This window comes from Parendozoicomonas sp. 209JJ7-1, assembly GCF_058147085.1.
In genome coordinates, this window is the sequence record NZ_JBYVJU010000001.1 from 230687 (window position 1) to 438544 (window position 207858).

General features: G+C 49.9%; 185 protein-coding genes, 6 tRNA genes, 1 other RNA gene and 1 pseudogene (1 of these 193 running past the window's edge). 87 read left to right on the plus strand and 106 right to left on the minus strand.

The annotated features are described in order from the left end of the window. The 7 genes from ACY2RQ_RS01030 to relA form a co-directional block, all read left to right on the plus strand. On the plus strand, positions 1-1526 hold the 3' portion of the coding sequence (locus ACY2RQ_RS01030) for a V-type ATP synthase subunit I (protein ID WP_490111088.1). Its footprint begins 265 nt before the window's first position; only the last 1526 of its 1791 coding nucleotides appear in the window; its start codon lies beyond the left edge, outside the window; it ends in the stop codon at positions 1524-1526. A 2-nt stretch (positions 1527-1528) separates the two neighbouring features. Continuing rightward, positions 1529-1975: an ATP synthase subunit C gene (locus ACY2RQ_RS01035; protein WP_490111089.1), complete on the plus strand. Its 447-nt coding sequence runs from the start codon at positions 1529-1531 to the stop codon at positions 1973-1975. 32 nt (positions 1976-2007) lie between these two features. Continuing rightward, complete coding sequence (locus tag ACY2RQ_RS01040) at positions 2008-2682, plus strand: hypothetical protein (protein WP_490111090.1); 675 nt, start codon at positions 2008-2010, stop codon at positions 2680-2682. Between the two features lie 88 nt (positions 2683-2770). Beyond that, positions 2771-3475 (plus strand): DUF2764 family protein, encoded by a 705-nt coding sequence (locus tag ACY2RQ_RS01045; protein ID WP_490111091.1) that lies wholly within the window; start codon positions 2771-2773, stop codon positions 3473-3475. Positions 3476-3529: 54 nt separating this feature from the next. Next, the gene (locus ACY2RQ_RS01050) at positions 3530-5341 is read left to right on the plus strand and encodes a V-type ATP synthase subunit A (RefSeq protein WP_490111092.1); all 1812 of its coding nucleotides are present in this window, start codon (positions 3530-3532) and stop codon (positions 5339-5341) included. 122 nt (positions 5342-5463) lie between these two features. Further along, complete coding sequence (gene rlmD / locus ACY2RQ_RS01055; RefSeq protein WP_490111093.1) at positions 5464-6804, plus strand: 23S rRNA (uracil(1939)-C(5))-methyltransferase RlmD; 1341 nt, start codon at positions 5464-5466, stop codon at positions 6802-6804. Between the two features lie 12 nt (positions 6805-6816). Next, positions 6817-9072, plus strand: a complete 2256-nt coding sequence (gene relA, locus ACY2RQ_RS01060; RefSeq protein WP_490111094.1) for a GTP diphosphokinase — start codon at positions 6817-6819, stop codon at positions 9070-9072. Between the two features lie 130 nt (positions 9073-9202). Here the strand turns inward: relA and cysM are convergent, their stop codons facing one another. After that, a complete protein-coding gene (gene cysM, locus ACY2RQ_RS01065; protein WP_490111095.1) occupies positions 9203-10090 on the minus strand; it encodes a cysteine synthase CysM in 888 nt (295 codons plus the stop codon). Between the two features lie 232 nt (positions 10091-10322). Here cysM and ACY2RQ_RS01070 point away from each other — a divergent pair, with 232 nt between their 5' ends. Beyond that, positions 10323-13037 carry a response regulator gene (locus tag ACY2RQ_RS01070; protein WP_490111096.1) on the plus strand — a complete coding sequence of 905 codons (2715 nt, stop codon included), beginning with the start codon at positions 10323-10325 and terminating at the stop codon, positions 13035-13037. A 26-nt stretch (positions 13038-13063) separates the two neighbouring features. Here ACY2RQ_RS01070 and ACY2RQ_RS01075 read toward each other — a convergent pair whose 3' ends face one another. The 4 genes from ACY2RQ_RS01075 to dapA form a co-directional block, all read right to left on the minus strand. Further along, positions 13064-13966, minus strand: coding sequence for a tetratricopeptide repeat protein (locus ACY2RQ_RS01075; protein ID WP_490111097.1), 903 nt, complete (start codon positions 13964-13966; stop codon positions 13064-13066). Positions 13967-14449: 483 nt separating this feature from the next. Further along, the gene (locus ACY2RQ_RS01080) at positions 14450-15553 is read right to left on the minus strand and encodes a phosphoribosylaminoimidazolesuccinocarboxamide synthase (protein ID WP_490111098.1); all 1104 of its coding nucleotides are present in this window, start codon (positions 15551-15553) and stop codon (positions 14450-14452) included. 176 nt (positions 15554-15729) lie between these two features. After that, positions 15730-16881 carry an NlpB/DapX family lipoprotein gene (bamC, locus tag ACY2RQ_RS01085; protein ID WP_490111099.1) on the minus strand — a complete coding sequence of 384 codons (1152 nt, stop codon included), beginning with the start codon at positions 16879-16881 and terminating at the stop codon, positions 15730-15732. Between the two features lie 69 nt (positions 16882-16950). Next, complete coding sequence (gene dapA / locus ACY2RQ_RS01090) at positions 16951-17829, minus strand: 4-hydroxy-tetrahydrodipicolinate synthase (protein WP_490111275.1); 879 nt, start codon at positions 17827-17829, stop codon at positions 16951-16953. A 194-nt stretch (positions 17830-18023) separates the two neighbouring features. On the opposite strand from dapA, the gene ACY2RQ_RS01095 reads away from it, so the two are divergent. Then, positions 18024-18992 carry a ribonuclease Z gene (locus tag ACY2RQ_RS01095; protein WP_490111100.1) on the plus strand — a complete coding sequence of 323 codons (969 nt, stop codon included), beginning with the start codon at positions 18024-18026 and terminating at the stop codon, positions 18990-18992. A gap of 44 nt (positions 18993-19036) precedes the next feature. Here ACY2RQ_RS01095 and ACY2RQ_RS01100 read toward each other — a convergent pair whose 3' ends face one another. The 3 genes from ACY2RQ_RS01100 to truC form a co-directional block, all read right to left on the minus strand. Beyond that, the gene (locus ACY2RQ_RS01100; protein ID WP_490111101.1) at positions 19037-19429 is read right to left on the minus strand and encodes a hypothetical protein; all 393 of its coding nucleotides are present in this window, start codon (positions 19427-19429) and stop codon (positions 19037-19039) included. An 84-nt stretch (positions 19430-19513) separates the two neighbouring features. Then, complete coding sequence (locus ACY2RQ_RS01105) at positions 19514-21064, minus strand: hypothetical protein (RefSeq protein WP_490111102.1); 1551 nt, start codon at positions 21062-21064, stop codon at positions 19514-19516. Between the two features lie 111 nt (positions 21065-21175). Then, positions 21176-21985 carry a tRNA pseudouridine(65) synthase TruC gene (gene truC / locus ACY2RQ_RS01110; RefSeq protein WP_490111103.1) on the minus strand — a complete coding sequence of 270 codons (810 nt, stop codon included), beginning with the start codon at positions 21983-21985 and terminating at the stop codon, positions 21176-21178. A 75-nt stretch (positions 21986-22060) separates the two neighbouring features. On the opposite strand from truC, the gene ACY2RQ_RS01115 reads away from it, so the two are divergent. The 3 genes from ACY2RQ_RS01115 to ACY2RQ_RS01125 all read left to right on the plus strand — a co-directional run bounded on the left by ACY2RQ_RS01115 (position 22061) and on the right by ACY2RQ_RS01125 (position 24797). Further along, positions 22061-22747: a pseudouridine synthase gene (locus ACY2RQ_RS01115; protein ID WP_490111104.1), complete on the plus strand. Its 687-nt coding sequence runs from the start codon at positions 22061-22063 to the stop codon at positions 22745-22747. Between the two features lie 91 nt (positions 22748-22838). Then, positions 22839-23675 carry a class I SAM-dependent methyltransferase gene (locus ACY2RQ_RS01120; protein ID WP_490111105.1) on the plus strand — a complete coding sequence of 279 codons (837 nt, stop codon included), beginning with the start codon at positions 22839-22841 and terminating at the stop codon, positions 23673-23675. Between the two features lie 93 nt (positions 23676-23768). Continuing rightward, positions 23769-24797: a Tim44 domain-containing protein gene (locus tag ACY2RQ_RS01125; protein ID WP_490111106.1), complete on the plus strand. Its 1029-nt coding sequence runs from the start codon at positions 23769-23771 to the stop codon at positions 24795-24797. A 30-nt stretch (positions 24798-24827) separates the two neighbouring features. Here the strand turns inward: ACY2RQ_RS01125 and cueR are convergent, their stop codons facing one another. From cueR to hisA, 7 genes are all read right to left on the minus strand, one after another. Next, positions 24828-25232: a Cu(I)-responsive transcriptional regulator gene (gene cueR / locus ACY2RQ_RS01130; RefSeq protein WP_490111107.1), complete on the minus strand. Its 405-nt coding sequence runs from the start codon at positions 25230-25232 to the stop codon at positions 24828-24830. A 150-nt stretch (positions 25233-25382) separates the two neighbouring features. Beyond that, the gene (locus tag ACY2RQ_RS01135; RefSeq protein ID WP_490111108.1) at positions 25383-25832 is read right to left on the minus strand and encodes a hypothetical protein; all 450 of its coding nucleotides are present in this window, start codon (positions 25830-25832) and stop codon (positions 25383-25385) included. Between the two features lie 74 nt (positions 25833-25906). Further along, entirely contained in the window at positions 25907-26419 is a 513-nt protein-coding gene (locus ACY2RQ_RS01140) for a hypothetical protein (RefSeq protein ID WP_490111109.1), read from the minus strand. Positions 26420-26540: 121 nt separating this feature from the next. After that, positions 26541-28802 (minus strand): heavy metal translocating P-type ATPase, encoded by a 2262-nt coding sequence (locus ACY2RQ_RS01145; RefSeq protein WP_490111110.1) that lies wholly within the window; start codon positions 28800-28802, stop codon positions 26541-26543. Between the two features lie 92 nt (positions 28803-28894). Continuing rightward, a complete protein-coding gene (locus ACY2RQ_RS01150) occupies positions 28895-29596 on the minus strand; it encodes a sterol desaturase family protein (protein ID WP_490111111.1) in 702 nt (233 codons plus the stop codon). A gap of 167 nt (positions 29597-29763) precedes the next feature. After that, positions 29764-30168, minus strand: coding sequence for an SMI1/KNR4 family protein (locus ACY2RQ_RS01155; protein WP_490111112.1), 405 nt, complete (start codon positions 30166-30168; stop codon positions 29764-29766). 77 nt (positions 30169-30245) lie between these two features. Then, the gene (hisA, locus tag ACY2RQ_RS01160; protein ID WP_490111113.1) at positions 30246-30998 is read right to left on the minus strand and encodes a phosphoribosylformimino-5-aminoimidazole carboxamide ribotide isomerase; all 753 of its coding nucleotides are present in this window, start codon (positions 30996-30998) and stop codon (positions 30246-30248) included. A gap of 355 nt (positions 30999-31353) precedes the next feature. Between hisA and ACY2RQ_RS01165 the strand changes: the two genes are divergently transcribed. The 4 genes from ACY2RQ_RS01165 to ACY2RQ_RS01180 all read left to right on the plus strand — a co-directional run bounded on the left by ACY2RQ_RS01165 (position 31354) and on the right by ACY2RQ_RS01180 (position 35294). Further along, positions 31354-32571, plus strand: coding sequence for a hypothetical protein (locus tag ACY2RQ_RS01165; protein ID WP_490111114.1), 1218 nt, complete (start codon positions 31354-31356; stop codon positions 32569-32571). 8 nt (positions 32572-32579) lie between these two features. Then, positions 32580-32972 carry a hypothetical protein gene (locus ACY2RQ_RS01170; RefSeq protein WP_490111115.1) on the plus strand — a complete coding sequence of 131 codons (393 nt, stop codon included), beginning with the start codon at positions 32580-32582 and terminating at the stop codon, positions 32970-32972. 410 nt (positions 32973-33382) lie between these two features. Beyond that, positions 33383-34360 carry a transposase gene (locus tag ACY2RQ_RS01175; RefSeq protein WP_490111116.1) on the plus strand — a complete coding sequence of 326 codons (978 nt, stop codon included), beginning with the start codon at positions 33383-33385 and terminating at the stop codon, positions 34358-34360. Between the two features lie 112 nt (positions 34361-34472). Next, positions 34473-35294, plus strand: a complete 822-nt coding sequence (locus tag ACY2RQ_RS01180; protein WP_490111117.1) for an IS110 family RNA-guided transposase — start codon at positions 34473-34475, stop codon at positions 35292-35294. Between the two features lie 513 nt (positions 35295-35807). Here the strand turns inward: ACY2RQ_RS01180 and ACY2RQ_RS01185 are convergent. The 7 genes from ACY2RQ_RS01185 to ACY2RQ_RS01215 form a co-directional block, all read right to left on the minus strand. Continuing rightward, positions 35808-35898, minus strand: a tRNA-Ser gene (locus ACY2RQ_RS01185). Positions 35899-35944: 46 nt separating this feature from the next. Beyond that, positions 35945-36021 (minus strand) — tRNA-Arg (locus ACY2RQ_RS01190). 123 nt (positions 36022-36144) lie between these two features. Continuing rightward, positions 36145-36235, minus strand: a tRNA-Ser gene (locus tag ACY2RQ_RS01195). A gap of 120 nt (positions 36236-36355) precedes the next feature. Beyond that, positions 36356-36595: a carbon storage regulator CsrA gene (gene csrA / locus ACY2RQ_RS01200; protein ID WP_490111118.1), complete on the minus strand. Its 240-nt coding sequence runs from the start codon at positions 36593-36595 to the stop codon at positions 36356-36358. Positions 36596-36982: 387 nt separating this feature from the next. After that, positions 36983-38221: an aspartate kinase gene (locus tag ACY2RQ_RS01205; protein WP_490111119.1), complete on the minus strand. Its 1239-nt coding sequence runs from the start codon at positions 38219-38221 to the stop codon at positions 36983-36985. 116 nt (positions 38222-38337) lie between these two features. Continuing rightward, entirely contained in the window at positions 38338-40971 is a 2634-nt protein-coding gene (gene alaS / locus ACY2RQ_RS01210) for an alanine--tRNA ligase (RefSeq protein ID WP_490111120.1), read from the minus strand. A 307-nt stretch (positions 40972-41278) separates the two neighbouring features. Next, positions 41279-42172, minus strand: a complete 894-nt coding sequence (locus ACY2RQ_RS01215; protein WP_490111121.1) for an NAD(P)-dependent oxidoreductase — start codon at positions 42170-42172, stop codon at positions 41279-41281. 325 nt (positions 42173-42497) lie between these two features. Here ACY2RQ_RS01215 and ACY2RQ_RS01220 point away from each other — a divergent pair, with 325 nt between their 5' ends. Both ACY2RQ_RS01220 and msrB read left to right on the plus strand, forming a co-directional pair. Then, positions 42498-43484, plus strand: a complete 987-nt coding sequence (locus ACY2RQ_RS01220) for a 2-dehydropantoate 2-reductase (RefSeq protein WP_490111122.1) — start codon at positions 42498-42500, stop codon at positions 43482-43484. Between the two features lie 185 nt (positions 43485-43669). Next, on the plus strand, positions 43670-44110 hold the full coding sequence (gene msrB, locus ACY2RQ_RS01225) for a peptide-methionine (R)-S-oxide reductase MsrB (RefSeq protein WP_490111123.1): 441 nt from the start codon (positions 43670-43672) through the stop codon (positions 44108-44110). 23 nt (positions 44111-44133) lie between these two features. On the opposite strand, the gene ACY2RQ_RS01230 is transcribed toward msrB, so the two are convergent. After that, the gene (locus ACY2RQ_RS01230) at positions 44134-46494 is read right to left on the minus strand and encodes a response regulator (protein WP_490111124.1); all 2361 of its coding nucleotides are present in this window, start codon (positions 46492-46494) and stop codon (positions 44134-44136) included. 321 nt (positions 46495-46815) lie between these two features. On the opposite strand from ACY2RQ_RS01230, the gene htpX reads away from it, so the two are divergent. After that, positions 46816-47685, plus strand: coding sequence for a protease HtpX (htpX, locus tag ACY2RQ_RS01235; protein ID WP_490111125.1), 870 nt, complete (start codon positions 46816-46818; stop codon positions 47683-47685). A gap of 94 nt (positions 47686-47779) precedes the next feature. Here htpX and ACY2RQ_RS01240 read toward each other — a convergent pair whose 3' ends face one another. Together ACY2RQ_RS01240 and pdxB are read right to left on the minus strand one after the other, a co-directional pair. Next, positions 47780-48922 carry an ATP-NAD kinase family protein gene (locus tag ACY2RQ_RS01240; protein WP_490111126.1) on the minus strand — a complete coding sequence of 381 codons (1143 nt, stop codon included), beginning with the start codon at positions 48920-48922 and terminating at the stop codon, positions 47780-47782. A 27-nt stretch (positions 48923-48949) separates the two neighbouring features. Continuing rightward, complete coding sequence (gene pdxB / locus ACY2RQ_RS01245) at positions 48950-50104, minus strand: 4-phosphoerythronate dehydrogenase PdxB (RefSeq protein WP_490111127.1); 1155 nt, start codon at positions 50102-50104, stop codon at positions 48950-48952. A 127-nt stretch (positions 50105-50231) separates the two neighbouring features. Here pdxB and ACY2RQ_RS01250 point away from each other — a divergent pair, with 127 nt between their 5' ends. Continuing rightward, a complete protein-coding gene (locus ACY2RQ_RS01250; RefSeq protein WP_490111128.1) occupies positions 50232-50822 on the plus strand; it encodes an elongation factor P hydroxylase in 591 nt (196 codons plus the stop codon). 199 nt (positions 50823-51021) lie between these two features. Here ACY2RQ_RS01250 and ACY2RQ_RS01255 read toward each other — a convergent pair whose 3' ends face one another. Continuing rightward, a complete protein-coding gene (locus tag ACY2RQ_RS01255) occupies positions 51022-51948 on the minus strand; it encodes a TIGR01777 family oxidoreductase (RefSeq protein WP_490111129.1) in 927 nt (308 codons plus the stop codon). A gap of 319 nt (positions 51949-52267) precedes the next feature. Here ACY2RQ_RS01255 and ACY2RQ_RS01260 point away from each other — a divergent pair, with 319 nt between their 5' ends. Next, on the plus strand, positions 52268-52678 hold the full coding sequence (locus ACY2RQ_RS01260) for a c-type cytochrome (RefSeq protein ID WP_490111130.1): 411 nt from the start codon (positions 52268-52270) through the stop codon (positions 52676-52678). Between the two features lie 168 nt (positions 52679-52846). Beyond that, positions 52847-53284 (plus strand): annotated as a pseudogene (locus ACY2RQ_RS01265) (nucleotidyl transferase family protein); the annotation flags it as partial. Positions 53285-53456: 172 nt separating this feature from the next. On the opposite strand, the gene ACY2RQ_RS01270 reads toward ACY2RQ_RS01265, so the two are convergent. From ACY2RQ_RS01270 to ACY2RQ_RS01280, 3 genes are all read right to left on the minus strand, one after another. Next, positions 53457-54719, minus strand: coding sequence for a uracil-xanthine permease family protein (locus ACY2RQ_RS01270; RefSeq protein WP_490111131.1), 1263 nt, complete (start codon positions 54717-54719; stop codon positions 53457-53459). Between the two features lie 157 nt (positions 54720-54876). Next, positions 54877-54953 (minus strand) — tRNA-Arg (locus ACY2RQ_RS01275). Positions 54954-55091: 138 nt separating this feature from the next. Next, positions 55092-55168, minus strand: a tRNA-Arg gene (locus ACY2RQ_RS01280). A gap of 390 nt (positions 55169-55558) precedes the next feature. Here ACY2RQ_RS01280 and efpL point away from each other — a divergent pair. From efpL to ACY2RQ_RS01300, 4 genes are all read left to right on the plus strand, one after another. Next, the gene (efpL, locus tag ACY2RQ_RS01285) at positions 55559-56125 is read left to right on the plus strand and encodes an elongation factor P-like protein EfpL (protein WP_490111132.1); all 567 of its coding nucleotides are present in this window, start codon (positions 55559-55561) and stop codon (positions 56123-56125) included. A gap of 24 nt (positions 56126-56149) precedes the next feature. Continuing rightward, entirely contained in the window at positions 56150-56758 is a 609-nt protein-coding gene (locus tag ACY2RQ_RS01290) for a YjaG family protein (RefSeq protein ID WP_490111133.1), read from the plus strand. A 139-nt stretch (positions 56759-56897) separates the two neighbouring features. After that, entirely contained in the window at positions 56898-57101 is a 204-nt protein-coding gene (locus ACY2RQ_RS01295) for a DUF2788 domain-containing protein (RefSeq protein ID WP_490111134.1), read from the plus strand. A 98-nt stretch (positions 57102-57199) separates the two neighbouring features. After that, positions 57200-57562: a VanZ family protein gene (locus tag ACY2RQ_RS01300; protein WP_490111135.1), complete on the plus strand. Its 363-nt coding sequence runs from the start codon at positions 57200-57202 to the stop codon at positions 57560-57562. Here ACY2RQ_RS01300 and ACY2RQ_RS01305 read toward each other — a convergent pair. Further along, entirely contained in the window at positions 57559-58008 is a 450-nt protein-coding gene (locus tag ACY2RQ_RS01305; RefSeq protein ID WP_490111136.1) for an Mpo1 family 2-hydroxy fatty acid dioxygenase, read from the minus strand. The genes ACY2RQ_RS01300 and ACY2RQ_RS01305 overlap by 4 nt on opposite strands. Positions 58009-58173: 165 nt before the next feature. On the opposite strand from ACY2RQ_RS01305, the gene ACY2RQ_RS01310 reads away from it, so the two are divergent. Next, on the plus strand, positions 58174-58920 hold the full coding sequence (locus ACY2RQ_RS01310) for a lipopolysaccharide kinase InaA family protein (RefSeq protein ID WP_490111137.1): 747 nt from the start codon (positions 58174-58176) through the stop codon (positions 58918-58920). Here ACY2RQ_RS01310 and ACY2RQ_RS01315 read toward each other — a convergent pair. After that, positions 58904-59476: a hypothetical protein gene (locus ACY2RQ_RS01315; RefSeq protein ID WP_490111138.1), complete on the minus strand. Its 573-nt coding sequence runs from the start codon at positions 59474-59476 to the stop codon at positions 58904-58906. The genes ACY2RQ_RS01310 and ACY2RQ_RS01315 overlap by 17 nt on opposite strands. After that, positions 59470-60171 carry a deoxyribonuclease V gene (nfi, locus tag ACY2RQ_RS01320; protein WP_490111139.1) on the minus strand — a complete coding sequence of 234 codons (702 nt, stop codon included), beginning with the start codon at positions 60169-60171 and terminating at the stop codon, positions 59470-59472. The genes ACY2RQ_RS01315 and nfi overlap by 7 nt, the downstream gene beginning before the upstream one ends. 169 nt (positions 60172-60340) lie before the next feature. Between nfi and ACY2RQ_RS01325 the strand changes: the two genes are divergently transcribed. The 4 genes from ACY2RQ_RS01325 to ACY2RQ_RS01340 all read left to right on the plus strand — a co-directional run bounded on the left by ACY2RQ_RS01325 (position 60341) and on the right by ACY2RQ_RS01340 (position 67274). Further along, positions 60341-61573: an efflux RND transporter periplasmic adaptor subunit gene (locus ACY2RQ_RS01325; protein ID WP_490111140.1), complete on the plus strand. Its 1233-nt coding sequence runs from the start codon at positions 60341-60343 to the stop codon at positions 61571-61573. A gap of 6 nt (positions 61574-61579) precedes the next feature. Next, entirely contained in the window at positions 61580-64702 is a 3123-nt protein-coding gene (locus ACY2RQ_RS01330; protein ID WP_490111141.1) for an efflux RND transporter permease subunit, read from the plus strand. A 194-nt stretch (positions 64703-64896) separates the two neighbouring features. Next, positions 64897-65400, plus strand: coding sequence for an aminoacyl-tRNA deacylase (locus ACY2RQ_RS01335; RefSeq protein ID WP_490111142.1), 504 nt, complete (start codon positions 64897-64899; stop codon positions 65398-65400). A gap of 422 nt (positions 65401-65822) precedes the next feature. After that, a complete protein-coding gene (locus ACY2RQ_RS01340; protein ID WP_490111143.1) occupies positions 65823-67274 on the plus strand; it encodes an NAD-dependent succinate-semialdehyde dehydrogenase in 1452 nt (483 codons plus the stop codon). Positions 67275-67403: 129 nt separating this feature from the next. Here the strand turns inward: ACY2RQ_RS01340 and ACY2RQ_RS01345 are convergent, their stop codons facing one another. The 5 genes from ACY2RQ_RS01345 to ACY2RQ_RS01365 all read right to left on the minus strand — a co-directional run bounded on the left by ACY2RQ_RS01345 (position 67404) and on the right by ACY2RQ_RS01365 (position 72807). Beyond that, a complete protein-coding gene (locus ACY2RQ_RS01345; protein WP_490111144.1) occupies positions 67404-70331 on the minus strand; it encodes an autotransporter outer membrane beta-barrel domain-containing protein in 2928 nt (975 codons plus the stop codon). Between the two features lie 206 nt (positions 70332-70537). Continuing rightward, positions 70538-71134, minus strand: coding sequence for a hypothetical protein (locus ACY2RQ_RS01350; RefSeq protein WP_490111145.1), 597 nt, complete (start codon positions 71132-71134; stop codon positions 70538-70540). A gap of 1 nt (position 71135) precedes the next feature. Beyond that, positions 71136-71732, minus strand: coding sequence for a hypothetical protein (locus ACY2RQ_RS01355; protein WP_490111146.1), 597 nt, complete (start codon positions 71730-71732; stop codon positions 71136-71138). Positions 71733-71906: 174 nt separating this feature from the next. Next, entirely contained in the window at positions 71907-72518 is a 612-nt protein-coding gene (locus ACY2RQ_RS01360; protein ID WP_490111147.1) for a hypothetical protein, read from the minus strand. Positions 72519-72642: 124 nt separating this feature from the next. Beyond that, positions 72643-72807: a hypothetical protein gene (locus tag ACY2RQ_RS01365; protein ID WP_490111148.1), complete on the minus strand. Its 165-nt coding sequence runs from the start codon at positions 72805-72807 to the stop codon at positions 72643-72645. Positions 72808-72996: 189 nt separating this feature from the next. Here ACY2RQ_RS01365 and fnr point away from each other — a divergent pair, with 189 nt between their 5' ends. From fnr to ACY2RQ_RS01385, 4 genes are all read left to right on the plus strand, one after another. Continuing rightward, positions 72997-73755 carry a fumarate/nitrate reduction transcriptional regulator Fnr gene (gene fnr / locus ACY2RQ_RS01370; RefSeq protein WP_490111149.1) on the plus strand — a complete coding sequence of 253 codons (759 nt, stop codon included), beginning with the start codon at positions 72997-72999 and terminating at the stop codon, positions 73753-73755. 8 nt (positions 73756-73763) lie between these two features. Then, positions 73764-74306 carry an adenine phosphoribosyltransferase gene (locus tag ACY2RQ_RS01375; RefSeq protein ID WP_490111150.1) on the plus strand — a complete coding sequence of 181 codons (543 nt, stop codon included), beginning with the start codon at positions 73764-73766 and terminating at the stop codon, positions 74304-74306. A 177-nt stretch (positions 74307-74483) separates the two neighbouring features. Further along, positions 74484-74930: a hypothetical protein gene (locus ACY2RQ_RS01380; protein WP_490111151.1), complete on the plus strand. Its 447-nt coding sequence runs from the start codon at positions 74484-74486 to the stop codon at positions 74928-74930. 242 nt (positions 74931-75172) lie between these two features. Further along, positions 75173-75826 carry a hypothetical protein gene (locus ACY2RQ_RS01385; RefSeq protein ID WP_490111152.1) on the plus strand — a complete coding sequence of 218 codons (654 nt, stop codon included), beginning with the start codon at positions 75173-75175 and terminating at the stop codon, positions 75824-75826. A gap of 133 nt (positions 75827-75959) precedes the next feature. Here ACY2RQ_RS01385 and ACY2RQ_RS01390 read toward each other — a convergent pair whose 3' ends face one another. After that, positions 75960-76478, minus strand: a complete 519-nt coding sequence (locus tag ACY2RQ_RS01390; RefSeq protein WP_490111153.1) for a ferritin-like domain-containing protein — start codon at positions 76476-76478, stop codon at positions 75960-75962. Between the two features lie 617 nt (positions 76479-77095). Between ACY2RQ_RS01390 and ACY2RQ_RS01395 the strand changes: the two genes are divergently transcribed. Next, a complete protein-coding gene (locus ACY2RQ_RS01395) occupies positions 77096-77695 on the plus strand; it encodes a hypothetical protein (RefSeq protein WP_490111154.1) in 600 nt (199 codons plus the stop codon). 194 nt (positions 77696-77889) lie between these two features. Here ACY2RQ_RS01395 and ACY2RQ_RS01400 read toward each other — a convergent pair whose 3' ends face one another. After that, complete coding sequence (locus tag ACY2RQ_RS01400) at positions 77890-78912, minus strand: pentapeptide repeat-containing protein (protein ID WP_490111155.1); 1023 nt, start codon at positions 78910-78912, stop codon at positions 77890-77892. 104 nt (positions 78913-79016) lie between these two features. On the opposite strand from ACY2RQ_RS01400, the gene ACY2RQ_RS01405 reads away from it, so the two are divergent. Then, a complete protein-coding gene (locus ACY2RQ_RS01405; protein ID WP_490111156.1) occupies positions 79017-79508 on the plus strand; it encodes an aminoacyl-tRNA deacylase in 492 nt (163 codons plus the stop codon). Positions 79509-79552: 44 nt separating this feature from the next. Here ACY2RQ_RS01405 and ACY2RQ_RS01410 read toward each other — a convergent pair whose 3' ends face one another. The 3 genes from ACY2RQ_RS01410 to ACY2RQ_RS01420 all read right to left on the minus strand — a co-directional run bounded on the left by ACY2RQ_RS01410 (position 79553) and on the right by ACY2RQ_RS01420 (position 83246). Then, positions 79553-80311 carry a sulfite exporter TauE/SafE family protein gene (locus ACY2RQ_RS01410; RefSeq protein WP_490111157.1) on the minus strand — a complete coding sequence of 253 codons (759 nt, stop codon included), beginning with the start codon at positions 80309-80311 and terminating at the stop codon, positions 79553-79555. Between the two features lie 103 nt (positions 80312-80414). Continuing rightward, positions 80415-81851 (minus strand): pyruvate kinase, encoded by a 1437-nt coding sequence (gene pyk / locus ACY2RQ_RS01415; protein ID WP_490111158.1) that lies wholly within the window; start codon positions 81849-81851, stop codon positions 80415-80417. A gap of 72 nt (positions 81852-81923) precedes the next feature. Beyond that, entirely contained in the window at positions 81924-83246 is a 1323-nt protein-coding gene (locus ACY2RQ_RS01420) for a Na+/H+ antiporter NhaC family protein (RefSeq protein WP_490111159.1), read from the minus strand. Between the two features lie 334 nt (positions 83247-83580). Between ACY2RQ_RS01420 and ACY2RQ_RS01425 the strand changes: the two genes are divergently transcribed. From ACY2RQ_RS01425 to ACY2RQ_RS01490, 14 genes are all read left to right on the plus strand, one after another. After that, complete coding sequence (locus ACY2RQ_RS01425) at positions 83581-84096, plus strand: ATP-dependent zinc protease family protein (RefSeq protein WP_490111160.1); 516 nt, start codon at positions 83581-83583, stop codon at positions 84094-84096. A gap of 258 nt (positions 84097-84354) precedes the next feature. Further along, positions 84355-86133, plus strand: coding sequence for a diguanylate cyclase (locus ACY2RQ_RS01430; RefSeq protein WP_490111161.1), 1779 nt, complete (start codon positions 84355-84357; stop codon positions 86131-86133). 270 nt (positions 86134-86403) lie between these two features. Then, positions 86404-88299 carry a hypothetical protein gene (locus tag ACY2RQ_RS01435; RefSeq protein ID WP_490111162.1) on the plus strand — a complete coding sequence of 632 codons (1896 nt, stop codon included), beginning with the start codon at positions 86404-86406 and terminating at the stop codon, positions 88297-88299. A 260-nt stretch (positions 88300-88559) separates the two neighbouring features. Continuing rightward, positions 88560-90140 (plus strand): cytochrome ubiquinol oxidase subunit I, encoded by a 1581-nt coding sequence (locus ACY2RQ_RS01440; RefSeq protein WP_490111163.1) that lies wholly within the window; start codon positions 88560-88562, stop codon positions 90138-90140. An 11-nt stretch (positions 90141-90151) separates the two neighbouring features. After that, positions 90152-91297, plus strand: a complete 1146-nt coding sequence (gene cydB, locus ACY2RQ_RS01445) for a cytochrome d ubiquinol oxidase subunit II (protein WP_490111164.1) — start codon at positions 90152-90154, stop codon at positions 91295-91297. Positions 91298-91310: 13 nt separating this feature from the next. Further along, entirely contained in the window at positions 91311-91430 is a 120-nt protein-coding gene (gene cydX / locus ACY2RQ_RS01450) for a cytochrome bd-I oxidase subunit CydX (RefSeq protein WP_490111165.1), read from the plus strand. 466 nt (positions 91431-91896) lie between these two features. Beyond that, entirely contained in the window at positions 91897-92916 is a 1020-nt protein-coding gene (locus ACY2RQ_RS01455) for an efflux RND transporter periplasmic adaptor subunit (RefSeq protein ID WP_490111166.1), read from the plus strand. A gap of 3 nt (positions 92917-92919) precedes the next feature. Next, positions 92920-95970: an efflux RND transporter permease subunit gene (locus ACY2RQ_RS01460; RefSeq protein WP_490111167.1), complete on the plus strand. Its 3051-nt coding sequence runs from the start codon at positions 92920-92922 to the stop codon at positions 95968-95970. Between the two features lie 296 nt (positions 95971-96266). Next, on the plus strand, positions 96267-96779 hold the full coding sequence (locus ACY2RQ_RS01465; RefSeq protein WP_490111168.1) for a potassium channel family protein: 513 nt from the start codon (positions 96267-96269) through the stop codon (positions 96777-96779). A 52-nt stretch (positions 96780-96831) separates the two neighbouring features. Beyond that, positions 96832-97449 (plus strand): paraquat-inducible protein A, encoded by a 618-nt coding sequence (locus tag ACY2RQ_RS01470; protein ID WP_490111169.1) that lies wholly within the window; start codon positions 96832-96834, stop codon positions 97447-97449. Next, positions 97446-98069 (plus strand): paraquat-inducible protein A, encoded by a 624-nt coding sequence (locus ACY2RQ_RS01475; protein ID WP_490111170.1) that lies wholly within the window; start codon positions 97446-97448, stop codon positions 98067-98069. Before ACY2RQ_RS01470 ends, ACY2RQ_RS01475 begins: the two co-directional genes overlap by 4 nt. Beyond that, positions 98066-99694, plus strand: a complete 1629-nt coding sequence (pqiB, locus tag ACY2RQ_RS01480) for an intermembrane transport protein PqiB (RefSeq protein ID WP_490111171.1) — start codon at positions 98066-98068, stop codon at positions 99692-99694. Before ACY2RQ_RS01475 ends, pqiB begins: the two co-directional genes overlap by 4 nt. Beyond that, a complete protein-coding gene (locus ACY2RQ_RS01485) occupies positions 99694-100263 on the plus strand; it encodes a PqiC family protein (protein ID WP_490111172.1) in 570 nt (189 codons plus the stop codon). The genes pqiB and ACY2RQ_RS01485 overlap by 1 nt, the downstream gene beginning before the upstream one ends. Positions 100264-100382: 119 nt before the next feature. Further along, the gene (locus tag ACY2RQ_RS01490) at positions 100383-100691 is read left to right on the plus strand and encodes a DUF1244 domain-containing protein (protein ID WP_490111173.1); all 309 of its coding nucleotides are present in this window, start codon (positions 100383-100385) and stop codon (positions 100689-100691) included. Positions 100692-100747: 56 nt separating this feature from the next. Here the strand turns inward: ACY2RQ_RS01490 and ACY2RQ_RS01495 are convergent, their stop codons facing one another. The 3 genes from ACY2RQ_RS01495 to cydD all read right to left on the minus strand — a co-directional run bounded on the left by ACY2RQ_RS01495 (position 100748) and on the right by cydD (position 105293). Further along, positions 100748-101437: a crotonase/enoyl-CoA hydratase family protein gene (locus tag ACY2RQ_RS01495; protein ID WP_490111174.1), complete on the minus strand. Its 690-nt coding sequence runs from the start codon at positions 101435-101437 to the stop codon at positions 100748-100750. A 375-nt stretch (positions 101438-101812) separates the two neighbouring features. Next, entirely contained in the window at positions 101813-103498 is a 1686-nt protein-coding gene (gene cydC, locus ACY2RQ_RS01500; RefSeq protein ID WP_490111175.1) for a heme ABC transporter ATP-binding protein/permease CydC, read from the minus strand. After that, on the minus strand, positions 103491-105293 hold the full coding sequence (cydD, locus tag ACY2RQ_RS01505; RefSeq protein ID WP_490111176.1) for a heme ABC transporter permease/ATP-binding protein CydD: 1803 nt from the start codon (positions 105291-105293) through the stop codon (positions 103491-103493). Before cydD ends, cydC begins: the two co-directional genes overlap by 8 nt. A gap of 324 nt (positions 105294-105617) precedes the next feature. On the opposite strand from cydD, the gene ACY2RQ_RS01510 reads away from it, so the two are divergent. Together ACY2RQ_RS01510 and trmJ are read left to right on the plus strand one after the other, a co-directional pair. Then, positions 105618-105788, plus strand: a complete 171-nt coding sequence (locus ACY2RQ_RS01510; RefSeq protein WP_490111177.1) for a hypothetical protein — start codon at positions 105618-105620, stop codon at positions 105786-105788. A gap of 187 nt (positions 105789-105975) precedes the next feature. Then, positions 105976-106713 carry a tRNA (cytosine(32)/uridine(32)-2'-O)-methyltransferase TrmJ gene (gene trmJ / locus ACY2RQ_RS01515; RefSeq protein WP_490111178.1) on the plus strand — a complete coding sequence of 246 codons (738 nt, stop codon included), beginning with the start codon at positions 105976-105978 and terminating at the stop codon, positions 106711-106713. Between the two features lie 93 nt (positions 106714-106806). Here trmJ and ACY2RQ_RS01520 read toward each other — a convergent pair whose 3' ends face one another. Further along, positions 106807-107139: a TraR/DksA family transcriptional regulator gene (locus ACY2RQ_RS01520; protein WP_490111179.1), complete on the minus strand. Its 333-nt coding sequence runs from the start codon at positions 107137-107139 to the stop codon at positions 106807-106809. A gap of 300 nt (positions 107140-107439) precedes the next feature. Between ACY2RQ_RS01520 and ttcA the strand changes: the two genes are divergently transcribed. Continuing rightward, positions 107440-108366: a tRNA 2-thiocytidine(32) synthetase TtcA gene (ttcA, locus tag ACY2RQ_RS01525; protein ID WP_490111180.1), complete on the plus strand. Its 927-nt coding sequence runs from the start codon at positions 107440-107442 to the stop codon at positions 108364-108366. Positions 108367-108440: 74 nt separating this feature from the next. Here the strand turns inward: ttcA and ACY2RQ_RS01530 are convergent, their stop codons facing one another. Next, positions 108441-109271, minus strand: coding sequence for a glucosaminidase domain-containing protein (locus ACY2RQ_RS01530; protein ID WP_490111181.1), 831 nt, complete (start codon positions 109269-109271; stop codon positions 108441-108443). Between the two features lie 156 nt (positions 109272-109427). On the opposite strand from ACY2RQ_RS01530, the gene ACY2RQ_RS01535 reads away from it, so the two are divergent. Next, a complete protein-coding gene (locus ACY2RQ_RS01535; protein ID WP_490111182.1) occupies positions 109428-110030 on the plus strand; it encodes a Yip1 family protein in 603 nt (200 codons plus the stop codon). 148 nt (positions 110031-110178) lie between these two features. Beyond that, positions 110179-110685, plus strand: coding sequence for a SprT family zinc-dependent metalloprotease (locus ACY2RQ_RS01540; protein WP_490111183.1), 507 nt, complete (start codon positions 110179-110181; stop codon positions 110683-110685). A gap of 9 nt (positions 110686-110694) precedes the next feature. On the opposite strand, the gene ACY2RQ_RS01545 is transcribed toward ACY2RQ_RS01540, so the two are convergent. Beyond that, positions 110695-111045 (minus strand): Hpt domain-containing protein, encoded by a 351-nt coding sequence (locus tag ACY2RQ_RS01545; RefSeq protein ID WP_490111184.1) that lies wholly within the window; start codon positions 111043-111045, stop codon positions 110695-110697. Positions 111046-111161: 116 nt separating this feature from the next. After that, a complete protein-coding gene (locus ACY2RQ_RS01550) occupies positions 111162-111848 on the minus strand; it encodes an L-fuculose-phosphate aldolase (protein WP_490111185.1) in 687 nt (228 codons plus the stop codon). A gap of 603 nt (positions 111849-112451) precedes the next feature. Here ACY2RQ_RS01550 and fucP point away from each other — a divergent pair. The 3 genes from fucP (at position 112452) to fucK (ending at position 117068) form a co-directional block, all read left to right on the plus strand. Beyond that, positions 112452-113747 (plus strand): L-fucose:H+ symporter permease, encoded by a 1296-nt coding sequence (fucP, locus tag ACY2RQ_RS01555; RefSeq protein WP_490111186.1) that lies wholly within the window; start codon positions 112452-112454, stop codon positions 113745-113747. A 78-nt stretch (positions 113748-113825) separates the two neighbouring features. Continuing rightward, positions 113826-115592 carry an L-fucose isomerase gene (locus ACY2RQ_RS01560; protein WP_490111187.1) on the plus strand — a complete coding sequence of 589 codons (1767 nt, stop codon included), beginning with the start codon at positions 113826-113828 and terminating at the stop codon, positions 115590-115592. A gap of 54 nt (positions 115593-115646) precedes the next feature. Further along, positions 115647-117068: an L-fuculokinase gene (gene fucK, locus ACY2RQ_RS01565; protein ID WP_490111188.1), complete on the plus strand. Its 1422-nt coding sequence runs from the start codon at positions 115647-115649 to the stop codon at positions 117066-117068. A 61-nt stretch (positions 117069-117129) separates the two neighbouring features. Here the strand turns inward: fucK and recQ are convergent, their stop codons facing one another. Beyond that, on the minus strand, positions 117130-118950 hold the full coding sequence (recQ, locus tag ACY2RQ_RS01570; RefSeq protein WP_490111189.1) for a DNA helicase RecQ: 1821 nt from the start codon (positions 118948-118950) through the stop codon (positions 117130-117132). Positions 118951-119086: 136 nt separating this feature from the next. Here recQ and ACY2RQ_RS01575 point away from each other — a divergent pair, with 136 nt between their 5' ends. Then, positions 119087-119647 (plus strand): YecA/YgfB family protein, encoded by a 561-nt coding sequence (locus ACY2RQ_RS01575; protein ID WP_490111190.1) that lies wholly within the window; start codon positions 119087-119089, stop codon positions 119645-119647. Positions 119648-119718: 71 nt separating this feature from the next. Here the strand turns inward: ACY2RQ_RS01575 and ACY2RQ_RS01580 are convergent, their stop codons facing one another. Continuing rightward, a complete protein-coding gene (locus ACY2RQ_RS01580) occupies positions 119719-121125 on the minus strand; it encodes a substrate-binding domain-containing protein (protein ID WP_490111191.1) in 1407 nt (468 codons plus the stop codon). A gap of 140 nt (positions 121126-121265) precedes the next feature. Here ACY2RQ_RS01580 and ACY2RQ_RS01585 point away from each other — a divergent pair, with 140 nt between their 5' ends. The 3 genes from ACY2RQ_RS01585 (at position 121266) to ACY2RQ_RS01595 (ending at position 124070) form a co-directional block, all read left to right on the plus strand. Continuing rightward, positions 121266-122360, plus strand: coding sequence for a hypothetical protein (locus ACY2RQ_RS01585; RefSeq protein WP_490111192.1), 1095 nt, complete (start codon positions 121266-121268; stop codon positions 122358-122360). Positions 122361-122473: 113 nt separating this feature from the next. After that, a complete protein-coding gene (locus ACY2RQ_RS01590; RefSeq protein ID WP_490111193.1) occupies positions 122474-122974 on the plus strand; it encodes a hypothetical protein in 501 nt (166 codons plus the stop codon). Between the two features lie 91 nt (positions 122975-123065). Then, a complete protein-coding gene (locus ACY2RQ_RS01595; protein ID WP_490111194.1) occupies positions 123066-124070 on the plus strand; it encodes a hypothetical protein in 1005 nt (334 codons plus the stop codon). 311 nt (positions 124071-124381) lie between these two features. On the opposite strand, the gene recR is transcribed toward ACY2RQ_RS01595, so the two are convergent. The 4 genes from recR to ffs form a co-directional block, all read right to left on the minus strand. Then, the gene (gene recR / locus ACY2RQ_RS01600; protein ID WP_490111195.1) at positions 124382-124984 is read right to left on the minus strand and encodes a recombination mediator RecR; all 603 of its coding nucleotides are present in this window, start codon (positions 124982-124984) and stop codon (positions 124382-124384) included. A 40-nt stretch (positions 124985-125024) separates the two neighbouring features. Beyond that, positions 125025-125351 (minus strand): YbaB/EbfC family nucleoid-associated protein, encoded by a 327-nt coding sequence (locus tag ACY2RQ_RS01605; RefSeq protein ID WP_490111196.1) that lies wholly within the window; start codon positions 125349-125351, stop codon positions 125025-125027. A gap of 49 nt (positions 125352-125400) precedes the next feature. After that, on the minus strand, positions 125401-127383 hold the full coding sequence (dnaX, locus tag ACY2RQ_RS01610; RefSeq protein ID WP_490111197.1) for a DNA polymerase III subunit gamma/tau: 1983 nt from the start codon (positions 127381-127383) through the stop codon (positions 125401-125403). Between the two features lie 142 nt (positions 127384-127525). Next, positions 127526-127623: signal recognition particle sRNA small type (ffs, locus tag ACY2RQ_RS01615), an RNA gene on the minus strand. A 159-nt stretch (positions 127624-127782) separates the two neighbouring features. On the opposite strand from ffs, the gene ACY2RQ_RS01620 reads away from it, so the two are divergent. Next, positions 127783-128316, plus strand: coding sequence for a hypothetical protein (locus ACY2RQ_RS01620; protein ID WP_490111198.1), 534 nt, complete (start codon positions 127783-127785; stop codon positions 128314-128316). A gap of 201 nt (positions 128317-128517) precedes the next feature. Here the strand turns inward: ACY2RQ_RS01620 and ACY2RQ_RS01625 are convergent, their stop codons facing one another. From ACY2RQ_RS01625 to ACY2RQ_RS01635, 3 genes are all read right to left on the minus strand, one after another. Next, positions 128518-129600 carry an LVIVD repeat-containing protein gene (locus ACY2RQ_RS01625; RefSeq protein WP_490111199.1) on the minus strand — a complete coding sequence of 361 codons (1083 nt, stop codon included), beginning with the start codon at positions 129598-129600 and terminating at the stop codon, positions 128518-128520. Between the two features lie 338 nt (positions 129601-129938). Continuing rightward, positions 129939-131108: a nicotinate phosphoribosyltransferase gene (gene pncB, locus ACY2RQ_RS01630; RefSeq protein ID WP_490111200.1), complete on the minus strand. Its 1170-nt coding sequence runs from the start codon at positions 131106-131108 to the stop codon at positions 129939-129941. A 39-nt stretch (positions 131109-131147) separates the two neighbouring features. Beyond that, a complete protein-coding gene (locus ACY2RQ_RS01635; protein WP_490111201.1) occupies positions 131148-131828 on the minus strand; it encodes an isochorismatase family protein in 681 nt (226 codons plus the stop codon). A 55-nt stretch (positions 131829-131883) separates the two neighbouring features. Here ACY2RQ_RS01635 and ACY2RQ_RS01640 point away from each other — a divergent pair, with 55 nt between their 5' ends. From ACY2RQ_RS01640 to ACY2RQ_RS01660, 5 genes are all read left to right on the plus strand, one after another. Then, entirely contained in the window at positions 131884-132618 is a 735-nt protein-coding gene (locus ACY2RQ_RS01640; protein ID WP_490111202.1) for an NUDIX hydrolase, read from the plus strand. Beyond that, positions 132602-132751 (plus strand): hypothetical protein, encoded by a 150-nt coding sequence (locus ACY2RQ_RS01645; RefSeq protein ID WP_490111203.1) that lies wholly within the window; start codon positions 132602-132604, stop codon positions 132749-132751. The genes ACY2RQ_RS01640 and ACY2RQ_RS01645 overlap by 17 nt, the downstream gene beginning before the upstream one ends. A gap of 137 nt (positions 132752-132888) precedes the next feature. Continuing rightward, on the plus strand, positions 132889-133491 hold the full coding sequence (locus ACY2RQ_RS01650; protein WP_490111204.1) for a chalcone isomerase family protein: 603 nt from the start codon (positions 132889-132891) through the stop codon (positions 133489-133491). Between the two features lie 194 nt (positions 133492-133685). Continuing rightward, positions 133686-134261: a DUF4136 domain-containing protein gene (locus ACY2RQ_RS01655; RefSeq protein ID WP_490111205.1), complete on the plus strand. Its 576-nt coding sequence runs from the start codon at positions 133686-133688 to the stop codon at positions 134259-134261. 175 nt (positions 134262-134436) lie between these two features. Beyond that, complete coding sequence (locus ACY2RQ_RS01660; RefSeq protein ID WP_490111206.1) at positions 134437-136098, plus strand: long-chain fatty acid--CoA ligase; 1662 nt, start codon at positions 134437-134439, stop codon at positions 136096-136098. Positions 136099-136135: 37 nt separating this feature from the next. Here the strand turns inward: ACY2RQ_RS01660 and ACY2RQ_RS01665 are convergent, their stop codons facing one another. Next, positions 136136-136933, minus strand: a complete 798-nt coding sequence (locus ACY2RQ_RS01665; protein ID WP_490111207.1) for a hypothetical protein — start codon at positions 136931-136933, stop codon at positions 136136-136138. 262 nt (positions 136934-137195) lie between these two features. Continuing rightward, positions 137196-138794, minus strand: a complete 1599-nt coding sequence (locus ACY2RQ_RS01670) for an ABC-F family ATPase (protein WP_490111208.1) — start codon at positions 138792-138794, stop codon at positions 137196-137198. A 434-nt stretch (positions 138795-139228) separates the two neighbouring features. Here ACY2RQ_RS01670 and ACY2RQ_RS01675 point away from each other — a divergent pair, with 434 nt between their 5' ends. Beyond that, on the plus strand, positions 139229-140725 hold the full coding sequence (locus ACY2RQ_RS01675; protein WP_490111209.1) for a PP2C family serine/threonine-protein phosphatase: 1497 nt from the start codon (positions 139229-139231) through the stop codon (positions 140723-140725). A 99-nt stretch (positions 140726-140824) separates the two neighbouring features. Then, positions 140825-141091, plus strand: coding sequence for a hypothetical protein (locus tag ACY2RQ_RS01680; RefSeq protein WP_490111210.1), 267 nt, complete (start codon positions 140825-140827; stop codon positions 141089-141091). A 53-nt stretch (positions 141092-141144) separates the two neighbouring features. On the opposite strand, the gene yiaY is transcribed toward ACY2RQ_RS01680, so the two are convergent. Next, a complete protein-coding gene (gene yiaY, locus ACY2RQ_RS01685) occupies positions 141145-142296 on the minus strand; it encodes an L-threonine dehydrogenase (RefSeq protein WP_490111211.1) in 1152 nt (383 codons plus the stop codon). A 50-nt stretch (positions 142297-142346) separates the two neighbouring features. Beyond that, positions 142347-142805 carry a hypothetical protein gene (locus ACY2RQ_RS01690; RefSeq protein WP_490111212.1) on the minus strand — a complete coding sequence of 153 codons (459 nt, stop codon included), beginning with the start codon at positions 142803-142805 and terminating at the stop codon, positions 142347-142349. A 324-nt stretch (positions 142806-143129) separates the two neighbouring features. Between ACY2RQ_RS01690 and pgm the strand changes: the two genes are divergently transcribed. Next, on the plus strand, positions 143130-144788 hold the full coding sequence (gene pgm, locus ACY2RQ_RS01695) for a phosphoglucomutase (alpha-D-glucose-1,6-bisphosphate-dependent) (protein WP_490111213.1): 1659 nt from the start codon (positions 143130-143132) through the stop codon (positions 144786-144788). Between the two features lie 100 nt (positions 144789-144888). On the opposite strand, the gene ACY2RQ_RS01700 is transcribed toward pgm, so the two are convergent. Next, positions 144889-146259, minus strand: a complete 1371-nt coding sequence (locus ACY2RQ_RS01700) for a hypothetical protein (RefSeq protein ID WP_490111214.1) — start codon at positions 146257-146259, stop codon at positions 144889-144891. 66 nt (positions 146260-146325) lie between these two features. Next, entirely contained in the window at positions 146326-147867 is a 1542-nt protein-coding gene (locus tag ACY2RQ_RS01705; RefSeq protein ID WP_490111215.1) for an alkaline phosphatase family protein, read from the minus strand. Between the two features lie 121 nt (positions 147868-147988). On the opposite strand from ACY2RQ_RS01705, the gene ACY2RQ_RS01710 reads away from it, so the two are divergent. Genes ACY2RQ_RS01710 through ACY2RQ_RS01720 form a run of 3 tightly spaced genes read left to right on the plus strand, consistent with a single transcriptional unit; the run spans position 147989 to position 149165 of the window. Further along, entirely contained in the window at positions 147989-148132 is a 144-nt protein-coding gene (locus ACY2RQ_RS01710; RefSeq protein WP_490111216.1) for a hypothetical protein, read from the plus strand. Between the two features lie 20 nt (positions 148133-148152). Continuing rightward, a complete protein-coding gene (locus ACY2RQ_RS01715) occupies positions 148153-148680 on the plus strand; it encodes a hypothetical protein (RefSeq protein ID WP_490111217.1) in 528 nt (175 codons plus the stop codon). Continuing rightward, the gene (locus tag ACY2RQ_RS01720; protein WP_490111218.1) at positions 148677-149165 is read left to right on the plus strand and encodes a hypothetical protein; all 489 of its coding nucleotides are present in this window, start codon (positions 148677-148679) and stop codon (positions 149163-149165) included. Before ACY2RQ_RS01715 ends, ACY2RQ_RS01720 begins: the two co-directional genes overlap by 4 nt. 255 nt (positions 149166-149420) lie before the next feature. On the opposite strand, the gene ACY2RQ_RS01725 is transcribed toward ACY2RQ_RS01720, so the two are convergent. Then, positions 149421-149963 (minus strand): DUF2058 domain-containing protein, encoded by a 543-nt coding sequence (locus ACY2RQ_RS01725; RefSeq protein WP_490111219.1) that lies wholly within the window; start codon positions 149961-149963, stop codon positions 149421-149423. Between the two features lie 33 nt (positions 149964-149996). Between ACY2RQ_RS01725 and ACY2RQ_RS01730 the strand changes: the two genes are divergently transcribed. Continuing rightward, a complete protein-coding gene (locus ACY2RQ_RS01730; protein ID WP_490111220.1) occupies positions 149997-150563 on the plus strand; it encodes an acyl-CoA thioesterase in 567 nt (188 codons plus the stop codon). Between the two features lie 12 nt (positions 150564-150575). On the opposite strand, the gene ACY2RQ_RS01735 is transcribed toward ACY2RQ_RS01730, so the two are convergent. The 6 genes from ACY2RQ_RS01735 to ACY2RQ_RS01760 all read right to left on the minus strand — a co-directional run bounded on the left by ACY2RQ_RS01735 (position 150576) and on the right by ACY2RQ_RS01760 (position 155037). Next, complete coding sequence (locus tag ACY2RQ_RS01735) at positions 150576-151766, minus strand: glycoside hydrolase family protein (protein ID WP_490111221.1); 1191 nt, start codon at positions 151764-151766, stop codon at positions 150576-150578. A gap of 21 nt (positions 151767-151787) precedes the next feature. After that, complete coding sequence (locus tag ACY2RQ_RS01740) at positions 151788-152093, minus strand: hypothetical protein (RefSeq protein WP_490111222.1); 306 nt, start codon at positions 152091-152093, stop codon at positions 151788-151790. Positions 152094-152278: 185 nt separating this feature from the next. After that, complete coding sequence (locus ACY2RQ_RS01745; protein WP_490111223.1) at positions 152279-152521, minus strand: hypothetical protein; 243 nt, start codon at positions 152519-152521, stop codon at positions 152279-152281. Positions 152522-152631: 110 nt separating this feature from the next. Beyond that, positions 152632-153243: a hypothetical protein gene (locus tag ACY2RQ_RS01750; RefSeq protein WP_490111224.1), complete on the minus strand. Its 612-nt coding sequence runs from the start codon at positions 153241-153243 to the stop codon at positions 152632-152634. A 294-nt stretch (positions 153244-153537) separates the two neighbouring features. Beyond that, positions 153538-154611, minus strand: coding sequence for a patatin-like phospholipase family protein (locus tag ACY2RQ_RS01755; protein WP_490111225.1), 1074 nt, complete (start codon positions 154609-154611; stop codon positions 153538-153540). A 174-nt stretch (positions 154612-154785) separates the two neighbouring features. Then, the gene (locus ACY2RQ_RS01760) at positions 154786-155037 is read right to left on the minus strand and encodes a GrxA family glutaredoxin (RefSeq protein WP_490111226.1); all 252 of its coding nucleotides are present in this window, start codon (positions 155035-155037) and stop codon (positions 154786-154788) included. A 228-nt stretch (positions 155038-155265) separates the two neighbouring features. Between ACY2RQ_RS01760 and ACY2RQ_RS01765 the strand changes: the two genes are divergently transcribed. Genes ACY2RQ_RS01765 through ACY2RQ_RS01780 form a run of 4 tightly spaced genes read left to right on the plus strand, consistent with a single transcriptional unit; the run spans position 155266 to position 160331 of the window. Beyond that, positions 155266-156726 (plus strand): GMC family oxidoreductase N-terminal domain-containing protein, encoded by a 1461-nt coding sequence (locus ACY2RQ_RS01765; protein WP_490111227.1) that lies wholly within the window; start codon positions 155266-155268, stop codon positions 156724-156726. Then, complete coding sequence (locus tag ACY2RQ_RS01770; RefSeq protein ID WP_490111228.1) at positions 156723-157157, plus strand: hypothetical protein; 435 nt, start codon at positions 156723-156725, stop codon at positions 157155-157157. The genes ACY2RQ_RS01765 and ACY2RQ_RS01770 overlap by 4 nt, the downstream gene beginning before the upstream one ends. Continuing rightward, positions 157154-158725 carry an aldehyde dehydrogenase family protein gene (locus tag ACY2RQ_RS01775; RefSeq protein ID WP_490111229.1) on the plus strand — a complete coding sequence of 524 codons (1572 nt, stop codon included), beginning with the start codon at positions 157154-157156 and terminating at the stop codon, positions 158723-158725. The genes ACY2RQ_RS01770 and ACY2RQ_RS01775 overlap by 4 nt, the downstream gene beginning before the upstream one ends. Positions 158726-158753: 28 nt before the next feature. Continuing rightward, positions 158754-160331 carry a sodium:solute symporter family transporter gene (locus ACY2RQ_RS01780; RefSeq protein WP_490111230.1) on the plus strand — a complete coding sequence of 526 codons (1578 nt, stop codon included), beginning with the start codon at positions 158754-158756 and terminating at the stop codon, positions 160329-160331. Positions 160332-160338: 7 nt separating this feature from the next. Here ACY2RQ_RS01780 and ACY2RQ_RS01785 read toward each other — a convergent pair whose 3' ends face one another. The 16 genes from ACY2RQ_RS01785 to ACY2RQ_RS01860 all read right to left on the minus strand — a co-directional run bounded on the left by ACY2RQ_RS01785 (position 160339) and on the right by ACY2RQ_RS01860 (position 177392). Then, complete coding sequence (locus ACY2RQ_RS01785) at positions 160339-161094, minus strand: hypothetical protein (protein WP_490111231.1); 756 nt, start codon at positions 161092-161094, stop codon at positions 160339-160341. Positions 161095-161104: 10 nt separating this feature from the next. After that, a complete protein-coding gene (locus ACY2RQ_RS01790) occupies positions 161105-161830 on the minus strand; it encodes a tyrosine-protein phosphatase (RefSeq protein ID WP_490111232.1) in 726 nt (241 codons plus the stop codon). Beyond that, entirely contained in the window at positions 161827-163137 is a 1311-nt protein-coding gene (locus tag ACY2RQ_RS01795; RefSeq protein WP_490111233.1) for an O-antigen ligase family protein, read from the minus strand. Before ACY2RQ_RS01795 ends, ACY2RQ_RS01790 begins: the two co-directional genes overlap by 4 nt. A 335-nt stretch (positions 163138-163472) precedes the next feature. Beyond that, positions 163473-164846, minus strand: coding sequence for an undecaprenyl-phosphate glucose phosphotransferase (locus ACY2RQ_RS01800; RefSeq protein ID WP_490111234.1), 1374 nt, complete (start codon positions 164844-164846; stop codon positions 163473-163475). Between the two features lie 68 nt (positions 164847-164914). Continuing rightward, positions 164915-165310, minus strand: coding sequence for a VanZ family protein (locus ACY2RQ_RS01805; RefSeq protein WP_490111235.1), 396 nt, complete (start codon positions 165308-165310; stop codon positions 164915-164917). Beyond that, positions 165303-166682 carry a phosphohexomutase domain-containing protein gene (locus ACY2RQ_RS01810; RefSeq protein ID WP_490111236.1) on the minus strand — a complete coding sequence of 460 codons (1380 nt, stop codon included), beginning with the start codon at positions 166680-166682 and terminating at the stop codon, positions 165303-165305. The genes ACY2RQ_RS01805 and ACY2RQ_RS01810 overlap by 8 nt, the downstream gene beginning before the upstream one ends. A 19-nt stretch (positions 166683-166701) precedes the next feature. Next, entirely contained in the window at positions 166702-167676 is a 975-nt protein-coding gene (gene fcl / locus ACY2RQ_RS01815) for a GDP-L-fucose synthase (protein WP_490111237.1), read from the minus strand. Positions 167677-167709: 33 nt separating this feature from the next. Then, positions 167710-168462, minus strand: a complete 753-nt coding sequence (locus ACY2RQ_RS01820) for a WecB/TagA/CpsF family glycosyltransferase (RefSeq protein ID WP_490111238.1) — start codon at positions 168460-168462, stop codon at positions 167710-167712. An 81-nt stretch (positions 168463-168543) separates the two neighbouring features. Beyond that, complete coding sequence (locus tag ACY2RQ_RS01825) at positions 168544-169731, minus strand: glycosyltransferase family 4 protein (RefSeq protein WP_490111239.1); 1188 nt, start codon at positions 169729-169731, stop codon at positions 168544-168546. A 36-nt stretch (positions 169732-169767) separates the two neighbouring features. Then, positions 169768-170961: an O-antigen ligase family protein gene (locus ACY2RQ_RS01830; protein WP_490111240.1), complete on the minus strand. Its 1194-nt coding sequence runs from the start codon at positions 170959-170961 to the stop codon at positions 169768-169770. Between the two features lie 45 nt (positions 170962-171006). Continuing rightward, a complete protein-coding gene (locus ACY2RQ_RS01835; RefSeq protein ID WP_490111241.1) occupies positions 171007-171999 on the minus strand; it encodes a glycosyltransferase family 52 in 993 nt (330 codons plus the stop codon). Positions 172000-172005: 6 nt separating this feature from the next. Continuing rightward, positions 172006-173184: a glycosyltransferase gene (locus ACY2RQ_RS01840; protein ID WP_490111242.1), complete on the minus strand. Its 1179-nt coding sequence runs from the start codon at positions 173182-173184 to the stop codon at positions 172006-172008. After that, positions 173175-174506 carry an oligosaccharide flippase family protein gene (locus ACY2RQ_RS01845; protein WP_490111243.1) on the minus strand — a complete coding sequence of 444 codons (1332 nt, stop codon included), beginning with the start codon at positions 174504-174506 and terminating at the stop codon, positions 173175-173177. Before ACY2RQ_RS01845 ends, ACY2RQ_RS01840 begins: the two co-directional genes overlap by 10 nt. A gap of 28 nt (positions 174507-174534) precedes the next feature. Continuing rightward, entirely contained in the window at positions 174535-175662 is a 1128-nt protein-coding gene (gene neuC, locus ACY2RQ_RS01850) for a UDP-N-acetylglucosamine 2-epimerase (protein WP_490111244.1), read from the minus strand. Then, positions 175655-176704: an N-acetylneuraminate synthase family protein gene (locus ACY2RQ_RS01855; protein WP_490111245.1), complete on the minus strand. Its 1050-nt coding sequence runs from the start codon at positions 176702-176704 to the stop codon at positions 175655-175657. The genes neuC and ACY2RQ_RS01855 overlap by 8 nt, the downstream gene beginning before the upstream one ends. 10 nt (positions 176705-176714) lie before the next feature. Next, complete coding sequence (locus tag ACY2RQ_RS01860; protein WP_490111246.1) at positions 176715-177392, minus strand: acylneuraminate cytidylyltransferase family protein; 678 nt, start codon at positions 177390-177392, stop codon at positions 176715-176717. Between the two features lie 188 nt (positions 177393-177580). Here ACY2RQ_RS01860 and ACY2RQ_RS01865 point away from each other — a divergent pair, with 188 nt between their 5' ends. Further along, complete coding sequence (locus ACY2RQ_RS01865; RefSeq protein ID WP_490111247.1) at positions 177581-177796, plus strand: IS1/IS1595 family N-terminal zinc-binding domain-containing protein; 216 nt, start codon at positions 177581-177583, stop codon at positions 177794-177796. 67 nt (positions 177797-177863) lie between these two features. Here the strand turns inward: ACY2RQ_RS01865 and ACY2RQ_RS01870 are convergent, their stop codons facing one another. Further along, positions 177864-178853, minus strand: a complete 990-nt coding sequence (locus ACY2RQ_RS01870; protein ID WP_490111248.1) for a glycosyltransferase family 2 protein — start codon at positions 178851-178853, stop codon at positions 177864-177866. A 291-nt stretch (positions 178854-179144) separates the two neighbouring features. Here ACY2RQ_RS01870 and ACY2RQ_RS01875 point away from each other — a divergent pair, with 291 nt between their 5' ends. Both ACY2RQ_RS01875 and ACY2RQ_RS01880 read left to right on the plus strand, forming a co-directional pair. Continuing rightward, positions 179145-180266: a glycosyltransferase gene (locus ACY2RQ_RS01875; RefSeq protein ID WP_490111249.1), complete on the plus strand. Its 1122-nt coding sequence runs from the start codon at positions 179145-179147 to the stop codon at positions 180264-180266. Continuing rightward, the gene (locus ACY2RQ_RS01880) at positions 180263-181153 is read left to right on the plus strand and encodes an alpha-1,2-fucosyltransferase (protein ID WP_490111250.1); all 891 of its coding nucleotides are present in this window, start codon (positions 180263-180265) and stop codon (positions 181151-181153) included. Before ACY2RQ_RS01875 ends, ACY2RQ_RS01880 begins: the two co-directional genes overlap by 4 nt. On the opposite strand, the gene ACY2RQ_RS01885 is transcribed toward ACY2RQ_RS01880, so the two are convergent. The 6 genes from ACY2RQ_RS01885 to ACY2RQ_RS01910 all read right to left on the minus strand — a co-directional run bounded on the left by ACY2RQ_RS01885 (position 181150) and on the right by ACY2RQ_RS01910 (position 189666). Beyond that, positions 181150-182424, minus strand: a complete 1275-nt coding sequence (locus ACY2RQ_RS01885) for a lipopolysaccharide biosynthesis protein (protein WP_490111251.1) — start codon at positions 182422-182424, stop codon at positions 181150-181152. The genes ACY2RQ_RS01880 and ACY2RQ_RS01885 overlap by 4 nt on opposite strands. Before the next feature lie 58 nt (positions 182425-182482). Beyond that, entirely contained in the window at positions 182483-183604 is a 1122-nt protein-coding gene (gmd, locus tag ACY2RQ_RS01890; protein ID WP_490111252.1) for a GDP-mannose 4,6-dehydratase, read from the minus strand. A 104-nt stretch (positions 183605-183708) separates the two neighbouring features. After that, positions 183709-185139 (minus strand): mannose-1-phosphate guanylyltransferase/mannose-6-phosphate isomerase, encoded by a 1431-nt coding sequence (locus tag ACY2RQ_RS01895; protein ID WP_490111253.1) that lies wholly within the window; start codon positions 185137-185139, stop codon positions 183709-183711. 134 nt (positions 185140-185273) lie between these two features. Next, positions 185274-187445 (minus strand): GumC family protein, encoded by a 2172-nt coding sequence (locus tag ACY2RQ_RS01900; protein WP_490111254.1) that lies wholly within the window; start codon positions 187443-187445, stop codon positions 185274-185276. A 114-nt stretch (positions 187446-187559) separates the two neighbouring features. Beyond that, entirely contained in the window at positions 187560-188108 is a 549-nt protein-coding gene (locus ACY2RQ_RS01905) for a polysaccharide biosynthesis/export family protein (protein WP_490111255.1), read from the minus strand. Between the two features lie 310 nt (positions 188109-188418). Next, positions 188419-189666: an outer membrane beta-barrel protein gene (locus ACY2RQ_RS01910; protein WP_490111256.1), complete on the minus strand. Its 1248-nt coding sequence runs from the start codon at positions 189664-189666 to the stop codon at positions 188419-188421. A 376-nt stretch (positions 189667-190042) separates the two neighbouring features. Here ACY2RQ_RS01910 and ACY2RQ_RS01915 point away from each other — a divergent pair, with 376 nt between their 5' ends. Next, positions 190043-190552, plus strand: a complete 510-nt coding sequence (locus ACY2RQ_RS01915) for a hypothetical protein (RefSeq protein WP_490111257.1) — start codon at positions 190043-190045, stop codon at positions 190550-190552. A 95-nt stretch (positions 190553-190647) separates the two neighbouring features. Here the strand turns inward: ACY2RQ_RS01915 and ACY2RQ_RS01920 are convergent, their stop codons facing one another. The 5 genes from ACY2RQ_RS01920 to alaE form a co-directional block, all read right to left on the minus strand. Continuing rightward, positions 190648-191601, minus strand: coding sequence for an ABC transporter permease (locus ACY2RQ_RS01920; RefSeq protein WP_490111258.1), 954 nt, complete (start codon positions 191599-191601; stop codon positions 190648-190650). Next, entirely contained in the window at positions 191598-192578 is a 981-nt protein-coding gene (locus ACY2RQ_RS01925; RefSeq protein WP_490111259.1) for an ABC transporter permease, read from the minus strand. The genes ACY2RQ_RS01920 and ACY2RQ_RS01925 overlap by 4 nt, the downstream gene beginning before the upstream one ends. A gap of 101 nt (positions 192579-192679) precedes the next feature. Further along, positions 192680-194233, minus strand: coding sequence for an ABC transporter substrate-binding protein (locus ACY2RQ_RS01930; RefSeq protein WP_490111260.1), 1554 nt, complete (start codon positions 194231-194233; stop codon positions 192680-192682). An 87-nt stretch (positions 194234-194320) separates the two neighbouring features. Then, the gene (locus ACY2RQ_RS01935) at positions 194321-196030 is read right to left on the minus strand and encodes an ABC transporter ATP-binding protein (RefSeq protein WP_490111261.1); all 1710 of its coding nucleotides are present in this window, start codon (positions 196028-196030) and stop codon (positions 194321-194323) included. Between the two features lie 545 nt (positions 196031-196575). Beyond that, positions 196576-197007, minus strand: coding sequence for an L-alanine exporter AlaE (alaE, locus tag ACY2RQ_RS01940; RefSeq protein WP_490111262.1), 432 nt, complete (start codon positions 197005-197007; stop codon positions 196576-196578). Between the two features lie 460 nt (positions 197008-197467). Here alaE and thiM point away from each other — a divergent pair, with 460 nt between their 5' ends. Further along, complete coding sequence (thiM, locus tag ACY2RQ_RS01945; RefSeq protein ID WP_490111263.1) at positions 197468-198277, plus strand: hydroxyethylthiazole kinase; 810 nt, start codon at positions 197468-197470, stop codon at positions 198275-198277. Between the two features lie 183 nt (positions 198278-198460). Here thiM and ACY2RQ_RS01950 read toward each other — a convergent pair whose 3' ends face one another. The 3 genes from ACY2RQ_RS01950 to menB form a co-directional block, all read right to left on the minus strand. Further along, positions 198461-200245 (minus strand): hypothetical protein, encoded by a 1785-nt coding sequence (locus tag ACY2RQ_RS01950; RefSeq protein ID WP_490111264.1) that lies wholly within the window; start codon positions 200243-200245, stop codon positions 198461-198463. A 166-nt stretch (positions 200246-200411) separates the two neighbouring features. After that, complete coding sequence (thpR, locus tag ACY2RQ_RS01955) at positions 200412-200972, minus strand: RNA 2',3'-cyclic phosphodiesterase (protein WP_490111265.1); 561 nt, start codon at positions 200970-200972, stop codon at positions 200412-200414. A 273-nt stretch (positions 200973-201245) separates the two neighbouring features. Beyond that, positions 201246-202088, minus strand: coding sequence for a 1,4-dihydroxy-2-naphthoyl-CoA synthase (menB, locus tag ACY2RQ_RS01960; protein WP_490111266.1), 843 nt, complete (start codon positions 202086-202088; stop codon positions 201246-201248). Positions 202089-202349: 261 nt separating this feature from the next. Here menB and ACY2RQ_RS01965 point away from each other — a divergent pair, with 261 nt between their 5' ends. Both ACY2RQ_RS01965 and ACY2RQ_RS01970 read left to right on the plus strand, forming a co-directional pair. Then, positions 202350-202730: a hypothetical protein gene (locus tag ACY2RQ_RS01965; protein ID WP_490111267.1), complete on the plus strand. Its 381-nt coding sequence runs from the start codon at positions 202350-202352 to the stop codon at positions 202728-202730. A 94-nt stretch (positions 202731-202824) separates the two neighbouring features. Beyond that, positions 202825-203388, plus strand: coding sequence for a hypothetical protein (locus ACY2RQ_RS01970; RefSeq protein WP_490111268.1), 564 nt, complete (start codon positions 202825-202827; stop codon positions 203386-203388). Between the two features lie 370 nt (positions 203389-203758). Here ACY2RQ_RS01970 and rocD read toward each other — a convergent pair whose 3' ends face one another. The 4 genes from rocD to ACY2RQ_RS01990 form a co-directional block, all read right to left on the minus strand. Continuing rightward, positions 203759-204976, minus strand: coding sequence for an ornithine--oxo-acid transaminase (rocD, locus tag ACY2RQ_RS01975; protein WP_490111269.1), 1218 nt, complete (start codon positions 204974-204976; stop codon positions 203759-203761). Between the two features lie 182 nt (positions 204977-205158). Beyond that, positions 205159-206658 (minus strand): sodium/proline symporter PutP, encoded by a 1500-nt coding sequence (gene putP / locus ACY2RQ_RS01980; protein ID WP_490111270.1) that lies wholly within the window; start codon positions 206656-206658, stop codon positions 205159-205161. Between the two features lie 113 nt (positions 206659-206771). Further along, complete coding sequence (locus ACY2RQ_RS01985) at positions 206772-207515, minus strand: OmpA family protein (protein ID WP_490111271.1); 744 nt, start codon at positions 207513-207515, stop codon at positions 206772-206774. A 210-nt stretch (positions 207516-207725) separates the two neighbouring features. Beyond that, a tRNA-Thr gene (locus ACY2RQ_RS01990) sits at positions 207726-207801 on the minus strand. Between the last annotated feature and the right edge of the window lie 57 nt (positions 207802-207858).

Below are 207858 nucleotides of genomic sequence, written 5' to 3' on the forward strand. Positions count from 1 at the left end.
GCCACCGGGAAGCTGCCGACACCCGCGACTCCCTGATCAAGCGTATCCAGGAAGTGCGCCCCTGGGGTGACTTCCATTTCCACGATATCGAGGAAATGGCCAACGTACGCCTATGGTTTTACGTTATCCCACAGCAGGATATGGATGCCGTACGCGCCCTGACCCAGCCCTGGGAAATCGTCCACCGGGACAACAGGGACTGCTACGTTGTTGTACTGGCGGAAGAGGAGCCGGATGCCGAACTGCTGCCGGTGAAACGCTCCCACGTCGGTTACCACTCCCTCTCCGAACTGGAAGAGATGCTGGAAGCCGCGGAAATGGCCCTGGAAGACCGCCAGGGTGAACGGGAGAGCCTGACCCGCTGGATCTACATCATCTCCCAGGCGATCGCCCGCTTTGAAGATGAAAAGGCCCTGGCGGACGTCAGCCGTACAACCCTGGAAGACGACCAGTTCTTCCTGATGTCCGGCTGGATGCCCGCTGACCGCAAAGATGATATCCGCATGTTTGTGGGCAGTCACCCGGCGGCCATCACCATTGAAGAACCGGCAGAAGACGACAACCCGCCCACCATGCTCGAAAGCGAAGAGAGCACCGGCGGCGGCAGCGAAGCCTTCAGTTTCTTCCAGATGCCGGGGTACCGTTCCTGGGACCCGGGCAACATGGTGTTCTACTCCTTCTCCCTGTTCTTCGCCATGATTATGAGTGATGCCGCCTACTGCATGATTTTCGCCGGCATCATCTTTATGAACCGCGGCAAACTGGGGGCCAGCACCGGCGGTAAACGCCTGATGAACATGGGCTATTTTATGGCATTCCTCGGGGTCATCTGGGGTGTACTGATCGGCAGTTACTTCGGTGTTGCGCCGGACGAAAACAGCATCCTCGGCAAGATAGCGTTCATCGACCTGAACAACTATGGCGCCATGATGTCCCTGTCCATCGCTATCGGTGTCGCCCACCTGGTGGCCGCCAACGTGATGAGCGCATGGGTCAACCGATCCCGGAGCAGTGCCCTCGCGCCTTTGGGCTGGTCCATCCTGATGGTCAGTGGCCTCTGCCTGTATCTGGCCAGGAGCGGCACCCTGCCTGCCGATCTGGCGGATACAGTCGTTCCCGCGGCGATGATTGGCACCCTGCTGATCTTTCTGTTCACCAGTGAGCGGAAAGTGAAGTCTGCCAAGGACCTGATCCTGCGGATTCTCGATGGACTGAAGGGCATTTACAACGTCACCAGTGCCTTTGGCGACATCCTGAGTTACATGCGTCTGTTCGCACTGGGTCTGTCCGGCGCGTCCCTGGCCATGACCTTTAACTCCCTGGCCACAGATGCCCTGAACAGCAGCCCGGTCACCGGCGTACTGTTTGCCGGTGTCATCCTGCTCCTGGGACACGTCCTGAACTTTACCCTCTGCATTATGAGTGGCGTGGTTCACGGCATGCGTCTCAACGTAATTGAATTTGTTAACTGGAGTATGTCTGACGAAGGCTACCCGTTTAAAGCATTTCGTAAACAAGAGGACTGAAAATGGAACAACTGATCATCGCACTGGGCTGGATAGGCGTATTCGCACCTGTTGCTCTCGGGGCTGTCGGTTCTGCAATTGGCTGCTCTGTAGCCGGTCAGGCGGCCTGTGGCGCCATGCTGGATGTTGAGTCCGGTTACGGTAAGTTCGTGGGTGTCTCTGCGATGCCATCCTCCCAGGTTATCTATGGCATCGTGATCATGTTCACCCTGTCCGGTCTGGGCGTATCCATGCAGACCAGCGCCGGCCTGTTCGGTATCGGCCTGCTGACCGGTATTGCCCTGATGTACTCCGCCATCTACCAGGGCCAGGCTGTTGCGGCTTCCATCAACGCCTCCAAGAACAAGCCTGAAGTTTTCGGTCTGTCTATCGCTCCGGCTGCTATCGTAGAAGGCTTCGCGGTATTCGCTTTCGTATTCGCTCTGGTTCTGGGCCAGTCTATCGCCTGACCTGAACATACTGAATAGCAAGAGGGAATCTGATGAGCGTAAACAACGAACAGATCTCTGTGGGCGTACAGCAGCTGATTGAAAAGCTGCGCAGCCAAGGTGTGTCCTCCGGCCGTTCCGAAGCGGAACGCCTGGTGAACCAGGCCAGGGAAGAAGCCGCACAGATTATCGCCGAAGCCCGCAAAGAAGCTGATGCGATTACCGCAAGGGCCAAAAAAGAAGCGGACTTCACTGTAAAAGTCGGTGAAGAATCCCTGCAAATGGCCGGACGCAACGCCGTTCTGGAGCTGAAGAGCTACCTGCTGGAGCAATTCTCCCGCAAAGTACACAACGCCGTTGCCGGTGAGATGAAAGACACCAGAATTCTGCAGAAGATGATTGTAGAAGTGGCCGGTCGCAGCCGCCTGCAGGGCGAAAATAACGTCGACGTTATTCTGCCCCAGAAAGTCATCGGTGTTGATGACCTTCGCAGCAACCCCGAAGAGCTACAGGAAGGCTCCCTGGCCTACTTCACGGCCCGCAAGGCTAAGGAAATGCTGGTTGACGGTGTATCCTTCAAAGTCAGCGAAGAGCAGAAGTCCGGTGTGACTTTCCGCATCCGCGACAAGAACGTAGAAGTTGAACTGGACGACAACGCCGTCAGCGATCTTCTGCTGAAACACCTGCAGCCGCGCTTCCGTGCCCTGCTGGAAGGCATCATCAAATAAAGGTGCCTCATGTCCTGTCCGGTATTCCCCGGTGGATGCCGGGCAGGTTCAGCACACATTCTACGGAGCCAGCTTTTAAGGAGTCGTTATGGCAGAAAATGCCTATTACACGTTACTGACTTCACTGCCCCATATTGATTCCCTGTTTAACAGCAGAATCACACCGATCTCCCGCTTCCAGCTGGACAAACGCCTGTCCATGCTGAGCACCGCAGACCAGCAGCGCCTGGTGAAGATCGAAAACCTGCTGCACTGGGATCATCTGGACGACGATGTCGATGAAAGAATCCTGATCCAACAGGCTGAGCGCACCCGTACCGAACTGGGCAGTCAGGCCCTGAAGGACCTGATCGACTGGCGTCTGGATATGCGCACCATCATCGCGGCCCTGCGCAGAAAACACGTAGGCCAGCAGGCTCCGGTCGAAAACAAGTGGAGTTACGGAAGCCGCTACGCGTACATCCGCAACCACTGGTCCTCCCCGATCCTTGGCCTGGGCAGCGCCTTCCCCTGGATACCCAAGGTGAATGAGTGCCTGCGCAACGGTGAATGCGCAGCACTGGAAAAGATTTTGCTTCAGGCCGTATGGGATCATCTCAACCATCTGAGCATGAAGCACAATCACGATTTTGAAGCTGTTGTGATTTATGTCCTGCGCTGGAATCTTGTAGCCCGCTGGACAGCCTACGACACAGACAAGGCCCGTATCCGCTTCCGCATACTGGTAGAAACAAGCCTTGGAGAGTTCAGGAACAGCCTCCAGGACCAGATCACGGCCAGCGGTCGTTCATAAATAACGCTTTTGAATGACGCTTTTGAATGAATTGGGCGAGGATTGACAAGTAGTATGAGCACAAACCTGAATTCAAATGTCACGTCCCGTGTCATCGCGGTCAACGGCGACATCCTGACCATCGAAGCCACCAGCTCCGATGTGCGGCTGGTGAAGAACGAAGTGGTTTATGTAGAGCCCGGTCGCAAAGAGAATGAAGGCCTGAACGAAAGACTGATGTCTGAAGTTCTCCGTGTTAACGGCAGAACCGCTGACATTCAGGTGTTTGAAAACACCAGTGGCGTAGGCGTCGGCGATGCCATTTACCAGACCGGCGAACTGCTCTCCGTTGAGCTGGGCCCGGGCTGCCTGAGCCAGATCTTTGATGGCCTGCAGAATCCCCTGGAGCGTCTGGCCCAGATCCACGGCACCTTCCTCAAGCGTGGCGTCCAGGTAGACGCCCTGGACCGTTCCAGGGAATGGTCCTTTGTCGCCACCACCCGCGTTGGCGACAAACTGCGGGCCGGTGAAACTCTGGGTACTGTTCAGGAAGGCCGCTTTACCCACAAGATCATGGTACCGTTCAAGCAGAAAGGCACCGTGACCGTTGAGTGGATTCAGGAAGGCACCTTTACGGTAAACACCGTTGTTGCCCGTGTCCGTGACGAGCAGGGCAAAGAGATTGAGCTGGATATGATCCAGCGCTGGCCGGTGAAACAGTCCATCGCCGAGACCCTGGGCCGCAGCGGCAAAACAACCCGGCAGTTCCCGTCCGAGCCGTTGATCACCCAGCAGCGCCTGGTTGACACATTCTTCCCCATCGCCCGTGGCGGCACCGGCTGTATTCCCGGGCCTTTCGGGGCGGGCAAGACCGTAATGCAGCACACGCTGTCCAAGTACGCCGCTGTTGATATCGTAATCGTTATCGCCTGTGGTGAACGGGCAGGTGAGGTGGTGGAAACCATCACCGAATTCCCCCAGCTGCCCGATCCCACCGGTTCCGGTACCCTGATGGACCGTACCACCATTATCTGTAACACCTCCTCCATGCCGGTGGCGGCCCGTGAAGCCTCCATCTACACCGGCATGACTCTGGGTGAGTACTACCGTCAGATGGGTTACAACGTGCTGCTGCTGGCGGATTCAACTTCCCGCTGGGCCCAGGCCATGCGTGAAACCTCCAACCGCCTGGAAGAGATTCCCGGTGAAGAAGGTTTTCCGGCCTACATCGACTCCGCTATCAAGGGTCTGTACGAACGTGCCGGTGTAATCAGCAACGAGAACGGCGAAACCGGTTCCATGACCATGATCGGTACTGTATCTCCCGCCGGTGGTAACTTCGAAGAGCCGGTGACACAATCCACCCTGGCCACAGTGAAGTGCTTCCTGGGGCTGTCTTATGACCGCGCCTACAAGCGTTTCTTCCCGGCGGTTGACCCGCTGATCTCCTGGTCCCGTTATCTGGATCAGCTGGAGCCCTGGTACAAAGAGAATATCTCTGACACCTGGGTTAACGACGTGAAGGAGATGCACAGCCTGATCGTTCACGGTGAAAGCATCAACCAGATGATGCAGGTAACCGGTGAAGAAGGTGTGACTCTGGAAGACTATGTGACTTACCAGAAAGCCCTGTTCCTGGATATGGTGTTCCTGCAGCAGGATGCCTTCGACAAAATTGATGCCGCCTGTCCTCTGGAGCGCCAGCGGTTCTGCTTCGGCATGATTCTGGATATGGCCCGCAGCCAGCTGAATTTTGCCGACAAGAAAGCGGCACGTGACTTCTTTGTGAAGCTCACCGGCCTGTTCAAGAACCTGAACTATGCCCACTACGAATCCAGCGAGTACAAAGAGTACATCGCCAAGGTTCAGGAACTGCAATGCCTGTAAATCCACTCACAACCAGCAACAGGTATAAATCGTAGAGTTGAAAGTGGTTTTAACGAATTAAGGCATGGCTGAGATGGGGTTCTGGTTATACAATACCGGTCTTTTCACAGTTCCCCCTCCGAATGCAAAGAAAGCGTAAGCCAGTTTCCCCTCAGGGCCGAGAAAATTCTCCTGTTGATGTTGTGATTGATGCCCTGACCCACGATGGTCGCGGCGTTGCCCGGAATAAGGGACGGGTTATTTTTGTGGAAGGTGCCGTTCCAGGCGACAGTGTTCGAGCACGTATTACCAAACAGACATCCAAACTGACCGAAGCGGTGGTGACGAAGGTGCTCGAATCTTCCGGGCATCGGGTTGAGCCTCCTTGTCCGTGGTATGGTAAGTGTGGCGGCTGTAATCTCCAGCACATCAACAATGACGGCTTGATCAGCATTAAACAGGACAATGTTCTGGGGCAGCTGAAAAAGTTCGGTCGGATGGAGCCCGAACAGCTGGCCAAACCATTGCGCAGCGCCCCCTGGGGCTACCGTTCCCGGGCAAGGCTGTCGGCACGCTGGTGGAATAAAACCCTGCACTTTGGTTTCCGTGCCGCCGGCAGCAAAGATATAGTACCGGTCAATGAATGCGGGGTACTTATGCCGGCTCTGGCGGAACTGCTTCCGAAAATCAGAACCTGCCTTGAGCAGAGCCGGAATAAAAAAGCCGTGTCGCATATCGAGCTGGCCGCGGCAAAAAACGGTCACGGTTTGCTCTTGAGAGTTATAGAAGAACAGCCTGAGCAGGATTTTGAACGCTGGCTTGCCCTGGCCCGGGAACAAAAACTGCATCTCTATATTCAACCTGAGTCAGCGTCTGAATCACTCACCTGTATTCATGCACCTGATGGACAGAATCATTTACGATATGATCTTCCTGGACAGAATATCAGTCTGGATTACCTGCCGGTGGATTTCACCCAGGTCAATCCGGAGATCAACCGACAGATGGTCAGCCAGGCGTTGTCCTGGCTTGAACTGCAGAAGACCGACACAGTGCTGGACCTGTTCTGTGGTATGGGCAACTTTACCCTGCCCCTTGCCCGTCACTGCGCAGAGGTTATGGGGGTAGAGGGCGCAGAAACCCTGGTCGCCCGTGGGGAGCATAATGCCCGTTTGAATGGTCTGGATAACGTCCGCTTTGCCCGCGCGGACCTGGCGGCCGAGCCCGGCCGAAGAAACTGGGCCGATGTCGAGTATGATGTCCTGTTACTGGATCCCCCCAGAACAGGAGCCCTGGAAATTCTTGAACAGCTGGCCAGTCGGCTTCCGGCACGGATACTGTACGTATCCTGCAATTCATCAACCCTGGCCCGGGACGCAGGTTTTCTCCGGGAGCAGGGCTATCGTCTGGAGTGCTTCGGCGTTATGGATATGTTTCCCCAGACCAGCCATGTGGAAAGCATGGCTTTATTTAGCAGAGGTTAAAACGGATTCCTGATGGTCAAGGTGCGTGATGATCACCCGGTAACACCGGACGGCGCTATTGATATTCCTTCCTGGCTGGCAAAGCTGAAAACCTTTGTCACTCTGAAGGATGAACAACTGCTGCTGGATGCCTGTGAGATGACCCGCAATGCGGAAACCCTGCCGGGCAAGGCCAGTACCTGGTCCCAGCAGCAGAGCCTGCTGGCTATCGGCCTGCAGATGGCGGATATCCTGGCGGAGTTGAAACTGGATCAGGCGTCGTTGATTGCAGCTGTGCTTTACCGGGCGGTACGTGAACACAGGCTGACCCTGGACGCAGTGCGCAAGAAGTTCGGCGAAGAGGTGATGCTTTTGGTGAAAGGGGTCACCGGTATGGCTGCTATCAGCGCTATCCAGAACCCTTCCCGTACCCAGGTACTGGGACAGCAGCAGGATCAGCTGGAAAAAGTCCGCAAAATGCTGGTCTCCATTGTGGATGATGTCCGGGTGGCTTTAATCAAGCTGGCGGAACGGACCTGCGCCATTCGCGCGGTAAAACATGCGGATAAAGAACGTCGCCAGCGGGTAGCCCGTGAGGTGTTTGAGATTTACGCCCCCCTCGCCCACCGTCTGGGTATCGGTTATATCAAGTGGGAGCTGGAAGACCTGGCATTCCGCTATCTCAAGCCCCAGGACTACAAGAAGATTGCCCGTCTCCTGGATGAACGCCGGGTGGACCGGGAGCAGTATATCCAGGACACCATGGACCGTATCCGTGAGGCTTTGGCCGCAGAAGGAATTCGTGCGGAAGTCAGTGGTCGGGTAAAACATATTTACAGCATCTGGCGGAAAATGAAGCGCAAGGGCGTGGAATTCCGTGAGTTGTATGATATCCGCGCCATGCGGGTGTATGTGGATGAAGTGCAGCAGTGTTATGCGGCGCTGGGTATTGTCCACTCCCTGTGGAACCATATTCCCAAGGAGTTTGATGACTACATCGCCACCCCCAAGGAAAATGGTTACCAGTCATTACATACGGCAGTTGTCGGTCCGGATGGCAAAACCCTGGAAGTGCAGATTCGCACCCATAAAATGCATGAGGAAGCGGAGCTGGGTGTATGTGCCCACTGGAAGTACAAGGGTACAGATACCAAGAGCGAAAGCGACAGCTACGAAGAAAAACTTAACTGGCTGCGCCAGGTACTGGACTGGCAGGAAGAGATTGGCCAGGGCATGGAAGGTCTGGCAGACCAGTGGCGCCTGGATGTTGAGCCAGACCGGGTATACGTGTTCACTAAAGATGGGCATGTGGTTGATCTGCCCGTGGGTGCAACGTCGGTGGATTTCGCCTATCGTGTGCATACGGAAGTAGGCAACAAGTGTCGTGGGGCGAAAGTGGGTGGTCGCATTGTCCCCCTCAACACTACATTAAAAACCGGTCAACAGGTGGAGATTCTAACAGCTTCCAACGCTGTTCCCAGCCGGGACTGGCTGAACAGCAACCTGGGTTATGTGCGCACCAGCCGGGCCCGGGCCAAGATAGTCAGCTGGTTCCGCCGCCAGGACAAGGATTCCAATATCTCCGCCGGTCACGGCATGCTGGAAGCGGAGCTGAAACGCCTTGGCATTACCGGTGTAAATTACGGCGAGCTGGCGGAACACCTCAAGCTTCAGGATGAAGATGAGATGTTTGCCAAGGTGGGTGCCGGAGATATGCGCACCCTGCAGGTGGTGCATGCTGCTCAGCGCCTGCTGGCACCTGAGCAGGAACAGGAAAACTTCTCCTTCAAACCCCGGGCTGCCAGCAAACCCCAGTCCGACAGCGATATTATTGTTGAAGGGGTGGGTAACCTGATGACCCAGATGGCCAAATGTTGCCAGCCGGTACCGGGAGACCCGATTGTTGGTTATATCACGTTAGGTCGTGGTGTGTCCGTGCACCGGGCTGACTGCAGCAATGCCCTCCAGCTCCGTGAGCAGGAGCCGGACCGGGTGATTGAGGTGAACTGGGGGCAGGAACACGAGTCCACCTATCCGGTACGGGTGATTATTGATGCCTATGATCGTCCGGGACTGCTGCGGGATATCACTATAGTGGTAGCCAATGAAAAGGTGAATGTTACGGATATGACGACCCACACCAACCCCAGTGACAATATGGCGCAGATGACCCTGGTTGCGGAGATTTCTGATCTTGAAACCCTGGGCACTATTCTGGCCAAAATCACCCAGCTGCCCAATGTGATTGATGCCCACAGGGATCGCCGCACGGTGAAGGAGCCGGCCTGAATTGAAGACTTTGAGCTGCATCATGGGGCAGATCAGGATGGAACAGTTCAAGTTTGCAACAGAACCGAAAACAGTACTCCCTGTATGTCACACAAGACATACAGGGGTTATGGAAAGGAAAAATAACGGGCTAACCAAAAACACCTGTGGACAGATAACGGTCACCCCGGTCACAGACAATCGCGACAATAGTCGCGTCACTCACTTCTTTTGCCAGTTTTAGAGCGGCAAACACCGCGCCACCTGAAGAAACACCGCAGAAAATACCCTCCTCCCGGGCCAGCCTGCGGGTAGTGACTTCCGCATCCCGCTGGGAAATATCCATCACCCGGTCAACCCGGGACTGGTCAAAAATACCCGGCAGGTACTCTTTGGGCCAACGTCGTATACCAGGGATCTGGGAATTATCATCGGGCTGCAGGCCGATAATCCTGATCTCAGGATTCTGTTCTTTCAGATAAGTTGATGTGCCCATAATTGTACCTGTGGTGCCCATGGAGCTGACAAAGTGAGTGATTTTCCCATCGGTCTGCTGCCAGATTTCCGGACCGGTTCCATTGATATGGGCCAGGGGGTTATCGGAATTGCCAAACTGGTCCAGCACAATGCCTTCACCTTTGGCCTGCATGTCCAGGGCCAGGTCTCTGGCACCTTCCATGCCCTGCTCTTTACTGACCAGCACCAGCTCCGCGCCATAGGCGGTCATCGCCGCCTTTCTCTCTTCGCTCATATGATCCGGCATAATCAGCACCATCCGGTATCCGCGAATGGCCGCCACCATGGCCAGGGCGATGCCGGTATTACCGCTGGTCGCTTCAATCAGGGTGTCACCGGGCTGAATACGTCCCTGACGTTCCGCTTCCCGAATCATCGACAGAGCCGGACGGTCTTTCACCGAACCCGCCGGGTTCTGCCCTTCCAGTTTCAGCAGAACCGTATTGTTGTTTTCCTGACCCAGACGCTGAAGACGCACAACAGGCGTTGCCCCGATCAGTGATTCTATGGTTGGATAATCCATATGTTCCCAATGCTCCCTGCCAAGCGCAAACAGTAAATTGTCCAGGCTTAACAGTATGGCCTTATAATTTTCACGTAATTCATCCGTCACTATGGTAATAAGCAACCATTCCGGACAAAAATAACTTTGACTTCCATAGTACCGGTCTGGAAAGGAAGACTTGTATACTAGTTATTTATATAAATAGATAAATAACGCATAACAACATAACGACAATAATAGAGCCACTTCCATGAATGACCTTTTCAAGGAACTGAAGAACCGTATCCTCCGTGCGGGACTGATTCCTGTTATGGTTTTATCCCTGACCCTGGGCAGTCTCTCCACGCTTCTGGCTATCAGCCAGGCCACATCTGACTATGATCAACAGATAGAGACCGCCTCCCAGCAGATTGCCCTGCTGATGACGGCGGCCTTAAAAGTCAATAACAGGGAAATGATTCAGGATTTCAGTCGGATATCCCTGCAGCAGAAAGGCTTGCATGGTCTGAAAATCTGTAACTCTGCGGGGCAGGTACTTTACCAGGCCGGCCCCCCATTCAAAGTATCCGACTGGCCGGGTAAAACCCGAATGCGCCCTTCCATGCTGGTAAAAGATGATTCTATTCTTCGCACCCAGCTGCTGAACAGCCACAGCAACCCTGAGAAGGAAATATGGATGGAGCTGGAGTTCACCAATGAAGCCATACGCCTTGCCCAATACCAGTGGGTCTTGCTCGGGGTAGCCATATCCGCCCTGACCCTGCTACTGGCCACGGTTATCAGCCTCCGCCTGGCCAATAATATTGCCACCCCCCTGAACCAGATCACAGCAGCGGTTGGCCGCATAAGCATGAAGGATCTGGACAGCCGCCTGCCAACGGGTATCAGTTCTGACCTGATGCCACTGACCCGCCATATCAATTCCCTTCTTGCCCGTATGCAGATCAGTTACCGGGAGATAAAAAGTGAAGTGGACAGTATCCAGAATGAGAATCGGGAAAACATGGAAACTCTGGAGATGAATAACGCGGAACTGGATCTGTCCCGCAAAAGGGCCCTGGCAGCCAACAGAGCCAAGTCCGAATTCCTGGCCAATATGAGCCATGAAATGCGCACCCCCCTGAACAGTATTTCCGGCTATACAAACCTTTTGACACGGACAAACCTGAACAACACTCAGAAAGAACACCTGCGCACAGTGTCCACCGCATCAGATACCCTTCTGGCACTGATTGACGATATCCTTGATTTCGCCAAACTGGATGCCGGCAAGCTGGTGCTGGAATCCTCCCCCATGAACCTCCGCGCCATTGTTGATGACACCCTTGCCATCAACAGCCCGGCCGCCCATAACAAAAATCTGGAGCTGGCCGCACTCTTTGAAAAGGATGTCCCCCTGCACCTCACCGGCGATGCCAAGCGGCTCAAACAAATTATCACCAACCTGCTCAGCAACGCTATCAAATTTACCCGACAGGGGTCCGTTATTATCAAAATTTCCTGCGATCAGGTGTGGGACCGTCAGGCCCGGATTATGGTTTCCGTGGAAGATACCGGCATAGGGATCTCCCCCAAAGATGCCCGCAGGCTGTTCCAGGCCTTTACCCAGGTTGACCCATCCAGGAACCGTAACAGCAGCGGTACCGGACTGGGTCTTGTGATCTGTAAAAACCTGGTAGAACAGATGCTGGGGGAAATTGATTTCGACAGCCAGCCCGGCAAGGGCTCCCGGTTTTGGTTTACCTTTGTCGCCAAAACCCAGCGAGTTCGCCACAAACCCGCCGATCAGGGCACGGCTCTGGTGCTGGAGTCGGGCACCTGGACCAACCTTTCCGTCACTCAGCTTCTCACCAACCAGGGTTTTGATGTAAAACCCGTACCCTCGTCGAAGGATCTGATCTACCTCCTGGATAATCAGCCTCCTCCCGCCCTGGTGGTGCTGGAAAAAAATTCAGATACCATGCCCCGGCAGTTTATTGAGGATATTCTTAACCACAGACCGAAAAGCACTTGTTTTGTACTGCTTGTATGCACTTCAAACGGAGAAAAACTGACCCATCTGCAAAGTGATGAAGTAGCCCTTGTCTCATGCCCTGTCTCTGAAGCCCGGCTTACGGAAACGGTCAACCAGCTCAACGGTACCAGCGTAACGACAGATACAACCCCCAAAGTCTCTCAAGCTCTTGACCAGGCCCACAACCTGCGGATACTGACCGTTGACGATAACGAGCCAAACCTGAAACTCCTGAAGATTATGCTTACGGATATGGGGGTACAGGCAGACACCGCCAGCAACGGACCTGAAGCCCTCTCCCTGGTGCAGGCAAACAATTATGATCTGGTATTTATGGATATTCAGATGCCGGGGATGGACGGTCTTGAAACCACCCGCCATATCCGCAGCCGGGAAAAGGGTGGCAAGCACCTGCCCGTTATTGCCCTGACCGCCCATGCCCTGGATCGGGAAAAACAGCAGCTGCTGAAAGCCGGTATGGATGACTACCTGACCAAACCCGTCAGCGATGAACAGATTCGCCATGTTATCTCCCGTTGGACCACCCCTGTTCCCGTCACACCAGACTTATTCACAAGCCATCAGCCTGTCGACCGACAGGAAAGCATTCAACTGGCAGGAGGCCGTGAAGAACTGGCCCAGGAACTGCTGATCATGTTGCTGGGAACTCTGGATGACGCCCGGGAAGAGTGCCAGGATCTTCTGGCAAAGAAGGACTGGGAAGGCCTTCTGGAGGCTGTGCATAAACTCCATGGTGCCTGTCGCTACTGCGGTGTGCCCCCCCTGAGAAGCGCCTGTTATGATCTTGAGACCCTGCTGAAAAAGACGACAGAAAAAGGCTTTCAGAAGAAAAGCCCTCAAGAGATAGAAAAGCAGCTGGAAAACCTTGTGGAAGAAATCAATCGTCTGCAGGTCTGGCAGGAACGGTTTATGACAGAAGAACCCGCATAGGGTTCTTCTGCATCATCGCATTTCAATCAGTGCATCAAACTGAACAGGCGGTTTCGGTAACGACGCACCAGCGGATCACTACCACCTTTCTGGTCAAACATTTTCAGCATTAACTGACGGGCACCATCATCCCGGAATGTTCTGTCCCTGCGAACGATAACCAGCAGGTTTTCATAAGCCTGCTCATCTTCATCATTCAACACATTGTGGATAGCCAGCTGGTAACGGGCTTCCAGGTTATTCTCATCGGATTCAAGCTGTGCCTTCACTTCCGGCAGGGGCGCGACATCCTTCGCCATATCCAGGAATGTCAGCTTGGCTTTAGGCTGGTCCGCGCCGGGAGCATCCTCAGGCAGGGCATTAATTACTTGACGGGCGTCGTCAATACGCCCCAGCTGCAGCAAAAGTTTCGCCTGCAAGACCTGCAGCGCGCTGTTACCCGGCTCCTGGGCCAGAATCTGCTGCAGCAGGGTTAAAGCCTGTTCCGGCTGCCCTTCTTCCATCAACTTGTCGACTTCACGCTGCACACGGTCTGCCGGACTCATAGTAAGCTCATCCAGAATTTTACGCAGCTCATCTTCTTCGTGCAGTCCGGTCATTGGCCGGGCCACAGGCTGCCCCTGATGGAGCAGGACCATCGCCGGTACACTTTGCGCGCCCAGCTGCATCATAAGACTGCGGGCCAGTTGCTGGACCTGTGGGTCAGCGTCTTCAGCATTCAGGCTGGCTAACTTGAACTTACCCTGAAACTCATGGACAAGTTTCATTAAAATCGTTTGCTGCTGCTGGCAGGACTGGCTTCTTTCTGCCCAGATATACAACAGCACAGGGAGCTGTTGGGATGCTTCCAGGACATCGCTCTGCAGGTTCTCTGCTGTTACCTGAATTACGGGGCCTTGTTCAGCAGCGGACGGGGTGTTTGCTGACAACTCAGTTCTCCTGAAGATTGCTGTTTTCTCTGCCGAATTGTACTCAAAAAAACTTGACAACGGCAGCTATCCTTCAATGCAAAAGACGTCAATTAACGTCTTTTCGGGTTATCCACTATATCTGTGGATAACCCTGTGGAATTCTTTACTGAAACCCTTTAAAGCCCCTGTTGCGCCTTGGCTCACAACAAATTGCTCATTTTTTGAACAAAAAAAATTCCCTTATTTTTCAATATGTTACAATAAATCAAGGGAATTTTTTAAATTACGGCGATATTCCTGACATAAAAACCCTGGCTTCGCCTCCATGTGTATAAAAACCTGTAAAAACGCAGAAAAACCGCGATCCAGAGGGGTATAACATCCAGTCAGCCACTTTAGAAAACTTTCAACAGCCAAGCCTGAAAAACTGAAAAAGAGGAGAGGCAGCTTCCGTATACCTTTTCCCCTTTATTCACAGTTCTTATTCACAACGATTGAAGATTAATCCACAAGGCCATATTCATCTCTGAGGATGACAATAATTTCTTCCCTGGGATTTTCTGACAGTACCAGTTTTTCTCCGGTAATTTTTTTTGCGATATCCACATAGGTTCTGGAAACTTCCATCATCACAGCTTCTGGCAAAGTATTGTTTTGTGCCAGGGCGATACGCTCGTTCATGCGATTTTTATTCAGGAGAATATCCGGATCCGGGAAATGGTTAAGCAGCAGCTGACGGAAACCTTCTTTAGAGTTTTCCACAACCTTACCTTCACGGTATGCGACACCATCCCAGATACGGGAGGAGTCCGGTGTACCCACCTCATCCATGTAGATAAGTTTTTCCTGGCCACTGGCATCGGTGACATAGCCAAATTCAAATTTGGTATCCACAAATATCTGATCCAGTTTTGCCAGCTCCGTACTGATAACATCGAAGCCTTCTTTCAGCAGTTTCTCATACTGGGCAACATCATCCCTGCTGCGCAGACAGAAGGCTTTATGGTTGTTTTCAATATCCCCACGAGTGATATTGACATCATCCACTTCCGGCACACCGGGAATACCTTTCAAAATACCCTTGGTGGAAGGAGTTACCAGTAGTTCTGGAAGCTTCTGGTCTTTTTTCAGATTATCCGGTAATTCAATACCGCAGAAAGTGCGCTCCCCCCTGGCATAGGCACGCCACATGGAGCCGGTAATATATTGACGACAGATGGCTTCAATCATTACCGGGCGGGCTTTCTGGACAACCCACACCAGTGGGTGTGGTCTGTCAAGAATATGGCTGCCCGCCAGCCCCTGTTCACGGAACAGGCGGAACCAGTGGTTGGAGATAGCATTTAACGCCGCGCCCTTGCCGGGCACACCGTTCATGCCTCCTTCGCCATGCCAGATACATTCAAAGGCGGAGATGCGGTCGCTGATCACCATAATAGCCAGCGGAGCATCCTCAGCAACATCATAGCCCTTCTCTTTTATAAGACGACGACTGTCTTTTTCAGTCAGCCAGTAAACAGAACGAACCTTGCCACTGTGGATCGGGCTATCGGTACGCACAGGCAGATCGTTATTCACTTCAAGAACGTTATCTGCAAGACTCATATGTTAGCGCTTCCTGACATCATCAATTGGTAAAGCCGGGGTCTGTTGATGTTTTATGCCCGGCTCAGCATAAAACATCAACAAACCTCAAGAGTCCCGGTCTGAACCGGTTTATCCTGTCTTGAATACAGGAAACCAGGCACTTGGCCTGGTTTCCTTTATAGCTTTACAGCGGGTTATCCAAGGTTATCCCGCAGTCGCTCAAGCAGGTCTTCACTGACCTCTGTCGCAGGCAGAGTGTTGATATCCTTTTCCAGGGTCACATGGGTTGAGTTACCCACACTCTGTATGCGAAGACGGAATTCATTCCTGTTCGCCTGTTCCTCGGTTTGCTCCTCTTTATCGGAACCGCCGAACAGGCCGCTGAACCATCCTTTCTTCTCCTTCCCAGCCTTCACGGCTTTTTCTACATTACCACCGGGCAGGTTAATAAAAATCAGACCGGCGCTGCGGTTCTTGTCGGTCACAGCCAGCCCGATTCTCTTTAAGGCCACCTCCACAGCCTGCCAGCTACGGGCAAAGCTCTGGTCTATACGCAGTACCGGGTTACCGTTACCGTCCTTGATCAGGCTGGTCTGGTCACCGATGTTCAGTTCCTTAGCCAGCAGGGAGACGCTTTGCTCTTCCCTGGTCTGCACCAGGAATACCAGCATCTCGTTCATCAGGCCGTTTTCCAGGCTGTCACTGCCAGAGCTGCGTATGCTGTCCCAGTCCACTGAATAGTCTTTCAACTCCAGGGGCTTACGGGCATGCTGCATTAACACTTCACTGGTACCAGAACGCACCCCCTGACGGACAGTTACCCGGAATTTTTCTTCACTGGTCTCGGCATTCTCCAGGTCAATCACCCGGCCAAACATTCTTCGCATCAGCCCTGGATTGGAGACTTCGCCAATCTGCACCCAGCCAGTGATCATAACGCCAGCGCCAGGGTCCTGCTCAGTGACGGCGATATTGTTCGCTTCCCAGAAATTCAGTATATGATTCCAGAGTTCATCGGGACTTCTGTCTGCCAGAAGTACACGGCTGCCGCCGGTTTGCAGGATCTGGTAAGCGGCACCATCATCATGAACAATACGCCGTGATGCCCGGGGCACCTGGTTGGCTTCATCCACCAGCACACTGGAGGTAATAGGAGGAATCACCATGTAATCTTCACGGGGGGCGGCTTTCAGGTCTTTCGGTATAACCAGGTCCGGATAAACCTTCGCATCCACATAGTCGCCGCCCTTATCGCGAAAATAGCCGTTTTCACCAATCAGCGAGCTGCAGGCGCCCAGCATGGCCGATACTCCGGCCAGAGTTATAACCTTGTGTACGTGCTTCATGCACTCTCCTTAGAATGACTTACCAGCGCCAGCTGCATTGGAATATGGCCTGTATTCCATAACCAATATCTACTCAATGATATTACAGGCCGCCAGAGCAGCTCTGACATCACCCTGGCAGGAAGGCGAAAGAGGTGTCAGGGGCAGGCGAATACCACAGTCAATCAAATCCATTTCCTGCAGTGCAAATTTCACAGGAATGGGGTTCGCCTCAATAAACAGTTTTGTATGCAGAGGCATAAGCCGCTGGTTAAGCGCCCGCGCTTCATCCGCGTTGCCGGCCATAGCCAGCACACACAGCTCATGCATTTCTGCAGGAGCTACGTTGGCGGTCACAGAGATATCACCCTTGCCACCCATCAGCATCACTTCAACAGCCGTTGCGTCATCTCCGGAAAGAATATCCAGTTTCTCGCCACAGCGTTCAATCAGCTCACGGGCACGGTCAATATCACCGGTCGCTTCTTTAATCGCGACGATATTATCAATACCAGCCAGACGTACCACTGTGTCCGGCAACATATCCACAGCCGTACGGCCGGGAACATTATAGAGAATCTGGGGAATGGCAACGGACCGGGCAATGGTTTCAAAATGCCGGAACAGGCCTTCCTGGGTAGGTTTATTGTAATAGGGCGTCACCAGCAGGCAGGCGTCCGCACCAATCGTTTTGGCTTCAGCCGTTAAATGCACGGCCTCCTGGGTGGAGTTACCTCCTGTACCAGCAATCACGGGTAAACGACCATTGACCTGGTCAACTACCCGTTTAAGCACCTGGCAATGTTCTTCTACTGTTATTGTTGCCGACTCTCCTGTTGTCCCTACGGCGACAAAACCATCTGTTCCCTTTTCAATATGGAACTCAACCAGGTCCTGCAGGCGCTGCCAATCCAGCTCACCGTTGGGCAGCATTGGGGTCACCAGGGCCACTAAACTGCCGGAAATCATCTGCTCACTCCGCTTCCGCGTCATTGGAATACTCTGGGAAATGTTACCGGTGCCCATGGCTTTGCACAAGAGAACAAACTATAGAACCGATACGTATATCCGCATTAACCGCAACCCCTTCCACACAGTCTTGAGCTCCTGCCGGAGAAAAGGGATGATAATTCCTGAATTTGTTCAAGTAAGCAGGAAATTCCATGCGTCTGACCTTCCTCGGCACCGCAGCCGGCCTTCCCTCCCGAGACAGGAATGTCAGCGCCACGATTCTGGCTAAAGATGACAGCCGGGACTGGTATCTGATTGACTGCGGAGAAGGCACCCAGCATCAGGTTATGAGGTGCCGTTACACCCTGAAGCATCTGCAGGGTATTTTTATCACCCATGTCCATGGGGATCATATGTTTGGCCTGCCCGGGTTGATCACCAGCGCCAGCATGCAGGGACGCACCGCACCCCTGCCCATCTGCGCTCCGGAAGGTGTGGAAAGTTTTGTCCGCCATGCTCTGGCCTGCGCAGCTGTCAGCCAACTGCCTTTTGATCTGCGGTTTTATCCTTCGGACAACAGCGACTTTCACCATAACACTGAAGACTTTGTGGTTCGCTCCCACCCTCTCTCCCACCGGGTTCCCTGCTACGCCTATGAGTTTGAGGAGCGTCCGGAACCCGGCCACCTGTGCGCAGAAAAACTGGCGCTGCTCCAGGTTCCCCGGGGACCGCTCTGGGGATTACTGCAACAGGGCAGAACCGTCACTCTTCCCGATGGCCGTGAAATCCGGCCGGCAGATGTGAAAGAGGCTCCTCCTGCTCCCCGCCGTGCCATTATTGCCGGAGATAATGACCAGCCGGAGATTCTTCATAACGTCCTGAATCGGGCCGATATCCTGGTCCATGAAGCCACCTTTTCCAGCCCGGTGCGGGATAAAGTCGGCAGCCAGTGGATGCACAGCACTCCAGCCCAGGTTGCCAGAGCAGCAGAAAACGCAGGAGTGAAACACTTGATCCTGACACACTTCAGCAACCGCTATCAGCGTCACCCGCGACCGGGCCAGATGGGTATTGAAGAACTGCGCCGGGAAGCCCTGGAACACTACAACGGCACTGTCACCCTGGCCCAGGATTTCACCAGCTGGGAACTGAACAAAAAGGGAGAGTTCAGGGAGGTCTGATTCTTCTCATCAGACCAAATACAGAAATAAGGTGTGGAAAGGAGTTACAAACTTTCCACAATTTCCCCGTCATCAGCGAAAGCTTCCGGGTCTGCCAGCAGCAACGGTTCCGGAGACAGATCAAAACACATTAGCTCAGTATCCACTGTAAACCAGTTTTCCAACAATTCAGCATTCAATGTTTCTGGCCAGAGGGCGCTGTCCACGCACCAGGCCATCAGCTCGTTGGTGAGTATCTCCCGGGCATTCCCAAGAACCGCATCCATAAAATCCTGTTCGGACTCTGCCTCAGATACCAGATAAACCGTTCCAGTCTGTTCCAGTTGCTGTTTCAGTATGGCCAGTTCTTCCCTGTCATCTCCGGCGACACTGCCACACCACGCAAGAAAGTCTGGCCGGGCCCGCAGGCGCAGCGCGGAACGATTAAGCATTTTCATGAATCAATCCTGCAAGGATAAAAGGCTGCACCATAATAGAATCTTCGATTCAGGAAAACAGAAAACCAAAAGGCTTTTCTTCGGTTATTTTCTTCGGCGACGCCGTTGTCGGCGTGAAGGCGGATCCTGATGCAGTTCTTGATACCGTTGTTGAGACTGAACAGACATCCTTTGCAACACACTCAGACACTCCTCTACCAGGGCAGGCAGAAAATGAACAGCATCATCTTCACCTGTATCAGCTCCCCGGCAGAAGTCTTCATATATGTGCTCCAGCGCCTCGTAATAGTCATGTGATATTTTCTCCTTCCTCACAAGGAGTACAACCTGCTCACTGGTTAAGCATTCTTCACTGCTATTTATTTCCAACAGGCAGTATATGGCTTTCAACATTCTGACTGTCACCTTCTTATCTGTCTCTGCCAGACTATTCACTGCATGCATAACTGTGCCAGAACCCAAAATCCTGTCCCACAGCCCCTTATCCGTAGCAAGATTCTGCAACAGAGCCTGGGCTTTCGGGGTTAACGCTTCGGCAACAGCAGCCCCCTTTGGCAACAGCCACTGTTTCTCATTCTGGGGTTCAGGAATACTTTCCAGTAACTCACGCTGCCGTATCAAGGCTGCAGAGGATACAACATCACTGGGAATAACTTTTCTTTTACTTATATGCTCCAGCTTTAAACGCCCATGGGCGTCAATCAGGGACTGATACTCATGGGAAGAAACATACCTCTGGATAGCTGGATAAAATACAGATAAATCAGTAGCAGAGCAGGCGGTTGCAATCTCATCATTATCAAATGGGTTCTTTTTCAACAAAAACTCTAACATACCCTCTGCTGGCCAGGTGCCAACCCGGCGGGCTATCATCTTTCTATAAGCGATTATTTTTTTCCCCAGCATTATATCCAGACACGTCGGCGGCAAGTTCCTGCATAGAGCCAGCAGGCTGGCATCATCCCCATAGTCACTGCACTCTTTTACCAGAACCTGAAAATTGAACGTCCCCATTCCGGCTTTAACCGCAATAGATTGCTGAACATGAGCAAAACTCTGATCAATAACGGACAAAACAGGCTTCCCATAGCCACAGGTTTCACACTGCCTGCGCAAAGCGATGTAATACTCCAGAGATTGAAAATACTGCTCCAGAGGATTTCCCCCCTGAACAGTGAGAAACGCTTCCATCTGTTTAATCAGAGCAGTTGTCGCAGACCCGATATTCGCAATGGCAGGCCTCCCCTCCTTCTCCGCCCCTTTCAATATCTGAAACAGTGAAATTTCCGCACGATGCACCTGGGCCAGTGGCGTCTGCTCAAGGGCACTGACTCCTTCCAGGCAACGGGCCACCTGCAAAGGCTCATCCACAACAGCGCTGCAATCCGGTAAAACCTTTTTCACCTGAAAGCATCGCTCAAGAATCTGCCGCCTTTTGAATACGCCATTACATATTTCCGGTACCAACCGGATCGATTGCGGGGGAACCTCATCAGCCCTTGAAACATGCCAGCAAAAGAAATCTCCCCTGCGGTTAATGCCAAAGGCCAGGTTTTCCGGAGGGTTCTCTCGCGGACCTTTTACTTTCTCCCAGGCACGGAAGGGGGAAGAAGTATCAAGTGTCAATGCGTCCATACGGTATTTGCCTCGAAGGTTCCTTGAAGTAAAGACCTTGGAAACAACCAAAAATTATGAACATATATGTCAGCCAAGGTGACCAGCCCGATGGATTTTCTACGAGATTTTTTAATACCCGACCCAGCCAAATCGACGGAACAGACTGGCCAACACCGGATCCAGAGGAGCATGGACAGTCATCGTCTCTCCGGACACAGGGTGTCGAAAAGTTATATCGGTGCAGGCAAGTAATAAGCGCCCCGCGTCCAGATTTTCGGCGAAGTAGCGGTTATGCTGCCCTTTGCCATGTTTGGCGTCCCCGATAACCGGATGAGAGATATGTTTCATATGTCGTCTGACCTGGTGCTTACGACCGGTTTTCGGCATCACTTCAACAAGGGAATAACGGCTGGAAGGATAACGATCAATCTGCACAGGCAGTTCAACTGTCTTTAACCGCCGGAATTCAGAAATAGCTTCCTGAGGAGGTTTATCCCGCTGAGCTTTCCGGTCTGTCATTTTGTCATACTTTTCTTTCAGGGCATGGTCAATCATCCCGTATTCAGGAGGAATGCCCCGCACAACAGCCAGATAACGTTTTTCAACCTGCCCATTTTGGAACTGTTCCCCGAGAATACGGGCAATATCTGAAGAGAGCGCAAATACCAGCACTCCAGATGTAGGCTTATCTAGACGATGTACAGGGAAAACATGCCGGCCAATCTGATCCCGCACTATTTGCATGGCAAAACGGGTTTCGTGACGATCAATCATCGACCTGTGCACCAACAACCCTGATGGTTTATTCACAGCAACCAGAAAATCATCCTGATACAGAATTTCCAGCTGTTCAGCACCGGACACGGGCAGGTTTTCAGACATAACGGTAAAAGGTTTGACCCAGGATTTAAACAAAAACGGGAGCACACTAACTGTCATTCCTCCATCCTGCAAACCGGCCCAGCAGGGTATAATGGTTCTTTCAGCAATATTAAAAAATCGCCCTGGCCTTTTATGACTGATACCCCGGAAATTCTGCTGTTTAACAAACCCTTTATGGTGCTCTGCCAGTTTACTGATAACGAGAATCGGGACACGCTGGCAAATTACATCAAGCGTCCGGGGGTATACGCCGCCGGACGTCTTGACCGGGATAGCGAAGGTCTTCTTCTACTGACCAACAACGGCACTGTGCAGAACAGAGTTTCCGACCCAAAGCACAAAATGGAGAAAACCTACTGGGCCCAGGTGGAAGGTATTCCCCAGGAAAGCGACCTGAATAAACTTTGCAGGGGAATCACCCTGAAAGACGGTCCCACCCTCCCCGCAAAAGTGCGTTTAATGCCCGCTCCCGTTATCTGGCCCAGACATCCGCCCATTCGTAAACGGGCAAACATCCCCGACTGCTGGCTGGAGATAAAAATATCCGAAGGCCGTAACCGACAGGTACGTCGTATGACAGCAGCCATAGGTTTTCCGACACTGCGTTTGGTGCGTTATGCTATCGGGCCATGGACAGTTAATAATCTGCAGCCGGGAGAGTACCGTACTCTGCCCGCTCCTGCCGAACTCACAAGAAAAACGGAGAAATCTTCAGGCAGGGTTTTCAGGAAGTTCTCTCCTTCACACAGAAGAACTCGTCCCTCGGGAAAAACAAGCCCGGGGAAGAAGCTACAGTCCAGAAGACCAGTGAAACGATAGCTGTCTTACCGCCTGTATTTATTCGAAAATCAAAAAAACTGTCAGACGACCTACACTTCCTGTCTGTACCTAAAGATCAGGAATAGAAAGAATGGAAATTAGAACATTCTCTGAAGAGAATACGACAGATACCGCCGAAATACAGTATTCACTGGATAACAGCTGGGAACAGGCCAGGGAGCGGCTGACCCTGTTGGAAAGCTGGACGAATCCTCATACACTCAGGCAGTTGAATGAACTGAATATCCAAAAAGGCTGGCGCTGCCTTGACGCAGGCGCTGGCCTTGGGGGTATCACCCGCTGGCTGGCGAAGCAGGTTAGCAAGGAGGGAAGGGTCGATGCCGTGGATATGGATACCCGCTTTCTGGAAGAGCTGAAGCTTTCCAATGTCAAGGTATCCAGAAAAAGCCTGAAAACAGATGACCTGGGCTGCAGTGCCTATGACCTTGTTTTTTCACGGAATGTCATGATGCATATTCCCCAGCGCACAGATGTCATCATCAAGCTTGCCAAGGCGTTGAAACCCGGTGGCATAATGATACTGGAAGACGCTGGCTATCAATGCCCGGGGCTAGGCTATGACCGTTTTTCGGACGATCCTGAACTAAACCAGTATACTGGCGACCTGTACAACATCATTGAACAGTATGGCCTCATGTCCTTTTCATCCACCTATATAAATGCCAGTTATATGCACGAGGCAGGCCTGACTGATATCAGCGGACAATCCTGGTCTCAACTGGGCAGGGGCAATAAAATAGAAGGGAAGGTTCTTGAGTTGAGCATGCTACAGCTGAAACCATTGCTTATGGCCCGGGGGATAAATGAGAACCTGTATGATCGGGTCATGGCGCAGTACCTCAACCCCAAAGCCATGTGGTGGGGTGCGTCCCATGTCACCACTGTGGGCAGAAAGCCTCAACAGTAAAAACGAAAGTCTGGTATCTAATTATCGCGGTAGAAAAGTTGACTTACTCGGTGAGCCGCATAGGATACCAGCTCCACCCACCATCCCGAGTTAATGATGAAAAGACTTCTACCGGTACTGGCAGTTATGCTGGCCTTTACCTGTACTTTTGCCACTGTTGATGCCCATGCGAAAAAACTTGGCGGCGGTAAATCTTTTGGCAAAAGATTCCAGACAGCACCCTCCCAATCCAAACTTACCCAACAACCTTCCCTGTCCTCCCAGAAGAACTTTAATCAAAACAGCAGTCAGGCCAACAACAAAACGCCACATAAGCAACGGGGCATGTTCAGTGGAGCTATGGGCGGCTTCCTCGGTGGCATGCTGGCAGGCGGATTAATCAGCTCCCTGTTTGGCGGCTTCGGCGGCATGGGTGGCATGGGCGGTGCCTTCAGCGGCCTTCGCTTTATGGATATTCTCCTGCTTGCAGGTCTGGCTTTCCTGTTATTCAAACTGTTTAAAGCCATGAAAGGTCGAACGGCCTCTGCGGGTAGCCACAGCCCTGGCTCCAGCCAGGGTTACTACCATTCAGGCTCTGCCAGCTCCCAGTGGAATAACGGCAACCAGAGTCAGCCTGACGCCAACTTCCGGGATTCCGTTAGTGGTTTCCGTCCCTCTGGCAGCAAGCCTGATGCAGAGTTTCCCGGCCAGAACTCTGCTGCAAACACAGATACCGGCTTTGGGTCTTTAGACAACGATACACCCTTTAACCTGCCCCCCGGGTTTGACCTGAACGGCTTCCTTAACCGTTCCCGCAACCATTACCGAACCATTCAGGAAGCCTGGAACACCGGTGATATGAACACGATCCGGGAATATGTCTCTCCTGATCTGTTTACCCATCTGCAGAAGGAGCGCGCCGGACTGCAGGGTGACCAGCATACGGAAGTGATGTTTGTGGACGCAGAACTGGTACGGGCAGATCATAACGCCGGACGCACTGAACTCAGCCTGCGCTTCAGTGGCCGCTACCGCGACAATGTTGAGCGGGTTGAAGAGAAAATTACTGACATCTGGCACTTGGAACAAAGTCAGTCAAACTCTCCCTGGCTGATCGTTGGTATTGAATACGCAGAAGATTAATCTGCTATTTAGACTGACCTGTTATTCCTGTTATTGCTTGAATTCAGCATCCCTTGCCAGGCTGTCCAGAATGGGGCAGTCCGGCATATCATCACCGTGACAGCAGGTTGCCAGTTTTTCCAGGCTGGCCTTCATGGTCTGGAGTTGTGCCAGGCGGGTATTAATATCAGCAATCCGGGCTAAAGCCAGGGCTTTTACATCAGAGCTTTTTCGGGTTTTGTTTTTGTAAAGCCCCAGCAACTCTCCGCATTCTTCCAAAGAAAACCCCAGTTCCCGGGCATGACTGATAAAGCCCAGCTCTCGGATATGATTTTCCTGGTAATCCCGGTACCCGTTCTCCTTACGGATTGCCGGAGTAACCAGCCCGATACTTTCATAGTAACGAATGGTTTTGGTGGTCAGATTGATCGCTTGGGCGACTTTAGAAATATTCATTTCCCGGCCCTCGCCAAATATGGATTATGTGTCATCTCAGGCTTACGTTGGTGATGTTATTGACATTCTAACCTGAGACGGTTGGCTTCAGTGGCTTCAGGACATCCAGGCCCGAAAAAGCCATGTGCCTGTGCAGTCTGCCAAATAAATTTATGGATGCCGACACTGACATATCCAGGCAGAGTCATAATCGATCTCCCTCCAGTTGCCAGTCCAGACCAGCTTTTTATTACCGCAAACTCCCGGACATGCATTGTGGGCATCAACATTGTCATAAATTTCCTGGTTTGTCCTGACATCCAGTGTGTCTGAGCAGCTACAGCTTAGCGGAGGCAACCGCTCTATTGCGCTGATTCGGTCACAGGCTACCGGATCTTTGAAATGTTGAATATTGACCATCCCTGCCCACCAAAGGTTTTTCTTCAAACAAGCCTGGGGGCACTGCTTAGGCATATGGGTGTCTTTGCAGGGTGTTCTTGAAGCAATATACATGGCTTCCGACAAAGCCGCCTGGGGACAGAGCACACCCGCCAGCGCATTACAGCAGACGACAACTGTCATCACCATACAAAAGGGCAGAAAGAATGATGAAAATTTCACAACGGCTTTCCTGTTCAAAGGATAGGAACGCGGATTTCTATGAAAAAACAAGTATGCACTGCCGTACGTAATGATTACTTCGGACAGTACTGCCTTTGTTCATCCGGTAAACAGTGAGAGGCCTGGCAGAAACAAGTATCCATAGTGAATACCCTGGCACTGTTCCAGCCCATAGTGACAGGCAGAGCCTTGCAGGCATTCGGACATTTTTCCCTGCCCTCTATATCGTCATAAACTTTTTCGGGCATGGCAATCCGTACTTCACAGGGACACTGACAGGTCATGGCAAGACCTTCACCATCCAGTATCTGATGGCAGTCTACTGTGCCCTGCAGCCCTTCCACAAGAACCTGAAAATCAGCTCCGCCCCATTGCCTGCGCTCACCGAGACATGGCTTTTCACAGGCTCTGCAAATATCTTTGGTATCGCCAGAACTCTGTGGTAATTCACAGTACTGAATACCATTCTCTGCCAAAGTCTGTGACAGATCAGCAGCCTGAACAAACGACCATAACCCTATAATCAACAGGAACAGAAAAATATGAAATGGAGAAAAAAAACGGGGAGCCAAAGGGAAAAACATCATGACCACCTCACCCAAAACCATGAGGGCTGAGTGTAGTAAAGGATTTCAATAACAAAACTTAAAGTGTGACTTTCAGCCTGAAAATCACACTTCAGATTATCGGAATAACCGGGGGACAGTCTTACCGACTGGAAGGTTTGAACAGCCGCAGCCTGTTAGCGTTGGATACCACAGTTACTGAAGACAGCGCCATGGCCGCTCCAGCCAGCATGGGATTCAGCAACAGGCCGGTCAGGGGATAGAAGACACCAGCCGCAACAGGAATACCGAGAGTATTGTAAATAAACGCGCCAAAGAGGTTCTGGCGAATATTGCCCATGGTAGCCCGAGATAATTCCACAGCATCAGCCAAGCCATGGAGAGAGGCCCCCATCAGGGCAATATCCGCAGCCTCAATGGCCACATCAGCACCTGTGCCTATGGCCACGCCCACATCCGCCCGTGCCAGTGCCGGTGCATCATTAATACCGTCACCGGTCATACCGACAATTTCTCCGGCCTCCTGCAATTCACGGACATAACGTTCCTTATCTTCCGGCAGGGCCTGAGCGAGGAAAACATCAATTCCAGTCTGTCCGGCCACAACCCGGGCGGTATCTTCATTATCCCCGGTCATCATCACAACTTTCAGGCCCAGGGCATGCAGACGCTGAATGGCCGCAGCAGAGTCTTCCCTGACCGGGTCGGATACCGCAATCACACCGGCCAGTTTCCCATCCACCGCCAGATACATCACCGTCTGCCCGCTACCCGCCAGCTCAGCTGCCCGGTCAAGGACACTATTCGTATCTATTTTATTGACTGCCATCAGACTCTGGTTGCCAAACAAGAGAGTTGCCCCATCAACCTGCCCGCGAATGCCACGTCCTGTTTCGGCGGCAAAGTTCGTAACAATACCGGGGTTGTCATTCACCTCTTCCGCTGCTTTCAGAACTGCTGCCGCAAGGGGATGCTCAGACAAACGCTCAAGGGCCGCCGCCAGAGACAGCACCTGTTCCCGGGAAAAACCTTCCAGAGGATAAACAGCTGTTACCGCAGGTCGGCCTTCAGTGACGGTACCGGTTTTATCCAGAACTACTGTCGTTAACTTGCTAGCGGTCTGCAGAGCTTCACCCTGGCGCACCAGCATGCCCATTTCCGCAGCCTTGCCAACACCCACCATTACCGACATGGGAGTCGCCAGACCAAGGGCGCAGGGGCAGGCAATAATCAATACCGTGACCGCAACGACCAGTCCGTGGGTAAGGGCAGGAGCCGGACCAAAAACAAACCAGACAGACGCAGCCAGAACAGCAATGGCTATAACCACGGGAACAAAGATGGAAGATACTTTGTCCGCCAGTCTGGCAATGGGCATTTTGGAGTTCTGGGCCTGCTTGACCAGAGCGATAATCCGGGCCAGGGCTGTTTCACTGCCCACCTTTTCAGCACGGATAAGCACAGAGCCATTGCCGTTTATTGTACCGGCGCTCATTTTATCTCCGGGTACTTTTCTGACCGGCACTGGCTCCCCGGTCAGCATGGACTCGTCCACCAGGGTACCGCCCTCTGTCACCTCGCCATCCACAGGAATACTGTCCCCGGGACGGATACGCAGCACATTGCCAGGATGAACCTGTTCAACAGGCACCTCCTGCTCCCCTTCCGCCGATACCAGGCGGGCGACAGGTGCCTGAAGGTTCAGCAACCGTCTGACCGCCTCCCCGGTTTTCCCTTTGGCCCTTAGCTCCATGGCCTGACCGAAGTTAATCAGGCCAATGATCATCGCCGAAGCTTCAAAATACACGTGTCGTGCAGCTTCCGGCAGAAGCCCGGGAAACAATACGACAAACATCGAGTAAATCCAGGCTGCGCCGGTACCCAGGGCGACGAGGGTGTCCATGGTGGCGCTGCGATTAATAATGGATGTCCACAATCCCTGAAAGAAATGCCCGCCACAGACAATCATCACAGCCAGGGTCGCGATACCGGCAATACCCCATTGCCACTGATTGACTCCCGGCGTGATAGACATTTCATCAATCACCATGCCCCAGATCATCAAGGGCACACTCAGGGCAATCGCCACCAGGGCATGCCAGACTTTGCGCCGGAATTCCTTCCGGTCCCGGGCCTCCTGGCGGACACGATTTTGTTCTTCACTCTCAACTATTGCGGCTTCAAAGCCAATGGAGGCCATCACCTCCACCAGTCGCTCAGGTGCTGTCGTACCATTGATCCTGCAGGTTTTCTCGGCAAGATTAACAACAGCAGACGAAACATCAGCCTCTTGGGCAAAGGCTTTCTCAATCTTCCCGACACACCCCGCACAGGAGATTCCTGGAAGGGACAGGGTGGTCAACGGAGCACTCTGGGGAAGGGAATGTTTTGGTGAATCAGTCATAACCGATACGACGCGTGTCAATTTATGATAAGCACAGGCTAACCCTTACCCTGACTGGAAGGTCAAGGTTTATTGCTCATTTTGGCTGTTTTTCAGCTATCAGTTCTCTGATTGTCGTCTGTTGGATTTATTTCTACGGGAGGTTCCCAATGAAATGTTCCCAGCAGCAGATCAAAGATGGGCAGGGTGACATTAAAGTTGCACTCCTTCATCAGGTTTCTACGGTGATGAAGATTATGAAGCTGACGCAGGTGTCGCCAGCCGGGTAGACGTTCCGCAAAGCTTCCGGCAGGCAGGTGGTAACTGAAGTGCATAACCTCATACCACAGGTAACCGAAAATACCACCAGCGGCCATAAGGTAAGCGACATTGGGGGAAACCAGGGTATACAGCAGAAAACCTGTGGGCAGAACCAGTCCGAACAGAAAAGCAAAAATCAGATACACCGGAAACAGCACAACCCGCCAGTCCCTGACACTCTCCCAGGGCATATGGTTTTCCAGAAAGAAACTATGATGATCGCCGCTATGGCGGCTATAGAACAGCTTTCCTATACGGGTTTTGCGATGGCCAAACCAGCGATGGGCAACATACTCGGCAAAATTGGCAAACAGAATAGTTACCGGAAGCATCAGCCACTCCTGCCATGAAGGAGACTGTAGTTGCAGCAGGGAAAATACAATCACCCCGATACCCACACCTGCCACCGAAAACATATGCAGCCAGCCATTATAGGAGGCACTGATATTGGGACGATAACTGGCGCGGAAAGCTTCCATTACAGCAACATTCATGACGTTCACCTGGCCATAATTATTTTTATTATTTGGATTCGGCTCCATGATATTTTCAGACTTTGAGGATGTACAGGCAACAGCTGATAAACAATAAGAATGACTGCTTATGTCACTTCCCCTGAACGAAATACTGGGTATGATGACGGGTTATCCTGCCTGACAGATCAGCTTTCCAGCCAGACATCCCTGGCCCAGTGCCAGATGCTTGGCCATTCGTCTTCGGTAAGCCCTTCTTCCCGGGACCAGAACCGGACATTGCCGTCCTGCTCAATACAGTAATAACCAGCGGGGGCTTCGCAGACAGCTATCAGCTCCCGGGGCATTCCCAGATCCCAGGCCAGGGCGGTAATTTCCGGAAGATAAGTATGGGAGTGCTCATCGGTAACTGTGGCTGGCTCCAGGGAACCACAGACCACATCACTGACTTCTTTCAGGAAAATCTTATAGTCCTCGGGCAGGTGAATCAGGATCTGCTCCTGCACAATCACAAGGTCATCGTCGTCCGGTAAGCCCAGCGGCGCGGGCACGTCTTCATTGCATTCCCGCAGCAGCTCGATCACATCTTCCATTGTTCAATACCTGAAATCAGTCTAATCAGAACATTCTATACCGTAACTGGTATGTCACCGAACATTGTCCGACGGTATTAATCGCAGAACTCAACCACATCTCGGTAAGCCAGGGAGCCACCGAAAATATCCAGGGCGCTGCCAATGGTCACGTGAACACGATTCTGCCCGGCTTTACGTACGTCAGCAAGATGCTCCAGGGTAGCGACACCACCGGCATAGGTCACAGGCCGGGAGGCATGCTCACCGAGAAGGTTGACCAGTTCCAGATCTGGCCCGGCCATCTTGCCTTCCACAGATGCGGCGTGAACCAGGAATTCATCACAGAAAGCCCCCAGTTCTTTTAAGGTCCGACTGTTAATCACGGTATCGGTAAACGTCTGCCAGCGGTCGGTGACAATATAATACTCACCATCCCGGGCTTTACAGGAGAGGTCGAGCACCAGATGCTCCGGGCCGGTGGCGGCCACCAGTTTTTCCAGGTTCTCGTAATCAATACGACCCTCACGGAACACCCAGGAGGTTACAATAACGTGGGACGCCCCCATATCCAGATACTCACGGGCATTGCCTGCATTAATGCCGCCACCAATCTGCAAGCCTTTCGGCCACTCTCCAAGGGCTTCCCGAGCCGCTTGCTCGTTGTCCGGTCCCAACTTAATTACATGGCCACCCCGCAGGTTATCTTCACGGTACATGGCGGCAAAGTGGGCTGGGGACTGATCTGTCTCAAAGTTTACCCGCGCAGAATTATCAGCGTCAGACAGAGAACTGCCGACAATCTGTTTTACCTTGCCTTTGTGCAGATCGATACAGGGGCGAAATTCCATGAATATACTCTTTCTGGACTGTTGCGGCCGGGGAGAAATTAGCCTTTATAACGACTATTGTCCCAGATAACGGCCATCTGACAAGCGGACAACATGATACTTACAATCCCAGGGAGTATGGATCAGACTTTTATAGTCTGGCATAGGTCAAATCTCTAGATAAAAAGGACGATAAAAAGAGAGGATAAAAGATAAAAAGGACGATAAAACGATAAAAAGGACAGCCATTGATTGGACTGCGAAGACTGTAACGACTGAGCTCAAAGGCGGTACTGAGAAAAAAGTTGAGAAGGTAAAGACTGAGACTGTTCAGTTTGAGCCAGCTTCACTAGGGGTACCTGTTCCTGCAAACAGAATGAATCCGCAGGTAGAGCATGTGGTTAAGGTGTCGTCAACACTGCCTATTGATGAGAAAACTTCTGTAGTAACAGGTTCACTGGACTTTGGACTCTCTCTAGCCACAAGCGATGACCTAGGTGAGAGGATGTATGGCACCATCAGTTTAGCGTCAGAGGTTGGGGTTCGACGGGCTGATCAGCAGGCTGGTCTTTCTCGTAGGGAGCGTCAGCTCATAAAATGGCAACAGCAGTCAGAAGAATTTAGCGCGCGAGAGCAAAAGGCAATTAAAAGCGCCTCTATAGAGCGTTATGGCTTTATGCCGAAATCTTATCTTAGTTTGAGTGATGAGTTTGTGTCCAAAGCGTTAGATAGAGGTTATGGTTACCAGCTAGGAAAAGTCATGACAGGACGTGCTGATGGTGTAATTAGCCTCTTAGATACTGCTGCATCAGCTGTTGGACTGGGTGATTCAAAGGGAGATGCAGCCAAAGCCTGGTCGCGCATTGGAGAAACCATCTATTTTTCTGGTAAGCTTGCCCTGTCCGCGACTTATGGGCAAAGCGTTGTTGGGCGCTACGCCTCTCCTGAACTAAGTTCATTTGCCCCGGACGTTGCTCAGAGTTTTGCGAATAGTTTTGTTGATAACATTACGTTGGCGCATAGTGAGGGCGGCGTGGAGGGAGTATTGGGTCGGGCAACAGGGCTGGTACTGACTCTTGGTGCGGAGCTACTTGTTGGCTCAAAGGGGTTGAGTCGGGTTGGTAGGGTTGATGTTCCAAACAGCAAGACCTTCTCAACCACTGATTCTGTGTCGGTTACTGGTAATAGGGCTATTGACCTTGGACAAAGCTATGAAACTGGTGTTCGATCTCTTTACGGTACTAATGCAACGTTTAAGCAAAGGCAATATGAAGCATTAGTCAATGGAGAATGGGTTTCCGGGGTCGCTGATAACGTCGTTACTATCGGTGGAAAGTCCACAGCGGTAGAGGCCAAGTTTGTAGACGATTGGTCGAAGTCCTTGAGAAATCCAGCTAGCCAAAATGGTTCACGTCCATGGGCTGTTGCAGAACAGCAAAAGATGGTCGACCAAGCTATTAAATACAACTCTGCTTTTGATGATGTCGTATATCACACGAATAATGTTGATTTGGCGAGCTATTATTCAACAGTATTCAAAGATGCAGGGGTCAATAACTTTAAATTTGTTATTACTCCAGCAACGAAGAAATAGAGGTTTGTATGTCAAATAAGATGGAAGAAATTCTTGGCGGGGCGATAGAGTCTGAACGTTCTTTACCTGGAACAAATATAGTCGAAGGAAGAGGCTATTGTTATATACAGGATAATGGAAGTGATGACTTTGAATCGCAGTTTAAACAAGTAATTAGAAAGGTTAATCCTCCACTGGCAAAAAGTGGAGGTGCTGTTAATGAGGGGTGTAAAGTTACTTTGCCTAACGGCCAGATCTTTCATGCAGTATCTTATAAAGGTGATCTGGAAGGGTGGCAAAAGCAGATAGCTCAAGGTGCGGTCGAGTTGGATTTGGATGTGATGTATATATCAGATGGTAAATTCATCTTGTCTGACAATGAATCTATACCGACTTCTGAGTGCTCTGTGATTTTTGACTAAGACATCTCTGGTATAGAGATATTTAACCTAACTGTAAGCCCAGCCATCGAGCTGGGCTTTTTTTATCCTGTGGAGCTCGTTCCTAATTGGCTGGCGGTATGCTTCAAGATCATGCCATCAATAATCGATTGAATGGCGCGTTGATCCTCTTCTGACATCTGGCTTAAAATAAAAAGGACATCCATTAACTGGACAGCTCTCGCCGCTGGTCTACTTTCTCTCTCACTCACATTGAGCAGGAGTAAAACTATGACCAGCCCGCGCCGCGCCTTGATTGATCTGGACAGCACACCTTACTATCACTGCATAATAAAATAATAAAAAGTAATAAAAAGGACATCCATTAACTAGACAGCTCTCGCCGCTGGTCTACTTTTTCTCTCTCACTCACATTGAGCAGGAGTAAAACTATGACCAGCCCGCGCCGCGCCTTAATTGATCTGGACAGCACACCTTACTATCACTGCATGGCGCGTTGTGTCCGACGGGCTTTTCTGTGCGGGGAAGACTCCCTGACGGGCAACAGTTACGAGCACCGTAAGCCCTGGGTGGTCGATCGCCTGAAAGAGCTGGCGGGTATTTTTTCCATTGAGGTCTGTGCTTATGCGGTCATGTCTAACCATTACCATGTGGTTTTGCATGTGGATACCGAAACGGGCAACAGCTGGAATGACCAGGAGGTTCTAAAACGCTGGACGCAACTCTTTGATGGCCCACTACTGGTACAACGGTTTCTGGCCGGAAGCCTGCAGGATGAAGCCCAGCAAAAACGGGTGGCCGAGTTTGCTGATATCTATCGCCAGCGGCTACTGGATATCAGTTGGTTTATGCGTTGTTTAAACGAACACCTGGCCCGCAGGGCCAACGAAGAAGACCAATGCAAAGGACGATTTTGGGAAGGGCGCTTTAAGAGTCAGGCGCTGCTGGACGAAGCTGCTGTTCTGTCGTGTATGGCCTACGTGGATCTGAATCCGGTACGTGCAGGTCTTGCCAGTCAGCCGGAAACGTCCGATTTTACGTCCATCCAGGAGCGCATAGAGCAATGGCGGGTAGCCAATGCACAGCAGAAATGGCTGAAGCCTATGAAAACAAACAAACGACAAGGAAAAGGTTTTATTCCTTTTGCCCTGTCGGATTATTTTGAGTTGGTAGACTGGACGGGGCGCGCTGTACGGGACGATAAACGAGGAGCCATTGCCGCTCACTTGCCACCGGTTTTGCACCGGTTGAGTATCAACCCGGATAAATGGCTGAAAACCATGCAGCCCCATGGCAACCGGTTTGTGCGAGGAGTGGGCGGGAAAGAAGCGTTACAGGCTTATGCCGAAAAAATAGGCAGACAGTGGCTACATGGGATGAAGGCGAGTCAATGCTTGTTTGCTCAATGAGTAGGGGTTTGGGGGAGGCACAATCAATGGGTAATGGGATGGTTCGCCCCTCCATACGGCTTCAATGAGCCACACTGATTTTCACCAGAAAACAGAATGGAGCAAACCACCCATGAACATTTCAGTACTTGGTATCGATATTGGCAAGAACAACTTTCACCTCTTTGACAGCTTTGTCAACAGCCAGAAGTCTGCTCGAAAAAAAATGAAAAGGCACAAGCTGATGGAATACATGGCACTTTTAGAACCGCGCACCATTGCCATGGAAGCCTGTGCAGGTGCTCACCATCTGGCCAGACAATTTCAGTCATATGGCCATACCGTTCGGCTGATAGCGCCGCAGTACGTCAAACCCTTTGTGAAAACAAACAAGAACGACTACAACGATGCTGAAGCCATCTGCGAAGCGGCGACAAGGCCCGGCATGCGTTTTGTACCCATTAAAACCGTCGAACAGCAAGAAGGGCAGCTTCTCCACCGGGTTAGACAACAAGCTATCAAGCAGCGCACGGAGGTTATTAATGAGATACGCGCAGCTTTAATGGAAGAGGGTATCACCGTCTCACAAGGTATCACTCGAATCAGAAGTCAATTACCGGGTATTCTGGAAAACGCTGAGAATGGCCTTGGTTCCGTTTCCCGGGAACTGATTCACGAGCTCTCAACACATTTGGAAAACCTCGACGAACGCATTCGTGGATACGACGAGAAGGTGCAGACACTGGCCTCTTCTGACGAAGACTGCAAACGGCTCATGACTATTCCAGGTATAGGCCCCCTGATCGCAACAGCTTTAAAAACAGCTATGGGCAGCCCTGATAACTTTGCATCAGGTCGACACTTTTCTGCCTGGTTGGGGCTAGCGCCAAGGCAATATTCAACAGGCGGAAAACCACGACTACTTGGCATCACAGCTATCTGCGCACACTGTTGATACACGGCGCCAGAGTCGTTCTTTATACCCTGAAGAATACTGATGACCGCTGTAAGCAGTGGGTCACCCAGCTTCATAGCCGAGCCCATGGCAATGTGGCCGTGGTTGCTCTGGCTAACAAAATGGCCCGTATTGTTTGGGCACTGCTTGCCAAAGGTACTGCATATAACTGCGCACGATAAACCCGGAACAACTCCCCAAGGCAAAAGCCCACGATTGCGAAGAGAATGTGAATGATGGTCAGCAGGTAAAAACCGGCAATCTGAAACCTGATAAAGGACCAGGCTGACAAAGCCGCTTGGGTGATAAGGTCAGATTGCGCGGATACCCATCAGGGCCAGGCGTTCAGCGGAACGCCGTTAACAGGCCGAATATATGAAAGCAGTTACTTATGCTTTTCCATCATGAACAATCCCTTGCAAGCCGGGGCGAACCATATATGTCCTTTATTTCTCTTAGCGATTCAAAATGAAAAAATCCCGCAACAGAGGTCTGCTGCGGGATTTTATTTTATGGCGGTGAGGGAGGGATTCGAACCCTCGATACCGGGTTAGGGTATACTCCCTTAGCAGGGGAGCGCCTTCAGCCACTCGGCCACCTCACCACAAGCTAAAACAGAAAAAATCCGCCTCATCAGACGGATTCTAATATGGCGCGTCCTGGAGGATTCGAACCTCCGACCGCCTGGTTCGTAGCCAGGTACTCTATCCAGCTGAGCTAAGGACGCGGAATTTATTAACAGGTCAAAAAATAGTGAAATCGAGTACTGTTATTCGACAACGATCATTTATTTAATCAATGAAACTTAAACGGGATCAATATGATAATAGATGAACATCGTCTGTCAACATGGCGGTGAGGGAGGGATTCGAACCCTCGATACCGGATTAGGGTATACTCCCTTAGCAGGGGAGCGCCTTCAGCCACTCGGCCACCTCACCGCAGAGACGGCCGCTATAATAACAGATTCGCGCTGAATGCAAAGCCCTTTTTGGACTCCGCCGTTATGACAAACCCTTCGTTCCCATAAATAAATTCATTCGTGAAAACAAAAGGTTAGGTTAGTACTGGTTCTCGTCTTCCTCAACCTCAGGAATCCACTCCTGATGGCCGGCTCCGGAGCCAGATCCACCCTCACGCTCCTTCTGGATGCGCTGATAAATTTCTTCCCGATGAACCGCGACTTCCTTAGGCGCATTGACGCCGATACGGACCTGGTTCCCTTTCACCCCCAACACAGTTACGGTGACATCATCACCGACCATCAGGGTTTCACCAACTCGGCGTGTCAGAATGAGCATTACTGTCTCCTTGTTCCTTAACCCACAAACAATGACCGTAATCGAAAGCAGAACATTGGCATGTTTTATAATGCATGCGACCCGTTACTGTCCGCCGGCTCTTGTTACCGAAGCCTAAAGGTAATACAGCTCCGGAGATTGGCAATCTGCGACTGCATTATCTTTGACATTCTTTCTGCGCAACATGAGGCCAGATGCCTCCGATTGTTAGCCATACTCACCATCCAATTATTCTGGCGGGCATGGCCATACCCAGACATTGCGCTACATAAACCTGGTGCCTGAAGTTTTTATGACCTCTAAAACTTCGCACCTCTGAAGCCTAACTCCGCAAAATGTTATTTACATACACATTTAACGGGAACTGACAATTTATTTATCAACTGTCTATTCGTCCGCCGCAACCGGCTCCTGGCCCAACTCAAACACAGAATGCAGGGCCCGCACAGCCAACTCCAGGTACTTCTCATCAATCACCACCGACACTTTGATCTCGGAGGTGGAGATTATCTGGATATTGATGCCTTCAGCCGCCAGGGCCTCAAACATCCGGGTGGCCACACCGGCATGTGAACGCATTCCGACACCAACGATAGACACCTTGGCAATCTTGTTATCACCGTTATACTCACGAGCTCCCAGGTCTTTACAGGTCTGGCCAACCACCTCCAGCGCCCGCTGGTAATCGTTACGATGTACCGTGAAGGTAAAGTCCGTGGTCTGGTCTGCGGCTACATTCTGGACAATCATGTCCACTTCAATATTCGCCTGCCCTACCGGCCCCAGAATTCGGGATGCCACACCCGGAATATCGGGAACCCCCTGAATGGTCAGTTTGGCCTCATCCCGGTTGAATGCTATGCCGGAAACAACTGGCTGCTCCATCTCGCTCTGCTCCTCGAGTGTTATTAGTGTGCCGGGACCATCCTGGAAACTGTGCAGGACCCGCAAAGCGACGTTGTACTTTCCGGCAAACTCAACAGAACGAATCTGCAGAACCTTTGAACCAAGGCTGGCCATTTCCAGCATCTCTTCAAAGGTGATTTTATCGAGTCTGCGGGCACTCTCAACAACACGGGGGTCAGTAGTGTAAACACCATCCACATCGGTGTAGATCTGGCATTCATCTGCCCCCAGTGCCGCTGCCAGCGCAACTGCGGTAGTATCTGAGCCGCCCCGGCCCAGAGTTGTAATACGACCGGATTCCTCAACCCCCTGGAATCCGGCAACCACAATCACACGCCCTGCTTTCAGGTCCGCTTTTACCGCTTCGGTATCAATTTCCCGAATACGGGCCTTGTTATGGTGACTGTCGGTCTTGATTGCAATCTGCCAGCCCGTGTAGGACCGAGCCGGGCAGCCGAGTTCCTCCAGTGCCATGGAAAGCAGGGAGATAGTCACCTGCTCTCCCGTGGAAAGCAGGGTATCAAGTTCAGCCGAAGACGGTGTCTCCTGCATTTCATGGGCAAGTGCCACAAGACGATTGGTTTCCCCCGACATGGCCGATACAACCACAACCATATCGTGTCCATCGTTGCGGAATCGTTGGATTTTTTCTGCTATAGCTTTAATGCGCTCAACAGTTCCAACTGATGTCCCACCAAACTTCTGTACTATCAGCGCCATGTGTTTTTTGCTTTTTATTTACTATTTACTTTACTGGGCGGAATGTATCAAATCGACACCCAAAGAAACAGAGCAGTCAGTTACTGATATTACCCAAAATAATACCAGCAGAACGCTCAAAGGCGCTCGGCCAGCCACGGACCAACGGAATTCAGTGCCGCTGGCAGCGCTGCCACATCGGTACCTCCTCCCTGGGCAAAGTCAGGGCGACCACCACCACGCCCATCTACCTGTTCCGCGACCATCTTCAAGAGATCACCAGCTTTCACTTTTCCAGTCAGATCTTTGGTCACACCGGCCGCCAGGGAGATTTTGCCATCACTTTCCGTTGCCAGCATAACCACACCGCTGCTCAGCCTGTTCTTCAACTGATCAACCAAATCACGCAGAGACCTGGGATCAATGCCATCCATTTTGGTAGATAGCAGTTTCACGCCGGAAATTTCAACAGCAGATGAGGCTATGTCGGCACCGGCCGCGCTGGCCAGTTTCTGCTTGAGCTGCTGAAGTTCCTTTTCAAGCTCTTTGTTGCGGGCAACCAGCGCGGTCACTTTATCCACTGCTGTTTCCCGATTGCCTTTGACAAGGCTGCCGACTTTCAGCAGGCACTGGTCGTTCTGTACCAGCCAGTCCTGAGCTGCCTGCCCGGTAAGCGCTTCAATCCGACGTACGCCGGCGGCAATACCACCTTCGCTGACAATCACAAACTGACCAATATCACCTGTACGTTGGACATGGGTGCCACCACACAGTTCCACAGAGAAACCTTCAGTCCCCATGGTGAGAACCCGTACGGTGTCACCATACTTCTCTCCAAACAGCATGGTAGCGCCCCTTTCGGCGGCGGTGTCCATATCAGTAATTTCTGTGTTAACCGGGGTGTTCAGGCGTACCTGCTCATTCACAATCTGTTCAACAGCCTTGATCTGCTCATCGGTCATGGCTTCGGTGTGGGAGAAGTCAAAACGCAGCTTTTCGCTATCCACCAGAGAGCCTTTCTGCTGCACATGGCTGCCCAGCACCCGACGCAGAGCTTCGTGGACCAGGTGAGTGGCAGAGTGGTTGCGGGCAGAATCTGCACGTTTATCCGCATCTACAGAAGCGGAAACATGTTCACCCATTTTTAAAGAACCGGAGATCACTTCACCAGTATGCAGATGGTTAGTGCCTTCCTTTATGGTATCCCGTACAAGAAATTCACCAGAGGTGCATTTCAACACACCGATATCACCACACTGACCACCGGACTCGGCATAGAACGGAGTCTTATCCAGAACCACAACGGCTTTAGTGCCAACGGTGGCCGCTTCAACAGCATTGCCGTCAACAAAGATGGCTTTAACCGCATCTTCGCCCTGAAGGTTTTCGTAACCGGTAAACTCAGTCTCACCTTCCACGGTGATACCTGCGTTATAGTCCACACCAAACTGGCTGGCGGAACGGGCGCGCTGACGCTGCTCTTCCATGCACTCTTCGTAGCCGGCCTCATCAATGGTCAGGCCACGCTCACGGGCGATGTCATGAGTCAGGTCAACGGGGAAACCGTAAGTGTCGTACAGGGTGAAAACGGTTTTGCCGGGAATCTCTTTGCCTTTCAGGCTGGCACTTTTGATACGAGAAATGTCGTCTTCCAGGATTTTCATACCCTTGTCCAGGGTGCGGGCAAACTGCTCTTCTTCTTTCTGCAGAATGCTCATAACCTGGTCTTTGCTGCTTTCAATAATCTTCGCAGCGTCACCCATGGCATTTATCAAAACCGGAACCAGCTTGTAGAAGAAACTGCCGGTAGCGCCCAGTTTGTGCCCATGGCGGCAGGCCCGGCGAATAATCCGGCGCAGGGTGTAACCACGTCCATCGTTGGAAGGCAGAACACCGTCGGCGATCAGGAAAGCACTGGAACGGATATGGTCGGCAATCACCCGCAGGGAGTTGTTGGTGTTGTCCACCCCACCCAGCAGCTTGCCCGCTTCGGTCAGAATGCTCTGGAACAGATCGATGTCATAATTGTTATGGACGCCCTGCACTACGGCAGCGATACGCTCCAGGCCCATACCGGTATCTACGGAGGGCTTGGGAAGGGGTTCCATGGTGCCATCGGCCTGACGGTTGTACTGCATAAACACGATGTTCCAGATTTCAATGAAACGGTCACCGTCCTCCTCCGGTGTGCCCGGACGGCCACCCCAGATATGCTCACCATGGTCATAGAAGATCTCGGTGCACGGACCACAGGGGCCGGTGTCACCCATCTGCCAGAAGTTATCGGAGGCGAAGGCTTCACCCTTGTCACCAATACGGATAATGTTGTCCGCCGGTACGCCCATCTCGTTCAGCCAGATGTTATAGGCTTCGTCATCGGTCTTATAAACCGTCACACAGAGTCTGCTGGCAGGAATCTTCAGGGTTCCGGTGAGGAACTCCCAGGCAAATTTAATAGCATCCTGCTTAAAGTAATCCCCAAAGCTGAAATTACCCAGCATCTCGAAAAAGGTGTGATGACGGGCAGTATAACCCACGTTCTCCAGGTCATTGTGCTTGCCGCCGGCACGCACGCAACGCTGTGAAGTTGTTGCCCGGCTGTAATCCCGCGCTTCACGACCAAGGAACACATCCTTGAACTGGTTCATACCCGCGTTGGTAAACAGCAGGGTAGGATCGTCGTGAGGCACCAGAGAGCTGCTGTCGACAACAACGTGGCCTTGCTCTTTGAAATAGGTCAGAAAGGCAGAACGTAACTCAGAACTCTTCATATCACCTTCCCATTCGGGAGTCGAAAGCTAGAAAGGCCATAACGCACTCAAAACGACACGTTTTCCTTATGGGGAGGCCAAAGTGCCGCATTATATATCGTGCAACACTGTGGTAACACTATTTATACCCGGTGACGCTGACAATGTTTACCAGAACACATAACGACTCGTCGATTCTTTGGGTCATGCCAGGAAATGGCATTCTGTTTTCCGCACCACAGGCCATTCCATGTCCTGGAGGTGCTCTCAGGCCATCCATGGCCTTTGAAAACAGAAAACCATTCCCCGCCAATGTCAGCGTAACGGTTTACTGGTTTCTATAGCCATCATCCAGTTTTTCCAGACGGGTCAGCAGGCTGGAAGCATCCCAGCAGCGGCCACCCTGCTTCTGTACATCGCTGTAGAACTGGTCAACCAGAGCAGTCACCGGGAGGCTGGCACCATTGCGCCGGGCTTCCTGCAGGCAGATACCCAGATCCTTACGCATCCAGTCCACAGCAAAGCCATGGTCGTAATCCCCCGCCAGCATGGTTTTATAGCGGTTCTCCATCTGCCAGGACTGGGCCGCTCCTTTGGAGATCACCTCAACTACAGTTTCCGCATCCAGTCCGGCTTTTTGAGCAAAGTGCAGTCCTTCAGACAGCGCCTGTACCAGACCACCAATACAGATCTGGTTTACCATTTTGGCCAACTGGCCTGAGCCGCTCTCGCCTAATCGCTTTACGGAACGGGCATAAACATCCATCACCGGTTCCGAAGTCTGGTAAACAGACTCATCACCACCAACCATTACCGTCAGCACGCCATTTTCCGCGCCCACCTGACCACCGGAGACCGGCGCATCCAGAAAGCCGATGCCCTGCTCTTTTGCGATACCGTGAAGCTCCCGGGCCACTTCCGCGGATGCGGTGGTATGGTCAACAAATACACTGCCTTCAACCATACCGGCAAAAGCGCCCTGCTCTCCGAGACAGATGGAACGCAGATCATCATCATTACCCACACAGGCCATGACCAGCTCAGCACCTTGCGCAGCTGCCGCAGGAGTGGGTTTCATTTCACCGCCATGCTGTTCAATCCAGGCTTGGGCTTTACTGGTGGTACGGTTGTAAACCGTGACCTGATATCCAGCTTTTTGAAGATGGCCTGCCATGGGAAACCCCATAACACCAAGACCAAGAAATGCCACACGTTTGTTCATATCTAAACGTCCTTCATGGGTGATATTTTAATAACTCTGCCCGAGTACAAACTGCTGAGACCCAGGCATTAGCGAGCCTTTCTGTGAACACCGCAGTTTGTACCGGGAAGACTTGCTCTACTCAATGCCCAATACCGGAAGATTATAGAGATAAGGGCTGTGGTTATGCATTTGTGAACACTCCGTTCCGGATAGGAAAAATCTAGCGGCCTGACGGCTCCCCTGCACTTATGTACCACCCAGATTCTGCTATGGTAATGACCAGCACACAATGACCACTCACTTTCAAGAATAAAAAGAAACAGTGCGGCAGATTATGAAGATTATGAGTAGAGTACGTATCGGTGTTTTCGGAGCGGGCTGTATTGGCTGTTATATCGCCGCCCTGCTGATTCAAAAAAAATGCTCTGTCGTGTTAATAGGCCGTGAAACCATTGGCAATGCCATTGCCCGCGATGGTTTAAAAGCCACTGACTATCAAGGCAACAGCATAACACTTTCTCCAGAAGATATTGCCTTTCACACTTCTCCTGAAGCACTGACCGGATGCGATATTGTTTTTCTCTGCGTAAAAAGCCGCCACACATTGAGTGCTGCCAAAGAGATCGCCCTTTTCTGCCCAGATGCCACCGTTATCAGCCTGCAAAATGGTGTTGCGAATAAAAAGCGGCTGTTGAGTGAATTACCGGGCGGAACAGTTATACCCGGGATGGTGGCATTTAATGTGGTTAACATTTCCGGTTCACACTTTCATAAAGCCACCGAAGGCTATATCGCTCTTGAACAGAACCCCGCCTTAAACCCCGTGCGCACTGCGCTGGACAGTGCCTTGCAGACGAAATGGTACCGAAACCTGACATCCGTGCAATACAGCAAATTGCTTATGAACCTGAACAATCCGATTAATGCCATCAGCAATCTTCCATTAAAGGATGAACTGGCATCCAGCCACTACCGGCACCTTCTGGCCAAATGCATTCAGGAAGGGTTATCTGTCTATAAAGCCGCCGATATTCAAACGGTTGTTATTGGCAAAATCCCTATTCCCTGGCTGGCATGGCTGCTCAGGGCACCGGACTTTCTGTTTCGGCTTCTGGCATTCAACATGCTGAAAATCAGTTCGGAAGCACGGTCCAGTATGTGGCATGACCTGCAAAGACAAATGCCCACAGAGATTGATGACCTGAACGGGGAAATTATTCGCCTTGGGGAAATATACAATATTCCCACTCCGGTTAATCGGGATATTTATAAGCAGATTCAGGAAAAGGAGAATTCATTCTCTTCAAAAGCCGCCTCCTGCCCAGAATGATTAAACAAACCACGTTCGTAGAACGTGGGCTATCTCATTCAGCCCAACAGGGTAGATGTATGTTCATGAAACATCCGGACTAAGGAATAAGGTATGGGGGGATCAAAATAGCTGGCAGACTATAAATTGTGGCCGGTATACTTGAAATATCATGCTATGGTCGGGTAATAGCTGGCTGGATATAAATGAGCAAAAAAGTTATGACAGAGAAGAACAAGGCTGACGATTCTACACCTGTTCAGAAAACACCGGAACAGTGGCGTAAACAACTGACACCGGAGCAGTATCGGGTATGTCGGGAGCAGGGGACGGAAGCGCCATTCAGTGGCGAGCACCTCCATAATACCGAGACGGGCCTGTACACCTGCACATGCTGTACGGCACCGTTATTCTTATCCGATGCCAAGTTTGAAAGTGGCTGCGGCTGGCCAAGCTATTGGGAGGCGGTGTCTGAAAAGGCGGTTCTATATCGGGAAGACCGAACGAAGGGTATGGTTCGTACAGAAATTCTGTGTGCGAACTGCGGGTCTCATCTTGGCCATGTATTCCCGGATGGCCCTCCACCCACAGGATTGCGCTACTGCATCAACTCCGTGTCCATGGAGTTTTCCGCCAAAGAAAAGTAGCCAGACAAACGTCAGACAAAGTCTTACGACGTTTGTTCCAGCCAGTGGCCCAGTTTTTTCTCCAGTAATTTCCGGTCAAAGGGTTTGCTGATGTAATCCTGCATACCGTTTTGCAGACACCTTTTACGGTCATGTTCAAAGGCGTTGGCGGTCAGGGCAATGATGGGAATATCTCTGTAGTCTGACTGTTTGCGCAGCTCCCGGCTTGCATCGTAGCCATTAAGGACAGGCATATTACAGTCCATCAGGATCAGATCGCAGACGAGTTCTTTCCGGGGTGACTGAATGTTGACTTTGCACACCAGGTCCAGGCACTGCTGGCCATTACGGGCTGTTTTCACCTTATAACCCATCTGTTCCAGCATGCCCTTGGTGACCATAAGATTGGTAGGATTGTCTTCCACGATCAAAATGGTTTTTGACTGGGGGACGACAGGCGTGCATTTGACTTCGAGAGCTATGGGTTTTGTTGTGTGGGTGGCTTTTCTCAGCTCCGCAGCAAGTGCCAGAACGGCTGTCCGGGTTACGGGCAAATAAATTGCCAGTGCTTCCTGTGTAATGTTCTGATGATGGTTTAACGGAATATAGCGGTTCGGTGTCTCCGACAGATGTGCTCTGGTCACTGTTGTAACCAGTGTCTCATTGGCCAGGTTTTTCATTATCTGCTGTGGCCAGGGGCCGTACCAGTTAAGGCAGGTAATATTGAGTCCTGCCTGGGGTCCATATTCAAACAGGGCTTCAGACAATAGAGGCTCCGCCAGAACCGTCAGCTTAGGAATGTTCTGACTGAGCGGAATTTGGGGTTGTTCAGCAGGCTCAACTTTGTATGGGATTAACAGGTGGAAGCTACTGCCATATATAGAGTTGCGGCTGGCCTGGAGTTTACCGCCAATGGCTTCTGCCATATTCCGGGAGAGAGTCAGGCCCAGGCCTGAGCCGCCAAATAAACGACTAATCTCGTCTGATGCCTGAGAGAATGCCTGGAAAATGGTCTCCAGCCGGTCTTCAGGTATACCTATGCCGGTATCTTTGACGGTGATATGCAGACGGACATGGTTGTCTTTTTTGTCTTTCTCAGCATGGACAACAATGGCTATCTGCCCCTGTTCAGTAAATTTCAGGGCATTACTGATCAGGTTATTAATAATCTGCTGTAGTCGTGTAGGGTCACCGATTACCCGCTTGGGAACCGAACTCTTGATAATACCCTGGAGAATAAGGTTTTTCTGGCAGGCCTGTTCAGAGAAGAGGTTGACGGTGTTCTCAAGGGTTTCATGGAGATCAAAGGGGATGGACTCGAACACCAATTTTCCCGATTCAAATCGTGAGAAGTCCAGAATATCATTGATAAGCTGCAGTAACTGTTGGCCGGAGTGCCTGGCGACGGTCAGGCGGTGTTTTTGAACCTTATTGTTGGCTTGGTCCATGGATAGGTCAACCAGCCCCAACAGGCTGTTAAGGGGCGTACGTATCTCATGGCTCATACTGGCCAGAAGGGTCGCACGGGCCTGGGCTATCTGCAGGGCATCTTTCCGGGCATTCTCCAGCTCTTTATTGGATTCTATTAATTGCTTATTCCTGGTATTCAGTTCGTTGGTGCGCTTGGCGATACTGCTTTCCAGTGTTGCGAGATGATCCCGGAGCTGGCGCTCAGCCCGAAAGCGACGTTTGGCATTGCTGTTGATGGAATAAAGCAGGTTGTTGATCTCATCAACCAGGCGACCGATTTCATCCTGGCTGTGTCCTTCGGGGCAGGGCAGCTGTGATGTGGTTTGTTCGTGATTGCGAATCTGGCTCAGGGACTCAGTCAAGGAGGTCAGTGGCTTGGTCAGCATACGGTAAAACATCAGCAACAGGATAATGGCCATGGCAAAGCCTTTCACCAGACCGGTAAAAAATGTTGTCAGTGCCCGCTGAATAAATGTGACACCGTAGTTAAAGGTATCAATTTCCAGTTGCAGGTAGCCCAGTTGTTCTTCCGGATCATAATCCACCCTGAGGTCATGACGGTAGATGCGGCTGCCCTGGAACAGAACATCACTGATCCAGCGGGCCTGGTCCTGCCTCCGTTCCCGACGAACCACCCCAAGTTTCTGGTTGGAGTCGTCCCTTATTTCCGCGCTGATAATGGCTGGAGAGCGCATCAGGCCATTTAACAGTTCCTGGGCAAGTTCCGTGTCAATGTTATAAGCAATCCGTGCGGCGGGGGCACTGCTGATTTCCAGCAATGCGGATATTTCATCGTCAATAGCTTTATTTTGCTGATGATAATCAAGGGCAATCTGGATAAAGCTGAAAGTCAACCCGGTAATAAATGCAACGATCAGTGTGTAACGTGTCTGACGGAAGGATAACCGCTGGCTGAAATGGGTGGCTTTATCCACGTAACCTGTCTTCCCTGGCTGTTGCCTTTTTGCAGTATTCTATCGTTATTTGTCCAGATGTACATTTTCCCGGAAAAAGCAGGAAGGGACAGAAGTCGGTGGATTTTTGTTTTTGGGTGAAAGCGTGGGTTCTTGAGATGGATTATTTGAAGCTAAACCCTAACCCGGATATTTCATGAAAAAAGCCAGGTCAACAATTTACCAATAAAATAACCAGAGAATCAGCGGTTGTGACAATAATGGTACAAAATCCGGGTTGAAATTCCTCTTGTCTCCCCCCATAAAAAGTACAATATAAGCAGTCGTGGAGAAAAAAACCGAATGAAGCGTATCCTGTTATTCCTTGCCACCAACCTGGCAATCGTACTGGTTCTGGGCATAGTCACCAACATTGTGCTGCCTATACTGGGGCTGAATACCCGGGGCTATGGTGGCCTGCTGGTATTCGCCATGATCTTTGGATTTGGCGGTGCGTTTATCTCGCTGGCGATTTCCCGCTGGGTAGCAGTACGTTCCACCGGTGCTCAGATTATTGAACAGCCCCGGAATTCTACGGAACACTGGCTGATGGAGACCGTCTCCCGTCAGGCTCAGTCTGCGGGTATTGCCATGCCCCAGGTGGCAGTTTATGACTCGCCGGAAATCAACGCCTTCGCTACCGGCCCCAGTAAGAACAAGTCTCTGGTAGCAGTGAGTACCGGGCTGATCCACAGCATGACCCAGGAAGAAGCAGAAGCAGTTCTCGGCCATGAAGTATCCCACGTAGCCAACGGCGATATGGTGACCCTGACCCTGATCCAGGGCGTAGTGAACACCTTCGTTATCTTTATCGCCCGGGCTATTGCCATGATGATTGATAACTTCCTCAAGGGAGACGATGAAGAAGGCGGCCTGGGCATGTTCGCCTATATGGGCGTAGTCTTTGTCCTGGAGATGCTTCTCGGTATTGGTGCCAGTATTATCGTTGCCTGGTTCTCCCGCCAGCGGGAATACCGTGCCGATGAAGGAGGTGCCAGCCTGGCCGGACGCCATAAGATGATTGCCGCCCTCCAGCGCCTGCAGCAGGGTCAGGAATCCCAGCTTGAAGGTTCACTGATGGCCTTTGGCATCAACGGCAAGCGCAGTATGGCGGAGATGTTCCTGAGTCATCCCCCCCTGGAAAAGCGTATTGCTCATCTGCAAAGCCTGTAATACTGGCCTACTTCACTGACCGGGGTTCTCCCCGGTCAGTCTTCTTGAGAAATCAGAGGCTCTGCCTGTAGCTCTGGTGGAGCAACTGTTAGCATTAAACAGATGCCAGGGGATAAAGCACCATATCCCGATAACCAGCCAGTACCTGAACAGTACCGGCAAGTTCACTGTCCAGTTTGGTATCGCCGGTATCCACTAAAAGTGGTCGACCATCCAGTGCCTTAAGCTTGGTTTTTGTCGCGACCACCAACAGTCCGTCACGACCCTCTCTCTCCAGTAGCAGCCTGATAACAGTCGGACTTAATTGTTGATTGCCACGTCCCAGAATATGGCCCTGGCCACCAATCCCGGTCACCATAATCCGTATCGAATCAATATGGCTGTTGATGGCCTGAATAATATCCTGCTCCCGTACATCATTGCCCAGCAGCTGACCATCACAGTGCATATCAACCCCAAGCAGGGTGCTTTCATAACCAAGAGCAGCAAGAATGCCCGCCGTAGTTGAACCCGGTCCGGAAATTAACAGAGTGTTGTCGTCCAGCCGTTCCTGCAGGTCATCGGCGATATCCTGCAGTACCAGTTCTTCAAGCTCTACGCCCCCCTGCTTGACATGCTGGAGGAACTGACCAGCTTCCGGCACCAGCAATTCACCGTAATGGCGGGCCCGCACCCGACCTTCCCGGAAAGCCTGTTCATCGATATCCCGTACTTCCCGGAGGCGGATATCCACCAGTTTGCCTGACACCAGAGCGACAATAATTTCCCCGGCTGCGGAAGGGCTAACGGCATAAACACTGGAGTGAATTTTCACACCGGCAGGGATACCCAGAACCGGCAGTTTCTCAGGCACAGTATCAAAGATATTCCTGGCTGTACCATCTCCACCGGCAAACAGCATCAGATCAACACCATGCTCTACAAAAGCTTTGACCGCAGCAATTGTATCATCGGCAGTCGTCTGTCTGCTGGCTGGTGATCCCAAAAGCTGTGTCTGAAAACCCATCTCCTGCAGCAGATCTTCCCCCATGGTTCCAGACCAGGCGTAAAACAGGAGACTCTCTTTAACAGGCAACAATTTCTCCAAGGCCAGGCGCGCCCTCAACTGAGCTTTTGGCTGAGCGCCCAATCCCAGGGCTTTAGCCACTATGTCCACGCCATCGCTGCCTTTCAGGCCAACAGAACCACCAATACCAGCCAGGGGGTTAATCACAAAGCCAATGGAAAACTGTGGCATCAGTGCCTCTTTCTTATGTGTGAACCATTATATTTCAGGGGCAGAGCAGAGATTTGTCTGAAAGCCGTATCCTGAAAGTCTGTCGTGTATACCCAGAGAGCCCTCAGCCACGGATACCTGCAGGGTATTAAACTCTCGTCGTTTGGGATAGTTACGGCGCAGCAGGTCAAATTCCCGGGGGATATTATCGGGAAAACTGGTCACCGCCTGGCGGAGACGAATATCATCCCGGTAAATATCATAAACACAGCGTACCGCTATGGCGGTGATCTCTTCGGGGTACTCCCCCTGCACCGTCAGGGTGTGCAATACCGGCGCAGGCACAACATCCTGAAACTGCACAGAAACTTCCCGCCCGAAGTAATTACAGGCCGCCTGGTAAATCATGGCTGTACCCCGCACTTTGCCATCCAGACTGTAACCGGCAATATGGGGCGTACCTATGGTCACAAGTTTGAGCAGTTCCGGGTCCAAGGCCGGTTCACCGTCCCAGACATCCAGCACAGCGGTCAGCCCCCGGTTTTCCTGCAGACAGGACTTCAAAGCAACATTATCTATCACCTCCCCCCGACCGGCATTGATCAGAATGCTACCCGGCTGCAGTTTTTCCAACCGCTCGCCGTTCAGCAGATAATGGGTTGGATGCTCGCCCCCTGTAGTAAAGGGCGTATGAAGGGTGAGTACATCCACCCGTTGCAGCAACTCATCTATGGACAGGTTCTCACCAGGTACCTCTTTGAAAGGATCACTGATCAGGCACTCTACACCCAGCGCTGTTAACCTGCGATAGAGCCTGCCACCCACCTGCCCGTATCCGACAATACCCACCCGACGGTCAGACAGGGAAAATCTCTTCTGCTCACTCAAGGTGTCCAGAGCCGCCAGCACGTAATCCACCACAGCATCTGCGTTACAGCCTGCAGCAGAGGCGAAACCAATATTATTCTGTTGCAGCCATGCCTGATCGACATGATCGGTACCACTGGTGGCTGTCGCCACAAAACGCACTCTGCTGCCTTCCAGCAGCGCCCGGTTAACCCTGGTCACGGAACGGACAAGCAGCATATCGGCATCTGCCACATCTGCCGGGGACATGTTTCGCCCATGGCAGGTGGTTATTTTCCCGAATTCTGAGAAAAATTCAGACAGCATGGGAATATTTTCATCGGCAATGATATTCATTGAATACTGGTGACTTCCTTCATGAGAACAAGGACGGATCATCATAAGAAATGATCACGGACCTGCCCGGGATGTTTGAGAACCAAATGGTATAATGCCACCTGCCTTCTCAGCAATTTCCTGACCGATGCATTATTTATCCATGCCCAATATCCATACCAACAACAGTTATACCAATAAAAGCCATATCCGCGATTGCCAGGCCCTTATTTCCATCTTTCACCACTGTTTTCTGGATAGCTATCACACCCACCTGAAGGGAGGGGCTGAGGAACCCCTCTATACGCCAGCAACCATAGACAGCCCAGCCATTATTCATTTTACCCGGGATTATTTTTCCAGCGCTCTCCATGAAATCGCCCACTGGTGCATTGCCGGTCCTGCCCGCCGCCTGCAGGAAGATTACGGTTACTGGTATGAACCGGACGGGCGTACCAGCGAACAGCAGAGGTTATTTGAATCTGTGGAAGTCAAGCCCCAGGCTCTCGAATGGCTGTTCTCAGCCTGCTGCGATATTCCGTTCCACATCAGCGCAGATAACCTGAATGGCGATGATAGTATCAGTGACACTTTCAAACAGGCCGTATGTGCCCAGACACAGGATTATTACCTCAACGCCCCAAATGAACGAGCCGACACTTTTGCCAGGGCCTTACAACAATACTTTCGACCTGGCAGGAAGCTTATACAGGATGAGTTCACCATAAGTCATATTTAAATATAAAAACTACTGCCAGAATCCGCTTATTTATAGAGGTGAGCTAAATAAAGCGCATGCAGTAACAGGTAATAAAAAAGCAACAGCCAATATACAATAGGCAGATTCCCACTGTTAACCAACAGCCTGTCGGACGCAACCGACCGGCTTTTTCACATCGGCTTTTTCACATTAGGTTGGCGTTAAGCCCGGCAGGCTCCTAGTGCAGAAAAAGGTCATTCAGAGCATTCGATAGTTCCGGAAACTGGAAACGAAAACCCAGGCTGTCCAGCCCTGCCGGGACAGGTTTCTGCCCTTCCAGCAGTAAAATCGCCCCTTCCCCCAACAGCATTTTCAACACCCATGCAGGCATGGGCATAATGGCCGGACGATGCAGTACCTTACCAAGGCTTCTGACAAATGTACGGTTATCAACCGCATCGGAAGAGACAAAATTATAAGGGCCGGAAGCACTGGCGTTTTCAAGCAGATGCAGAATCCCGTTGACCATATCGTCAATATGAATCCATGACATGCACTGTTCACCACTCCCCAGCGGCCCTCCCAAACCTAAACGAAAAGCAGGCAACATACGAGCCAGGGCACCATACGCCCCGTGAAGCACAATACCTGTGCGCAAAAGACATAAGCGGGTATGGTTATGGATTTTCTTTGCGGACTCCTCCCAATCTGCACAGAGTTGAGCCGCAAAATCGCTTCCGGCGGATTCCCGTTCAGTTAATGGCTCACTGCCTCTTTTTGTACCATAAAATCCGACTGCGGATCCGCTGATAAATACCTCTACCGGGGACTGTCGCTGGTTCAGCCAGCGAACCAGCGAGTCCGTTAAAGCTATACGACTATCCCGAATTACCTGCTTACGGGAAGGTGTCCAGCGGCGGTCAAGAATACCTTCACCAGCCAGGTTAATACACGCCTCTGGATCAGCTCCTTCAGGCCACTCCTCCAGGCGGTTAATGGCTATAACGTCAGGCCCGAGAATATTCGCAACAATACTGGCAGGCTGTCGACTCCATACAACAACCTCCCATCCTCGCGCCTGTAGACGAGGCACCAGAAAACGGCCAATAAACCCCGTGCCTCCGGTCAGCAGCAATCGCCTCCCCTGCTCAGTGTTTTTTCCCATTATCTGCCCTCCCTTTTAAACCTGCGCTCAGTCATAAGGAGTCTACAATGCCTGCTCACTATCAAACGCCATCAAAAATATTTGCTTTCTTTTCCATCAGCTGCAGGGATGTCAGTTTGATGAAAATGGCCATATCCTGTTAAAAGAAATAGAAACCGGAAAAAGCACACTGATGAACTTTTCTGATGATGAATTCTGAAGGCACTCTGGACAATGCTCATTTACCACAACTCCGACAGTACAACTCCAGCCTGTTAGAATTTTATACCCAATGAAGGAAGGGCTATCATGAAAAGCCATCAGAACAGGCTCTTAGTCTATGAATACTCTGACAAGAATGAAAACAACACCATTACGCCTTACCTGTTTCCTACTGCCCGCCATACTGGGCCTGTCAGCCCAACTCACCGCTCAGCAGCCGGAGGGGAGTAATCATCCACCGGGACAGACCGCAGCAAAAACAACTCCTGAATCCGTACCGTTTGACAGGGAAACGCTGCTGCAGCTGGTGCAAGGCAAAGGCTGCGCCAGCTGTCATGGTACCCGGGGACAGGGGAATTCCATGATGAAAGGTCCAAAGCTGGCCGGACAAACCAAAAACGACTTGATAACAAAAATCAAAGCCTACAGAAGCGGGGAAAGAAACAACCCCACCATGGCTATGATGACCTACTCACTGACCGATGATGAGATAAACCAGCTAGCCACCTGGTTCAGTCGGTTTCCCTAAATCCTCAACATACTTTAGGGGCTGCTATGCTTGCCCCGGCAAAAATACAACAGGAACAGGCCAATGCCTCAAATCGGAGTTATTACCAGGCTTTTTGGCCTTATAGTTTTTCTTTTCCATTCAACGCTCGTATCTGCTTCTTATTTCGATACCAAAACCGGGACAACCATGTACAGGGTTTTTACCGACGGAATTTTTGATCTGGCCCACCATGGTCATTTTGAAGCCATCCAGAAGACCCGGGCATCAGCGGCCGATTTTCTGGGTGTCGATCCCGGCCAGATTTTTCTTATCGTTGGCATTTCAGGAACTGACGAAGAGAGGCAAAAGTATAAACGCCGACCGGTTCTTACTCTGGACGAAATAAAAAAAGCACTGAGTTATGTGAAAGGCGTTGATGAGGTCGCATTTACCCCTCTGGTCACAACAAAAGCGGAAATTGAAGCTAACCAGTACGACCTTGTAGTTGCGGGGGAGGATTACACCATTAAAGATCGTTATAACCTTCGTCACCAGATATCAAAAGGCTGGATATACTATAAAGATGCCATTCTGGCCAACAAATTCGCCACCCACTCAAGAACCCCCAATATCAGCACCACGGAATTAATCCGCCGCACCACCCAGCGTCAGCTTGATGACCTGAAAAAGAAAATGAAAGATGCAGGAGCGGGAATTCACCCCTGCATAGACACAGTTGTTCAACTGCTGGATGAATACTATCCGGAATCAGCCTTATATACGCCGGTTTCCAGCCCTCAGAGCGAGCCATCCGGAATTAACTGGCATCCCGTGACTGATACTGATCTTCCCCTTCAGCATGAGGAAGCAAAAGGTTCAGGACAACAGCGGTCAAGGCGCACAGACTTATCCCTTTCAGAGTCAGGCCGAAAACGGTAATCGCCAGGTCTCCAATACCAGACACCAGCACCAGGGCCACAATTACCAGATTACGGGGCATGCTGAGGTCAACCTTGGCTTTAATCAGTGTATTCATACCGACAGCGGCGATAGAACCGAACAGAAGAACCATAATACCGCCCATAACTGGCGTGGGAATTGTCGCCAGGAATCCGCCCACCTTCCCGATAAACGCCACACAGATAGCGATAACAGCGGCCCAGGTCATAATTTTCGGGTTATAGGACTTGGTCAGCATAACCGCGCCGGTCACTTCGGAGTAGGTGGTATTGGGCGGCCCTCCCAGAAAACCGGCAAAAGACGTCGCCAGGCCATCGCCTAACAGCGTGTTCTGCAGTCCTGGCTTTTTCAGGTAATTCTTACCAGTTACAGAACTGATCGCCAGCATATCACCGATATGCTCAATTGCTGGAGCAATAGCCACCGGAATCATGTAGAGAATCGCATTCATATTCCACTCTGGGGCAATAAAGTCGGGTGCCGCAATCCAGGCCGCATCGGCCATGGGGGTAAAATCAATCACGCCCATAAACAGCCCGGCGATATAACCAGCGGCAATACCACAAAGAATTGGAACCAGCTTCAGCAGCCCTTTTGCCACAACGGATACACACAGAGTGACCAGCAGGGAAACAGAGGCCAGAACCATGGAGGTCTGGGGATCAATAGAAGGATTTGCTATACCGTTGGCCATATTGATTGCAACAGGGGCCAGCCCCAGACCAATTACCATAATCACAGGGCCAATAACCACCGGCGGAAACAGGCGATACAGGAATCCATTGCCACGCATCCGGACAATTGTACTCAGCAGCACATAAAACAGACCGGCTGCAATCAATCCGCCCATAGTGGCAGGCAGCCCCCACTCGGCAATACCGAATGAAATAGGAGCAATAAAAGCAAAGGATGAAGCCAGAAAAATAGGCACCTGACGACGTGTAACAAGCTGAAATATCAGCGTACCAGCACCTGCTGTAAAAAAAGCGACATTAGCATTCAAGCCGGTAAGAAGCGGAACAAGAACAAGTGCGCCAAAGGCGACAAACAACATCTGACCACCCATCACAGCCTGTCCGAACACTGGCATTTCCTGGGTAGCTGGCTGGTTTTTAGACATGGCGTCCATTCCCTTTTTTTAAAGCGATTTTAGCGAGCTTTCATATCTAAGGGAATGAAACAGGGAATCCTTGGAAATCTAAGGGAATGGAACAGGGAATCCTCTGAAAAGAATTCCCTTTCTTCGAAAGGCTGCAAGTACATGTGCAGTGATAAGATGGCGCGTCCGGGAGGATTCGAACCTCCGACCGCCTGGTTCGTAGCCAGGTACTCTATCCAGCTGAGCTACGGACGCGCAGTTTCAACATTCTTCCCCCACACGACAACGCTAAACCTTCTGACAAAGTGGGCCATAATAAAGGTATAAAAACAGGCAAAACTATGCCCGTTATGCAAGGGTTCTCTAATCAGAGGAGATGTATAGAAAAATAAGTGGCGCGCTCAGGAGGATTCGAACCTCCGACCGCCTGGTTCGTAGCCAGGTACTCTATCCAGCTGAGCTATGAGCGCTGCATCACGGGTTGCGAACTATAAAGATGCTCCCCACATGAGTCAACTGCAAATACCACAATATTTTATTCATAATTGCCTCCACAACTTCACATAAAACTGCAAAATAACAGCGGTCAGGTTGTGCAATGTATTAAATGTGCGTGCTGTGCTCTGGATAAAAACTACACACTGAGAATCCAAATCTCCTACCAGGTGCCAAACATGCAGCAGCTCTTAGATGCTGTTCATGATCTTTCGTGGAAAGCGAAAAGGTCGAGAAATATACCCGCCCACTCACAAATTGAACGGGACCAGGAGTACCATATTTTCCTACCCTGACAGTGGTACTCCTTTATAATTGCATCTTTTAAAACGCCCTTCTCTTCAATCAATTTCTGGACGCACGAAATGCCGGCTGCGAATGAATTAAAAAAAGGCCAGATCGTTGAAATCAACGGCCATTACTATCAGGTCAAAAATAACGAGGCCAAAAGCCCCTCCTCCCGTGGAGCCCAGACCCTTTACAAGATCCGTTTCAGTCAGGTGCCCGGTGGCCGCAAACTGGAAGGCTCCTACACCGGCGGAGATCAGTTTACCGCTGTAGACATGCAGCGCCGTGAGTCCTCTTTCCTGTACAAGGACGGCAATTTCTACACATTTATGGATAGCGAAGATTACACCCAGTACAGCCTGGGTGAGACCCAGCTGGAGGAACAGTTGCCTTACCTGCAGGATGGCATGGAGAATATCCTGGTGATCCTGGTTGAAGACCGGCCCCTGGCCATCGAACTGCCCCAGTCCATCATTATGGAAGTGGTTGATACCTCTCCGGCAATCAAGGGAGCCACCGCAGCCGCCCGTACCAAACCGGCCCGCATGACCACAGGTCTGGAAGTTCAGGTACCGGAATACCTGGCCCCCGGTGAAAAGATTAAAATCAATACCGAAACCGGCAAATTTATGTCACGGGCCTGATATTCAAAGCTAAGAGTAATTATCTTGAGCAACAGTCACTACCTTAAAGAATTGAGCAAAGCCCTGTACAAGCTCAAATCCTGGCAGCACACAGCATTTGCCACAGCCATGGCCCAGCGCAGCCTCAGCAACTACAGCCTGTTTTCTGAAGTCACCGGCTTTGGTGACAACAGCGAACTGATCCATTCCCTGAATATGCTGTGGGACCACACCGCCGGCCAACAGTCCGCCAAAAACTTCGAACGTCTGCTGGAACGACTGGAAGAGCAGACACCAAATGTCGACGACTTTGATATGTACGGCGTTTACCCGGCCCTGGATGCTATTGTCGCACTGACGACAGCTGTCCACTGCGCAATGGAGCCTTCCAGTGAAGATGCCCTGAGTAATGCCCGGCTGACCCTCACCACCATCGGCAAATTTATCAGTCAGACAGAAACACCTGAGCTGAAAGGCACTGAGCTTAATCAATATATCGAACAACACCCGCTCACCCTTCAGCACCTGGATTTTATTGATGAAACCGTCAGCCTGCTTAAAAAAGCCAAGCCCAATCCGGAAATGAAGAAAGCCCTTCGGGAGCTGGCCACCAATAATGGTATAAGCAATATTGGTATCAGTCTGGAAGGTTGACACTCCAGAGACCAGCCGAGAGGAAAGACGTGATTTAAATGACGGAACCTCAAAAAGGTCTGTCATTTAAATCCCCCCAAACAATGAAAGCCCCGGCAAATATCTATACAATTCACGACAATCCAGGGGGAGTGAAGTTATGGATATTGCCGAATTTGAAAATCTGATGCTGACCATCCTGGTGCCATCTCTTATTCTGTTTATGGGGTTTATTGTCTGGGATATTGCCCGTAAACATAATGCTGGTAAATTCGGTACGTTTATTCTGTTTGGCACCCTTGGATTTGGCGTACTGGGATTTGCTATTAAAAAGCTGATCGCCATGAACCTCGGCATTGAATAATCAACACTCACATTAACAGCTCAATGATAAACGACTCTCAAAATAAATATTCTGCGTGCTCTGCCTTTGATCTGTACCTGTCGCCGAGACTGTTTTTCATGCTGGCACGCCTTGGGCTGGTGACTGCTCTGCTAGTGATTACCACACTGGCTCTGATACCCCCGGAGCAGGTTCCCATGGCCAGCCTTGGGGACAAAGTTCTTCATGCATCAGCCTTTCTGACTCTGGCGGCACTGGTCGACGCCTCTTTTCCCCGTACTGGCTGGAGCTGGAAAAAATTTCTAGCCCTGACCGCCTATGGCACGGCCCTGGAAATTGCTCAGAGTTTTCACCCCCTGAGAACATTTGCTCTGGATGATATTGCCGCAGATATTGCCGGGCAGCTTCTTTACCTTCCCTTGGTGCCTGTAATGAAAAAGCTTCCCGTCAGCCGGTTGCGCTGGCATATCAGAAATTTCTAGCGCAGCCTGAGCCCAAAACGCTGAAAAACAAAGCTGCATATCCACAGGGGGCCAATCAAAAGAAACTGCACATCCTTGAAGAAAGACGGTTTTTTCCCCTCAATATGATGCCCAACAAACTGGAAAACCCAGGCCACAACAAACAGCACCAGAGACGTCCAGAGGAGGACGTCATGTCCCATTTCCTGTAACAGAAGTATAACCGCCACCATCACAGCCACAAATCCAGCCATAACCAGGGCGAGGGGAACAGAAAGCCTCAGGTAAAACGCCAGCGCTCCCGCCATAAAGGTAATGGCCAGCCAGGGAGTTAACACCCACAGCAATCCGATAACACAGAAAGTAATTACAGGTACACAGACCCAGTGAATCCGCTTATTAGTGGGATTCTGGTGACTTTCCCCATACTCCCCAAGCCATTGCTCTATGGTTCTCGACTTGTTCATATCACACCCTCCGTACTACACCCATACCCGGAGCACATAAAAAACTTAAAAAGTTTTTATTATTTTCTACAACTATTACAAATAATGTACAATTTGATGTCAAAATCACTACGTGCCCACCGAATTATAGAGGCACATTTCAGACCCGACCGATAACGAGTATTCATGACCAGCCTTTTCTTTGATAAACGCATACAGACAGATATGGAGCGGGCCGGCCTGCCCGGATTTGATGCTCTGTGGAATATGGAAAGGGAGTGGATAGAACCCATCAACAAGCGTCGCAAGGGCTGGAGCGGCGTAGCCCGTGTTGAACTGTCCAATGTACCTCCGCTGTTTGTAAAGTGGCAGGAGAATCACAATACCCGCACCCTCCGCCACCCTTTAAAGGGCATCCCAACCTATCTCCGCGAGCTGCAGGGCATTTACCACTTTCAAAAACAGAATATTCCCACAGTTACACCGGTTTATTACGGAGAGCGCACGATTGATGGCAACCATCAGGCCATTCTGATTACCCGGGCGCTTGATGAGTATCAGGATTTATTCGCCATTAACCAACAGGGTAACGAAGAACGCACGTTCTCCGCCCTTCAGGAACTGGCTAACGTGGTAAGGCGCATGCATGACAAGGGGCTGGCCCACTACTGCCTCTATCCAAACCATGTTTTTGCCCGTTTTCAGGATAATAATAAAGTCGATATTCGCCTGATAGATCTGGAAAAAGTCCGCCGGGACCCGCTGAACACACGAATGAGAATGAAAGACCTGTACTGTTTTCTGCGTCACGCCAACGCATTCACGCTGGCTGCCAGAAAGCACCTGATAAACAGTTATTTCAGCGAAGGAAAAATCCCTGGCGCTGAAAAACTGCGTACCCGTCTGGAGAGAAAGCTCAGTCAACCGGGGTAAACACAATGTGCCCCGGCTCAATCTGGTAGTTCACAGCTTTACCCTGGAGATTAGCCAGAACAGAGTCTTTCGGGGCAACAAACAGCAGCAGTCCCTCAAGGCGTTTGGCCACAATATTTGCTAAAGCATCAAGAACCAGAAGCTGGACAAGGTTTGACTGCACAGAAATATCTTTACCAGAGATATTTACATTTTTCAGGAAAACAGCCCGCTCCCGGGCGTTAATATCCAGCTCCGATGTACCATGAAGCTCCATTGCCATTCGGCCGGTTGAAAACTGCCCGGCAAAATCCACATCCACTTCCCCCGGGATTACCCAGCGCAAACTTCGCCGGCTGTCTCCAAATTCAATTCTGGGCGTCTCCAGATAAAGATGGGCCCGGGCCGTTGCCGGTAAATCCACCGTCACTATCTGGGGGCCGGGAAACCCCTGGTCTACCAAGCCCTGAAACTGGTCCTGGGTCAGGGAGACATCTCTGGAGCCGGAACAACCAAACACCAGCAGGGCAACACACAACAGGCACAGAGAGCGGGACAGGGATTTTATCATTAGCATATCGACTCCAGTCGCTTGAGAAAAGCCGGCCTGCGGGATGCGATACCATCAGCCCAGCGTATCGGCTCAGGTAAACGATAACCCCGGCATGCAGCCAGCACCAGTTTTACCGCCCCATCAATGCTGACTTTATGGCCTGTCGATACATACAGAGGGCGAACGCCGGTTCGACTTCGCACCACGAAACCCACCGACTCCTCCTTATCATTTAAAGGAACAACAGAACCGGCTTCTTCCGGAATCTCGCCATGCTGACCTACCAGTCGGCTCTTCCCCACACCGATAGTCGGAACACCCACCAGCACACCAAAATGGCAGGCAATTCCAAACCGTCTGGGATGGGCGATACCCTGCCCATCACAGAACAGTAAATCCGGTTTTACAGAGAGCTTTTCCCAGGCCGCGAGCAAGGCCGGACATTCACGAAAAGAAAGATAACCGGGAATATAGGGAAAAGTTGTTGGAGTACGGGCCACCGCATACTCCACCAACTGGAGCTCCGGCCAGCTGAGCACAGTTATCACACCACGGGTGACTTTCTGCCCCCAGGCATCTGTCTCAAAGCCCGAATCAGCACCGGCGACATAACGCAGATTCCCGGGATTTCCAATAGCAACAACCTGCCCGGCCAGATGGTTCTGCATCTGCCGGGCTTCAGCAATTGAAGTTGGCCAGTTATGGGGTAAAGCGTCCATTATCGTAGCGAAAAAAGTCCGACAGGCTTCTGGATAGGGTTCAACGTAAAAAACACACCCCGGGAACAGAACTAATATAACCTACTTCCGGATACAGACACGGTTTGCACACACGGAGTCAGCATACCCACCACCCCGTAACGGGGTACTGTCAACCTTGAGATAAATTATGCAGATATTGAGACATCTGTCATTAAAGACTGCGCCATTCATTCTGGGGCTTGCACTGCTGTCCGGATGCTCGGAAGAGAAAACCGGTACGACACAGGGCAAAATGCCACCTCCGGCAGTATCCGTGGTGACAGTCGTGAGCGAACCGGTTGGCCAGTACGGGGAATTTGTGGCCCGTACCGAAGCCAGCGAAACCGTAGAACTGCGAGCTCGTGTAGAAGGCTTTATTGAGCAGCGTAATTTTATGGAAGGGGAAACGGTCAGAAGGGGTCAGCTGCTATTCAAAATTGATCAGGCGCCTTTTAAAATCACCCTGGCCCAGGCCAAAGCCAACCTTGCCAGCGCCAAGGCAGAAGATATCCGGGCCAGCGCTGACCTTAACAGGGGCCGCGAACTCTTCCCCCAGGGACATATCAGCCGCGCCAACCTGGACACCCTGATCAGCAACGCAGCCAAAGCCAGCGCCACTATGGAGGCGGCATCCGCGCAACTGGAAAATGCCCGGATAAAACTTTCCTACACCGAAATCCATGCTCCCTTTGCCGGGCTTATCGGCAAAGAAACCTACAGTGTCGGCAGCCTGGTCGGACCAGGCAGTTCTCCCCTTGCCAGCCTGATCAAAATTGATCCTATTTACGTCAACTTCCAGGTGAATGAAAAAGACCTGCTGGACTACCAGGAGCAACATAAAAACGCCGGCATAAGCGGAATCAACCAGGAGTACGAGGCCACACTGCGCCTGCCCAACGGCTCCACCTATTCCGAGCAGGGCACCTTTGACTTCTCCGATATCAAAGTGGATGAGACCACCGGCACAGTTACCCTTCGGGCCAGCTTCCCCAACCCGGACAAACTGCTGCTCCCCGGATTATACGTCACCCTGATGATAGACAGCTCAAAAAAAGAAAACCTGCCCCTGATTCCCCAGTACGCAGTTCAGGAAAACCAGCAGGGCCGGTTTGTACTGGTAGTAAACGACGAAAACAAGGTAAATACCCGCATCATCACCACAGGCCGCCGCATCGGGCCTATGTGGGTGGTTGAGTCCGGTTTGAAGGCCGGTGAGAAAATTATTATTGCCGGGTTGCAGAAAGTTCGGCCCGGCGTTGTCGTCCAACCGGTTATGAAAGTCGTCGACACCATTACAGGTACAGTCAGCGATGCCGCGCCGGCACAGGGTTCCGCCCGTCCAGCTCCCGAAACCTCCGGGACCACTAACAAAGCTGGGTAATAAACAATGCTGTTCAGTCATTTCTTTATCAAAAGGCCAAAGTTCGCTTTTGTTATTTCTATTGTGATAACCCTTGCCGGTCTGTTGTCCCTGTTCAGCCTGCCGGTGAACATGTACCCGGAAATAGTCCCTCCGAAGGTGACCATCAGCGCCACCTATCCCGGTGCCAGTGCTCAGACTGTGGAAGAAACCGTTATCCGTCCCATTGAAGAGCAGGTCAATGGCGTTGAAGGCATGCTTTACATTGAATCAACAGCCAATAACAGTGGCCATGCGGAAATCACGGTCACCTTTGAGTCCGGCACCAATGTCAATATGGCCCAGGTTAACGTCCAGAACCGGGTCTCTATTGCTGAGCCGGTATTGCCTGAGGAAGTCCGCAGGCAGGGTCTGGTCGTCACCAAACAGTCCACCAATATGCTGATGGGGGTCAACCTGACTGGCAACCGGGAAGGTATGGACGACATTTTCCTCAGCAACTACGCCACCAATTACCTGACTGAACCCCTGGCCCGTATACCCGGTGTCGCCAAAGTCAATGTTATGGGTTCCCAGACTTACAGCATGCGTATCTGGCTGAACCCGGCCCGTATGGCCGCCCTTGATCTGACGGTTTCAGATATACGACAAACGTTGCAGGAACAGAATATTATCGTCGCAGCAGGTAAACTCGGTCAGGCACCTGCACCAGCAGACCAGCAGTTTGAATACACCATACAAGCCCAGGGTCGCCTTAAAGATCCGGAGCAATTCGGTAACACCATTATCCGTGCCCGTACCGATGGCTCCATTGTGCGCCTGCGGGATGTCGCCCGTATTGAAATCGGTGCCCAGACATACTCATCCGGCTCCAGACTGGATGGCAACCCCACCTCTTTTATCGTGATCTACCAGCTGCCCGATGCCAACGCCACCATGGTGGCCGACCGGGTATACAAAGAGATGGACAGACTGGCAAAGCAACTTCCGGAAGGGCTTGAATACCAGATACTGTACGACACCACCGACTTTATTAACGCCTCCATAAAGGAAGTGCGGGCCACCCTGCTCCAGGCCGTGGCCCTGGTCATACTTGTGGTATTCCTGTTTCTTCAGAACTTCCGTATGACCCTGATTCCTTCTATCGCCATTCCAGTCTCCCTGGTGGGCAGTTTCGCGGTTATGAAAGTGCTGGGGTATGACATTAACACCATCACCCTGTTCGGACTGGTACTGGCCATAGGGATTGTGGTGGATGACGCGATAGTTGTGATTGAGAATGTGGAGCGACATATCACCAAGGGAGGCATGTCTCCCCTTGAGGCCACCAAACTTACCATGAAAGAGGTAACCGGGCCGGTCATCGCCACCACACTGGTGCTGCTGGCGGTCTTTGTCCCGGTGGGTTTTATGCCTGGTATTACCGGCACACTGTATAAACAGTTCTCAGTAACGATTTCTGTTGCGGTTATTATCTCGTCCATCAATGCCCTGACCCTCAGCCCAGCCCTGTGCGCAACCTTTTTACGGGCAGATAAAATGAAGCACTTGACGTTTATGAAGCCTTTCGAGCGTCTGGTGAACTCTATAACCGGAGGATATAAAAAGACTGTCGGCTGGACCCTGCGCCGTTCAGCACTGATGGGCACTCTGTTCCTGGTTCTTCTGGGCTTTACCGGTTACATCATCAGCACCCTGCCTACAGGTTTTGTCCCCAAGGAAGACCAGGGCTATATCTTTGTTGATATGCAACTGCCGGACGCAGCCTCAGTGAATCGTACCGAAAAGGTAATGGCCAAGATAAACGATATGATCCTGGAAGAACCAGGGATCAGTAACTTTATCGGCATTACCGGCTTCAGCCTTCTTGGAGGCAGTGGCTCAAACAATGGCTTCGGTATTGTGGTGCTGGACAAATGGAAAGACCGCACAACACCGGAAACAGATATCAGCGCTATCGCCGGTCGTCTGCAGGGGAAACTCTGGACCCTGCCCGAGGCCCAGACCATGGCTTTTGTCCTTCCCCCCATTCCCGGGCTGGGCACAACCGGTGGCTTTGATTTCCGCCTCCAGGACACTCAGGGACGCAGCCCCCAGGAGCTGGCCGCCGTACTTACCGGTCTGGTTTTTGAAGCCAACCAGCAACCGGAACTGAACCGGGTCTTCTCCACTTACCGGGCCAGTGTCCCCCAGTACTTCCTGGAAGTGGATCGCAATAAGGCCAAGTCCATGGGCATAGCCCTGTCGGATATCTACCTGACCCTGCAGGCCCAGCTTGGCTCTTTGTATATCAATGACTTCAGTAAGTTTGGCCGGACCTACCAGGTGGTTATCCAGGCAGAAGGTGTGTACCGGTCAGCCCCGGATGATCTCCAGTACTTCTATGTCCGTAACCGCTCAGGAGAGATGGTGCCTTTGTCCACTCTTGCCAGGCTGACGCCGATTCAGGGACCGACAAGCATCAATCACTTCAATCTGTACCGTTCAGCCACCGTAAATGGTGAAGCCGCCCCCGGTTACAGCTCGGGACAGGCAATCAAGACCATGGGAAAACTGGTCAGCAATTTGCCAGAAGGATACACCTTCGAATGGGCCGGACAGACCCGGGAAGAGATTGAAGCCGGCAACCTGGCCCCTCTGCTGTTCGGGCTGGCTCTGTTGTTTGTTTACCTGTTCCTGGTGGCCCAGTACGAAAGCTGGAATATTCCCTTCGCTGTTATCGCCTCTGTCCCCATCGCCATCTTTGGTGCCGGGCTGGGCCTGCTGACCGCCAGCATGACCAATAATATCTACGCCCAGATAGGCATGGTACTGCTGATAGGCATCTCAGCAAAAACTTCGATTCTGATTGTGGAATTTGCCCTAACTAAACGGGAAGAGGGCATGGAGATCAAGGACGCCGCCCTGACCGCTGCGGGCCTGCGTTTCCGGGCAGTCCTGATGACAGCCCTCTCTTTTGTTCTGGGTACTGCGCCCCTGATGGTCGCCACCGGCCCGGGAGCCGCCAGTCGTACATCCCTGGGGATGACAGTGCTCTGCGGCATGCTTTCAGCCACTATTATTGGCACACTGCTAACCCCTGTGCTTTACAGCATCATCCAGAGTATGCGGGAAAAAACCAAAGCGGAAATTGAGCACCTGCAGAAGTGACCTGGTCATTGTCAATTCACCAACCACTCTGAACCCGGCCTTATGCCGGATTCCTTCTAAACCAAAGGGAAAATATCTGTAGTTTAAAAATCGACATACCAGGAATTGTTCACAATTAATAAATAACTTTTTCAGACGATTTCCCCGCTCCGGCATATACTTGACTAGCGTCTTGTGCCCTGCCCGGAACTGTTATGACTATTGCCAAACGGCTTGCTGACTACTTGGAACATAGTCAGGCTCATTTTGATATTGTTTCACATCCCTATACTGAAACGGCCCTTGATACCGCCCACTGCGCCTGTATTCCTTCGACAACCATGGTCAAAGCCGTTGTCCTGGCCGACGAAGAAGGGCCGGTTATGGCGGTACTGCCCGCCAGTAACAAATTAATGGTGAACTGGCTGAATCACAGCCTTGGTCGTCACCTGAAAATGGTGTCGGAAACAACATTACGCTGCCTGTTTTCCGACTGTCAGCCCGGAGCCATTCCCGCCTTTGGTCAGGCCTGGGGGCTGAACATTGCCTGTGAAAGTGATCTGAACACCGTCACAGATATCTATCTTGAAGGGGGCAACCACCGTGAGCTGGTTCATATGCACAGGGAACAGTTTCAGGAGCTGATGAAAAATCAGACCCACGAACACATAAGCTGTTCCCCTGAAGAGTCCGAACTCTATAAATGTGGTAACGATTGATAATCACACCCTCTGTAAATTGCTGAATTCAATACCAGAAAATTCTCTCTTCTTCGGGGCATGTTTCTCTCACACTCTTTTTTCCCTTCATTCATGGGCCGGCATACGAAGCACACGAATAAGTTAAACACCAACAGACAGGTATCCCCATTGAATACAAGAATAACTTTTATATTATTAATGTTCAGTGGGTAGATTCTTATCCCGGATGTTATCAACCTGGCCACGGAAAAACTGTTCACCTCCATCGACATGGTACAAATACTGAGGTTTTGATCCGCCTGAACAGGTAATAAACAGGTATGGCCCCCATGACCTGCGGGGTGGCCCGTTGTCCTATTGCGTATAAACCCGTGTAGACTCACCCTGCACAGGTCATCTTCCAAAGATATCTTCCAAAGACAAGCAGAAGACCAACGACTATGTACGACACCTCCCTGATCAATGGAAAAAGCTTTATCAATGGCGAATGGGTCGCAGCTGATTCCGGCGAAACCCTGCCTGTCTACAATCCAGCCACAGGTGAGTGTATAGCCGAAGTCGCCAAATGTGGCACCGCAGAAACCGCACGTGCGGTACAGGCGGCAAGCCATGCCCTGCCGACCTGGAAAGCCAAGACCGCCAAAGAACGCTCTGTTTTACTGAACCGCTTTTATGAACTGATGATGGAGCACCAGGACGAACTGGCCTGGCTGATGACCGCAGAACAGGGCAAGCCCCTGGCGGAAGCCAAGGGTGAAATAGCCTATGCCGCCAGCTTCCTGCAATGGTTCGCGGAAGAAGCCAAGCGTATTTATGGTGATACCATTCCCGCTCCCCGTCCGGGCCAGCGTATTGTTGTCACCCACGACCCCATTGGTGTTGTTGCCTGTATCACTCCCTGGAACTTCCCCAGCGCCATGCTTACCCGAAAGATTGGCCCGGCTCTGGCAGCGGGTTGTACTGTTGTGTGCAAGCCTGCCAATGCTACTCCGCTGTCGTCTTACGCCATTGCAGCCCTGGCTGAAAAAGCCGGTTTCCCTGCTGGTACCATTAACATCGTCACTGGTCATACTTCACAAATTGGTGATGAACTGACGTCTAACCCCATCGTGAAGAAGCTGACCTTTACCGGTTCTACACCAGTGGGCAAACACCTTATGGAACAGTGCGCCGCAACTGTTAAGCGCACCTCCATGGAACTGGGTGGTAACGCGCCCTTTATCGTATTTGATGATGCCGACCTGGACGCCGCAGTACAGGGTGCCCTGGCTTCCAAGTACCGTAACGCCGGCCAGACCTGCGTATGCGCCAACCGCTTCCTGGTTCAGGACTCTATTTATGATGCCTTTGTCAGCAAGCTGGCTGCCGCCGTTTCTGAATTCAAGCTGGGCAACGGCCACAATGAAGGCGTGACCATGGGTCCGGTTGTGGATGAAGGAGCGGCGAACAGCATTTACAGATTTATCGAGGAAGCGCTCGAAAATGGCGCGAAAGCCGTTATTGGCGGCAAGCGTTCCGAACTGGGCAAAGGCTTTGTTGAACCCACCATTCTGGTGGATGTTACCAAAGATATGAAAGTCTACAGGGAAGAGATCTTTGGCCCTGTAGCGCCGATTTTCCGTTTCTCAACTGTCGACGAAGCCATTGAGATGGCCAACGATACCGAGTTTGGCCTGGCCAGTTACTTCTACACCCGGGATATTGGCCGGGTATGGAAGGTCAGCGAAGGGCTGGAGTACGGTATTGTCGGCATTAACGAAGGCATTATCTCTACCGAAGTCGCGCCTTTCGGTGGCATGAAAGAGTCCGGTAATGGCCGTGAAGGTTCCAGGTACGGTATTGATGACTATGTAGAAATCAAATACCTGTGCATGGGTGGTATTGACGAGTAATCCAGGAACCCGTCGGACTTTCTCTCGCTACAGTCGGTTAAATCCGACAGCTCCCTGGGCGACAGATTAATAAAGAATAAACAAAAAACCGGTTTTCCTCGCAAGGAAAACCGGCTTTTCTTTTACCACTTAGTGGAATTTATATTCAAAGGTCATGGAGGCACCATAGCTGCGACTCTTTCTACCTTTAGTTCTTTCCAGATCAAAAGCAATGGAGCTGTTCTCATATAGTTTGGAATTCACACCCAGAGTGACCCAGTTGAGTTTACGGTCACGCTGCCTGCGTCTCTCCGTTACATTCAAACCTCCACTCTGGTGCATAACAGCTTTGAAATCATCAAAGTGATTCAACTGAATACCAGCACCTGCACGTATATTCGTATCAGAACCGGGCACCCGGTAGGAGGCCATAACACCATAACGGCCAATATGATCCCGACGGCTGCCACTGCGAACACCGACCTTCCTACTCTGGCTGTTCTTCAGGCTATAACTTCCCGTCTGGCTGTTCAGGTACAGAAACTCAGCCATGGGCGTGACCGTCAAGCCAGGCACAGGGTTCACATGAATATCGTATCCGGCACCCAGCCAGGCCGCGAGTTCTTTTGTGGACATATCGCCTTTCAGGGTGGAGCCCGTAATACTGTCTGTGCCCCTGGCAGATGTTCCGTGATATCCCAGAGTCAGCGTGCCATCAATATGGAAATTACCCCTGTGCCAGAAAAAGAACGGTCCCATACGTATGCTGTTGTTATCCACATGACCACTGGCGGGTGTCAGGGAAGAGCGGCTGCTCTGGGCCGCCAGCATCACGCCCACCAGCCATTCATTATCCAGCACTTTGAAAACACCGGTTTCCAGACCAAAGTCCTTCTGGGAAAATCCGGACAATCCTGATACGGAGCGGGCAGAGAAACGCTGTCCAAAGGTGCGTGCGTAGGTGTATACCCCCCCACTTTGCAGACCCACGACCTGTTCCAGCCCACTACTCAAGGATAAGACCAGCCCATCAACACGCTGCAGTCCCCGCACTGGTGTATTGCCATCTCCCCTGCGGAAATCAGAGATCGTTCTGTGATGACCGGAGAACAGCTGAATAGCGCCACTATTGCGGGCTTCTGTGTCTATTGATGACAGGTCTGCAATCAGCCCTCGATCAAACGCAGGTTTAGCCTGTATCTGTTGTACCTCTTGTACCTCTTCCTCTTGTACCTTTGCCGTAGCCTCTTGCGGGTGCTGTTGTGGTTCAGGCTTTACAGGAGCAGCCTGTTCAGCTTCAACCGAGACAAATTCTTCCTGGCCTCTTTCCTCGGGAGCGGCTTCCATCACTTTATACTCAAACTCCTCGCTTTCCTGAGCTTCAGAGAGTACAACCTCTTCACTTTCCAGCCCGCTGTCACGGGTGGCGAAAGACCGAATAAATTCCTGACAGTCACCAGGTTCCTTTGATTTCGTCGTTGCAGGTTCTTCCAACTGCACCACAACTGACGGATTTGTCTTTGTACGCCTTTTAGTGCGCTTACGGAGGTGACTTGAATCCTCTGAATCGGTATCTGCAGTACGGCTTGCCGCATAGGGAATGCTGCCTGATACATCAACGGGAGCCTCACCGATTTTATTTTGTTCAGCAGGCGCCTTTAACTGATCTAGCTTGCTACCCTTTTCCTGTCGCAGCCTTGCCATACGCCTTAAACGTCCACTCTCATCAGCTTTTACAGTCTTTTGTACAGGTTGCTGGTTATATCGGACAGGTGAAGTGGGCTGTAAAGGCGTTGTAAATTCCTTACGGACCAGATCTCGTTCCGGATTAGCAGAAACAGGTGTCACCGGTTGGGCGACAGTGCCAACCAGGGCCACCGAATTCTCCCCACGAGCCTTATTCATATCATAAGGAGCAAAGGTGCCCTGTTCGGTTGTTACTGGCAAATGTACGCGACCATCCTGGTAAACCGGTTCTACGGCACCTTTCAGGTTTTTATCTATACGTACATAGCCGATGTTGTTTGAAGCTGGTGTTTGCTCCATACCCCGCAGTTGTAACTCATAGTTTGGTTTCTCAACAAGATAAGCTTTTGTAGTGATCTGTTCAGGAACATTTACAGTTTGAGCAACGGTTGTCGTCAGCTTTTGCCACGCAGCCTGACCAGCAGGGGCTTTGCCATAATGGGCCGGTGAAGTTGGCTGTAGCGGCGTTGTATATTCTTTACGGACCAGACCTCGCTCCGAATTAGCGGCAGCAGGTGCGACAGGCTGTGACTGAACGACTGAGCCAACCAGAGCAACAGCACCCTCCACGCGGGCTTTATTCTGGTCATAGGGCAAAAAAGTGCCCTGCTCCGTTGTTATCGGCAGGTATACACGCCCATCCTGATAAAGCGGTTCAACGACATCCTTCAGGTTTTTATCCACTCGAATATACGACACGTCTTCGGCTGTCACAGGTAACTGCTCTGCCCCCAATAATTGCAATTCATGGCCAGTTTTTTCAACCAGAAAGGCTTTCGTAGTCATCTGCTCGGGAACCGAAATGGTCTGCGGAACGGTTGTAGTCAACGTCTGAGGTGCCGAACCTGACAGCTTAGATACAGAACGCAAACCGGAAGTGTCAGGAGTCTGACCTTTAACTGCAAGAAAATCATAAGCTCTGGATACCTGTGCAACAGGAGTCGTTTGGTGGGCAACAGACTCAGAAGACAATTCAGAAGACAATAAAGGCGAAAAGGTTTTATTTCTGATTGAGAGAACAGATTCTTTGCCCGCTGCTGTTATGCTTCCAGCGTCTTTCAGAGTTTTCATGCGTTTGTTACGCAGCCTTCTCTGGCGACTGGCATGGATATTGTCGGAATATTCTGTCTTCTCTATTTTTTCCCGCCGGGGGGCAAAAGTGTCATCCCTGCTTTCAAGAACATCATTCACAAAACCTGTAAAGGAACTCCAGACATCAGCCCGGGTATATGGCGCGGAACACATCAGGAAAAAACATATCCATGCCACGACAGCGCGGCTTTTCCCTTGCCTCCAGCCCCGAACCTGCAGCCTTTGTACATCCATGCTCATAGGAAACTCCTTTTACCTATTACAATATCCCTGTCGTTCTGCCCGAAAGCGGAACTGTCTGGATGGTTAGATACGGGAATGACTCTGGAGTTCCTGCGACTTTAGTCTGATTTTGAAGGTAGGCAAGCAAAAAAGAAGACATTTCCTTATTTTTTACTTTAAACGCAGATGACTGGTCTTAAGGGCTGTTGCGTTTTTCTGCTCTGTTAACATCCGTAGTGTCTCAACTCTTCCTGCAATATCTCCATTCTGTCCGCTATTTCCTGTTCCATTCGATAGTTATAGTGCTTCAGAGCCTTAATATTCTCGTCTTCTCTTCGCTGCCCGCTTGTACCCAGCACCCAGTCAATCATGCATCCACAGGCTTTGGTCACACCCTTAGCCACTTGCCAGCCAACCAGGACTGAGCCCACAACTATGCTGAAGAACATAGCCGGCTGGGATACCACTGCATAAGGCATATGCACGCCGGTTTCCGGATCAACAAGATTCTTGTCACTGAACAGATGAAACTGCAGGCTTGCCCCAGCATTGGCCAGAAAGTACGCGAGTACAACACCAGTTATTCCAATGATGCACTTCGCGGCCACGGCAATAACTTTTCGAAGAAACCCGGGTTTGCCCTTCAACCCGGGCATTTCTGGCACAGAATCCGGTGCTGCGGCATTCTCATATGAAAACTCTGAGCTTTTATCAACAACGGACATCTTCCTGCCATGAAACTCAGTAATTTTTTCCGCTGCGGGGCTCCGGTAATCAGCCCCATTCTGCAAGCTCCGAAGGCGTTTTTCTACTTGGTCCATATTATCCCTTTCCTTTATCATTCAAGCTGTTACAACCCGGCACTGTTTCCGGAAGATGCTTTCCGTATCTTTTTTTCAATTCATACAATTCCCGCCACTGCTTTTGCAGCACCTCAGCATGACGAACAAGTTCATCCCTTGTCCGGGTTCTAACATGGGCCTTTTCATCCTGCCCTCCCCAACCCAATATGCCCCAGGCTCCGTCATAGATCAGCTGCAACTGCGACACGGCCATAGTCGTCGCTCCGGCCAGGCCAACCAGATTGCAGTGCTGGCCGATTGTCGCCCCGGGTTTAATGGGTAGAATATTCACAACACCAAATCGCCCGACAATCGGGCCAAGAACAACACCGGTAACAGCGGCTATGCAGAAAGAAAATACCTGCCAGAGGGAGGGGATAAGGCTGACAGCCATATCCTTCAGCTGCTTCTTGAATGGAGCCGAAGCTTGACTGGCACTGTCTGCCCGGCCTTCAGCCAGTATCGACCTAAGGTCTTTAAGAGTTGATACCCGGCCATGGCTTTTACTCTGTTTCGCCGCCGTCATGGAACCGGCAGCCCCTGCACCAACTCTCACCCTGCCGAATTCACCTGCCATAACGCAACTCCCTTGCTTATTCGGCCAATATTTATAAGTTACTGGCACCTTCGACCTGTATCACTTTGGCCTGGTTCATGGACTGTACACTTACCATGACAACACTGTCAGATTTCCTAACAGGCAAAAGAAAACCCGCCGAAGCGGGTTTTCCTGGCAATACCTTGCTCATTATCACTTCACTCTGCGCCTCCCCCGTTGAGCCCCCTCCAGCTCTGGCTCATTCTTATGTTTAAGAGCAATAGTCTTCTCTTCAGGGAGATTGTTCTCAGTAGCGTTAGCATTGGCATTGGCATTGGCATTGGCATTGGCATTGGCATTGGCATTGGCATTGGCATTGGCATGAACGGAAGTCGCATGATCCTGCTTTTTCTGCTCTTCCTGCTTCTTCACTATGGTCTGAGTCACTGTACTTGTATCATCCAGGCTTTTACCCATCATAATCCTGGCCACGTTTCCGAAAAACCTTATAACCATTTTGGTAGAAAAAATTGATATAGTGCTCCTGGTGGCATAAATAGTATCAGAATTATTCGCCCATGATGTGGGCAGTATTTTGTGGGCCAGAACATTGGAGCTTCTGAAACAGAAATACGTAGCCAGAATCTCGGGAATACTCTTCACGAATGTCCAGCCTGTGTCCTTGGTCAGCGTCCAGCAACCATCCGCAAGGCGCTTGTATACGCTAACTTCGCCTTGAACCTGACCATCCTTAACGTGGGTCTTGCCAGGCACAGCCTCGCAGCTTTTATTCCTGAATGGTATGCGGCCTCTAATATCGGGCATCCTAGCCCAGCAGCCACCGATATAACCTTGCACTTTATGTAACATTTCCAACCTCCAAAGATGTCTAAACCCTGATCCCAAACTTCTACCCCGAGGCAGAAGTGGCCCGCCGGGCTTTGATGGATCAGAAATGTCTGGCCAGGGACCAGAAGCCAGCTCCCCGAATACCCGGAATGGCTGTACTGCCCCTTATTGACTGATCGGGAGAGGGAGAGTTCGCTCCTGCCAACTGCTCTGTCAGCAGAGATAACGGCAAAACGACTGAAAGCGTCTGTTTATGGGGTGACAAAACGGGTTACCAGAGATAACAACCCAAGTGCGCCCCTATTGGTAACAACTGTACAGAAAAAACCAATAACTATTTATTTTTCTCAATAAAATAATAGGTATCTATCACAGGGTTAAACTCGGCGGCATATTCCCATACAATATGAACCACTCTTTTCAACAGCCAACCGGTTCTTAGGGGCTCTTAAATATGGCGTCCAAACTCAACGTAAGGCATGCCAGCCAAGTAGCCTGCCGGGACTGTAGCCTGAGTCCATTGTGTCTACCCCTGGCGCTGAAAATCGAGGACATTGACGACCTCGACGAAATCATCAAGCGCGGGCGACCCCTGAAAAAAGGCGAACATCTGTTCCTGGAAGGCGATACATTCCATAGTGTTTTTGCGGTTCGCTCCGGCGCCCTGAAAACATATACATCAACCAATGAAGGTGAAGAACAAATCACAGGCTTCTACCTGCCCAGCGAACTGGTCGGGTTAAGCGGGCTGGATACAGACACCTACCCGGTTTCTGCCCAGGCCATTGAGACCACCATGGTCTGTGAAATCCCCTTCGACAAGCTCGAAAAACTCTCCGACAGCCATCCGGCCCTCCGCCGCCAGCTGATGCGGATTATGAGCAAGAAGATCCGCGAAGATCAGCAGATGAAACTTCTGCTGTCGAAAAAGAATGCCGACGAGCGTATCGCGACCTTTCTGATCAACCTGGCCAGCCGATTCCGACGCAGGGGCTTCTCCTCACAGTCATTCCGTCTTTCTATGTCCCGGAATGAGATGGGAAACTATCTGGGCCTGGCTGTAGAAACCGTAAGCCGGGTATTTACCCGCTTCCAGAAGGCTGAACTGATCCATGCCAACGGTAAAGAAATAGAAATTACCAGCGCCATGGAGCTGTGCACCCTTGCAGGTGGTAAACTGAGCGACACCCCTGAAGTTGTGAATATTCAGTAACCATGCCTATGAGCGATACAGCCTTTAACGAAAACCACCTCCGAAGCCTGATTCGAGCCGTCCCTGACTGGCCTGAACCGGGCGTTATGTTCCGGGATATCTCCACGCTGCTGAAATCTCCAGAAGGGATGCGCATGGTGCACAGCACCTTCGCCGAACGCTATCGGGAGAAAGGCATCACCCACATCGGTGCCCTGGATGCCCGGGGCTTCCTGCTCGGAGCCCCCCTGGCGGATACTCTCGGCCTGCCCCTGGTAATCTTCCGCAAACCGGGCAAACTGCCTGCGGAAACCATCCGGGAAGAATACGCCCTGGAGTACGGTAAGACCGCCCTTGAGGTTCATGTTGATGCCATGAACGCTGGTGACACAATTGTCCTGATTGATGACCTGATAGCCACAGGTGGCACGCTGCTGGCGGCCCACAAACTGGTTAACCGGCTGGGGGGCAGTGTCGCGGAAGCTGCGGCGATTATTGACCTGCCCGCCCTGGGTGGTTCCGCCCTGCTGAAGCAGGCGGGTATTCCCACCTATACCCTCACCAGCTACTGAGCGCTTTTCTTAAGCCTCCCAGCTCTTCACCACCAGCCTGAACCTTCAGGCTGGTTTATTTATGCCGATGTCAGTTTCTGTAACAGAACTTCTCAGTAACAAGAACAGGTTGACATGGGAATCTGCGCCAGGGAATTACGACAGCTCATTATCCGTCCCACACTCCAGCATTTGAGTATGTGGAGCCCTACAACAGAGAACCTGCTATTGGGAACAGCCGCCCAGGAATCCGGCCTCGGGGAACACCTGCAGACAGAACACCACAACGCTTACGGCCTGTACCAGATCACGCCAAGAATGCACCGCAATGTCTGGGACAATTTCCTGGCCCACCAGCCGGAACTGGCCAGTAGAATCCGCGGCCTTGCCAGCCAGCATGAATTCCTCCAGCGCCCCCATGCGGAACTGGCCACCAATCTGGCCTATTCCACAGCCATAGCCCTGATGATCTACCTCCGGCGCGGGCGCCCCCTTCCCAAAAACAGCGCCGACAAACCTGCCCGACTGGCCCGCTGCTGGCATAATAACTTTCATGGCAAGCCCCAGGGCACGGTCGCTGACTTTATCCAGAATTACACCCGGCTGGTGAACGACCAGATTCTGGAACCCATTCGCCAAAGTTAAGTATTCACAACAAGCCTGTCAGAACCCTTTTTCTGCCGCCATAGTCAAAGACCCATTGAATACGCAGAGTGAAATATTCAATGGACACATTTTTCAGTCTTCCAGGCCCAGGAAATCAACATAAAAGTCTCCCCCAAAGCGCGGGGCCTTCCTGCACATATGCATCTGTGCCTCTGCCACCATCTCGCTTTACCGCGAAACCTGTCACTTTTCACACACTTGTTCAGAAACCAGAAACAAGCATGGACAAAGAAACTCTGGATCAATTGAAAACCCGCTGTGAAACGCTGATTGAACGGAGAAAAATCACATTACTCAGCAAACTCAAAGAAAGGCTTGAGCCTGAACTTGACAGGAGCCGTATCGGCTCTTTAACTCAATCGGGTGACGACTGGGCGTCGGCAACAAGAAGAAATATAGAAACTATTAATTCTCGGTTAGAAACCCTGGAAAGGGATTTATCGACGCAAATTGCACTCTCCAGCGCTGAAAAAAGCGCCATTCTCTCCCTTTGCGAAACTATCGCCAACAGTACGGAAAAACACATTCCACCTTTAAATACGCCGGAATACCAGGAAAGACAGAGAGCAGTAATGGAGTTAAAGAGCAGACTTATGAGCCAGGCCCAGGCCATTAAACCTGCGCTGCAGACACTCACCATTCACGCCATTAAGAAACAAATTCAGGTGCAGCAAGAAACCAGGCAACGCCTGGAACAGGATTTACACATCTCCCAACAGTTTGAGAAACTTCAACTGGAAACACCCTGCCATAACCCTGAATCCAGAAAAAGAGGCCGACGCCGTCAGGTGCCCGAAAGGGACGCCATATCCAGCAAACGCTTACGGGAAACAAAGGAAGTGAAAAAACAAAGAACCGGAAAACGTCGCCGTTAAATCCGGCACTTGAAGAAACTTAAAGGGAAGCCAAAAATTCGTTCGGGGTCACAGCCTCCTCATCCACCTGATGCAAGCGTCATACGGAAAGAGCAGAGGCAGTGCTTCACTCCGTTGAAGCACTGTATGAGATCTAGTTTTGGAAACGTCTTAACTGAGTCGCTAATTGTTCAGCAGGCCGAAGCTGCTCTGCTAATGCCTGAGCAGTTACTTCGTCATTTACCTGACGTGCGGTTTGAATAGCTTGCCGCGTTGTTTGAGAAAACAGTTCGCAGGATTTAGCTAAATAATCTGCGTTCTGTTGTACATCTGTACTTTGAGGTGGAGATTCGATCTTAGAGTATTCACTCAAATCCTGATAAGTTGCTGGAATTCTGGCTCCCATCATACTTATCCTTTCCGCTACCTCATTTGAAGGAGTAAAAGGCTGGATAGTTTGCTGTACTTGCGGTCGTGAATTCTGAACCTCCGGAGATACTGCTGAAAGGATTTGGGTAAACTCTGCAGATCTGTTGCCCTGTGTGTTCCATTGACAAGCCCGGATCTGGTTCTCAAGAGCCTCCCGCTCACAATATACAGAGTGTAACTTTTGAACAAGTTGCTCCTTTTGTTCCTGCTCAATACCCAATTGGGCTTCTTTCATATTAGCCATTGCTCTGTCCTACGATATGCTCATATGAGCAGAGTCACTGTACAAATGTTGCATAGCCAGTTCAATCAGTTTCTAAGACAATAAAAACATAAACCAACAGATTATAATTTATTCTCCGTATAACACGTAGTTCCAGGACGCTTACAGCGTACTTGATTTAGGCGTTATGTATTGCAAGTGTTCCACTTTCAGGGAGAACTTCTCGGTCTTGGTCTTGAGATATCTTTTCCAGCTCAGATATTTGATGTGGATGTAGCCAGGAGCGCAGAAGAGACCAAAATCTCTCCCTCGGGTTCACAGGTAGAACACTGTTTATGGGAGACAGTTCATATTTTCTACAAAACCACCTCATCTAGACGACAGATTAAAATAAAAGTAACATTTTAATCATAAAATAGTCGACAATCGGACAATCACAACAGGATGTTATGAGGTGCATAATGGAATTGTGTAATACCCGCACAGACGCAGTACGACCCTTCATCAATACATCATTCATACGGTGATCAGCCGGCTGACTGCGTGTTGGAAATACTCACCGGAAAACAGATTTTCCGGTTCATTACGGGCAAGGAAACCTGCCCTGTTTCAGAGCAATAAAAACCAAGGAAGAAATCATGGATGCACTGCTCAATATCACCAACCTGAAATCCGCCATTACCTTTCTTCATCTGGCCGGCCTGGCCTTTGGACTTGGAGGGGCATGGATACTGGATGTCTTTATTCTCAGGCACCTTAATAAATTTACAATTACCGAGGATAAATATCAGGTCATAGAGTTTGTTTCCAAACTCGTGCTTACAGGTTTAATTATTCTCTGGGTCTCCGGGCTGATGTTTGTCGCCTATTACTATCTCTACACTCCAGAATTCCTGTCCAATCAAAAAGTATGGGCAAAAACCTTCATTGTGACCGTACTTACCCTGAATGGTATTCTGGTTCATAAATCATTGCTGCCAAAAATCAGGAGCTGCCAGGGTAAAACCCTGCTGGATGGCCTGAATGATAAAGACCTTCGGAATATGGTTAGCATCGGAACTATTTCTTTTCTGTCCTGGCTGTTCCCGGTGGTTCTCGGAGTTGCCAAGACCCTGAATTTCTCTGCCTCTGCTGTAGAAATTGCCGGATTTTATCTGTTGTTCACCGGGGTATCCATTATTATTGCCACAGTGCTGACACGCCCCCTCCTGGATAAGTACAGAAATCTGGCTCAGTAAAGCGGTTTCTACTTCACATATCCTTGACACCTCCGAAGGTCGTCCGGAAGAGTTAGTGAGAAAAGACTGATCTACAGAGGTGTCCGCTATATCGCTGCCGTCCCTTGGGAGCCGGGAACGTCTCTTGCCTGGGTGAATCCTGCCAGGAGCCTGTCAGACTGAACCGACCGCAGGGAGAAAAGTCCGACAGCGGGCTAGCGGGTCATCTTCTTAACGAACACTACCACAAACAACGCAAGGGCAAAGTTACCAATAAACGCCTCAAGGGCTGCCAGCGTTCTGGATGGCCCCACCGGCGTTAAATCTCCATACCCCAAGGTGGTAAAAGTGACCACGCTGAAATACAGCGCATCAAGGAAAACCTGAAAGTTCTGTGTCAGCGTCAAACCTGTCTCAAAACGATGAACCGTGCCTTCCGAGGCCACACCGGCAATAAAGTAAAACAGCCCACACAGAACCACCAAAGCTGTTGAAAACATAAACACCCGAAACGGCCGCTCCCCATAGCCACAGAGCATATCCACTATTTTCGATGTCCAGCGTTGCCAGGAACCCAAAGGGTACTGATAACGCCGGAAGGTCATCTCCTTGTGGAAGAAGAGTCCTGCTTCATCAAACAAGCCATGGGCTTCACAGCTTTTGCGCACACTGCGGCACACTTCTTCCGCTTCACCATAAAGCAGGGAACGCTCTTCCGCTGTCTGACTTTTGCGCCTGCCAGATAACTGCTTCTCCTGGTAGAGAGTTTTGCCCCAGGTCACATGCGCCATACGACAGGAATCGAGTTTCAAGCCAAGCAGGTTAGCGCCGGAAAGGTTGGCGAAATTAAGGTTGGCACCGGAAAGATCCGCTTTCAGCAGGGAACAGTTCTGCATATTGGCCCGGTAGAGATGGGATCCCCTCAGGTTGGCCCGATGAAAGTCCACATTACTTAAATTCGGGCCATGGCCTTTTCCCGGACTGGATAAATTCAGATTCTCCAGATTCGCTCTGGCCAGCCTGAAGCCCGCAAGACTCACACCCTTGCGCACCAGAAGCTCCAGTTTTCCGCGAATCTCCGGGCCGCTTTTATCACTGTCGGGGTCATGCCAGAAACAGACAGACTTGCCGGTTACCCTTGGCTGCTGGCAGTGCATGTACTGACATGCCGGCAGTATTTGTTCCCGGGCAGAATCAACAGGCCGTTGATTATCGGGATTGAAAGAAGCCGAATCCATGGCGTTCAAAATCTCCAGAGAAACAGAGGATGTAAAAATTATAAATACTATACTGTGTATTGGCGCATTCCTGCTCCAATTTTATTTTAAGGAGGGTCGCCGTTATGCCTCTGTCCAAGCACCTGAATCAGTTTCTTACCCAGCAACAGGTTTCTTTCGAAACAGTGTCCCATCCCCGTACCACCAGCGCTATCCAGAATGCCATAAGCTCAAAGTTGCCGGCAACTACTGTGGCCAAGGCTGTGGTACTCAAGGATCCAGTGGATAATTATCTGATGGCTGTAATACCTGCCGCCCGCAGGCTACACCTGCAAGCACTGATGGACATTACCGATACGCCCCTGAAGCTTGTGCCGGAAGAAGAGCTGGAAAACTGTTTCACAGATTGTAAAACCGGTGCCATACCCGCCATGGGTCCGGCTTTTAATATGGAAATGATCTGGGATGACCACTTCCTTGGAGAAAAGGATATTTACTTTGAAGGTGGTGACCATGAAACCCTTGTCCATGTCACCAGCAAAGATTTCCAGAAGATGGCTGGAGAAGCCAGCCATGACCAGATCAGCCGACCACAACGGGAGAATGACTGGCCCTGACCGAAGCATGAAGGCTTAAACGGAGAAAAAGCGGCTTATGGCAATTAGCTGAAATACGCCGCAATACACACCAGCAGGACCATAACAAACAGGGTCCACTCTAGAGTTTTGCCCGAAGCTTTGACTGCAAATCTCACGCTGAAGTAAGCGCCTGTCATTGAGCCAATGGCCAGGATAAACCCTGGAATCCAGAGAACCAGCCCGTTCCAGACAAAGATCCCCAAGGCCAGCAGACTGAACACTGCAGTGCAGAGAATCTTCAGAGCATTGGCTCTGACCAGATCATAGCGCAGGCCACCGGCTATGGCTGCCAACAGCATAAAGCCCACGCCAGCCTGTACAAAGCCACCATAGACCCCAGCCAGAAAAAGCCCAGCCACAGCCAGGGGCTGAGACGACAACGTTCTTACATTCTCTCCTGTGGGGGAAATCATCGCCGGCTTGGTCACCAGCACCAGGGCCATAACCACCATGCAGCTTAACAGCACTGGTTTCAGTAAATCAGAGGAAAGCCAGGAGGCCAGCACTGCGCCAACGCCTGCTCCAAGAAGCGGAGGAATAACAATACCGGTCATGGAACCGGTATCCAACCGCCCGGCTTTATGGAAACCTTTCAGACCCGTTAGCGACTGCATCACAACACCTACCCGGTTGGTAGCATTGGCAACATCCGCAGGCATACCTAACAGCATCAACGCGGGAAGCGTCAACATGGAGCCGCCACCGGCAATAGTATTGATAAAACCTGCAACAACTCCAGCCAAAAGCAGCGCCACACCATTTACCAGGGTTAACTCATACATATCCCACACACTCCGGAGTCAGATTCTTGCTCTGGTTTTATTCCGGAGTGAATTGTAATGGCAACCGCAGGTCAAAAACACTAACAGCAAACCAGATAGCAAGCTAAACCGTCAGCATTTTCAGGGTATTCGTTTCCCCCACAACCGCCAGGGTATCCCCTTTAGTCATAAGAATACGGCTGCCACGGATCAGCAAGCCTTTCTGCAATAACAGATCTATGGCTGCCTGGTTCACTTCATAGCCGGTATTCATCACCGTGGGATCAAAAAGAAAAGCTTCAACACCACGATAAAGGGCAACTTTCCTGCGAGTTGCTTCTGAGCGGGTCAGGGCAAAAATCGGCAGACCGGAATTAATACGGGACATCCATAAAGGCGTACTGCCGGATTCGGTCAGGCAAATAATCGCTTTCACCTCTTCCATATGGTTGGCAGTGTACATGGCTGCCATGGCAATGGCTTCATCGGAACGAGTAAAGTTCCACTCCAGTCGGTGGGTGGACACCTGGGCCGCCGGCTGTTTTTCCGCTCCCAGGCAAATACTGGCCATAGCTTCAACAACATCATCAGGATGATTACCCGTGGCGGTTTCCGCCGACAGCATTACAGCGTCTGTGCCATCAAGCACCGCATTGGCCACATCAAACACTTCCGCTCGTGTGGGCAGGTTGGCGGTAATCATGGATTCCATCATCTGGGTAGCGGTAATCACCGGACGATTATGGATTCTGGCCCGGTTAATAATCTGCTTCTGAACACCCACCAGTTCGGCATCGCCAATTTCAACACCCAGGTCACCCCGGGCTACCATCACCGCCTCAGACGCCTGAATCACCTCATCCAAAGCACCTGATCGGGTAATGACTTCCGCCCGCTCAATCTTGGCAACAATGGCTGCAGAGCCACCGGCTTCCTGCAGCAGTTTCCTTGCCAGCTCCAGGTCTTCACCACAACGGGGAAAGGAAACCGCCAGATAATCCATGCCGATATCCGCCGTAATCCGGATATCCGCCCGGTCTTTATCAGTAAGGGCCGGAGCTGACAGGCCACCCCCCTGACGATTAATGCCTTTATTGTCGGACAACTGTCCGCCATTGATCACGGTACAGCAAATACGCTCTCCTTCAATGTTGTTCACCTGCAGGGTTACACGACCATCATCCAATAACAGTATATCACCGGGACTGCAGTCCCCAGGCAATGCACGATAATCCAGTCCAACGCTCTGTTTAGAGCCACCATTGGAATCTAACCCTGCATCAAGAACAAAGCTTTCACCGGATGCCAGTGTAATGGGGCCACCGGTAAACCGACCGATGCGAACCTTCGGTCCCTGCAGATCCCCCAGGATGGCGACGGCACATCCGGTACTCGCTGATATCCGGCGTACCTGCTCTGCTCTACGCCGGTGGTCGCCAGGTTCTCCGTGGGAAAAGTTCAAACGCACCATGTTCACTCCCGCCAGAATCAGCTTCTTCAGGGCTTCATCCGTATCCGTGGCCGGGCCGAGGGTGGCCACAATCTTTGTGCGTCTTAACATGGTCTGAAATTCTCGCTCTGCTTTCTGCATCTAATGTTCGTGTTACTCGCTCTTTTTACAGTGTATCCGGTTTCAATGACGCACAGATTTCATTTTGGAAGATCCGATCGTGATACTCAGGGCCGCAACAGCGGCCAGCACCCAGACATAATGAACGGAACCCGCCACTAACAGCGGCGAAATACCAGCGATAGAAGCAGCCATCAGAATCTGGGCACCCCAGGGAATAACACCCTGTACAACACAGGAGAATATATCCAGCAGGCTGGCGGAACGACGGGGGTCAACATTAGCTTCTTCACACAGATTACGGGCAACTTCACCGGAAGCCAGAATGGCAACGGTATTGTTGGCGGTAAACAGGTTACAGACAGACACCAGCAGAACAATGCCCGCTTCTCCGGCACGGACACTTAATGCTTCACCACGGGACAGCAGCCTGCGGATCGTGGATACCAGCCATTCCTTGCCCCCGCCCTCAGTCATCATACGACTGAGTCCGCCAATAAACATGGACAGGATCATGATCTCAAACATGCCTTCAAAGCCCCGGTAAATATCATCCCCCGCATTACCCAGGGAATAATCACCAATCAAAATACCCAGTACGGACGAGAACAGAATGCCACTCATCAGCACCACCAGAACATTCAATCCGCTGATCGCCAGGCCAAGCACCAGAAGGTAAGGCAACACCAGCACCGGGTTTTCAATCTCACTGGATACGGTCTCGCCCCCCTGGCCCAGAACCAGCAGCACAACAACCGTAATCAGTGCCGCAGGCAATGCGATAAGGGAGTTAAACAACAGTTTGTCCCGCATACTGCACCCTTGTGTGCGGGTCGCGGCAATGGTGGTGTCGGAAATCATGGACAGGTTATCACCAAACATCGCGCCCCCCACCACAGCGCCGACACAAAGGTCCAGGCCAAGGTCAGTGTTGGTAGCAATGCCAACGGCTACCGGTGCCATGGCTGCGATAGTGCCCATGGATGTGCCCATGGCTGTGGCAACAAAAGCGGATACGAGAAACATTCCTGGCAGCAGGAAAGGCCCCGGCAACAGTTTCAGGCCAAGAGCCACCGTTGTATCCACACCACCAATAGCACTGGTCACCTGACTGAATGCCCCCGCCAGCAGGAACACCATGCACATGGTGGCAATATTGATATCACCCACACCCTTCAGGAACGGATGAATACGTTCTTCCAGGGTACCACCAGCCAGTAGTACAGCCATAACCATGGCGGGCAGGACAGCGACCGGAGCCTTGATCTGGTAAAACGCAAACTCTGTTCCCTGGAAATAATGATAAAGCCCTCCTCCAAAGAAGATGGCGACAAAAACGAAGAGAGGGAGCATTGCCCGACCATTGGCCACTGGAATTAACTTCATATTGTGCTCAAGGTACCTTTTATATAAATATAAAAACGGAGAATGCTAACCATTGTAATTGTAGAAAGCCCTCTGCCAGGACCTAACGACCCATGAACAATTCAAGCAGAATTTCAGCCGAACCTTATCTCAACGGTAATAAACCCTGAACTGTTTGCAAATTCGGCGGTATCACAGGCTGGCTCCAAGCGAATATTATTGTTGGCGCTGAGTTCCAGGGTACGGATATTGGAATGGCTTTTCCCGGATAACAAGAAACAAAACAACCGTACTACACACGCAGAAAATCTCTGCTAGGCTTGCGGTCTCTGCCACGATTTTGAGGGAGGCAGCAATGAAACCGTCGATGCTTACAGGTCTGGTAACACTCCTTTTATACAGCTTTCACCTTCCATTACAGGCCGATACACCTGTTAACAAAACGCCTATACAGATTTTCGGCAGCGTGGAAACCCTGGCTCTGGGTACCACAGACTTCACCATGAATGCCCGCATCGATACAGGCGCAGATCTCTCCTCCATAGATGCCCGGAATATCCAGGAGTTCACCCTGAACAACAGAACCTGGGTACGGTTCCAGATTAAAGACAGAAAGAACGCAACCCGTCATAAAGAAGTTTCAGCCCCGGTCAAAGAACATATCCGCATTAAACGCCACGGACTGCCCAGTCAGTGCCGCCCTGTGGTGTGCCTGGCCATCACCATCGGCCAGAAGCAGACAATCACCGCTTTCTCCCTGGCTGACCGCAGCCACTTTGAACATCCGGTGCTGATCGGTAGAAATTACCTGCTGGGACAGGCCATCGTGGATGTCAGCCGCAGCCACCTGGCGGGGATGCCTACGTTTTAAATAAATTAAACAAAGATCCGGGCAACTACATAAAACTGCCAATCAACGACACTGTATGTGACCATTTGAGTCAGCTTTTCCATTAATACTCTGACATTGTCAGACATCACCTGCCCTACAGGACAAAAAACAATCAGAATATATCTATTCCAACCAGGCAGCGAAAATATGGCTCAATTGTTGCTGTAGCTGTATTATAAACAGCGAGGTAAGGAATACCTCGCGAAAATAAGAATATATCAGGAGGTAGTTTCAAGGATGATAAAAACGTTATGGCTTATCGGGTCTGTAGTCAGCCTGGTGCCTGCGTTTGCGCATGGCATGGCGGAGCCTGTTGGCCAATCAGGATGGTCTTTTCGAAGCAGCGACCTGAAACTGATAACAGCTACCGTACTGTTGACCCTGATTACCTATAACCTGTTTATTTTCCTGAAAGCAACCAAACGCAGCTATCTCCACTACTGCCTTTACGCCCTGTTGATGCTGCTCTTTCTGTTGACCAGCGAATACGGCCTCAGCCATCAAACCTATATTAGTATTGTCGGCTGGCAGCTGACATCACACCTGCTGCTGTTCTGTTCCCTGGCTGCCGCCATACAGTTTCAAATGTCCCTGATGCCCGTACGCCAAACCAATTACGCAGCTTGGACAACCTTGCAATTAATCCGCGGACTGACACTGACACTGGCGATTCTGGCAGCCCTGAACCTTGATACCCTGACATGGTTCTTTGCTGAAACCTCAGTACTTCTGGCCATAGCCTTTACAGGAATGCTGTTTGTCAGTTCACTGGTCCTGATGTTTAATAAAGCATCCGGAAGCAGCTTTTTCTGTGCCGGGTGGCTGATACTCTGCCTTGGACTGACCACAGCTGAAACTTTTCAGGTAGACAACTCCACGCTCAATTCCCTGCAATTGAGGGAATGGCTGTCCGTTTCTGCATTTATTGGCGTAACCCTGCACGCAGTTATCAACAGCCTGGCACTGCCCGCATTCAGTAACAAACGCTATCAGATGTTCCAGGTGGGCTATGCGCAGATGGAAACCAGTCTCCAGCGCCACCACAACCAGAGGCGCATGTACAACGACGCTGTACGACAATACCTGCATAATATTCCCAGCATGGATGAAAAAAGTGTCAGCACTCGCCTGCTGGAAGTGCTGGGCAATACCCTGCCTATTAGGACATCTGCCACTGTCAGCTGTCATGATGACCAGATAAACACTATCGCCCTGACGGTCAACGAACAGTTGTTCTTTGACGGAACATTAAGCAACATGCACGGACAGATGGCCGATATGGCCCACCACCGCCAAATTACCAGCCTGACCCTTACCATCGACCAGGAAGATGTCAGTTTTTATGTGATCCCCGTGCACTGGGATCACAACAACTGGATACTGGTACTGCTCCGGCCCCTGCCGGGCACTGGCCTTGACGCCGACCAGCTGCAGCTGGCCATGGATATTTCCAACCATGCCTGCACCCTGTTTATGGCCAGCCAGAATTACCGCAGACTGCAGCATGAAGCCGATGCTGACAGCCTTACCGGTGTCCTGAATCGGCGGGCTTTCTTTCGAGAAGCCCGCACACTAATCCATCGTCTGCAGGAAGAACAACAGAGCCTGGGGCTTCTTTACATGGACATTGATATGTTCAAACTCCTGAACGACAACCATGGCCACGCCTTTGGGGATCATGTCCTCAAGCAGTTTACCGAAGTGTGTCGGGACAACCTGCGGGAACGGGACATTCTTGCCCGTATTGGTGGTGAGGAATTTATTGTTCTTCTACCCCAGGCCGACCAGGAAGCGGCCACCAATATTGCCGAACGTATCCGCAAAGGTTTGCATGCCCTGGAATTTGCAGAGCTGGAAGGACGGTCCGTTACTGTCAGCATTGGTGTTGTGGACAACGAGTCCAGCGGCTATGAACTGCTTCATCTTATGGCCCAGGCCGACAAAGCCCTTTATCGTGCCAAAACGGAAGGACGCAATCGCACCATTACAGTCTCTGATGCAGTAGCCGGCCTGTAACCGGCCCTTTTTCTTTACCATTTACTGACCTTTATTATCATATACTCCATCCAGTCATTCCCGGAGATTCTCTAACCTATTGATCCTGCAGAAAAAAAACAACTTTACAAGCGCAGTCTTTTTCTTAAGAATTCCTTATTTATCAATTGGTACTGGATTAATACAATAAGTATGTGCAATCGGCTGATATTTCAGAAGTGCATCAGCTGCTGACATACAATTTCTGGTATCCGCCTCCGGATATCGTTATCTGTACTACCAGGTTTCACCATGTGGCCATTCAGAAAAAAACAGGGACTCAAGCCAGAGAAAAGCCGCACAACCAGCCACCTTGAGCTGGAAACCCGGGGGCAGAAACTGGTGGAACGCATTGCCAGCTCTCCCCATCAGGAACCCCTTGGCATCACCCTGATTATGGTGGCCTGGACAGCAGGCCCCGTAACCCTTCTTGCTGCCTGGAGCGCTACCTGGATTGGTTATGGCAAGCCCATAGATATGGAGCGTACCCTCTATTTCCTGGCCTATTCCGCCATTGCTGGCCTTTTGGGTATTATTACCAAGCTGATTTACAACACCACCCGGGGCAACCGGGAAACACTGGACGGCCGTCGTTTGCTGGAAGTCATCGACCGACTTCCGGAAATTATCTATATGACCCGGGACCTGCGCCTCGTCAACCTCAGTCCGGAAACACGACGTATTGAGTCTGCCGGTATTCTGCTGCGCAAGTTTGACCTGGGCCCGGAATGGGTCGCCGGCGCGATTGAAGACCTGACCGACGACCGGGAACTGGCCCGTCAGGCCGAACGGATTGAGCAGTTTCGCCGTGCCGGCCTGTATAACCGTATGCAGGATGTTGTGGGTGCCATTACCAAAAAGAGTGAGGAGTATGTCACCAACCTGCGCCAGACCCATCCCAAAATCGCAGCAGCCATGGCCTCCAGGCTCGCGGGGCAGGCACCGGATATTCGCCAGGGCCAGCCCCGGGAAAAGCTGTTCCTTGAACGAATCCTGGCAGCTATTGATCAGGAAAATGAAGAACTGATCACCCTCCCCGACGTAGAGCATATCCTTGCGCTCTGCTTCGAGCTGATGTGCGGCCGGAAAGTGACCTATCTGAAAGTGGAATATACCGGTGGCGACTGGAATCTGACCAAGGCCAAGGACCGGCTGGAACGTTGCCGTAATGACTTTCGCTTATCACGGGCCAAAGTCTACAGCCGCCTAAGAGCAGTGACCGCCTATCTTGATTACACCTTTCCCCGACAGGATATTCCCGCCGCTCAGGGCTTGAGCGTTCGCGTATTGCTGGACGCGACCATTGACGGCATTAATCGCCTGGCTTCGGAGGTTAACGACTGCCGTCGTCAGATCAACCAGACCGGCCAGGGCCTGCCTCAGCTCCAGTTCCGCCTGACCCAGATGGATAAAGCCATGAACCTTTACAGGGAGGTACACAGCGCATGGCAGAAACAGGGGCAGGAGAACCGGCGCTTCAGCAGGGCCCTGAAGGTGTGGCAGCAGCGCAGCCGTAACTGGCAGCAGGACAGCGGTCAGGACTTAAAGCGGGGGCTGAGAGTTTCACGGCAGATTATCTTTCTGGATGATGAAGCCAAAATCACCGTAGCCCGTGAGTTGCAGAATTTTCTGGAACGTACCCGTATTCGCCGTTACAGCAGACAGGGCACGGACAACAGCCCCGATGAAAAACCCCTGACCGTAGCCCGTGCCAGGGAGCTGGCCATAGAAACGGTATTGATTCTGACACCCCATATTCATCTCCATAATCCGGAAGTGCAGAGGGCAATTGATAGCAGTCCCCTATCCACCATGGCCCCCCTGGAGCCGGGTATGAGTCCCATGACCAAAGCCGCTCTTGGTCAGGCCATGGCTGGAGCCATTGAGATCGACCTCGGCCAGATGGCGGAAAAACTGGCCCAGAACCTGATTCGCTACTACAGGGTGCCCTTGAGTGAGGGTACAATCAATTTTCTGGTAAATAATTACCAGGCCAGTAGGGCCAGACTGGAGTTTATTGCCCAGCATGAAACACCCCACTCGCCCACCAATACGTTGACTGATCAGACTCTGAAAGTGCCGGATATTCTCCACCATTGGCAGAGCACCGTCTACAATGCTCGTCGCACCTTGGATCATCACCAGTAGATGGGGGCAGGAAACCAGTACCGCAGGAATTAAACGTGAATTCCAATAGAGAAAACAAAAAGTCCTTATAACGAACCCCAATAAGTATACATGCCGGAAAATTGATATATATCAACCTTCAGAGAGCATTCATCCTCCTATAATAAGGACGCCCTCCTACTGGGAATACGTTCAATTACAGTGTTTTCCGTTATCCCCCTACATGAAAAATACTGTGATTGTACACATTCTGAAAACCGTACAAACAGCACGGGAATTCTATGATTACGGAACACGTCGTCGATCTGTCACGATTACAGTTCGCACTGACCGCCCTCTACCACTTTCTGTTTGTCCCCCTGACCCTCGGCCTCAGCTTCCTGCTGGCCATTATGGAATCGGTCTATGTGATGACCGGCAAACAGGTTTACAAGGATATGACCCGGTTCTGGGGCAAACTCTTCGGCATTAACTTTGCCCTCGGGGTGGCCACCGGCCTGACCATGGAGTTCCAGTTCGGCACCAACTGGTCCTATTATTCCCATTACGTCGGCGACATCTTTGGCGCGCCCCTGGCCATTGAAGCCCTGATGGCATTCTTCCTGGAATCCACCTTCGTCGGTATGTTTTTCTTTGGCTGGGACAGAATGTCCAAAGTCCAGCACCTGGCCTGTACCTGGCTGGTGGCCCTGGGTTCCAACCTCTCGGCCCTGTGGATTCTGATTGCCAACGCCTGGATGCAGAACCCTGTGGGGGCAGAGTTCAACTTCGAAACCATGCGTATGGAAATGGTGAACTTTGCCGAAGTGATCTTTAATCCCGTCGCCCAGGTAAAGTTTGTACATACTGTCGCCTCCGGCTATACAACAGCGTCCATGTTCGTGCTGTCCATCAGCGCCTACTACATGCTGAAAGGCCGTGACATTGGTTTTGCCCGCCGCTCTTTTGCCATTGCCTCCGGCTTTGGTCTGGCAGCCATTCTGTCCACTATTCTGCTGGGAGATGAGTCCGGTTACACACTGGGTGATGTGCAACAGGTGAAGCTGGCAGCCATTGAAGCGGAATGGGAAACCTACGAAGCTCCGGCGCCGTTTACCGTGATTGGTATTCCCAACCAGGAGCGTATGGAAACCGAATACGCAGTGAAAATTCCCTGGCTGATGGGCATTATCGCCACCCGGACAATTTCCGAGGAAGTTACCGGCATCAAGGATCTGATTGACCGGAATGAGCTGCGGGTAAAAGACGGTATTGAAGCCTATCGACTGCTGGAAGAGCTGAAAGCCGGTAACGTAACACCGGAGAAGAAAGAAAACTTTCTTGCGGTTCAGGACACCCTGGGTTACGGCCTGTTGGTGAAGCGTTATACAGACAATGTAGTGGATGCAACCCCCGAACAGATTCGCAAGGCTGCGGAAAATACCATTCCCCAGGTGTGGCCCCTGTTCTTATCCTTCCGGATTATGGTGGGCTGCGGTGTGCTGATTCTGCTGGTATTTGTAACCGCCTTTATCAAGACCGCGCGCCGGACAGAACATGTCAGCCCTCGTTTCCTGAGAATTGTGCTGCTCAGCCTGCCCCTGCCCTGGATTGCCGCTGAGGCTGGCTGGTTTGTCGCCGAATATGGTCGCCAGCCCTGGACCGTGGCAGGCATGCTGCCCACCTGGCTGTCAGCCTCCTCCCTGACCGCCACCGACCTGTATATGAGTATTACCGGTTTCACCCTGTTCTACAGTGTGTTCGCGATCATTGAGGTTTACCTGATGCTCAAGTATGCCCGCCTTGGCCCCAGCAGCTTGCACACAGGCCGTTACTACCACGAAACCAAAACATCTGGCGATACTGCCATGAGCACACATTAAGGGAAGTCGCCATGTTTGATTTCTTTACTGACTATGAAGCCCTGAAACTGATCTGGTGGACACTGATAGGTGTGCTGCTGATCGGTTTCTCCATCGCCGACGGTTACGACCTGGGTTCCGCCGGCCTGCTCACATATCTGGGTAAAAATGATACCGAGCGTCGCGTGATCGTAAATTCCGTTGCTCCCCACTGGGATGGTAATCAAGTGTGGCTGATTACCGGTGCCGGTGCTATTTTCGCTGCCTGGCCGACTGTATATGCAACAGCGTTCAGCGGTTTCTACTGGGCCATGCTGCTTGTGCTGTCCGCGCTGATGCTGCGTCCACTGGCTTTTGAATACCGTGCCAAGGTGGAAGATCACCAGAAGAAATGGTGCGACCTTGGATTAGTCGTCAGCGGGCTGATACCTGCGTTTATCTTTGGTGTAGCATTCGGTAACCTGTTCCATGGCTATGGCTTTAACGTGGACAGCATGCTGCGCACAACCTTCAGTGAGGGCTTCTTTAACCTGCTGAATCCTTTTGCCCTGCTGTGTGGCGTGGTGAGCGTCAGTATGATTCTGATGCAGGGTGCCAGCTGGCTGAATATGCGTACAGCCGGCCCGGTTCAGGAGCGGGCAGAAAAGCTGGTTCGCATACTCGCCATTGCTGTGATCGTCACCTTTGCCCTGGCCGGTATCTGGCTATCCCAGATGCCCGGTTATGTAATCACCAGCGCCATTGATACCGCTGGAGTCTCCAGCCCTCTGAACAAAACCGTAGCCTTTGGTGAGATCGGCACCTGGCTGAATAACTACCAGATTTATCCGCTGATGGTGCTGGCGCCGGTACTTGGTTTTGCCGGGGTACTGGGAGCTATGCTTCTGCCCCGTATCAGCCCTGTGTTCACCTTTGTCTGCAGTTCCCTGAGCCTGGCGGGTATTATCGCCACCGCAGGCCTGTCATTATTTCCGTTTATCCTGCCTTCCAGCAGCAACCCGGATATCAGCCTGACGGTTTGGGACGCAACATCCAGCGCTACCACCCTGGCCATTATGACCGGCGTGGCCATGGTGTTTGTGCCAATTATTCTTTGCTACACCATTTGGTGCTTCTGGAAAATGTGGTTCCGGATGGACAGTAAACACGTTGAAAACAACCAACATTCACTTTACTGAGGAGGTTCTGCGCATGTGGTACTTTGCATGGATTCTGGGTGTGCTGCTGGCCTGCTCATTCGGCATTATTAATGTTATGTGGTATGAATTTCATGAGCATGATTTTGACCGGAAGAAACCCGATGATATCTAGATACAGCAATCCATTATTATAATACCTTGAGAGAGAAGCAGGTGCCTGCCTCTCTCTTTTATTATTTATCCCCCAAATCAATATTCCCATTTAAGAATTCGATTACATTAAGAATCCACCTGTCTATCAGACCTATATCTTCAATCCCCACCCCCTCTGTGACTTAACAACTGAAAAAACCCTCTTGCTTTTGTTAGTTATAACAATAAAATCGTACGCGTATATTTAATAAAACAATAGTCACAACCTTAGTTTTCCTAACGATTCATGCAAGAACTTCACCGCACTTTATGCTTGTACGATCCCTTGCCTGGTTGTTGAAAAAAAAGGTGACTTCAAAATAAACGGCCATGTTAAAACAATCATGTTGAAAAAGACCCTTGCCCTTAGCCCCTTTATACTCACTGCATTCCTTTCTGGATGTAAGGACAATAATGATACCTTACACCCTACTCCGGTGAGAGGGGTGAAAACCATTCTGATAGAGCACCAGGAGACGACATCATCCCGACATTTCCCCACTGTCCTTCTACCGTCAGAAACCACCAAACTCTCCTTTGAAATTGGCGGGCGGCTAGGTAAAAACAGCCTGACAGTTGGACAACAGGTTAAGGCTGGGGACACCCTGGTCGCACTGGATCGAAAGTCTCTTATGCTGGTCGTCGAGGAAGCCAAGGCGGCCCTGAACGAGGCTAAAGCAGCGGCTAAAAATGCCAACGATAATTATGCCCGCCAAAAAGAGTTATACGATAGAAAACTTATAAGCAAGGCCAGGCTGGAACAGGCTCACACAGCGGATCAGACAGCCTATGCCCGCGTCGAACAGGCATCCAAACGCTGGGATTCCGCGAAGGAAAATCTGTCTAAAACTGTTCTCAAAGCCCCCTACAGCGGAATGATAAACTCCGTACCGGTGAAGTCCTACACGAATGTTTCACCGGGCACAGTAATTGCCACACTGTACAACCCTGAAAGCTTCAAAACCCGATTCTCTGTCCCCTATCATGTCGTGAATCAACTCTTTGTTGATATGCCCGTTAAGGTACGACTGGCGGATGACCCAAATGTTACCCTGAAAGCCCGAATCAGCGAGCTGGGTTCCAGGGCTAATACCGTATCGTCATTCCCTGTTGTTGTCCGCCTTGAAGAAGGAAGACCTGACCTCAAAGCCGGTATGGCGGTTAGCTCTGTTATTGACCTGCCTCTGAAGCAGAATCAGGGATATCCGATTCCCCTAAGCGCTCTGATTACCGAAGGTACGCTAAAAACAACCACCGGTTCAGCCACAACCGGCCATGTGTATGTTTATGATTCTGCATCCGCAACAGTAAAAAAGCGCAGCATCGAGATGTCGGCAATCAAGGAGAACGAAATTGTTGTGTCCTCCGGGCTTGCTCCTAATGACCGTGTTATCACCGCAGGCGTTCCTTTTCTCAGGGAAGGCCAGAACGTGAAACTGTTGTCAGACAAGCGCCAGGACGGATAATACATGGAAAACCTTACACGTTTTGGCATCAACCGTTCGCGCTTTACCCTGCTTATTATGGCGGCCCTGTTACTTCAGGGGCTGTTCTCTTATTTTCAATTATCAAAACGGGAAGACCCGTCGATTACCATCCGCACGGTCACCGTATCAGCGGAATTTCCAGGCATGGCCCCACAGAGACTGGAAGATCTGATTGTTGATCCCCTTGAGCGAAAAGCCCGGGAAATCAGCCAGATCAAAGACATTAACGTTCTCACAACAACCGGGCGCACCATCCTGTTCCTCAAAATTCATGACTCCGTTCCCAAGGACAACATGAAGAATGTTTTCCAGAAAATAAGGAACAAAATGGGGGAGCTTGAGGGCGAGCTGCCCAAAGGAACCAGTGGGCCTTATGTCAATACTGAGTACGGTGATGTTGTTGTTTCGACGATAGCTGTCACCGGTGACGGTTACAGCTATGCAGAATTACGTGATTCTGCCAAAGCCTTGCGAAAGAAACTTTATACTGTCAAAGGCGTTGGCAAGATCACCCTGATGGGCGTTCAGGACGAGCGTATCTGGTTGGAGATTGATTCCAGAAAACTGGCTGCAGTCGGCGTTCAACTGCCACAGCTTCTGGAAGACTTGCAGGCGCAAAACGTGATTATGCCCGCAGGCGAAATCAATGCCGGAGGCGAGCAGATTATTCTTGAAGCCAATGGTGACCTGAAAGATATCGAAAGTATCAAAAATGTTCTGACCAAAGTACCGAGCCTGAACTCTTTTGTACACCTTGAAGACCTGTTGCTGGTTCGCCGGGGTTATGTTGACCCGAAAAGCACGCCCGCCTTTTTTAATGGCCAGCCGGCCATTATGGTTGGCGTCCAGATGGCTGACGGTCAGGATATTCAGATTATCGGTCGTCGCCTGACCGAGGCAGTTAACCAGTTTGAGCAGACACAACCCGTTGGCATCTCTTACAATTTCTCTACCTATCAGGAAACCAAGGTCACCCATGCCATCAATAATGCACTGATCAATGTGATGCAGACGGTGGCTGTTGTCTTGATTGTACTGATGATTTTCCTGGGCCTGCGGCCGGCCCTGATTGTTGCCTGTATCGTGCCGTTTACGGTGATGTTTGCCGTTATCGCTATGCCCTATATGGACATTGAGCTTCAGGTTGTATCGATTGCCGCCATTATCATTTCCCTCGGCCTGCTGGTGGACAATGGTCTGGTTATTGTTGAGGACATTCAGAGTCAAATCAGCGCCGGTAAAGATCCCAAAGAAGCGTCGCTTGCTGCCAGCCGACAGTTTGGCAGCCCCCTTGCCGTCGCATCTGTTACAACCGTGGCAGCCTTCCTGCCACTGCTTCTGCTTGAAGGTTCAGAAGGAGAATATGGTTTCTCTCTGGGTGCCGTTGTCGGCCTTATGCTGGTGGGCTCCTGGTTAACGGCCATGTATATTTTGCCGCCTTTATGTGTTTGGTTGGCGAAGAAACAAAAGCCGACAGCCAAGAACAACGAGCCAAACGGCCTGACCATCACTTATGGCAAGCTCATTCGCAAAGCACTGCCGTTGTCTATTCCTGTTGTTCTTGGCGCTTATGGTCTTGTTGTGTTGTCGAGTATGGTTTTCCACGATGTCCGTAATGAGATGTTTCCCCTGAGCGCCCGGAATCAATATCTGATTTATCTGGATATGCCCAAAGGCACTGCTATTCAAAGAACAGAGCAGGAGGCGCTTTCTGTAGAGAAGTGGTTGTCTGATAAAGATATTAATCCGGAAGTCAGAAATACAACTATCTATGTCGGAGACGGTGGTCCGCGCTTCTATCTCTCTTTAAACCCTGCCGATACCAACCCAGCCAGTGCTTTTATTCTGGTGAACACCCTTGATTATGAAGGAGCGGTGACCGCAGCTGAACGTGCCAGAACATATCTTTACGAGGAACACCCTGCTGCGCGCTTCAAGGTTAAACAACTGTCCACGGGAGGGGCTGAATCCGGCATTGTCGAGGTTAAAATCTCAGGCAAAAACCCGGATAAACTGCTGAGCCTGGCTGCCAGCGTGGAATCCAGACTCGCTCAGGTACCGGGTATTGAGCAAAACGAAAATGACTGGGGCAACAAGGTTGTCAAAGTCGTCGTCAATATTGCCCAGGATAAGGCCAGGAATCTTGGCATTACTTCCAAAGATATTTCGGAAGTGATGAACTCCTTCTTCTCCGGCTCCACTGTTTCCACATACCGTGAAGGTACACATTCAATACCCATGGTCATCCGTTTTGAGGAAAACTATCGCAACAACCTTGAGGATCTTGAGAACCTGACGATTCCGGTGGATGGCCACCTGATTTCACTGGATCAGATCGCCACTTTTGAACCCAGGTTTGAGTTCTCCCAGATTCGTCGGGAAAACCAGCAGCATACTATTAAAGTCTCCGGTAAGAGCGGCCAATTCTCCGCGGAGCAGCTCCTGGCATTTATTCAGCCAACTCTTGATAAGCTGGATCTGTCCGAAGGGTACAGTTATAAAATAGACGGCGAAATCAAGTCGAATACAGATGTGAACGAGAAGCTCGGAGCCGGTATGCCAGCAGCATTGATTGTGATGCTTGCAGCTATTATGTTCCAGTTTAACTCTATACGACGGGTCGGCCTTATCTTTGCCACCATACCCTTTGTTGTTGTGGGCGCACCTTTTGCTTTGCTGGCTATGGGGCAACCTCTGTCATTCTTTGCGTTGCTGGGTATGATCTCGCTGGCCGGCATCATCATCAATAACGCAATTGTTCTGATTGATCAGATCGATATTGAAAGAGCCAGTTTGTCCTTGAAAGAGGCAATCATCGCCGCTTCAGAAAAGCGGGTCATGCCTATTTTGCTGACCACTCTGACAACTGTGGTGGGGTTGATTCCCCTGGCAGTCAACGGCGGAGCATTATTTGAACCTATGGCCACACTGATGATTGGCGGGCTTTCTCTTGCTTCGGTTATCACTCTCTTCTTTGTACCCTGTGCTTTCTATATCCTGTTTGGAGGCATGAAACAGAAGAAGACGCTCTAATCCGTCTCACAATCACAAGGGAAATGCCTTCCTTGAAGGTATTTCCCCTTCTTTTCCCAAGGTTATTCAATAACAAATACAATGTGATAGTTTCAGAGATGATATTAAAACTCTACCGGATCAGGTTTGAATTATTCCTTATTTCCCATATGTTGATTCTTTTTGGAGGGGATCTTCTCTCAGAAGTCTTCCAAAAGAATGATACACGCTCTTTCTTTTATATCCTGAACATGGTCATCAGTTTACTTCTGGCCAGACATCACCCCCGCCTGTTATGCCTGTTAGGTTTTCTTTTGATGACCGTTATAGGACTGGAATTCTCTAGTGACTTTGCCTTGCACCCCAATCAGGTTCTTCTTGCCCAGCTGGAAGCCTATCTGTTGTTTTATCTTACGGTGGCCTATGTGATTATCACTCACCAATGGGGTACAAAAAACGTCGATAGATCTGTTATTATCGGCTTAATGGCAGGTTATATTTCTCTGGGACATGTTGCTTACTGTCTGTTAATGACTATCGAGTTTTTCCAGCCAGGTTCTCTGCACGGGCTTCCCAGCACAGCCAGTGATGCCTACCGGCATTTCGACTCCATCCTCTATTTCTCCTATGTCACTTTATTAACCATTGGCTATGGAGAGATTTTTCCTGTAACACCCCTTGCACAGAAAGTCGCCATTCTTATCGGCCTTTTGGGGCAGTTTTATCTGGTGATTCTGACCGCTGTGATTATAGGGAAATACCTGCAACAGCCCCAGGAGAAGGGGCAGGATAAGAACAGCCAATCACAAACTACAAACCAAAAAGAATGATGTCAGACCACTACCTGGAAACAGACACGCAAACCCTATCCAAAGGCGTTCTATGAACAACCGGCAACAGACGGCCTGTGCAACCTGTGACTGGCTTATTGAAACAGAACCACATCATGGCGATCAGAACCTGCAGATATTCTGCCCACGCTGTGATGAACAACTGCCCACAGGCTCTCCTGACGGTCTTATGCGCAGTATAGCCCTGGCGACCGCCTCGCTGATTCTGCTGTGCTGCGCACTGTTCTTTCCATTTATAGGCTTCAGCGTGAAAGGACAGAGCCATACCATGACCCTTCTGCAAAGCGGTACAGCGCTGTTTCAGGACCATGAGTTTCTTCTGGGAGTACTGGTGCTGACTTTTAATATAATGGCCCCACTCTGCATTATCTGCATTCTCCTGACTCTCGGTGTTATTCAGCGCTTCAATATCCGGAGTCGGTACACCTTTATTCTTGGGCGACTGTTTTATGAAATCCAGCACTGGAATATGGTCGATGTGTTTGTCATCGGTGTTCTGGTCAGCCTGGTCAAGATATCCGCTCTGGCCAATATCATTTTTGGCTTCTCTTTCTGGGCTTTTATAGGCTTCGCCGGCTGCCTGTGGGCTGCCGTTAATGCGGTGGATTCCCGGGACATATGGGGTGTTATCAGGAGACAGAAGATATGAACCATTTCCCTGAAGGCACGGCAGCCCAAAAGGGGCTGATGTCCTGCCATGTTTGTGGCTCTGTTCAAAATGCAGAACACCATACCCGGTGCCGCTTATGTTTCAGTCATCTTCATTACAGAACGCCCCACAGCCTGCAGCGTTGCCTGGCTTATCTGCTGGCAGCGTGCATTTTGTATATACCAGCTAATGTCCTGCCCGTTATGGAAACAGTCAAACTGGGGCGGGTCAGTGAGAATACGATTGCCGAAGGTGTCGTGCTGCTCTGGCACCACGGCGCATACCCTATCGCGCTCGTTATTTTTACGGCCAGCATTATCGTACCGATCATGAAAATGGTCACAATCGGCTGGCTGTGCTGGAAAGCCCACAACCGCTCACAGGCTGCCAGCCGACGTCAATTGACCCGGATCTACGCCATAACAGAACTGATTGGTAAATGGTCCATGGTCGATGTTTTTGTGATCGCCCTGCTGGTGGCCCTGGTCAATATCAGCGGTCTTATTGCCATACGACCAGGCGCTGCGGCTCTGGCTTTTGGCGGAGTCGTAATTCTCACCATGTTATCAGCCCGCTCATTTGATACCCGTCTTATCTGGGACCAGGAGTTCAGCGAATGAATCAACCCGTCATCAAACAAAAACAATCCCGACTCTCTGTCGTTTGGATTATTCCACTTATAGCCCTGATCATCGGGGGATGGATTGTTGCTGAGAGCTATTTAAATCAGGGACCAACAGTCACCCTGACCTTTGCCACCGCCGATGGCCTGAAAGCCGGTGAAACCCGTGTGAAGCGACTCTCTGTCGATATTGGCGTACTGGAAGATGTGCATCTGAATAAAGACGAAAATAGCGTGACCGCTATTGTCAGACTTGACCACGGAACGGACTATCTTCTGCGTGAAGACTCCCAGTTCTGGATAGTCAAACCACAATTCAGAGATGGTGGAATCTCTGGTCTTTCAACAATTCTTTCCGGTGCCTATATCGAACTCTCACCTGGTGAAGGCAAACAGGGAAAGCGCCATTATCAAGGGTTGGACAGTATGCCTGTCACTCCCCAGACAGCCCCTGGATTGCATCTCAAATTGATATCCAACCGTGCTGGTTCAGTCTCAGTGGGCAGTGGTGTTTTTTATAACGGTTACCGTGTAGGTACTGTTGAAAGCCAAAAACTCTCAACCGAAGATCGTATGGGGCATTATCAGGTTTTTATCAAAGCCCCATATCATGATCTCGTTACCGATAACTCTGTTTTCTGGAATTCCAGCGGTGTGAGCCTTCAGGCTGGCGCTGAAGGTGTCACAGTCAGAACTGAAAGTCTCGAAAGCATACTCCTTGGAGGTATTGCTTTTGGCTTGCATGAAAACAGTACTCCCGGTAATCAAATAAAAAATGGTCATCAGTTCTCACTATACGAAAGCTATATAGCCTCTACCAAAGAACCCTATAAATACGGGGGTAAATACCTGCTGCTGTTTGACTCATCGGTTCGCGGATTAAAACCGGGAGCCCCTGTTGAATACCGGGGAATACGCATTGGCAGTGTATTGGATATAGCATTTGACCTTAACTTCAGTACTGAACAGTGGAGCAGTGAACATGCACGGGTTCCTGTACTTATTCGAATTGACCCTGGACGAATTGGTGGCGACACCTCAGACACTTTAACCAAAACCCGACAATTTCTTAATACTGCGGTTAACAATGGCCTGAGAGCCACACTGGCTACAGGCAACCTTCTGACAGGATCACTTTATATCGAACTGGATTATTTTGACCAGGCACCTTCAGCCAGCATAGAAAATCAGAATAAATACAGCGTTTTCCCAACGACCACTACAGGTTTTAGCCAGATTCAAAAGCAAGTCAGTTCTTTGCTTAATAAACTTCATGAACTGCCACTGGAAACAACCGTTAGCAATACGAACGATGCCCTAAAAACATTAAACGGAACCATGAAAAATGCAGACGCGGCTCTGGCCAGTCTGGACGCCCTGATAAGTGATCCACAGACGAAAACCATGCCTGCAAATGTTAACAATACACTCAAGGAGTTGCGTAAGACCATTGCAGGAATCTCTCCTGAATCTCCAGTCTACGAGAATCTTGAGGATACGCTAAGGGTTCTCAACAGCACCCTGAAAAATACAGGTTCTTTTATCAATACACTCAACAATAAACCCAACTCACTGATTTTCTCAGGAACTCAGAAAGAAGACCCGATTCCGGAGATAGAATAATGTCAAAATCAAATATGAATATTATCCGTTCAGCTGTGGTGGCTGCACTTATTCTGGCCATGACAGGCTGTTCAACCATTCCACCTGAAACCCATTATTTCCTGATGTCAGCCCAGTCACCGCAGACTCAGACAAACAGCGACATCGGTATCCTGGTCAGGGAAGTGCGTATTCCGGCTTACCTGCATAGCGACGGAATAGTTATCGCGACTGGTAAGCACCAGATTCACCGCGCAAAATATTTCCGCTGGAGCGAACCTGTTGAAGCAGGCGTGAGCCGTGTACTGCGTTCTGCCCTCCTGCAACAGGCCCGGAGAGGTTACCCCGATTTAAGTGTCGAGGTAGATGTATGGCAATTGCACGGAGATAATAAAGGACATGTTTTTCTGGAGGCAGAATATATCATTACCAATCAATGCGGGATCTCCGAAGAATCACAATTCCGGGAGACAGTCCGGCAGCAGGAAAGCGGCTATCCGGCCATGGTGTCTGCTCAGGTACTTTTGATTGAACGCCTTGCCGGACGCATCCTTATGACAGCAGACAAACTGAGCAGCTGTCCGGCATAGACCTGTCCGACATAGTAAAATGGTAATACTCACCATCTTCAATATGTTGCTTTTCAGGACTAGCCAGGGCCTGTTGAGGTTTTAGAGGGCGTTCACAATGACAATGAAGAGGCGCAAAAATGTCCAAGCCCAGTAAAGATATTCAGGACCGTCTGGATGCAGCTGTTTTACGTCGGCTGCTGAAGCACCTGGATAACAACAAAGATATCCAGAACATTGACCTGATGATTCTGGCAGATTTCTGCCGTAACTGTCTGGGGAAGTGGTATAAAGCTGCAGCTGATGAAATGGGCGTAGAAGTTACCGACGATGAAGCCCGGGAACGGATTTACGGTATGCCCTACAGCGAATGGAAAGAGAAATACCAGACACCGGCCACCCCGGAACAGATGGAAGCTTTTGACGCCCGCCGCAAGGCTAAAGGCTAAAGGGAGATATTACACAAAAGCCGACATATGTCGGCTTTTGTTATTCAGGCAGAATATTACAGAGTAATCTTCATATCCTTTTCAATCGCAGAATCCATACGGGCCAACAGCTCTTCACGGCTTCTCAGTTTGGTGCCGTGGTGCGCCTGCATATTCATCTTACTCATTATCTGCGCCGCCTGCTGTGCTGTTGTCATCAGCTGGTCGGCAGGAACAGTCACATCCAGGAAACCAGCCTCAACCGCGCCCTTGCCATCAAACATCTCACCGTTTATCACGGAACGGTTGAAGTGACGGCGGGTCAAGCGCCCTCGGGCCATCTCGATGCCGGCATTGTGCATGGTCATACCGATAAACACTTCGTTCAGACCAAACTTAAAGCCCTTATCAATACCGATACGATAGTCACAGCACAGCAGGATAAACGCGCCTTTGGCAATGGCGTGGCCGGTACTGGCTGCAATCACCGGGGTAGGAAAAGACAGCAAACGACGGGCGAACAATGAACCCTTTCTCGTCAGGTTCAGGGCATGCTCCAGCCCGGAACCCATAACCTTAAGATCAAAACCTCCGGAAAACAGACCTTCACGCCCGGTCAGGATCACCACTGCCTTATCCTTTTCCGTCTGATCAAGGGCAACATTCAAGGCATCCAGCATCTCGTGGGACATGACATTGGCCTTGCCATCATTCATGGTAATAGTGGCGATGTTATCGCCCAGTTCATAAGTTACAATATCGGTCACGGAATCACCTTCTGCCTAAAGAGCTGTTATTGATTTTATCAGCCGTTTCCAGCCAGCACGGATCAAACACTTGTTTGAATTATTTGCCACATAGTACTTCTCGAAAAAGCATCTGCCAACCGCAAATTTTCCCTCTGAAAAGGCACACAACAACAAGAACACAGCCATCTTATGTCCTGTTAAAACAGAGGGCTCCTCTGTACTCCCCGTTTCCCCTGTATTGTTACCAAATATAAAAGTACTCCTTTCACAAAGTCAGTCTGTAGGACCGGTACAGGACAGGGCACAGTCGGAAATATCGGGTATGATGGGACTGCCGGGAAAATTTTGTTTTGACGGATACCAAGAGCAACAGACTCCAAAGAGCCTGTTTTATCATTGGACAGCCACTACACGGTTAACCAACTCAAGCAGAGCCGGCCGGTGGGTAACAACCAGCAGGGTTCTGTTGCCAATAGCGTTATTGAAAAGGGCAAGCATCTGCTGTTCTGTTGCAGGATCAAGCCCCTCTGTGGGTTCATCCAGTAATACCAGACGACAACTGTCATCCCTCAGGCGTAACAGGACCCTCGCCAGTCCCAACCTTCGCAGTTCACCACCGGACAACACCTGCCCTGCCGCACCAAACCAGGTATCCAGCAGTTGTTCCCGGCGGGGAGTTAGACCGGACAGCCCGACATCCTCCAGCACCTGAAGCAGAACCGTATCGTCCACAGACTGCTGCCCAGGCAGTAATGCCATCACCAGGTTATCCCGCAGGCTGGCGCTGAATACATGGATACGCTGGGGCATAACTGCCGTAACACGACGCAGTTTCTGTTCGGACAACTGTTCAACAGGAACACCATCAAGGCTGACCATACCTTCACAGGGCCAGTCCCGAGTCAGCAACTGCAGAATGGTTGATTTACCACAGCCCGTAGGCCCTACAAGCCCTACCCTTTCCCCGGCCTGGATATCCAGAGACAGATTATTAAGAACAGGAACACCGGATTGATACTGGAAACAGATATTCTCCAGTGTTACATGACCTTTGGCCTCAAATCCTTCAGGACTCCCTGCCGGAAATGTGACCGCTGGCTCCTGTTCCGCAACTTCCTGCAGACGGGCAGCCGAACGGTGGGTCTGACCCAGCATCTGGAAAGCCCCGGGCAAAGGCATAATGGCTTCAAATGCCGCCAGTGTTGCCAGTACCAGCATTACCACCAAAGGTCCCTGCAACAGATTCTGGCTGGCATCAACGGACGCGAACCACAGCACACCGGTAACAGTCAGACCCGTTACCAGCGTAATCAACGCAAGAGAAAGTCCGGTCACTCTGACAACCCGCTGCTCCTGTTCAAGCATTTTCTGTTCTGCCTGAACGACACTGCTACGGTAACGTTCAACTGCGCCAAAAAGCTGCAATTCAGTCTGGCCGGCAATATAGTCCAGGAGACGTATACGCAGAGCCCCTCTTTCCTGCACGAGCTGATCACCGGGCTGCGCTCCCAGGCGAAAAAACAGAGGCGGCAGAATCAACAGGCAGGCTCCCAGAACCAAACCCAGGAACAGGGCTACCGGGCCAGAAAAGAAAACAGCCAGAATCACCAGCACCAGACTGCCACTGACCGCCAGCAACAGCGGACTTAACAATCTGAGATAAAGACCATCCAGGGTATCGATATCTGCTACCAGACGGTTTAAAAGGTCTGCCTGCCGAAACCGACGCAGACCCGCAGGCGCTAAAGGCTCAACTTTGTCAAAGAACCACACCCGCAGCCCAGCCAGCAGCCGGAAAGTGGCATCATGGCTGACCAGCCTTTCTCCATAACGCCCGGCGGTGCGGGCAATGGAAAAACCCCGCACCCCCGCGCCGGGGGTAAAAAAATTAAAGGCTTCAGCTGTGGCCACTGTCAGGCCCGCCAAAGCCGAGGCACTGATAAACCAGCCAGACAAGGATAACAGCCCGACACTGGCTACCAGGGTTGCCAGCGCCAGCAGAAGGCTAATACCAAAACGTAACCGGTAATGTCCGGTCAGACGAAGAAACGGCCAGAGATTTTTTATCACATCAGACACTGGTCACCTCCTTTTCCCTGCTGTTCTGCCAGACCTGCCATTGCTGCCACTGTTCACATAACTGCCGGAATCCATGGGATTTGTCGTACAGTTCCTGCTGTGTTCCCCAACCGGCTACCCGCCCGTGTTCCAACATCAGAATCTTATCTGCTCCCCGAAGACTTTCCTGCCGGTGGCTGACAGTAATAACAGTTCGCCCCTGGGCAGCCGTCTCAACGGCTTCGGTAACAATATCGGCACTGGCACTGTCCAGGCTGGCTGTAGGTTCATCCAGTACCAGAAGTTGAAACGGATTCAGCAGCGCACGGGCCAGGGCCACACGCTGGGCCTGCCCCACAGAGAGTCCGGCGGCATCATCACCAATCAGGGAGTTAACTCCATTAGGAAGGCGATCAAGGAATTCTCTGATATGGGCCGTATCCATGACCCGCTCAATATCCTTTATTTCTGCATCGGGGCTGCCCAGACGGATATTATCCAGCAAGGAGCCATGGAATAGTTTCGGGTTCTGCCCCAGCCAGGCGATATGTCTGCGCCAGCTGTTTTTATCCATCTCCCTGAGAGACACACCGTTAACCTGGATTTCACCTTCAAAGGGCATAAATCCCAGCAGTACATTCAGCACCGTGGTTTTACCCGCTCCAGACTCACCCACAACAGCCACTGTTTCCCCCGGAACCACCTCAAACGACACATTATCAAGAATACGACGGCCACTGCTGGAGGTAACAGATACATTCTGAAAACAGATACTTGCAGCTTTACCTTCCGGGCATAGAGAGATACCGTCGCTTTCCTGTCCAGAACGCATTAGAAAAGCTTCCAGCTCATCGGCAGCGCCCAGTGCATCAGCCTTGGCATGGTAGTGAGTACCCAACTCCCGCAATGGTAAATAATACTCTGGTGCCAGCAACAGCAGAAACAGGCCGGTAAACAGTGTCAGGGATTCCTCCCAGAAGCCAAAATTCAGATAACCCAGGTAACTTATGCCCAGGTAAACTGCGGTGATAGCAATTGCAATCGCGGTGAAAAACTCCAGCACCGTTGATGAAAGAAAGGCCAGTCTGAGCACCTGCATAGTTTTATCCCGAAAGGATTCAGCCGCATCGGCCATCGCTTTTTTCTCCGCCCTGCTGTGATAAAACAGCTTCAGCGTTGAGAGCCCCTGCAGCCGGTCAAGGAAGTGAGCACTTAATCTTGAAAGAGCCTGAACATTGCGACGACTGGCGGCAGCGGCCCGGTTTCCCACCAGAATCATAAACAGCACAATCAGGGGAGCGGTCAGCAGCAGGATAAGCGCCACCGCCCAGCTGAATGGCAAAACCAGCACGATGGTCAGTAAAGGAAGAATACGCACTAGTAGTATCTGGGGAAGATAGCGAGCATAGTAATCGTGGAGTTTATCAACCTGCTCCATCAGCAGAGTCAGCCAGCTGCCCGAGGGCCGCTCGGCCAGAACAACCGGCCCAAGCCGGGCAACACGGTCGAGAATCTCTCCGCGCACCTCCTGCCGCAGGTTTTCCCCGGCCCGCTGACCCGCCAGCTCACGGCCACAGGCACATCCGGCTCGCACCAATGTGACAACAATAAGCAACAGAAATGAAAGAATAAGATGATCGGAAGCGCGATTTACCATAACCACCTGATCAGCGATCCAGGCCAGCAGGCCGGCCTGTATAATCACCATAACATACTGGCCAATACCAAAAAGAGCCGAACACCTGATATACCCACGAACCGTAACCTGGCGGCTCTCAAGCCAGGACAACAACTCCTGTTCCCGCTCCTTCTGCATTAAACACCATGCTTACAACTGATCAACGGATTGAACCGGTATTGTACCTGCCCGGACTGAGGCAACACAGGGTAGCAGAGGGAAAAGTACTGTGAGGCCGGAAGAGTTGATTACACTTGTCGTGCTTCGTTCTGTCCCCTTCCACCGGGAGCCAGTCTCAACCTGTCCGTTGCCAATGGGGGCAACAACGCCGGGCTGGCCTGTACTCTGAGAAACGATATTGGCTGCAAAATGAAATACCATGGTAGTACATTCGGCAGCAGTACAGACAAGAGTTCAAATAAACGTTTTCACTGCTGGCCAACCTTCACCCCACCAGAAACCGTGAACGTTGATAAAATTTTTATTGATAATAAACCCATGTCCCTCCAGGTTTCCGGAGGGGAAAACTGCCCTGACACTCTGTTAACATCGTTTAAAGCGGGTATGACTCTTAAAGTGGGTATGACTCTGCAGAACCAACAGAAATCCTACTGCACCCTATCTATGGGCTGAATGTTCGACCGTCGGTAGCAGCAAAAGTGTTCATCTCGACCTGAAGCCTGCCATCAACAGGCCACATTTTCCAGACTATAGACGTTATTCTTAAAACACCTGTTTCATATTCTGTGGAACTCGCAGGAATGTCGGCGCAGCACTCTGTATAATTCTGCGCTGATTTCTCTTATTTACAGTCACATCCATGCTTGATTCCATTCGAATAGTGATGCTCCGGACCTGGCACCCGGGCAATATCGGTTCTGCCCTGCGGGCCATGAAAACCATGGGCCTGACTCAGCTGATTCTGGTTGAACCCAACCAGTGGCCCCACGACGAAGCCACTATGCTGGCCGCCGGTGCCGCCGATATGATTCCCGATGTCCAGGTAGCCAGCTCTTTTGAAGGGGCCATTGCCGATTGCAACCTGGTGATTGGCACCTCAGCCCGCAGCCGCAGCTTCCCCTGGCCCATGCTTAACGCCCGTAAAGCAGCCGAAAAACTGGTAACAGAGGCACAAATTGGACAGGTTGCCCTGGTGTTTGGCCAGGAAACCTCGGGCATGACCAACGAAGAGCTGCAGCAGTGCCACTTCCACGTATCTATAGACGCCAACCCGGATTACCCTGTACTGAATGTGGCTTCAGCCATTCAGATACTGTGCTATGAGATTCACCAGGCCAGCCTTGCTAATGCTCCGGAAGCGGTAGAACAGGAACCCACTGAGCCTTACCCTGATACCCTGCAAATGGAGCTGTTTTACCAGCAGCTTGAGCTGGCTCTGACCGATATCCAGTTTATTATCCGCCAGCACCCCGGCAGGATTATGACCAAAATGCGCCGTCTGTTTAACCGGGCCCGCCCGGAACAGGAAGAGTTGAACATTCTGCGTGGTATTCTTCGTAGAATCCGGGAAAATGCCGCTTCCAATTCCGAGAGCTAGTCAAAAAGGCTGACAGTAAGAGGTTACCCCGGTTATGCATTCCGGCTGTGCAAGAGCTTGCCGAATGCCGAATATGAACCGACCGGGAGATTGTCAGCCGCCCCGGGCTTCCGCGCATTTTACGCAAAGATTGGTGTAAGGCATGATTTCCAGACGGGCCAGGGGAATATCGCCACCACATCCGGTGCACAGGGTATATTCCTTTTCTTTGATGCGTTCCAGGGCTTTCTGAATCAGACGCAGCTCATTGACAGCCTCATTACCCAAGGCATCTATGACTTCGTCGTTTTCACGTTCCTGAGCCTGTTCGGACCAATCCGCGTTGGCCTTGCGCGTGACATCTTTCTTAATGTTATCCAGGCGCACCTGCAACTCTTCCTGGCGACTCAGCAGCTTCTCACGAAAAGCATCATACTCCCCATTCATGGGCTTCCCTCTGTTTTCCGACCTTTGGAACGATCTTGCCTTTTTGTCATTTTAGAATGTCAATACGACCGTACAGGTTGATCTGAATCAATTCCCAGCCACACGAGTTTAGCAAATCTCCCCTCTCTCCCTGCTGCGCCCTTAATCTGACAGGAGCTATCGCTGCCGGGAAGACCAATTTCAGAAAACACAGGACAGAGACTGCACCTACCACCCACAATGTTTCGCAAATAACCTGATTGGTCAACCCCGTCGGCGCAGGTATACTCCCAGCTTTTTGACAGGACCCTCTCCACGCCCATGACTCAGGCTACTCCAGGATCAGACAAAACCGGTTTCAACAAGCTTCAGAAGAAGCTGCGCCGTTTCGCCGGTCGGGCCATCGAAGACTTCAATATGATTGAAGATAGCGACAAAATCATGGTGTGTCTCTCCGGAGGGGCAGACAGCTACACCATGCTCCATATCCTGCAGAGCCTGCAGAAGAGCGCACCGGTTAAATTTGAGCTGGTGGCCGTTAATCTGGATCAGAAGCAACCAGGCTTCCCTGAGCATGTGCTGCCGAAATACCTGGACGGCATTGGCATTCCCTACCATATCGTCAACCGGGACACCTACTCGGTGGTGAAATCCAAAATCCCCGAAGGGAAAACCACCTGCGGTCTCTGCTCCCGTCTGCGCCGGGGCACACTTTATGCCTTCGCCGAAGATATTGGCGCTACCAAAATCGCCCTTGGACACCACAAGGACGATATTATCGAAACCATGTTCCTGAATATGTTTTACGGTGCCCGCCTGTCATCCATGCCGCCAAAATTGCTGTCAGACGACGGTCGTAATATTGTTATCCGCCCTCTGGCCTACTGTCGGGAAAAGCATATCAAGCGTTTTGCCGAATACATGCAGTTCCCCATCATCCCCTGCAACCTGTGTGGCTCCCAGGAGAACCTGCAACGGCAGAGCATCAAGGCCATGCTCCACGAGTGGGAAAAGAAACACCCCAGCCGCATTGAATCCATCTTCGGTGCAATGCAGAACATCGCTCTGTCCCAGATGGCCGATACCAGCCTGTTCGACTTTGAAAGTCTGGCCATCGACCGTACCGGCGAGCGTAAGCCTTACGAATACGACGACAGCCAGTTTATTTTTTCCGGTAACCTGCCGGAACTGGAACTGACCGAAGACGACGATATAAAAGTTATGAACTTTGACCCAAACAGCCTGTAAGCTTTAAAAGACAAATAAAAAACGGAATCTATCTGGCTTCCGTTTTTTATGCCTTTTCAATAGCCAGGAGAACTTTAAAGCGTTTCTGTTTCCGAGTGGCTTTTTACCGCACCAAGTTTGTGATCATAGTGCTGCAGACGGTTGCTGTTAATCATAGAAACAATCTCATCCACATAGGCGTAGCCACGTTCGGAATACTTCCCCAAACCCTGAGCAAGATAGGCACCGGAAACAGCCATCTTATTCTCTCTGGCATTGGCCCGCAGCTCTCTTAAAGCCTGGTACTGTGAATGGGTATTCAGGTTCAGCAGATAAGCCCTGACGGAATCCCCGACATCAGTGAAACTGCGCACTTCATGGACAGAACCCTCATTCCGGAAGTTAGGCACCAGGCCACAGCCCTTAGTAAAACACCACTGGCCAAAATAGTTATTCCCTTCCCGGGCAAACCGTGAAGAACCCCAACCGGATTCATTGGCGGCCTGTGCCAGCGCCAGGGAGGCGGGCAACCGATCAACTTTTATCAAAGCGCGTTCAAACCAATTCTCATCCAGCTTACCGGATATACGGTACTGCCTGCCCAGCGCTTTCAACCATTCCGTGTCGGCACTGGTCAACTCAGCTTTGCCCTGCAGGGTTTTCAGCTTTTGTCTCTGGGCGGATATTTTACTGTTCTGTTCACGAACCAGAGGCAGCATATATTCAAAAAACGTTTTCTTTTTCGTACGCACATCAGTAATGGCTTTGAAATCAGGCACCCCTGCCAGCTGCCATGCCTGTGTTTTCTCCGGTTCTTTTTTCTTCTCAACAACCTTAACCGGCTGTGGTTCTCTATCGGGAGAAAGCCAGACCAGCAGACCAATCAGAACCAGCAAAAAACCTGTCGCAGCTGCAAACTTCTTCAAATCATCTACCTCTTCTAACCCGGCGCTCTATTGCCAAGAACCCCACATACTGTTTAACTGAGGGAGTCGCAGGAGGCGACAACCACAATATCTAAATCTAATAAAAAGACGCCAGCTCGCAATTGCAGTCTGTACTGACTGGCAGGGAGGAGCACGATGAGTTTTACTCACGTTTGGGGGTTGTTCATACATCCCGATCAGGAATGGCGCAGTATCCGTGATGAACGTCCAACAGTCCTGAATTTTATTGTTACTTATCTTCTGCTTATGGCGGCCATACCCGCTATTTGTGGTTATCTGGGAACGACGATCACCGGCTGGCAACTGCCAGGCAGTGCTGATATTACCCGCCTGACCCAGTCAAGCGCGGCTATTATGTCAGTTCTGGCGTTTTTTGCCACTATCACAGCCATTCTTGTGATTGCCGGTTTTGTCCGCTGGATGGCCCATACCTTTGATTCATCGCCAACCCTGGCCCAGTGCCTGGCTTTCACAACCTATACTGCCACCCCACTGTTTATCGGCGGCCTGGCCGGACTGGTACCATCGTTGTGGACCATTATGATGGTCAGCCTGGTGACAGTCAGCTGGTCAGCTTATCTGCTCTATACCGGCCTGCCAGTGTTTATGAATATTCCCTTTGAACGGGGGGTGATCTTCGCCAGTTCAGTACTGTGTGTCGCCCTTGTGGTACTGGTGGCGACCATGGCGGTAACCGTTACTATCTGGAACTTTGGTGCTGGTCCAGTCTATATCTAGGTGTCATAACCAAATCTGTTTTGAGACTTCTTTCTCACCCACAGGGCCCATTCCGGGCCCTGTCGCATTTACGGCTGGCAGCCCCGGAAAGCACGTCTAATATTCTCCCGCCCTGCTTCCCGTTCACGCTTTACAGGTTGGAAAGGCGATGGCTTTTAACGACATCCATAACCGGGTTCAACAGCTGCTCCGTACGGCTTCATACTACTACGGCATGCCCTTCTCCCCTCCGAAAGTATTGATAGATCTGACGGGTGCTGATGCCGGGCACGCCCTGCCCGAAAACAACCTGCTGCGCTTTAACCCGGACTTTTGCCACCATAACCGACACCATTTTGTTCACCACATAGTGGCCCACGAGATGGCCCACTTGGTGGCTCCCAAAGTCTACGGTCCGAAAATCCAGCCCCACGGCAAGGAGTGGCAGTCGGTAATGAAACAGGTGTTCCGGGTACCGCCCACCCCCAACCACAGTTACGACCTGCGCCAGAGCGGCCGTTACCGGTTTATCTATGGTTGTCGCTGCACAGACAGAGAAACCCCTCTGTCAGCGATCAGACATAATCGCAGGCAGCGGGGTGTTATCTATCACTGTGGTGATTGCAGCAGCCGATTACGCTATCTCTATGAACACAAGCCACTGGGAAAGATCTGAGCTATAGATCTAACGCAAGTACTGCTTCAACTCTTGCTGAACATCCGCAAATCCGGCTTCCGCCCGGTTCAGAAGATCTTTAAAGGCTGGGTCAAGGGTGTCAACTGAAGCCTTCTGCTCCAGCTCAAGACAGATCCTCTGCAGGTCAAAAGCACCAATATTGGCGCAGCTGGATTTAAAGCTATGGGCCGCCCGCCGAAAAGTCTCGGCATCATCTCCACCCAGTGCCCTGTTCATGGCTGCAAGCTGAATAGGGCCGTCTTCGAGATAGATATTCACTAAATCCCTCACCTCGCCAGCCCCTTCCTCTCCCATCAATTCACGAAATTCATCCAGCACTGAAAAATCCACCGCCGCCATGAGCTCACTCCCTAAGATGTCCTGTTTAAAGTAAAGATTAGGGGCTGTTGGCAAGTCTCTCCAATACTGATTACGGGGGGGGGATAATCACTTTTGACGTCTAATGCATGTGTGGCCTATTCAGCCTTTTCACGAAGACCGTAGTTTTTAAAACGCTCCAGGACAATATTGATCTCATCATCAGGCAAAACGGGTACTTCCTGGCCAGTTTGCAGTAACAGCGTATACATTTTTGCCAACGTCTCAACTTCTTCTGCCAGCCACATGGCTTTTGACAATGTGCACCCACCAGCAATCATTCCATGATGTTGAAGAAGGATTGCATTACGATCCAGCATGCCGTTGACCACGTAGTCTGACAACTCCAATGTTCCATAAGTGGCATAAGGAACACAAGGAATGGAATTGCCACCTGCCGTGGCGATCATATAATGAATAGCAGGTATTTCCTTATTAAGGATTGAAAGTGTGCTGCAATGAATGGCATGGGTATGCACAACAGCGTTAAGATCAGGACGTGCCTGAAGTACCGCAAGATGAAAACGCCATTCACTAGAAGGGACCTTCCCATCTTCATAAGTGCCATTATTGCTTACAAAAACAATGTCGCTTTCTTCGAGCTTATCGTAGGCAATCCCCGAAGAAGTTATCAGCATTCCGTTTTCAAAGCGGTGACTGATATTTCCAGCTGTACCCTGGTTAAGTCCAGAACGATTCATGTCCAGACAGGCCTGAATAATGTCTCTGGCTATCTTGTTTCTGCTCGGCATTGGTGTCTTATCCCCAAAATAGCGGTAAATCATAGCACCCGTATGTGATCGACTTTATATAAATTAGGCTTACGCATTGACAGTTTTTGTGAAATCCGGAAGGAGACAGTCCTTTCCTTTCGCAAAAAACTGATCAAAAAACCATATACATGAGCAGGTTACATCGTGCAGTGGTGGGACGGGACGTACTTCGCATTATTCTAAACAAAAATGATCCATGGGCAATTATCAGGAATCGCCATAGGCTGTCAATGCGAAAGTCCTATAAATAAAAAAACGACCATGGACAGATAGTTAAATGTATTACTCCGTAAACAGGCCAAATATATGAAAGCAGTTACTTATGCTTTTCTATTAAGTACAGGTTCTTGCAAGCCGGGGAGAACCATATATGGTTCCTACAGTGGCAAACCTGACGCTGCGGGCTATTGTTCCCTCTGGGTAGGGCGGATTTTCGTGCCATCCGAAGGGTCTTCCCGAGGACTTCCATGGCTGTGTGGCAACGATTTGAGAGACAATGATCATTCTTTCACCGCTGCGTCTTATTCACATCAGTCACCCTGCTCATTTCTAGAGAACAACCGCCAGATTAAGTCCGCACCTAACTCAGGCTATAAACATGCAGGAGTGCCATAAATGAGCGAAACAGGGGATCTGCAGAGCACAGAAGCTCCGAGAGCGGCCACATCAAAACCCATTGTCCCAAAAGAGTTTTTGATATCTTTCATTTTGTTGGTCAGCTGTTTCGCTTTGTGGGGGCTGGCAAACAATATAACCGATGTGCTGATTGCACAGTTTCGCAAGGTCTTTACACTGACCGATGCCCAGTCAAGTCTTGTACAAATGGCCTTCTATGGAGCCTATTTCTGTCTGGCCCTACCTGCTGCTGTTTTTATTAAAAATTTTTCCTATAAATCCGGTGTTCTTTTAGGTCTTGGTCTGTTCGCAAGTGGCGCACTTTTATTTTATCCGGCCAGCCAAACCATGCAGTACCATCACTTCCTGACAGCTCTGTTCATTCTTGCAGGAGGGCTGTCAATTCTTGAAACCAGTGCCAACCCATACATTATTTCCATGGGGCCGGAAGAAACAGCCACACAGCGTTTGAATCTGGCACAGTCATTTAACCCTATTGGTTCTATTGCCGGTGTTCTGGTGGGTAAGTTTTTCATCCTGACCCAGTTACATACCGCATCAGATGCTGAACGTGCTGTAATGCCTGCGGCTGAGCTGGAAGCTATACAGTCACAGGAACTGATGGCGGTTATGGAACCTTATGTCGTTGTTGCGATCATTGTTGTGGGAGTATTGTTGTCTATTGCTCTGCGTAAAATGCCTGCCACATCTGATTCTTCAGAAACCTTCAATCTGGTTGGTTCTTTCCAACGGCTACGGAAGAAAAAAGTATTTATAAGGGGGGTTTTGGGGCAGTTCCTGTATATCGGTGCCCAGATTGGCTGCTGGTCCTGGACGATTCACTACGTAATGAACAATATTGGCGGTACTGAAGCAGAAGCATCCACTTATTACCTTTACTCCATTTTGTTATTCAGTGGTGCCCGTTTTATCTGCACTTCCGTGATGCTCTATATTGAGCCTAACAAGCTGCTTGGAGTTCTGGCAGCCCTGGCTGCGGTATTGTCAGCAATCGTTATACAGAGCAAAGGTGTTGTCGGCGTATACGCTCTGGTTGCTATTTCTGGCTGTATGTCCCTGATGTTTCCTACCATTTACGGTCTGTCTGTTGCGGGTCTGGGCAACGACACCCAGCTAGGCGGCTGCTGTCTGATAATGGCCATTCTTGGTGGCGCAGTCCTGACTGCCAATATGGGCCATATTTCTGACATGGCAGGCATTGGCATGTCCTTTGTTATCCCTCTTATTGGTTTTGTTTACTTAACCTGGTTTGGTTTGAAAGGAAGCAAAGCCTGAATACCTGTAAAGCCAGGGTATTTTCCCAGTCATTGAAAACGCTTTAGCACCTGAAAATTGACTAAGGTAGTTACTTTAATGAAATACCTCCCGAAAATTGGTATTCGCCCTACCATCGATGGTCGTCGTAAAGGCGTTCGTGAGTCTCTGGAAGAGCAGACTATGAACATGGCAAAGCGTACTGCCGCTTTTTTGAGTGAGACGCTGCGTCACCCAGGTGGTGAGACCATTGAATGTGTTATCGCAGACACCTGCATAGGCGGCATGGCTGAAGCGGCCATCTGTGAAGAAAAGTTCCAGAGTGAAAATGCAGGTCTGAGCATCACCCTTACCCCATGCTGGTGCTATGGCAGCGAAACTATCGATATGCATCCGCATCGCCCGAAAGCCATCTGGGGTTTTAATGGCACTGAAAGACCGGGAGCCGTTTATCTGGCGGCGGCACTGGCGGGTCATAACCAGAAAGGTCTGCCTGCTTTCTCTATCTACGGCCGCGATGTTCAGGACGCTGGTGATGACAGCATTCCGGCGGATGTTCAGGAGAAACTGCTGCGCTTTACCCGTGCAGGTCTGGTAGCGGCGACCATCCGTGGCAGGAGCTACATGTCCCTGGGCGGTGTCAGTATGGGTATTGTCGGTTCTATCGTAGACCATGGTTTCTTTGAAAACTATCTGGGCATGAAAGTTCAGGCCATTGACATGACCGAGCTGCGCCGCCGCATGGATGAAAAAATCTACGACGAAGCCGAGCTGGAACTGGCAGTCAGCTGGTCAGATGAATACTTCAGGCGAGGTCCTGATCGTAACCCGGAAGAGAACCGACGCACACCGGAGCAGAACCGAGAAGTCATGCGGGAAAGCCTGCTGATGGCGATCTGTATGCGTGACATGATGCAGGGTAATGAAAAACTGGCGGAAAAAGGTTTCGGTGAAGAAGCGCTGGGCTACAACGCGATTGCCGGTGGCTTCCAGGGGCAGCGACACTGGACTGACCAGTACCCTAACGGCGATACCGCCGAAGCCGTTCTGAACAGTTCCTTCGACTGGAACGGCAGACGTGCTCCTATAGTGATGGCGACGGAAAATGACAGCCTGAACGCAGTCTGCCAGCTGTTTGGTTATGGCCTGACCGGTACCGCCCAAATTTTTGCCGACGTACGTACCTACTGGTCTCCGGAAGCCGTTAAGCGCGTAACGGACCATAGCCTGGAAGGCCGTGCCGGGGATGGGCTGATTCACCTGATCAACTCTGGCTCTGCCGCCCTGGATGGCACCTGCAAACAAAGGGACGCTGAAAACAACCCCACCATCAAGCCACATTGGGAAGTGACTGAAGAGGAAGTCAGGGAGTGCCTCGCGGCTACCCAGTGGTGTCCGGCCGTTGACGAGTATTTCCGTGGTGGTGGTTTCTCCAGCAACTTCCTGAGTGAAGGTGACGTGCCATTCACACTGACCCGTGTCAATCTGATCGAAGGTCTTGGCCCGGTGCTGCAAATCGCTGAAGGCTGGTCCGTAGATATTCCGGAAGAAACCCACAAGATTCTCAACGACCGCACAGATTCAACCTGGCCGACCACCTGGTTTGCACCCCGTGTAACCGGCAAAGGTCCCTTCAAGGACGTTTACTCCGTCATGGCTAACTGGGGCGCTAACCATGGGGTTCTGACCGTTGGACACGTGGGTGCTGACTTTATCACCCTGGCGTCTATGCTGCGTATCCCTGTGTGCATGCATAACGTTGAAGACGAGGTTATCTTCCGTCCATCCGCCTGGTCGGCCCATGGCATGGATGCAGAAGGTCAGGATTATCGTGCGTGCCAGAACTACGGACCGCTCTATAAGTAAAAGGTAAATCGCAGGGAGTATTAAACTATCCCGTCGTTTATATGGAAAGTGAACATGGCACAAGATGTTGTCGTTGTATTGGATTGCGGAGCTACCAATGTGCGCGCAGTTGCAGTCAACACTGCAGGCAAGGTCGTTACGAAATCCGCTGTCCCCAATGCCACTGAAGCTTCGGCGGAAAACCCTGACTGGCATGAATGGTCACTGGAAGGTATTTTCAAAAAATTCAGCCTGTGCTCCAGGGAAGTTATGGCAAAATTACTGCCAGAACAGGTTAAGGCCGTAACGGTGACCACCTTTGGTGTTGACGGAACCCTGGTTGATCAAGCCGGTAACCCCCTTCATCCCGTCATTAGCTGGAAGTGTCCCCGGACGACGGAAGCCCAGCAAAGCATCAAAAAGTACCTCGATCCAGACTGGTTGACAGTACACAGTGGTGTAGGGCACTTCTCGTTCAATACCCTTAACAAACTGATCTGGTTCCGTGAGAACAAGCCCGAATTACTGGACCTGGCCCATGGCTGGCTGTTCATCAGTTCCCTGTTTAATCACAGGCTTACCGGGCAGTTATCCACGGATGCCACGATGGCAGGAACAGCCCAGCTGACAGACCTGAAGAAACAGGATTTCAGTGAGAATATACTGCAGGCGCTCAACCTGGACAAAACCTTCTTTCCGAAAATGGTTCAGGCCGGTGAAATCGTTGGAACGCTTCTGCCAAAGGCCGCCGGTGCGCTTGGTCTGCCCGAAGGTATTCCGGTGGTTTCCACAGGCCATGATACACAGTTTGCCATCTATGGCTCCGGTGCCGCAGAAGGACAGCCGGTGCTGTCTTCAGGGACCTGGGAGATTCTTATGGTGCGCTCCCCTGAAGCCAGCCATTTAACAACGGATGTGTTTGAACAGGGTTTTACCTGTGAATGGGACTCCCATGCCGGACTTTATAATCCGGGCATTCAGTGGCTGGCCTCTGGCGTTCTGGAGTGGATTGGCCGTCAGTTCTACAGCGACCTGAAGGGAGATGCCAAATACACGACCATGATCAAAGAGGCTGAGACTGTGGGGGAAAAATGCCAGGGCGTAACCATTAACCCGGAGTTTCTGACCGACAGACATGGACAGGTTAGTGGTACCATTCACGGTTTAACCCTCTCCACCAGTCGCGGTGCCATCTATCGGGCGACTTTGCAGGCACTGGCGAACCGACTGAAAATCAGTCTGCAGCAACTGGAGGCCATTGGCGGTTTCAAAAGTAAAGAGCTGATTCTTGTGGGCGGTGGCTCGAAAAACCCACTCTGGAATCAAATCAAAGCCAATACCCTGCAGCTGCCTGTCAAAATTCTGAAAGAGCCGGAAACAACTGTACAGGGCGCGTCTGTTTTTGCCATGGTGGGTGCCCGGTTATACGACTCAACAGAAACTGCCCGGCAGGCTTTTGCGACTGAATACGAGCAGGTGTTACCTGAAGCGTTATGAGAAATGAGTAGACAGTTATGCTTAGAGCCTGGGGGCAACTAAAAGCACGCTATCTCTGAACTCAAATACGGTCTGTCGACGTTTCAGAATGATGCTGCTTCAACACCCCAAGAAAAGCTTCACCATATTGCTCCAGCTTGAACTGTCCTACACCGGACACTTCCAGCAACTGTTCCCCGGTTTCCGGGCGGCGGGCCATCATGCCCCGCAGAGTCGCATCACTGAAAACCTGAAAAGGGGGCACGCCCCTTTCTTTAGCCAGTCGCATTCTCAAAGCACGCAGCTCTTCCCATAGCACAGCATCTTCCCCCTGAAGTTGCTGTGCGGGGCCGGTCACTTTCAGCTCGTGGGTTTCATAACGGTCCTTACGCAGTTCCAGCTGTTCTTCCCCCCGCAACAGAAGACGACTCTTTTCCGTCAGAAACAGGCCGCCATGGGTTTCAGAAGTCACCGTCACATAACCCCGGGCCACAAGTTGCCGGTACACAGAGCGCCACAGGGGCTGGCTAAGGTCTTTGCCGAGGCCAAAGGTTGAAACACGGTCGTGGCCCAGCTCTTTCACCCTCTTGTTGGTTTTGCCCAGCAAAACATCCACAAGATGGGTAACCCCATAACGCTGACCGGTGCGATATACATTGGACAGAGCCTTCCGCGCCGCTTCGGTGGCATCCCAGGAGGCCACAGGTTCTACACACAGATCACAGTTACCGCACTTGCTTTCCCGCTCCTCGCCAAAATAACCCAGCAGTGCCTGACGACGACAACCGGATACTTCGCAGAACCCCAGCATAGAGTTCAGCCGCTGCCGTTCAAGGTGACGCATTTCTTCATTCATACCGGACTGAGCCAGCATCTGCCCGAGAATAATCACATCCTGCAATCCGTACACCAGCCAGGCTGTCGCGGGAAGACCATCCCGCCCGGCCCGCCCCGTTTCCTGGTAGTAAGCCTCAATACTGCGGGGCATATCCATATGGGCCACAAAACGCACATCGGGTTTGTCCACCCCCATGCCAAAAGCGATGGTGGCCACCATCACCAAATTGTCCGTAATTTGAAAACGGTGCTGATTATACTGGCGCACTTCCTGGTCCAGTCCTGCATGATAGGGCAATGCATCCACACCATGCCTTTGCAGCCAGGTCGCCAGTTCATCCACCTTGCGTCGGGACAGACAATACACAATGCCCGACTGCCCGGCATGATCCTTCAGTATAAAATCCAGCAGCTGGTTGCGGGCATTCCGCTTCTGAGCAAGACGATAAAAAATATTGGGGCGATCAAAACTGCTGACAAACCAGCGGGCGTCAGAAAGGTTGAGCCGGGTAGCAATCTCCTCCCGGGTGCGCTGGTCTGCGGTTGCAGTTAAAGCAATACGGGGTACATGGGGATGACGTTCATGGAGAATCGAGAGTTGCAGATATTCCGGGCGAAAGTCATGGCCCCACTGGGACACGCAATGCGCTTCATCAATAGCAAACAGGGAGATCTGCAGATGATTCAGAATATCCAGCATGCGATGGGTCATCAGCCGTTCAGGGGAGATATAGAGCAAATCAAACTCCCCCCGGCCCAGTCCTGCCTGAATATCCATCTGCTCTTCAAAAGGAATTGCAGAATGAAGAGCTGCGACTCTCACTCCCAAGAGTTTCAGACCAGCGACCTGATCCTGCATTAAGGCAATAAGAGGGGAAACCACAACAGCCGTCCCCGGACGCATAAGCGCGGGCAACTGGTAACAGAGGCTTTTACCACCGCCGGTGGGCATAAGAACCAGGGCATCCCCCCCACCGGAGACATGTCTGATTATCTCCTCCTGGCGGCCACGGAACGCGGTATAACCGAATACATCAGCAAGAATATCCCATGCCCGGTCTGACATTTATACCCCAGCAATACGTAGAAAGAGTGTTCAGGAAAAACCGCATTATACACGCCTGCGCTTCCATATTGGATCAACACCCGTCAGACTTGTCGTAACTCAACTTTTCAGCAAAATCCTACTACGGGAAGTACTCATGACCGACTCTGAACTACTGCTTGATTCTTCATTATTCCAGGCACTTGATGCCATGGCAGAAAATGATGAAGAGGCGATGGATGCCCTGATGGGCCATGGTTATCTGACGGCTCAGGTTATCAGCCCTGAACCCGATTCTCCGGAAGAGATCTGCGCGACCCTGTTTCCCGATCCATCTGCCATCGGCCAGAGCTATGATCAGCTGATTCCCTGCGTTAAAGATACTCTGTCCCTGATTGATGCCCAGCTTAACGATGACAATGATGAATTTGAAATTCCGATTCTGATTGAAGAAGATGAGAATTTACTGGAATCTGAACTGGCCGACTGGTGTGCCGGATTCCTGGAGACCCATATCGAGCAGGAAGAAGCCTGGCTGGATCATAATGAGCAGGCTGTAGCGGAACTGCTGCTGCCTGTCGCGGCCCTTTCCGGTCTGTTTGCCGATGAGCCTGATTTCAAGGATATCTCCAACAATGAAAACCTCCTGGAAGATATGGCCTCCCAGCTACCGGAAGTGATGGTAGAACTGTATCTGCTGATGCGTACAGATCGATAAATTTTATCCGTTCCAGAAATAACAAGCCCGCCTTGAAAAGCGGGTTAGTTGTTTCTGAAGTAAAGACTGACTTATAAACCAGAAACCTGAAACAATTTATCCTGAACCTTGTTCTTTGCCTGGTTCACCTGTTTGGCTGGCTGGAACCAGACCTCAACCCTGCGGTTTTTAATCAGGGCTGACAGGCCATCTTCATCGGACAGCTGCAGATATTTTCCATAACCATGAAAATCCATATAACGGCGGGAGACACCGGCGCGGATCAAGGCCCGGCGCACTACCTTGGCCCGTAAGCGTGACAGCAGGCTGGCGTAACTACTGACCCGATTACCGTCGGCAAAGCCCACCAGCAGCAGGTTACCAGGATTCTTTTCCAGAAACTCCGCCAGGCGCTCAATATCCAGACGGGCTTTGTTATCCAGACGGGCTTTGCCTTCATGGAAACGGAAGTTCACAGACAGACGACTTCGGCTATCTACCAGCAGCTGATAGGACTGGGGAGCGCTGGCAATATCAGGCTGCAGGGGAATGACATTCTGGGAAATATATCCCACCTTATCCACTATCTCCTGTCCGGGAACAGATACGGCCCATTTCAAGAAATCATTCGCATACTCATTGGGCTTAATACCGGGCAGGTAAAGATAAAGACGTCTGGCCAGGGCATAGTCTTCTGTCGCTACGGTTAAATGCTCCGGATTCAGTGACTGTGCATTGCCGGAAGCAATAGCCAGCGCCCTGGCCCTGCCAATGGTATTTAAGCTGACAAAACCAATAGCGCCCCGGTCTTCTGTAACCCGCTGAGATAACACAGCATTGGATTCAAAGCGATGCGCCGATTCAACCAGTTTGTATTTCTTGCCCAATACCAGTTTACGGAAGGTATCCCAGGTACCGGACTGGTTATCCCGGGCATAAACGGTAATCGGCAGATCACTGCCCCCCAGGTCTTTCCAGTTACTGATTTCACCGGAGAAGATTTTCGCCACCTGTTGTGTATTCAGGGCACGAAGAGGGTTTGCGGGATTAACAATAACAGCAATACCATCAATACCAATCACAAATTCAGAGGCGCTGGACTGCAGGTCGCCAAACTCCACCATTTTCAAGCGTTCTTTCTTTTTGATTCTGCGGGAGGCGGCAGCGATATCGGCATTATCAGCCATCATGGCTTTAAAACCACTGGAGGAACCGTGGGCCTTTACCTCTACAGCCACTTTTTCGCCAGTAGCCTTATGGGTCGCCAGCACCTGCTGCTCATTGGCCACAGAAGCATCCAGAATAGAAATATCTTCAAAACCACGAGACTGCAACCAACCAGCCACCATCTCAGGTCCCAGCCGGGCACCTATAGTGTTAGAACCCTGCATGGTAAACAGAACGCCCTGCGGATTATTAAACAGCGGACGTGCCATTTCTTCGGCTCTCGCCATACCTGACAGCAGAATTAATACAAAAAACCAGCGCAATACCGACATAACTCCCCCCTCCTAATTGCAGCTGGAAATAAGCTATATCAAAACTATTACGAAGTTATGAAAACCAAGCGCCAAAGTAAGAAAAGCCTTTGTTAAGCTTTCCCGTAGATATACTCGTAGTTTTCAGAAGGAACAGGATCATGGATGGCAGACCTGCAAGTATCGGATCAACCCAAAGCTCCCCCCTAACGCAGGTTTCAGAAGATGATGATGCAGAGGTTAAAAAAGGAAAAGGAGGAGTCAAACAAACAAATCCGACACACAGCCTGAGGTCCACGGCAAAGCCTGATACAGTTCAAGAACCTAAATCACTTAGTCAGCGGACAATAAATCGCCCCAATGAAACCTCCCCTGGCACCTTTCAAGCACTCAGGGCAAAAGAAAAAGCACCACCAAAGCACATAATAAATAATGAGCCGCCTGCCCAAGGGACTCCAGGATCACAAAGAAAACCGGTTCGAAAAGCTCCCCCTGTACCTCCCCCCAAACCTGCAACTACTCCTGCAACTACGCCTGTAGCCAACCAGCAGGTACGCACAGCCCCCAAACTGACTTCAATAGCACAGCAGATATTACAGCAGACTGCAGCTCACTCTGACTCACAACTGGCAGAACTTAAGAAGATCGCAGGCATTAATAATCCAAAACTGAAAGCCCAAAAAAAAGCCGCCAAAAGAACCATCCCGAAGTTTACAGAACTAAAAAACAAACTTCAGAAAACCGTAAGCCAGCTTGAGAGAGAGAAAAAACCAGAGGCGAGGCAAAAGCTGCTTAAACAGGCGGAACAACTGCAGGCCAAAATCTCCCAGCAAATGGTGCCTTTTGTGAAGTTCTTCCCGGAGCAGAAAGAATTTCTTCTTCCGGAAGTCACCATTACTCAGGAACACATCCAGCAGGTTGTACAGAGCCTTCAGTTTGAACTGGACCTTGTCACTTCTGCTCTCACTGCCCAGAGGGTTCAATGCAGGCCTTTAAACGGAGAAAACCGGACATCCGCTCAGCAAAAGACATTTACGGCTATTGAAAAATTTGAACGCAGCCGGGCATGCCGATACTTGAATGATAAAGTCAAGCAAACACTTGCTGACTTGTCGCATGCCCGTGCTTCAGAAGACCTCAACACCACACTGACTGAATTGCAGAAACTCTCCAAAAAATTCAACCAGGAATTAAAAGGTGCCGGTGTGTTTAATTCACAGAAAGAAACCCAGAGTTTCTTTCTCCGGACTATGTAAAAACAAAATCAGCCTTCCCTGATAGCAGTCCCTCGCACAGGAGGCTGCTACCCTTCCCCTCCCGGTCCGGTGTAAGATAATCACGAATAACAAGAATTCAACAGGCATTCACTATGTCAGATATTTATGACCTGACTTTCTCCGGTATGACACTTCCCGGTGCAGATATTCAGAAAGTGCGCAATAACGCCGCCAAGCTTTTCCGCGCCAGCCCGGAGCAACTGGACAGGCTGTTCTCCGGCAAGCCGATGGTAATTAAAAGCAACCTGCCCCAAAGTGCTGCAGAAACCTACCAGCAAAAGCTGAAAGCCGCCGGCCTGATCTGTCACCTGCAGCCAACAGGCAGCCACCATGAAGCAAAGCCACCTTCCCCCTCTCAGGCTGTGTCTGTAAAAGCTGCCTCTGCCGAAGAGCAAACTTCAGCACCAGCCCAAGAGGCCGACTGGTCCGTCGCACCCACCGGCAGCGATGTTAACCCCCACCAGCCGGTCACTCCGTCACCCATGCCGGATACCGGCCATATGTCGTTAAAAGAACAAAAAGGCTATCTGTTTGACCAGGATGACACGCCTCCTCCACCGGCACCGGATACAAGCCATATAACTCTGGAGTGAAAATCAAAAGTCATCTGAGTCAATGGCTGGAGCAAAGCCCGTGATAGGATTTTCAGGATTTCTGAAAAATAAAAACTCCACAGGACATCTTATGTTACAACGGAACCTGCTGTCGTTTATCGCCGGCCTTAGCCTGCTACTCTCAACCCTCGTACATGCTGAGAGCTGGAACAGCTATCCGGACACATTACCCGGTTTTGATTACAGCGGCGAAAAGCTGAAAGAGAACTGGCCCCGGCTTACCCGGGGCACAAACGAACCTTTTCCCGATGTGGCTTATATTCAAAGCCTCCGGGAAACCTACCCCGACGCCGCTGCGCTGTCGATGAGTGAGCTGGAAAACTATGCAGAGTCACTGGGTATAAACCTGGAAAGCCAGACCATTTCAACCGAACAGGCGGATAAACTGTATTCTGAACTGCTCCAGAAAACCTGGCGCCATCTGTTCCAGGGCGAATTCCAGGAAGCCAGGGAACTGGGCATGAAACTGGGACCCATGGGTTATATTCCTGCCCTCTACGCCCAGTCCATCTATGCCTTACACCTGTCCAATAGCCAACAGGAAAAACACGATCTGCTGCGGGAAGTGATCGCAACAACAGAAAGCATGAAAACCCTGGTGCCCAATCACCCCTTTATCATGTTTGGCAGTGCCTACGCCAAAGCTCGTATTGCTGAAGACCTGTCCATGACCAAGGCCCTGGCAACCGGATATACCGACCCTATGAAATCTGACTTGGAACGGCTGATATCGGAGCACCCCGACCATATGTACGGACACGCCTCCCTTGGGGGCGTACATGCGGGCATTATGGAAAAGTCCGGAAGCCGGTTTCTCGCCCGTATGACCTACGGCGCGACCACCGACAAAATGGATAAATACTTCAAAGTCTCTCTGGCAGCCGAACCTGCTCTGCCCGTTACCCGACTGGAGTACGCGATAGCACTGGACAGAGTCTATGGGGATGACCGCAGAGAGGAGATCCTTAAATATCTGAAGGAAGCGGCCAGCATGGTACCCGCCAGCGCGGAAGAAAGCCTGGATATTGCCAAGGCTGAGCGCTTGCTGAAAGAGTGGCAGGAAAACCCACAGTAAAGCCGGTTTCTGTATCTATAGAGGTTCAGCAGTAAACCTTACACAGCTGAACCTTTCTCCTCACTTTACCTTTACTCTCTTGTTCAAAATGTCAGCCTGAATCACCGAAATGTTTTTTCAAAAACACTGAAAAACCGGTTATTCCAACCGCTCGCCTTCCTGACCTTCAGAACCCATCTACAAGTACACGGTCTAAATTTCCTGAATCATTTGGAAGGCTATGCAATAGCAGCGGCACATTCGACAACTGTCTGTCTAAAATCCCAAAACCAATGACATCCAGGGAAATGCTTCTCGAAGAGCTTGAAAACCTAGTCCACCACCTCGCGTCGTCCGGCAAACGCATGCATAAGGGTTCCACTATCAATAAACTCCAGCTCTCCCCCTAAAGGCACACCATGAGCGATACGGGACACGCGAACCCCAATGGATTTCAGCCCGGACGCAATATAGTGGGCTGTAGCCTCACCTTCCACGGTCGGGTTGGTAGCCAGTATAACCTCCGTAACACCATCGGTCTCAACCTGGGTCATTAACTGATCTATTCCAATATCATCGGGTCCAACACCATCAATAGGCGACAAGTGCCCCATAAGAACAAAATACCGACCACGGAAACCACCAGCCTGCTCAATGGCAAGAACATCGGCCGGTGTTTCCACCACGCATAAAAGTTCACTGTCCCGTTCCGGGTGTGTGCAGATATCACAGATATCCTTTTCTGTCAGGGTACGGCAGCGCTGACAGTGGCCAACGCCGTCTACAGCAGCCTGCAGAGCTTCAGCCAGATGAGCGGCCCCTTTCCGGTCACGCTCCAGAAGATGCAGCACCATACGCTGGGCTGATTTTGGGCCAACACCTGGAAGACACTGGAGGGCGTCCATCAGACGCACAATCAAAGGACTGAATGACATGCTCGACTCAACCACATCCCTGTTTTTATTAATGGGAATCTCAAAACGGCATTTTGAAGCCGGCTGGAATACCCATACCACCGGTCATTTCGGCCATTCTGTCCTGCTGATTCTTCTCAACCTTGCGTACAGCGTCGTTTATTGCGGCTGCAATCAGGTCTTCCAGAATTTCTTTGTCATCTTCCATCAGGGAAGGATCAATCTCGACACGGCGCACATCGTGACGACCGGTCATAACAACTTTTACCAGACCCGCTCCGGCTTCGCCGATCACTTCAGCATTAGCAAGCTCTTCCTGCATCTGCTGCATCTGTTCCTGCATCTTCTGGGCCTGCTTCATCAGGTTGCCCATTCCACCTTTCAGCATAACTACCTCGTTCTGCCTGATTCTTGAATGAATAATAAAAAGAAAACGATCAACCTACAGGCTGAATGGTATGTTCCAGAATCCTGCCGGAAAAGGCCTCAACAATCGCCTGAACATTGTCGTCCGAAACAAAACTTTTACAAGCGGCCCGCAGACGCTCCTGCCGACGGTGTTCCCGCCAGACGGCCGGTGTTTCTGACTCGATAATACCGGTTTCCACAACCAGATTTATACCCTGGTCAAAATATTCGGACAGCGCACCTTCAATACGAAGACGATGATTATCGTTGTATAAAGTGTCATGGGCACCATCCAGCCTCAGCATCATCTGAGAACCATCAACATTGACCAACTCACAATGGGATAAAATAGCGCCGGTCACCCCCCCCATTCCAAGGGTTTGGGCCAGCATAATCCACTCATTGTTCTGAAGGGATGCCAGGGCATACTTTTCTACCGGTTCTTCTGCTGCAACTGGTTCGAATTTAGCTGGTAGCTGTTCATGTGTTTCCACCTGCGCAACCGGCACACTTTGCACATCTGGCTCTGTCACAGGCTCAGAAAGCACCGGTTCCGGGCGGAATTCCGCTGCAGAGGCTGACCCATAGGCTGCGGGAGCAGTATCAGGCTCCCTGACCGGGTGATTATCATACGCCCCCAAGGGCGGAGCATCTGCTATCACTTGTGGAGCAGAAGGTGTTTCCCGAGGGATGGCCGCAGGCTCGTGAAGTTCTGGAGCCGGTTGCTGTGCAGCCTCAACAGCAGGCTCAGGCTGTGCAGGTAATTCCGGTTCAGGGGAAACAGCCGCAGGCTCGGGGTCTTCAGGCTCGTCCTGGGATTCTATATCTTTTGCCGGAGTGTTATCCGCCTGTCGCGGGCTGCCTTCCACAACCTGCCCCCCGGCACCGCCCGTGGGCAGTGGCTGGTCAGACGCGGTAACGGGAATACCTTCCGGACGGAAGGCCAGCATTCGCAGCAGTACCATTTCAAACCCGGACCGGGGGTCCGGTGCCATGGGCAGATCCCGGCGACCGATCATGCCGGTCTGATAATAAAGCTGCACATCTTCCGCCCTGACACGCCCGGCCAGATCAAGAATCCTCTCTCTGTCCCCCTGGCTGTTATCCACCACATCGGGAACGGCCTGGGCCAGGGCGATGCGGTGCAGGGCCGAGAGCATATCCGCCAGCACCGCAATGTAATCCGGACTGTGCTCGGCAAGCTCTTTTACCGCATCCAGCAGCAGGCTGGCCTGGCCTTCCACCAGAGCGTCAAGCACCCGGTAGACCTGATCCTGATCGATTGTCCCCAGCATGGCGGTGACACCCTGGCTGGTCAAGGTATCGCCGCAGTAGGCAATGGCCTGGTCTGTCAGGCTCAGGGCATCACGCATACTGCCATCAGCGGCACGGCCCAGCTGCCAGAGTGCCGGCAGCTCGTAGGGAACATTCTCCCCTTTTAAAACCGTCTGCAAATGTTCAACCACCTTTTCCGGTGCCATATTCTTCAGGCTGAACTGAAGGCAGCGGGACAGAATGGTAACAGGCAGCTTGTGGGGATCCGTGGTTGCCAGCAGGAACTTGATATGGGGCGGCGGCTCTTCCAGGGTTTTCAACAGCGCGTTGAAACTGTGGGTACTGAGCATGTGCACCTCATCGATCAGGTACACCTTAAACCGGCCTCGAGTCGGCGCATACTGGACGTTATCCAGTAACTCCTTGGTATCTTCCAGCCGGGTGCGGCTGGCGGCATCCACTTCAATCAGGTCGACGAAACGGCCTTCACCAATCTCCCGACAGGATGCGCACTCACCACAGGGTTCGGAGGTCACGCCGGTTTCGCAGTTCAGGCACTTGGCCAGAATACGGGCAATGGTGGTTTTACCGACCCCGCGGGTTCCGGTAAACAAATAGGCATGGTGGAGCCGATTATTGTCGAGGGCATTCACCAGCGCCTGCAGAACATGTATCTGACCGACCAGTTCCTTGAAGGTACGGGGTCGCCATTTGCGCGCAAGCACCTGATAACTCATTGGTTATTTGCCACCATTCCGTTAACTGTCCGAAGGGAAAACCAAAAATTATATGCTAACTGAGTTAGAACAAGGATGCACGGGTACAGACAGGGCTTGTGAATGTATTTGAAAGAAGGAGAAGACGGAGAATGGAGGCGTCCCCTGCCAGCCAACACCCCGGCACATGGGCGCACTGCTACCGTTGCTCCCTTCCGGGCCTGGCGGAGTTCACAGCTGCTCATTGCGGGGGGACCGACAAGGTCCGCCATAGCAACCCGGGGAGTTCTCCCCGAACGGGGTCGCATTCTCCATAAACCAGGGGGGTAATGCAAGAGGGAATTTACGCCCAGCGATGCATTGTCTAGAATTTCTGGCTCTATCACATGTATTGACTGCACGCAACGCAGGAGTTCTCTTATGCGCTCACTCTTATCAATGCTCCCGTCACGTCTTTTATCTCCTCTGACCGTGGCTGCCGGCCTGGCGATTCTTCCCATCAGCTCTTTCGCTGGTGCCCCGGTCGACGGCAACTGGAAGGGGACCTTCACGGCCACATTCGCAGCCAGCACTGAAAGCCCGGCAGCCCAGGTTCTGGCCGCTGACACTTTTTCTACGCTGGTCTGCCAATGCGATGTATCCATGAATATAGATGCGGAGGATGGCACGGCCTCCATGATATTTTCCAACCCATCATCACCAACAGATAAAGACCAGTGCATGGGCTATCTTGGTTCCCAGTGCAATGGCCAGAATTTCAGCAATCCTGCCTATCTCCACGCTAAAAACAACAGTATTGATATTTCCATAAGCCCCGAGAACTCCCACGCCTACAATTACGTTTTTACCCTGACTCTGCATAACGATCAGTTAATAGCCGATAAACCGGGACTCCCCCCCAAAGGGGCGAAGAATATGTTGTCTATTGATTACCAGATCAAGCTGCATCACTAGCCCGGGTATTTCATAAATTGCCCCGAAGATCGCGTCGGACCTTGTTGCTCTAGTGCTGTTGAGGTTTTATGATCGGCTCAATGACTCTAGTGTTAACATCTCCGCTTTTAAATAGCACCGGCAGCCAACCAGAACACGCCACACCGGTGCTATAATTATTCCCTGATTGTTACAACTTCTTCCTATCCCCTTCGATAAACGTCAGCTTTCAACAATTTTCAGAATGGCCATATTGGCATTTTTAGTACCGAACAGGTACAGATAGTCATCCTTGATAGCCATACCATAAGGCGACGATATTTTATTGCCCGAACTGTCCTGGATATTAGTGACAGTTTTCACTTTCACAGGCTTATGGGGATCCGAAATATCGACAATACCTATAGCCCCGTTATCCAGCTCAATGGGCATATAAACATAATTATTTCTTATCTTTATCCGATTGGATTTACTCATATCCCCGATAATCACCCTCCCGATTTCAACAGGTGCATCCGGCTTTGAAAGATCAAAAGCAATCAGCCCTCCCGGGCTCCCCCAACCAGCGGAGTAAAGTGTATTGAGAAACTGTGTGCGAGGGTCCAACAAGGACACCATTTGAGAATAAGCAACATTCTCACGGATATTCACAATCTTAAGCTGATTACTCCCTCCCAGGGCTGACAGATCAACAGTCACAAACCTGGAGCCATGAAAAGCACCACAATAGGCATAATTCCCATGAACATAAACCCCTTCAAGTCCCTGGCCAAAAACAAAGGAAAAGCCCAGACCCAGGCTGGTTATCTGCCGGGGCTGGGCAGGGTCTGTGATATCAACTGCGATCAAACGGGAAGTCTGGGGGGCAGTAATAATGGCAAACTGTTTCTGACCCGACTGAAAGACTTTGACATGCAGAGCCCTGAAATAAGGCAACCCGCCAACACCAGACAGTGACAGTGTACTTACCAGGGTTGGTTGCGCCGGATTCGACACATCAAGAATATGCAGTTTACCTGTATAAATTGACAGGACAACAAGGTTGTTATCAACCCTGTCCTGTCCCTCTACGCAATTATCAAGAAAAGTACCTTTAGAAGATCCGTCATGGGGCTTCCAGCGTCCGACAATCTTTGGCTCAGCGGCAGACGACACATCATAAATACTTACGCCCCCCTGATCCCCTCCCTGCTCTTTGGTACCCCGGGAGGTCAAAAACAAATGATTCGGGTCACCGGGATAAATCTTGGAGCGAACAATGTATGTCAGGTTTGCGGGATCATGGACAATCCTCTGCAACTGCAAGTCAACATTTCCTGCCGATACACGCCCTGATATAAACACAAAGAACAGAGCATATATCCACAATAAACCAGCACATTTCGGTGTCAGTATGTGGAAAGGGAAAATAGAATATAGGCATCGCGGCATTATCGTCACCTCTCACTGGCTGCAGCAAAGCTACAGCACTTTCCTCGTGCAAGAACTCCCGCACAGCAGTAACTCTCGATGCATCAGACACGAGACTTTATCAGGCTGAACGAAAAGAAAGGAAGAGAGAGTTTAGCCCAGACAGTTAAAGTCTTTTCCATTCCCAAATGCCTCTAGCCATTCAAACCAAAAAACATAAAGAAGACAGAAAATCAAAACAGTGAGTAAACCCGCTTCAGGTTATCCACATAGTCACTGTCAAGGCACATGGTTTTGCCCGGCGTGTCGGAAATCTTTGCCACCGGCTGACCATTACAGGAGACAAGTTTAAGCACAATGCTCAGTGGCGTACCACCAACATCATTAGTCAGCCATGTACCAATACCAAAACTTGTGTGTGTCTGCCCTTCAAAAATCCGGCTGATCTCCAGGGCTCGGGTAAAGTCCAGTCCGTCACTGAACACAAGGGTGCGGGTACGGGGATCGATATCAATCTGTTCGTAGTGTTTAAGGGCCCGCTTTCCCCACTCCAGTGGATCACCGGAGTCATGGCGCATACCGCTGTAACGCAAAGCCAGATCCCGGTCAAAGTCCCGCAGAAACGCTGACATGCTGATAGTATCAGTGAGCGCAATACCTAACTCTCCCTGGTATTCCTGATGCCAGACTTCCAGAGCCTCACGCTGGCTAAGGGCAAGGTCAGACACCAAAGCCTGGTGGGCCTGAAGCCACTCATGCCCCATAGTTCCCACTGGCCTCAAACCCAGCTCACGGGCCAGCATCATATTACTGGTGCCTTGCAGCTGGTTCGGAAGCTCCCGGCTCAGAGTCTCAAGCATTTCCCTCTGCCAGGCCCGGCTAAAGCGCCGACGGGTACCAAAATCCACAAAATGGAAATCCTCACTTCCCGGCTGCTCTTTCAACCAGTTAATTTTCCGCTTCAGGCTGCTGCGCCCGATATCAATACTTGCTCCCTGTTGCAGAGAGCCTCCATAGAGTTCGCTGACAATGGCAAGGATATAAATCTCAAACAGGGTCACTTCCAGCCAACCGCCCCGGACATTGATATCCAGACAGTCCTCACTGATCAGAACATCAACAGCCCCCGGATCAAGTTGCTGACCAGATAACCAGTCCAGGTAGTCCGGTTGAAAAACACCAACCTCTGACAACCATTGCTTTTCTTCACTGCGCAGACGCACATCCGCCAGAGCATCAATCTGCTCCCGTACCTGCCCCGCCAGTGATGTCAGATCGACAGGCGTACGACAATGAAAACGGGCATCAACGACGGCCGTCGGATAACGATGAAACACAGCCTGCTGCATGGTGAACTTGTAGAAGTCCGTATCCAGCAGCGAAGAAATAATCGGGTCAGACATACAGTTTTCCTGAAACAGGCACTCCATAATCAATAAATATCAATCAACTTCCAACCGGGCAGCGCATTCTACCACCTCAACGCCGGCAGTTTTCATCTCCTTCAGGGCCTGGATCGCGGACTCAGCCGCCAGCTCCCGGGTCGCCGCCCTGTTCAACACCACACGAAAGCCCACCGCCCTCAGTTGCAGCGCCGTTATTTTCACGCAGTAGTCCAGTGCCAGACCACCAACAATCACCGTCGTGACCTGCTGGCTTCTTAAATATTCGATCACCCCGGTACTCTGGCGATCACCCAGATCGTGATAGCAGGCACCGTAAGGGTGCATATCCGGCTCAATGCCTTTCCAGACAAAAAAGTCATAGGCACCCGGTGCCGGCAACCCCTCCAGAAGCTCAAACCCCCGGGTGCCGGGAATCCCGTGGCGGGGCCAGCGAACATCTACGTTCTCCCCCTCCACAGGACTCAGGGGGGGAAAATCAGTAGTGGCTTCCCAGATCGCACCTGCCGGATGAGCATCCTTGGAACCCACCCGATACGCTGTCAATTCTGCCTGTTTATTCAGCTCATCAACGATCTGATCACCTTCGGGAACCGGCAGTTCCTGGGGGCACAATGGGGTAAAGCAGTTCTGGGCATCCACATCAAAAGATGCGATTTTGTCCCGTTTCCCAAGGGTGATCATCCGAGAACCTACATAGTGAACTACATTCACTAACATAGTGAAACTGATTCCAAAAGCTGTCAAGATGTATGTTCAAAGCATAAATCAGCCCATGCATACCCGAGACGCGATCACCAGCACGATGAGCAATAAAACCGATAATACTTCAGCCCTGTCCATGGCCCTGATCTCTGTCGATGTTATTGCCCTGCGCCTGTACAAAGGCCAGCTGCAGGTACTGACAGGGCCTGCCCGGCACCCTAACGCCACTTGCCCGAGAGCGCTACCGGCCGGGCGCATCAACCAGGATATTGACCCGGATCTGGAGCAGACCGCCCGTCGCCATATCCGTACTCTGACGTCAGCCACGCCTTCATGGCTGGAGCAAGTGGAAACCATTGGCAACAGCCGCCGGGACAGCCGGGGCTGGTCCCTGACCGTGATTTATTTCGCATTGCTCAGCGGGGAAGAACACAGTAACAGTGGGGGTGCCAAATGGCTGGATATTGCCATTGGCCAGAAAGTGAGATTGCCAGAGCTGGCGTATGATCACCAGATGTTGCTCCAATCGGCTATCAGGCGCCTGCGCAGCAAAATTCAGTACACGACCTTACCCCTCTATCTGTTGCCGGAAACCTTTACCCTGTCCGATATCAGCGAAGTGTTTACCAGCATACTGGGAAAAGCTCCCCCCATGCGTTCTATCCGCAATCGTTTTACTGACAGTGATATTCTTCAGGATACAGGAAAAAAACGATACGGCAGCAACCGCCCGGCCACCCTTTACCGTATCGCCGGAGGAAAGTGCAATCGTCAGTTCAGCAGGCTGTATGAGTCGACTCGTTAACACCCTGTCGGACGTAATTATCTTCCACCTGCCCCTGGTGATGCCTGGCTTCAATCCGATAATGACCCTGCCTGTGGAAACCCTTGTGCAGAAGAAGCCCCTGTGCAGATCTACCAGACTTTCTGCTATATAGAAATGTGGCAGCAGTTTTTTTGTATTGCCTCTACAAATCACATACAAATAAGTGGAGCTGTGAGCCTCAAGTGCGTATAAATACCCAAAACAAAAACACTTACATACTTCAATAAAAAAATGTCAGGAGTACCCCCGGTGAAACAGACAATCCTCAGAGTCTGCTCGCTCTCCCTTTTATTGTTTCTCACCCTGCCCTCGGCCCATGCTATCCAGATCAACGCTATTGATATTCCGGATACTGTCGCAGCATCCGGCTCCAGCACCCGAATGCAGCTCCAGGGGGCCAGTATCCGTAAATTCTTCCTGACACTGGATGGCTATATCGGTGTCCTGTACCTGGAAAACCCGACAAGTTCCGCTGAAAATATCCTGAACGATAAAGGTTATCAGCGCATGACTTTTATTCTTCTCAGACCCAAACTGAGTGCGCGGAAAATTGCCAGGGTTTTTGAAGACGCTTTTTATCTCAACAGTTCTGAAGAAGAGCTGAACAGGCTCTCTAAACCCATGGCTCAGGTTCTGGAGCTGATGAATGAAACCATTCTCTACGGAGAGCAGAGTTCCCTGGATTATATTCCTGGCGAGGGTATTCAAGTATGGTCCAAGGGGGTGCTGAAAGGCTCTGTACCAGGCTCAAAAGACCTCTTTAACACCTTTCTTAACGTATGGATTGGAGAATCTCCCCCCAACACAGTTTTCAAAAATGAGATTCTGGGACTTCCCGCCACGGAAGGTTGAATCCTGATATACTGACAGGCAGAAAAAATCTACGCATCCGGATTTATCCCTGTCCCTGTGCAAACCATAACTACAAATAACTATCCATAGTCTGTTGTTCCTGCGTATCTCCGCCCATAGACTATCATCACAGCCGGATTTTTCTGACAAGCTTTTTCTGAAAGCTTTTTCTGACAAGCAAGAGGGTTATGATTATGATCCCCATCAGACGGATTTTAATGGCGGTAATGGTAGTCCTTACTGGCGGTTGTGCGATGCAGAATGTGGACTGGGACTATGACCCGTCACGCTCTTTAACTGGACTGAAAACATATGCCTGGCTGTCCACGGAAAAAAATGGCAAAACGAGCTATGACACCCAGGCCCTTACGCAGCAACGCATTCACTCCGCTGTTGATCGGGATCTGGAAACCCGGGGCTATAGACTGGTGAAGCCTGTACCGGAGGAGAATGCGGCAGACAGGGTGGACTTCCTGGTGAATGATCGTATGGAAGTCAGCGTACGCCAGGAGCAGCGCACCACCACGAACTACATTGGCTACGGCTACTATCCCTGGACAGCCGGTGTTGATACAGAGTCCGTAATCCGCACGTACGACCAGGGCACACTGATTATTGATGTTATTGATCCAAAAACAAAAAAACTGATCTGGACAGGACGTTCCTGGTCCCGTCTGTCCAACAGATCCACGCCTGAAGAACGCCGGGAAAAAATTGATACAGCCGTCAGAAAAATCCTTTCAGGCTTTCCCCTCCCCCCGAAGAAATAAACCGGAATTCTGAAAAAGCCGGTTTAACCACCGGCTTCATGAACACTGCCCTGATGTCCCGTGACCAGGGGATGTCACTCCGGCAGGCCACAGCCAGTGGCCCTTGAGTTTATCCCCATGACAACTACCTTTTCATACTATTTCTTCAGATTATCCGTGAATTAAGGTTCAGACTATGGCGTTCTCAGCACCTTCCGGCATTATGATGGACTGTCCCCTGTTAATCCGGGACATTCTTCTCCATGCGGAGCGTACCTGGCCCGACAGGGAGATTGTGTCAGCCACCCATTCCTCCCACCTGTACCGAACCACCTTTGCTGAAACCTTTCGCCGCACCAGGAAACTGGCCAACGCCCTTGGGGATCTGCAGATACAGTCCGGAGATCGCATCGCGACCATGGCCTGGAATGATCATCGCCACCTGGAGATCTATTATGCCGTCGCCTGCTCGGGAAGCATCTGCCATACCATCAATCCCCGGCTCTCTCATGAACAGATCACCTATATCATCAACCACGCCCGGGACAGCTGGATTTTTACCGCTCCGGACTTTATACCTCTGCTGGAAAAACTGCTGCCTGAGCTAAACACCGTGAAAGGGTTTGTCATCCTTAATGACACAGGAGAACCCTGTTCAACAACTCTGCCCAACACCGTCGACTACGAAACCCTTCTCACGCCTACCAGTGACCAGTTTGACTGGCCCGATTTTCCGGAAACCACAGCCAGTTCCCTCTGCTATACCTCAGGGACAACAGGCAACCCCAAGGGCGTACTCTACAGCCATCGCACCACCATACTGCATACCCTGATCTGTAATCTGGCCTCAGCCATTGGCCTGACTGAACAGGATGTGGTTATGCCGGTTGTGCCCATGTTCCACGTTAACGCCTGGGGAATTCCTTACACAGCCGCCATGGCTGGTACCAAGCTGGTTCTGCCCGGCCCCCACATGGGCAACGGTGAATTGCTGCAGAAACTGATTGAACAGGAAAAGGTAAATAAGGCTTTTGGCGTGCCCACCATCTGGCTGGCCCTGGTGCACTACCTGGAAAAATCCGGCAAAACAGTGGATAGCCTGCAGCAGGTATTTACCGGCGGCACCGCTTGCCCGCGGCATATTATGGACACCCTGCTGTCCCGCTACGGCGTCGATACCATCCATGTCTGGGGTATGACAGAACTCAGCCCCCTAGGCTCACTGACACGGGCAGAAAGTTACTCAGAACTCAGCTATGAAGAACGCATGGACCTGCGATGCAAACAGGGACGTCCTGCTTTTGGTGTCCAGATGAAACTGAAAAATGATCAGGGCCATCCCGTCAGCCATAACGGTGAGGAACAGGGCACCCTGTTTATCAAGGGTTATGCTGTCAGCAGTGGATACCTTGAAGAGGACGGTACCGAAGCTTCCTCTCCCCGCAAATCACACGACCATGAAGGGTGGTTGAATACCGGCGATATCGGCACAATAGATGAACAGGGTTACCTGCATATCACCGACAGAGCCAAGGACATCATCAAGTCCGGCGGCGAGTGGATCAGCTCTATCGCCCTGGAAAATCTGGCCATGGCCCACCCAGGTGTTGCGGAAGCCGCAGTTGTTGCCATTCCCGATGAAACCTGGGGCGAACGTCCACTTCTGGTGACTGTGAAAAAACCATCCCAGGATGATAATCTCTGCGAAGAATCACTACGGGAGTGGTATCGGGGCAAACTTCCAGACTGGATGCATCCGGACAAAATTGTGTTTGTTGATCAGCTGCCCCATACCGCAACGGGAAAGGTGATTAAGTCCAGACTACGGGAACAGGTTGCTTCCTGGCTGACCCGGTAGTCATCTCAAAAACAGACACTTTAAAAAAACGCCGGAATCAACGGGCAAGATGATTGCAGGCCGAAACCTCCGAAAAATCAAAGCTTCCACCTGCTGCGCCAAAAGTCACTCCCCCCAGATTCGCGTAACCCACACTCCTAGAGTCTGGAGCAGCTGTCAACCATACATGTTCGTAAAACAAGAGGGCAAGAAAATCCATGCCAAACCTGGGATACGGGAGCATCTTAGGAGCAATCGCGATCGTTTTACATATAGTCTGCAGATCAACGCCCCCTGAGCCATGGGCCCCTCCAAGAGATAGACCGAAATTCCCCGATGAAAATTTTAAAGTCCCCCCGCTTCCGGGCCAGATAGTGCACTCGGATACGCCTATTACCCCAGCCAAATTTCCACACGAGAACTGAGCACCAATCCAACCATTCTTATCGTAAAAGCCACCCATAGGCTGACCGTTCACGTTCAGAAAAACGGGAGTGCTGCCACCAGAAACCGAAACAAGATTCTGGTTCTGGCCGGACGTGTGTGTAAATGGTTCTGTATGCCACCAGGAGCCATTGTCTTCCGCTGTCCTGAGATAAATCTGATACTGCTGCCCCTCCTGTAATTGCACATTGTATGTGACCGGCGTGGCATCCGTACTGGTATTGGTCACCAGAAATACTGTCCCTTCTGTATTATCGGGGCCATCGAGAGACAGAGCATTGAAAGACGAAGCAGTGAAAGATGAAGAACTGGAACGCAGGGAAGAGGGAGGCACTTTAACAATCCGAAACTGGTCAAGATTCTGCACAACCCCCCGACTGGTTTTCACGGGCAGGTCTACTGTTAAGGACATCTCACCTGACCAGGCCCTGAAAGCAAAAAGCCCGCAAATAATGACTGAGAATAAACGCATGATACTTTGTCCAATACAACATACAGGTTAGAGTCTGCAAGTCTAGTCAATAATAGCCGGGCCACAAACGGGACAGCAGCCTGTGCTGAGTACACTTATCTCCGTCAGGAACACCCGGGAAGGCCTTCCATCATGGCACAACATCAGCAGTGCCCCTGATTCAGAGTAATGCCCTGGCTGTATATACAACACCAGCCTTTCGTTACGCCTCTTCGGTAATACCCTGGCTTTTCAGATAATCATCGTAAGAACCATGGAAGTCCGTCACACCCTTATCAGTGATCTCGATAATGCGCGTGGCCAGAGAGGAGACAAACTGACGGTCGTGGGATACAAAGATCAGCGTACCGGGATAATTCTCCAGAGCCAGATTCAAAGCCTCAATAGACTCCATATCCATATGGTTTGTGGGTTCGTCCATTAACAGAATATTGGGCTTCTGCTGAATCAGCTTGCCAATCAGCATACGCCCCTGTTCACCACCGGAAATCACTCTCACGGACTTTTTAATATCGCTCTGGGAAAACAGCATACGACCGAGGGTGCCGCGAATGGTCTGTTCATCTTCCCCTTCGTTCTGCCATTGGCTCATCCAGTCGAACAGATTCATATCCATCTCAAAATCAGCGCTGTGATTCTGGGCGTAATAACCAATGCTGGCGTTATCAGACCATTTCACAATACCAGCTCTGGGTTCCATCTGCTGTGCCAAAGTGTGCAAGAGGGTAGTTTTACCAATACCGTTCTGGCCGATAATGGCGATACGTTCACCCACTTCCACCAGCATATTTACGTCGTTGAACAGTAGTTCATCATAGCCCTGAGACAGTTTGGTCACTTCCAGGGCGTTACGGAACAGTTTTTTCTCCTGGTCAAAGCGGATAAACGGGCTCTGGCGACTGGAAGGCTTCATCTCTTCCAGCTTGATCTTGTCAATTTGCTTCTGGCGGGAGGTGGCCTGCTTGGCCTTGGAAGCATTGGCAGAGAAACGGCTGACAAAGGTACGCAGTTCCGCGATCTGGGCCTTCTTCTTGGCATTGTCGGCCTGCATACGTTCACGGGCCTGTTCTGCCGCGATCATGTATTCATCATAAGAACCGGGGAACACCCTTAGCTGGCCATAGTCCAGATCAGCCATATGGGTGCAGACACTGTTCAGGAAGTGACGGTCGTGGGAAATAATGATCATGGTACAGTCCCGCTGACGCAGCACACCTTCCAGCCAGCGGATCGCGTTGATATCCAGGTTGTTGGTGGGTTCGTCCAGCAGCATCAGGTCAGGATCGGAGAACAGCACCTGGGCCAGCAGCACCCGCAGTTTCCAGCCGGGGGCCACGGCGCTCATGGGGCCATAATGCTGCTCAATGGGAATATCCAGGCCCAGCAGCAGTTCACCGGCGCGGGCCTCAGCGGAATAACCATCCATCTCACCGAACTGCACTTCCAGGTCGGCGACACGCATACCCTCTTCTTCGCTCATCTCACCCTTGGCGTAAATGGCGTCACGCTCGGATTTCACCTTCCAGAGTTCCGTATGGCCCATAATCACCGTGTCGATCACACTGTACTCTTCATAGGCAAACTGATCCTGATTCAGTTTGGCCATGCGGGTATTGGGTTCCAGGCTGACACTGCCGGCAGCGGCTTCCAGCTCCCCGGTCAGGATTTTCATAAAGGTGGACTTGCCACAACCATTGGCACCAATCAGTCCGTAACAGTTGCCTTCACCGAATTTTACGGAGATATCTTCAAACAGTGGCTTGTCGCTGAACTGCATGGCGATATTGGCTGTAGTAATCAAATTTTCATCCTGTACTGGTGTCTTTATCAGCGAAACGCGGAGAAAGCGGTATCGTTAACTAAAAGGCGCGCAGACTACATGGCTGAGAAGGTTCAGGCAACACTGCATTTATCTCCACAGGACAAACAATATAATCTGTAAGACTGTGTTAGTCCGGATATTTCATAAATTGCCCCGAAGATCGCGCCGGGGCTTGTGGCTCTAAGGTGTTTGGCGAAGAAGTGCCGTACCGGGGCGTACGGTCAACTGAGCCAAATCTCCTTAGAGTGGCAGGGAACAAACGAGATCGGGAGCATGTTTATGAAATATCCGGGTTAGCCTGCCTGCCTCTTATGTTAGCGGGAGTAACCTTTCCCCTCCATTGCATAAACATAGCCAATCCCTGGCTGTCTACTAGTGACCAGTCATTATCCTTTGATAAACAGGATGTTTATATGCAGAACGTCACCAGCAGACCAGCTTCCCAGCAGCCCCACTCCCCTGCCAGCACGAAGGAGCCCCAGACTGCCATTACTGTAAGCCCAACAACCACCGTAAGCACTGAATCAGATTCCCCTGTACGAACCGCCACAGGGGTACTTCCCGGTAAACAGATTTCCGTAATCGCCTATAACCGCTCCCGAAAAGGCTCAGCAATAAAAAAAGAGGGGCTGGCGATAAAAGAAAGATGCCCCCTGAGCGACGGTGCTTTCCCTACATTAAAAATGCTGGGAGTCCGCCAATTACTTTCTCACTCTCAAAAAGAGCGTTTAATGAATAATGAGTACCGGCTGGTGCTGGACACGCAGAGTATTGAAAAGAAACTGGGCAAACAGAAAATAGCTGTTGCAAGGCAACAGCAACTGGATGAGACACTGATTGACTCAAGTTACCCCCATCAGGTATTCCAGTCTGTTCTGGACGACTTTTTGGACAACTCACTTAAAATATCCGAGGAACCACCTGAACAGCCTGTTTTAATAACTCACCAAAAGCCTGGCTTAAGTCCTTCAGCAACCGCAACAACTCCCGGAGGCAACCCTTACCAGCAAGACCGTTTCAGCGCAGAGACCTTCATTGCAGGAGCGATAACTGTCAGTCATGCCGCCAAGGCATACCAGCTTTTTGGTATTTATGACGGCCATCGGGGAAATACCTGTTCAGAAAAGGCCTCGAGGCTTATCCCAGCCCGACTGCAGTACCGTCTGGATACCCTGACACGATACCTGGAATATCAGACCGCTGAATGGAATGCCCTGAAAATAGCTCCAGTCGACGCCAACCATATTATAAAAAGCGAGTCTGACTGTACCATGGAAGGCTCAACATTCTGTCTGGCCCTGATCAGGGCTAATACCATTATCACGGCTAACGGTGGTGACTCCAAAGCCATGCTTGTTGACCATCAAGGGCAGGCTATTCAGCTTACCGAAGATGCCAAAGCAAGCATCGCCGCCTATATCCGGTCTATTAACAAGCGGGGAGGCGTCATAGGTTACGACCATGGTAACCCTAACGACACCACTTTCAGAGTCGGTGGAGATATTGCTCCGGCCCGTGGTGTTGGTGACGGTCGAATGGCGGGGATAAGCGCCCGCTCCAAAATCACCTCCCACACAATGGAGAATAATGGCCACGGCCATACTCTGATTCTCGCCAGTGACGGCGTGTTTGATCTGGCCACAGTGGAGCAAATCGGAACGCTTGTTTCAGCCCTTAGAAAGAAGGGTGCTACCGAAACAGAAATGGCCGACACCATAGCCAAACTATGCTTGATAACCGCACAAAATATGGTGAGAGCAAACCATAAAGAAAGGGAGAAAGCCTTAAAAATGGGACTACCCGCAGACCCGGAGAAAACGCTGAAAAGTTATGCCGATAATATAACCGTGACAGTTGTCTTCCCTTCTCCTGTCGGGGACGTTCAGCAATCAACTGAATCGAGGGTATAAAACGGCCTGGACTTGCCGCGGAAAAACTTATATCTGGTCGTATATCCTGTCATTTTTCCTTATGATAACGGCCCTTTCCCTTTTTAAGCCTGTCCCACCATGTCTGATAACGATGACCTGTTTGATGGCGAACAACTCAAAGCCATTATTGAAAACCAGCTTGAGCAGGGCGATCCTGTTCCCGTGAAAGAAACCCTGATGCGCCTGATGATGACAGGCACAGAACGGGACGAAGCCATTGAACTGATGGCCTGCGCCCTGGGTCTGGAAATGGAAGATGTGGTCAATAACGGCGCGACCTTTAATCTCAGCCGCTACACCGCCAACCTTGACCTGCTTCCAGACACCCCCTGGCTTGATGAGTAACTGAAGTTGCTTAATCCAGCGAATCGTGGAAAGTGAAAGATCATAAACAGGCTCTAAAAAGCACTCTCAAAAATATCAATAATATCTGCTTTGGTGGCCTGTATCGGATTGGTCAGCCCACAGGCATCTTTCAGGGCATTATCCGCCAGAGTCGGGAAATCCTTTTCTTTGACGCCCAGCTCTTCCAGCCCATCGGGAATACCCACATCCATAGACAACCCCTGGATTTCATGGAGGGCGCTGTCCGCCCCTTCCCTGTCGGAAATACCGGAAATATCCACTCCCATGGCCGCGGCAACCCGGGCAAGTTTCTCCGGGCAGGCCCGGGAATTAAACACCTGTACATGGGGAAGAAGAATAGCGTTGCAAACCCCGTGGGGCAGATCATAAAAACCACCCAGCTGATGGGCCATGGCATGGACATACCCAAGGCTGGCGCTGTTAAAGGCCATACCTGCCAGCAGCTGGCCGTAAGCCATCTGATCCCGGGCTTCCATATTGTCGCCATCAAACACCGCTGTCCGCAGCCAGGTGGAGATAATTTCCACCGCCTGTAACGCGCAGGCATCGGTGACCGGCGTGGCGGCGGTGGACACATAAGCCTCCACAGCATGGGTCAAAGCGTCCATACCTGTGGCTGCGGTCAGGGAACGGGGCATGCCCTGCATAAGGCCAGGGTCGTTCACAGACATAAGTGGAGTCGTGTTCTTATCGACTATCGCCATTTTTACATGGCGCTTGTCGTCAGTAATAATGCAGAAACGGGTAATCTCACTGGCCGTACCCGCCGTGGTATTGATACAAACCAGGGGCAGCTGGGGTTTGGAGGATGCGTCCACACCTTCATAGTCGGCTATCTTGCCGCCATTACTGGCCACCAGGGCAATACCTTTGGCGCAGTCATGGGGAGAACCGCCCCCCAGGGATATAACACAGTCACATCCGCTGGACTGCAGCTGCCTCAAACCATCTTCAACATTCTTGACCGTGGGATTGGGCCTGGTCTGGTCGAAGATCTCACAGATAATGCCTGCGCTGCCCAGCTTCTCCACCACACTGCCCGCCAGCCCGATGTCCACCAGCACCTTGTCGGTCACCACCAGGGCCTTGTTCAGGCCCAGGGTACGGATATCACCAATGGCTTCTTCCAGACAGCCAGAGCCCATATGGTTAAGGGAAGGCATATAAAATCGATAGGCGCTCATGGAATTTTATCTCAGGAGAAAACTGAATATAAGAATAAGGCGAAACAGGATTAGTGACAGCCGAGATACATACAGGTTTTATCTCTACACACCGGATCCATAAGTTCATGGGGAAACATTCCCAGGGAACATGTCTGACTACCGCTGTCTGATAACTGAACTCTGATACTATTATCAGGACAAAAAAGCCTGCTCCATTTGTAGCGCTCGCCGCACAGCCAGTCACCCCCGCCACTTTCATCAACAATTCTTATCTCACGAAAAGACCCACCACAATCTCCAGAAAAATTATAAGACACATTATCACTATGCTTATTCACACCATGGATATACTGACCAGAACAGTGTTGACCGCTTATATAAACAGCGACCGTCTTTCCTTCAGGAATAGAGCTGGTATCAAATATTACAGTACCTTCAGCCTGGGCCGACAGTGAGAGCACCATAAATATCAAACAGCCCGCCCCCGCAGAATGAAAGAATTGCGTACTGGAACGATAAACACCCATAACAGTTTATCTCAGGAAAAACTGCCATAAGAATAGACAACAAAAGAAATTAAACAGTAAATGGTCTCAATCAGGTGAAAGACAAACCGGGTTTTCACCAGGATATGTCGGGCACAGACATGTTCCTGTCCTTCGGCAAAATAAAATCGCGGGACAATACCCCGAACCCGATTCTTTGGCCAGACAGGATGTTCTTCCCCTCCTTGAGCCGGGTATTATTCTTGCGGCACTAAGCCTTGCCGTACTAAGCCTTGCCGTACTAAGTCTTGCTGCATTAAGGTTGCTCTATTTTTTATTCCGCGAATTACCAAGGAGAACGCTGTCGTGCACCCTCTCGCAGGTCAACCTGTCCCCAGCGACAGTCTGGTGAATATCCCCCGCCTGGTCAGTGCTTATTATTCCCAGCAACCTGATCCGGCAGAAGCCGCCCACAGGGTCAGTTTCGGCACTTCCGGCCACAGGGGCAGCTCATTGCGCTGCACCTTTAATGAACATCATGTACTGGCCATTACCCAGGCCGTGTGTGAGTACCGTGCGTCTGCCGGAATCACCGGCCCGCTGTATATCGGTATGGATACCCATGCCCTTTCCGAAGCGGCCTTCACTTCAGTGATGGCAGTGGCCGCCGCCAATAACTGCGAGGTTTTCTACCAGATCGGCCGGGGCTTTACTCCAACACCGGTTATTTCCCACGCCATCCTCAGCCATAACCGTGCCCACAAAGATCAGGCCGACGGCATTATTATTACCCCGTCCCACAATCCGCCGGAAGATGGCGGTATCAAGTACAACCCTCCCCACGGTGGCCCGGCCGGCACCAGCATTACCCACCAGATTGAAGACCGTGCCAACGTCTTGCTGGAAGCGAATCTGGAAGGTGTTCAGCGTATGCCTCTGGAACAGGCCCTGGCCGCAGATACAACCCATGCCCACGACTACATCAAGCCCTATGTAGACGATCTTGGCCAGGTGCTGGATATGGAAGCCATCGCCAAAGCCAATCTGAAAATTGGTGTCGACCCTCTGGGTGGCTCAGGTATTGCCTACTGGGATGTCATCGCCGAACGCTATGGCCTGAATATTGAGCTGGTCAGCCGGGAAATTGATCCGTCCTTCCGCTTTATGCGTCTGGATAAAGACGGCGCTGTACGCATGGACTGTTCTTCCCCCTGGGCTATGGCCGGACTGGTCGAACTGAAAGACCGGTTTGATATCGCCGTGGGTAATGACCCGGACTATGACCGCCACGGCATCGTCACCCGCTCCATGGGGTTGATGAACCCTAATCATTATCTGGCCGTAGCCATTGATTATCTTTACAGCCACCGTCCGGACTGGCCAGCCACAGCAAAGATCGGCAAAACCCTGGTATCCAGCTCTTTGATAGACCGTGTGGCGGAAGGTCTGCAACGGTCTATCTGTGAAGTTCCGGTGGGCTTTAAATGGTTTGTGGATGGCCTGGGCAGTGGCGAGCTGGCTTTTGCTGGCGAAGAGAGCGCCGGTGCCAGCTTCCTGCGCAGGGATGGCCAGCCATGGTGCACCGATAAGGACGGCATTATCCTCGCCCTGCTGGCCGCTGAGATTACCGCAGTCACCGGCAAAGACCCGGGTGAATACTATCAAGAGTTAGCCGCCAAATATGGAGAGCCGGTGTACTCCCGTATTCAGGCACCTGCGACACTGGAGCAGAGACAAATCCTGTCAAAGCTGAACCCACAGGCAGTCAGGACAGATACCCTGGCGGGGGATGTCATCCGGCAGTGCCAGACCAAATCCACCGGCAATGGCGCGGCTATCGGTGGTTTGAAAGTCATCACCGATAACGGCTGGTTTGCCGCACGGCCTTCCGGCACGGAACCGGCCTATAAAATCTACGCAGAAAGCTTTAAAGGGGAAGACCACCTCAAGCAGTTGCAGAAAGAAGCTCTACAACTGGTTGCTGATGTTTTTGCCGCTGCTGAGCGACAATCCTCAAGAGATTAATCCTCAAGAGAATAATCCTCAAAAGAATAATCCTCAAAAGAAATAGCCCTCGGGGCGTAATCCTGAATTGTCGGGCAGTTCTGAATATTTTCAGAAACGTTTAATATTCCGGCTTTCCATGGTTCAAAACCAGCTTTGCAGCCACCGGTGACACCTCCGGTGGCTGCCCCGGAGTCAGTATCACCTGGCAGGACAGTTTTAACTCAGAGTCAGTGTCGTACTGGATCGGCAGCACTCCTCCCATCAGGTCCGGGATCAACCGGGGAAATGCACTCAGGACAAAGTTCATGGTGACTTTATTGCCATCATGGTCAACATCAATCTGTTTATGGCCCCGGTTAACATCAAACACCCCCAGCTCCCCCAGCGGTCCCTGTGCCGCCAGGGTCAGCCATACGGCCATATCGTTAAAAACAGACTGGTTAAGAACTGAAAGAACTTCATGGGCCTGGGTTTTATCCATGCCCTGCAGGAAATTGCCAACACGGGTTTTCAGTTCTTCCCGATTTCGGGATTTCTGCTGATCTGTTACCCCCTCTCCTTCACGGCGATATTCGCAGTTATCAAATATCAGCTGCCCATCCCGGTGCAGCTGGAACGCCTGGCGCTGAAGATCCCTCTGAGTTTGTATATCCATTCCGGGAACAGAGCCTGCGGCCGCAACTTTTGCGGCACCTTGTGCTTTATGAATATTATCCCTGATGCCACCAGCCACTATCTCGTCATTACCGCACTGCTGCAGCTGCTCGGAAAGATCTTCTTCAGGAGCCAGCAGTAAATTAAGCTTCATCTGGTCACAGAGATTTTCAAATGGCTTCATCTCATCATCGGAAAGTACCGTATCCGGAACCAGCTGCGTCCAGTTTTTCAAGGCAGACAGGGATTTCAGGGACTCACCCAGTCCATGGCTCTGTTTCATGGCCTGGGTAAATGCCAGCCACTGCTCAGGATGAAGAATCTTAACCAGCCTCTCCCTGACAGCACCGGCAACAACCTGCAGCTCTTGTAATGCTGCCGTGCTTTTCCCTTTGGCTTTAGCCTGGCTAATCAACCCCTGAATATCGTTATGGAACCCCAGCAATTGCTCACAGCAAGCTCCCGGCCTTTGCGATTGCTGCAGCAGCTGAAAATAGGCTGACACTCGATTATGCAGAGCCTTTCTACGCGTTTTGTTAAGGTTTTTTCCCTGAGAGAGTTGCGTCAAATCCTTTTCCAGTGCCTTTCTCTCTTTCCCTGCCTTCTCCCAGCACGCATGTTCAAGGGTTAAAGATGGCGGAACCCTGATTGAAGCTCCTCTCTGAGTTATACCGGCTTTTCTTTGCGATAGTTTTTTGCCTTCCCCCCCCCACAACTGTCCATTGGGAATAAATTTCTGGCCCTTGTCCGGCTGGGAAAAGGGGCCAGCAGCGTTCTGGTGGGTGCTGGGAACAGATGCCGGAGAACCTGAAGGTGGAACGTTGGATGGAGGCATAATCGGGGTTACCTGCCGGAGAGTGTTCTCCTTTGATGGTAGACAACCCCGATACAATGATCCTGCTTAACGCCAGGTCCAACCATACCAGCCACTTTTGCGGCTGTTAGCGTAATTCATCACATGGTAGATATAGTTCTGCTCATGGGTGGAGCGGAACAGCTGAGCCCATGGACCACCAGCATAGACAGCCACATCCTCACCGGAATGGGTTTCTGAACGCAGGGGAATCAGGGATTCCTGACGGAAGTCCAGAGCCTGAGTATCATACTCATCCAGGTTGACCCGGCGCGGTCCCAGTATTTCACCAGTCCTGTAATCCACCCCGGCGGTTCCCGGCCCATTGGCATAACCCAGGGTTGTATAAGGCTTATCATCAGCCGCCAGAGCCACTTCCCCTTTCACGGTCTTAACAACACCGAGAATCGGGTTACCACGCTTCGGATATCCAGCCATAGTCATTACATGACCATGGTCAGCAGTAACAATTATCAGGGTATCCCTGTCAGAAGTTTTTTCCCGGGCGACCTTTACTGCATCCGCCAGAGCAAGGGTGTCTTTCAAAGCCCGCTGAGCATTTCCGGCATGATGGCCATGGTCAATCCGGCCAGCTTCCACCATCAGAAAAAAGCCTTTGCGGTTTTTCTGGAGAATATCCAAGGCCTTGTCGGTCATCTGGGCCAGTGAAGGCTCGCCCCCCGTATCATCGGCGCGATCCGCTGCGTACTCCATATGGGAACGCTCAAACAGACCCAGAAGATGCCTGGTGTTGTAAGGGTCGATAGAGTCAAACTGCTCCTGGTTCCAGACATAGGCCGCTCTTCTGTGCTTGCTGACCCACTCCTGGGTCAGATCACGGCCATCGACACGCTCGCCTTTTTTACCGGTATCTTCCGGATCGTCCATAGTGGCCGGAATAAAGTTACGACGTCCGCCACCTAACGCGACTTCCAGACCATTGCCATAGGGAAAGTCAATCAGCTGGCTGGCAATATCCCTGCAACCAGCCGCTTTCTCAGCCGCCGGAATATCACTGTCTGCTTCCCAGTTCCGATCCGGAGCATGGGCATAAGTGGCAGCGGGAGTGGCATGGGTAATACGTGCGGTACTGACGACACCTGTCGACATACCCTTCTGCTCCGCCTCCTCAAGGAAAGACATGAGTTCATTGCCTGAAACGCTGGCACAGTCGCCACGAATAACATTCTGGGTAACACCTATCAGGCCAATACCGGTTTTCACCCCGGTCATCATGGCAGTCATGGTGCCGGCGGAATCCGGAACCTGAGCATTGGTGTTATAGGTTTTGGAAAGCGCCAGATAAGGCAGGGTCTCAAAATCCAATTTGTTCTCTTCGCCGGCTTTGCCCTGCATCTGGCCTTCAAAAATACGGGAAGCGGTCACTGTGGAAATGCCCAGACCATCCCCGACAAAAAGAATGACATTTTTCGCCCGACGGTAGGAGGGCAAGGCATTCAGCTGTTTGTGCAGTTCTTCCTGTCCCTGCTGGTACCAGCCTTCCGGTGTTTCATTTGCGTGCTCATTCGCTGAAGCGGCAATACTTCCAAACGTCATCGCTGCCATCAACGCCATTGGATAAGTTTTCACCTGAATCCCCTGTTCCATGTTGATATGAGTTTTTAACTTCTACCATCCACATGAAAAAACAGTGGCACTCTTATGAAACTTTTATAACCGCATAACCGCATAACCGGCGACATGGGAGAGAATGACAATGACAGCCGGGATGGCTTGCCGTCCCGGCTGTTATAACCAGGAACACTCTTCAACAGGGGCGATGAACCGTATCACTTCCTGCAAGCCTCAGGAAATCATCCATAATAAAAAAGATATAAAAAGCCAGACCGAATAAAGAGGCAAGGAGCCCGCCCCTTGATTAACTACGACTCCCTGAAACCCGTCGCCAAACGGCTGAAAAAAGAGTGGCAGCCCCTTGGGGTTGGCAAAGTCTCAGCCTCCAGACACGAACACGGCATTGTGCTCAAATGCAACTTCAAGACCCTGAGCGATGAAACCGCATCAATGAGCGCCCTGCTCACACCGGGCATTAATCCCGCCTCCAACGTCAACCTGATCCTTGATGCCATTCTTCCTGAATCCCACTCCCTGGAGCCTTTACTGCCAGCGCTGAGTGCTTTTATGCAGCAGGCTACAGCTCTGCTGAGTCCGGTCTCTTTGCTGGTTGATATGCGCACCCAGCAGCTGGTGATTCGCCAGGCCCAGATTATGGGGCTGACCTATCCCATCAATACCGTGGCTTTTTTTAATGCCGCACAAATGTTGATTCCCATGATTCAAAAGACCGTGGAATCCATGCGCGCCAGCAACCCTGCCCCGGATGAAGCCCGGCAGATGGCCGATATCCTGTCTGAAAGCTTTTATGGAGCCCTGACCGAATGAATCCTCTCAGCAAACAGGTAATTGCCAGCCACCTGACCAACCAGAAGCTTAACCCCAGCGAACGGGAAACCGATGATCCGGCCATCAGCTGGGTGTTTGAGCTGGCTCCCGATATTCAAAGCGAACTCTTCTGCCATGAGCAGGAAGACAATGACCTGACCGTGATAATGCTGACATCTGTGGCTTTACAGTCCAGTGAAAAAGCCACCACCCTGACAGCGGCTATTGCCCCGGCCCTCGCCCCTGCCGCCATTATTGCCATGGATGAAGCCCTGTCCCTGCGACTCTTACTGAGAGGCAACCGGGAAAGCATTCCCACTTTGCTGGATGAGGGCATTATTTTGTCGAGGCATATTCTTGGCTCTGTCTGCACACGGATTGTGGAACTGGCGGAGGGAAAGATCACCCTGCAGATGGCTATGATCAAAGCTATGGAAGCTTTGCAGGGGCAGGGGCAGGGGCAGGATCAGCAGGCCCCAGTCTGACAGAAGGTGTGCTTAGAACTGCCAAGAGCGCCATGAAAGCCGGATATACTGTCGCAGTTGATCACTCCATGAATCTCGTGCTCGAAGCCGCCACACCGACAATATTAAGTGACAGTCACCTGGGACAACATACATACATGTCATGTGTCGGCAAAGGTTTACTGTCCGATTGAACTCCCGAATCCCCCTGGAACCTGTATTTGGTACACAGCCTGAGGAGAGATTCGGGCTGTTTTTATAATTCTGAGGGCAGACTTACCACATCAGGTCATCGGGAATCTGGTAATCCGCGTAAGGATCATCCTCATCCTCCCCTTCTTGGTTATTCCGGTTATTGACCAGCAGATATTTATCCGCTTCTTCACCCAGACGTTCTGCCAGACGTTCAGCAACCTTGCCGGATATCAGGGCATATTCCTCTTCATCCAGGCGAGCCAGGGCCAGGCGGCCATTACTGAGTTCTTCAATCTGGCGATCATGGATATACCACTTTTTGATCTTCTTGTTATCAACAAAACTATAACTGTTCTCGCCATCTTCCCGCTTCACCAGGTTAGTCTGGATGATCTGACGAATCTGGGCCTGCTTCTCTTTTTCCGCCCATTCAGCATCGCGCTTGCGGTTCAGTTCCCGATCACGCTCAATCTGCTGTTGCTTTTCCTGCTCCAGCCGCTGGCGCTGCTCGGCCTGGACATCAATGCCCTGTTTCTTCTGCTTTTTTTTCTGGGTACGGGCCTGCTGATGCTGCTTTTTGCTGGCCACACCGGCTTTCATTAACTGGTCACGTAGGGAACTCATAATCGTATCTGATAATGCCTTGAATAAACTGGTATGAATTATACCCCTGATGGCCCGACAGAAAAGCTCTGTACTTGCCCAAAGAACGGCAACCTCTTTACCATAGGCCGTAACCTGATAATGGAAAGAATATTTATGTCCCGCCTGTCTTTGCCATGGGAACGTCCCAACCCTTTTATCTGGCGAATATCCTGTACACAGGAACACCAGGACAGGCTTGGCCATGTCAATAATGTCCAGTATCTGCACTGGCTGGAAGAAGCGGGCTGGCAACATATCACCGAACTCGGCGCGCCATGGGAACTGTGGGAAGAATCCGGCGCGGCCATGGCCACCACGGAAACCCGGGTAAAATATCTGGCACCGGCCCGGGCAGGGGATTTGATTTATGTGGGCACCTGGCTGGTTGGCGGAGACCGCCTGCGTATGCGCAGACAGTTCCAGATTATCCGCGCTTCAGACAACACCACCCTGTTGCAGGCTGAGCAGGACTATATCTGCATTAATATTGAAACGGGAAAACCCAGGCGTATGCCCGGGTTTATGCTGAAAGCCCACAAAACCGGGGCCAGGAATGCCACAGTTAAGACAACGCTTTAACCTACCCAACTGTCAGTGTGCAAGCCTGGAAAATTCCTCGTCAGTGATTGAAAACAGGGAACCGCCGATAGGGAATATCCCCTGCGATAAATTCGCCAATCTGAGCGGTGACGAGACTTTCTTCCAGATCTTAAAGTCAGAAGTATCATAAGCATACCATTCCGGATGGTATGGGATATGTTTCTCTTTACCCGGGTGACCCGGGCCCATGTACGATATAAAAAACAACCGCCAGGTTTTGCCCATCTCAAGTATCGGAATACTGCCAGCTCCAACCCCCTTTCGGTAAGAAACAGGAATGGGAATAAACGAATTGTCCCGGACACCACCCAAGGAAAAATGCCCTGTCGGCTGCGACCCTGTCAGGACCAGGAAATCGACGGGGGGGAAATGTTCTGACAACGGCGCATTGGGCTCTCTTTGACAGACAAGTTTGTAATTTGAATCCACTCTGGCAAGCGAAACATAATTACACACAGAGGATACAAAGCCATTCGTTCTTGGCAGCGGAAAGTGTTTCTGGTCAGTGAAAAGGGTAAAGGGGCTAAAGTGTTTAAAGTCAGCCGTGGTTATATAATAGGTATTATAAAATCTCCCGGGGCCTTCGCCCTGCTGCCCAAAGAGCAGCTCCGTCCAGTAAATAACGTAATGGCTGTTTTGCCCATCCCAGATTATCCGGGGAGCATGTCGGGTGAAAATACCCTGGGTAACCGTTTGAAAATCAAACTTCTGAATATCAGACCAGTCCAGCAGGTTTCGGGAATGCACAATGCCCAGTTTGTCCCGGTTATCCTCCTCGAAAATGAAAGCAAGATGGAAGATATTATCCTGACCACGGATCAGGTACGGGGAAGAAAGGCTAGAGGGGTAATAGCGACTTGGCAGCATCCAGTAACTTCCCTCCTGTCCCGGGCCTTGCAGTTGCGTCCAATCAGCCCCGTTATGGCTATAAGACAGGTACAGTTTGTCGTTTCCATAATCATCACTGTTGCCTGTTGTCGTGGAATAGGCATATATGTAAATGTCTGAAGTAACGGCGTTGATCGCACTGGTTAGAAATACCAGAAGAAACGTGGCTATACGCCGGAAAGAAATAAGTGAATATGCAGCAGTCCTGGTAAGCAGGATAACCAGGTTTCTCATCCCAACCTCTCTCGTGGCTTTGGAAGCCTCTGCTGTGAACGGTTGCGACAATATGGGCATGGTATTGCCCTTTGTCCATTTTCAAGTGTCGTAATAATGTCCGCTAAAGCCATCACCGCGACTATAACCGGCCACGGGGCGCAGGGCTTCTGTTTTGACCCAACGCTCCTCTCTACGTTTTTCCGGAGTAGCCAGGTTTGTTACCCAGCCAGCAGCTATGTCGAGATCAAATATGACGAGATCAAATATGCCGTGATCAAAAACAGCGTTTGTACACATTATGTTCTGTTCCACGGTCTCTGCCAGGGTTTCACCAACAAAGCCAGGCAGCAGGATAAACCCTGAAACAACCCGAGCCAGCAGGATTCTCTTGAACAGTTTTTTCATCACGACTCCCAGCACAGCCATCCATAGTTGGCAGAAGTCTAAGACAGACTGAAAAGCGTACCTATTGGACCTTGGTGGCAATCAGGGCACTTTTATTGATTATTGATACCAGTAACAGCAAAGCCTCAGGAAAACCATTACTCTGTCCGGCTGATCTGGTAGAACATGGGCTGAGTATCAGCTCGTCAGCGCCAGACAAAAATCAGGAACAGACCACAGATAATCCAGGTCAGGGCAATCAGCCAGAACGTAATCGGGTTCTGGCTGCGGCTCACCGGTTCAAAAAGATGAGTATGGCCGCTGCGAATATCCGGAATGGTCCAGCAGATAATAATAACGCCCCACAGCCAGGTAATTTCAAAAATCACCGCAACCAGAATACAGACCAGTCCGGTCAGGGCACGCCACTTGATATTTTCCAACGACATTCCAGCTCCCACAGCCACGCATTCACCGTGCCGTCATAGTCTTTTAAATCGATAGCCTCATAGTATAAGGCTGCATGCCCTCGACGGGTGGTATAGAGGTTTCCTGACGTTTATCCAGAATCAATCATTGCAGGGCGCTCTATAAGCAGGCACTCCCGTTCACGCAGGCTCCCCAGGGCAAAACGCTTACGATTGGAAAGTGTATCCAGCCATTTTCGTCGCACTTTCAGATTAGGTTGCTGTTCCGTCGCGTCCGGAAGATATTCCACTTCCCCACGGACAATTTTGCGCTGTCGTCTTCTACAGGGATCAAAGGCGTAGAACCACTCATCATCTATAGAGAGTGCCAGCACATAGTGCCAGAGCCCTTTGCCGGAATGGAGGCGAACCAGAGCAGTACCTCCCCGCTCCAGGCAATCCACCAGAGGCCCGCGCCCCGTTACGCTGACAGAATCCCGCTCAAGATATACAGTATTCAGGGCAAAGCAGCCATCCCGGTACTTCTGCAACCAGTTCCCCAGCAGGGCAACCGCCAGACCGGTTGTACCATGACCCAGCTCTCCCCGGGCTGTGACCGTGTCAAGGGTATGGAGATAGATTCTCTGAATCACCAGAGGCGGGATATCATCCCGCTCAAACAGGTAGGCCAAAGCATTAATAAAGGAAACAGGTACGCAGTCATAGGCTGACACCTGATAATGAAAAGGCGTCCGCAAAGCCATTACGCAACCATGAGGGAAATCAGATGCCTGAGCCGTTCGCCTGAACAGCCGGTCAGCCCCCAGAGCAGGTCTTTATCAGTGGGCTGTTCCTCGAATATATAACCGTCCATAGATTACAGACCCTGTTATCGGAAAACCTGAAGCTTTCGGTTCCTGTCCAAAGGAATGAACACCCACTTCCTGTATGTCAGGCAGAAACATCAAACTGTTGTCCGATTTATCTTATGTGACTCCACTGCCAATGTGAACAGTTGTATAAAATTCAACCACACTGATTTACATTTTAAGTCTTCATCAGAACCCCAAAGGCTGGGCAAACCCGGCCAGTCTCTCTTTCTCGACCAGCTCCAGCCAGGCGTCTCCCAGCCTGCGGCTTTCGCTGACTACGGTTTTCCAGTACTTTTTGCGGCTGTGCTGATCCAGGGACTGAAAATCCTTTCTGTCCGGGATTTTTCCATAGGGTAGATTGCTGACAAATTCAGATGAAGGGGTCAGCATCAGTGTACGACTATAATTTTCCGCAGCGGGCTTACGCCAGGGCAGGCTTTTATCAAACCACCCCGGTACCGGCTGTTCACGGAAATGGGGGTAGAGAACCAGACCGCCATCAATATCAATAGGCAGGTCAAAATGGTAATCGGACACCCCGCCATCCAGGTAAAGGCCCGGACCAGCACCGGCAATATCCCTTATTCCTTCCAGAACCAGGGGAATAGAACCAGAAGCGAGAATAGCATCGGGAAGATTATGCTCAGTCATCTCCACTTTTCGGGAAGGCATATCATTCAATGCTTTTAACGGAAAGCCACCGTCCGGATGGGTAAACAGGACCCGGGTAAAAAAAGCCCCCAGTAAACGGCGATGCACCGCATTTCCTGTGGCAGCGGCCAACAGCCCGGCCATCTGTACTGGAGCCCTGCGGCTGGTCACCGGACCATGGGCCTGGACCGCCACAAGGTTCAGCCGGAAAACCGTGTTGGCAACAATCTCCCTGGCACCGGAGTCACCATGAATTTCCCGGAGAAACACCCGGGAATCTTCCGTCACCTCCGCTGGCGACTGGCCACTGACAAATGTACTGTTGATATAGCCGTTTTCAAAATTATCCAGTGCTGTCAGCTGATTTTCCCTGCCATAGCAGGAGAACCGCCAGCAACCAGCAGAGCTGCCCAGAAGATGCAGCGGATCGGTACGATACTGAAAAGTCTCTCCCAGCAGCGCCCGGTCCAGCCCGCTCAAAACAAACCACTTGGGTCCGCCAGAAGCCCCCAGCATGGCTTTAATATCCTGTTGCCGGAACCCGTTTTCCTGAAGATGCGCCAGAGCCTGTGAACCGCCACGCACCACCAGCAATTTTGAAACATCCATTCTTGTTCTGCTCTACATCAGTAACCGGTAAACAAAACACCGGCCAGAAGATTAACTATGCTTTGTGCAATCAGGGCACAAAGTATACAGAAGAAAAGCCTTTATTAAGAAGAAAACAGCGGCGAGGTTCCACCAATACCAGACACAAGGCAAGTATGCTGGAGGGCAATGCAATCAGGACTGCAGAATGCCCTGTTCTTTCAGAAAAGCGTCCAGCTCAGTGTAACCACCAATATAATTCTGGCCGTGGAAAATCTGGGGAAGGGTTTTAACTTCCCGGCCGATGGTCTTTTCCAGGTCAGCCTGCTGAATACCTGCTTCGTGTACATCAATGTAACGGAACTCCAGCTCCTTACTTTCACAGACTTCTTTGGCACGGGTGCAGTAACCACAACCAGACCGGCCAAAAATAGTAATCTTCTTCATAGTAAACCCTGGTAAAACTTAGCTGTATGAACCGAAAGCCATAAGGCTGTAACCGCCCGATAATGGCAAAACATATCTGAGACCGGCATCCATCCCGCCCATAATACCCCCAGCCAGTATCCCTGACCAGAGCGCAGGTGCAGCAGGTATAGCTGAGATCCAGAACTCCCTAAATACTGATCCTCGTCTATCCTGTGCCCGGCTTTGATGTTATTGCGGGCGGCAGTATTGGCAATCCAGAAGTATTTTCATGACTTTATTATTATTGGCACAGGTGCCTCCGGCAGCGTACTGGCCCATTACCTAAGCGCGGCAGGAGCCGATGTCTGTATGCTTGAAGCCGGGAAGCATTTCCGCCCCGAACAGCTCCCAAAGGACGAACTCCACGCCAGTGCCGCCCTGATGTGGAACGGTGGCATGGACCCTGCTAAAGATGCCAGAACCCTGTTTCTGCGGGGAAAAGTGGCCGGTGGCGGCACCATCGTCAATAACTGCCTTCTGGATCGTTTTGACGATATTGCCCTTGATGACTTTTATGCCCGCTCAGGTTTTCATTTTTACCAGCGGAATGAAATTGATCCCCATTACCGGGAAATAGAGACCCATATCAACCTGGAATATATTACGGAGTCCAACTGGAACCGGAATGCCCGCCTGTATGCCGAAGGTTTTAAAAAACTTGGGCTGACATGTGCTCCCCTGCGCCGGGGACAGAACAACTGTGATAACAGACATAATGATTGCATCGTTTGCCTGGGAGGATGCCGGAGACAGTCCAAGCAAAGCATGGCGGTGACCTTTCTTCCCTCAGCACTGAAGCAGGGTGCCCAACTGAAAACAGGATTTTATGTTCACCAGGTGATTCATGGCCGCAAACAGGTGGCGGTTTATGGTATTCACAAGGGAGAGCATCAGGTGGTTTATGGCCGCAAGTGCATTCTTGCCGCTGGCAGCCTGGGCACTACCGAGCTTTTATTAAAGTCCGGCTATGGCGCGAGGCTTCCGGCCCTTGGGGAGCATTTTCACTGTCACCCACAATTTATGTCGTTTGCCATTATGGACGATATTGTCGATGCCCATAAGGGCGGGTTTCAAGCCCTGAAATCCGATGAACCCCGCTTTCGCAAGCAGGGTTTTAAACTGGAAAATGTTTTTGCCGGTCCGGCTGCCGTAGCCATGTTGAAAACCGGGTTTGGGCAGGAGCACCTGACGTTTATGGCCGAATATCGGAAAATGGCCTGCATTGAAGTAGCAGTGCGGGATGAAACCCCCGGCACTCTCCGGTTAAACCGACATAAAAGACTGGTTATTGATAAACCCCTGTCTTCCCCGGATCGACAACGGGCCAATGCGGGCCTGCAGCAGATAAGAAATATCTTTCATGCCATCGGTGCACGCAAAATTGTGGAATCGCCTCTCTGTATTGCTTTGCATCTTATGGGTGGCTGCGGTATCGGCCAGATGGCATCCAGCTCTGTGGTGAATGAGGGTTTTCAGGTTCATGGTTTTGAGAATCTGGTGATCGCCGATGGTTCTATTTATCCCATGGCACCAGGGATTAACCCGTCACTGACCATCATGGCCCAAAGCCATAAAGCCAGCGAAGTTCTGTTGGCGGAGTTTGGTATTCACCCGTTTCCATCACCTGAATCGCCTTCTCTCCACCAGACACAGGAGGTGCAGGTATGAGCTATACCGTTTCCCGACAGCTCAACTCTAGGCAATTACTCGCTGTAAAACATATTGGCAATATCCTTATTCCGGGAAACCATCACTTTCCCAGTTTTACCGAATCCGGTGCTCTGTTTCATATTGATGTGCCTCTGGAAGCGTCTCCGGAACAGGATATTCAATCCCTGAAACAGGTGCTAACCCTGCTGGGCTTTCTGAACCCTGCTGTACTGGCCTGGTTACTGAAACTTCTGGAAAAAGCAGACCATGCCCCAGACTGGCTGAATCCGGTTACGTCCCCGATAAGGTTATTGCTGATCGGCCTTAAAGGACTCATTTTCTCCCTGTATTACTCGGGTCAGTGCAATCCCTACCAGCCTGGTACTGTACACAGAGCCATGGGCTACGAGGTTCACTGCGAATCCGATGAGCAAGGACAGCCGGAATGAACAGCAAAACAGACATACTGCAGCTTAATAATATTCCGGTCACTTCAGCGATTACCGGCCAGACTCTCTACCACCTGCAACCGCCCGATAGTAATGCACTGGATGCGGTCTTTCGCAAAGCCAGACAAGCAGCAGGGAACCTCAAACAAACCCCTCTCAGCCAGCGACTGGAAGCCGCAAAGCAGGTACAGGCTTATATTCGGGATAATCGAGAAAAAATTGTTAACCGCCTGTGTGAAGAAACAGGCAAAACCCGAACAGATGCGCTGATGTCAGAAGTGTTTGGTGTACTGGATAATCTGGAGTGGAATATCCGCAATGCCGGAAAAACCCTGAAAGACAAGAACCTGCCAATATCTCTTGCCCTGATGGGGAAAAAATCAAAAATCTACCACGAACCCTTTGGGGTGATTTTGAAAATCGCTCCCTGGAACTACCCTTTTCATATAGCCCTGTGCTTTTCCATGGGCGCTTTTATTGCTGGCAACGCAGTTATTCTCAAACCTTCGGAACATACTCCCCTTAAACGACTGCTGGAGGATATTTTTACCGCCTCGGTATTAACCCGAAACAGTATTCAGGTTGTTTATGGGGATGGAACCACCGCACAGGAACTCATTGCCCGAAGGCCCAACAAAATATTTTTTACCGGCTCAAGTGATACGGGAAAAAAAATTCTTAAGCAAGCTGCCGATCTGTTCATTCCCGCAGAGATGGAACTCGGGGGCAAGGATCAGATGATTGTTTTTGATGATGTGAATATCAAACGTACTGTCGCTGGCGCGCTATGGGGAGCACTGACTAATGCGGGCCAGTCCTGCACATCGGTAGAACGACTTTATGTGCACAACAATATCTATGATGCCTTTCTGACAGAACTGATCTCTGAAACCAATAAACTGACCGTCACCACTGGAGATAGCGGTAATGCGGATATTGGTGCCATCACCGCAGATTTTCAGTTAAGAGTTATTGAAGAGCATGTGGAAGATGCCCGCCAGAAAGGGGCACAGGTTTTAACCGGAGGGGAACGTCTGGGGGGGAACTTCTATCTGCCTACAGTGATCACGAATATCACCGAAGATATGAAGCTACATACGGAGGAGAGTTTCGGGCCACTGATTCCCGTGTACAGATTTAGTGACGAGAAAGAAGTCATTCAAGAAACCAACCGCTTCTGTTACGGGTTAACGGCCAGCGTCTGGAGCAAAGACCTGAAACGGGCAGAGCGTGTTGCCCGGGCTTTGGAGGCAGGCGGAGTTTCCATCAATAATGTAATGATGACCGAAGCCAACCCCGCCCTGCCCTTTGGTGGCCAAAAAGAGAGTGGCTTTGGTCGAGCCAAAGGCATGGAAGGATTGCTGGCGTTTACCCGCAGCAAGTCCATCCTGCAGGATAAACAAAGCGGTAATCTGGAACCCAACTGGTATCCCTATACGGTCAGCAAATACACAGTGTTTAATCAGCTGATTGATGCTCTGTTTGTCAAAAGTCCAATCAAACTACTGAAACTGGCTCTTATCGGCCTGCGCCTGAATAAAGAATCAGGCAAAAGCCGCGTCTTATAGAAATCCTCTACTTTTTCCAGAAACAGCCATGACCCTTCCCGACTGGATTATTATCTCTCTTTATATGGTGGGAATGGTTGTTCTCAGCCTTCGTTTGAATAAAGGCCAGAAAACCAGCGAGGATTATTTTCTTGGAGGCCGCAACCTGCCCTGGTGGGCTATTGGCCTTTCCATTCTGGCTACACAATCTTCTGCCATCAGCTTTATCTCAATCCCAGCGTTTGTTGCCCTGCGGCCGGATGGTGGGTTGAGCTGGATACATGCAGAATTGTCCGTCCCCCTGGCCATGGGGGCAATTATGTTAACCCTGTTGCCGCTGTTTCGTCGTCTTTCCCTGATCAGTATTTATCAATATCTGGAGCTGCGCTTTGACACCTCGGTGCGGTTATTAATCAGCCTGATTTTCTTAATCAGCCGGGGGCTGGCCACTGGAATCGGTGTTTATGCCACAGCTATTGTGCTTTCTGTCTGCACAAACCTGCCGGTCTGGCAGATGATTCTTCTGGTGGGTGTGGTTACGGTGATATACGACATGCTTGGGGGAATGGCAGCTGTTGTTTATTCCGATGTAATCCAGATGGGAATATTGGTTGCCGGAGTTATTGCCTGCATTATCTACGCATCGCAGGAATGCGGTGGACTTATACATGCTTTTGAAAGCCTTCCCGCCAGCCAGTGGCAAACTCTTGGGCCTGATTCAACAGATACCCATAACGCTGCCCCGTTCTGGGCTTGTCTGGTAGGCGGCTTCTTTCTCTACGTATCCTACTACGGCGCAGACCAGAGCCAGGCCCAACGGATACTGGCGGGAAAATCCACTAACCATTCCAATGCCGCATTGGCATTAAACGGTTTTGCCCGGTTTCCGCTGACCTTACTTTATGTTGTGATGGGGATTGCCGTAGCCGGTGTGTATCGGCTTACTCCGGAATTGCAGACTGCTGTCGCTCAATCCGGTCGACTGGACAGCCTGGTTCCCCTGTTTGTATTGAATTATCTGCCAACGGGTATTCGTGGGTTGCTGGTTGCGGCCATTCTTGCTGCGGCTATGTCTTCCCTGGACAGTGCCATTAACAGCCTGTCTGCCATTACCACCCAGGACTTTACCAGCCGGTATAAAATTTTTGCCCGTATAAAGCCAATTGTTATGGGGCGGTTAATTACCCTGAGCTGGGGTGTTTTTATTATTGGCTTTTCTTTGATCACCGGACATATTGCCCCGACAGTCATTGAAAGTATTAACAAAGCCGGATCACTGTTTTATGGCCCGCTATTGGCAACATTTGTGAGCGGGGTTCTATCCACACGTATCTCTGCCCAAGGGGTGTTTACAGGCGTTATAACCGGAGTCGCCGTAAATGTATGGCTTTGGCTGGAACAATCACATATCCATTGGATGTGGTGGAATCTTACGGGCTTCCTGACAACCTGGCTGCTATCGCTAACCATCTCGTATTTTATTCCTTGCAACCAAACCCTATTGGAGAATAAAAACGCAGATCCAGAAACAACAAAACCCGGATGGAAATATCTCCATACCGGGCTCTGTCTCTATTTCGCAGGAATGCTGATCTTACTCTATTTTTGTAAAAAGCTGCTCCCCTGATTTATGGTTAAGAGTCAGCCTTATCCGTATCGCCACAATATTTTTTCGAGACTCTTTCATTCTTCAGCAAAGGACAAACCTCTTTAATACGGTTCTGTTCGTGTGCAATACGTACAGCATCCCAAGGATAGCGCTGCGCCAAACGTGCCAGGTTCTGCTCTGCAGCTTTCAAAGTAGAAGGTGGCATCCATGGCTGATACCAGCCCTGCAAACGCGCAACCGTTTTCAGCACATGGGGCTCCCAGGGACCAAAAGCGACTGCCTGCTCAATAGCCTGATAAAATTCATCATCAAACTGCTTTGCCCTCGCTTTCGCCAGGGCAAAATCAGCCCAGGTATAGGGCCAGGCCGGGCGTTGGCGAATGGACACCCTGTAAGCCTCCAGCCCTTTTTCCACTGCCTGTTGATCTGTTGAATCCCCGACAAGCTGGCTTTTTATCGCCCGCCAGTCCTCAACTTTAGCCAGAGCCAGATTATACTCTGAAGCATCTGGATCTATAGCCAGCACACGCTGCGCTCCCAACAGGGCAGCATTCAAATCCCTCTCTTTTACTTCAAATGACTGAGGATTTTTTTGGAACGCATCTCCCCAATATTCAAGATAATTCTGCGTCTGCGTATTAATTACACTGGCCCGCATCTGCTGGAAACTGATAACAATGAATACGCCCAAAACAGGAAGAAGCAACAGAGCTGACAACCTTCCGGGTTGAAATATCTGTGCTTTACGGGAGCGCCTTCTACGCCGTCTTTGTTTTTCCATTTTTCAGCTTTTATGCAAACAGACCAGCCGTAAGTTTGCCCGGGTTAAGGAAACAGAGCTTCTCCGCCAGAGACTTACCCCCCATGCTCTCAAGAGCCTGGTAAGCCGTTTTCATGGCCGGAGGACGATTCTTGATATTATGGGCATCGGAAGCCACAAAAGTCGCCAGCTCCTGTTCAAGGAGCCAGCGTGCGGTCGTTTCCGCACGGGCACCAAAACCACCCGCCACAGAAGCCGCCGTCAGCTGAAACAATACGCCCTTGCGGGCAAGACTTCTGGCAATTTCGGGGTTGCGCATAATTTCTTTGTTTCGTTCAGGGTGAGCAATCACAGCTTTAATATTCTGCTTTTGCAACCACCCCAAAAGGTTCTCAATGCCCATGGGAACCCTGTCGTGGGGCATTTCCAGCAGAACAACAGTCTGGTCATCCCATCGACCAAGAAAAGGCACTTTATCCTGCTTAAGCAGAATCATAAATTCATCGCTGATTCGCACCTCCGCAGCCATGGCAATACGTATGGTCAAATCTGATGTGGAAACAGCCTTTTTCAGCTCTTCAAATGCCGGGCGGATGGTATCTGCAGTATTGTCGAAACGTCCTGCATGCATATGGGGGGTACAGACAAGATGAGTAATTCCCTGCTCTTCCGCTATTTTTAACAGAGCCAAAGAGTCGCCCAGGGTTTGGGCACCATCATCAATGCCGGGAATTATATGGTTATGAATATCAATCATGGTTTTATCAACGTAGAAGGCTTGCGCTCCAGATGACGAGAAAGCACAGCTATAGCCATAAAGACAACAAAGTAAGCGGCATTGGCGGGTATCTGCAGATTAAAGTCAACCGACGAATGAATCATAATCGCCAACAACCCCATACAGGCGGCAAACCCCGCACCAACAGGAATTTTACTCTTACGCAGACGTATAGCCTGAAGCCCTGTTATCCACGCCATAACAACCATCAAAGCCAAAATCAGATAGGCAGGGATACCAAACTCCGCCGGGAACTGGAGAAAATCATTGTGGGCCAGATCATAAAATCCGGTCCAGGAGCCATCATGGTATTTGGGTAACGCCGTATAATAACTGCCAGCTCCTGTGCCTGTTAAAAGCTGATCCTTAATCATATCCAGAGTGACAAAGCTGACATTCGGGCGGGTTTCCTTCTCAACGGCCGTATTCTCCAGTCTCTCAACCACTTTATCCAAACCAAACCACTGGCTGACAATAGCAATATCAATGACCAGCAGACTGCCAAAGAGAAAAACCATACCTCTGGTAAGTTTTTTCCGGCAGACAATATAGAGCAAACCAACCAGCATAAGGCTACTGAAAAAGGCGGTATTGCCCATGCGGGAGCGGGACACAACAAGACCAACCACCATAATTGCCAAAGCACTGCGCAGCAGTACCTTGTTGCTCATCAGAGTTTGCAGTACACCACGCAGCCATTCCCGCCAGTTGGATGCACGGTTTCCATCACCTAACCGGGCAATCAACAGACCCATACCTGCCGCCAGTGTCATCTCCAGACTACCAGCAAAGCTGTTTCGGTTTACAAAGGTTCCTGTTGCCACCCCCAGATAATGCTCCTTCTCCCGGAACAACAGTACTTCCATACCCGATAAAGTACTTAAGGCTCCAAACAACGCCTGAAAGGTACCAACAGCAACAAAGGCTAACAGCAGCTGCTCCAGACGCTTACGGGAATCCACCAGCAATAAGGTAAGGCAGAACAAAAGATAGTAGGCCGTAGACAACAGAGCATGGAGCTGTGTGGAATGTGGGTCTATGGACACGGTAACAGACTGAATCCAGGCCCAGCCACTGACCAGGATAAAGCCGATATGGAAAGGCCAGGCTTTGCGGAAAGCATGGGTTAAGTCCAAACGACCACTGACGTAGGCAAACACGGCCCCTGAAGCCAGTATAGCCACCATGGCACAGAGAACCATCATAGCCCACACGGGCTTGCTGCCTTCAGGTAAGGGCAACCAGGCAAGCACGCCAAGCAACAGGAAGAAAAGGAACTTAGGCATGAAATACCACTAATACAGTCCTTTGCGAAAAGCACGATTCTATAGAATTCATGGAATAACTACAAAAGGGAAACCCTGCCCAGGCATCAAGTGTGGCTGAGATCACCAGCAAATCAATATCACCGCCTTTTTTCAACGGATCTACCCGGGAGCCAAACAACAGCAATCGCGCCTGAGGGTCATAGTTCCGTACCGTGCGGATGATGACCTGCTGCTCCCTGTCTGTCAGTCTTACCATTTTGTGTAAACACCAATGCCGATAGAGGAAAAAGGCGAATTCAATTTCTTGTTAACAATCCTCACACCCGTTACGGCGTTTTTCAAGGTAGCGGCGTTTAATAGGCTGTTTTGCCAACAAACCCTTTGAAAACTGTCTGGAAAATAATCTTAATATCAAGGCCGACAGACCAGTTCTCCATATACTCCAGATCACACTCTACCCGCTTCTCCATTTTCTCAAGGGTATCTGTCTCTCCCCGGTAGCCTCTCACCTGAGCCAGGCCGGTAATCCCGGGTTTGACCTTATGGCGCTTCATATAGGATTCCACCATATCTTTGTAATATTCATTATGCTCAAGGGCATGGGGACGCGGGCCGACAATGGACATTTTACCCTGAATCACATTATAGAACTGGGGCAACTCATCCAGACTGGTGCGGCGAAGAAAAGCGCCAATAGGGGTCACCCGCGGATCAGACTTTATTGCCTGGGTCACCCTGCCCTTTTCTTCTGAATGAATCTTCATTGAGCGAAATTTATAAACCTTGATTCTTCGCCCATCCGCACCATGACGATACTGTTTGAACAGAACCGGGCCGGGTGAAGAGAGTTTTACAGCCAGCGCAATAAGACCGCAGAGTGGAAAAATCAGCAGGAGAATGAAAAAACCAAGAATTTTATCTTCCACAGATTTAAGTACACGATTATAGCCTTGCATAGGCGTACAACTGATATCCAGAGAGTAAAAACCGCCTACAGGAGTAACCTTATGATTTAACAAAGGAAGGTCTCCCATGCCCGGCATAAAGCGGATATCAATAGTGGAATGTCGCATAGTATGGGTCAGAGGTTTTATAGCTCCACTGTTCCTCAAGGGTAAACAGACCCAGCATTCATCAAAGTGCTGGTTCTGACCAAGCAGCTCTTCAACTTCCGCTGCCGCCTGCTCACTGTTTTTATAGTTAACAACTGCTTTTAACTGATAACCAAATTCATTCCCTTCCGTAAATTCATCAAGTATCTTACGAAAATTACGCCCTTCACCAATAACCAGAACATGTCGGGAATTACGGCCTTTACGGCGCATATTCGCGAGAAAAAGATAAAGCGAAGCACGGGCACTGACTATAACGACAAGAGCCATAATGCCCCAGATACCTAACCAAAGGCGGGAGTAACTCTCTGCTGTTTTGGTAGAAACAACAAACAGGAACAGAAGCAGGAAAGACTGAACCCAGGCCCAGATAGTTTTCCCCATACGTTCACTTAAAGCACGACCACGCCAGGGTTCATAGACACCTGCTATAAACGAGCAAATAATCACTAACAGAGCCTGAATAAAAATCAGGCTGGCGTTGGGGCTGGCGAACTCAAACGTCTGGAATCGCAAAAATTCGGCTAGTTTCGCGCTGAATATTGCTAAAAAGAAATCAAAAGCAAAGAGTAAATAGAGAGGCAGGCGCGTACGGCCCAATGATGTATAAGGCATGGCTAAGAAAAAATCTTCAGGTTTATAATAATTATCAACAAGCTATGGAAGATGTAATCAGGGAATAACTACTTCTTTTCTGGCTTTGTTTTCACAAAGTAAAATTTTATTAATAGCAGAGACAATCCATATCCCACGAAAAGTCCAGTAATACTGGAAAATAAATCAAGAAAGCTAAATTCACGAGAAGGCAATAAAAATTGAACTGCTTCGTCCAGAGAACACCCAAGAATTAAAACCAGTAGAGTGTAATTACGCCATGCTGGGATATAGGGGCCAAAACCCAAATGCGCTAACAGGGAAAGGCCAGCAGCCAGAAAACAATGAAGTGCCTCGTCTCCTCCTACCCATAACTCTAAATTTCCCCAAATCGCATGGCCAATACTAACACTCTTTGCCACGGACAATAAGCTGATAAAAAAAAGCCAACTCATGGCCAGCACACGCCAGAACCGTTCAGACACTGCGAAGATGACTCAGAATTTCTGCTGTTTTCTCTTCCATTAAAGCAACAGAAGCACGGGATTCCACATTTAACCGTACAACAGGTTCAGTATTGGAGGAACGTAAGTTAAACCTCCATTGTCCCATATCCAAAGAGATGCCATCTGTGTAATCCACGTCATAAGCATCGCCCTTGTATATATTCAGCACTCTCTGAATAGCCTCCTGAGCATTATCAAGCCTGCTATTGATTTCACCAGATGAAGGGAAAAGCGCAATACGTTCATCAACAAGAGCCGATAGAGATCTGCTTTTATCTGACATCAGCTCCGCAACCAGCAACCAGGGGATCATGCCGGAATCACAGTAAGCGAAATCCCGGAAATAGTGATGAGCGCTCATCTCGCCACCGTACACAGCGTCTTCCTGACGCATTCTTTCCTTGATAAAGGCATGGCCGGTTTTGCAGAGCACGGGCACACCACCGGCAGACGAAACCTGCTCAATGGTATTCCAGGTTAAGCGGGGATCATGGATGATTTTCGCGCCCGGTTGATGGACCAGAAACGCTTCACCGAGCAGGCCGACAATATAATATCCTTCAATAAAACGACCATTTTCATCAAACAGAAAGCAGCGGTCAAAATCTCCGTCCCAGGCAATGCCCATATCGGCTTTATGCTCCAGCACGGCATTGGCAGTATCGGCACGGCATTCCGGCAACAGTGGGTTGGGAATACCGTTAGGGAAGTTACCATTTGGCTGGTGATGCACCTTGATAAACTCAACCGGTACTCCAGCAGCCTGAAACCGCCGTTCGATAGCATCAATCACATGGCCAGCCGCGCCATTACCAGCATTAACCACCAGTTTTAACGGTTTGAGTTGTTCGGGTCTGATATAACCCAGAATATGATCGATATAAGGTTCCAGGTTATCGCATTCCTGCAAGACACCCTGGCTGATATCCACATATGCTGGTCGCTTGGTAAATACCTCTTCAGCCAGACGCTGGATCTCCCGTAACCCGGTATCTCCGGAAATGGGCCTGCTTTGTTCCCGAACCAGCTTCATACCGTTATAGTCTTTGGGGTTATGGCTGGCTGTCACCATAATCCCACCACAAGCCTGCAAATGAGAAGTTGCAAAATAAACTTCTTCCGTGCCACACAGGCCGATATCAACCACATCTGCGCCACCGGCACGCAACCCATCACTCAGAGCCGATTGAAGCGCAGGGGTTGAAAGACGAATATCGCCGCCTACAACGATGATTTTCGGCTTCAGATACTCTGCTGTTGCCCGGCCAATACGCCAGGCAATATCTTCATTGAGTTCATCGGGCATACGACCTCGAATATCGTAGGCCTTAAAACAAGGTAGACAATTCATAACCCAGCACCGTAACCCGTTACGCTTCCCGCAGGTATTCAGCCTGCTCCAGAAACCAGCGGTAAGTCTCCGCCAGTCCATCCTGTAATGTGACAGAAGCCTTCCATCCCAGCTTCTCCAACCGGGAGACATCCATCAATTTTCGTGGAGTTCCGTCAGGCTTAGAGGTGTCAAAAACAATCTTGCCTTCAAACCCCACTACCTGCTTCATGGTCTCAGCCAGTTCCCGGATGGTGCAGTCTACCCCGGTGCCCACATTGATATGACTCATCATCGGCTGGGTGTGTGCCGCATAAACGACAGAATCCAGATTCATTACGTGGACACAGGCTGATGCCATATCATTCACATGCAGAAACTCACGCATAGGCTTACCCGTTCCCCAGACAACCACTTCGCTGTCTCCCTGGAGCTTTGCTTCATGGAAGCGGCGCATCATTGCAGGAATCACATGGCTGTTTTCCGGGTGAAAGTTATCATTCTCGCCATAGAGGTTGGTGGGCATAACTGAACGGTAATCTATACCCTGAGATTCTCCATACTGGCGGTTATAAGACTCACACAGTTTAATGCCAGCAATCTTGGCAATGGCGTAAGGCTCATTAGTTGGTTCCAAATGACCATTCAGCAACTCATTTTCAACCATCGGCTGCTGTGCCAGTTTGGGGTAAATACAACTGGAACCCAGAAACAGCAGCTTCTTTACACCGGCCGCATAAGCCTGATGGATAATATTGCACTCCATCATCAGGTTTTCATAAATAAACCCGGCGGGATAAGTGTTGTTGGCATGTATGCCGCCAACTTTGGCGGCTGCCAGATAAACCTGATCAATCTGTTCTTCTTCAAAGAAGGCCTGCACCGCCTGCTGGTTGGTTAAATCCAGTTCATTGCGGGTGCGGGTAATAACTACTACATCAGATTGTTCCCTTAACTGGCGAACAATGGCAGAACCCACCATGCCCCGGTGGCCTGCTATAAATACCTTCTTCATAAAATCTTTATGCCTTATTGACTTTGAGGTGAATTAAAACTTCCGCCCCAATAATTGCTGGGTAAAATACCATACAAACCGTGGATTTTGTTTCAGGTAACGCTTCCACAGACGCTTAGGCTCACTCAACAGTCGGAATAACCACTCTAAGCCAGATGTTTGCATCCAGCCTGGCGCATGCTTTTTGTTACCAGCAATAAAGTCAAAGGCAGCACCAACACCGAGCATAACGCAGTGTAACTGGTCTTTATGTGCTGCCATCCAGCGTTCCTGCTTTGGACAGCCAATGCCTACAAACAGAATCTGCACACCAGAGTTATTAATGGCCCTGATCACTGCGCTATCTTCTTCGGTAGTTAATGGTCGGAAAGGTGGTGAGTAATCATAAGAAATACAAAGGGTAGGAAATTGCTCTATGAGGCGCTGTTTCATTAAAGGCAATGTTTCAGGCATTCCGCCATAAAAGCCTATCTTCAGCTTTTCGACAGCAGCCAATTGGCATAAAGCCATAGTGAGGTATTGCCCGCGCACTTGCTGGGCATTTTTATTTCCAAGAAGCTTTTGTCCCCATACCAGCGGCTTACCATCCGGCACAACCATATCAGCCTGATTAACAACCTTCCGAAACTCAGTGGAATCAAATGTTTCCATACACATATGAACATTGGAAACACAGATATAGCGTCCTCTGCCTGTACTGATCCACTTTTTGATTTTCCCTAGAACTTCAGCAATATCTGTCTGACTTACCTGCATTTTCAGCAAGTTAATTCTTCTATCTTCCAAACCATAGCCTTCATATACTACAAAGACACGAAAACACTGGGTACTTTAAAATATGTACCTGCGTGACTTTGTGGTTATAAATCAAAACGGACATGAACCCTTTTTCTCACGGATGGTCTGCCGGTAGATATTCAGCAGCATTTCCAGATTAATTTCCGGGGTATATTTCTGCAGATACTCCAAACGGGCATTTTCACCCATTTCTCGTGTTTCCCTCGGATGACGTATTAAATACTCTGCTTTTTCAATCAGGGATTCAGGACTACCTGCATCAAAATGCAGGCCTGTCCGAGCATCAGTCACAATTTCTTTCATGCCTCCTATATTTGAAACAAGCGCAGGAGTACCATTAGCAAAGGCCTCAAGAAGCACCATCGGAAACCCTTCATACCATGTCGATGCCATCACCATAAAATCAGCATTTTTCATCAGTGATAGAATGACTTCCTTGCCCTGGAAACCCAAAAATTCAATATACGGACTATTTTCACTGACTTCTTTAATTAGTCCTTCTAATGGACCACCACCAACAATCTTCAGGGGGTAGTTAATCTTTTTCCAAGCATTCAGTAAAACCCTTAATCCCTTCTCTTCACTCAGCCGCCCTACAAAAATAGCATATCCACCTTGCTTAGCTATTCTCTCGCTTCCATGATGAGGGTCCTCAATAAAATTCGGTTTAACCGATATTTTTTCAGCCGGAAAGCCACCCTCAATAAACTTGTTTTTTGCAAACTCAGTTAATGCAATATATCGATCAACCTGCGTTTGCCAGGTACCTTTGCGTTTATGGTATTCCACCATATAAGCCAGTGCAGCAGTACCTATCAGAGAGTTTCTGTAAAGACGCTTTGGTATTGTCCAGAAACAGTTTTCATGAATGCTTCGTTCACAAATTTTTCCAGCATGCATCAGTGTTGCAGTTGGGCATAATATACGGAAATTATGAAGAGTGTGAACTATAGGAGTATTGGCATTCTGATAAAAATTGAAGATCGATGGACTAAGTAAAGGAAAAAAGTTATGGACGTGTACAACACTAGGCTTTCGATCCAACTCCATTTCCAAGTTAATGAAATTTCTGTTGTTCTCTGATATAAACAACATTGTATATAGCTTGTCAAAAAAACTTTTTATTCTGGTGTTAGACACCTCAAAAACACTAAGATTATTGCCAAACAATGACTTTAACAGTTCAGTTTCGCTTTCAAAAACGAGATCTTCTCCGCCTCGCTCTTGATAGCGATTATGTATTATTTTCACATTCATATGCAAAAAAATAAACCTCTGACATTTTCAATAACCCTATGGTGATCCACGTACCAACTTAGATCCATACAATATAAAATACGTTATTAGGTATAATGGAAATACTGTTCCAACTAACGTACTTTCAACCAATCCAACTATCAAAAAAAACAAAATAGGGGCAAGTAACTGCCTTCTCAAGGGAATATTCTTTATTTTAAATGCCAGCTTAAAATACAGTACGTATATAGATAACCATAAAAGAAAACCTATTAATCCAAGATTTACAATCTGCTGCAAAAATTCATTATGTGCTTCTTGGTAAACTCTTAAATATGTATTAGACATGATGGCACCAACAGAATTTGCGCCGAGCCCAATCAATATATTATCAAAAATATGAGATAAAACAGTATCCCAGACAATTGCTCTACCTGTAAATGTTGAAATCTGGGTGCCAGCACCCACTTGAAGATATTCTTGAATATAATCAAATTTCAAAAAAACAAACACTATAGAGAAAAACAAAAAAACAAAAAAACCAAATATTTTATTATTTGATTTATTTCCATAAAATCCATAGACGATATAAATTGATAACATTAAAGCAATAATACTTGCCTTAGAAAAAGACATCAGCATAATTATGCAGCATGGTGTAAGACAAATAATAGCTTGTTTTTTTGATATAAAATTACCCATGAAACTCATGACTATTAGTAAGCATAACAATGATGCTGGCCGACCTACGCCTACAGCATCTTTATAATCTAAATACTGTGCTCGTGGGATATCAATGCCAAGCTGAGCTACAAAGTCGACTGATGGTATGGCGATCAAACCATAAAAAAAACCAGCTAAACTAGCTGATGAGAAAAATATTCTCCCAGCAGATTTAGGTGTCAGATCAGATAAAATAAATATCATTACGAAAACTCGTAAAAACTCCTTACCTATTAAGCCTGCTGTGTAATTTATATCTATAGTTTTTGACCAAAGTAAACTTACTGAAGTCCACAATAAATAAGAAAAAATTGGAATAGCCAATGCACAACTATGAATTAAGTTTTTCTTTTTAATACCTTTGGTTAAAAAATATAAAAAAACAACAAAATCTAGAAAAGCATACGCTGCCGTACCCAAATTCAGATTGCTTTTAAAAATAGCCCCATTAATTGGCACCTGTAGCAATAATAAAATAAGGTATAATGATATTATCTTTTCATCTTTTGATACGTTATCAACTATCATCGCTTAAGGCTTTTTCTATAGAGTAAAACTTTAAAGAACTGAATATCATTCCGCCACCTCTCTAAACCCTTCTATCTTTTTTATTTTATTAATACATTTTGGAGTACCTGCGAAAATCACCTCTTTAGATTTAACAGATCTTACAGAAGATGAAAACAAGGTCAATGATTTTTCAAATCTAATATCATCATAAAAACCTATCAGATCACTAGGAAAAAAATTTGGAAGGATAGTGGATTCAGGGAAATAATTCTTATATTTAGTTTTTTCTGACGGATGAGGTTTCACTATTAAGTCTCTGAACTTAATATTTTCTTGCGACAATAAATAACAATAACTCTCTATTTTATCTTTTTCAGAACACAAACCATCTTCACTTATTGGTTGAGTGAAAAGTATAAACCGTTTTGAATTTATTTTATCTAAAATATCAACTGAAAAATCAAACAATCTCATAATATCGTTTTTTTTATTTTCATTGATGACACTCCACTCTTTTTTCATATTAAAAAAAGTAGCTGAAAAATTTAATGCTACTTTCTTGTAATCTTTATTATCTGGCAACAAATAACAATATTCGCTTGGATGAAATCTTCTATCAAACCCTAAACTTAGATAAATAATTTTTTTTAACAACCACTTGATTGATGAAAATCGATAATCTCTTTTCTTCCTGAGAATTTCAAGAGTCAGCATACCATCATCAACATGTGTTAATTTTGCATTTGGTGTTTTACAAAAAATCAGATCCATATTACCATAAATCTCACCATATTCATTGAGTTTATTTTTTATAAAACTAAGCTTTTTTATATCATCAAAGGCAATATGAAAACCACTCACTAGACGTACATGAGGATATTTGAAAACAACAGCCGATTTCACACAGGAAATAAATCTAATAACAAATAATTCTGGTAGTCTTTCTGTGAAAACTATGTAATCTCTTTTCCGCCATTGACGATCAAATAATATGTATTGCAAAATACCATATACAGTATTTACAACAACAAGCCTATCTTTTTTTTCTGTCAACATAGCCGACTAAATAATCCCTAATAATTTCTTCCACTCTTTTAAAACTTCATATTTTGAAAATCTTTCAATGTTCTCATTTTTGCTTTTATTATTGATAACAGCAGTGACTTTCTTAGCAATACTAGCAATAATATTTTCTTCAGATTGATCCAATCGAACCAGCTGATTTCCAAAATCCCCAATCAGAATTTCTGATGGCCCTGTTGGGCAATCTGTGGAAACAACAGGAGTACCTACAATGAGTGACTCTATTAAAACCGTTGGCAACCCTTCTGAATCACTAGTTAATAAAAGGCATTTTGCTTTTTTTATTATTGGTAATAGATTGCTCACAAAACCTAAGAAATTAATTCTATGCCCTAAACCTAAGTCATTGACAAGCCTTTTTAGCTTAGTTTCTAATTCACCACTTCCACATACAACCAATGAAATATATTCAGGAATGAACTTTAATGCTTTAACAGCTCTATCCACTCTCTTTCTTTCACTCAAAGTTCCAACAATAACAATATAGTCGTATTGCACTTGATGCTCTTTAGAAATCTCTTTTTTTGCGTCTCCTCTTATCTTTCCAAAATCGAAAGCATTGTAAATGCAATTGACGCTTCCAACAGATGGGCATAGTTCTTTTATATTTTTCGCTGATGCTTTAGATACCGTAATAATATCCTGTTTATGATAGTAATATTGGAGTGAGCGGAGAGACATAAACTCTTTTCTGTTATAAACCTCTGCTGGGTAATTATGAAGAACCATGTAGCTTTTGAATTTTTTTCTGAAAAAAACTTGGTACTCTAACATCGAATACATATTACTATTAAGAATTACTGAAGGTTTAATTCTTGAAATACTATCCGCTAATTTCTCATTAAACAAATACAATTGAACAACTCTATAAATATATCTGCTATATCTGATCCATTTCTTCCCTTTAAATAAAGACAAGGGCCATTTATACGACTTGTAACCAGCCATATTATTTATTGTAGGGGTTATTTTTTTGACCGTTTTTGGACTGATACTATAAACATCAATACCTTTTTTTATTGGGAAGGCAATATTTTTAGGGTCATCAAGCAAGATAGATACAGCACACCCTTCGTCTAGGAAAGATTCTGCAAGGTTTAGAATAACTCTTGATCCACCATTTCTCCCAAGATTATTATTGTAGAAAACTATATGCATGTGCTACTACTCTTAAACTTTATTGTATTGATAAACAATGGAAAAAATTTTCTTCTCAGATCTGGATGGATTAGATACCCTATAAAATCTCCATATATATGGTATGCCGCTAAACTGAATATACCCCCTACAGCACCGTATTCAGGAATTAACCAAAGAGCAATACAGAAGCTTAGAATAACACCAGGCAATACCCTCCAGTAATTAAAACGCTGCAAACCATAAATGTATACTAACCGATATAGTAACCGTGAACTTGCCTGGACTGGCAATAGAAATATCATATAACTGAAAAGGTATGCTCCTTCTAAATACTTTTTCCCATACGCAATGCTATATATAGGTTCTTTTATAAAGTAGACAATGATGGCTCCTGCTATACAAATAAAAAAAGAACCTCTAAGGTAAGACACACTGATATCAACAAACTTATTTTTATCTTCGTTATGTAATATAGTTAATTTCTTATATAGCGCATCGCAGACTGCATTAAATAGTTGTAGTGCAGCGCCACATAAAACAAATGAAACAGAATAGAACGCCACTTCCTTTTCATCAAAATATTTTCCTATAAGTATTATATTCAAATTTAAAGATAAAGGAAGAATTGCCCCTGCAATAATATCTGGCATGGCGTCTTTAAGCATCTTTTTTGCCAGAGTTAATGAAAACCTCATTTTTCTTTTCTTTTTTTTCTTATAAAAAAAGACACTTAAGATCAGGGCAAAAATGCTAGCTTCAACTAGGAAATATAGAGAATACAAAATAACATCGTTTACTTTTAATACATAGAGGCCTGCAACATAAATAATCGATACAAATCTTGCTATAAACCTACCTTTCGCTATAAGGTTAGAATGTTTATTCACCTTGAAATATTGTGCTAACACTTCAGCTCTTCTAAAAAACAGTGATGTGCAAATAACCAGCAATATTATTGGGTAATTTAAACTTTCTTTTTCAATACTTATATATACTTCACTTATAGCAAGCAGCAATAAAAAACCTGCAAATTGAAGTGTGACCGCTGTGCCGATTATAATTTCAGCAGAATGTTTTTCCTCAGAGAAATACTTTAACAACAGCCCATCAAGCGCTAAAGTTGCAAAAACCATTATGAGGGCCAATACCCCCTGACAATAGGCTATGATGCCAAATGTTTCAGGCGTTAAAGCTCGTGCCAGGATAGCAGTACAAAAAAAACCACCTAATAATATTGCAACCTTCTCAAATGAAAGCCATAGGGCACCGCTAATCTCATGTGGAGATAGATGCTTTGATGAACACCACTTTAAAATAAACTTTTTGGGTTTAGATAACATACAATTATTAAGTAATTTCAACAGTACTCTAATGAGGTAGATCAACAAATTGTTTTTGATGAAATGTATCCCATATTTCTTTTTTCTTTAATTCTCTTATAAAGAGTTCATCACTTCTTCCATCACCAAATTCATATACTGGTGGATATATATTTTGTTTTGCCAGCTTAATTTTTTTTAGGATTTGTTGGTTATTTTCAGGTGAATTAATAATGGAATGTGCATTTGCACGATTTGCTTGTCTAGAGCCAAGATTTATAGATGGCAAACCATAAAATGGTGCTTCTCGAACACCAGCACTTGAATTACCAATCATATATTGGGAGTTTTTCAAGAAGGTTAAAAAACATTCAAATCTGATACTAGGAAAAATCCTGAACCGTGAATGACGAGCCAGTCTTTGCAATTCATGAATAATGATATCAGAACCATGATCATTATTTGGATAGACAACAATATAGTTATCACCACTATCCAGAAGCGCATCGACAGTCTGACTGATGTGGTGCGATAAATTATCTGTATCTGTTGTTACCGGGTGGTACATGAACATCGCATATTCTTCAAATGGGATTTCGTACCTTAATTTAGCGTCTTCTAGAGTTGGCAATGAAGAAGAATTCATGATGTCAATATCTGGTGAACCGATAACATAAATACTGGATTCAAGTTCACCCAGCTGTATCAAACGTTTTTTTGCATTTTCATTACAAACAAAATGAATATGTGCCATTTTAGAAACAGAATGACGAATGAGTTCGTCGATGGTACCAGATACTTCCCCCCCTTCTACATGAGCTACAAGAATATTGTTTAATGCACCTACGGTTGCCCCTGCAAGAGCTTCCACTCTATCACCATGGACAACAATCATGTCAGGTTCTAATTCCTTGACATAGTCAGACAATCCTTGAATTGTTTTTGCCAGAATGACATCCATCGTATCTTCAGTATTCTGATTAATGTATTTATAGATTGATTGAAAACCTGATTTTTCCACTTCCTTGGCAGTCATACCATATTTTGCGAGCATGTGCATACCCGTAACAAATAGGTGCTCTTCAAGCTCCTCTGCATCTTCTACTTTTTTTATCAGACTTTTAAGTTTACCAAAATCAGCCCGTGTGCCCGTCAGAAACAGAATTCTCTTATTCATTTTCTTTCACAAACTCCTTTTTGAGCTGTACATCTGCTTCAATATCACAGATGGCAGTTTTGCCAAGTAACTGTTGATACTCTTCAGCCAGAAAGTCACCGGTACCTGGCCTTCTTACCCAAATGTTTTCGCTAGAAAACTTTTGACCAGCCTTAATAGGAGCAATGCTGACTACGCTGGCATAAGCGAAATCAATAGTCACTTTTTCTTCAGCTATAGCGCCTTTGCTGCCACCACGCATCGCTTTAACGCGCTTTGACTGCCTGATAAGCTCGGCACACTCTTTTATATCCATTGAACACTCTATGTCAGGACCCGGGCGGCTTTTATGATCCGTAAAGTGGCGCTCAAGAACAGAAGCTCCAACAGCAATAGCACTTAAGCATGCTAGGTTATCAATACTATGATCAGATAAACCTACTACGGCATCTGGAAATTCTCTTGAAAGCTCTTCTACACCGCCAAGGCGTATCAGGTGGTCTGGAGTTGGATAAACATTAGTGCAATGGAGCAAGCAGTATTGCGTATTATATCTATGAAAGAGATCTACAGATTTTTTTATAGATGCGATGTCATTCATGCCTGTGCTAAGTATCACTGGTTTACCAAAGCTGGCTACCAGCTCAAGTAAGGGATAGTTATTGCACTCACCAGACCCGATCTTATAAGCCTGTACTCCCATACGCTCTAACCGCAATGCTGCTGCACGGGAAAATGGCGTGCTAATAAAGATTGCGCCTTGTAATTCTACGTATTCTTTAAGCTTTGTTTCATCTTCTTCGCTTAGTGCACAACGGGCCATAATTTCATAGATGGAAGTATCTGCATTCCCAGGAATTACCTTTTTGGCATCAGCACTCATCTCATCTTCAACAACGTGTGTCTGGTGTTTGATGATCTCTGCACCTGCCTTTATTGCAGCATCTACCATTTCAAAGGCTGTTTTTAAATTGCCTTCATGGTTAATACCAATCTCCGCAATAACTAAAGGATCGTAATCATAGCCAATTTTACGACCTGATATCTCAAATACTGGTTTCATTTTAATCAACCTATTTTTTAACGAAAAATTCTGCTTTTTTGAAATCTTTAAGATTATCGATATCGATAGATTCTTTTTCACTCATCACGTAGGGGAAAACGCCTACTCTTGGGATCTTTCTACTTTCACTAAACCGTTTTGCAGAAAACCAATAAATTGCACCATTAGGTTGAAGTGTAACTGGTAGATTTTGTCTAGGTGTATATGGTGCATCCTCAAAAAGCATACCAACTATAGAGCCATCTTCATTCAACTTAAAAGCTTTGGCAGCACTATGGTGTGGCTCAAAAACACTGATTACACAGTAAGCATTATGAAAATTTAAACATTCAAAAGCTTCATCAATGTTTTGGGCTGTACGGAGCGGAGAGGTTGGTTGTAATAAACATATGTTATCTATTTTTATATTTTTATTTTCCAGATAAACCAAGGCATGTTGAATTACAGGTTCGCTACCAGATTCATCCTGAGCCAGCTCATCTGGGCGATCAATGATTTCTGCTCCGTATTGACGGCTGATTTCTGCGATTTCTGCGTCTTCAGTTGTTACATAAACACAATCAATAGCTTTTGATTTGTGTGCTGCATTAATGGACCATGCAATTAGTGGGTAGCTATTGAATGGAAGTATATTTTTTCTTGGTAGACCTTTCGAGCCTCCACGAGCAGTGATAAGTCCTATATTCATAATTATTCTCGGGTTACTTTTACCTTATAACCATGCGATTTAAGCAGAGCATGTTGTTTTGCTCTAGTCAGATCACTCTCAACCATTTCCGTAACCATTTCGGTAGTGGGCCAAATGTGTGTTTCAGAGGGCATGTTGGACGGGTAGCCACAATCTCGTCCGTTAGGGCATCATGACCTATTTTCACAATGCCGTGTTTTACTGAAGTTCTCTGCCCCAACTGCACCAGCTCCAATATCCGAAAATCAGGTTTCAATCGTAGTGGCCGCCAGCGTTACCGCTGTAAAAACCAGGACTGTGACACGAAAACCTTTATGCTCGAATATCGCTACAGGGCTTGTATGCCAGGTATTCGAAAACAGGTCCTGGATATGGCAATCAATGACTTTTCAGACAGCTTCTAAGCGAAGCAAACTGTGGGGAATATGACCCTCAGAGATTTAATCTCTTAAACATAATTTTCTTTCGAATTTAGAAGGTGGACAACTTCGGCTTCTTAACAAAAAGAGATACAAGCACCAAAAATGCAGACAACAATGAATGTCTACTAAAGCTGTATTTACTCCTTATCATTAACCTTGCCAGTGTTTTAAAACTACAAATATATTTTTTGAACACACACACAAAAAAAAGAAATAACTTTAGATCTCCTTTTTTTATAGAAACCTTAACAGGATAGTGGAGACCTGACATCACCATTTCATACCATTCTAGAATATTTGTTTTTTTCAGGTCACGATCAATCAGAAATCGCTCAACAGATTTTAAAGATGAGGCAATATCGTATAAAGGTTCTATTTTCTGTGTTATTGCTTCTGGTCGAACACGGTAATAATATCTGGTTTCAGCACAGAATGTTATTCTATTTGCAAGAAACACGATTCTTCCTATAGCATCCAGATCCTCATAATATTTTCCTTTGGGGAAGGATATTCCATAATATAAAAAGAAATCTCTTTTATAAATTTTATTCCATGCGTGACAACCTATTCTTATAAGATCTGATCTTGAAATCACCTGCCCATTACGAAAGCTCTGCTTATTGGTTTTTGTATTTACTTCTCTATCTGTTTGAACATAGTCACAAGCAACTATATCTGATGAAGTTTTTATAATTTTCTCATACATAGATTTTACAAAATCATCATCAACCCAGTCATCCGAATCAACAAACATAAGGTAACGACCAGAAGATTTTCTTATTCCATAGTTTCTGGCATCACTTAACCCTCCATTTTCTTTTCGATAATATTTAAAAACTGAATATTTACAGGCGTACTCTTGTGCAATGACTGAACTGCTATCAGTCGAGCCGTCATCGACAAGAACAACCTCACAATCAGGAAAACTTTGACGACCAAGAGAATCTAAACACTTAGCAATATAGTCAGCCACATTATATATAGGAACTATAACACTGACAGCACAGGACAATTTACTGCCATTATTTTTTTCATTCATCTATTCACAACCTGAAAAATCTTTTTTAGAGTGCCTGTCAAAAAACGCAAGTCCCCTCTTATCACCACTGGGCTCAAACTGATATTCCTGCTTTGTACATTTTTCAATCACTCGCAATAGCACATATTGTAAAATGAAGATACAATCCCGCCTGTTTTACGCTCCATTGATAAATCAGGCCTCCTCTCCAAGATGAAAAGCAGTGTTATTATTGCTACCTACCAGCACACTCAGTATCTGGCCCGCAACCGGGGGAACTGATTTTAACAGCTTTATTTTCAAGGAATTGTCATGACCGCTTACCCATTCAAGAAAACCGTTACCGTGCTAGGTATGTGGGATGTCAGCGCCAAGGGGGGACCAGGCGGAGGGGTCGAAATGATGATGCGCACCCTGCTTAAAGACTGGAACAACTATCAGATTCACCTGATTGTCTATTTGCCTTTCGACTGCCTGGAAGCCCCCCTGGCTGACTTTGGGCCGGGAGTGACAGTGCATCGCCTTGGTTTTGGACCCACCTTTGGACCCAGGAGATTCCAAAAGGCTCTCCCACTGATCAGAGAACAGAACCCTGATCTGGTTATGGCTGCGCATTTTATTTTTACACCCTACCTACTCTGGGAGCGGCTGGTCAAACGACAGAAATATAAACTGGTCTACTGGTGCCACGGACTCTGGGGTAGCTGGAAAATTCTGCCCGAGGCGGCTTTATTCGCCTACTTGGGTGACCATGTTATCACCGTTAACCAGAATCTGGCCCGGCGCATTGCCGCCGTTTGCCCCGGCGTGGGCCACAAGATTACAACTATCTACAACGGGATGGATCTGGGGGCTATTCGTGCCCAGTCCCTGCAGTCGTGCCCCTGCACTATCACTTCACAGCATCCACTGGTTTTTGTGAGTCGTTTGAGCAACATTGAAAAAGGGCTGGATACCCTGATCCAGGCAGCGAATTATGCGGTGAACACTCTGGATTCTCCGCTGCATCTTGACATCATCGGGGACGGCCCTGATCGTGATCTGACGGAAAACCTGATCAAAGATTGTGGTCTGGAAGCCCGAATCACCCTGCATGGCTGGTGCGCCAACCCTTACCGGCATATGCGTCACGCGTCCGGTCTGGTGGTATCCAGCAATATAGAATCCTTTGGATTGATAATTGTCGAGGCCCTGGCGTTGGGTATTCCTGTTGTATCAACCGATGCACCGACTGGCCCCCGGGAAATTCTGAAACAGGGGCAGTATGGATCTCTGGTAGCCGTGGCAGACTACAAGGCTCTGGGTGTGGAAATGCACCGCCTGTATAAGCAGGGTTCCGGTAAACAGGAAAGGCTTAGCAGGTATTCCGAACAGTTCTCCATCACAACCTGTCGCCCCCAATTTCAACAGATATTTGAGCGTCTTTTCTCATGAGTATGAAAAAAATTATTAAAATCCAGGGCGGGCTGGGCAATCAAATGTTTCAATACGCCTTTGCCATGGCGTGTGAAAAACATGGATATCAGGTTTTTTATGACACTACAAACTTTAGTTTTGATTCTCTACGATCGCTGGAGTTAGATACTGCCTTTAACCTGTCACTGAAGCTTGCTTCCTCCTCAGACCTCACTCTCTATAAAGGCCGGACAGTAGCGCTGCTGGGCAGGGAGTTGTCATGGCGTAAGATAATGAACAAAATCCGTGGCACCTCTCGACACAATCCTGAATATTTTCTGGAATCGATTTACCTGTCTCACCAGTCCAATGTCATTGATTCAGACTATGGGTACTATGACGGCTATTTTCAGAGTTATAAATACTGGGATGCCTGCTGCGATCAGATTAAACAGACCTTTACCTTTTATAAAGTGACAGACCCTAATCACCAGCTGGCTGAGCAGATGCAAAACAGTTCTTCGGTCGCAGTGCATATCAGGCGTGGAGATTATGTCAACCATCCGTTATATACGGGTATCTGTGACCACGACTATTACACACGGGCAATTGCGTATATGAAACAGCGCCTGCCAAATATCGAGTGGTATATATTTTCAAACGACATCCCCTGGTGCCGTGAATACCTGAACCTCTCAGGTCATCAGGTACATTTTATTGACCATAACCAGGGGTCGGACTCCCATCTGGATATGTACCTGATCAGCTGCTCACAACACTGCATTATCGGCAATTCGTCGTTTTCATGGTGGGGAGCATACCTCAACCCCCACGCCAACAAAATTGTCATCACACCTTCACGCTGGATCAATCATCCAGATTTCCTTATGGACGATATGATTCCCCCCGACTGGATTCAAATTTAACCCTGACGACTGGGCTGAGAGGGGCTGAGGGCAGAACGCCCCTTTCTGAAAAAATAGATATACACCAGAGTCAGCACCATGATACACATCATCAGCTCACGACCCACCACAGCATAGACAGGTGCCAGCTTGCTGGGGGCGAACAGGAAGAAAACGGCCACAAATGTCCCCATGCAAATCCACGGCAAAACAAACAGAGTTCTCTTTTTTTTGTTAGCCGCTAACAGCTGACCGACAATATTATGTACAGGAATCAGTACTATCACCCAGGCCATAATCCGTGTCATCTCAATCGCCAGCTGGTACTCGGGAAACAATAGCCCCAGAACCAGCGGTGCCAGCAGCCAGTAGCCAAAGGCTATCGTCACAAGCGCCAGCCCTAGCAGAGCAATGGGTTTTGCCCTGGAAATCAGATCATCAAAACCTGGCTTCATCTGCGCAAATCGTGGCAGCGTAACCTGAGAGATAGAACCCAGCAAGGCACCTGTCATCGTGGGAATTGTGCTGGCGACGGCATATTCTGCCAGAGTCGCCGAATCATACCAGTGCCAGATCAGCCAGGTATCCAGCAACGCCACCACCGTCCAGAGAACGCCCAGCACTGATAAATACTTTCCATAGGACAGCGTGTGTTCAGTCTGTGGCGCAGGGGTGGGCGGGTCATCCACCCCATGGGGAACCACCCGCCGGTATTGCAGATAGTTGACGGCAATAGGAAGAAGAATCGCTCCCAGCAGTATCAGATAGAGATTTTTGGTAAGAACGGCTATCGCAATCAAGCCAATTGAGACCACAACCCTGGTCATTGAAAGCAATAGAGATGACTGCCAAAAGCGTTGCCTGCCCCGCAGATACAAATGATAAACGGCATAATTTTCATACAGCGGCACAGCAACTGCGACTATCGCAATACCTAACCCTACATGGGTATTGCCCTGATACAGATAGTATCCGGCTACACCAAGGCCTGTGATAAGTCCGATCAGCCCCCACCGAAACTTGTGTCGTCTGATAGTACGCAGGGACACGGTATGCCCCCGGGCAATATCCAAAGTCACCGCTTCTGCCATGCCAGACAGAGTAAATATACCCAGAAAGCCAATAAACGACATGATATAGCGATATTCGCCAAACACCTCTTTATCCAGGAGTTTGGTTACAATCACCATCACAGCCAGGCCTAGAACGGCCACTATTCCCTGACCAGCCATCACCCACACACTCTGAACAGCAAAGTGGCTTGAACGCACCCCAAAATCTCTAAACCGCACCAAAAAGTTCCATATCTGTCTGCGCCACACGGCGCTCTATCAAAACCAGGAAGAAAGGTTACTCGCGGGTCACTTTCACTTCATAACCGTGGGACTTGAGCAAAGCGTGCTGCTGCGCTTTGGCCAGATCATGCTCAACCATCTCTGCCACCATCTCTTCCAGTGAAGTCGTCGGCTCCCAGCCCAGTTTTTGCTTGGCACTGGATGGATCACCCAGCAGGGTTTCCACTTCAGCAGGACGGAAGTAACGGGGATCAACAGCCACAATCTTCTGTCCGGCTTTCAATCCAGGCGCCTTCTCAGCATCAAAACTTTCCACATAACCACACTCTTCAATACCCGCACCTTCCCAGCGAATATTTACCCCCATGGCCCGGGCAGTCAATTCCACAAACTGGCGCACGGAATACTGGACACCTGTCGCTATTACAAAATCTTCCGGCTGTTCCTGCTGTAGCATCAGCCATTGCATTTCCACATAGTCACGGGCATGGCCCCAGTCCCGCAGGGCATCCATATTGCCGAGGTATAAGCACTTTTCCAGCCCCTGACTGATATTACTCAGCCCCCGGGTAATTTTTCGGGTGACGAAGGTTTCACCACGGCGAGGAGACTCATGGTTAAAAAGGATACCGTTGCAGGCGTACATACCGTAGGCTTCCCGGTAGTTTACGGTAATCCAGTAGGCGTACATTTTGGCGACGGCATAAGGGGAACGGGGATAGAATGGAGTCGTTTCCTTTTGCGGAATTTCCTGAACCAGACCGTAAAGCTCAGAAGTAGAAGCCTGATAAAAACGGGTTTTCTTTTCCAGCCCCAGAAAGCGGATTGCTTCCAATAAACGCAGAGTCCCCAGAGCATCCACATCTGCGGTATATTCCGGTGATTCAAAGGATACGGCTACATGGGATTGTGCCGCCAGGTTGTAAACTTCATCCGGCTGCACTTCCTTGATGATACGGGTCAGGTTAGAGCTGTCGCTTAAGTCACCATAGTGCAGGGTGAAGTTCTGATGCTCTACGTGCGGGTCTTCATAAATATGGTCTACACGCTCAGTATTAAAGGATGAAGCACGGCGCTTGATACCATGCACTTCATAGCCTTTCCTGAGCAGAAATTCAGCCAGGTAAGAACCATCCTGGCCAGTGACGCCGGTAATAAGTGCAGTTTTCTTAGTCATAAAATCTCGGAAATTTTCTGTTTAAGCTATCCATTCCCATTACTACTGCCAGCAGAGCTGAAGTCACTTCTGGTATAAATGGATCATGGATAGGTTAGAGGGATTTACCGACCATATCTGTCTTTTAGACGAACGATATCGTCTTCACCGAGATAAGAGCCTGTTTGTACTTCGATAAGGTGGAGTGGGATTTTTCCCGGGTTTTCAAGAGAATGAATCTCACCGATGGGAATATAGGTAGACTGGTTTTCTGTCACCAGAATTTCTTTTTCACCCAATGTCACTTTTGCAGTTCCACTCACCACAATCCAGTGTTCAGCCCGGTGGTGATGCTTTTGCACCGATAGTTTTTCACCTGGGTTTACTGTAATGCGTTTAACCTTGAATCGATCACCATTATCAATAGAGTCATAGCAACCCCATGGGCGATAGACCTTTCGATGCAGGGTTGCCTCGGTACGGCCTTTGGCTTTCAATTGCTCAACAACCTTTTTTACGTCCTGAACCTTGTCTTTATGAGCCACCAGAATAGCGTCGTCGCTTTCGGATATCACCAGATCATCAACGCCAACAGTAGCAATCAGTTTTTGTTCAGCCCGGATATAGCAGTTTTTGCTGTTATGGGTAATAACATCACCGGTTGAGGCATTGCCCTGTTCATCTTTTTCCCCCAGTTCCCACAGGGCCGACCAGGACCCTACATCAGACCAGCCGGCATCCAGCGGTACCATCACGGCATCAGCCGTTTTTTCCATAATGGCATAGTCGATGGAATCATCAGGGCAGCTGGTGAACGCTTCCTTATCCAGGCGTACAAAGTCCATATCTCTTGTGGACTGTTCTGCAGCCGCTTGACAGGATCGATAAATTTCAGGCTGGAAGGCCTGTAACTCTTCCAGATAACGCCTGGCACCCACCAGAAACATTCCAGAGTTCCAGTAGTAATTACCGTCGCTCAGGTACTTTTCAGCTGTTTCCAGATCAGGCTTCTCAACAAATTTTTCAACTTCTGAGCATTCTCCCCGATGAATGCCTTCCCGGTGAATGGCCGGGTGCTGACTTTTTATATAGCCATAACCCGTTTCCGGGTGAGTGGGAACAATCCCAAAGGTAACTATATTACCCTGCTCTGCACTCTTTCCAGCCGTGGCAACAGCTTCCTGGAAGCTTTTATTGTCTTCGATAACATGGTCAGCAGCCAGAACCAGCAGTAAAGCATCTTCACAACCTTTTAACGCTTCAAAAGCCGCAACTGCTATAGCAGGAGCGGTATTACGTCCGACAGGTTCAAGGATAATGGCTTGATATTCAATACCCTGCTGTCGGGCTTGCTCAGCAACAATAAACCTGTGCTCTTCATTCGCAATAATAAGGGGTGCTACTGCATGAGAAATACCTTCTAACCGTTGTAGCGTGTTCTGCAGCATGCTTTTTTCGTTAACAAGTGGCAGGAACTGTTTTGGGTAATAAGACCGGGACTGCGGCCACAAACGACTGCCTGAACCACCGGACATAATGACTGGAATAATCTTCATAGGGTAATTATTTTCAGAAAACGGCAAAGAGCGGAAAAACCATTTCCACTCTTGCTTTAGATGTTTTAAATGTTTTAGAAAGGTTTCGAGCTGGTACCATATTTATGCCAGGAGCCTGTTGGACTCAGGTAATATTAACCACTCTGACTATAGCCCTCATAGTCATAATACCCAGAGTTATAGCCATAACGATCCTTCTTATCCGGATCAACTTTATTCAAAACAACTCCGGTCAACGGAGCCTGCGCCTGCAGCAGACGACCAATAGCATTGGAAATGACCGGTACATGCACACGCCCGGTTTCCACAACATAAACAAGCCCATCACTGGCCTTACCCACCATCAAGGAATCACTTACGTTTTGCACCGGAGGACAATCCAGAATAATGGTGTCGTACACTTTGCGCAGGGCTTCCAGCATTTTTCCGAAACGCTCACTGGCCAGAAGCTCTTGCGGGTTAGGAGGAATCAATCCAGAGGGCATAACATCAATATCGTCGTGGCTATGAATACACTCACTCACCTGGCTGGAACCACTCAGTACATTAGAAAGCCCCGGCAAGCCGCCTTTCATGCCTAAGCGCTTACCCAGTGTCGGGCGGCGCATATCACAACCAATAATCAGGGTTTTACCCAACTGGCCCATAGCCATTGCCAGGTTACAGCTGACTGTGGACTTCCCTTCACCTGGCACAGAGGATGTTACCGCGAATATTCGATGATCTTTATCAAGTGCGGTTAAACTCAGGCTGGTACGGATCGTCCGGACAGCCTCACCAAAACCATGCTCGCTTTTATCATTAAACAGGGAGTGAATCTCTTCCTCTGTTTTCTTCTTGATTACCGGCAGCAGGCCAAGTACGGGAAGGTTCAGCTTGTCTTCCACATCTCTTGCTGAACGAATAGTGTTATTCAGCATTTCCAACAGGAATGCCATACCACTGGATACCAGCAATCCAAGAATTGCAGCTATAGCAACAATCAAACTTTTCTTTGGTTTTACCGGGCTGTTAGGCGTAAAGGCCTTGTCGACAACACGAGCATTGGCTGTTTGCAGGTCACTGGTCGCACTGGTTTCCTGAATACGCTTAAAGAAAGCGTCGTACAGATCTTTGTTAGTCTTTACTTCCCGCTCAAGGGCCCGCAACTGGAACTGTTTACGGTTAATATTTTGAGCCTGGGTTTTGGCTTCAGCTACTGCCCTGGCCAGAGAGGCTTCGTTGTCTTTTGCAATTTTATACTCTCGCTCAATACCATTAACGATTCGCCCAATCTGGTTTTCAATATCACTTTTTATACTGCGCAGTTCGCTGCGGGCAGAGATCATCTTCGGATGCTTGGAACCATAACGGCGAGAGAGTTCCTGTACACTTCGTTCAACTTTGGATTCTTCCTGTTTCAGATCCTGAATCAGGGGATGAGACAACACTGCGGGTAGAGAGCTGAAGTCCTTCTCCCCTTTCTGTTTACTGACCTGAATCTGGCGGTAAATATTGCCGGACACAGTCAGGGTTTTGCGGACATCAACAAGAGATTCCGTCAGAGCTCTCAATTCATTATTGGAGATAGTGAGTACACCCTCCAGCTCAATCAGGTTCTCTTTTTCACGGTAGTTTTGCAGCTCTTCTTCTGCTGTTTTCAGTTTGCTGGAAAGGTCTTCCAGACGTTGCTGCATCCAGGAAGTGGCACTTGTTGTCAGAGACAGCTTGGCTTCCAGATAGGAGCCGATATAGGCATCAGCAATTTCGTTAGCGATTTGAGCAGCCAGCTTTGGACTCTCAGAGGTTACACTGACCTTAACAATCTGGGTTTTCTTAACAGGTGTAACGTCAACATTATTAAGCAGCGTATCAACAGTAGCATTAAGGATACGCTCTTCCCGCCCCTCTTCATTGTCAGGCTTAGTCAGGCCAAACCAGTTTCTCCAGTTCAGAAAGCCGGCATACCAGGGCCTGGGTTGAAGGCTGGTATTAAACTCAGGGGTATTCAGCAGGTTCAGTTTTTGAACTACCTTTTCCATCACCGCACGGGATTTCAATACTTCATACTGAGTATTCAGATAGCTGTCACCACCACTGTCAATCCCATACATTTCTTCAATTGAAACAACCTTGGCCTGCTCCTGCTCAATCTGCAGAACAGCTGTCGCCTGATAGATGGGAGTAAGAGAAAAGGCGATCAAAATCGCTAACAGGGTAACGGCAAAGGTAAAGCCCGCGATAGCCCACTTGTGATTATTCAGAACATGGAAAATTTCCGACAGAGAGATAATATCCTCATCCGTCGAAGACTGATTGGGAAGCATATTGGATTGATTCATATTATAAGAACGAAGAGTTCAAAAGAATGCAAAAGATAAAGTGATTATCCTGCGTTTTTAGCAGCGCAGGTTCTGATGTTGGAACCTGCAGAAAAATGATTAAAAGAAGCTCTCTTTTACATTCACGATATCCCCCGGCATCACAGGCCTGTCCAGCCCGGAAGTGATGATTGTTTTCTTGCCATTAACCTCACGGGTGACAGACACTTTGGTTTTCGAGGCTCTTTCCGTAAAACCACCAGCCAGGGCAATGGCCTTTTCGAGAGTCAAACCGGGTTCAAAAGAAAAGCCTCCAGGTTCTTCCACCTGACCCCGTACAAAAAACTTCCGATACTCTGTAATGGTGATATTGACTTCAGGGTCAATCAGGTAGTCTCCCTTTAACTCACGGGTTATTAACCCTTCCAGCTGTCCAACAGTCAATCCGCGAACCTTGATTTCCCCCAGAAACGGATATGAAATAGTGCCAGCATCAGTGAGCCGTTTTTCAACACTCAGATCGTCTTCACCAAATACATTAACACTCACCATGTCCCCGGCATTCAGCCGGTAGGTGGAATAACTTACCGCTTCTTCAGCCCGGACACCTGTAGCCAGCCAAATAGCGACCCAGAAAATACATGTCCGTTTTCTGACATATCCGATCATAAGTAATCTCTAAAGGTTTTTTGTCGAAATGGATACAAATATTGGGCACTCAAGACAAACAATCAAGACAGGCTACCGCCCTTTCGGAAGACCCACCCGAAAAAGCCAAATACCAAGAAAATCTTCCCCAAAAACTCAGGAAGAGGACCATCAGCCAAGCCGGGAAATATCGAGATATTCCGCAAACTTCAGCAATCCAAGGGTCTTTGCGAAAAAAGGGTCGGGATGCGCCAATAAAATCAGACGCATCCTTTCTTACAATTACAACCTATACAATGACAAACTGCACAACCGCAGACTTACAATAGTTTTACAGCGACGCTTCCAGTGTTAAACGATAAACATTTCTCTTGTAATCTTCATCCGCAACACCCGCAACTTTTACACTTTCATTACGTACATCACGGGTATATCCGGCAGAAACATTCAGCCAACGCTTCACTTTCCAGGTCAAACCAAGGGAAACAGCGTTAATGTTTCTGTCTTTCTGCTTAATACCAGAAGCACTTTCTACTCCTTCATCAACAACATTCCAGCTTACATTACTGCTTAAACGCGTTGTCCAATCATGATCCCAGCTCAAGGTTGTATTATCACCTTTAGTAAAAGTCTGGGCAGAGGGAATATCTGCAGTAAAGCCATAGTTACGGCCAGAACTCAGGGTGAAGGTGGAATAGCTCACTGGCTGATAAGTCACGCCAATATCCCAACCGGTAAAGCTCTTGGTACCAACACCGGGCACCTTTGTATCCCGGGAACGACGACCGATCTTCACAAAACCACTGGTCTTCGCAGTTGCCTCCCAGTCCAGACCTACCAGTATACTGGTAACATCAAAACCGGCCTTTTCGACAGAATGATTACGGTAATTCAGGTCACGCCTGTTCACTTCCAAAAGCGCATTGGTCTTTGGCATAACCCTGTAATAGAAGGTACTTCCATATTTGGTTTCTCTGGTATCCTTAAACTTCAGCTTGTCATAAGTTTTCGTTTCAATATTACCGAAGAAATCAATGTGGGCCTGTCCCTCCAGAGAGCCAAAGCTGTAGGTCGCACCCAGTGCTCTCTTTAAAAACTCAGGGGGTTTGGAGTCAGATTTCCGAGTAGAACCTGCATCATGGAGCTGACCAATAAACGCGGTCAAATCAAGACGATTCCGGCTGTTAAAGTCCTGTTTGATCAACAGGTCAGCACTCACGTCAGTAAAATCAGACTTTCTCTCCTGGAAATAGGTATTATCACTGGCAGACAGAAGTAAACTATATTCACTCAGGCCTTTTAAAGCCTTAAACTCCAGCGCCGGAGCGATACTGAGGATATTGGAAGAAACTTTATTATTCTTCTGCTTATAAATATTGTCATCGTGGGAATAGGTCACCCCAAGGGTAGGAATCATCTGAAAACCACCCAGATCAACACCCATAGGCTCAGCTATTGCACCATAAGAGACTGCAGAGGCCAACGGAGACAGACACACCACAAAAACACCGGCATTCACCAGACCTTTAACTCCGGATGCTTTTGCTCCATTTACACACTGCTTTCCTTGCCCTGGCATACTGCCTCCCCTTTATTTTATCTGTACTTGTTAAGGTTTTTGTAAAGATTTTTGTAAAATGTGCGAGAAGTGTACTTTATAACGAATGCGCTTTACCAGTACAAAAACGACTTGTTGTTTGTATTATAAATGTCATATTTCATCTTCTTTATTACTCAAACAAAACGAATCACAACCCATCATATGGCATATGTCGTATATGAATCACATATAGAAAATCAACAAGAACACTGAACTCTATTCATACACATCAAACTCCATGTATAATCCTTGTAAAGTGTGCTTAACCAATCAGCACAAAGAAAAAGCCTAATCCTGATAAAGTAAAATCACCAAAAACGGCAGATATTGCCAAGGAAGACAAGGAGCTATCATTATGAAAAAGTCACTATTGGCACTGGCTGTCAGTGTTGGGATCACTTGCGGAGCAGCTTCCATTGCTCACGCCGATGCCACTGCTGATGCCACACAGGTTGTAAGTCAGGCAATCAGTGCCGGCACTTCTCTGGAAGCTGCTATCAAGCAGGCTATGGCCATTGAAGGGGCAGACCTCGCACAGGTCGTCCAAAGTATCATTGCCGCCAACCCAGGCAAAGCTGCCGATATTGCCGCTGCCGCTGTTTCCGCATTCCCCAACTCTGCGGCTGATGTCGTTTCTGCTGCCGTTGCTCTTGCTCCGGCCAGCAAAGCCGAAATTACCGCCAAAGCTATTGCTGCAGCTCCAAAGCTGGCCGCTGCCATTAACAACGCAGCCAACAATGCTCTCGCAGCAGCTGGCCCTGGTGGCATAAATAACGCCACAACCCCAGGCCGGGCTCCAGCCAGTGCCACTCCGTCTTCCAGCGGTGGCAATAACAACAACAATGCCATCAGCCCGACCAGCTAAGCGTTAGCGCCTGTTTATGGCTCATGTGAGTCAGGCACTACATAATAAAAAGCGGAGCCATGAGGCTCCGCTTTTTATTATGTCTCTATTCTCCGTTACCCCTTATAAAGCTTCGGATTCATCACATCCCGCAGCCAGTCACCCAGCAGGTTCATAACCAGCACCAATACCACTAAAACGGTTCCCGGAATCACTGTAATCCACCAGCTTCCAGAGAAGATATATTCAAAACCGCTGGAGATCAGAGAACCCAAAGACGGCTGGGAGACCGGCATCCCCAATCCCAGAAAGGAAAGTGCCGCCTCACTGATAATGGCATTAGCAATCTGCACGGTAGAGATAACCAGAATCGGTGACAGGCAGTTAGGCAGAATATGGCGGAACATAATCCGGCCGCTGCCAAAGCCCATCACCCGCGCCGCTTCCACATACTCTTTCTTCTTTTCCGCCAGCACAGAGGCGCGAATGGTTCGAGCATACTGGGGCCATTCCGCGATACCAATCACCAGTATCAACATCAACATCGCCAGCTGGCTGTAAAGCTCGGTACCAAAAGAGGCCTGAAATACTGCCAGCACGATAATCGCCACCATCATGGTGGAAAAGGACAGCTGAATATCCGCCGCCCGCATCAGGAAGCTATCCAGTCGGCCACCGAAGTAACCGGCACTCAGCCCCATCACCACACCCAGGAACATCTGCAGCATTACCGCACAGAAACCGATCATCAGCGAGGTACGGGTTCCATAAAGAATAGTGCTGAACAGATCACGACCCTGGTCGTCTGTTCCCAGCAGGAAGCGCTCTTCACCCTCTTCTGCCCAGGACGGCGGCAGCTCTGAGTCCATAATATCAATTGTACTCAGATCATAAGGGTTGGTGGGAGCCAGAACCGGAGCCAGCAGTGCGGCACCGGACATCAACAGTAATATTATAAAGGAGACAATAGCCACCTTGTCGCGAGTAAAGCTGTGCCAGAAGTTCGACTGTTTAAAGCGCTCCCAGCGACTCAGGCTGGAAGCAGGGGCAGCTACAGATGCACCGCTCATTTTTCACCTCCCGCCAGGCGCACAGTGGGATTAATCAGACCGTAAAGCAGGTCTACCAGGGTATTTACGATAACGAAGATGGCACCCACAACTATCAGGTAAGCCACTATCAACGGCGTATCCACACGATTCACCGCCTCCAGGAACAGGAAACCCATGCCCGGCCATTGGAATACGGTTTCCGTCAGAATGGTATAGGCGACCATGGTGCCTATCTGTACACCACCTACGGTTACAACCGGCAGCATGGTGTTTTTGAGAGCATGAAGGAAGTAAACCCTGACCTTACTCAGGCCCTTGGCCTTGGCAAATTTCACATACTCGGTATGCAGGGCTTCCACCATCTCGGAACGAATCAGACGAATAAACAGCGGCAGCATAATACTGGCCAGAGAGACACAGGGCAGCACCAGATGCAGCAACCCGTCTTTGTTGAGGTAGCCGGTATTCCAGGCACCAAACACATGAGTCAGCTCACCTCGGCCATAAGAAGGCAGCCATCCCAGCTCAATAGAGAACAGCCAGATGAGAAAAATCGCGGTCAGAAACACCGGGACGGAAATCCCGAGAATACTCCAGCCCAGAATCGCCCTGGTCAAAAAACTGTTGGGGCGAATTGCGGCATACACACCGGCCGGAATGGAAATCACAATAATCAGCAGAGTCGCGCCAAACACCAGCTCCAGGGTGGCCGGCAGCTTCTCCAGAATCACCTGCAGGGCAGGCTCTTTAAAAAAATAGGAGGTTCCCAGGTCACCCTGCACAGCCTTGGAGATAAAACGGCCGTACTGCACCAGGAAGGGATCATTCAGACCCAGCTCATCCCGCAACTCCTGACGCTGGGCTTCAGAAACTGACTGCCCAACCAGCTCCCGCAGCGGGTCTCCGAGATTGTCCTGAATAGAGAAACTTATCAGGCTGATAACAAACATCACTATCAGCGCCTGAAGCAAGCGCCGGGCAAGAAATCCAAGCATAAATCTATCACTTATTCGGCTTAAATGGGGTCAGGTACATTTTCTGACTATTTAAATGGGGTCAGGAAATGTACCTGACCCCATTTAAGCCCGAGCGCTGGTTATTCCTTCACTACCAGATCACCCAGGTAGGGGAAGTCCATAATGTTAACGACTTTGGCGGCATCAACCTTGGTGCTGGAACCCCAGGCCAGGTTCTGCCAGTGCAGGGGTACAAAAGCAGCATCGTCGTACAGGATGCGCTCAACCTTCTGCAGCATTTCGGCACGCTTGGAAGGATCGGTCTCGCTGCCGGCAGCCTTCACCAGAGCATCCACTTCCGGATTGCAGTAATTACCGGAGTTGTACTGACCCCAGCCGGTTTCCGCATCGGGACAGGCCAGCAGATACTCAGTCATGTTGGCAGAGTCTTCGGTATCGGCGTGCCAGCCGATCATCATGATATCCGCAGCACGCTTGTCGAACTCGGGCCAGTACTGGGCCTTGGGCATGGTCTTCAGGTCAACCTTGATGTTGATCTTGGAGAGCATGCTGGCCACTGCCTGAGCAATCTTGGCATCGTTCACATAGCGGTTGTTGGGAGCCATCATGGTGACGGTGAAACCGTCTTCATAACCAGCTTCCTTCATCAGCGCTTTGGCCTTCTTCAGGTCGTAGCGGGGAGCCAGCTCTTCCACATAACCGGCATAGCCTTTGGGGCCCTGCTGAGCAGCGGTGGTGGCGAAGCCACGCATAACCTTCTTTACAATGCCCTTGTTGTTGATCGCGTGAACAATAGCCTGACGCACACGCTTATCCTTAAAGGCTTCAACACGGTCCTGGTTCAGCTGGAAGCTGATGATGCGAGAACCACCCATGGTGACCAGGTCAGTAGAGTCGGTCTTTTCCAGACGCTTGTGGTCTGTGGGAGGCACCGGAGCGATAAAGTCCACATCACCGGACAGCAGTGCAGCAACACGGGTAGGAGCCTCTTTAATGGGAGTCAGCACCAGCTCATCCACGTTACCGGGAGACTTCTTATCCCAGTAGTCGGCAAAGCGGGAGTAAACCACTTTCACACCCTGCTGGCGGTCGGTGACACGGAAGGGGCCAGTACCGGACTCATTACGGGACGCAAAGGTATCAGAGTGCTTCACCAGCTGATCCTTGGGCTTACCCTTGTCGTCCAGGCCAGAGTAGAAGACGCTGTCCATGGGGAAGATATAGGTGGCAGTGTTCAGCACCAGCGGGTAAGGACGCTTGGTCACCAGGTCCACGGTGTAGTCGTCAACAACCTTCATCTCGGCGAAGGGTTCAAACACCCCCTTGAAATCAGGGCTGGTCAGCAGACGATCAAAGGTCCACTTCACATCTTTGGCGGTCAGGGTGTTACCGGAGTGGAACTTGACCCCCTTGCGCAGATGGAAGCGCATGGTCAGGTCATCGATACGCTCCCACTTGGTGGCCAGGCGGGGCTCAAATTCCAGATCCTGGGTCCAGCGCACCAGAGGATCAAACACCAGATGAGACATCTGCATAGTACCGCCGGAGAGCTGCTCGTGCGGGTCCAGAGAGACCGGATCAGCATCCAGGGCCATTTTTACGGAGGCGGCCTGGGCACCAGTGGCCAGGGCACCGGCCATTACCATACCGGCCAGTAGTTTCTTTATCTGCATTAACTTTCCCCCTTGGGAGTGTTTTTTTCTGCTCTTATTCTATTTAAATGGGGTCAGGTACATTTTTAAAAATGTACCTGACCCCATTTAGATCAACCCTTCTCTGGAGAGATGATCCAGATGGGGCATAACGTCAATCAGATTACGGGTGTAGTCCTGCTGCGGGTTGGCGAACAGGCTGTCGCAGTCGTTAATTTCAACGATTGCACCCTGCTTCATCACCGCGATACGGTCACACATCTGCCGAATCACAGGCAGGTCGTGACTGATAAACAGCATGGTCAGCCCCAGCTCATCCTGCAGGTCTTTCAGCAGGTTCAGAATCTGGGCCTGAACGGAGACATCCAGGGCCGAGGTTGGTTCATCACAAATCAGAAACCGGGGACGGGTCGCCAGTGCCCGGGCAATAGAGATACGCTGGCGCTGGCCGCCAGAGAACTCATGGGGATAGCGCAGGCCGGCGGAAGCGCCCAGACCGACGTGATCCAGCAGGTCATTAACCACTTCCCGGGTCTGACGCTCGGACTCGGTCAGTTCATGGAAGCGCATGGGCTCGGCGATAATATCCGCCACAGTCATACGGGCATTCAGGCTGGAGTATGGGTTCTGGAACACCATCTGAATCTGGCGACGCAGCGGGCGACGCTGTTTCTCCGACAGCTGTCCCATATCCTGACCGGCAAACATCACACGACCATTGTCCGGTGCATAGAGGCCGGCAATGACCCGTGCGGTGGTGGACTTACCGGAACCGGACTCACCCACCAGCCCAAAGGTTTCGCCCTCTTTTACCGTGAAGGAGACATTATCGATAGCTTGCACATAGCTGCGGTTCTTTTCAAAAAAGGCGGGCTTGGTGACAAAGCGCAGATCAAGATTCTCAACCTTGAGCAGCTCACCGTCACGAACTTTACCAAACACCTCTTTCTGACCCAGCCAGTGATTCTTCACATCAATCGGCCTGGACTCATCCTTCTCGATATATTCCACCCGTGGAAAACGGTGCAGGCGAATATCGGCCCGGGGCACAGCAGAGATCAGGCTACGGGTATAAGCGTGCTGCGGGCGTTCCAATACATCCATGGTTGCACCACACTCCACCATTTCCCCCTGATAAAGCACGGCAACACGATCTGTCGTGTTAGCAATAACACCCATATCATGGGTAATCAGAATGCAGCCAACATCCCGTTCCTTGCAGAGCTGGCGGATCAGATCCAGCACCTGATTCTGAACGGAGACATCCAGAGCCGTAGTGGGTTCATCAGCAATAATCAGTTCCGGCTCACCGGCCAGGGCTATAGCAATAACCACCCGCTGACGCATACCACCGGAGAACTGGTGCGGATACTGCTCCAACCGCAACTCTGGCTGAGGAATGCCCACAGCATCCAGCAGCTCCACCGCCCGCGCTTTGGCTTTGGCCTTGTCATAGCCCAAAGTAGCAATAATGGTTTCGGTCAGCTGAGTGCCGATGGTGAGCAGAGGATTCAGGGAAGTCATCGGATCCTGGAAGATAAACCCGATCCGTCGGCCTCGCACCTTGCGCATGGCTTTGCTGGACAGGCCATGAACCGGCTCACCATCCAGAATAATGGAACCCCCGGCCACACGGCCAGGCGGACTGAGAAGATCAATAATACCATTACCGATGGTTGACTTACCGGCACCGGACTCGCCAACAAGTCCGAGGATTTCTCCCTTTTCAACCTGGAAAGAAACATCTTTGACCGAAACCGCGACACCGTGCCGGGATGGAAATTCTATTCTGAGATTCTCGACACAGAGCAGCGACACGCTCTATCCCCCTGAATATTTTATTCGTTGTTATTGCGAGGCAGGACAATAAAAAGAACAGTTCGACAGCTCTTTTTTCTGCTGACCAGCATTGTTCATGACATATTATTTTACCGGCAGGTAAATTTTAGAAATATAGCCTGACGCTTGAATAAGCCCGACTATACCAAAACAGAAACAAAAACTTAAAGCCTCTATTTCACTTTTCAGATCAATCACTTACAAATAACCCATAGACAGAAATATTAACTACATAACAAGATAAAACAGAGAAAAACCCCAAAAACCCGCACATTACCATTCGCATAGCAGCAGTAATCTACAGGTACTAAACAATCTATAGGCAATAGGCAATAGGCAATATAGATATTAGTGCCTAACAAGCATTATTAATGAAAGCAAGAACTAGAAAGAAAAAAAGAGGAAAACAGAAGCAAGACCTAAAAGGGAGAGCAGAAAGGAGAGGGTAAAAAGGAAGCCGTATGCTTTCACACATACGACGACTGACTTATTAACAATATGAAATTCAAGCCGTTTAATAAAAATTAAGCTGCCACCGCCATATCAGGAGCAAAACGGCTGCGACAGAACTGCATCCACAAACCGTAGGGACGCGCTGCCAGCAGCATACCACTTATCTGCCCAGCCGCAGCGGCCAGTATGGCGTCCAGCCCCGCACCGGTTGTTGCCAGGATTAATATATACACCGGCATCTGGAACAGGCAGAAGGCCACAATATCCAGGCAGGTCTTACGAATATATCCACCCTGATCCCCACGCCCGATGGCCATAACCCAGTCACGGAAAATACCATAGGGGCGGGCAACGATCATATTTACCGGAATACTTAACGTTCGTGACTGAAACATCTGGGCCAGTGTCAAACCACTCAGAAGCTCAATAGCACCGCCAAAAAGAATACCGAAAACAAGCAGGGCAAAAGTATCTGCCACAAAAATACGCCGGGTTTGAGACATCCCAACCACCACCAGAACAGGGCCAAAACAACAGAGCAGCCGTAAGCACAGAAACAAGGCTGATGACAGAAAATAAACTGTAATTCAGGGTGAATATATCTATGCCAGAGAAGAGCCCGAACAGGCTCTGGCACAGAATTCGGCGCTACTTTACATCCATGACGCAGGGCACACAACAACTGCAGGCTAATCAATCAGCAATAACAACAAAAACAAATAAAAACACCAGATAAAAATAAAAATCTGAAAATAAAATTATTAAAATAAATATTTTTTGGCTTTTTTATCTGTAATTTTACTCGCAAAAATACTTCCACTTTTTCATAGCTCCGCACCTTTTAAAAAATACGTAATAACCTGTATTAGAACCTGTTGAGGTTTTATGATTGGCTCAGTGGCCCTAAAAAGGGTACAAGAATACGGAGTGCTATAATCTCCGGGCTGATAATGGACTCCCGCGATGACCCTGACAGAAAAACTTGCTAACAGTCTTGCACAGCTGCGCGAAGTCACTCCCCTGGTGCACAACATCACCAATGGCGTGGTAATGAATACCACAGCCAACAGTCTTCTCGCCTTGGGAGCGTCGCCTGTTATGTCCGATGCGACAGAAGAAACCGCTCCGATGGTGGCCATGGCCAACAGCCTGGTCATCAATATAGGCACCCTGACTGGCCGTACCGTGATGTCCATGAAATCTGCCGCCAGTCACGCCGGCACCGCCAAAACCCCCTGGGTACTTGACCCGGTAGGAGCCGGTGCCACCCGCTTTCGACTGGATACGGCCCGGCTGCTGCTTGAATACAAGCCCTCCGTTGTCCGGTGTAACGGTTCTGAGCTGCTTTCACTGTACGGAGAGGAAGGCACTACACGGGGCGTTGACAGCCTCGCGGTCAGTTCCAGTCTGAAAAGACAAGCCACAGAAACCGCACTGAAATACCAGACAGTAATCGCCATCACCGGAGCCGTAGATATTATTACCGATGGCCAGAGAATGATTTCCCTGTTTAACGGTGACCCGATGATGACCAGAGTCACAGGCACAGGCTGCACCTGTTCAGCACTGACCGGCGCTTTTCTTGGTATTGAGGACGACCCTCTTGTGGCCGCCACAGCCGCCCTGGCTTCCATGGGAATTGCCGGCCAGCTGGCAGCAAAGACCAGCCGTGGCCCGGGCAGCCTGCAGATGAATATAATTGATGAACTCTACTGCCTGACCGGCGAAACACTGGCTCAGCATCTGGTAATAGAAGAAAGCACTTGGCAATAACAGACATTCTCGCCACCCGCCCCCTGGAATGGCTGTCCCACACTCCCCTGGGATGTCTCCATTCACGGGAACAGTGAAGACTTTCTCGGATCACCCGCCGAAAATCCTGACACACTGTTCTGTAACCGTCGTCTGATGATTGAAGGGAGGGCCTGAAGTTATGCTGGATGATCAGGAACTGGCTCAGCTTCCTGGCGGTTGTTGTGCTACAGGTAGCGTTACAAGAGAAAAAACCTGGCTCTTTCTGGACTTCCTGTGGAAATTCCGGTAACGGCTGACCAGCTCCATCAAACCCACATGAACGTTCTTTTTCCCCAGCTCGCTGTTTAAACGCAGCTTCTGCTCTTTCAGTTCTTTAGCCTCACGGAATGCGGAAAAATACTTTGTCAATAACTGCAGAGATTCACCGCACTCGTTATCAAACTGTGTATCCCGGTCCAGGACCACCTGCTTTTCCCAGGAAATCTTCATACCAATCCTGCTGATGCTGTTATTCAGATAGTCTTTTCTGGCTTTATCAGGAAGCTCAACCTGCAGGCGAAGTATCGAAGAACTCACCCCCCCGAGTTCCTTCTGCATATTATTCAACGCAGTAAACATCACCTCTTTTTTTCTCAGAGAAAGAGTTTTCCCCTGGTGCTCAGGGGTCTTCAGTTGTTTCTTCAGTCTGTTTATATCCCCTTCCAATCGCGCCTGGCTTACTTCCAGCGCCCGAATCTGCTGTTCTTTATACTCAATATCATCCAACTGCTTTTCCAGCTTCTCCCTTTCTCCGGATAATTCACGAATAGCGGTCTGGTTAGCCTGGTTCTGCTGTTCAATACTTGCTTTGCGGGCCTGATACCCCTCCATGACCATTTTGAGATGTGTATTTGAACTTGTCAGATTCCGCTGCCCCAGAAGAATCCTGCTATTTTTTATACTGTGTCGGACATCATCCAGCCGGGATAAGGTCATATCCCGGGAACGGCGTACAGCCTCACGGCTATTATCAGCATGATCAAGTACACTGGTCGTGTAATCGGATAGCAGCCAGACACTGACCAGAACACTTCCCAGCCCACCTCCTGCGACAAACAATCCGGTGACAGGGTTCATCAGGCTCATCAGCAGCGCCGCACCAGCGCCACCCGTTAGCAGAGTACCGACGCCCCCAAGGGTTATGGCCCCCCAATAGCTGCGGTGATATTCCCGGTAATCGGCCATGGTAAAAGGAACCGCTTTATCTACACGGTAAAGGGGATCATAAACATGACTGAAATAGCCGGAATGCCTGTGGGCCAGCACCACCAGAGGTGTTGTTCCGGGAGGAAGAGTCAGAACATGCCTACTGCCATCCACGGGTTCAACAGCCCCTCTGACATCGACCTGCCAGTCAATAGAGCTATCAGGATTGCTTTCACCGAGTTCCGTTGATTCACCGTTCTCCTGCTGGATCACCAGAGACTGCGCCAGAGCACTATGAATATCACGGCATAAATATCCCGGGTTATTGCTGTCGACCCAAAACAGATTATTTTTCTTCAGGTATCCTCGGGACTGCTTCCCCCCCACTATCTGGTTATAGCCATCCAACCGGTATTGCTCATGGAAAAACGGAATAAAACCCTGGCGAACAGCATACCGTTTTACCAGATTGCGCCCGACAGTAATTCTCCCATCCACGGATTCAACATTTTCAAAACTGTCAAGATATTCTGCCTGAATACCCGTATCAGGAGGAATAAACAGGTAACGATCAAGAAGGTAACCACCTTCGGGCAGAGAACTCTGGCTATGACAGGAGAGAACCGGACCGTGGTAACTGGCAAACCAGTCATCATCAGCGCTCCAGGCAGAATGCCAGGCGGTGCCGACCATGAAAGAAAAACAAAGAAAGCGTAAGTGCCTGCTGTATGTCATAACCGGGCTGTCTTCCAGAGCGAACATCAGCCAGTTAGAGATGACAGGCAGGAGGCAGTTCCCCAAATTTGTGTAACCGTCTGCAACGCCACTCAGCCGGGGATATTACCCCCATGAAAAGACGCCTGAATGCTCAGGACACTCCAAGGCCCTGTTCTGCAAGTAGAACTTAAGAACTCAGAGGCTGCTATATCAAAAGAAAAGCACCAGGATCGGTTAAGTCTGACTGGCTCTAGAGAGGAAAGGATTCCAGCACCCGGTAGCGAACGCCACTCTCGCTCTGCTCACTGCTGACCAATGCCAGTTCGCCCACCTGTAGCCGGTATCCTGGAAGTCGCCCGGGTACAAAGGTCGGACCGGATATCAGTGACCGGGCAAGGGTGACATGGGGACGGAAAGCCCGCCGCTCCGGGGAATAGCCCGCTGCGCAGGCAATCTGGTCACACACGCGATACAGGTCTTCCATACGACGGCCAGAATGCAGTTTCAGTGTCATAACTCTGGGCTGGTTCTCATTGGGAAAATAATCAATCCCGCCACTCATACATATGAAGGGATGAAAACCCTTAAGCTGTGTACGCAGGCTGTCTGCCACCTGCTTAAGTTGTTCCCGTGTACTGTCACCCAGAAAGCGCAGAGTCAGGTGATAATTCTGGGGCGGGGTCCAGCGAATCCGAACATCATCCTGCAAATGCTCATAGCGCCGTACCTTCTTATGCAATGTTGCCGCTGTATCCAGCGGCAACATATAAGCGATAAACGCCCTTAATCTGTTATTAGAGTTATCTGCCATTCATCTTAATCCGCTGCAGCAACTACCCTGCTTTATGTTGCGATATTGTGACAATAGACATCCTTTTCAACCAGCTCAACCGCCAGCTTAGCCATACGACAATGATCGATTTTTAACGATTGTGACTTATTATCCCCAGGCCATGCAAAAAAACAATCTGGAACCATGTAACATGGTCATCCGTGTTATGTTCCTCCGGGTAACCGGGCAAATTGTCAGCAACAGCCAGAGGGTAAGAGGCAACAGCACCGGACAGGTGTGCTGCAGATGTCATCAGGGGTTACGACCAAAGCGAGAGAAATCCGGCTCGCGTTTTTCCATAAAGGCATTACGCCCTTCCTGACCCTCTTCTGTCATATAGAACATCATGGTGGCATTCCCCGCCAGCTCCTGAAGACCAGCCTGGCCATCACAGTCGGCATTCAGGGAGGCTTTCAAACAACGCAGTGCCAAGGGGGAATTTTTCAGCATTTCCCGGCACCATTCGACGGTAACTTCCTCCAGCTCCTCCAAGGCAACAACAGTATTTACCAGCCCCATATCCAGAGCCTTTTTCGCGGAATACTGTCGACACAGGAACCAGATTTCCCGGGCCTTTTTCTGGCCCACAAGGCGGGCCATATAACTGGCACCATAGCCACCATCAAAGGAACCGACTTTTGGCCCGGTCTGCCCGAAAACCGCATTTTCTGCGGCAATAGTCAGGTCGCATATCATATGCAGAACATGGCCTCCACCAATGGCATAGCCTGCCACCATGGCAACAACCGGTTTAGGGCAGGTACGTATCTGGCGCTGGAAATCCAGCACATTCAGATGATGAACGCCTTTATCATCCTTGTAGCCGGAATTTCCCCTTACTTTCTGGTCACTACCGGAACAGAAGGCTTTCCCCCCCGCACCGCAGAGGATAATAACCCCAATCTCACTGTCACGACGAGCGTCGTCCAGTGCCTTTTGCATTTCTATCACCGTTAAAGGGCGAAAAGCATTATGAACCCTGGGGCGGTTAATGGTTATACGGGCAATGCCTTCCGCTTTGTGATGTAGGATATCTTCATACTCAGAAGAGAAGTCCGCCCAGACCAGAGCGTCGCGCACAGGAGATGTCGTCATGATTCCGTGTTTCAGTATCAGTCAATATAAAGAAAAGCCGTATCTACTACCACGGGCTATCCCCCAGACAACATGCAGATTAATGTATCAACAAAGCCATCCGGGTTATCCCGGTGGGCATTATGGCCCGCATTCGGTACTCTTGCAGAATCTATGGAAGAAAACTGTTTCAGCAGGCTGGTATAAACCGAAGTAAGAAACCCTGTTGAGGGCTGTGGTAGACTTGCCCGCTTTCAATAACAATCAGGAGCTGCTTGCTTTATGGCTACTAATGGCGCTTCGGCACGCCTCTGGCTTGCAAACAAAGGCAGCCAGGCTTCTCCGGAAGAACTTCAGCGCATTCGTAACGCGATCGCAGGGAAACTTGATTCTCTGCCCGAACATCACCCGGATGAGACCGGCCTGCTTGAGGCCCTTGATGTTATGGATGAATTTATTGAAAAAGGCCAGATACCAGCAGAACCTGCCGCTGTAAAAAGCGGCCCGCTCTCAGCGTCAGACGGAGTCCCTCAGAAAAGTTCCGATCTGGATACCAGACCTCTGGTTCCCGATCTTCCCCCTGCACAGGAGCTGGATCCGGAAGAAAAGAAGCAGCGTTTTCAGAAATTGCTGCGTTCAGGTTCTCGCCCCAACCGCATGTGATATAAGACCGGGCCGGGAAAGATCAAATCCGTTTATCGGCCATCTTCCCATCTCTGTATAATTCAACAGATGCTTTGGTCTGGGATGAAGGAAGATGATGAAACGGCTTTATTATCTTGCCCGGTCTGTTGATGATGCCGACCGGTTGATCAGTGACTTAAGGGCAACAGGCATTGGAGAGTGGCATATGCACGGCCTCAGCCACGACAGTGCCGGCCTCTACCACCACCATATCCACCCGGCTCACTTTCTTCAGCGGTACGATATTATTCATATGGGCGAACGGGGGGCTATGATTGGCTTCTCTATAAGCTTGGTGTGGTCCTACTGTATCCATTACTTCCAGCTGATCCCCAACGCCTTTGATATTCCCGAAACCCTGTTCACCATTATTATTTTCACCCTGTTTGGGGCCTGGACCGGCGGACTGACAGGCATTGGGAAAGTGAACTACAGAATCACCCGGTTTCTTAAAGATATCGACTCCGGAGCCTGCCTTGTTCTTGTCGATCTGAACCGAAAACAGGTTTCCGATATTCACGAAAAGATATGTTCCCATCACCCGGAGATCAGCTTTGCGGGCAGCTCTTCCACCATAACCAACCCTTTCGCAACCACTCTTCCCGGGCGGTTCAAAAAGACGAGAGTACTAAAGTAATAACAGCGTAGAGTGCGATAAAAAATCATTCTGTTAATTCCCGTCACAATTCCTTCTGTGTCGTCTTAACTGAACGTTGTGATGGCCCGAAAATAACCCGACCCGGCCATCCCATCTTTCCGAATAACATATTTGATCAGCAAGGAAATCGTTGTGAACCGGAAGCAATCCCGTCGACTCTTACGAATGGAGAAAGTTATTGGCGATATCGCCCTGTGGGTACTGATAACAGGTGCCCTTTACTGGCCTTTTTATATGCTGCTGGAGTAAATCCTGTGCCAGAGTCATAAAAAAAACACGAAAGAACAGTTTCTCAGCAAGAACCCCTGCTACCTCGCAGGGGTTCCTGTTTTCGGGCTGATTGTTTCAGTTATAACTCAGCGAAGGTTTTCTTCAAGATACCCACACATTCATGGGTCTGGTTATCTGTCATCACCAGGGGAGGAGAGAAACGGATGGTATGGTCGTGGGTGGGCTTGGCCAGCAAACCATTCTCAGCCAGATTCAGACAGACCTTCCAGGCATCAATTCCATCCTTGGGCGCAATATCAATAGCATTCAGCAACCCCCTTCCGCGCACAACCTTTAACAGTGGGTGTTCAATTTCTCCCAGCCCGTTCCTTAAAATCTGTCCCTGACGCATAGCATTTTCTGCCAGGCCCTCATCCCTGATAACATCCAGAGCCGCCATAGCCACATGACAGGCCATGGGATTACCACCATAAGTTGAGCCATGCTGTCCAGGGCGAATGCACAGCATGATGTCGTCATCTGCCAGTACCGCAGACACCGGGTAAACCCCACCGGATACTGCTTTCCCCAGGATCAGAACATCTGGACGAACAGCCTCATGGTCTACTGCCAGCAGTTTACCGGTTCGGGCTATGCCAGTCTGCACCTCATCCGCCATAAACAGGATGTTATGGTTTCGGCACAGTTCAGAGGCTTTTTTCAGGTAACCGTCATCGGGAATAATAACACCGGCTTCCCCCTGGATAGGCTCAATCAAAAGCCCGGCCACTTCAGGATCTTTCATCGCCTGTTCCAGTACGGCCAAATCGTTATAGGGCACGCGAATAAAGCCAGGAGTGTAAGGACCATACTCTTTACGGGCATCTTCATCATTGGAAAAAGAGATGATGGTCGTGGTGCGCCCATGAAAATTGCCATCGCAGACAAGAATCTTGGCTTTATGGCTCTCAATACCTTTTTTCTGGTAGGCCCACTTACGGCACAGCTTAATAGCCGTTTCTACGGCTTCCGCCCCGGTATTCATGGGCAGAACCTTGTCGAAACCAAAATATTCCGACATATATTTCTCAAAAACACCCAGTGCGCTGCTGTAGAAGGCCCGTGAAGTAAGGGTCAGTTTTTCAGCCTGGGCCTTCATTGCCTGAATGATTTTAGGGTGGCAATGGCCCTGGTTAACGGCCGAATATGCGGACAGAAAGTCAAAATAACACTTGCCGTTTACATCCCAGACTTTAGCACCCTGCCCCCGGTCAAGAACCACAGGCAAAGGATGATAATTATGAGCCCCGTAACGGTTTTCAAGGTCAATCATTTCTGATGCGGACAATACAGTCATTCAACCTCCCACCGGTTATAGTCTGAAAAATAACGCACTTGTGGTGCCAGATTAACCAGAATTCCGGTACTTTTTCTCTTGTGAAGATTTCCAGTAGCACAAAAATCTGTACTCCCGGAATATATAGTAATGCACTAATTACCAGTACAGGCTGCAGAGGTCAACTGCGATCCAAAAGAAATTTATGTATCTGCCGCATTCAGACAACTCTTCATTCTTGCAAACAGATTGTGGAGCTCCTCGCTACCGCGCTGGTCAACCAGACTGACAACAACAATAGAGAGAGATGACATCAGGAATCCGGGTACAAGTTCATAAAGTTCAAAAATGCCGCCGTTCAACTGTTTCCAGAGAACAACCGTTAAACCACCCACGATGATGCCGGCAAGAGCTCCATTGCGGGTCATCCTCTGCCAGAACAAGCTGATTACCAAAGCCGGACCAAAGGCCGCGCCAAAACCGGCCCAGGCATAAGAAACCATACTCAGCACATTACTGTCTGGACTCATAGCCAGTATCATTGCAACAATAGCAATCCCGATCACTGCCAGTCGACCAACCCACAATACTTTCTCCTGGGATGATTCAGGATTGAAAATATCCCGGTAAAAATCCTCGGCAAAAGCCGTCGAGCATACAAGCAACTGGGAGTCAGCTGTACTCATTACAGCCGCAAGAATCGCCGCCAGTAAAATTCCTGCCACCACCGGGTGAAACAGGTGATTCACAAGGATCATGAAAATACCTTCCGGGTCAGGAACCTGTACACCTGTGTTCAGACTGAAAACCAGCCCGGAAACCCCAACCATCAGGGCGGCGCACAAACATAAAGCATTCCAGATCAGCGCTACCCAGCGGGCTCTGGGAAGATCATGCTGGCTACGAATCCCCTTAAAACGTGCAAGAATATGGGGCTGACCAAAATAACCCAGCCCCCAGCCCACAAGGGAAAAAATCAGCAATATATCCAGCGGCTGCCCCTGACTATCTGTAAAAGGACTTAACAAATCAGCATTATGAGCCTCCAGAGCCAGGACAACATTGGAAAAACCACCGGCGTGATCAATCACCACCAGAGGAACAACAACCATGGCGGCAGCCATCATTAACCCCTGGACCAGATCCGTCCAGCACACCGCAAGAAAACCACCAAAGAGGGTGTAGGAAACAATACTCACTGCCCCGACAACCACAGCTATGCGATAATCCAGCCCAAACGCCACTTCAAATAATTTTCCTCCGGCCACAAGACCGGCGCTGGTATAGAAAAGGAAAAACAGAAGGATAAAACCGGCAGAAATAAACTGAAGCGCACGGCTTTCATCTTTAAAGCGATTGGTAAAATATTCGGGAAGAGTTAAAGCATTACCAGCAGCCTGACTGAATACCCGCAAACGCCGGGCAACAAGCAACCAGTTCAACCAGGTTCCCGCAAGAATCCCCCCCGCCAGCCAGAAAGCTTCCATACCTGCAGCAAAAGCGTATCCGGGTAACCCTAATAATAACCAGCCACTCATGTCGGAAGCACTGGCACTCAGGGCCGTTGTCCATGGACCAAGAGAACGGTCTCCAAGGAAATAATCAGCGCTGGTCCGGGTTCTTTTCCATGCATAAAAACCCAAAGACAGCATGACAACGAAATACACCCCAAAGGTCAGAAGAATCTCCGGGCTTCCCGACATAACATCCCTCTCTTATGAGTTCCACAAATTATAAGCGTAGTTGTTATCGGGATAGAAAGACGGCCCCAGCCAAGCTGACCTGGAGCCGTCATCCTCAAAGAATTCAGGGAAATTCAGGGAGATTCATCATTCTCCTCTATTTCCGCATCAACGCGGCGATTCTCCCATCGGCCATGGGACGTTTTATTATTACCCTTGGGGTTATGAATACCATCTCCGTGAACAATAATCCTTAACGGGTCAACACCTTGGTCAATCAGGAACTCACGGGCGGAAAACGCCCGTTTCTCAGACAGTTTCTGGTTATACTTCACCGGCCCTGTGCTGTCTGTATAACCAGTTAAACGCACCGTGGCTGTTGGGAAGCGTTTCAGGAAAATAGCCTCTTCTATAAGAATGGCCTTGGCTTTCTGATTTAACACAGCTGATGAGGACTCAAAATGAACGGACTCCAGTTCAACTTTCCGCACAATCGGGCAACCATCCGGGCCGACCAAGGCTCCCGGAGGAGTATTGGGGCATTTATCGAAAATATCCGGAATACCATCTCCGTCAGAGTCTTTCGGACATCCCTTGGTCTTTACATCCCAGCCTTTAACAGTTATGGGACACTCGATTTCCGGTTCAGGTTTATTATTATTCAGGGCACAGATAACACCACCAAGTACAGCGCCTCCAAGGGCCCCCCATCCTGCGGCTTTCCTGTCCTTTGTCGCGCCACCGGCAGCGCCAACCACCGCCCCGGCGGCTGCACACTTCCACCAGTGATCAACCTTTTGATGAACATTGGCACAGCCCCCGACAAAGCAACTGATAATCAGCACTCCTGTAAGACCGGACACTCTGAGATGACTCATAACCAAAACCCGTTCAGGATGACAAACACCGATAGAGTGTAGAAAGAAACGAGACGAACGGCTGACTATCAGCTAAAAAACATAGCAGTATGGAAAATTATCTTACGAAACCGCATTGGGAATAAGAAATAATTGAACCGTGTCTGGCGACTTATTATTAATATTTCCAAGACTAAAAAAAACCTCTGCCAAATGACAGAGGTTTTGATATGGAGCTCTTAACCGGATTTGAACCGGTGACCTCATCCTTACCAAGGATGCGCTCTACCGACTGAGCTATAAGAGCTTGAAAAAAATAAGGAATCCGACCTCCAAGGATGGAGGAAGCACTGAAACTGTCGGA

Coding starts and splice junctions, on each gene's coding strand:
- ACY2RQ_RS01710 (WP_490111216.1), top strand. CDS start 147,989: ATGACAATGACAGCCGGGATGGCTTGCCGTCCCGGCTGTTATAACCAG.
- pdxB (WP_490111127.1), bottom strand. CDS start 50,104: ATGAATATCATTGCCGATGAAAATATTCCCATGCTGTCTGAATTTTTC.
- ACY2RQ_RS01595 (WP_490111194.1), top strand. CDS start 123,066: ATGTTACAACGGAACCTGCTGTCGTTTATCGCCGGCCTTAGCCTGCTA.
- ACY2RQ_RS01150 (WP_490111111.1), bottom strand. CDS start 29,596: ATGAATGTTGCTGTAATGGAAGCTTTCCGCGCCAGTTATCGTCCCAAT.
- putP (WP_490111270.1), bottom strand. CDS start 206,658: ATGTCGGGAAGCCCGGAGATTCTTCTGACCTTTGGGGTGTATTTCGTT.
- ACY2RQ_RS01735 (WP_490111221.1), bottom strand. CDS start 151,766: ATGCCCATATTGTCGCAACCGTTCACAGCAGAGGCTTCCAAAGCCACG.
- cydX (WP_490111165.1), top strand. CDS start 91,311: ATGTGGTACTTTGCATGGATTCTGGGTGTGCTGCTGGCCTGCTCATTC.
- rlmD (WP_490111093.1), top strand. CDS start 5,464: ATGCAAAGAAAGCGTAAGCCAGTTTCCCCTCAGGGCCGAGAAAATTCT.
- fnr (WP_490111149.1), top strand. CDS start 72,997: ATGGCGTCCAAACTCAACGTAAGGCATGCCAGCCAAGTAGCCTGCCGG.
- ACY2RQ_RS01435 (WP_490111162.1), top strand. CDS start 86,404: ATGTGGCCATTCAGAAAAAAACAGGGACTCAAGCCAGAGAAAAGCCGC.
- ACY2RQ_RS01865 (WP_490111247.1), top strand. CDS start 177,581: ATGCCGTGTTTTACTGAAGTTCTCTGCCCCAACTGCACCAGCTCCAAT.
- ACY2RQ_RS01175 (WP_490111116.1), top strand. CDS start 33,383: ATGACCAGCCCGCGCCGCGCCTTAATTGATCTGGACAGCACACCTTAC.
- ACY2RQ_RS01405 (WP_490111156.1), top strand. CDS start 79,017: ATGCCTCTGTCCAAGCACCTGAATCAGTTTCTTACCCAGCAACAGGTT.
- ACY2RQ_RS01790 (WP_490111232.1), bottom strand. CDS start 161,830: ATGATTGATATTCATAACCATATAATTCCCGGCATTGATGATGGTGCC.
- ACY2RQ_RS01215 (WP_490111121.1), bottom strand. CDS start 42,172: ATGAACAAACGTGTGGCATTTCTTGGTCTTGGTGTTATGGGGTTTCCC.
- msrB (WP_490111123.1), top strand. CDS start 43,670: ATGAGCAAAAAAGTTATGACAGAGAAGAACAAGGCTGACGATTCTACA.
- ACY2RQ_RS01590 (WP_490111193.1), top strand. CDS start 122,474: ATGTCAGATATTTATGACCTGACTTTCTCCGGTATGACACTTCCCGGT.
- cydB (WP_490111164.1), top strand. CDS start 90,152: ATGTTTGATTTCTTTACTGACTATGAAGCCCTGAAACTGATCTGGTGG.
- alaE (WP_490111262.1), bottom strand. CDS start 197,007: ATGTCTCAAACCCGGCGTATTTTTGTGGCAGATACTTTTGCCCTGCTT.
- ACY2RQ_RS01115 (WP_490111104.1), top strand. CDS start 22,061: ATGACTGATACCCCGGAAATTCTGCTGTTTAACAAACCCTTTATGGTG.
- ACY2RQ_RS01535 (WP_490111182.1), top strand. CDS start 109,428: ATGAGTTTTACTCACGTTTGGGGGTTGTTCATACATCCCGATCAGGAA.
- ACY2RQ_RS01640 (WP_490111202.1), top strand. CDS start 131,884: ATGCATACCCGAGACGCGATCACCAGCACGATGAGCAATAAAACCGAT.
- ACY2RQ_RS01380 (WP_490111151.1), top strand. CDS start 74,484: ATGTGGAGCCCTACAACAGAGAACCTGCTATTGGGAACAGCCGCCCAG.
- ACY2RQ_RS01470 (WP_490111169.1), top strand. CDS start 96,832: ATGAACAACCGGCAACAGACGGCCTGTGCAACCTGTGACTGGCTTATT.
- ACY2RQ_RS01915 (WP_490111257.1), top strand. CDS start 190,043: ATGAAAAAGTCACTATTGGCACTGGCTGTCAGTGTTGGGATCACTTGC.
- recR (WP_490111195.1), bottom strand. CDS start 124,984: ATGTCATTCAGTCCTTTGATTGTGCGTCTGATGGACGCCCTCCAGTGT.
- ACY2RQ_RS01620 (WP_490111198.1), top strand. CDS start 127,783: ATGCGCTCACTCTTATCAATGCTCCCGTCACGTCTTTTATCTCCTCTG.
- ACY2RQ_RS01700 (WP_490111214.1), bottom strand. CDS start 146,259: ATGCCTCCATCCAACGTTCCACCTTCAGGTTCTCCGGCATCTGTTCCC.
- ACY2RQ_RS01145 (WP_490111110.1), bottom strand. CDS start 28,802: ATGACTGATTCACCAAAACATTCCCTTCCCCAGAGTGCTCCGTTGACC.
- bamC (WP_490111099.1), bottom strand. CDS start 16,881: ATGAAGCACGTACACAAGGTTATAACTCTGGCCGGAGTATCGGCCATG.
- pqiB (WP_490111171.1), top strand. CDS start 98,066: ATGAATCAACCCGTCATCAAACAAAAACAATCCCGACTCTCTGTCGTT.
- ttcA (WP_490111180.1), top strand. CDS start 107,440: ATGACTCAGGCTACTCCAGGATCAGACAAAACCGGTTTCAACAAGCTT.
- ACY2RQ_RS01460 (WP_490111167.1), top strand. CDS start 92,920: ATGGAAAACCTTACACGTTTTGGCATCAACCGTTCGCGCTTTACCCTG.
- ACY2RQ_RS01780 (WP_490111230.1), top strand. CDS start 158,754: ATGACCCTTCCCGACTGGATTATTATCTCTCTTTATATGGTGGGAATG.
- trmJ (WP_490111178.1), top strand. CDS start 105,976: ATGCTTGATTCCATTCGAATAGTGATGCTCCGGACCTGGCACCCGGGC.
- ACY2RQ_RS01905 (WP_490111255.1), bottom strand. CDS start 188,108: ATGATCGGATATGTCAGAAAACGGACATGTATTTTCTGGGTCGCTATT.
- ACY2RQ_RS01750 (WP_490111224.1), bottom strand. CDS start 153,243: ATGGCTTTGCGGACGCCTTTTCATTATCAGGTGTCAGCCTATGACTGC.
- cueR (WP_490111107.1), bottom strand. CDS start 25,232: ATGAATATTTCTAAAGTCGCCCAAGCGATCAATCTGACCACCAAAACC.
- relA (WP_490111094.1), top strand. CDS start 6,817: ATGGTCAAGGTGCGTGATGATCACCCGGTAACACCGGACGGCGCTATT.
- rocD (WP_490111269.1), bottom strand. CDS start 204,976: ATGACTGTATTGTCCGCATCAGAAATGATTGACCTTGAAAACCGTTAC.
- ACY2RQ_RS01330 (WP_490111141.1), top strand. CDS start 61,580: ATGCTGTTCAGTCATTTCTTTATCAAAAGGCCAAAGTTCGCTTTTGTT.
- ACY2RQ_RS01895 (WP_490111253.1), bottom strand. CDS start 185,139: ATGAAGATTATTCCAGTCATTATGTCCGGTGGTTCAGGCAGTCGTTTG.
- ACY2RQ_RS01855 (WP_490111245.1), bottom strand. CDS start 176,704: ATGAAACCAGTATTTGAGATATCAGGTCGTAAAATTGGCTATGATTAC.
- gmd (WP_490111252.1), bottom strand. CDS start 183,604: ATGACTAAGAAAACTGCACTTATTACCGGCGTCACTGGCCAGGATGGT.
- ACY2RQ_RS01300 (WP_490111135.1), top strand. CDS start 57,200: ATGCTGGCACGCCTTGGGCTGGTGACTGCTCTGCTAGTGATTACCACA.
- ACY2RQ_RS01925 (WP_490111259.1), bottom strand. CDS start 192,578: ATGCTTGGATTTCTTGCCCGGCGCTTGCTTCAGGCGCTGATAGTGATG.
- dnaX (WP_490111197.1), bottom strand. CDS start 127,383: ATGAGTTATCAGGTGCTTGCGCGCAAATGGCGACCCCGTACCTTCAAG.
- csrA (WP_490111118.1), bottom strand. CDS start 36,595: ATGCTCATTCTGACACGCCGAGTTGGTGAAACCCTGATGGTCGGTGAT.
- ACY2RQ_RS01050 (WP_490111092.1), top strand. CDS start 3,530: ATGAGCACAAACCTGAATTCAAATGTCACGTCCCGTGTCATCGCGGTC.
- ACY2RQ_RS01125 (WP_490111106.1), top strand. CDS start 23,769: ATGATGAAAAGACTTCTACCGGTACTGGCAGTTATGCTGGCCTTTACC.
- fucK (WP_490111188.1), top strand. CDS start 115,647: ATGGCACAAGATGTTGTCGTTGTATTGGATTGCGGAGCTACCAATGTG.
- ACY2RQ_RS01400 (WP_490111155.1), bottom strand. CDS start 78,912: ATGGATTCGGCTTCTTTCAATCCCGATAATCAACGGCCTGTTGATTCT.
- ACY2RQ_RS01220 (WP_490111122.1), top strand. CDS start 42,498: ATGAGTAGAGTACGTATCGGTGTTTTCGGAGCGGGCTGTATTGGCTGT.
- ACY2RQ_RS01965 (WP_490111267.1), top strand. CDS start 202,350: ATGGCTACTAATGGCGCTTCGGCACGCCTCTGGCTTGCAAACAAAGGC.
- efpL (WP_490111132.1), top strand. CDS start 55,559: ATGCCGGCTGCGAATGAATTAAAAAAAGGCCAGATCGTTGAAATCAAC.
- ACY2RQ_RS01605 (WP_490111196.1), bottom strand. CDS start 125,351: ATGCTGAAAGGTGGAATGGGCAACCTGATGAAGCAGGCCCAGAAGATG.
- cydD (WP_490111176.1), bottom strand. CDS start 105,293: ATGCAGAAGGAGCGGGAACAGGAGTTGTTGTCCTGGCTTGAGAGCCGC.
- ACY2RQ_RS01325 (WP_490111140.1), top strand. CDS start 60,341: ATGCAGATATTGAGACATCTGTCATTAAAGACTGCGCCATTCATTCTG.
- ACY2RQ_RS01880 (WP_490111250.1), top strand. CDS start 180,263: ATGAGTATGAAAAAAATTATTAAAATCCAGGGCGGGCTGGGCAATCAA.
- ACY2RQ_RS01395 (WP_490111154.1), top strand. CDS start 77,096: ATGGATGCACTGCTCAATATCACCAACCTGAAATCCGCCATTACCTTT.
- ACY2RQ_RS01340 (WP_490111143.1), top strand. CDS start 65,823: ATGTACGACACCTCCCTGATCAATGGAAAAAGCTTTATCAATGGCGAA.
- ACY2RQ_RS01835 (WP_490111241.1), bottom strand. CDS start 171,999: ATGTTGACAGAAAAAAAAGATAGGCTTGTTGTTGTAAATACTGTATAT.
- ACY2RQ_RS01970 (WP_490111268.1), top strand. CDS start 202,825: ATGATGAAACGGCTTTATTATCTTGCCCGGTCTGTTGATGATGCCGAC.
- neuC (WP_490111244.1), bottom strand. CDS start 175,662: ATGAATAAGAGAATTCTGTTTCTGACGGGCACACGGGCTGATTTTGGT.
- cysM (WP_490111095.1), bottom strand. CDS start 10,090: ATGGATTATCCAACCATAGAATCACTGATCGGGGCAACGCCTGTTGTG.
- ACY2RQ_RS01100 (WP_490111101.1), bottom strand. CDS start 19,429: ATGAAAATGCTTAATCGTTCCGCGCTGCGCCTGCGGGCCCGGCCAGAC.
- ACY2RQ_RS01725 (WP_490111219.1), bottom strand. CDS start 149,963: ATGAGTTCCCTACGTGACCAGTTAATGAAAGCCGGTGTGGCCAGCAAA.
- ACY2RQ_RS01465 (WP_490111168.1), top strand. CDS start 96,267: ATGACCGTTATAGGACTGGAATTCTCTAGTGACTTTGCCTTGCACCCC.
- ACY2RQ_RS01665 (WP_490111207.1), bottom strand. CDS start 136,933: ATGTCCTTAACAGTAGACCTGCCCGTGAAAACCAGTCGGGGGGTTGTG.
- ACY2RQ_RS01430 (WP_490111161.1), top strand. CDS start 84,355: ATGATAAAAACGTTATGGCTTATCGGGTCTGTAGTCAGCCTGGTGCCT.
- ACY2RQ_RS01675 (WP_490111209.1), top strand. CDS start 139,229: ATGCAGAACGTCACCAGCAGACCAGCTTCCCAGCAGCCCCACTCCCCT.
- ACY2RQ_RS01255 (WP_490111129.1), bottom strand. CDS start 51,948: ATGGGAAAAAACACTGAGCAGGGGAGGCGATTGCTGCTGACCGGAGGC.
- htpX (WP_490111125.1), top strand. CDS start 46,816: ATGAAGCGTATCCTGTTATTCCTTGCCACCAACCTGGCAATCGTACTG.
- ACY2RQ_RS01295 (WP_490111134.1), top strand. CDS start 56,898: ATGGATATTGCCGAATTTGAAAATCTGATGCTGACCATCCTGGTGCCA.
- ACY2RQ_RS01475 (WP_490111170.1), top strand. CDS start 97,446: ATGAACCATTTCCCTGAAGGCACGGCAGCCCAAAAGGGGCTGATGTCC.
- pyk (WP_490111158.1), bottom strand. CDS start 81,851: ATGTTAAGACGCACAAAGATTGTGGCCACCCTCGGCCCGGCCACGGAT.
- ACY2RQ_RS01035 (WP_490111089.1), top strand. CDS start 1,529: ATGGAACAACTGATCATCGCACTGGGCTGGATAGGCGTATTCGCACCT.
- ACY2RQ_RS01305 (WP_490111136.1), bottom strand. CDS start 58,008: ATGAACAAGTCGAGAACCATAGAGCAATGGCTTGGGGAGTATGGGGAA.
- ACY2RQ_RS01260 (WP_490111130.1), top strand. CDS start 52,268: ATGAATACTCTGACAAGAATGAAAACAACACCATTACGCCTTACCTGT.
- ACY2RQ_RS01250 (WP_490111128.1), top strand. CDS start 50,232: ATGCATTATTTATCCATGCCCAATATCCATACCAACAACAGTTATACC.
- ACY2RQ_RS01155 (WP_490111112.1), bottom strand. CDS start 30,168: ATGGAAGATGTGATCGAGCTGCTGCGGGAATGCAATGAAGACGTGCCC.
- ACY2RQ_RS01690 (WP_490111212.1), bottom strand. CDS start 142,805: ATGGGTGTTTATCGTTCCAGTACGCAATTCTTTCATTCTGCGGGGGCG.
- ACY2RQ_RS01910 (WP_490111256.1), bottom strand. CDS start 189,666: ATGCCAGGGCAAGGAAAGCAGTGTGTAAATGGAGCAAAAGCATCCGGA.
- ACY2RQ_RS01645 (WP_490111203.1), top strand. CDS start 132,602: ATGAGTCGACTCGTTAACACCCTGTCGGACGTAATTATCTTCCACCTG.
- ACY2RQ_RS01575 (WP_490111190.1), top strand. CDS start 119,087: ATGACCGACTCTGAACTACTGCTTGATTCTTCATTATTCCAGGCACTT.
- yiaY (WP_490111211.1), bottom strand. CDS start 142,296: ATGAGCGCCTATCGATTTTATATGCCTTCCCTTAACCATATGGGCTCT.
- ACY2RQ_RS01485 (WP_490111172.1), top strand. CDS start 99,694: ATGTCAAAATCAAATATGAATATTATCCGTTCAGCTGTGGTGGCTGCA.
- ACY2RQ_RS01205 (WP_490111119.1), bottom strand. CDS start 38,221: ATGGCGCTGATAGTACAGAAGTTTGGTGGGACATCAGTTGGAACTGTT.
- ACY2RQ_RS01170 (WP_490111115.1), top strand. CDS start 32,580: ATGTCAAATAAGATGGAAGAAATTCTTGGCGGGGCGATAGAGTCTGAA.
- ACY2RQ_RS01770 (WP_490111228.1), top strand. CDS start 156,723: ATGAGCTATACCGTTTCCCGACAGCTCAACTCTAGGCAATTACTCGCT.
- hisA (WP_490111113.1), bottom strand. CDS start 30,998: ATGGAATTTCGCCCCTGTATCGATCTGCACAAAGGCAAGGTAAAACAG.
- ACY2RQ_RS01410 (WP_490111157.1), bottom strand. CDS start 80,311: ATGTATGAGTTAACCCTGGTAAATGGTGTGGCGCTGCTTTTGGCTGGA.
- ACY2RQ_RS01680 (WP_490111210.1), top strand. CDS start 140,825: ATGTCTGATAACGATGACCTGTTTGATGGCGAACAACTCAAAGCCATT.
- ACY2RQ_RS01660 (WP_490111206.1), top strand. CDS start 134,437: ATGGCGTTCTCAGCACCTTCCGGCATTATGATGGACTGTCCCCTGTTA.
- ACY2RQ_RS01520 (WP_490111179.1), bottom strand. CDS start 107,139: ATGAATGGGGAGTATGATGCTTTTCGTGAGAAGCTGCTGAGTCGCCAG.
- ACY2RQ_RS01900 (WP_490111254.1), bottom strand. CDS start 187,445: ATGCTTCCCAATCAGTCTTCGACGGATGAGGATATTATCTCTCTGTCG.
- ACY2RQ_RS01585 (WP_490111192.1), top strand. CDS start 121,266: ATGGATGGCAGACCTGCAAGTATCGGATCAACCCAAAGCTCCCCCCTA.
- fcl (WP_490111237.1), bottom strand. CDS start 167,676: ATGAAGAAGGTATTTATAGCAGGCCACCGGGGCATGGTGGGTTCTGCC.
- ACY2RQ_RS01730 (WP_490111220.1), top strand. CDS start 149,997: ATGAATTATACCCCTGATGGCCCGACAGAAAAGCTCTGTACTTGCCCA.
- ACY2RQ_RS01720 (WP_490111218.1), top strand. CDS start 148,677: ATGAATCCTCTCAGCAAACAGGTAATTGCCAGCCACCTGACCAACCAG.
- ACY2RQ_RS01120 (WP_490111105.1), top strand. CDS start 22,839: ATGGAAATTAGAACATTCTCTGAAGAGAATACGACAGATACCGCCGAA.
- ACY2RQ_RS01350 (WP_490111145.1), bottom strand. CDS start 71,134: ATGGACCAAGTAGAAAAACGCCTTCGGAGCTTGCAGAATGGGGCTGAT.
- ACY2RQ_RS01040 (WP_490111090.1), top strand. CDS start 2,008: ATGAGCGTAAACAACGAACAGATCTCTGTGGGCGTACAGCAGCTGATT.
- menB (WP_490111266.1), bottom strand. CDS start 202,088: ATGACGACATCTCCTGTGCGCGACGCTCTGGTCTGGGCGGACTTCTCT.
- ACY2RQ_RS01795 (WP_490111233.1), bottom strand. CDS start 163,137: ATGCCTAAGTTCCTTTTCTTCCTGTTGCTTGGCGTGCTTGCCTGGTTG.
- recQ (WP_490111189.1), bottom strand. CDS start 118,950: ATGTCAGACCGGGCATGGGATATTCTTGCTGATGTATTCGGTTATACC.
- ACY2RQ_RS01270 (WP_490111131.1), bottom strand. CDS start 54,719: ATGTCTAAAAACCAGCCAGCTACCCAGGAAATGCCAGTGTTCGGACAG.
- pncB (WP_490111200.1), bottom strand. CDS start 131,108: ATGTCTGACCCGATTATTTCTTCGCTGCTGGATACGGACTTCTACAAG.
- ACY2RQ_RS01360 (WP_490111147.1), bottom strand. CDS start 72,518: ATGCCCGATATTAGAGGCCGCATACCATTCAGGAATAAAAGCTGCGAG.
- ACY2RQ_RS01775 (WP_490111229.1), top strand. CDS start 157,154: ATGAACAGCAAAACAGACATACTGCAGCTTAATAATATTCCGGTCACT.
- ACY2RQ_RS01825 (WP_490111239.1), bottom strand. CDS start 169,731: ATGAATGTGAAAATAATACATAATCGCTATCAAGAGCGAGGCGGAGAA.
- ACY2RQ_RS01355 (WP_490111146.1), bottom strand. CDS start 71,732: ATGGCAGGTGAATTCGGCAGGGTGAGAGTTGGTGCAGGGGCTGCCGGT.
- ACY2RQ_RS01440 (WP_490111163.1), top strand. CDS start 88,560: ATGATTACGGAACACGTCGTCGATCTGTCACGATTACAGTTCGCACTG.
- ACY2RQ_RS01920 (WP_490111258.1), bottom strand. CDS start 191,601: ATGAGCGGTGCATCTGTAGCTGCCCCTGCTTCCAGCCTGAGTCGCTGG.
- ACY2RQ_RS01810 (WP_490111236.1), bottom strand. CDS start 166,682: ATGAATTGTCTACCTTGTTTTAAGGCCTACGATATTCGAGGTCGTATG.
- ACY2RQ_RS01490 (WP_490111173.1), top strand. CDS start 100,383: ATGTCCAAGCCCAGTAAAGATATTCAGGACCGTCTGGATGCAGCTGTT.
- ACY2RQ_RS01310 (WP_490111137.1), top strand. CDS start 58,174: ATGACCAGCCTTTTCTTTGATAAACGCATACAGACAGATATGGAGCGG.
- ACY2RQ_RS01860 (WP_490111246.1), bottom strand. CDS start 177,392: ATGAATATAGGACTTATCACTGCTCGTGGAGGCTCGAAAGGTCTACCA.
- ACY2RQ_RS01560 (WP_490111187.1), top strand. CDS start 113,826: ATGAAATACCTCCCGAAAATTGGTATTCGCCCTACCATCGATGGTCGT.
- ACY2RQ_RS01545 (WP_490111184.1), bottom strand. CDS start 111,045: ATGGCGGCGGTGGATTTTTCAGTGCTGGATGAATTTCGTGAATTGATG.
- ACY2RQ_RS01345 (WP_490111144.1), bottom strand. CDS start 70,331: ATGAGCATGGATGTACAAAGGCTGCAGGTTCGGGGCTGGAGGCAAGGG.
- ACY2RQ_RS01870 (WP_490111248.1), bottom strand. CDS start 178,853: ATGAATGAAAAAAATAATGGCAGTAAATTGTCCTGTGCTGTCAGTGTT.
- ACY2RQ_RS01985 (WP_490111271.1), bottom strand. CDS start 207,515: ATGAGTCATCTCAGAGTGTCCGGTCTTACAGGAGTGCTGATTATCAGT.
- ACY2RQ_RS01240 (WP_490111126.1), bottom strand. CDS start 48,922: ATGCCACAGTTTTCCATTGGCTTTGTGATTAACCCCCTGGCTGGTATT.
- thpR (WP_490111265.1), bottom strand. CDS start 200,972: ATGGCAGATAACTCTAATAACAGATTAAGGGCGTTTATCGCTTATATG.
- ACY2RQ_RS01335 (WP_490111142.1), top strand. CDS start 64,897: ATGACTATTGCCAAACGGCTTGCTGACTACTTGGAACATAGTCAGGCT.
- truC (WP_490111103.1), bottom strand. CDS start 21,985: ATGACAGTTAGTGTGCTCCCGTTTTTGTTTAAATCCTGGGTCAAACCT.
- fucP (WP_490111186.1), top strand. CDS start 112,452: ATGAGCGAAACAGGGGATCTGCAGAGCACAGAAGCTCCGAGAGCGGCC.
- ACY2RQ_RS01800 (WP_490111234.1), bottom strand. CDS start 164,846: ATGCCTTATACATCATTGGGCCGTACGCGCCTGCCTCTCTATTTACTC.
- ACY2RQ_RS01760 (WP_490111226.1), bottom strand. CDS start 155,037: ATGAAGAAGATTACTATTTTTGGCCGGTCTGGTTGTGGTTACTGCACC.
- thiM (WP_490111263.1), top strand. CDS start 197,468: ATGACCCTGACAGAAAAACTTGCTAACAGTCTTGCACAGCTGCGCGAA.
- ACY2RQ_RS01845 (WP_490111243.1), bottom strand. CDS start 174,506: ATGTTATCTAAACCCAAAAAGTTTATTTTAAAGTGGTGTTCATCAAAG.
- ACY2RQ_RS01420 (WP_490111159.1), bottom strand. CDS start 83,246: ATGAAGTTAATTCCAGTGGCCAATGGTCGGGCAATGCTCCCTCTCTTC.
- ACY2RQ_RS01655 (WP_490111205.1), top strand. CDS start 133,686: ATGATCCCCATCAGACGGATTTTAATGGCGGTAATGGTAGTCCTTACT.
- ACY2RQ_RS01385 (WP_490111152.1), top strand. CDS start 75,173: ATGGACAAAGAAACTCTGGATCAATTGAAAACCCGCTGTGAAACGCTG.
- ACY2RQ_RS01635 (WP_490111201.1), bottom strand. CDS start 131,828: ATGTTAGTGAATGTAGTTCACTATGTAGGTTCTCGGATGATCACCCTT.
- ACY2RQ_RS01425 (WP_490111160.1), top strand. CDS start 83,581: ATGAAACCGTCGATGCTTACAGGTCTGGTAACACTCCTTTTATACAGC.
- ACY2RQ_RS01785 (WP_490111231.1), bottom strand. CDS start 161,094: ATGGAAAAACAAAGACGGCGTAGAAGGCGCTCCCGTAAAGCACAGATA.
- ACY2RQ_RS01375 (WP_490111150.1), top strand. CDS start 73,764: ATGAGCGATACAGCCTTTAACGAAAACCACCTCCGAAGCCTGATTCGA.
- ACY2RQ_RS01580 (WP_490111191.1), bottom strand. CDS start 121,125: ATGTCGGTATTGCGCTGGTTTTTTGTATTAATTCTGCTGTCAGGTATG.
- ACY2RQ_RS01755 (WP_490111225.1), bottom strand. CDS start 154,611: ATGGATGTTTCAAAATTGCTGGTGGTGCGTGGCGGTTCACAGGCTCTG.
- ACY2RQ_RS01740 (WP_490111222.1), bottom strand. CDS start 152,093: ATGAAAAAACTGTTCAAGAGAATCCTGCTGGCTCGGGTTGTTTCAGGG.
- ACY2RQ_RS01390 (WP_490111153.1), bottom strand. CDS start 76,478: ATGGCTAATATGAAAGAAGCCCAATTGGGTATTGAGCAGGAACAAAAG.
- nfi (WP_490111139.1), bottom strand. CDS start 60,171: ATGGACGCTTTACCCCATAACTGGCCAACTTCAATTGCTGAAGCCCGG.
- ACY2RQ_RS01070 (WP_490111096.1), top strand. CDS start 10,323: ATGAATGACCTTTTCAAGGAACTGAAGAACCGTATCCTCCGTGCGGGA.
- ACY2RQ_RS01745 (WP_490111223.1), bottom strand. CDS start 152,521: ATGTCGTTGGAAAATATCAAGTGGCGTGCCCTGACCGGACTGGTCTGT.
- ACY2RQ_RS01875 (WP_490111249.1), top strand. CDS start 179,145: ATGACCGCTTACCCATTCAAGAAAACCGTTACCGTGCTAGGTATGTGG.
- ACY2RQ_RS01140 (WP_490111109.1), bottom strand. CDS start 26,419: ATGATGTTTTTCCCTTTGGCTCCCCGTTTTTTTTCTCCATTTCATATT.
- ACY2RQ_RS01550 (WP_490111185.1), bottom strand. CDS start 111,848: ATGATTTACCGCTATTTTGGGGATAAGACACCAATGCCGAGCAGAAAC.
- ACY2RQ_RS01930 (WP_490111260.1), bottom strand. CDS start 194,233: ATGCAGATAAAGAAACTACTGGCCGGTATGGTAATGGCCGGTGCCCTG.
- ACY2RQ_RS01095 (WP_490111100.1), top strand. CDS start 18,024: ATGCGTCTGACCTTCCTCGGCACCGCAGCCGGCCTTCCCTCCCGAGAC.
- ACY2RQ_RS01830 (WP_490111240.1), bottom strand. CDS start 170,961: ATGATAGTTGATAACGTATCAAAAGATGAAAAGATAATATCATTATAC.
- ACY2RQ_RS01165 (WP_490111114.1), top strand. CDS start 31,354: ATGAATCCGCAGGTAGAGCATGTGGTTAAGGTGTCGTCAACACTGCCT.
- ACY2RQ_RS01080 (WP_490111098.1), bottom strand. CDS start 15,553: ATGAGTCTTGCAGATAACGTTCTTGAAGTGAATAACGATCTGCCTGTG.
- ACY2RQ_RS01540 (WP_490111183.1), top strand. CDS start 110,179: ATGGCTTTTAACGACATCCATAACCGGGTTCAACAGCTGCTCCGTACG.
- ACY2RQ_RS01315 (WP_490111138.1), bottom strand. CDS start 59,476: ATGCTAATGATAAAATCCCTGTCCCGCTCTCTGTGCCTGTTGTGTGTT.
- ACY2RQ_RS01180 (WP_490111117.1), top strand. CDS start 34,473: ATGAACATTTCAGTACTTGGTATCGATATTGGCAAGAACAACTTTCAC.
- ACY2RQ_RS01840 (WP_490111242.1), bottom strand. CDS start 173,184: ATGCATATAGTTTTCTACAATAATAATCTTGGGAGAAATGGTGGATCA.
- ACY2RQ_RS01105 (WP_490111102.1), bottom strand. CDS start 21,064: ATGGACGCATTGACACTTGATACTTCTTCCCCCTTCCGTGCCTGGGAG.
- ACY2RQ_RS01045 (WP_490111091.1), top strand. CDS start 2,771: ATGGCAGAAAATGCCTATTACACGTTACTGACTTCACTGCCCCATATT.
- alaS (WP_490111120.1), bottom strand. CDS start 40,971: ATGAAGAGTTCTGAGTTACGTTCTGCCTTTCTGACCTATTTCAAAGAG.
- dapA (WP_490111275.1), bottom strand. CDS start 17,829: ATGATTTCCGGCAGTTTAGTGGCCCTGGTGACCCCAATGCTGCCCAAC.